Consider the following 230686-nt stretch of genomic DNA (forward strand, 5'->3'; position numbering starts at 1 on the left):
CCTCATTACCATTTAGAAACATTGGACCTTTTGTGTATGTTTTCCACTTCAAACTTTCCGTCAGCTGAGCTTTAAATGTAAATGGAACATCTACATCGACTCCTCCTACAGTATCAACAATATCTTCAAATCCTTGAAAATCTGTGGAAACATAATAATCGATTGGAATATCTAAGAATTTTTGCAATGTATTAATTGTGTAACTTATTCCCCCAGAAGAATACGCATGATTTATTTTATCTTCATAGCCCAACTCTTCTATGTAAACCATTGTGTCCCGTGGAATATTGACCATCGATATTTTTTGTGTTTTAGGGTTAACCGTTGCTACAAGGAGCATATCTGAGCGGCCATATTTTTCTTCCTCTTCATGTTCTATACCTGCTAACAAAATCGTAAATGAGGAGCCATCTGGTTTGGGATTTAACTCAACATTATTTTCTGTCTCCCCTACTAAAGGCGCATACATTTTGGATGAAGCATTTTTCGTTTCAAGAGTCAATTTAATTGCAAAAACAATTACACTAGATACTAGTAGCATGGAAACGATAAGTATAGTATATAAAATTTTTCTTTTTTTGGTGGTTTTAAGTTTGGTAAGTCGTGTTGGAGCCATATTTTTCCCTACTTTACTTGTAAAATATAATATTACCAAATTATACATAATATTCTTACACTTGTATATGATTAGTCACATACATGGAATAGGTAAGTAGAACTTGCTAAATGGATTACCCAAAAAGATTCTTTTTGGACAATGGCATATGTTATAGAAAGTAGAAAAGAAGGGGATTCGCAAAGTGAGGTTTATAAAGCGTTTTGGATTTATAAAGAGCGATACATCCATTTATTTCATGGGAGCGGAAATTCAAAAACAACAATTGGCCCAACGTGAAAATAAAAACGAAACAGAAACCTATCAACAAATAGATGTTGAAAAATATTTTCGTCCATCCCGTCGCGTCATCTTGAATGACAAATTATTCGGCTATCAATTTTTCCAAACCTATTATGATAAAACCTACGATAAAATCAGTCTCCCACCGTCCTTGATGGGTAAACCGGAAAATACACTCCTCAATTATTTCAGTATTTTAAGGGAAGCTGCAAATCTAACGAGCAATCTTATTGCAGGTTGCGGAACGGTAGGAGAAGCAAGGATTCCATTTCCGATCGCATACAATTTCTTCACTAAAGACTATAAACAAAAAGTCTCCTATTCCACTTATCTATCTTCTTTCGAAGGAATTGGCCATACAAATCTAATAAAATTATATAAACTTCCAAATCAAAATAGCGACCAACAGATTCAATTCTTCATCGAACTAGAAACGATTAACGAGACAGCGAAAGGCATTTCTGCTTTCGAATATCATTACGGCACTGTTTCAATTCTAAAGGAAGAGAGTAATTACAAAATAGATAAAATCGAGTTGATCGGCGAAGATTTTCTATGTGCTGCATATCATGGCTGGCGTCAACAGGGAGAAGATGTTGTCGATGTTGAATATGGGAATTGGTGCAAACTAATTAAAAAAAGATTACCAACTAAAATGGATGGTTACGTGAAAACCATTGATATAATTGGTACGGATGGCAACGATTATCGATTCATCTTCGTCCGATTAACGAACGATACGGATGTGCTAATCTCACAATTAATTAGAAGGAACCAAGGGAAATGGGAGGAGACAAAAATAGATCCAACCAAATGTGTAGAAAGCAAAAAACAATGAGATTTTAAAGTCATGCTGAAGTTGAGTCTATTTAATATGCCTAGTTCCGAAACCATTAGAACCTGGTACTTCAAACAATACAAGATTCATAAAATTTAGCTTTACCCGGCATAAAGTAAAACGACTCAGTAATAACAACCGAATCGTTTTGATCTACTATCCGATTAATCATTTTAAAATAAAAGGAAATATTATTAATTGTACTTACCACTCTTAAGCTCTGCGATAAATAAGCCATCAAACCATGAAAAAATAAGTACTGTTATAAATGTAGATTTAATTTAATTTTTGTTGATTGGAGCGAAAGGTGGCGACTCCAGCGGGAAAAGCGAGAAAGTCGAGACCCCGCAGGAGCAAAGCGACGAGGAGGGTCGGCCTCGCCCGCGGAACGCGTCCACCTGTAGCGAAAATCAACAGTGTTATCTGTAAGAGAAAAGTGAACAAAAGTATCCAATTTAATGATTGATGACGAAGAAATATTAAATAATATTCAGAGAAAAGAGCATGTTAGGATGAAGTAGTTGAATATTTTCATGAAAAGAGGGAGAAAAATTGATAGCTTATACACAGCCAATCTATGTGGCAGCCATCTTTTTTGTCATATTAGCATTTATGTTATTTATTCCGTGGCTCATTTATACATATAGAAAATATAGTTACTTACCCCTTTCTACTACATTAATCACATTTTCATTTGTCTTTTATTTTCTGTCGGCGTTGTTTTTAGTATTGTTGCCGTTGCCAGAAATTCGTGATACTTGTTCGTTACAAAAACCTGATACACAGCATTATTCACTAGTACCATTTCAATTTGTAGCAAATACCTTGGAGAATAGTGGTATTGTCCTGTCACAACCAAGTACTTATGTGCTGTTATTTAAACAACCTTCATTTTATCAAGCGCTTTTTAATTTTGTATTATTATTGCCTTTTGGCGTTTATCTACGTTATTTTTTCCAAGAGAAAAAGAATTGGAGGAAAGCCCTAGGGTTTACGTTCGTATTAACACTATTTTACGAGGTAACACAGGTAACTGGCATTTACGGCATTTATAATTGTGCTTATCGAATTTTTGATGTGGATGATTTAATGTTGAATACGGCAGGTGGCGTACTAGGATTTTTTATTGCGCCAGCCGTACTAGCGTTATTTCCTTCCAGGCAGAGGGTTAATGCGAAAGCAGAAAAATTATTAGCCCTTGATGAAGTAAAATCGATGTCCGTGTTGCTGGCAATTATTATTGATTTATTTATCAGTAATACGGTAGTCAAACTTGTTTTGAACATGACTAATGCTAATGAGGTTATTGAAATTATTGCAAGTACAATTGCATTTTTTGTATTGTTTTTTATCATTCCATTGCTTTGGAGTGGACATACAGTTGGTACGAAGATTATGCGCTTTCACTATGACAGTAAAGTAGGTAGGGCAGAAACAAACAAGCGATTGTTTAAACGCTTTGGTGCAATTTATGTCATGTACTTTATAACAGTGATTGCAAGTACTTTGAGTAATATGGAAATATCGATGGACTCGCCTTACTATAAGTCATCCGTATTTTTAACACTGGGTACTTGGGTTATCTTTATTATTTTAATGATTGTGCTATTCATTCACATTATGTTAGTCGTATTTAGTAAAGAAAAACGCCGTTTCTACTTCGATGAAGCATCTGATTTATATACAACTAGAAAAAAATAATGTAAAACCCGACTTCTATTTAATAGAAGTCGGGTTTTTGCTTATGAAAGCAAGCGGAGATGGCTTTTTTCTGCCTTGCAAACACCTGAGGATAATTCCTTTTTGTCTGTTTTTTCTTAGATTTAAGCTTGTTGTAAGGTTGGTATAAAAATGCTGTAAGGATGAGCAATTATAGTATTAGTATCAACAAAATGAAGAGGTGAAACAAATGGAAACATTATTAAAAGTAGAAAATATAAAAAAAACGTATGGTAAATCAAGCGCTTCTTACACAGCGTTAGAAAATATATCATTTGAAATTCATGAAGGGGAGTTTGTAGGCATTATGGGACCTTCTGGAGCGGGGAAGTCAACATTGCTTAATATGTTAGCAACAATAGATTCACCCACTGAAGGGAAAATTTATATGAAAGATACGAGTATTCACGATATGAAGGAAGGTGCGCTAGCGGATTTCAGACGTGATAATCTCGGTTTTATCTTCCAAGATTATAATTTGTTAGACTCATTGACTGTGAAGGAAAATATATTATTACCACTAGCAATTGCGAAAATTCCAGCGAAAGAAATTAATAGATTAGTGACTCGTATTGCGAAAGTATTTGGTATTGAAGATTTACTAGCAAAATATCCATATCAGATTTCCGGTGGCCAAAAGCAAAGAACAGCAGCAGCAAGAGCACTTGTGACAGAGCCTGTGATGATTCTAGCGGACGAGCCAACTGGTGCACTTGATTCAAAATCAGCGACAGATTTACTGGAAAGCTTAAGTAATTTAAATGCAAACAATAATTCTACCATCATGATGGTAACACATGATGCGTATGCTGCAAGTTTTTGTCGTCGTATTATTTTCATCAAGGATGGTACGCTTTCAACAGAAATTTACCGTCGTGGGCAAACGCGTAAAGCTTTCTTCCAAGAGATTTTGGATGTCCTTGCAACAATTGGAGGTGAGGTAGATGACGTTATTTAGTCTAGCGAGAAAAAATATTGCACGAAACTTCTCTCAATATTTTTTATACATCGCATCTATGGTTTTTAGTATTGTCATCTACTTCACATTTGTGACATTAAAATATAGCGATACAATTGTAGAAAAAACGGCTTCTTCTCAAAAACTAGGTTCACTGATGAGTGGTGCCGCAGTCATTCTAATATTCTTCGTTAGCATATTTATTGCCTACTCGAATTCATTCTTTATGAAGAAAAGAAAAAAAGAAGTGGCATTGTATGCATTACTAGGCGTACGTAATCGTCAAATTGGGTTTATGCTTTTTTTTGAAAACTTATTATTAGGTATAGTTTCATTAGTAGTGGGGGTTGTTCTTGGATTCCTTTGTTCAAAAGGATTTATGACGATTTTAATTCATTTAATGGGCTATGATGTCATAGCACCATTTACATTTTCGGGACCGGCAGCTTTGAATACCGCGATCGTGTTTCTTACTATCTTCTTGGTGACATCATTCCAAGGCTATCGTTTAATTTATCAATTTAAACTAATTGATTTATTCCATGCATCGAAAAAAGGAGAAGCTTCCCCTAAACCATCCATGTTAGTAGCCATTTTTGGAGTATTGTTAATTGCCATCGGTTATTGGTTGGCGCTGCAAGATATTTTTACTTCTAAAGTGTGGCAAGTAGTCGGCTTTTTAATGATAGCGCTAATCATTTTAACAACAGTCATTGTCGGTACATTTCTATTGTTCCATAGTGTTACAGGCTTTGTGTTAGCTTTGATGAAGAAAAATGAGAAATGGCTGTGGAAAGGCCTTCATTTAATGACGATTTCACAACTGCTATATCGTATCCGAGGAAATGCTCGTACACTGACCGTCATTGCGGTGTTAAGTGCTACAACTGTAACAGCAGGCGGAGCGGTATATGGTCTTTATTACAACATAAATGATCAGGTTGGGACCGCTGATCCGAATACTTTTATGTATGAACGAACGGAAACTCAAATAGATGAACGAGTCAGCGAAGTACTTCAAAATACAAAGTACGATGAAAACATCGAGGCACTAGCTGTCACGTTTGATACGAGCCAATTAAACACTGCATTCAGTAACTCTGATAAAAGAATTTACACGGTTATTAACGAAAAAACATATAACAAATTAGCAGCATTACAACACAAGGAAGGATTAAATGTTAAAAAGGACAATGCGGTTATTTTAGATACTGGATATGACAAAAGATTCTCACCTAAATACGAAGGCATAACTATCACGAGTGAGAACAACAACACTGCAATAACATTCCAAAGCTTTGAAAAACAAACAGTATTAAATGTTGGCACGGCAGGTATTGCGGTCGTAGTATCAAATGATCAATTTAAAACGTTACAAAAAGAAGGAGCAGCACTACATTATCGTGTCATTGGTATGGATCAAGCTTCTACAGATTTATCAAAAAAGATTGCAAAACAGTTACCTGACGAGGCGTTATTTTCTAGTGCTCCTCAAGATTTCCAAACAGGCATCGAAAGTGTAGGTTCACTGCTTTTTATCGGAAGTTTCCTTGGTCTTGTATTTTTAGCTGCAACAGGTAGTATCATTTACTTTAAAGTTTTAACTGAAGCAGAGGAAGATAAATCACAATACAATATGCTTCATAAAATGGGTGTTAGCGCAAAAGAAATGCGTAAATCCATTGCATCACAAGTATTTGTCATCTTCTTCGTGCCACTAACAGTAGGTTTATTACACAGTGCTATTGCTTTAAAAGCCTTCTCTAGTTTACTAACAATGGACCTAGCAAAACCCGTATTGATCTGGATGATTGCTTATACAGCTATCTACGGACTGTACTATATTTTAACGGTAGCTTCTTACAATCGAATTATCACACAAAATAATAAAACAGAAGGATGATTGAAATGAAGAAATTTCTAACGATAATCGGTATTTTATTTGTACTAGGAGTAGTAGGTGTCTTTGCATTTACGAAAATCGACTTTAACCGCATGAACGCCAGCAATTATTATTTACAAATTACAGAGGATGGGGTGCAGCATGACACCAAGCTAGATGATGGTTCAGTGATGACCTACTATTCTTATAAACTAGATGCTACAAATGCAGATGGGGAAACAATCCCGCTTGAATTCACTGCACATAAAAATCTTCGAAAAGATGCCTATTTGAAAATGTACGTAAAAAATGGTGATCAAGTATCGTCATATGATGAAGTAAAATTGGAAGATATTCCGAAAAAAGCACAAAAAAAATAAGAAAGAAGGGCTGTCTCCAATAGTAAGTGGAGTACAGCCCTTTTCTCATAATAGTATAGTAATCGCGGTTCCCTTATTTTCAACACTTGTCAAATCAATTTTCCCATTATGAGCTAGTATTATATCTCTTGCAATAGCCATTCCTAAACCAGTACCATGTTTACTAGTAGTATTGGTACCTCTATAGTAGCGTTCAAAAACCTGTTTTAGATCTTTAGAGGGAATACCACGACCATTATCGGCAATTGTAATTTGGGTATGAAACTCTGAAGCTGTGGATATGTTGCTTGATATTTGCTCTTGTCCACATTGTGGATAAATATTATTAATTTGTATTTTCACGACGACTTTTTCATCGTTATGCACAAGTGCATTGTAGATAAAGTTAAAAATTGCCCGTTTCAGTAATTTTTTATCCACTTTATGCACTGCTTTGTCCACATTTGCCTCAAATTCAACCTGTCGATAACCAAATTGTGAATCATTTAATAGCTCTATGGTCATTTCACGTATAAACCCAACAATATTCACATCTTCAAATTGTAAGGGCAGTTGTTGATTGCGTAAGCGCATTGTTAAATTTAGGTCATCTAATAAATCTTTCATAAACATAGACTGTCGATTGATAATAGATGTATACTCATGTACTTCTTGTGGTGTTAAATCTGTGACGTTATCTTTCATCAATTCTGTATAACCATGAATTGAAGCAAGTGGCGTCTTCATGTCATGAGAAACATTGCTAATCCATTCCTCTCGCATTTGGTCGAGTTGATCACGTTCTTTTTCATACTGATCTAATTTTACGGATAGTTCATTCATATTGTGAAATACCTCTTCATAAACGCCCTTAGGTATAGGCATTTTTTTAAAGCGTCTTTCACGAAGTTGTTGAATTCCTTCTATTAAAGTATTGAGTGGAGTTGTTAACCTTTTTCCAAATAATAAGCCAATAACTAATGCAATAATTATATCCACGATTAAAAAAAGTAAGAGTAAGATATTAATGTATTTAAATACTTTTAAATAATCATAGGTCAATACATAGCGACTAATTCCTCTATCTTTCACACCTATCAAATAGCTAAAGTCGTAGGCTTCGCCGACAAAAACAGTTGTCTCACCATCTACTTCTTTGTACTTATACATTTGAACAATTTCAATCGGAGAATACTCATTTAGTAAAGTTTCGGGTGTATAATAAGCAGCCACTTGCTCACCCTTACTATTCAAAAACTGTACCCATGCCTTCATGTCTTGTAGTTGTTCTAACCCTTCTTTGTTAACCACTGGTTTGTCATTTTGTATTACTACATATTGTGAAAAAGTTCGGCTAAAGTTCTCTGCAGATACATCCTCTGTCCCGAAACTATACATTGATCGAAAACTGAGTAAGCCGAAGAGTAAAATTGTATTTACAATCCCTACGATTACAACAATTGTAACAACGGATCCTAAAAAGCGCCGTGTCAATTTCCACTTCATCTTCCCTCACCCCTTGGTATGTAATTTATAACCAAGCCCTTTAACAGTTAATATAAACGAAGGATTTGAAGGCTCAACCTCAATTTTTTCACGTAAACGACGAATATGTACCATCACTGTGTTATCGGATCCGAAAAAATCATCTCCCCACACATGTTCAAATAAAGTTTCCTTGCTCAAAATTTGATTTGAATGATGCATAAAACAGCTCATCAGCCCAATTTCTTTAGCTGTGAGCTCTAACGTTTTGCCATCCTTTTTCACTTCTGTTTCATTAGCACTAAGCTCAAAAGGACCAACTTGTAAACTTTTCGGAGCAAATTTTTCCTCTGAAAAGTTAATACGTCTCAGCTGTGCTTTCACCCGATAAGCAACTTCCCTCGGACTGAATGGCTTGGTAATATAATCATCTCCGCCTATCGCCAGCCCTAAAAGCTTATCGATTTCCTCATCCTTCGCCGATAAAAATAAAATTGGCACATTGGACACTTCACGAATTTGTTTGCATAAATCATAGCCCTCGCCATCAGGAAGCATAATATCTAGCAATACAAGAGCAGGATTAAACTCCTGAAATTTTGCCCAACCATCTGCCACTGTCCCAGTCGTTATAGTATTTGTAATGCCTTCTTTATGTAAAACTTTTTCCATGAGACGTGCCAAATCTTCCTCATCGTCAATAATTAAAATACACTGATTACTAGCCATTCTTCAACCTCCCAAACAACAATCATTACCTACAGTATAGAGTAATCTATAATTCCTTCGCAAAATATAAGGTGGAGGGAAACTCATTTCTATGGGGAGCCCCAAATTAAAGTGCAACGAGCTATTCTTCGTGACGATATGAGGGATAGCTCATTTTGTGTTAAATGTTTTTAAGTGAATAGGAATACAGTATCGAATTGTTTAAGAACCTGGTATCAAATGAAAAAAAGTCCAAGGAGATTGCTTCAGAAACGAAGCTTTACCCTTGGACTTTTGAAATTGGATTGTCTTTAAGGAACGACTAAATTGCCCAGTCTCCATTACGGAAAATTGGAACGATGGTGCCATCTTTTTTGATGCCATCAATATCCATTTTGTTAGAACCAATCATGAAATCAACATGAACAATAGAAGTATTCATGCCGTTTTTTAACAATTCTTCTTGACTCATTTTTGTCCCACCTTGAATCGTAGTAGGGTAAGCAGAGCCAATTGCTAAGTGATTAGATGCATTTTCATCAAATAGTGTATTAAAGAAAGTAACTCCCGATTGAGAAATCGGAGATGGGTCCGGAACAAGTGCTACTTCACCTAGTCCTGTACCACCTTCATTGTCAAAAACTAATTTTTTAATCGTTTCATCTCCTTTTTCAGCAGAAATATCCACGATTTTGCCATCTTTAAAGTGCACTTCAATACCTTCAATTAATGTACCAGCGTAGCTTAGTGGTTTGGTGCTGCGTACTACACCTTCCATGCGATGTGTATCTGGAGCAGTGAAAACCTCTTCCGTAGGCATGTTAGCAATAAACTCTTCCCCTTTAGGGTTATAACTTTCAGCACAAGCCCAAATATGGTTTTTTGGTAAACCTAAAGTTAAATCAGTACCTGGTGCAGTGTAGTGTAAAGCATCGAATTGTGCTTCATTCAATTTCGCTGCTTTTTCATTTAATATTTTCTTATGTTCGTCCCAGGCAGCAATTGGATCTTCTGTATAGACACGGCTAGATTTGAAGATTTGGTCCCATAATGCATCAACTTGTTCCTCGGAAGTTGCCAAGTTAGGGAATACTTGTGCAGCCCAACCAGCTCCAGCAGCAGCCGCAACTGTCCATTTTAAATCATCATTTTGAGTTGCAATGCGTTGTGCATGGAACGCCTTTCCTGCTACATTTTGGTAGGCAGCAATTTTAGCAGGATCAACTTCATTTAGTATGCCTGGATCACTTGATACAATAGAAAGTCGGCTCACGCGATGATTTAATACATGGTCTTCGGATTCTTGAATTTCGTAATCAGGAATGTCGGTCAACACTTCTATAGGTTGGTGTAAATAATGTAATTTACTAATTTCGTCATCTGACCATTTGATAATGACCTTTTCAGCACCTAAGTTATAAGCCTCTTTGGTGATTAATTGGGCTAATGGAGCTTGATCGACAGTGATGGTCATTTTAACCCAATCACCGGGTTGTACATTGATTCCTTTTGCAACTAGTAGTTTTGCATATTTCTGTAAGTTTTCATTAAAGTTAGCTAACATTATTTTTCCTCCAATAATTTGTCGTTATTAACTATTCTATCATGCTTAAACTGAAACATCTTTATTTATATGTAAAAAGTGTCTGAATGTTGCGCCCAATATACCTGTTCGCTATGATAGAAATGAAAATCTATTTTAAACAGGAGTGATATGTTTGTATCGTAAAGTAGAGGATTTTATAGAAGATTGGACAACTTCGGCAGAAGGTACATTAAATATTTTCAGAGCGATGACAAATGAAAAGTTAGACCAAGCAATTGTGGAAGGACATAATACGCTTGGTTGGTTAGCTTGGCATTTAGTTGGGGCTGCGGGAGCATTTGGTCATTTTGCAGGCTTAGAAATTCCTGGACCTGGACGAGATGAGGCGATACCAACAGATGTATCAGAAATTGTAAAGGCTTATGAAAAAGCTGTCGATGCATATAAAATAGAGGCGGCTAAGCTGACAGATGAAATGTTGCTGGAAGAAATCTCTGGATTTGTTGGACCAATAGCGCGCGGAAAATTTTTACGTGGCTTTATTGACCATCAAACACATCACCGCAGTCAGATGACGGTATTACTAAGACAAGCAGGTTTAAAAGTACCAGGCGTTATGGGTCCGACAAAAGAAATGCAATAACTTCAGGTACCACTTTCTAACGCAATTGTATTATGAACGAGAAACAGCTCATACATTGTACAAAAGCAATGATCTCACTGCAAATGAATAGAAAAAATTCAAACACCTCTCTACTGTAAAGTGGAGAGGTGTTTAATATTGAAAAAATATTTGATACAGTGAATGACCATTATTGTGACTATTACGGGGAATCTAACTAGAAACGAAAAGAGAATTTTCGGAATTTTGTGTTGACTTATAGTATTCTAGCTATTAATCTAATATCACATTACTAATTATGTATCTATCGTTTTTAAAGTGTTATACATAGATTTATATTACATTACCTGAGGAGGAATGATGTTTGTATAATCCGCATGTAGAGACAATGGCGCGCAATGAGATGGAATTTCTTCAACTTAAACGGCTACGAGATACGGTTAGGAATGTTTATGAGCATGTTGCGTTTTATCGTAAAAAATTTGAGGAACTCGGTATTACTCCAGACGATATTCAAAGTTCGGTGCAGAGCCTTGGTCGGAAGAAATGCGAGAGAAGCTTGAGCAAACGTTCCATTTGAAAGCAATTGATATATACGGATTAAGTGAAATCATTGGACCGGGTGTCTCCGTTGAATGTCATGAAGCACAAAATGGCTTACATGTGCAGGAAGACCACTTTTACATTGAAGTAATTAATCCTGACACACTTGAACCAGTTGCTGAAGGTCAAGAAGGGGAACTAGTTTTTACAAGTTTAACAAAGGAAGCCCTCCCAATTATTCGATATCGCACAGGTGATATCTCATCCATTACACGTGAGAAGTGCAAATGTGGTAGAACCACAACGAGAATGTCGCGCGTGAAAGGCCGTACAGATGACATGATGATTATTCGCGGGGTAAATGTATTCCCGTCGGAAATTGAACGGATTCTTTTACAGGTAGAAAATTTAGTGCCACATTATCAAATTCATTTATTAAGAAAAGACGCGATGGACTGTGCGGAGCTGCATGTAGAAATTGATAACACTTTATATGAAATGATTGCTGGTGATTTAAGTGATTCGCGGATAACCCAATTGAAAAGCAAAATTCAGAGTTTAATGAAATCGACTTGTTTAGTTTCGATGGATATCGTTTTCAATCGCCCTAAAACGATACCAAGATCGGAAGGAAAAGCGATTCGCGTTGTAGATAACAGAGTTAAAAAGGTAATTGAAGTTTAAGACCACTTAGAAGGAGGAACTAAATTTGTCTCACAATGAGGATGTGTTTGACGTAACTATTATCGGAGGAGGGCCGGTTGGCTTATTCACTGCTTTTTATGCAGGCCTTCGAAATATGTCTTGCAAAATTATCGAAAGCCTCCCGCAGCTTGGAGGACAACTATCAGCGTTATATCCGGAAAAGTATATTTATGATGTTGCGGGTTTCCCAAAAATAACAGCACAACAACTCGTAGATAGATTAAAGGAACAAATGACTCAATTTGAACAAACTATTTGTTTAAATGAAGCGGTGGAAGAGATAGAAAGACAGCAAGACAATTCTTTTAAACTTACGACGAATAAAGAGTCCCATTTTACTAAAACAATCATTATTACTGCTGGAAATGGTGCATTCCAACCAAAGAAGCTAGATCTTGCAAATGCTGCTAGATTCGAAGAAAGCAATCTGCATTATTTCATCAATGATTTACAACAATTTACCGGGAAAAAAGTTCAACTATTTGGTGGCGGAGATTCTGCAGTGGATTGGGCTCTTATGCTGGAGTCGGTTGCGGAAAAAGTAACTTTGGCCCATCGCCGTGATAAATTTCGCGCTCATGAACATACAGTGGAAATGTTGATGGCTTCTACTGTCGATGTACTGACTCCATTCGTTCCTACAGAGTTTATGGGAGAAGAAAAAATTACGCATGTCGTCTTAAGCGAAGTGAAAGGTGCAGAAATGAAGGTCATTGCAGTGGACGATGTTATTGTGAATTATGGTTTCGTATCCTCTCTTGGTCCGATTAAAAATTGGGGATTTAATTTAGAGAAAAACAGCATTGTCGTCAATTCAAAAATGGAAACAAATATTCCGGGAATATATGCTGCGGGTGATATTTGCACATATGAAGGAAAAGTAAAGTTGATCGCAAGTGGATTTGGCGAAGCACCAACAGCGATTAGTAATGCAAAAGTGTATATAGATCCAACATCAAAAGTTCAGCCAATTCACAGTACAACTGTGATGGATAAACCTGAGATAAAAACGGAAAAAGTCTACTAAAAAGAAGAAGGAAGGAAGTACATTATGCCTAAGTTTACGATTGTTGATCAGGAAACGTGCATTGCATGTGGAGCTTGTGGGGCAAGTGCACCTGACATCTTTGATTATGATGATGAGGGACTTGCTTATGTAATTCTTGATAATAATTTTGGAAAGGCTGAAGTACCAGAAGATTTACTTGAAGATTTAGAAGACGCGTTTGAAGGATGCCCAACTGAATCTATTAAAATAGCAAACGAGCCAATTATAACAGAAATGGTATAAAGTAATATATGTTGAATTATCAGAATTTACTTGCAACTTATATAACGTCATAATATAATGACGTTATTAAAATGTTATATCAAGTAACAACAATGCATAACTTAAATAAAGGGGTGACTATACATGTCGAGTGTACAAAGTTCTACGGAAGAATTACAAATGGCTCATTTCATGCAGCGAATAGAAAATGGCGACAAGATTGAAGCGGATGATTGGATGCCGGAAGAATACAGATTGACATTAATTAGACTGATTTCCATGCACGGAATAAGTGAAATAATGGGAGCACTACCTGAGAAAGAATGGGTTCCTAAAGCTCCTTCTCTTTCTAGGAAGCTTGGCATTATGGCAAAGGTGCAAGATGAAATGGGTCACGGTCAGTTGCTTTTACGTGTAACTGAAGACTTATTGGCACCGTATGGGAAAAACCGTGGAGATTTAATGCAAGACTTATTCAAAGGTGATTTGAAATTCCATAATGTTTTCCATATGGAAACGAAAACATGGGCGGATGCAGGCATAATTGGCTGGCTCGTTGACGGTGCAGCTATTATTACACAAACCAATATGCTTGGTGCTTCATACGGACCATATGCGAGAGCATTGCAACGCATTTGTGCAGAAGAAGTTTTTCATGCACAACATGGCGAATCGATTATCATGGCGCTTGCAGAAGGAACAGATGAGCAAAAAGCGATGATTCAAGAATCCCTGAATCGTTGGTGGGAGGCCCTTCTCATGTTCTTCGGACCAGCAAGTAAAGAAACGACGGGTTCTTCGAAACAAGATTTAACGATTAAATATAAAATCCGAACGAAAACAAACGAAGACTTCAGGCAAATCTTTTTTGACAAATACATTCCACGTATTTTATCACTTGGACTCACGATTCCGGATTCCACTCTTCATTTCGATGAAGGAAGTAAACTATGGTCTTATAAGCAACCGGATTGGAATGAATTCAAGAAAATCATTAAAAACGGAGGACCACGTTCACAAGCGCGCCTAAACTTACGCAAAACTTCTTATGAAAACAATGCATGGGTGCGTGAGGCACTAAGCGTGGCAGTTAATTAGAGGAAGGAGTCAGGATAAATGGCGGATGAGAAAACATTTTATCAAGAATATGAAGTTTTTAGTAAGAGAACGCCAAGCTCTGCATTCCAGCACCAATTTAGCTTACTAGCTCCAAATGAAGATATGGCATTTATTTTGGCACAGGAAAATTTCATGCGCCGTGAACCGGTTGCTGACATTTGGATTGTGAATCGAAAGAATATCCGAAAGATGAATGTAGAAGAAAAACAGACACTTGGCAGGCTAGACAATAAAGATTATCGTACGACAAAAGGCTACGGCTACTTAAAGAAAAAATGGCGTCAATACGAGCAGCAAATACTAGATGAAAAAGAGATTCTGTCATGGGGAGGAGAACGTAAATGAGCGAAAACGATTCTATCATGAGCCCAGAATATAAAGAAGCGATAACAAACTTATTATTCCAACTGGCGGACGATGATTTTTTGTATTCCTACCGAGGATCTGAATGGCTCGGACTTGCTCCGCATATTGAGGAAGACGTCGCTTCATCATCTATTAGCCAAGACAGTATGGGGCATGCAGCAATGTACTACAAACTCCTAGAAGATTTAGGAGTGGGTAATGCCGATGACCTTGCCCATTTGCGTAAGGCACATGAAAGAAGAAACAGTATTTTGACGGAGAGAGTGAACGGGGAAGGCTATTATATGGAAACACCTCAATATGATTGGGCCTATCAAGTGGTAAGAAGTTACTTTTACACGCAAGCGAAAAAAGTGAAAATTGATTCGTTAAGTGAAAGTTCTTATAGCCCAATTGCAGAAGCGGCTGTAAAAGTGAAAATGGAACTTTATTATCATAGATTACACTGGGAAACTTGGTTTAAACAATTACTAAGCTCTACGGATGTAGCAAAAAAGAAAATGAACGATGCAATAGAACTCGTTATGGGTGATTTTGGAGATGTATTTTCTTATGGAAACCAAAAACAAGCAATTGAAACAAGTAGATTAATAGCTAGTGAGGAAATGTTGAAAGAAAAATGGAGAGCGGGTATTGAACCAGTATTTAGTTTTCTTCAAATGAAAGTGCCGACGATTCCAGATCTGCCTACTAAAAACGGACGGAATGGCGAACATACAAAAGACTTGGATGAAGCATTACTTACGCTTTCTGAAGTTTACAAACTTGATTCAGTAGCAGTCTGGTAATCCGAAGATGGAAAGAGGTGAGCTGAATGACTGCATCTGTAGAAGTTTCTGTGGGCCGCGTATTGGAAGTACTTAAAAGTGTAAATGATCCGGAAATTGATTCAATCAGCATAGTAGATCTTGGTATGGTGGGAGAAGTCACTACAGAAGGATATAACGTAAAAATAGTTCTACTTCCGACTTTTTTAGGGTGTCCTGCACTCGAAATTATCAAAATGAATACGATGAATGCTGTAAAAAAACTACCAGAAGTGAACGAAGTCGAAGTGGAATTCGTCTTTCATCCGCCGTGGACGTCTGACCGAATAACGGAACAAGGACATGTGAATTTAAGGAAGTTTGGAATTGCTCCTCCACCCCGTCATTTGGAAGAGGACGGCTCATGGCATGTCGATTGTGCGTATTGTGGATCTACTTATGTAACGATGGAAAATATTTTTGGACCGACAGCGTGCAGAAGTATTTTGTACTGTAAAAGCTGTAAAAATGTTTTTGAAGCAATGAAACCTGTTTCTACATTAATGTGAAGTGAGGAGAAGAAAAATGGCTAAATTAATCGCGTTATACAAACATCCCGAAAACAAAGAGGCTTTTGATAATCATTATTTCAACGTGCACGCACCCCTTACGGCAAAAATTCCTGGTCTTCGAGAGATGAAAGTGACGAAAGTGACAGGATCTCCGATGGGGGGAGAAGGAAAATACTATCTCACATGTGAGATGCATTACGATAGTTTGGATGCATTGCAAGAAGGCCTACGTTCACCTGAAGGAAGAGCATCTGGCAAGGACTTGATGGGATTTGCAGGCGATCTTGTTACATTAATGATCGGTGAGGAAGCGTAATGAACAGTTTCGAATTCATTGAAACTTCCTTAACGGGAAACGTAGGGGTTATTGAACTAAATCGTCCCCGGCAGTTAAACTCATTGAATCGGAAAATGGTAAATGAAATTGTCGTTGCGATGGAAGGATTTGACCAAGATGAAAAAGTTCGGGTTATCGTACTTACCGGTAAAGGGCGTGCTTTTTCAGCGGGAGCAGATATAGATGAAATGATGGATGATAATCCAATTAGCCTGGAACAATTAAATCAGTTTGCTGATTGGGATCGTTTTTCACTCATAAAAAAACCAATTATAGGTGCGGTAAAAGGGTTCGTTTTCGGAGGTGGATTTGAGCTTGCGCTTTGCTGTGATTTATTAATCGCTGCAAGCGGTACAGACTTTTCATTTCCAGAAGTTGGCCTCGGGGTGATGCCTGGGGCAGGAGGAACACAACGGCTGACGAAACTTGCTGGACGTACAAAAGCATTGGAGTGGCTTTGGACTGGAGAGCGTATTTCTGCGGAAACGGCTCTTAAACACGCAGTAATCAATAAAATTGTTGCTTCTGAACTATTAATGGAAGAAACGATGAAATTCGCAGATCGACTTGCTAAACAGCCGCCTCTCTCATTGCGCCTCATTAAAGATTCGGTCAACAAAGCAGTGGATTACTCGTTATATGAAGGAATGCAATATGAACGAAAAAACTTCTACCTACTTTTCGGCACACAAGACCAAAAAGAAGGTATGAATGCATTTGTAGAAAAAAGAAAACCGAATTATCAAGGGAAGTAAGGAGGTTGTTACATGTTTGAAACGATTCGTTATGACGTTAAAGACGGTATTGCATGGCTTTATTTAAATAGACCGGAAAAATTGAATGCATTTATCGCACAAATGAATCGGGAAGTGAAAGACGCGATTAAAGTCGCTACGTTTGATGAACAAGTTCGTTGTATTGTCATTTCAGGCGAAGGACGGGCATTTTGTTCTGGTCAGGATTTAGCAGAAGTCGATGAGAATATGGATCATGGTCAAGTGTTAAGAGACCACTACGGACCGATGATTAAGCAAATTAGACAATGTGAAAAACCAATTGTCGCAGCGGTCAATGGGGTAGCCGCCGGAGCAGGATTCAGCCTAGCGCTCGCTTGTGACTTCCGACTTGTTTCGGAACGTGCCAGTTTTTTGAATGCTTTCATACATGTTGGCCTCATTCCAGATTCGGGTAATCTTTATTATTTAACACAGTTAGTTGGTCAGTCTAAAGCTGCAGAGCTATCCATCTTGGGAGAAAAAGTGACAGCTGCTGATTCAGTAGCAATGGGATTAGCGAACAGACTAATTCAATTAGAAACTTGGGAAGAAGACGTTGCCGCATTTGCAGCAAATCTTGCCGCTTTGCCAACAAAAGCAATTGGATTAATCAAGCGTTCCTTGAAAGCGGTTGCGGAACTTTCTTTTGAAGACTACTTGGAGCAAGAAGCACAAGGGCAGCGAATCGCTGGTCTAACAAATGATCATCGAGAAGGTGTCCGTGCATTTATGGAAAAAAGAAAACCTGTTTTTTCAGGAAAATAAGGAGAGCTGAGCACATGACAACAATTGGTGAAAACAAAATGGAGCAAGAAGCGATGAAACGGGAATTTTATCATTTGATTATTAACGGAGAAAAAGTAAAAAGCAGTACAGGAGAAACGATTAAGACATTTAATCCGGCAACAGGTGAACTTGTAGCGGAAGTTGCAAAAGCTTCAAAAGAAGATGCTGAAAAAGCCGTTGCCGCTGCTCGTGATGCGTTTGATAATGGCAAGTGGAAAAAGTCAACAATTGGTCGTCGTGCGCAAGTATTGAATAAAATTGCGGCAATAATGCGTGCTCGTTTCAATGAACTTGTTGAATTGGAAATTCTTGATACTGGAAAATCTCTTCACGCAGCGCAAGGTCAAGTTTCACAAGCAATTGAGGATTTTGAGTTTTATGCTGGTGCAATTGTTGGTCACCGCGGAACAGTTAACAATGTCCCTGGACAATTCCACAACTACACAGAGAAGGAGCCTGTTGGTGTTTGCGCGCAAATCATACCATGGAATTACCCACTCATGATGGCAGCTTGGAAAATCGCTCCTGCTATTGCAGTAGGTTGTTCTGTAATTGTGAAGCCGGCATCACTTACTCCACTTACTGCTATTATTCTTGGGGAAATTTGTCTTGAAGCAGGTGTTCCAGCAGGCGTAGTAAATGTTCTTCCAGGCTCGGGATCTGACATCGGGAACTTTTTAGTGGAACATCCGCAAGTTGATAAAGTAGCATTCACTGGTTCAACCCCTATTGGGAAAGATATTATGGGCAAGGCCTCTCAAACGTTAAAACGGGTTACTCTTGAGCTTGGTGGAAAATCACCGAATCTTGTATTTGAAGATGCGGATATTGAAGCTGCAGTAGATGGCTCTTTATTTGGTATTTTCTACAACTCAGGTCAATCATGTGAAGCCCGTTCTCGTTTATATGTTCACGAAGACATTTATGATGAATTCATGAGCAAGTTTGTTGAAAAAACGAAAAAACTACAGCTAGGAAATCCATTTGATAAAGATACTCATGTCGGCGCTATTATAGATCAAGGTCAACTGGATACAATCGATGGTTACGTTCAATCTGCTCGAAAGGAAGGGGCAGAAATTCTTGTTGGAGGTAATGTTGCAAAGCCAGAAGGATACGGAAATGGATTCTGGTATGAGCCGACGATAATTGCAAACGTAGATCACAATATTACGGTTGTTAAAGAAGAAATTTTCGGTCCAGTTGTCGTTGTGATGAAATTTAAAGATGAAAAAGAAGCTATAAGACTAGCGAACGATACTGAGTTTGGGTTAGGTTCAGCGATTTGGTCAAAAGATGGTGCACGTGCAACACGTGTTGCAAATCAGATCCAGGCAGGAATTGTTATGGTAAACTGTCCATTTTCTGCATTCCCTGGGACACCATTTGGTGGTTATAAGCAATCTGGTTTCGGACGCGAGTTATGTATCGAGACACTAGATCTATACTCTGAAACGAAGAGCATTCTAGCATACTATGGCAGTCGTCCACTAAATCCGTTCGGACTGTAAATAGAAAAGCGCAAGCGCCTATATCTGCCCCGACAGGCAAATGGGGAAAAGCGAGGAGGCAGCTCCCTAGCCACCACAGCTTTTTCACATTTGACCCCGAGGGGCAAGGCGCTGGAGTCTGGACAGATACTACAGAGAAAAGTTTATGCTTTCTTATGTAAAAATAGAGTAGGATTACGGACAGGGATTATTAGAACCCTGTCCGTCTTCTTTCATTATCAAAGGAGGATAACGATGATTAACCATATTGTAATTATAGGTTCAGGTGTGATGGGGAGAGGAATCGCTTATGTAGGATCGGTTGGTGGATATGCTGTGACCCTAGTCGATAATAATGATTCTGCATTACAAAATGCGAAACAAGAAATAGATAGCATTTTTGAGAAAGGTGTTAAGCTTGGAAAAATTTCATCTAAACAAGCGGAACAATCCCGTAGAAATTTGACTTATGAAAGCGACCTTGAAAAAGCGTCTAGTATTGCGGACTTAATTATTGAAGCAGTTCCTGAAAAGATGGAAATTAAAAAACAAGTGTTTGAAACGATAGAAGAATATGCTCCAGCTCATTGTTATTTTGCTACGAATACTTCAACGATGAGCCCAACGGAAATAGCTTCTTTTGGTAAACGTCCTGAGAAAACAATAGCAATGCACTTTTTTAACCCAGTACATAAAATGCCTCTTGTCGAAATTGTTCGGGGATTAGAAACGAGTAATGAGACGGCAGAATTAATTAGAGAAGTAGCTGTACAAATGGGTAAAGAAACTGTCGTCATAAATGAATTTCCTGGGTTCGTAACGAGCCGGATAAGCGCACTAGTTGGCAACGAAGCATTTTACATGCTTCAAGAAGGGCTAGGCACACCCGAAGAAATTGATAAAGCAATAAAGCTAGGGTTAAATTACCCAATGGGACCGTTCGAACTTGTAGATTTAGTCGGACTTGATACGCGGTTGAATAACTTGAAATATTTACACGAAAAGCTTGGGGAGAAGTATCGTCCAGCACCTCTACTAGAGCAATATGTCAAAGCGGGGCGACTTGGAAGAAAGACTGGTAAGGGTGTATACGACTATACAACTGGGGAAGAGTTGGTGACGAAATGAGAGAAGTTGTCATTGTGGATGCTGTCCGTACGCCTATCGGAAGATATAATGGTGCCTTAAAAGATGTGCGACCGGATGATTTAGGAGCTATCGTTATTAAAGCACTTGTTGATCGAAATCCTAAGCTTTCCCCAGAAAAAATTGAAGAAGTAGTTTTCGGAAATGCAAATCAAGCGGGTGAAGATAATCGGAACGTTGCACGAATGTCTGGATTGTTAGCTGGCTTACCAGTCGAAGTCGCAGGCACGACTATTAACCGTCTGTGTGGGTCGGGACTTGACGCTATCATGTACGCAGCTAGAGCAATTGCAGTCGGTGAAGGAGATATTTACATTGCAGGGGGTACTGAAAGTATGACTCGTGCCCCACTTGTTATGGCAAAGCCAGATAAAGAATTTCCGCGTGGCAATATGGAACTGCTAGATACAACGATTGGCTGGCGTTTTACAAATAAAAAACTAAAAGAAATGTACGGTGTAGACACGATGCCGCAAACAGCAGAAAACGTTGCACAGAGGTATCATATAACTCGGCAAGATCAGGATTTATTTGCTTTCGAAAGTCAGCAACGTGCAAAAAAAGCAATAGAAGAAAATCGTTTTGCTGAAGAAATTGTTCCTGTTATCTATAAGGACCGAAAAGGCAATGAAATCATTGTAGATCAAGATGAACATCCACGTCCTGATACTACGCTTGAGAAACTTGGAAAACTAAAACCATTATTTGAAGGCGGTACCGTTACGGCAGGCAACGCTTCAGGTGTAAATGACGGTGCGGCTGCTTTACTACTGATGAGTGCCGAAAAAGCGAAAGAATTGAATTTAAAGCCTTTAGCAAAATATGTTACGGGAGCGACTGCGGGACTTGAACCTTCTGTTATGGGGCTAGGGCCAATTTTTGCTTCTAGAAAAGCTTTGAACCGTGCAGGATTGTCAACTAAAGACATTGGACTCGTAGAATTGAACGAAGCATTTGCTTCCCAATCACTGGAGTGCATACGCCAGTTAGACTTAGATACTGAAAAAGTAAACGTCAATGGCGGAGCAATCGCATTTGGACACCCCTTAGGTGCAAGTGGTGCTCGCATTGTTACAACACTTTTATATGAAATGAAGAAAAAAGACGTTCAGTTCGGATTAGCCACGATGTGCATTGGTGTAGGGCAGGGAATTGCAACGATTTTTGAACGTATACCAGAATAAGAAGTTGAATAAGGCTGCCCTTCAAGAGTCAGTACTCTTTTTAAACATAAAGGAAGAGTAACAGAGAGAGTGTGGTAGTCTTTTAATCGAAAAGGAGCTGACAAAATGACAACTGTCTTACTAAGAAAAGAAAACAATATTGCGTATGTCACTATTAATCGTGAAGATGCATTGAACTGTTTTAATTATGAAACATTGCATGAGCTTCAAAAAGTGGTTGATGCGATTTCGCTTGATGCGGAAGTAAGAGTAGTCATTTTTACTGGAGCAGGTGACAAATCATTTAGTGCAGGTGCTGATTTAAAAGAGCGAAAAACATTGAAGGAAACAGAAGTTCGAAGAAATGTGAAAGCGATTCGTGATGTGTTCAACAACATTGCAAATCTCCCACAGCCGACGATTGCTGCTGTAAATGGATATGCATTCGGTGGTGGTTTTGAATTAATGATTGCATGTGATTTTTCCGTTGCAGCTGAAGGAGTGAAAATGGGTCTAACGGAAACGAGTTGGGCTATCATCCCAGGTGCGGGCGGGACGCAAAGACTTCCAAGGCTAGTTGGAGAAATGAAAGCGAAGGAACTAATCTTCACTTCAAGGAAATTCACAGCAGAAGAAGGAGTTCACCTTGGGGTAGTTTTGAAAACTGCGAAGAAAGAAAACCTTCTTGAGGTTTGTGAACAACTTGCATATGAAATGATGGGAAATGGTCCTGTGGCGATTAAGCAAGCAAAATATGCAATTACGCAAGGGATGAATACCGATTTGCAAACTGGACTCGCAATTGAATCTAAGGCATACGAATTAACAATTCCAACAGTAGATCGAATGGAAGCACTACACGCATTCAGCGAGAAAAGAAAACCAATCTTCTTAGGGAAGTAATCAGTGTACTGTATTCGAGAATTGTTTTTAAACAGATAATAAGGACCAAGTATTAAGTTAAGGGTATCTTGGCTTGAAATAATTTTGCATATCACCATTATTTAGTCTTTCTATTGTGAGAAGCTTGATATGTGGTTTTCATAGAGACAAAAAGTAGAGGGGAATTTCCACGATTTCCTCCCTACCATTTCAATCATTCTAGAAAATCGTTGACAAAGGCGACACTCCTGCGGGAACAGCGGTAGCCGAAGACACCGCAGCCCAGCGGGGGAGTATAAGGCACGCCCGCGGAAAGGGAGCAATTTCAACGATTTTCTTATTTATTGGACAACCACAACTCATAAAGTCGAATTACCCTAAATGTAGGGGTCTTTACTTTCTTATAACAAAATAATGAAAGAAGAAAAGAAGCGTGATATATTGTTAGGTAGGAAAAAAGAAAGAGTGAGTCTATATGTCGAATACGCAATCAATGATATTTACAATATACGGAGATTATATCCGTCATTACGGCAACAAAATTTGGATTGGGAGCTTAATCCGATTATTGAAGGAATTTGGCCATAATGAACAGTCGGTGCGGGTAGCTGTATCAAGAATGATGAAACAAGGGTGGCTCGAATCCGAGAAAAAAGGAAATAAGAGTTATTACTTTCTGACTGAACGCGGAGAAGCACGGATGGAAGAAGCTGCGATTCGGATTTTTAAATTGATGCCAAACGATTGGGATGGAAAGTGGCGTATGCTTATGTATACCATTCCGGAAGAAAAAAGACAAATCCGTGATGAACTCCGAAAAGAGCTTTTATGGAGTGGATTTGGAAGCTTTTCCAATGGGTGCTGGATTTCGCCGAACAATCTTGAAAAAGAAGTACAGTTTCTTATTAAAAAATATGAAATACAAACTTATGTAGATTTCTTTGTATCGGAATACAAAGGGCCGCAAGCAAACAGAGAGCTTGTTGAAAAAAGCTGGCCACTTCAAGAAATCGATGGGAAATATAAAGAATTTATTTCGACCTATAGCGAACAATATATTGTTCATCAAAGTATGATAAACGATGGACGGATGACAGATGCAGAGTGTTTTGTGGAACGGACTAATCTCGTACACGAATACCGAAAATTTCTCTTTACTGATCCTGGGCTTCCAAAAGAATTACTCCCCGAAATTTGGAGTGGCAACCATGCAGCTCTGTTATTTGAACAATATTATAAATTGTTGGCACAGTCTGCAAGCAAATTTTTTGAAGAAGTATTCCAAGAAGATAATGATATGCGTCGGAAAGACAAAGGATATGATGCAGATGATCATCCGCTTCTTATGGATTAACAACTTTCGACGTGTTAATAAAAATCTGACGTCTTAAACCTAACAACTTTATGAAAGTTTCACAAGTTATCTCTTACAATTTGAGAAGTGGTTGCTTTCATAAATGAATCTGTTGCTCTTCGTGTAGTAGTGGTTGCTTTCGTCATGCCAATGGTTGCCCTTTTCTTGTTTTACCCTTTATATTCCCGACCAAATAGAAAATGCAGCCAAGATTTGATTCTTGGCTGCTGCTATACTATAGATAGTGTTTATTATTTCATTTGCATGTATTATTTCTTTTCTTCGTTTTGAAAAATTTCTCTATAGTCATACCCTTTTTGAACATAAGTATTAATCGATAGTTGGATAATCTCGAAATCCTTTTCGTTTAACTCTCTAACTACCTTTCCTGGCGAACCAACGACTAGTGAGCGGGGAGGAATTTTCTTTCCAGGTGGTATTAATGTGTTGGCACCGATAATGCACTCTTCCCCAATTTCGGCATGATCCAGAATGGTAGAACCCATCCCAATAATTGAACGTTTCCCTACCTTACAGCCATGTAGAATGACATTATGTCCAACAGTGACTTCATCTTCTACTACAACTGGCGCATCCTCATATAAATGAATGGTCGAATTGTCCTGAATGCTACATTTTTTACCTATTGAAATCAATCCTTCGTCTCCTCGTAGAACCGCATTAAACCAAATCGTAGATTCTTCTCCAATTTGAACCTCTCCAATAATTTTGGCTCCTGGTGCAACAAAAACAGTGGGATCTAACTTAGGTTTTTTCCCTTTATACGAAATAATCATAAATTTTCTCCTCGCTTTTAAAATTATCGGAATTGTTATTCTATTAATTTTAATATAACATATTTGGTGAGAGGTGGATAAAAAATGATATATATATGTGAAAAGCTAAAAATTAACTATCCAATTATTCAAGGTGGAATGGGCAATATTAGCAACGCTCAACTCACTGCAGCTGTATCAGAAGCTGGAGGTCTTGGCACAATAGGTTGTGGGACCATGTCACCAACGGAAGTAGAGAAGATAATACTCGAAACGAAGCAGCGAACAAATAAGAACTTTGCTATAAACATCGCGATTAGTGTTTCGCCTTTTGTAAATGAACTGATTGATCTTGTTATCAAGCATAAAGTTCCGATTGTTTCATTATCAGCTGGAAATCCAAGTCCTTATATTCCTGTACTTCATGAGCATGGTGTAATAGTTATAGCGCTTGTAGCTTCTGTAAAGCATGCACAAAAAGCGGAACAAGCTGGTGCTAATATACTCGTTGCAGAAGGGTTTGAAGCAGCGGGCATCAACTCAAACCTAGAACTAACGACCTTCACGCTCATACCACAAATAGTGAAGCATGTAAAAATTCCCGTTTTAGCAGCAGGAGGAATAGGCGACGGCAAAGGATTGGCTGCTGCACTTATGCTAGGTGCTAGTGGTGTACAAATTGGTACTCGTTTAATTGCAACAAAGGAAGCACCTTTTCACAATGTGTACAAGCAAAACCTAGTGGCGGCAAGTGATACAGAAACGCTGATTATTGGAAGAAGTGTAGGACGCTTAAGAAGAATTTTAAAGACTCCATATGCGATGAAGCTAGATGAGTTAGATAAGATGGGAATGACTTTAGAGCAATATAGTGAAATGACATCGGAAAAACAACATATTAAAGGTGCGATCGAAGGCGATATGGAAAATGGTTTTATTAATAGTGGTCAAATCGCAGGCTTAATAGAAGACATTCCGACAGTAAAAGAATTAATCGATGAAATGATGAAAGAAGCAGAAAATAAAATGTGTAAATCCTCTAAAGAATTTAAGAGTTTACTAGCGAAATAGCTTAGTGTCTGCCACTGAGATGCTGGAATGTAATCTCATATAGAGAGTGGATTTTTGGAGAAAAATCTGTAAATAAGTATCTATATAGCTCATGTGGGCACTGAAAAACTATCTATAGTAAATCGTTGAAAAAGGCGACACTCCTGCGGGAATAGCGTTAGCAGAAAACCCCGCAACGTGCGAGGCGACTAAAGAAACGCCGTGCGGAAAGGGAGCCGATTCAACGATTTTCATATTATTGAACAGCCCTATTTAACAAATCGCGTTATGTGGACTCATTAGCTGAGAAGGAGGCTCGTTGCTCGCCCCGCGGAAAGTGAACTTCAGAGCTATAAATCTGAGTGTAAAAATCTTTTCTGTGATATGTATATTCTGGGAAAAATTAATTCGAAATACATAGATTTTTCTGATTATTGTATTGACTATCGTATTACGGATTGATACTATTACGTTATAATACTGTTATGCTAAGTGAATTTGTCGTTAATTATGTAAGCGTTTACAACTTTTTGTTGAATGGTGAATTAAATTGTCGAAACACCATTCTGTTTTATTAACAATCTACCATATAGTAAATAGAGGTGAAATGATGAGGCGGGGGATGGAATTAGGTAGAGAAGAGACAATAGAAATAATTGTAACCGAGGATATGTTTGCTTCATTTGAAGGAGAAGTTGTGCATCCTGTCTATTCAACAGTAGCTATGACATATCATATGGAGTGGGTTTCTAGAAAAATTATTCTACCATTTTTGGAAGACGATGAAGAGGGAATGGGAGCATCGGTTAAACTAAACCATTTAGCACCTTCTACACTCGGTTCCATAGTTACACTAACTGCAACCTTAGAGGGACTGTTTGACAATGTAGTACTGACCAAAGTGACTGCATCAAATCACAACGGTATCATCGGAAAAGGTGAAGTGAAGCAAGTAATTTTACCGAAAAAAATGATTGCTGAAAAACTAAAAAGCGCTTCATTATTTCCTAAGAAAAAGAAATTAATTTAGTTAAGAACTAATCGCCGAGGGGGCTTAAAAGATGATAATGGCAGATAAATTTTCAATGACAAAAGAATTTAATCTCTTCGATAAGATGGCTAAGCATGAACAGGTGGTTTTTTGTAATGATCCATCCACTGGCTTACGTGCAATAATTGCAATCCACGACACAACGCTTGGACCGGCACTTGGTGGATGTCGTATGCAACCTTATAACAGTCTTGAAGAAGCGTTGGAAGATGCTCTGCGTCTTTCAAAAGGAATGACGTACAAATGTGCAGCGGCAGACGTAGATTTCGGTGGCGGAAAAGCAGTTATTATCGGTGATCCTAAAACAGATAAATCTCCGGAATTATTTCGCGCGTTTGGTCAATTTGTAAACTCACTAGGTGGTCGCTTTTATACAGGAACGGATATGGGGACGACGATGGATGATTTCATTCATGCGATGAAAGAAACGAACTTCGTTAACGGCCTGCCAGAGGTATATGGAGGTGGTGGTGATTCTTCTATACCAACAGCAGCAGGTGTTTTGTACGGTATAAAAGCGACTAATCAGTTGCTATATGGAAGTGACGAATTAGGGCAACAGACTTATGCGATTCAAGGTCTAGGAAAGGTTGGATTCAAAGTAGCAAGTGGATTACTTGAAGCTGGTGCTCACATCTACGTAACAGATATTAACGAAGAAAGTCTGAAGGCAATTGAGGAAGTAGCAGCAAAAACACCGGGAAAAGTACAAATTGTTGCAAATGATGACATTTATTCGCAAGAAGCGGATATATTCGTTCCATGTGCATTTGGTGGGATTATTAACGATACTACAATCCCTAAGTTTAAAGTTAAAGCGATTGTAGGATCCGCCAATAATCAATTATTAGATGATAGACACGGCAAGTTGTTACGTGATAAAGGGATTTTATATGCACCGGACTACATCGTAAATTCTGGGGGGCTCATTCAGGTAGCGGATGAATTGTATGGTATTAATAAGGAACGTGTATTAGCAAAAACTAAACATATATACGATGCGATTTTGGAAGTGTATCAGGATGCTGCGAGTAGTGGAAAAACAACAGAGGAATCGGCGAATGAGATGTGTGAGAAACGAATAGAAAGTCGAAGAAAACGGAATAGTTTTTACTCAGCACCAACAAAACCAAAATGGTCGTTTAACAAGATTCAGTAAACCCTTCCCATTTTTGAATAGACTATCTTGATTGGAGGCAGTTAAGTGGAACATAACTATCCTATTAAAAGAATAATAGATGATGAGGGCTTTCTTGTAGATGCGAGCTTTGAAAAACAAATTGATGAGCAATTGGTTAAAGACCTTTATTATCACATGCTACGGGTCCGTACTTTTGATAGAAAGGCGATTAATTTGCAAAGACAAGGACGGCTTGGAACTTATGCGCCATTTGAAGGACAGGAAGCGGCTCAAGTTGGGAGCTCACTCGCGTTAAATGCTGACGACTGGGTATTCCCGACTTATCGAGATCATGGTGCAACAATCACATTTGGAAAAAGTATGGTTCAAACGTTTTTATATTGGAATGGCAGAGTGGAGGGGTGTGTAGCTCCGCCTGATAGAAATATTTTCCCACCAGCTGTTCCTATCGCGACTCAAATTCCCCATGCAGTTGGGGCTGCCTGGGCTGAAAAGAGAAGAGGAACACAGAATGCAGCAATTGCTTATTTCGGAGATGGTGCAACTTCGGAAGGCGATTTTCATGAAGGCTTGAATTTTGCGAGTGTATTCAAAGTGCCGGTCGTCTTTTTTAACCAAAATAATGGGTATGCGATATCCGTTCCAATTGAAAAACAGATGAATTCGGCAACTATAGCACAAAAATCAGTTGCTTATGGCATGCCAGGGGTAAGAATTGACGGAAACGATTGCTTTGTAGTTTATTTTGAAACGAAAAAAGCATTTGACTATGCACGAAATGGAAATGGCCCGACTTTAATAGAAGCAATTACTTGGAGAAAAGGTGCACACACGACTGCTGATGATCCTTCAAAGTATCGTTCTGAAAAACAAGGGGAGATATTTGTTGATCCTCTATCACGATTAGAGTTATTTATGAAAAATTACGGTTACTGGAATGATGAGTGGATTGAAGCGACTAGAGAAAAAACGAATAGTGAAGTGGAAGCGGCTGTTGAAGAAATGGAGAAATTTCCGCCGCCAAACGTAGCGGACGTTTTCAATCATGTATACGCTGAAATGCCAGCTCATCTCGCTGAACAAAAAGAAGCGTACCTATCACACTTAGGGAGGCATTAATGAATGGCACAATTGAAAGAGTCGGATCAAAAAACCGAGACGACAAAGCAGCTGACGTTAATTCAAGCGATTAATGATGGTATGCGTTTAATGCTAGAAGAGGATGATCGAACTATCATTCTTGGTGAAGATATCGGGAAAAACGGAGGGGTTTTCCGTGCAACGGAAGGACTTCAGGAAGTGTTTGGTGATGACCGAGTGGTCGATACACCGCTTTCAGAAGCAGGAATTATCGGTACTTCAATTGGCCTTGCGGTTAATGGCTTTAGACCGGTTGCGGAGATTCAATTCCTCGGTTTTATTTATCCTGCGTACGAACAAATTATGACACATGTCTCACGAATTAGAATGCGAACAATGTCCCGTTTTACAGTTCCTATGGTTATACGGGCACCATACGGAGCTGGAATTCGTGCTCCAGAAATACATTCGGACAGTACAGAAATTTTGTTCACGCATATGCCTGGTATCAAAGTTGTCTGCCCATCTAATCCATTCGATGCAAAAGGTTTGTTGATTGCAGCCATGGAAGATCCTGACCCTGTGATAGTTTTGGAGCCTATGAAAAACTATCGAGCAAAGAGAGAAGCAGTCCCTGTCGGTAAATATACGGTGGAAATTGGTAAAGGAAAAATAGTAAGGGAGGGTACTGATGTAACTCTAATTGCTTGGGGAGCTATGATTGGAATAGCGGAAAAAGCAGCTGAACAGGCAGAGAAAAAGGGTATTAGTTGTGAAATTATCGATTTGCGAACATTGTATCCAATAGATCGCGATATTATTGCGGGGTCCGTGCAGAAGACAACTAGAGCGGTTATTATCCATGAAGCGCATAATACTGGCGGTCTTGGGAACGATATCGTGTCAATTATCAATGATACCGCTTTCCTCTATCTTCGAGCTCCAATCGAACGTGTAACAGGATTTGACGTTCCGGTTCCATTCTTTGCACTAGAAGAACATTATTTACCAACACAAGCACGCGTCATGGAAGGAATAGAAAAAGTGGTACATTTTTAAGGAGGAAATGGGATGCTCGAAGTAAAGCTACATGATGTCGGGGAAGGAATGACGGAAGGGGAAGTGATCCATTACTTAGTCAAAGTTGGAGATTCGGTAATGACGGATCAGCCTCTTGTCGAAGTACAAACAGATAAAATGGTTGCTGAACTCACATCGCCCTGCTCAGGTATCGTGAAAAAAATTCCTATTGAAGTTGGTGAAATTGTTCAAGTAGGAACAAGTCTACTCTACATTGAAGTAGATGGGGGTGGTCAGCCAGAACTAAAATCATCGATAGAAATGAAACAAGTTAAAGAGAAAAAGGCGATTCCTCCGCTTGAAAAAGCAACAGCACCTACTACTTTTAAACGAGTACTTGCTGCACCATATACACGAAAAATTGCGCGCGACAACAATATAAATCTGGAAGACGTCCATGCTGCTGATCCTTCAGGAAGAATAACCGAAGAAGATGTTTTTCGGTTCTTAAAAGGTCTACAAACCGAGAAGGAGCATGTAAATGATGTGAAGCAAGCGGTTGTAGTTCAAGAAGCTCCTGATGAAATTCCTTTTAGAGGTATTCGAAAAAAGATTGCTGAAAAGATGACGAAATCACTTTTTACAATCCCGCATGTCACTCATTTTGATGAAGTTAATATGACGAAACTGTTTGAAATGAATGAGCAATTAAAAACATCTGGTGAGTCAGTGAGCATATCCGCATTTCTTATTAAAGCACTTGTTATTGCATTGAAGGACTTTCCGATATTCAATGCAGAACTAGATGAAGAGAATAGTAGGATATTACTCAAGAAAAACTACCATATTGGTATCGCAACAAACACGGATAGCGGATTAATCGTCCCTGTTATCCATGATGTCGATAAGAAAACGATTAAAGAGATTAATAATGAAGTCAAAGGTTTAACAAAAAGAGCGATCGAAGGGAAGATACAACCGTTTGAAATGCAAAATAGTACTTTTACAGTGAGTAATGTTGGACCACTAGGTAGTACTGGTGCAACCCCAATTATTAATTATCCTGAAACGGCTCTAATTGCTTTTCACAAAACGAAAAAACAACCTATCGTCAATGAATATGATGAAATTGTTATCGGTCGTATTATGACACTGTCTATGGCATTTGACCATCGTGTAGCGGATGGAGCGACGGCCGTTAAATTTACGAATCGCTTTGCAAGCCTAATCGAACACCCCCACAAACTAATGATGGAGATGATATAAAATGGTTGTTGGGGAGATCAGTCAGGAACGAAAACTCATAATCATTGGAGGAGGACCAGGCGGCTACAGTGCTGCCATACGGGCTGCACAGCTTGGTCTCTCCGTAACGCTAATTGAACAGGCTGACATGGGTGGTGTTTGTCTAAATGAAGGATGCATTCCTTCTAAAGTTTATACACACGTAGCAGCTAAACGCTCAGAAGCCGCACATTTGCAAGAACTTGGTATCGGAAGTTCGGATAACCTTTTGGATTTCCAAAAGCTAAGTGCCTATAAAGCGAAAGTTATCCACCAACTTAGATCTGGTGTAGAAAGTTTATGTAAGGTAAACAAAATTGAATTAATACGAGGTAAAGCTACCTTCCTTGCTGTAGACAAAATCGGTGTAGAAAAAGGACACCAATTCGATATTTTTGAATTTGAACAAGTAATTATCGCAACAGGTAGTTCCCCGATTCTACCGACTAAGATGAAAGAAAATGGGAAAAGAACTCTCTTTCCTCATGAACTATTTAAATTGGAAGAGATACCGAAGCATCTTATAGTAAGGGGTCAAGATTACATTGCACTCGAAGCTGCTTCTAGTTTTGCTGCATTAGGAGCAAAAGTTAGTATAGTGATAGATGACAAAGGCTTTCCTTTCGATGAATCCATTAATAAAGAATTACTTCGTGTATTTAAAAAACGTAAAATTAACGTGCATAAAGAAATGGAATTCGTTTCAACTAATGAGACGGATGACGAGATATCAATAACGTTCTTAACGGATAAAAATGAAGAAGAGACAATTCATGGATCTCATCTCTTCGTTTCCGGAACAAGGAAACCAAATTTGGATTCTCTAGGAATTAGTCGTTTCCAGATTGAACAAACAGTTGAGGGATTCATAAAGATAGATGGAAATATGCAATCATCGATCCCTTCCATATATGCAATTGGAGATGTAACGGAAGGTCCAATGCTCGCAGTAAAAGCAATCAAGCAAGGAAAAGCTGCTGTGTCCTCCATAGTAGGAGAAAAAACGGAAGTTGACCTTACATTTATGCCGGTTGTCGCGCATACAATTCCACCAGTTGCCTCGGTAGGGCTCACGGAACAAAGTGCACGCGAAATTGGGTTGTCTATTCGTGTCAGTCAATTTGCTCTTGGTGGGAACGGTTATGCAACAATTACTGGCAAAAAGGATGGGTTTATTAAAGTTATTTCCGATTCAACTACTGAAATCATTCAAGGTATTCATATGATTGGAGAAGGAGCAGTTGAAATGTCAGGCTCGTTTGTACAGTTACTTGAAATGGCTGCGAAAGAAGAGGACATAAAGTTTCCGCATTATGCACATCCGGGATTCAACGAAGGGCTACTGGAAGTGGTAGAAGGGCTTATCGGACAAGCGATTCATGCTAAACCTTATAAAAATTCTTAATATCTACTAAAAGCACATGTGCGCATGTATCTTAAATAGACGGAATATTAAAATTTTATTTGGATTCACATAAATACAAAATAAATCAAAACAACTTAAGAGGGGGAAAGGTAAATGAAGAACACTTGGAAAAAAATGATGGCTGTTATTTTTAGTACTACATTAATTCTTGCTGCATGTGGTGATGGAGGAGAAAAGGCGGGATCCTCTAAGAAATATAAAATTGGCGTCACTCAAATTGTAGAACATCCATCTTTGAATGCTGCTTTAGATGGTTTTCAAAAGGCTTTAGAAGATGCAGGAATTGATGCAGAATATGATAAACAAATTGCTCAAGGGGATAATAGTGCTAACACTACAATAGCGACGAATCTTGTTAGTGCAAAGGTGGATCTAATATTTGCTAACTCTACACCTAGTGCTCAAGCTGCTGCGAGTGCGACATCTGATATTCCAATTGTTTTCACATCCGTAACAGATGCAGTTGGAGCAGAACTCGTTAAATCAATGGAAAAACCGGGTGGTAATGTAACAGGTACAATTGATGCTCATCCTGATGCAATTTCCGATACGATGAAGTTCCTTAAAGAACAATTAGGTGCGAAAAAGGTTGGAATGGTGTTTAACTCTGGAGAGCAAAACTCTCGTGCACAAGTAGATGCGGTAAAAGAAATGTTAAAAGGTATGGATATGACTGTTGTGGAAGCGTCTGTTGCAACATCTGCAGATGTGAAACAAGCAGCTGAATCATTAATTGGTAAAGTGGATTCAATGTACATCATTACAGATAACACGGTTGTTTCCGCGCTTGAATCCGTAATTTCAGTAGCAAACGATAACAAAATTCCGATGATGGTAGGGGAATTTGACTCTGTTAAACGAGGCGGGTTAGCTGCTTATGGATTTGAGTATTATGACATTGGCTACGAAGCAGGACAAATGGCTGTCAAAATTTTAAAAGGTGAAAGCAAGCCAGCTGACTTACCTGTTCAAATCCCACAAAAGTTAAAATTGGTTTTGAATAAAAAAACAGCTGCTATTTTAGGAATTGACATTAAAGATGAATGGAAAGCTGAGCTTGTTGAATAAATAGGAGGTGATTCTGTATGTTTGCAGCTGTATTTGGATCTGTGGAGCAAGGAATCATCTATGCAATTATGGCACTTGGAGTGTATATATCATTCCGAGTGCTAGATTTTCCGGATTTAACAGTGGACGGTAGTTTTGTAACAGGAGCTGGGGTAGCTGCCACGATGATTATCACTGGATACCATCCAGTGGTAGCTACAGCAGTAGCTATAGTTATGGGTTTTCTTGCTGGATGTGTAACCGGACTCCTACATACAAAAGGAAAAATTAATGCGCTGCTATCTGGAATATTAATGATGATTGCCTTGTACTCCATCAATTTACGCATAATGGGGCTAACGTCTCCAAATTCCATTGGTCGTCCGAATATACCTTTATTAAATGCTGAAACAATGTTTAGTAAGTTCCAATCATTTTGGGGCTCTTTAGGCATTGATACTACCATTAATAATTACTTAAGTAGTCTAGGACTACAGAACTTGCCTTCAACCTGGGGTACAGTGTTCGTCATGATTATTATTGTTTTAATCATTAAATTTATCGTCGATTGGTTTTTGAAAACCGAAGTAGGTCTTGCGATAAGAGCTACTGGCGATAATAAGAAAATGATTCGAAGTTTATCTGCTAATACTGACACACTCATTATTGTCGGTCTTGGCTTTTCAAATGCACTTGTAGCCTTCTCAGGAGCATTGATCGCTCAGTATGCAAAATTTGCTGACATCGGAATGGGTATTGGAATGATTATTATTGGACTCGCTTCCGTTATTATTGGTGAGGCGATTTTTGGAACTAAAACGATTCTTCGAACAACATTTGCTGTAATTGCAGGAGCTATTATTTATCGAATCGTACTTGGTCTTGCACTTCGAGTGAATTTTCTCGATACAGGAGATATGAAATTAATTACGGCAGTTATTGTAATTGGAGCATTGATTTTGCCGCAATTCATTGAAAAGAAACGAGAAAAAAGTAGAAAAGCAAAACGCCATGCGGAACGTTTAGTAGAACAAAAACATTTGCTAATGAAGGAGGGAAATCCCGTTGCTAAAGCTCAGTCAGGTCAATAAATTATTTAATGAAGCAACTCCTGATGAAAAAATTGCTTTGGATCAAATTAATCTTCAGTTAAATCCTGGAGATTTTATGACGGTGATTGGAAGCAACGGAGCTGGAAAATCGACTATGTTGAATATGATATCCGGCGCTCTTTCTCCTGATTTTGGTGTAATTGAAATTGCGAATAAAGACGTTACAAGAGTACCGGAATATCAGCGTTCTCAAATGATTGGAAGGGTATTTCAAGATCCAATGGCAGGCACAGCACCTACGATGACGATTGAAGAAAACCTGGCGATGGCTTATTCACGAAACAAAAAACGTTCATTAAAAAAGGGCGTAGACAAGAAACGTCGTGAATTTTTCCGTACTTCGCTTGAAACGCTTCATTTAAACCTTGAAAATCGGTTGAATGCAAAAGTAGGGATGCTTTCTGGTGGAGAGAGGCAAGCTCTATCTCTCTTGATGGCTACTTTTACCCAACCATCTATTTTGCTTCTTGATGAGCATACCGCTGCGCTCGATCCTTCGCGAGCAGAACTAATTACGAACTTAACTAAGAAACTTGTAGAAAAAGATCAGCTTACAACGCTGATGATCACCCATAATATGCAACAAGCTTTAGATTTAGGGAACAGGCTTATTATGATGGATAAAGGTCAGATCATTTTAGAAATAGAAGCTGATGAAAAGAAAAAGCTAACAATTCCTAAACTGATGGATGAATTCCAACGCATTCGGGGAGAGAAATTAACTAGTGATAAGGCATTATTATCAGTATAATTTGCGCTCCATATTTCTCGGGAAATATATTTGTGCTCTGGAGAATAGCCTAAGGGGTGAAGCATATGAGCAGTGCCAAGATGAAAGTGTTAGGGAAACGTGAACTAGTATTCGGAGAAGTAAATACCGGAACGAATACAGTTAGGATAAAGGACAATATATTAAGTGCAAATGAAATACAATTCGATACACCAATTACGGGGACAGTTTTTGGCACACTTCTGAACTATAAGGGAGCACTTGAAAGGCTTGGGGATGCTGTCAATAATAAACCATATAATTCGCCTCCAATCGCCCCTGTTCTTTATATTAAACCGGCAAATACCTTTAACCGACATGGAGCAGCAATCCCCATGCCAATAGGGATAACTAAACTGGAAATGGGAGCGACACTAGGATTAGTAATAGGAAAGAAGGCTGTCGCAGTGGATGAAGAAACTGCGCTAACTTATATTGCAGGGTACACAATTGTGAATGATGTAAGTGTGCCACATGATAGTTTATACCGTCCAGCAGTTCAACATCATGCACGTGATGGATTTTGTCCAATTGGTCCTTGGATAATTGATCGTCATGAAGTGGATAATCCTGATGATTTAATCATTCGAGTATTCATTAATGATAAGCTTCGACAAGAAAGTTCAACATCCAATTTAATTCGTACAGTCTCCCGTTTACTCGTGGATGTAACTGAGTTTATGACGTTAAGCAAAGGTGACTTGTTACTCATAGGAATTCCTGAAGAGGCTCCACAAGCAGAAGTTGGAGATAAAATAAGAATAGAAATAACTGGAATCGGAAGTCTAGAAAATATTATTTTAGAAGAAACAGAGATTAATCGGAGGGGGACGATATGAGAAGAGCAAGAATTGCATATGGGGGGGCTATCCATGAAGCGATTGAATGGGAAGGGTATCTTAAATTAGACGATGGTCGAATAGTTGAAGAGCACAATGTATCTTGGCTTACGCCGATAGAGCCGCGTACGGTTTTTGCATTAGGACTTAACTATGCAGATCATGCAGCGGAACTTGCATTTGCTGCTCCTTCTGAACCGCTTGTCTTTTTAAAAGGCCCGAATACGTTTATTGGGCATCAAGCATATACCTGTCGCCCATCGGATGTCACTTATATGCACTATGAATGTGAATTGGCCGTAATCATCGGTGAGACAGCTAGAAATGTAAAAAGAGAAAATGCTTACAAATATATTAAAGGGTACAGTGTCGCCAATGATTACGCCATCAGAGATTATTTAGAAAACTATTATCGGCCAAACTTGCGAGTGAAAAATCGTGATACATGTACACCATTTGGTCCATGGATTGTCGATATGAAAGATATTGCGGACCCAATGAATCTAAAATTGACAACACATGTAAACAACGAACTCGTTCAAGAAGGAACGACAGCAGATATGATATTTGATATTCCTTCGATTATTGAGTATTTAAGTAGCTTTATGACGTTGAGTGAAAATGATGTCATTCTTACAGGTACTCCAAAAGGGTCTATCGATACAGTAGTCGGAGATGTTGTCGTCACGGAAGTAGAAGGAATTGGTCGCTTAGTAAATACCATAATCGGAGAAGAATCCTTTACAAATGCATAGTGTGAGAAGGAGGGCTATATTTGCCGCATTTTATCGTAGAGTACACGGATAATATTAAAGAAGAGGCGAATCTTCCGAAATTGTTCGAGGAAATTCATAAAGTTCTTATTGCGCGAGACACTATTTTTCCTATAGGTGGTATCCGCTCAAGGGCAATTGAACTAAAAGAGTACCGTGTGGCAGATGGTGCCGAGGATGATGCATTTGTCCATGCTGTATTTAAAATTGGTGCTGGGCGTTCAGATGAAATAAAGAAAGAAGTTTGTACCGCGCTCTTTGAAGTGATGAAAGAACATTTCTCGTCATTAATGGCTAAGCGATATTTAGCCTTGTCCATGGAACTAATTGAATTTAGTGAAGCTGGCACTTATAAACAAAATAATATTCACGCTAGATTTAAAAAGTAGTATAGGTCTTCTATTCAACTAGTCTAGTATTATAATTAGTATTCTGAAAATTCAAATATAAATTTTGTGAGAAATTGATCTGAAAATATTATTTCAAATGAGGAGGGAATAGAATGGGCGCACGAACGGGCAAAGAATACATCGATGGGATAAAAAAACGGCAAACAGAAGTATGGATTCATGGGGAAAAAGTAGAAGATGTTACGACACATCCAGCATTTAAAAATGTAGTGGAAAGCGTTGCGGGTCTTTACGACTTACAACACGAGAAACCGGAAAAAATGTTATATACCTCTCCGACATCAGGGCAAAAAGTTGGTCTATCTTTTATTGCTCCTAAAACGAAGGAAGATTTATTCAAAAGACGTGAAATGCATAGCGAATGGGCTGCATTCTCCGGTGGCATGATGGGGCGTTCGCCAGACTATTTGAACACAAGTATTATGGCCTTCGGTACAGCGAGTCAATTTTTTGCGCAAGAAGGCGGCGGAAGTGATCAATTTGCTAAAAATGCAGCAAATTACTATGAATATGCACGTGAAAACGATATTAGTTTAACCCATACATTAATTCACCCACAGGTAAATAGATCCAAGCTTACGCAATCTGAGCAAAAAGATCCATTTCTGTCAGCAAGGATTACGAAAAAGACGGAGGATGGAATTATTGTGAATGGTTGTCGTCTCTTGGCAACTTTAGGCGGTATTACAGATGAGCTTGTCGTATTCCCTTCGACTATAAATAGAACTCCAGGAACTACAGATGACCCATTCGCATTTGCGTTTGCCATTCCAAATAATACTAAGGGTTTAAAATTCCTATCCCGTGAATCTTTCGATTATGGTAAGAGTAAATGGGATCACCCGCTCGGAGCTAGGTTTGATGAGAGTGATGCAATCATTTCCTTCGAAGATGTGCTAGTTCCATGGGAAAGGGTTTTTGTATGTGAAAGTACTAATATATGTAATCGCACTTACGCTGAGACGAATGCGGTAATACATATGACACATCAAGTTATTTGCAAAAACGTCGTAAAAACCGAGTTCATACTAGGTGTAGTCATTAGTATGATGGAGGCAATTGGTATTGATCAATTTATGCATGTGAAGGAAAAAGCAAGTGAAATCATGGTTATTTTAGAAGTGATGCGTTCACATTTATTTAAATCCGAGCATAATGCAAAAATTGATCAATACGGCAATATGACACCAGACTTCGAACCGTTAAATGCAGCACGCAACTGGTTCCCGAAAATGTATCAGCGTATGAATGAAATCATTAAAATTCTAGGAGCTTCTGGATTAATGGCTCTTCCAACAGAAGCGGACTTTAGCAATACGGACGTCGGTTCGTTAGTTCATCGCTATACACAAGGTGCAAATATAAACGGCGAGGAAAAAGTACAGCTATTCCGCCTAGCGTGGGATATTTCCATTAGTGCATTTGGGAACCGACAAGCACTTTATGAATATTATTTCTTTGGAGATCCAGTGAGAATGTCAAATGCTTATTATGATGGGTTTAATAAGCAACCTTATAAAGATATGGTTTCGGAGTTTTTAAATAGAGCAAAAAAAGAAGCAGGAATATTATCTTAAAATCAAGATAACATCTTCTGAAAGTAGAGAGGTGAAGAAATGATGCAGCAAGTAGATCACGATATTGATGATCGTTTATACCGAAATGTGATGGGTAGTTTTGCCACAGGTGTAACGGTTATTACAACCGAAGTAGATAAAGTGGTGCATGGCATGACTGCAAACGCTTTTATGTCCGTTTCTCTCAATCCGAAGCTTGTGGCAATTAGTATTGGAGAAAATGCAAGAATGCTTCAGCATATAAAGGATTCTAAGCGATTCGCGATTAACATATTATCGTCTAACCAACAAAATAAGTCGAAACAATTTGCAGGTCAGCTTAAATCAGAATCTGAAGTTACGTTCACTTACTTTAAAGGACTGCCAATACTTGAAGATACTTTAGCGGTGATTACATGTGATCTGAATAGCGAATATGTAGTAGGAGACCACACAATTTTTATCGGTCATGTTACTGGAGTTAAGCTTGAACAAAAAGATCCTTTACTATTTAGTCAAGGAAAGTATCGGGAATTAAAAGAACTAGAAGAATTGGAAACCACTACTTAGAAGGAGTAGATTCTAATGGCATATGAAGAAGCTAAAAAGAAATTAAGAGGTTCCATTTGTCCTGTCGTTACACCTTTTACGGAAAATGGTGCGATTGACGAAAAAGTATTCATCGAGTTGATCAATTGGCAAATTGAAAGCGGAAGTCATGGGATATCTGTTACAGGAACGAGTGGCGAACCAAGTTCTTTAACAATTGCTGAAAGAAAAAGGGTTATGAAACTAGCGAAAGAGACAATAGATGGACGTGTGTTTTTTGCACCTGGAACAGGGTCTACAAATCATGATGAAACAATGGAGCTAACGAAATATGCAGAAGAAATAGGCGCAGATGCCGCTATGGTTATCGTACCTTACTACAATAAGCCAAACCAAGAAGCACTTTATCAGCACTTTAAAACGGTAGCAGATTCAGTTAAAATTCCAATCATTATTTACAATATACCTGGTCGATCCGCCGTCAATATGGAAGTTAGCACGATGAAACGCTTAGTAGAAGATTGTACGAATATTATCGGTGTAAAAGAAGCAAATAAAGACTTTGAACATGTTAATCGTGTGCTTCTAAACTGTGGAAGAGATTTCCTTTTGTTCTCAGGAATTGAATTACTTTGTTACCCAATGCTTGCAATTGGCGGTGCTGGATTTATTAGTGCAACAGCAAATGTGGAGCCCACAAAAGTAGCGGAGCTTTATAATGCATGGGAAGCTGGAGATGTCGAAAGAGCACAAAATCTTCACTTCGAATTAATGCCATTAAATGATGTACTTTTTAAAGATACAAATCCTTCACCAGTTAAAGTAGCACTGGGCATGATGGGGAAAATAACACCGAAACTGCGCTTGCCATTAGGATTACCATCAAAAGAAATACAACAAGAAGTTCGAGAATCACTTATCGAACTAGCTATTTTGCCTAAGGAAGCAGCTTTAAAGTAACTATAAATAAGAAAATAGGTGATAGAAATGTTATCTTCTCAGGAGTTAGTCTCTTATAAACATGAATCACAAAAAAATATTTCCCTCTATATAAATGGAGAATTCACTTCCGCTGTAAGTGGAAAGACGTTCAAAAATATAAACCCGTTTACGAACGAACAAATTAATGAAGTTGCAGAGGGGCAGTCTGAAGATATTAATAAAGCAGTCGCTGCCGCACGTGAAGCCTTTGATAATGGTCCTTGGAAAACGATGAAGCTGAATAAAAGAATGGAATATATTTATCGTATTGCAGATCTGATTGATGAAGAGATTGAAAAAATAGCTTACTTAGAGGCGCTTGATACAGGCCTCCCGATTAGCCAGACGCGAAATATGGTAAGCCGTGCCTCAGAGAACTTTCGATTTTATGCACGTATGGTGGAAAGTCGTCTAGTTGGCGATGCCTACCAAGTAGATGATGAATTTATTAACTACACCATCCATGCCCCAGTTGGGGTTGCAGGATTAATAACTCCTTGGAATGCCCCATTCATGTTAGAGACATGGAAAGTGGCACCAGCACTTGCGACAGGTAACACAGTTGTTCTAAAACCAGCCGAACTTTCTCCACTATCCGCAAATGTACTAGCGGAAGTTATTCATAGAGCGGATCTTCCAAAAGGCGTTTTCAACGTTGTTCATGGCTACGGTGAAGTAGCAGGGGATGCACTTGTAAAACATCCGGATGTACAACTAATTTCATTTACAGGGGAAACAAAGACAGGTTCAACAATTATAAAAAATAGCGCTGATACACTGAAAAGTTGTTCGATGGAACTTGGTGGTAAATCACCAATTATCGTTTTTGAAGATGCTGACTTTGAGCGTGCATTAGATGCTTGTGTCTGGGGGATTTACTCATTCAACGGTGAACGTTGTACCGCGAACTCACGCTTGTTTTTACAAGAGGGAATTAAAGATAAATTTATAGATGCTTTAAAGAAACGTGTTGCCAATATTAAAGTTGGTGACCCCCTAGACTCAGAAACGGAAGTAGGTCCGCTGATTGATAAAGGGCATTTTAGTAAGGTGAAAAGCTACTTGGATATAGCAAAAGAAGAAGGTACGGAAGTTATTACTGGAAACATTCCAATTGATTTTGCTAAAGGAAACTTTGTAGCACCTGCGCTTATACTAAATGCTGAAAATCATATGCGCGTTTCGCAAGAAGAGATCTTCGGCCCCATTCTAACTGTTTTGACATTTAAAGATGAAGAAGAAGTTATTAAGCTTGCAAACGATATTGATTACGGACTTGCGGGTTATGTATGGACAAATGATATTAAACGAGGTCACCGAGTTGCACATAAAGTGGAAGCCGGAATGCTTTGGGTGAATGCACAAAACGTTCGTGATTTACGAACACCTTTCGGAGGTTCAAAGTCATCTGGTATTGGACGTGAAGGCGGACATTACGGCTTTGGGTTTTACACAGAACAGAAAATTATTCATGTTTCGATTGCGGATCATCGTATTCAGCAGTTCGGTAAAAAATAAAGGAAGGCATGGTGAACACGATGGATTTTTCAATCATTCGTATCGCAAGAACAGTTCTTCATGTATTGGATTTGCAAGCGTCCCGTAAATTCTATGTGGATGGACTTGGTATGATTGAAACGGAAAGTGATGAAAATCATCTATACTTAAGAGGTCTAGAAGAACACTCTCATCATAGTTTACTATTGAAAAAAGCAGACAAAGCTATTGTCGAAGTACTTAGTTATAAAGTAGAAAAAGAACAGGATCTCGATGAAATAGAAAAGCTTTTTATTTCAAGAGGACTAAAAACAAAATGGATGGCGAAAGGGGAACAACATGCAATTGGAAGAACTCTTCGTGTCCATGATATATCAGGCATTCCATTAGAATTTTTTGCGGAAATGACGACTGTCGATCGTATGCTGCAGCGCTATGACCTTTATTCGGGAGCTAAAATTCAACGAATTGACCATGTAAATTGTGCAGTACCGCATGTTCAAAAAGCGTTTGATTTCTATGTGAAAGACTTAGGGTTCTCGTGTTCAGAGTATACGGATACAGAAGACGGAGAATTGTGGGCAGCATGGCTTTATCGGAAACCAACCGTTCATGACCAAGCATTCATGAGTGGTCCAGGACCGAAGCTACATCATTTTGCTTACACACTAGCTGATCGACTCAGTGTGCTGGATTGTTGTGATGTTTTAGCCAGTTTGGGATATGCGGATTCGATCGAACGAGGACCTGGACGCCATGGCCTATCTAACGCCTTTTTCCTTTATTTGAGAGATCCAGATGGTCATCGCATAGAGCTTTATACAGGTGATTATTTAACAAGCGACCCGGATTTAAAGCCAAAACGATGGGATTTAAATGATCCGCTTCGTCAAACATTCTGGGGACATAAAGCACCAGATCGATGGTTCAATGAAACAAGTACCTTCATTGATATTGAAACGGGTGAAGAGATAAAAAGTGAAGAACCATTTTTGGAACAAAGAAAGCCGAAAATTGTCGTTTAGGAACGGAACTGAAAATACAACAAAACCAGCTAGGGAAATGGTGATTTTATCATTTTCCTAGCTGGTTTTACAAAGAAAAACAGAACGATTATACAAAGTCAAAATCGATAAAGTTCGTATTAAGATAGAAGAATTGTATAAAATCGTATTCAAGAGAGTTTTTCTGGAATACGATTTTTTGTTTTATTTTTATGGAATTGTCAAAATTGTAATGTGGAATTCATCTGAAGTTCATGTTGACGAAGTATTATAACCCCCATAGTAACAAAAAATACTATGGGGGTTAATGTAATGGAAACAAAATGGAGTTTAAGATTAATTCGTTTAGCTGCAATTTTTGGTTTGTTAGGAGCTATATTAGGTTCACATATGGCGGGATCAGGAAGCTATCAATTCCGTCCAATTCACGCGCACATTTTAGTCGTAGGATGGTTAACAATCTTTGCGTGGGGTATTTTCTACCGAGTATACAAAATTAAATCTTCCAAATTAGTAGCAGCTCATGGATGGACCGCAGTAATCGGATCAATCGGTTTAACAGGAGGAATGTGGTTAAATACATTAAAACCATTTAATGTGAATGAAACATTCTCTTTAGTATTTTACATTGTTGGTGGAACTGTTCTGTTAATAAGTTTCGGTTTATTTATTCTCAACACATTTATGATTGATACAAAAGAAGATAAGAGGATCTAATGGAAAACTTCTAGCCAAAGACAGTTATATTTGTAGAATAAATTCCAGCCCCCTTAAAGATAAGTAGGGGGCTGGAATTTATTTTAAATGAAAAATAGTGTGTGCATGTTCAAATGAAATACTTTAAAGCAGCTACTTTGCCGCCTAATTATTCGTACCATGGATTCAGATGAACAAGAACTTCCTCCACATTAGAATATTGCTTTATAATCGTTTTTTTAATTTCTTTTGAAACATCGTGACCCTCTTGAATGCTTAGTGAAGCTGATATACTTACTCGAACATCGACGATGATGTAGTGCCCATGTTCTCTTGCTCTGATGCGATCAATTCGTTTTACTTCAGAAACGGATTGAACCAACTCGAAGATTATTTCCATAGTTTCAGAATCAATATTTTTTTCCATTAGTACATCAACAGACTCTTTTCCCATTCCAATGGCTAACTTTAATACAAGAATTGCAACGATAATACCTGCAACAGGATCGCCATATGCCAATACTGCAATATTGAAATGATCTCCAATCATAGCAAGTCCAATACCAATTACGGCAGCTAGAGAGGCATAGACATCGGCAAGATGGTCGTAAGCCGTTGCGATTAAGCCCTTGCTATTTTCTTTTTTACCAATATTGATGGTATAAACATAAAGAACTTGCTTCCAAATAAGAGAAATTGCCGCCGCTATTAATACAGTAAAAGTTGCTTTATGAGGTGTTTCAAATAATGCTAAGACAGAATGATAACCAATATATAATGCTGCGATAGCTAAGATAATAGCAACAATTCCAGCTCCAACAACTTCTGCTTTACCGTGTCCATATGGATGGTCTTCGTCTGGAGGTCGTTTGGATACACGCATCGCACTTAGCGCAGCGACAGATGCAATAACATCTCCAGCATTATGTACGCCATCAGCAAGAAGTACTTGACTGTTAAATAACAAGCCAACAACTATTTTTAATACCGTCAGAAATACATTGCTTATTAAACTAATCCAAATTGCGAAAGAGGATTGTTTGTTTTCTAAACTCATCACTTATTCCCCCAACTAGTTTTATTGCACAAAGGAAACAAAAACCCTTGACCATCTTGGTCAAGGGTTGGGTTATTAAAAAAAACTATATTTATAAATTTTTCAATAAAATATGTCATTTCCTTCACCACGCTAATCTAATTAAATAAAAGACATAGGAAAAGTATAGCACTGTATATACTATTAATCAAAATTCATTTTTATACGAATTTTACAATATTAATTGTAGAAAACTTTCCATAAAGGCATTTATACTCCCTTATTCAAACTATATACTTTTTAGATACTCTATGAATAGGTAGAATAATACTTTTATTAAAAGAAAAAAACTACCATGTCTAAAGTTATATGTAGCTACCCATCTACCATGAAAAAGCTAATTTTAGCTTTAAGACGGAATAATCGTTAGTAATATATTGTCCATCCAATCTTGATTTGCTTTCTAAATCCCTTTGTTTAATTATGAATTCTGCCATGAAAAAATCTTAAGTTATTTTCTTTTTTTGAACAGTTGTTTTCTATCTCTTCTAACCAATCTATCAATTTCCAACATTGCACAAGTTGATTGAAGCGGAGGCGGCGACTTCTGCGGGAATAGCATGAGCGGAAGGCCCCGCAGGAACGAGAAAAGGAAGGAAGGCTAAGGTCGCCTCGTCCTGAGGCGACGCCTTCATGACCAACATCGTGTTGGCCCAGGAGACTGAAGCCATGCCCGCGAAAAGCGTCCGCCATAGCGGAAAACAAAGGTATTTCTACGGTTATTCTTCTTAAAAAACTGGGGATTTTTGTGTCCGGTTTCTCTTAATTGAAAAATATTTTAAATGATAAATTCAGTAATATATTCATACACTTTAGAAAGTCTAGGTGAAGGTGGAGTTCTTATTGATCGAAAAAGCACTTCTATTTATGATAATAATGAGAATTTTTTCAGGAAGTGTAGATATAACTGCTGCAATGTTTATGTATAAATATAATGATTTAGAAAAAGCCTTTTATATTAACACGCTACTAGCCTTAGTAGGTCCTTGTGTATTGATCATTACTACAGCTATAGCATTATTTGGATTGGCTGAGAAGATTTCATTAACTAGAATGATCTGCCTCTTTAGTGGAATTATACTTATTCTTTTTAGCTTAAAGTCTAAATAATGAAGGATAGCGCAAACCTCTTCTATTTATAAACCTATTTTTAATCTCCCATGTTTTTAAATGTTTACTATATTGGTGCAAGCGATTGCATTATAATTGTGGAAAGATTAAAATAATTCTATCAAGGGTGCTTAGGGTGGTGAATGAAGATGGTTCAATTATTGGAACCTTGGTGGAAACGTAGTGTTGTCTATCAAATCTATCCACGAAGCTTTATGGACTCCAATGGAGATGGCATTGGGGATTTGAATGGAATAATTTCTAAGTTAGAGTATTTAGAACAGTTAGGTGTGGATGTCATTTGGCTTAGTCCAGTCTATGATTCTCCAAATGACGACAATGGCTATGATATTCGAAATTACCGAGCAATAATGCAAGAGTTTGGCACGATGGATGATTTTGAACGATTGATTGATGAAGCGAAACAAAGAGGAATCCGAATTGTGATGGATCTTGTGGTCAATCACACTTCCGATGAACATGCCTGGTTTGTTGAATCGCAATCTTCTAAAGACTCCAAGTACCGTGATTACTACATATGGCGTGAAGGTAAAAATGATCAACCTCCAAATAATTGGGGATCGGTATTTTCGGGGTCTGCTTGGGAAAAAGAAGATACTACAAATTCGTATTATTTGCATCTGTTCTCTAAAAAGCAGCCTGATTTGAATTGGGAACATGAACCCCTTCGAAACGAAATTTTTGATATTATGACGTATTGGTTGGATAAAGGTATTGGTGGTTTTCGGATGGATGTCATCAATTTTATTTCAAAAGATGTACAGCTACCTGATGGAGCAATTCCTCCAAGGAAGTTGTTCGGGGATGGAAGTCCATATTTTATGAATGGTCCGAAAATCCATTCCTATTTACGTGAGATGAATGAAAAGGTTTTGCGTGAATACGATGTGTTAACTGTTGGGGAAATGCCAGGAGCTACGCCTGAGGATGCACGTGTATATACAAATCCAAACAATCAAGAAGTAAATATGGTCTTTACATTTGAGCATATGAATCTAGATAGTGGACCTCATGAAAAATGGGATACTAAACCTTTAGATTTAGTAGAGCTCAAACGTAACTTAGAAAAGTGGCAAAACGCTCTTCATCAAGTAGGATGGAATAGTCTTTATTGGAATAACCACGATCAACCGCGAATTGTGTCACGATTTGGAAATGACGGTGTCTATCGTGAATTATCTGCCAAAATGTTGGCGATTTGTCTGCATATGCTCCAAGGAACGCCTTATATATATCAGGGCGAAGAATTAGGAATGACTAATATAAAGTTTGATAGTATTAATGATTATCGAGATATTGAAACACTGAATATGTACAAAGAAAAAAGCTATCAAGGAATTGCGAATGACGAGATAATGGCATCTATTTATGCAAAAGGTCGAGATAATGCGCGAACTCCAATGCAGTGGACAGCAGATGGAGGATTCTCAACTGGAACACCTTGGATTAGGATGAATACAAATACATCTATGATTAATGCAGAACAAGCATTAGCGGATTCATCATCGATTTTTTATACGTATCAAAAGCTTATTCATTTAAGAAAAGAATATGACATTATCACACTAGGCAGTTTTCATTTGCTGTTACCGGATCATCCTCATCTCTTTGTATATAAACGACAAACGAGTGAGGAAGAATGGTTAATCGTAACCAATTTCTCCAAGGAAACGGTAAAAATCGAATGGAATGTATGTAATGTACGAAATAAAAACGGGAAAGTCATGATATCTAACTATGAAACTCCTAAAATAAACGAAGATATTATAGAAGTACGCCCTTATGAGGCGTTTGTGCTCGCTTTTGAAAGGAGATAGCAGGATGAAAAAAGTACTTGGAGTTGATATTGGAGGAACTAAAATACGTATGGGTGTCGTAAACGAAAATGGACAGGTTTTGATGGACAAAACAATTCCTACTCTAATACCGTTATACCCCTATCTAGAAGAACAAATATTAAAAGTTATAACAGAATTTCCTGATCTTACAGGTATCGGAATCGGTACGAGAGGAATGGTAGATGCGATAACAGGAGTCGTAACATTTGAAAAAGAGATAGAAGGCTGGCAAGGGACTCCGGTTAAAGCGAAATTAGAAGCAGCAACAGGTCTTCGAGTGGAGATTAATAACGATGCAAACTGTGCTGCACTTGCAGAATTTCGAATAGGAGCAGCAACAGGTTTTCAAAAGGTAGTTTGCCTGACGGTGGGAACAGGCCTAGGAGGAGGTTTTGTTTTTGATGGAGAGGTAATGAATGGAGTTCATGGTGGTGCAGGGGAAGTCGGTCATTTGATTTTGTATCCAAATGGGCTTGTTTGCAGTTGTGGAAGACCAGGATGCAGTGAACAATATATATCTGGAAGTGCATTGAAAAGAATGATTCAAGAGGAAAATGTCGTTGATCCCGCTACAGGGGGTCTAACATTACCGCATAATCTATTTCGAATCGCAACCAATGGAAACACAAGTGCAATAGTAGTTCGCGAACGTTTTCTCTCAGATTTTGCAGTATTAATTTCTAGCCTCCAAGCTGTCTTAGACATGGATTGTGTTGTGATTGGCGGAGGAGTTTCAGAATCTGCTGACGATTGGTGGGAAAACCTTATAGAAAAAGTAGAACCACTGAAACTTAAGCCACTAAAATTGAAGCGTGCAGATTTTGGGAATGAAGCAGGGATGCTCGGAGCGGCAATGCTCGTTATTGATCAATAAATTACTCGGAATAACAGAAAAGTGTAAACAGATGACAAATGCGCAAAGAGACTAAGAATGGGCCATGCGCATTTGTTATATAAATATCAGAATTTTTCATAAATAAAGGGTTGTTATCATATAAATGGTATGGTAGGATAAATTTAGTTAATTTTATGCAAACGCTTTCACAGGCTTTGCTATTCTTTTAAGGTATTTGTGCAAACGTTTTCGCATGAATTAAAATTCCAAAGGTGTGGGGGAGAAATATGAAAAGCAAATGGCGCGCGGTGTTATTGGCAGCTTCACTAAGTTTAGCAGCAATTTTAACGGGTTGTAGTTCAGATGAAGAGAAAGTAACGTTAGACATTTTTCAATTCAAAGTAGAATTTAAAGATCAGTTTGAAGAAGTTGCTAAAACATATGAAAAAGAAAATAAAAACGTAAAAATCAATATCACAACAGTTGGTGGTGGGGAAGACTACGGTGCAGCTCTTCGTTCAAAATTTGCATCAGGCAATGAGCCAGCAATTTATAATATCGGAGGTCCTCAAGATGTTGCAGATTGGTTAGATAAATTAGCTGATTTATCAGGTTCTGCAGCAGCAAAGGCAGCATTAGATGGCTCCCTTGATGGAGTTTCGGTTGATGGAAAAGTATTAGGTCTTCCGTATAACCAAGAAGGTTATGGATTAATTTATAACAAAAATGTATTTGAAAAAGCAGGAATTGATCCAGCTTCTATTAAAGATTTTGCTTCATTAGAAGCAGCGGTAAAAAAATTGGACAGCAAAAAAGCAGAACTTGGTCTTCAAGCTGTATTTGCTTTACCAGGTAAAGAAACATGGGTTACCGGTTTGCACTTATCAAATGCTTTCTTAGCTCCAGAATTTGATAACAATGTCTTAACGGCATTTGACTCTAAAACCGTAGCATTTAAATATGGCGATGCATTTAAAAAAGTTCTAGATCTTCAAAATGATTACTCTGTACAACCAACTGTAAGTCTTGACTATTCAAAACAAGTTGAGGAGCTATTCTCATTACAAAAAGTAGCAATGATTCAACAAGGTAACTGGGTATATGGCTCAATTGCAGGCATCGATGAAGACTTTGCAAACAACGGCATTGGAATTTTACCGATTCCTGTAGAAGGCTACAAAGGCGATAATATTCCAGTAGGAATTCCAATGTATTGGGGAGTTAATAGTAAGGCAGATAAAGCGGTAATTGAGGAATCAAAAAAATTCTTAGACTGGTTGTATACTTCGGATGCAGGAAAAGAAACAGTGTTAAACGACTTTAAATTCATCCCGGCATACGAAGGATATGACTCATCTAAAATCTCTGATCCACTTTCAAAAGATGTTTATGAATATGCAGCGAAGGGCAAAACAATTGGCTGGACATTCATGGGATATCCTACTGGATGGGGCATGGATGAATTAGGAGTTCAAATTCAGAAGTATTTAAGTGATAATGCAAGCTGGGAAGAAGTTGTAGATGCAACGAAGAAAGCTTGGGAGTCTGCACGTAAATAATAATGCACACAGTTTTAAAACAAAGTAGCCTTCGTGCTACTTTGTTTTGTAAAAAGAAGAGAAAACATGCTCTTTCACCTTGTCATAGGGAAAGGTATATGTCTGTCATTTTTGGAGGTGAGCAAATGCGCACAAGAGATTTATCATATTGGATATTTCTGATGCCAGTTTTGGCTGCATTGACATTAGTTGTAATAGCTCCTTTACTACTTGGTATCTATTATTCTTTCACAGATTGGAATGGAATTCAGACGAAAGGCTTTGTTGGCTTTGATAATTACATAGCATTATTTCAAGACGAACGTTTTCTTCACTCATTATGGTTCACAACGAAGTTTTCCGTCGTATCTGTCATTCTAATCAATCTTATCGGATTATCATTGGCACTACTTGTAACAGCAAAATTAAAAACAAATAAAGCAATGCGAACTATTTTCTTTATGCCAAACTTAATTGGTGGACTTATATTGGGGCTTATTTGGCAATTTATCTTTACAAAAGCATTTGCGGGCTTTGGTTTAATTGTAGGGATGGAGAGCTTACAAGGATGGTTGTCAACTCCTAGCACTGGTTTTTGGGGGCTTGTCATTTTAATGAGTTGGCAAATGTCGGGGTATATAATGGTTATATACATTGCTTATTTGGAAGGTGTTTCAAAAGAGTTGATAGAAGCAGCTGAGATTGATGGTGCAAACGCCTTTCAAAGATTTCGCCTTGTGGTGTTTCCACTAGTAGCACCAGCCTTTACTGTTAGTATGTTTTTAACACTTTCAAATACATTTAAGTTGTACGACCAAAACCTCTCCTTAACGGGAGGAGGTCCATATAATTCGACACAAATGGTAGCGATGGAGATTTTCAATACTGCATTTGGTCGTTATGACATGGCATATGCACAAGCAAAAGCAGTAATATTTTTCTTAATAGTTGCAGTGATTGCTTTAGTTCAGGTATATCTCAACAAGAAACGTGAGGTGGAAATGTAATGCGTAAAAAGTATTTAATTCCACTGGAGATATTAGGAATATTTTTAGCCCTTGTTTGGCTAGCACCATTTTATTTGATGATTGTGAACTCTTTAAAAACAAAACGAGAAATTTTTGAGGATACATTAAAACCACCGAGTTCCGTGACATTTGATAATTATGTGCAAGCATTTACAGAATTAGATTTTCTAAGAACTTTCATGAATTCATTAATTATTACTGCAATTAGTGTTATTCTTATTATTATTTTTTCAGCAATGGCAGCTTATGCACTATCGCGTGCAAAGGGAAGTCTAAGCACTATTATTTTCTTTGTTTTTGTAGCGGCGATGCTGATCCCATTTCAATCAGTAATGATTCCTCTTGTTACAATTTTCGGTAAGATTGAAATGTTAAACCGTTCTGGATTAATATTTATGTATTTAGGCTTTGGTGCAAGTTTATCAATTTTTTTATATCATGGTGCTTTAAACTCAATTCCACGTACTTTAGACGAAGCTGCTACAATTGATGGAGCAAATAGATTCCAAGTTTTTTGGTTTATCATTTTTCCTATGCTCAAGCCTATTACAGTAACGGTAGCGATTTTAAATACCATTTGGATTTGGAATGATTACTTGTTACCTTCTCTAGTCATTAACCAAAAAGGAATGGAGACAATTCCGTTAAAGATGTTCTTTTTCTTCGGTGAATACACAAAGCAATGGCATCTTGCATTAGCTGGACTAACCTTGGCGATTGTTCCAGTAATTATTGCATATTTCTTTGCACAACGAGAAATTATTAAAGGTGTATCAGATGGGGCAGTAAAGTAAAATGTTGAAGGAGGGGATTCTATTGGCTATCACAATCATAGATGTCGCAAAAGAAGCAAATGTTTCTCCATCTACGGTTTCCCGTGTTATTGCAGATAACCCGAGAATTAGTGAACAAACGAAGCGCAAAGTAAGGGAAGTCATGGAAAGATTAGAATATTACCCTAATTTTCAGGCAAGAAACTTAGCTGCGAAGAGCACCAAAACTATTGGTGTTATTATGTCGAACTCTACTTCATTGGCTTTTCAAAATCCATTCTTTCCAGAAGTTATACGAGGAATTTGTACAAGTGCCCATGCTAGTAAATATGGTATCTATCTATCTACTGGTGGCAATGAGGAGGAAATCTATCAAGAGGTTGTGTCAATGGTACAAGGAAGAAAGGTGGATGGGATTATCCTTCTTTATTCTCGTGTGAATGACCGTACAATGACTTTTTTAAAGGATGCGCAGTTCCCATTTACAATGGTAGGTCGCCCCTATAAATTTGAGAATGAGGTTACGTATATTGACAACGATAATCAGAAAATAGCTCATGATGTTGTGAATTATCTATTTGGCTTAGGGCATCGACAAATAGCATTTATTGGTGGAAATCTTGATTTTGTGGTTTCAAAGGACCGTTTGGAAGGATATCGGCAGGCGCTAATAAAGGCAGGACTTTTATATACAGATTCTTATTTTATCCATGATGATGCTTTTAAGGCAAATGGAGATAGAAGTATCTTCGAGTTGATGAATCTTAAAGTACCTCCTACAGCTATAGTGGCTCATGACGATTTAATTGCTTATGAAATCATTCGGTATTTAGAAGAGCTTTCCATACAAGTACCAAAGGATGTTTCGATTGTAAGTTTTAATAATCACTCCTTATCAGCATATGTAAAGCCTCCGTTAACTTCTGTAGATATTTCGATATTTGAGTTAGGTTTAGAAGCTACTAATTTTCTTTTAGAGAAGATGAGTGATCCAAAATCGACAGTTAAACATCATTTTGTACCAACAAATTTAATAGAACGTGATTCATGCGGAAGTATTAAACAATTGGTGAATAAATACCAACAAGAAAAAAGAGGGAAAAAATGAAGAGAATATGGTGGAAAGAATCAGTTGCTTATCAAGTTTATCCTCGTAGTTTTCAAGATTCTAATGATGATGGGATTGGTGATTTACAAGGACTGCTTTCTAGATTAGATTACATACAAGACTTAGGGATTGACGTTATTTGGATTTGTCCAATGTATAAGTCCCCAAATGATGATAATGGATATGATATTAGTGACTATCAATCTATCATGGAAGAATTCGGAACGATGGAAGATTTTGATGAGTTACTTCAAGAAGTGCATAGACGAGGTATGAAACTTATCATTGATTTAGTCATTAATCATACAAGTGACGAGCACCCCTGGTTTATTGAATCACGTTCTTCAAAAAACAATGAAAAGCGTGATTGGTATATTTGGCGAGATGGTGTAGATGGAAAAGAACCGAATAATTGGGGAAGTATTTTCAATGGGTCAGCTTGGGAACTTGATAAGGAAACTGAGCAATACTATTTACATTTATTTTCTAAAAAACAGCCTGACTTAAACTGGGAAAATGAAGAAGTCCGAAATGCATTATATAAAACTGTGAATTGGTGGCTAGATAAAGGTATAGATGGTTTTCGTGTTGATGCGATTAGTCACATAAAAAAAGATTCCTCGTATAAAGACATGCCGAATGAACAAAATCTCTCCTATATTCCTGCATGGGAAAAATATATGAACGTTCCAGGTATCATGCCCTTCTTAGAAGAATTAAAACAAGAAACATTCTCAAAATACGACATTATGACAGTAGGAGAAGCAAATGGTGTTGGAATTGATGAGATCAGTGGATGGGTAGACGAAAAACAAGGTAAATTCAATATGATTTTTCAGTTTGAGCATTTGAGCCTATGGGATGCAGAACAGAAGAAGCTCAATATTATTGGCCTTAAAAGTGTTTTGACTCGTTGGCAAAAAGCATTAGAAGGAAGCGGATGGAATGCCCTATTTATAGAAAATCATGATAAGGCGCGCAGCGTTTCTACTTGGGGTAACGATCACGCATATTGGAGAGAAAGTGCTACTTCATTAGCTACAATGTACTTTTTTATGCAGGGAACACCTTTTATTTATCAAGGTCAAGAATTGGGTATGACGAATGTTCATTACCAATCGATTGAAGATTACAATGACGTAGCAACGAAAAACTTATACAAATATCGATTAGATCAAGGAGACTCACACGAGCAAGTAATGGAGCTTATTTGGTCGACGAGCCGCGACAATTCACGAACCCCTATGCAATGGTCTGCAGATGAAAATGCAGGATTTACAAACGGGACACCATGGATAGGTGTTAATCCGAACTACACAGAAATTAATGTAGAGAAACAGGAAAAAGATCCGAACTCTATATTAAATTATTATAAAAAGATGATTCAGTTGCGCAGAATAGAAAAGATTTTTACGTATGGGATGTATGATTTGGTATTAGAGGATCATCCGTCACTTTACGCATATACTCGTACCCTTGGGAAGGAAAAAGTAATCGTATTGTGTAATCTCTCGGAGCAATCAATTAAAGTAGAGGAAGTGCAAGACGTCATTTATAAGAAAACGAATCTGTTACTTTCAAACTTAGAGGTTAATGATCATGAAGCGATAGCAACACTTGATCTAGCACCATACGAGGCAAGAGTTTATAAAATATAAAAAAACGTTTTGTCCTCGGACAAAACGTTTTTTTAAAAGATAAGAATGTATATGAATTGATGTCAGGAACAGGTTGATTTCCGCTGCAGGCGGACGCTTTCCAGGGGGCAAGCATCAAGCCGCTTCCTTCGCTGCGCTCAGTCCAGGGTCTTGATTTGCTTGCTAATCCCCTAGGAGTCGCCGCCTTCCGCTCCAATCAACATTGCAAATAATAAAGGAAATATGCTTGATCTAAATAATGAACTGGAGATGGCTTTTTGTACAATGCAAACATCGGAAGTTATGCCCTTTTGAACATTTGTCTTATCTCTTCTGACCAATCTATCCATCTCAAGTAGTGCACAAGTAGATTGAAGCGGAGGCGGCGACTTCTGCGGGAATAGCATGAGCAGAAGGCCCCGCAGGAACGCATCAAAGGAAGGAAGGCTAAGGGCGCCTCGTCCTGAGGCGACGCCTTCATGACCAACATCGTGTTGACCCAGGAGACTGAAGCCATGCCCGCGAAAAGCGTCCGCCATAGCGGAAATCAACCATTTCTAAGTTTCTCTTCTTAAAAGGATCGGGCGTCTTTTTGCCCGGTTTTTTGTAAATGTAAATGTATCCAGGGATCGGATGGCTAACAGCAAGAATCAGGTAGTTCACCATTATTACCAGGTTACTCAATATGATCGGTCTATCCCCAAAAAATAGAGTGAACCATAAACTTCTAGTTCACTCTACAAATTTTAGTATCCGGGTTTCTTAAGAATTTTAAAGATGTTGGTTTTGTAGTCTTCCACACCAGGTTGATTAAATGGATTGATATCAAGTAGATAAGCACTATACGCACAGGCCATCATATAGAAATATAGAAGGTGACCAATATGTTGTTCATCTAGTTTTTCCATAGTAATAGTGATTTGAGGGACGCCCCCATTCAAATGAGCAGTTGCTGTTGCTTCATGACATGCCATATTAAATTCATGAAGAGTTAACCCACTTAAATAGTTAAGCTCATCGCCGTTATTTTCTGCTTCAAAAACTGTTAAATCATCTGAGACATTTTTCACCATTAAAAAAGATTCAAATAACATTCTTTTTCCATCTTGGATATACTGCCCTAAAGAATGAAGATCGGTTGAATAAAGGACAGATGCTGGGAAAATTCCTTTCCCTTCTTTTCCTTCACTTTCTCCAAATAATTGCTTCCACCATTCTTGTACATAAGTCAACTTTTCATTAAAAGTTGCCATAATTTCAAGTGGGTATCCTGCATCATAAAGATGTTTCCGGATAACTGCATATCGAATAGCGCTATTTGATGTTGTATCAAAAACCCCAAATTCTTGTTCTGCTATTTTTGCCCCATTAATTAGCTTTTCGATATCATAACCTGCTGCAGCGATGGGTAATAAACCAACGGCAGTGAAAACAGAGTATCGCCCTCCAATATTATCGGGAACGACAAAGCGACGATAGCCTTTTTCTGTAGCAAGTGAGCGTAATGCTCCTTTTTTTTCATCCGTTGTAACGAGTATACGTGATGTAGCTTGTTCACCGTACCGTTTCTCCATATATTGTTGTAAAAAGCGGAACGCAATGGCAGGTTCTGTAGTTGTACCTGATTTTGAAATGATATTCAATGTAACTTCTTTATTATCTAAATATGTAATTAGTTGTTTTAAATATTCCCCACTTACTAAATGGCCAGCAAAGATAACTTCTAAGCCGTTTGGTTTTTTGAATGGAGTAGTTAGTGCCTCAATGACTGCTTTTGAACCTAAGTAGGAGCCGCCTATACCAATAACAACTAACACATCTGAAGTAGATTGAATATGGTTTGCCGTTTCCTTAATATTTAGAAGGAATTCTTGGTTCATAGTGCTAGGCCAATCAGCCCATCCTAAATATTCAGCGCCTTCTGCAGATTTAGTATGAATTCCATGGTGAATACCCTGTATTTTATGTTCAAGTTCAGGTGTAAGAAGTTGTTTGTAATCTCCTGAATAATTGACTGAAATATTCATACATTTCTCCTTTATAAGAAGTATTTTTTCTATCTTTCATTTTACCATCATTTAGAAGATAAGTCGCTGAAATCCATGCTCAATAATTTTTCTAGGTACGCTCCAGCCTCTATCATTTTGGCACCGTACCAAAACATTTCACCGTCTACTAGCAAAATTTTAGTATTCGGAAGAAACGATTGAAATTCTGGGACATGTTTCTCCTGAAATGGAAATGGTTCGGAAGCGAGCAAAAGGACATCAAGGTTGGCAGCGGCTAGGTCCTCTATTGTTACAGCGGGATATCTTGAGTCATTTTTTTCAAAGGGATTATGGAAGCCTAGTGTATGTAGTATATCATTAATATAAGTTGTTCCTCCGACGACCATATATGGTTTCCGCCAAATAACATAGGCAGCCTTTCCATTTTGCTTACGTACAAGTGAATTGAAAGATGCTTTACATGAGGCAATGAGATTGTCTGCCGCCAGTTCCTGATTCGTCAACTCCCCAAGTGTTTGTATAAGTCGGTAAGAATCCTCTATTTTCTGGACTTCCATAACAAAAACAGGAGCAATCTTTTCAAGTGCATGTACGATATCCTCTGTATTTTCTTCTTTTTCAGCTAAAATGAGATCTGGCTTCAGATTACGTATTTTTTCTATATTTACTTCCTTTGTTCCTCCTACAATTGGAACGTTCTCTACAATTATTTTAGGGAATATACAATATTTTGTTCGCCCTACTATTTCCTTCTCAAGACCGAGCGCGAAAAGTGTTTCTGTAATTGCCGGACAAATTGAAATAATACGTTTGGGTGAAGCAGTAATATTTACTTTTCTCCCAAGATGATCGGTTATAAGATGAGTCATCGAATTCCTCCCTTGCTAATATAATTCGTTATTTGGTGAAGGTTTTCCTTTCCTAAATACTAGTTTCTTCATTGAAATGAAATGGTTAATGAATGTTCGAATAACAAACTCGAGACCAATTATACGGAACTTGCAATAAAATCTCAAAAGCGAGGAACTAAACCATGGTAGTGTCCAAAAATTGGACAATCTTATTTCTAAATTAAATAAAAGACAAGTCGATAAGAATAGTAATGGGAACTTTGTAAATCTATGTAAAAATTAATTTGTAGTTTACTTGTAACGATTTATGCTCATTCGATGGGTTGCTTAATAATGGTGACGAATTTTTAGGAAAATGTGAGGTATGTAGAGTGAAAAAAAGTATTCAGCTTAATATGATTTTAATATTTTCATCAATAGTTTTGTTATCATGCGTGGTTATAACTTACCTTAGTTATACTTCCTCTGTAAATTTAGTCGAAGATTCTTTAACTAATGTAGCTGGAAGTATTGCAAAGCAATCTTCTAAAATCATTGATATCAATAGGTATCAAAAAGAAATTAAAGTAGAACTCGGAGAAAATGAATATTATAAGGAATTGCGTACTGAATTGAATGATATAAGAGAAAGAACTGGATTATCCTTTTTATATACAATTGGCCGTGAAGAAAATGGAAATGGATATGATTACTATTATTTAGTAGATGGTAAGCCTTTTGGAGATGTTAATGCATCACAATTAGGAGATGAAGAAGATGTGAATTTATATCCTAGTATTGCAAAAGCTTTTGACACAGGGGAATCACAAATTCAAATCTCCAAGTCAGATGAATATGGAGCGCTTATCACTACATATATTCCTCTGAAGTCTAATTCCGGCGAAGTAATTGGTATAGTAGGTGCAGATTTAGATACAACTCAAGTCTATGCCTCAATGGATTTATATAAGAAAAAAGTAATTACTACAACCCTAATTATCTTATTCGTAAGCGTAATTATCGTTTATTTATTTTCTTTCTACTTAGTAAAGCCGTTAAAGGAATTAATAAATAATGTTTCAAAAGTAGGTGAAGGAGAGCTTACTATTACACTTCAGACAAATCGTAAGGATGAAATAGGGACTTTGACAATCGCATTTCAACGAATGATGGACAACCTTAAATCGGTTATTATGAACATTCATCAGAATTCAATTAAATTGGTGGACACGTCAAATCAACTATTCAATAGCACAAACGAAGTAAAAGAAGGAAATCACCAAATTGCTATTACTATGACTGAATTAGCTAACGGGGTTGATGGTCAGGCGAATTCTGCAAATCAAGTTTCTGAGACAATGAATAATTTCATTAACCAAATTCAAGAAGCAAGTGACAAAGGAACAGAACTTACTCATTCATCCAATAAGGTGATTGAGTTAACGAATAATGGTTATCATTTGATGAGTGAATCAGAAAAGCAAATGGAAACAATTTATAATGGGGTAATGGGATCCATTGAAAAGGTTAAGGGATTAGACTTACAAACAAAAGAAATTTCGAAGTTAGTACAAGTGATTCAAGAAATTGCCGATCAAACAAATCTATTGGCGCTAAATGCTGCGATAGAAGCAGCACGAGCTGGGGAGCATGGTAAAGGCTTTGCGGTTGTGGCGGATGAAGTTCGTAAATTAGCTGTGCAAGTTGCAGGTTCCGTAGGCAGTATTGTTGAGATTGTGGAAGGTGTGGAAAATGAATCCAATGAAACAGTAATCGCTTTACAACATAGCTATTCTCAGGTTGAAGAAGGAACAAAAAAGATTAAAAACACACGGGAAACATTTAATGAAATCAACCAATCTGTATTAAGTATGCAAAAACAAATACATCATATTTCAGAGAGTTTTAATGTGACATTTAAACAAAGCAAAGAAATAAATAACTCGATAGAGCAAGTTGTTTTAATAGCAGAAGAGTCATCATCAGGTGTTGATCAAGTATCAGCCTCTATTCAACAATCGACTAGTGTAATGGGTGAGATTGTAGCCTCTGCGGAATCTGTTGCAAAATTAGCTGAGGAGCTAAATCACTCTGTTATCCATTTTAAATTAAATGAAACGCAGTGAAATAGTTAATTTACTGGACTCCGTACGTTTGTAAATGGTTTAACTTAACTGAAGAGGCTATCCCAAAAGTTATATTTTTGGGATAGCCTCAATTTAAAAAAGTATAATTTACGATACCAGGTTCTTATTAATCTCTGAAGTACCGATCAATATTTTATGCTTACTTTGTAACCTCATTTTTTAGCTCAGTTTTAATTCCAGTTGTCCGCTTAAGGAACAGGGATAGAATAAATGCGACAACAGCAATACCAGTAGAAACTAAAAATGCATCGTTTATTCCTGAAATTGTTGCTTCCATCGTCACATGTTGCTGCAACTGTTGTAAAGCTTCTCCCGTAGGTGTAGCAGAAGAATTAGCCATAGCTTCTGATATCATTTCTTTCACATGTGTCGCCGTACGGTTAGACATAATTGTAACGAGTAAACTACCACCAATAGCACCAGACACTTGTTGAATTGTATTGTTCATAGCTGTACCATGTGGTGTTAAAACTGCTGGTATTTGATTTAAACCATTTGTCATAACAGGCATCATTACCATTGAAATACCTAACATACGAACAGAGTAAAGCACAACTAAATGAGTATAACTTGTTGAATCCGTTAGATGACTAAATAAGTATGTTGTAACAATAACAATTGCTAAACCTATATATGCCATGATTTTAGGTCCGAATTTATCAAAAATTTTACCTGTAATTGGCATCATGATCCCCATTATTAAAGCCCCAGGTAGCATCAATAAACCAGAATCCATCGCAGAAATTCCACGAATATTTTGAAGGTAAATTGGCATTAACAACATAGCAGAAAACATGGCAATACTTAGTGTAACCGAAATGGCAGAAGATAGAGCAAACATTGGATACTTATAAACTCTGAAATCTAGCATCGGCTCGCTAAGTTTGAATTGTCTAAGGATCAAGGTAACTAATGAGAGTACCCCTACAATAATAGTTAAGTAAACACTTGGGGCAGACCAACCATGATTACCAGCAGTACTAAATCCATATAAAATTCCACCGAAACCTAAAGCAGATAAAACAACGGATAGTACATCGATTTTATCATGGCTCTTCTCTTTCTTATCTTTTAATTTAAAGAATCCTAAAATCCACACTAAAACCATAACTGGGACCATCATTAAGAATAACACTGTCCAATCATAGTGTTGAATGATCCAACCAGATAATGTTGGTCCAATAGCAGGAGCAAAAATCATTACAATTCCAAACATCCCCATAGCAGAACCACGTTTTTCAGGTGGAAATGTAGTAAATAATACAGTCATTAAAAGTGGCATAATCAATGCTGCTCCTGAACCCTGAATCATTCGAGCAGCTAGTAAAATTGGAAAACTTGGTGCAAATCCACCGATTAATGTACCAACTATGAATAACCCCATGGCAGTCAAGAACAAGCGTCTTGCTGTATTTTTTTTAATTAGGAATGCAGTGGTAGGTATGACAATACCATTCACTAACATGTAACCAGTCGACAACCATTGGACCGTAGAAGGACTGACATCAAATTCTTTCATAATGGAAGGTAGAGCGACGTTCAATAGTGTATTACTTAGAAGAGCTACGAATGCTCCAGTCATTAATATTGCTAACAAACCATACGACGGTTTTGTTTGTTTTTCAGACATATAGTAATCTCCTTTTATTCTTTTGTACTAATAGTTCATTTATGAACCTTTAGTTTTACAAAATTTATAATACACCTTTGAAAATTAATTAGCAAGAAAAATATACAGTAAGTACAATAATATACTTATGGTATAATTTTGTTGTGCTATAATGATTATATTAGAATGATTAATCTCTAAAGGAGTACAAGCGATGAATAAGAAAAAAAGGAATGTCATAGATAAAGCGCATGAATTATTTATTGAACAAGGCTATCACGCTACGTCCATTCAAGATATTTTAAATCATAGCGGTATTTCAAAAGGGTCTTTTTATAATTATTTTTCTTCTAAAAGTGAACTGTTTAAAGCTGTGTTTAATCTTATCCTGGAAAATATGCAAATGGAGAGAGACAAGCTACTCATCGGAGAAAGCGTTAGTGACATCAATATTTTCAAAGAGCAGATAAGTTTTGTAATGAAATTAAATAAAAAAAACAAATTAAATCAATTGATCGATGATGTGCTTGTATCAAGCGATCCAGATCTAATAAAATTCATAAAACAGTTCAAACTTGTGTTTTTACATTGGGTATATGAACGTTTTTTAGATATTTTTCCGCGTGACAAAGAAGTATATTTGATGGATTGTGCAGTTATTTTCACTGGTGTTATGCAAAATATTCTATATACGAGCCATGCTTTAAAAACAACTTTTAATATGAATGAAATGGTTAATTATTCGATGGACCGAGTAATAACAATTTTGGAGGACATAAGCACAAAAGATATTCACTTATTTGAATCCCAAAAGTTAAATACATTATTGCCTCAATCTGATTATAATGATTTTTTTAACAATGAATTTTCAATTGCCACAGTGAATTTAAAAAAGGTAATCGAAAAAAGCTTTATTTTGGACGAGCAAAAAACGACAACTTATATAAATTTGTTGTATTTTATTCAAGAGGAGATTATGAATAATAAAGAACCAAGAAACTTTTTGATAGAGAGCGCCTTATCTACGCTAAAAAGCACGGAGGAATTAAAAAATCTAACAGAGTATCTACAGTATGAGCACGTTTTAGCGAATATGAAGTATTATCCGATTTCATAACCACATTTTCAAAAAAGCTGTTTAACTAAGGAAAAATCCTAGTTGAACAGCTTTTTCATACACTTTTGTAAATTGCTTGCTAATAAGATATCGTTAATGTTTCGACTTCGAGACAAATAAGTAGTAATTGAATTTATTATTATGATAAAATATCTAATTGTTGCAACGTTATATTAATCATATAAACTATTGGAGGAAATAAATAATGAATATTTTAGTAGTTAAAGCAAATAACCGTCCAGCTTCGGAAGCGATATCAAGCAGAATGTATGAAACATTTATGGAAGAAGTAAAAGAGGCACAAGGTCTTAACGTAACAACTTTCGACGTGTTTGCAGAAGATATGCCATACTTCGGTCAAGACTTATTCAATGCATTTGGAAAAATGCAAAACTCAGAGGAATTATCAGATGTAGAGCAACGTATTTTAGCTGCTAAACAAAAAGCAATGGATGCTTTAACAGCAGCAGATGTAGTAGTTTTCGCTTTTCCACTTTGGAACCTAACAATCCCAGCGGCATTACAAACATTTGTTGATTATACGTATCAAGCAGGTTATGCATTTAAATATAGTCCAGAAGGTCAATTAATTAGTTTAATGCCTGAGAAAAAAGCGATTATCTTAAGTGCACGTGGTGGTATTTACTCTACTCCAGAAACAGCACCTATGGAAATGGCTGCAACTTATATGCGCAATGTTTTTGGAGGCGTATTCGGAATGTCAGTGGAAGAAGTTATTATTGAGGGTCACAATGCAATGAGAGACCAAGCGGATCAAATTATTGCTGATGGACTTGAAAAAGTAACTGCTATTGCAAAATCATTATCTGCAGTACCTGCTAAAGCTTAATATAAATAAGTAATCCCTCTTTGTTTATAAAAACAGAGAGGGATTTTTTATATGGACTTCCTTCGAAGGCCATTTCCTCTTAGGAAAAGGGATCATTTTTTTCTTTAAGTATACTAAGTATGGTTAAAAACTGTTTTCGTTGTTCTTCTGATAAAGGTTTCAGTAATTTTTCTGCTGCTACACCCATACCGGTACGGGCTTTCTTTATCTGAGGGCGTGCTATTTCGGTTAATTGTAGTAATGTAGCTCGGCGATCTTCTGGATCTGGCAGACGAATGAGCAGTTCTTCTTTTTCGAGAGTTTCAACATATTGCGTAACAGTTCGAGGTTGTATTCCAATTTGTTTGGCAATATCATTCATTCGGATATTTGGATTTTCTTCAAGGGCGATAAGAAATCTGAGCCTTGGCCCTGTTAGGTAATCAGGAATGCCATAATTAGCAATATGTTTTTCGAATTGTTGGTGTAAAAGGTGATTTGTTTTAAAAAGTATTTGTAATAGATCGCTTACTGTAGGGACTTCTGATTGTACCATAGATGACATTCTCCTTGACGTATTTTTATATACTGAGTATACTCAGTATATTGTGTTGGTGAGTATACTCAGTAAGTATCATATTACGTCATTAAACAATTTATTCAAAGAGAAAAGACCATAAAAATAAATAAGAGGAAGTGTTGTTAGATGATGAACGAGATGGAAGCAGTTCGTTATAGTCAATTCGGTGGTCCTGAAGTATTGAAGGTAGAGCGAGTGAAACGACCAGAGCCAAAGGAAGAGGAAGTGCTTGTTTGTATTCATTCCTCAGGTGTTTTGCCAATAGATTGGAAAATACGTCAAGGATGGATGCCGATGCCAGTGCACTTTCCTGTTATTCCAGGTAGCGCATTTGCAGGAGTAATCGAAAAAGTAGGAACGAGTGTTACCGAGTTTAAAGTAGGGCAAGAAGTGTTTGGACGGACCACGAATGGATCTTACGCAGCTTATACGACTGTTTCAACCAGCACTCTTGCGTTAAAGCCTAAATCGATTGGGTTCGATGAGGCAGCGGCGATATCAGGTGGTGCAACGACTGCTTGGCAAGTGTTGTTCAATGATGGCAATATAAAAACAGGAGATCGGATTTTGATTCACGGGGCTGCGGGTGGTGTTGGACTGTTTGCGGTACAGTTTGCAAAGTGGAAAGGAGCACATGTGACGGCTACTGCTGGACCGGCTAACTTAGATTACGTTCGTTCTATAGGAGCAGATGCGGTTATTGATTATACTTCAACTCAATTTGAAAAGGTCGTTCAAGATATGGATTTCGTATTAGACACCGTTGGAGGTGAGACACTTGAAAAATCCTGGTCGGTCATTAGACAAGGCGGAGCGCTAATTTCGATAGCAGGTCAACCATCTTTAGAGAGAGCTCAAGAAGAGGGAGTTAGATTAATAAAACCAAGCCGAGCATTTGCTAAAAAAGATTTAGAAACTATTGCGAAACTAATGGATGAAGGTAAGGTTAAAGGATTTGTTGGACAAAAGTTTTCTTTACATGAAGTTGCACAAGCTCATGAGCTTAGCCAACGTGGGCATGGACGCGGACGAATCATACTACAAATAGTTGAATAATAAAAATTCATTATGACACCAGGTTCTTATTGAGTTGTGTTAGAACCTGGTATCGAATATTTCGTATTAAACAAATGGATTATAAAAACGTCCATCATTTATGAACATGAAAATAAGCATTAATATGAAAAAAAGAAAAGTAATGAAGATAGCGATAAAATCTCTCGATTTAAATTCCTTATAACTGTACCATGTTCGCTTTTTCAACTTTCCGAAGCCACGTAAATCCATTGTATTACTAACTATTTCGATGCGATCCAAACTCGAAAAAATAAGTGGTAAGATTATGGAGCTAGCATTCTTTATCCTTTTCCCCAATTTTTCGTTCCGAGACATATCCACACCACGCGCTTGTTTTGATCGTGCAATCGTTTTGAAATCGCGTTGAATATCCGGAATATACCTTAAAGCGATTGATACCGAATAGGCAAGGCGATAACTTACGCCTACACGATTTAATGATGCTGCAAATTCACTCGGGTGTGTCGTCACTAGGAACAGTAAAGCGGGAGGGATGACCGCAAAATATTTCAGTGTAATATTTAGTTGATAAAATAGCTGCTCTAAAGTAATTGAATAGCGTCCAATTGAACCGGTGATCGGGTGAGAAGTTCCGTAGATTACTGTTCCATGCTGAGGTGCAAATAAATAAATTGCAATATTGTTAAGCAATAAGAAAAATAAAATGAATCCTAGTACAAAACTAATTTCTTTCATTTTTATTTTAGATGCGTAAAATAGAACAAAGCTTGCAATCAAAATGAATAACAAAAATCGAGTATCGTATGTAAACATCACAGCAGAAGACCAAAGGAGAAAACAAATTAGTTTTGTCGCTCCAGTTAGACGGTGAATGATTGAATCTCGCTCAATATAGCTCAGTAGTTCGTTGTTCACTGGCGCGCACCTCCCGATCGTATTGAATAAATTGCTCAACAAAATGTGGAGGTTCCGAGATGTTCAAGTGTTTCGCTAATTCATATAATGAAGATTCCTTTAAATTTGCTTCTTTAATAAGCTCGGGGTTAGATAAAATGTGAGCCGGAGAAGCATCCGCTATTATCTCCCCGCTAGATAATACAATTGATCGATTTGTGTACTCCGTCATTAAATGCATATCATGCGTAATGAGAATAATAGCTATTCCATTCTTAGTAAGTTCCTCTAAAAACGTCATTAATTCTGTTGTATGCTTATAATCTTGACCTGCAGTTGGTTCATCTAGCAACATTATAGAGGGCTTCATGACTAAGATTGTCGCTATAGACAATCGTTTTTTCTGTCCATAGCTAAGAGCAGTGATTGGCCAATTTCTAAATGGATATAACCCGCAAATCTTTAGTGTATCTTCTACTCGCGTTTTAAGTTCAGCTTCAGAAACATTTTTTTGAGCTAGGCCAAATGCAACTTCTTCAGATACAATTTGCTTTGAAAACATATGATTTGGATTTTGTAGTACAAATCCTACTCGCTCTGCACGTTCTTTTATAGAGTCCTTTTTTGCGTCGATATTTCCAAAATAAATGGCTCCTTCATTTGGTTTTTCAAACCCACAAATAAGTGACGAGAGAGTGGATTTACCTGCACCATTTGCACCGACAAGACTAATCATTTCACCTTTATGTAATTTAAATGAAACGTTTTTTATAGTATTTGTTTTATGTGGGTAGTGAAAACTAATATTCTCTAGGGATAATACGGTTTCTTCCTCTTTTACTTTTGAGGTTAAAGAATATCCCTTGTTATACCAATTTGCTAATTTTTCTTGGAACGACTTTATTACTAACTCATCTACGTTGGTTAATGCCATCTCTTGCGTTAACTCACATCCTGCATACTTTAAAGCTTTAATGTAGAGTGGCTCTCGAATCCAATTTTCCGCCAATAGTGATCCCGCAAGAACTTCATTTGGTGTCACATCTGCAATGATTCGCCCGTGATTCATTAAAATAATTCGATCCAATGGCTGTGATAATACATCTTCAAATCGGTGTTCAACGATGATAATCGTTTTATTCGACTCTTTTTGAAGTTTATCTATTAATGCCATTGTCTTTTTTCCAGAAGCGGGGTCAAGATTTGCAAGAGGTTCGTCGAATAATAGAACTTCGATATTATTTACAAGAACACCAGCTAACGCTACTCGTTGCTTTTGTCCTCCTGATAATTCATGAATCCGTGCATTCAAATGGGTAGATATATGGACAAGATCAGCTGCTTTTTGAACTTGCTTTTTCATCTCTCCTAGAGCAATGTTATTATTTTCTAATGCGAATGCAATATCTTCAGCAACGGTTAACCCAATAAACTGTCCATCTGTATCCTGAAGAACAGTACCGACTGTTTTTGAAATAGAAAAGAGGTCAAGTTCACTTGTCTCTTTTCCACTAATCTTGAGGCTACCTGAAATTTCGCCTTTGTATGCAAAAGGAACAAGCCCGTTCAAACAATGAACGAGCGTGCTCTTTCCTGAACCAGAAGGGCCGACAATGCAAATCTTCTCCCCTTCATAAATAGTTAAATTTATATTGTGGAGCGTTGGTTTTACTTGGCTATTATATTGAAAGCTATAATCTTTAAACTCGATAACTGGCTTTTTCATGCAAATCTCCTTGTATACTTAATCCTCGTAGCTTAGACTTCCTTTTTTCGTTCTTGTTTTTGCATAAGCAGTTAACAAAATTGTTCCGAGTACTGCAACAGTACCGATATTCCAAATACCTGCTACGATTCCTTGTGTAAAGACTTTATTTGCAGGTTCAGCGTAAATTAGGATATCAAGTCCCGGTGCAACTAAGAACCAAGCAATCATTTGGACAATTACTTGAACGACGTTAAACATTATAATTTTTTTAACACCAAATTCTCCATTTTCAACTGAGAAATGTTTATAAAATATACCGATACCAAGTCCAACAAATGCAGAAGTGATTACCCAACTCCACCAAATAGAACCGTATGAAGTCAAATCATTCAATGCATGACCGATTAACCCGACAAATAAACCTGCAATTGGACCAAAAAGAACAGCGATAAGTGCTAAAAACGCATAAGCAGTTTGAATTGTCGTATTTGGGATCCCCGTAGGAATCGCTACAAATTTTGCTAAAATAAGAAACACAGCTGCGCCAATACCGATGGCAACGATTGTCTTTGTTGAAAAGATAGACTTTTTCATTCATCATTCTCCCTTACTTTTTATATTTATTTTACCAGTTATCACTAATTAGTTATATACAACTTGAGGTACTTTACGAATTTTTACTTCCCAGTTCATACCAGTGCCAATACCATAAGTTTCTGCAAAGGACCGCTGGTTAATGGCGATGGCAATATTGTCTAGAGAATTTACATATAAAAGAGGCTCTCCGATATCGGTAGCTGCGAACGAGCGTCCGAATGTCAATATGTTTTCATAAACCGTACTACCATTTGTGGATATAGAGACTTGGAATGACTCACCGTAATCCGCATCCAATTGTTTAAATTGCACTCGGCTAATATTTGTCCATAAATTTCCAAACGGACGATCGATAATATCGACAATACCAGTAAATCCTTCATTTTCAAATTTCGAATCCTTTAACGGAAATTCGATAATGGATGACAAAGGTAGTGATGGCCCAACTTCCTCGAACTGAATAGAACCCGAAGCAAGGCGGGCACCAGTATAAGCATAAATATCACGACCATGGAAAGTATGTGATTCACCAGAGTTTGGAAGTCTATTTATTGCCTCATCAATCTCGCGAATTTCCTTAATGCCGATGAATTTATTCACATGAGTTAATGTTCCATTGTCTGGTGTTACGATATATTGGTTCTTCACTGTCTTAACTACAACACTTTTCCGGTCGGAACCAACACCTGGATCTACAATTGATACAAACACTGTTTGCTCTGGCCAGTAATTAATCGTTTGTAATAATCGATAAGAAGCCTCCCAAATATTATATTGTGGAATTTGGTGTGTTAAATCGAAAATTGGCAAGCCGCGTTGAACGGAATTTGCAACCCCATGCATAGCACTCACTGCTCCGTCGCTAATACCAAAATCTGATTGTAAAACTAATAAACCTTCTGTCATGTAAAACACTCTCCTACTAAAATTATTTTTTGGTTCAATTAGAGGAGAGCAGGTACAAAAAAATCCCGCCCTCCTCAATCGTTAGATTGAAAAGGACGAGATATACTCTCGTGTTACCACCTTTATTCGCTACTTACTCACATAAGCAACCTCAGCAAGTACAGAATTCTATACAAATGAATTCTAAACTGTGGTATTGATAACGGGTACCAAATCCCGCTTACATCTCAGGTGCAGAATTTCTGCGCGTTCAATGTAGAGCTCAGAGGCCATTGTTCAAACGGAGATTTTTCTGCTTCTTTCCAGCTACCGAAGCTCTCTTTTAAGAAATTCTACCATTTTACTTTTTCTCTTCATCGCTTTTATTTATAATAGTGAATTTACACTCAATTCTAAAAATAGTCAAGCGTTTTTTGAATTAATAAAAAACACCACAGTAGAAAAGTGAAAAAACTGCTTAGTTAAAGTATGTTTTTATTATATTCCCATTCCTCGCGTAAAATACCCATTCGAATAGAATCATAATATTGACCATCATAAAAACGAACTTTTCGAATGCGAGCTTCCATCTTCATCCCTAGCTTTTCACCAACTCGAATCATTCGTTTATTACCTGACCATGTTGTATAGCCAACGCGAACGAGCGGAAGTGTAGTAAATAAATGTTCCATCCATAGTTTTAATGTACGTGTTCCTAAACCCTTGCCCCAGCTTGGAGCTTCGTGAAAAACAATACCCATTTCAAGCCATTTGGAAGGTTCGTGTTCCCAATAATACGAAACAATTCCGCAAACTACACCAGCAACCTCAATTGCCCAAAAGTTATCTCGTGCAACGTATGAATCCGCATTTTTCATAAATGTTTCATACGAAATTGCTTTATGTTCATAGTAAGGTGCATCCCATTTTTTCCATTCAGGGGCGTCATCCTTAAAAGCTAATTCCCATAGTCTAGGCAAATCCTCGTTTTGAATTGGTCGAATTATTAACTCTTGATCCTGATAAAACATCAAATTCCTCTTTTCATCCTATAGTATAAAAAAGTTTGCATATTGGACTGAAAAGAGACAGCGTTTGCCTTTTACTTTTCAATCACCATTAATACGTTTTTCATTTATAACACTCCTCTCAAGTAAGATTAATTTAATTATAATGCAATATACAAAAAAGGAAATAATCAACAATGGTCGAATTAATAAAAGATGGAGCTAATATACGAAAAATAGGGGTTAGAAAATATGATGATTAGACCTTATTGCAGCACAGACGAGGTAGGATGGGTACGTTGCAGAACCTTAGCATTTTTAGACACTGCATATTACGAAAATGTTTTAAATAAAAAAGAGAAGTATGAAAATCCAGCAATAGAATTGGTAGCTGAATTAGGTGGTTTGATTGTTGGATTAATTGACGTGGAATATGAAGTAACGGAGAGAACGGTTTGCTCAAGAGGGACTGGACTAGGTGGTATGATATGGCATATCGCTGTACATCCAGACTATCGGCGCCAAGGGATTGGCGAAGCATTATTGAAAGAAGCTGAAAAACTAGCGATTCTATTAGGACTAAACCGTTTAGAAGCATGGACAAGGGATGATGAGTGGGTTAATAATTGGTACGAGAAAAATCAGTTTTTAAAAGTCGATTCTTATTACCATGTATTTATGGAAGGTTCTGAATTAAATGGTGTCATAGAGGCCAATATATCCAAAATGTATCCAGCTACTGTTTTTGCTCATTATATAGGACAAGAGATAGATATGTTGAAGACAAAGTTTAAACGAATTCATGAATGTGTTTGCTATGAAAAACACTTTTATGGAGTCTAATATGCTAAATAAAAATGAGTTCTTAATTAGACCGATGAATGAAAGCGATTATGTATTAATAGCGAAATGGTTGAGTGATGAAAAGGTATTAGAATATTACGGTCCGAGGCTTACTTTGGAACAAGTAATTACAAAATATGGTCCCAGAATTGAAGGCAATCATTCAGTTAAACCTTACATAGTTGAATATAAAAATACGCCAATAGGTTATATGCAGTATTACCCAATATTAGACACCCAATTAAGGGCATATGGTTATTTAGAGCAACAGCATATATTTGGAATCGACCAGTTTATCGGAGAAATAAATTTATGGGGAAAGGGCATTGGGTCAACAATGATTTCGATGCTCTTAGAATATATTAGCTTAAAGGAAAGCGTTCAATTAGTGATATTAGACGTTAAAAATACAAATGTAAGAGCGATAAAATGCTATGAAAAATGTGGGTTTCGAACAGTGGGGAGTCTAGAAAATAATTACTCGTTAATGGAATGGACGCCTAGCTTATTTTGTGACCTTATAGAAAAAAATGTGACCGTATAGATTATTTTCTGACCGTATAGAAAAAATTCAGACCGTATAAACATTTTTCTGACCGTAGAAGCTTTCTGATCCCAAAATGAAGGGCGAAAATAGATGAATAAAGAAGAATTAAAATTCAATTTGATGAAACTGAACGAATTCATTTACATTGATGATAATAACTACCTACGTGAGAAATGTTCAGATGAGAGCTTGTTAAAAAATGTAATTAAAAATTTTGAAGCAAAGATTGATTCACAAACAAATGATCATTTCGACGATATGATTTTTCTATATGGGAACATAGGTAACTTATATAGAATACGAGGGGATACAAATCTAGCGATCAAGAGTCTAAAAATAGCACTCGAATTAAGTGATGGAAATAAACAAATTAGTAACTTAATTCGTCTAGGAGAGGCATTGAGGTACGATGGCCAACATGAACAAGCTCTAAACAAATTTGATGAAGCAATTGAACTATGTACTCCAAGTAATGGTTCTAACCTATTAGATTTTGCGTATCAACATAAAGGGAAGTGCCTTTTAGAATTAGGTCAGATTAGTTTAGCATTAGTTTACTTTCAAGCAGCGATGAAAATAAGGTTAGTAAAAGGTGATCAATCATTGATTGATTCTACTCAAAAAGCAATTAATTATGTAGTGCATGCACTTGGACAGTAAATCGAGTTTTAGGCTGGTACAATCATCATGATGGAAAAGATACATTCTTTGTCTAAAACGAGGCAATAACATCTAGAATGAATCGTATTAATTAAACCAAGGGAGAAATAAATGAAAGCGACGATTACAAGAAATATATTAGGGGTTATTGCATTTCCATTAACTGCTTGGAATTTAATTATGAGTCAGCTAAACAAAGTTGCCCCATCAGGTCAAATAATACAAACAAAGCATTCAGAAGTGCACGCTATTGTAACAGGTAAGGGGGAAGTTACAGTTATTCTAGAAGCTGGATTAGGTTCTATTTCTCTTGATTGGTGTTATGTACAGCCGGAGATTTCAAAAATCGCAAAAGTGCTTTCATATGACAGAGGGAACTATGGGTGGAGTCGAACAAAAAGGAGGACGCTTACTTCACTTGATAGTGTGGAAGAATTAAAAGAAGTATTAGAGAAGTTAAATATTAAACCTCCCTATATATTAGTAGGTCATTCATTTGGAGGGCTTTCTATGAGGTTGTTTGCAAGTATGTACCCTGACGATGTTGCGGGTTTAGTACTAGAGGACGCAGTTCATGAAAACCAATATCTTTCAAACAATGAAAATAAAAAATTTAAATCACTTGTCACATTTGGCTATGTAACATCATTAATGGGGCTACCAAGAATATTAAAACAAAGAATTGGTAGAAAGTTTTTAATAAAAGATTATAATAGACATCTTAAGTATGTTGGCTACACATTAGGAGCATTTAAGACAATTTACAGAGAATATATAGATAGCTCTAAATCCGCAAAACAATTACTTAAATCAGAACCGCTACCTAATGACTTATCTGTTATTGTGATAAGTGCAGAAAATCCTTCGGAACAATGGAAACAACAACAGTCTCTTTTATCAAAACTAACTACCAAAACCGTACATATTCAAACTAATTCGGGGCATTCAATACATCTAGAAGACCCGAAAATAGTAAATGATTGTATTACTAGATTGATAATAGAAAGTAGTGGAATTTAGCTTATGAAATTTCTCCCAAATATTATAAAAGGAATCAAACAATTAGAGAAGGTTGATCGACCATATATAGTTGGAATAGATGGGTTAAGTGGTGCTGGTAAAACGACAATCACTGAAGATATAAAAAATAAGTTACAAACGGAAGGGTATAAAATAATAGTAATCCATATAGATGATTTACTTGAAGAAAGATCGAAAAGATATAACACAGGACATCCAGAGTGGTTTGAATATTACATGTTGCAATGGGATGTGCAATATATAAAAGAAAGTCTTTTTGAAGCGGTTCACCAAAAGGGAAATCATATTAATTTAAAGTTTTATGATACGGTACAGGATCGGTGCTATTCAAAAAGGATTGATTTAGAACAAATCACCTTAATATTCATTGAAGGAATATTTCTGCAAAGAAATGAGTGGCGAGCTTATTTTGATTATATGATTTACTTAGATTGCCCTCGAGAGGCACGTTATCAAAGGGTTTTACAAAGAGATACTTACATAGGAGATATGAAAGAAAGATTGAATAAATATGAGCGAAGATACTGGCTAGCAGAGGATTATTATATTAAAGAAGAAAATCCTCTAGAAAACTCGGATATTGTAATAGAGAGCTCATTGTAAAAAGCCATTGAACCCTAAAATATTTTACATTAATGAAAAAAATAAATAATCCAAACTAGACGATCGGAAATATATTAAATATAAGAGCATCTTTACCCGTACCTTTTCAGCCCTTTTTTTCGTTTATATAGATGAAAGACTAATTTGGAGGAGGGAAAAACATGCGGCCGCTTGTTGAAAAAACTCCCATTGAAATGAATGAAGAATTTGAGATGGCTATTAAGCCTTTTATGCATGATTTAAGAAAGTATTGTCTATCCCTAACGAATACTAGTTGGGACGGAGAAGATTTAATGCAGGATACGTTAATAAAAGCGTATGAAAGCTGGATGAAAATGCCGAAGCAGATAGCAAAGGCTTTTTTATATCGGATTGCTTCGAATACCTGGATAGATAAACATCGTAAACGAAAAATAGAGGAAGATATGAATCAAGATTTAACAAATTATAAACAAGTGGAAGCAACTATGACGGAGGCAGCTTTTCAGACAATTAGTGTTGTGCTGAATGAGTTGTCCTGCAAACAACGAGCAGTAGTATTGTTTATGTGGGGATTTGGCTACACAGCAAAGGAGACGGCCGGTTTACTTTCTGTTAGCGAAGGATCTGTCAAAGCAGCACTTAATAGAGCACGAAAAAATATTAAGCGAATAAATTTTGCTAATGACTTTTTCGAACAGGATGAGGATAAATCCATTCCGTTTATAGATGCTTTAAGGAATGAAAATCCAGAAGCTATTTTACGACTTTATCAAAAAGAAATAAGAGAGCCATTCATGCAGTTTAGTAATCGTAATTATCCTATTTCTTCTTCAATCCTAACGGTTCAGTCTATTGGGGCTGGTAGTACTCCTTATATGCTTATCTCAATTCCGAAAAAAAATGGTGGAGTCCTTTTTGTTCCATTTTATCAATTAGAGTTATCTGCATTATTGTCACAGATAGCATGGCTGGAGCAAAAGGAATTTTTAGCTGTAGCATAGAAAGGGGATAAGAAATGTCTAGTCTAATTCCGTATGTAGTGGAGCAAACAAGTCATGGAGAACGTTCTTATGATATTTATTCGAGGTTATTAAAGGATCGGATTATTTTCCTTGGTTCTGAAATCAATGATGTTGTTGCGAATAATATTGTTGCACAGCTGTTATTTTTAGAGGCAGATGATCCAGAAAAGGATATATCTTTATACATTAATAGTCCTGGTGGATCGGTAAGTGCGGGATTTGCAATATATGACACAATGCAAATTATTAAGCCTGATGTACGTACAATCTGCACAGGCTTAGCTGCATCGTTTGGTGCAACAGTATTAGTTGCCGGAACGAAGGGTAAACGATTTGCCTTGCGAAATAGTGAAGTTATGATTCATCAGCCTCTTGGAGGGGTGCAAGGGCAAGCGAGTGATATCGAAATAAGCGCTAAAAGGATTCTTTTGATGAAAGAAAGGATTAATCGAATCTTTTCAGAACGTACTGGACAGTCACTCGATAAAATTGAAAAAGACTCAGATCGTGATTATTTCATGACAGCAGAAGAAGCAATGAATTATGGTATAATCGATCAAATTATTTAAACAATTGCTCCTCATCTAACTTTGGTGAGGAGTTTTTTCATGAAAAATAGAGGATTTTATTCAAATAAAACAGAAGAAACATTAAAACATAGAAGAAAGTGATGAGATTACATTGAAAGCAAAACAAGATTTAGCAGTGAAGAATAATGTGACGTGGTGTGAAATAATAAGTAGACTACATGGTTGTGAAAGTCGAGTGGAAAATAATCTTTGGGGTTTAAATAAAAAGGCTCCAATATATTATCCTGATGTTATTACATTAAGTACTGAAGTTCATACAAACGAACTTTTGAATTTTATCGGAGACACACAAGTAGAATATATTAAAGATAGCTATGCATCCCTCCAATTAGAGGATTTCGAAGTTCTATTTGAAGCTAATTGGATCTATCATGAATTGGATGGAAAATTAAGTTCAGGTAATGGTTCCTATAAAAAGATATGTTCCGATGAGGAACTTTTGAGATGGAATATAGCTTCTGGTCTAGAAGGAGTTTTGCTTCCAGACATTCTATCTCATCCGGATGTCTCCATATATGCAAATGTAGGAGAAGTAGTAACTAATGGTTTTATAGTAAATTGCAGTGGTGATACGATTGGTGTTTCCAATGTGTTTTCTACAGAACATAATAGTGATTTCATTTGGACAGATATTATTGAAGTAATTAACCAAAACCACAATGGCAAGCATATAGTTGGCTATGAGTCGGATGAAACATATATAGAAGCGGTAGAGGCAGGCTGGCAAAGTATTGGTAGCTTGAAGGTTTGGAAACTAAAAGGGATTTAGAAAATAATTGAGGTTAACTTTAGAGCAGCACTACGAAAAAACGCAGCGTGATTTATACGCTGCGTTTTCAACACTATTAATCTTTAGATACCTTAAACGAGGTAACCATTTTTTGAAGTTCCTCAGCCATATTTGCCAGGTTATCAGAGGATGCAGATATTTCTTCCATTGTAGCTAGTTGTTCTTCCGCGCTTGAAGCAACGTTTTGTGTGTTTAAAACAGCTTTTTCTGCATTGTTGGATACTTCTGTAATATGAAATGCTAGTAATTTTGCATTCTCTGTAATACTACCAATTGAAGAAGATACATCTTCCATTTGCTTAGAAACGTCATTAGCTGAATGATAGATTTTTTCGAACGATTCACCGGTATTATTAACTAACAACATCCCTGTTTCTACGTCTTCTGTACATTTTGCCATTGAACTTACAGCATTATTAGTGTTTCCTTGAATATCGCGAATTAAGGTTGTAATATGATCAGCCGAACGTCTAGACTCTTCCGCTAATTTTCGAACTTCATCTGCTACTACAGCAAACCCTTTACCATGTTCACCAGCACGTGCAGCCTCAATTGCTGCATTAAGCGCAAGTAAATTTGTTTGCTCCGAGATATCCGATATAACACCAACAATTTTTTCGATTTCTCCTGAGCTAACCCCTAATGATTTAATGATATTAGCTGAATGTCGAACGGACTCATTTACAGTGTTCATTTGTTGAATCGTATTTTTAATCGCTTCATTTCCTTTTTCTGATTCCAAAGAAGTCACTTTAGAATTGTTAGTAACATTGGAAATTGACTCTGAAATAGTCATAATATTAGCTTCCATTTCTCTTACAGACAAGGAAGCATCTTCTGTTCCCTTCAAAGAATTGTCAGATCCCGTTGCTAATTCCATACTAGACTCTGCAATATGCTCAGCAGCATGATTTGTTTGCTCAGCACTCGCCATAAGCTCTTCCGAAGAAGCCGCAACTTGTTCGGAAGATTCACGTACCTTTTTAATCAATTCTTTTAAATGAAACACCATTTCATTAAAAGAAACAGCAAGTACACCTATTTCATCTTTCGATTGATACATGCTTTGAACAGTTAAATCCCCATTTTCCGCCTCAAGCATAAGTGTTTTCATTTCATTGACAGGACGAATGATCAAATTAGTAATTACCAAACTAATAAAAATAGATAATAAAATAGCTATGGCTATGATTGAAATTTGTAAAGTAATAGAAGCTAAAGCTTCTTTTTTGTTTGACTTATAAAAGTCTTCCGCGTAGTCACTATTGAATTTAATAAGATTCATATTCACTTCCATTAATTGAATAGCGATTGGCTCTAACTGTTTTAAGTAAATTTCATAAGCTTCCGAGCCTTTATTTTGTTTTGTTAATTCAATAATATTATTTAATCGATTTTGGTAATTCTCTCTTAGACCGTCGAATGTTTCAAACATTTGTATTACTACATCAATATTGGCATTATATTGTCCTCTTAATTGATTAATTTCTTGTTGCTCTGTATTAATTTTTGAAAGTAATGCCTGTTTTCTAGTACTATCCTTAGAAATTATTAGCTCGAGAACCGCTGCATCAATATTTTGCTGGTTCGATTTCATGTTAGAAACGATTTCTATAGGGACTACATTCCAATGATAAACACTTTCTATGTTATTACTTAATTTTGATATTTGCCAAAGACTAATCCCACCGACCATTAATAAACCTAAAGTTGTAATGGAAGTAAGTAAAAGCATTTTTTTTGTAATTCTCAAGTTTTTAATCCATCTCATTCAAATAACACCCCTATTATTTTATGTAGAAACAAATATCCACCCTTCTATTCTTCACAGCTCTTATTAAAATTTTGAGAGTTGTACATACAATCTTATTTGTACTTTCAACCTATTTGAATACATATGATGAGCTACTTTCAACTCATTTTTGAATCTTTAAAAATGAACGAATATTAGGCAAAATAACTATATCATTAATCCTTTAGACTGACAATGAAGTATTTTTATGTGAGTAAAATGGTATTTTAGATAAACTTTCCTCTATTTAGTACAAAAAATTATTCAAAGAAATGACTCGAGTTCACCAGCGCATTTTAGTAAATGTATTTACTGCAGTACAATAAAAAAATAATGGGAATATGAAGCATTAGCTTCCTCGGCAATCATGAATTGTGTAGGGAAATGGTTCTTTTATTAGTTAAAAGTATTCCTTGGCGTAATTATTTTTACGTTAAAACGAAATATTTATTGCGTTTTAAAGTAAAATAAATTACTATTAAAAGTAAGGAGGGGAAATGGTATGGATGAAATTAGACTGAACGTAGCTTTACTGAGAAGAAAGGTACCAAATTTAACGACTGCAGCTAAATCTATTGGGATTCGCCCTGCGACTGTATCAAATTTATGTACGGGAAAAATTGATTTAGGAAAAGCTGAAGTAAAAACGCTTGTAGGTCTTGCAACGCTTGCAAATTGTACGGTGGATGAATTAATCATACGAGGGGAGAAGTTGAACATGATTGAAACGCAAATTAAAACGTTAGATTTCTTTGCACCACTAGTAAAAGGAGGTACAACTGGATTAGTTGCTCGTCCAGGTATGGGGCAACTTGTTATTCTTGCTGAACTAATGCATCGTTTTAAAGAAAGTGATTACACGACTGTCTTTTTATTACCAACAACTAAATATAGCGAGTTAGATGGAACAACAGAATTAGCGGACTATGTGACAAAGTCGGTTAACGAAACGTTTGCAAAATTGTCAGAGCTATCTGGGGAAATTATTTTTATCACTGATAAGAGTTATATCGTGTCTGGTGAGCTCTTAGACTTACAAGAAAAATTAGTTTCTGAAAGAATGGATAATATCACGACTATACTGTTAGATCTTTCAGGAGAAGTAGTGGATGAAGATATGCCATATGGTCCTCTAGAAACGATTTGGCAATTGGATGCAGACCTATCTACACGTCATTTATACCCAGCGATTCATCCGATTTACTCTACATCATCCATTATTGAGGGTGTGGATTTAGATCAACGTCACTTCAATTTAAGGCAGCGTGCGCAGAAATTGCTTCGTCGATATAGAGAATTACGGTCTATAGTAGTTGTTCATGGAAAGAATAAAATTCCAGATGCAGAGTTAGACACATATGAACGAGGAGAACGTTTAGAAGCTTATTTTACGCAACCGTTTTTTGTTGCAGAATCATTTACAGGTTTAGAAGGAAAAGCGGTACCTATGACTCAAACGCTAATTGATGTTGAGTCTATTTTAGAAGGAAAAGTAGATGATCTATCAGTAAAAGATTTAAAGTTCACTGGAAGTTTGACATAAAAAGCAAAAAAGCGAGCTGAGAAATTTCTGCTCGCTTTTTATTTTGCATTAAACACACATTTCTATGCCAACCAATTTTGCGGATAATTGATTTAGCGCAAGTATGGAAAGTACTGGAAACTTCTGTATTAAGTTAATTTCATAGAATTTAATGATTAAAAAATGAACAATGATTAGTTTATCGATTGGAGCGACAGGTGGCGACTCCAGCGGGATGAGTGAGACGGATGAGACATCACAAACGACGCGAAGTGGCGGTGATGACTCATCGCTCACCCCGCGGAAAGCGTCCGCCGATAGCGGTAATCATGCTGATTTATGATGAGTATATTATACATGTTCTCACATTTCGCTTTAATTGTTCGTGTTTTATGCTCTAACTCTAAAATTATGAAATTGACTCATATATATAAATTCAGTTAATAGTTTCAAGATTTAACATGGAATTTTTTAGCGAAGAGCTTGAGTAAGAGCAATTTTATAATACGGAGAGTAATCACATTAGCAACTACCAGATTAATTTTTAAAAAATGAATGCTCAAAATGTATGATCATCCTTAAGTAGGTTAACCTAATCAACAAAAAGGAGATAATTTCATTGGATAATAACCAAGATAAATTCACAATTGTTGGTACAAATATAGATGAAGTAAAAAGACAAAATGCAAACTCTGGGATGACTTATAACGAACTGAATGAATGGTTTGCTAAGCAAACGAAAAATAGCAGTAAAAACTTAAAAAACATTAATTCAATTAATCAGGGAAATGACAGATAACGGAAGGTGAGGAGAGGTAATGTATATAAAATCATTTCTTATAAAATTAATAATGATTACAGCAGTGCTAACAATTATTTTAGGAATGTTTTATGCAGTTAACTCAAGGGATGTATTAATCATTAGTGTAGTATTAACCATTATTGGGTATATTGGCGATGTGTTTATTTTACCTAGAGTTGGTAATGTTTTAGCGGCGATGGGTGATTTCTTTCTTGCAACAGCAGTAATCTGGGTGATGGGTAATACTTTAGAAATACCAATTGCTCTAGGAGCAGCTTCTTTTATATCTGCTCTAATTCTTATGATAGTGGAATTGTATCTTCATCAATTTATGGAAAGACATATTTTTGAACCTCAAATTACTAATCCTAAGCACAAACGAGGTTATTATCAACAAACTAATTTACAAACTGAGTTTGCGGAAGAAGTAGATTTAGACAAGATTTCAAAAGAAGGAAACACAGAGTAATATTAAAAAGTATAATTCTTTCTTTCGAGACCAATCTAATATGGTCAAGGAGGTGAGCGATTATGGGTAACAATAATAACCGTACTAATAATAATAAACGTAATAACTACAATCAAGTTGAGTTCGGTGAGGACTTTAACGTTGAAAATGCAAATAATCAAAAGCGAAATGAACAAAATAAAAACAGTAACCAAAATAATCGAAATGCCAATCGTAACAACCAAAACAACAACCAAAACAATTTAAAATAGCATTAAACAAGCGCTGTTCTTCCTTGGAGTTTTTAGGAAGTGCCGCGCTTTTGTTTAGATATTTAATCCTGGAGGTATAACTAATAAACTTAAGAAAATGGAGGTCATTTATGTGATGGAGAAGATAGAAATACAACCCCTTGATATCACCAAGGCCTTTATGACGTATTTATTTCCTTTTTCTTTTCGTGTAGGAGAGCACTCCAAACTAATGAAGCAACTGGAAGAAAATCATTTTCATTTTTTTAGCCTTGAAAAAAATGAACTCCAGGATCTTTACTATGGTGAAGGTATTAAAATAAATCATAAAGAATTAGATCAGTTCTTTTTACCGTTTATTGAAGATAAACTTTTTCCTGTTTCTACTAAAGAGAGAGGTTTTTTACGTTTCTCTAAGGAAATTAAAGAACACTTTCAATTTGATGTGAATAACAATAAATTAAATTTTGAAGTAAATAGCGTGGATATTATATTGTGTCCTTTTGGTGTAGGAATTGTAACCATTCGCACAGAGATGGATGAAACACAAGAAACCCTAACAAACGTGTTAGATTTTATGAGTCATTTTCGGGTGTTACAACCTAAATTGGAAGAAGAGAATGGAGGGAGAACTATACAGAATAACAAAATATTTCATACTACAAGCGAACTCGTTTTAGATTATCTATGCAACCCCTTAAAGTCTTTTATTATACAAAATAAAAAAATGGAAGGGTACTATGGTAGTTTGCCTTTCTTTGAAGATGAGCGCATGTTAACTTCAACGTTCTTAATAGCCGCTGAGAACCAAACAATAACAAAAGATCAACTATATAGAATAGGTCAATTAGATGGGAAGGATTCTGAAGGTCAAGAATTTATGTCTAGTACAAATCAGGCATATATTGAACGTTATATAGAAAAGCGAGTGCATGATAGATGGGCGCCGAATACATATACAATTACTTCTCAGCACACACAAACGACTGTCTCCATAAAAAAGCAGGAACAATTGATGAGGCAAATATCCCAATTTATGAGTACTCACTATTATAATTTATTACTCCATTATTACTATAAAATTATGTTTTTTAAGTTATCCTTCGAGCATAGTGATGTGGATTGGGTAAAAGATAAGATATTTGTAGAAGAACTTATAGAACTAATTTCCAAGTTTGATTCAGGATACTATTTTAATGAAGTATCATACCGGACAGAAGGAAAAGAGTTTACACATATATTACGTGAGACATTTAATATAAATTATCTATTTGAAGAAGTAAAAAGAACCGTGGACGATTTATTTCGAGCACAAGAAAAACAAACCATTAAAAGACAAAATATGTTGTTATTTATGTTAACTGTTTATACTGTAATCTCGGGGATTTATGGCATGAATTTAGCGATAGATGACTGGAAAGGTAAAACGGATTGGTCTAAAGTATCGCATTATTCCTTTTTCGAGTGGATTTCACTCATTACAGCATTAACAGGCATTGCGCTGTCTGGTATTTTACTTGCCTCAACAGGTGGTAAAATGATTTGGGAGAAATACAGAAAATGGAAGAGACGCAGATTTCAATAATACTTTTACAGATAAGAGATTTTAGATAAAGTGCCAAAATATCGGCAGTTTAGGTGGATAAGTATTGGTTAGGTGCTTATGGCAACGATTTAGGAGCATATGGGCTCAAGTTAGGTGGTTATATTGGCAGTTTAGGTGAATAAGTATTGGTTAGGTGCTTATGGCAACGATTTAGGAGCATATGAGCCCAAGTTAGGTGGATATATAGGCAGTTTAGGTGGACAAGCATTTGTTAGGTGCTTATGGCAACGATTTAGGAGCATATGAGCTCAAGTTAGGTGGATATATAGGCAGGTTAGGTGGACAAGACGTTCACTTTTTTTGTATTTCACATTCTCAACATTATCTATTATATTATTAAAAGAGATTACAAATAGGATATATCGAAAATGGGGTAAAAAAGTGAGTAGAGGAAATACATCAAAATCTATTGTGTTGCCATTAATCATATCTATTGTTGCTATATCTTTTGCGGCCATATTTGTAAAATGGTCCAACGCGCCAGCGACAATTTTAAGTATGTATCGCATGGTATTGGCATGTTTGTTGTTAGTGCCAATCGTTTGGTTTAAAAGAAAAGAGTTTCAAAAACTAACTAGAAGAGAATGGTTTTTGTTGTTCTTATCAGGTTTATTTTTAGCTCTGCATTTTGCTCTTTGGTTTGGTTCGTTGAAATTAACGACAGTAGCAAGTTCAACAATTATTCTAGCACTGCAGCCGATCATCTCGTTAATAGGAGGGGCTATTCTATTTAAAGAGCGAACTACTAAAGCAGCCTTAATGACAATGGGAATAGCTGTTTTCGGAGCGGTCATGGTTGGATGGGGTGATTTTGGGTTAAGTAAAAGTGCCATAATTGGCGATATTCTTTCTTTTCTAAGTGTGATTGTCGTTGTAGGATATTTACTAATTGGACAAAGTGTAGTTAAGAAGGTATCCCATTGGATTTATAGTTTTTGTGTATTTGGATTTGCAGCGCTAGCCTTAATTGTCTATAACATGGCAACGCAAGTTAACTTAGGTGGATACGATTCGAAAGAATGGGGTATCTTTGTCTTGCTGGCAGTTGTACCAACAATTTCCCATGTCATTAATAATTGGTTAATGAATTATGTGAACGCAACGACTATTTCCATGAGTATTCTAGGGGAACCAGTAGGTGCAACCATTTTAGCTGCTATCTTCCTAGGAGAAAGACTTGTTGGTTGGCAAATTGTAGGTGGCATTCTTGTATTGTTAGGGGTTTTTTTCTTTTTAATGCAGCAAATAAACCGTTCCAAGAAATAGAATAATAGAGCAACAAAGCTAAAAAAGATCCCTTTCCAAGTGGAAAGGAGATCTTTTTTAATAATAGTTTATTTTTCAAAAATAGTTTCGATTTCATCTAACATTAAGTTAGCTGCAATTACTCCACCAGCAGTGTTCCAAATTGCATCACTCACTTCGTGAACGTTCCCAGCTTTCACTGCATTTAAGTTTTTCCAAAGTGGATCATTTGTCCACTCTTTTGCAGTATCAAGTGCGGCTTGATCTCCTTGTGGTGCATATGTGAAGTAGAATAGAACATCTCCATCCATTTTAGGAATTACTTCTTTTCCTACTTCAATAGCAAGGTTTCCAAGTTTATTATCCGCTGTGAATAGTTCTGCTTGTTGTGCAGCACGTTTAAATCCTAATTGATCAAAAATAATTCCAGAGAAGGAGTCTGTATAATAAATACGAGATTTTCCAGCCATGAAGCGTACAACAGATACTTCTTGATTAACTTTATCACCAAGTTTAGCTTTGACGTCTGCTACATGTGTATCAAATTGAGCTAATACATCATTTCCTTTTTCTTCAAGGTTTAATGCTTTTGCATATAATTTAAAGTTTTCTTTCCAGTCTCCTCTTAATGTATCAGAAAAAACAGTTGGAGCAATTGCACTTAACTGCTCGTATACAGCTTCTTGACGTAATTTGTTTCCTATAATTAGATCAGGTTTTAATGATGCAATTTTTTCTAAATTTACTTCTGATTCAGTTCCTACTACTTCTACGCCTTCCATATCATCTTTTATATGATCATACCAAGGATCGCCTAACCAAGATTGAACTGCACCAACTGGTTTCACTCCTAAAGCTAGCAATGCTTCTGTACCTTCATTTGATAAAATGACTACTCGTTTAGGTGTTTCTTTTATAGTAGTATCTCCCATTGCATGCGTAACTGTATAGCTTGTATCTAGGGTTTTGTTGTCTTTATCTTGTGTCTTGTCTGCTTTATCATCCGAATTTCCACATGCAGCTAATAAACAGATGCTCATGATTGAAATAAGGGTAATAAATAATTTAAGAGATTTCATTTAATTGGTCCTCCTATGTATCTTGGGAATGATAATCATTTTCAATGCAGTTTTTATATTAAAGCTAACCTACTTGGATGTCAACATCTAATTGAAAATGATTTTCATAATCATTGACAGTCCATATGACATCTAATAGACTTAAATATGTAAAATTACGTTTAATACTGTATATTAGGAAGGTTTTTGTGATGTTATTAAAAAATAATAGGCAGAGATTATTTGGTCTTTTCATTGCTTTTTCATTATTAGCACTTTTAATGTGTGCAAGCATTGTTTATGGATATACAAATACAACTTGGAAAATGATTATAGATGCTTTTCAAAATAATGATGGTTCAAATGAACATATAATTATTCAAACAGTTAGGCTACCTAGAGCGCTAATTGCTGCAGCGGTGGGTAGTAGCTTAGCTATTGCAGGAGTACTTATGCAAACTCTCACGAAGAATCCTCTTGCATCGCCTGGGATTTTTGGAGTAAATGCGGGTGCTGGTTTTGCAGTAGTCATAGCAGTGACTCTTTTTTCTGTAGGAAATCTTCAAGCTTTCACATGGATTTCCTTTTTTGGAGCGGCAGTAGCCGCTATTGCGGTATATACAATTGGTTCAACAGGTAGAGAAGGGCTCACTCCTATGAAATTAACTTTAGCCGGAGCAGCTATTTCAGCAATGTTCGCTTCATTTACACAAGGTTTTCTAGTTATTAATGAAGCAGCATTTGAGCAAGTTTTATTTTGGTTAGCTGGATCTGTTGAAGGGCGGAAGTTAGAGATTTTAATAACGGTTTTACCATATTTAATGATTGGCTGGGTTGGTTCGCTTATCGTTGCTTCTAAAATGAATGTTTTGTCGATGGGGGAAGACGTAGCAAAAGGACTTGGTGTAAATACAGGACTTTTAAAAATAATAGTTGCTGTTATTGTTATTCTTTTAGCAGGTGGATCAGTAGCAATTGCAGGTCCAATTGGCTTTATTGGTATTGTGATTCCACACATATCAAGATCTATAGTAGGGATTGATCATCGCTGGCTTATTCCTTTCGCCGGAATTCTTGGAGGTATTCTTTTACTTGTAGCGGATATAATGGCGAGGTATATCATTATGCCACAGGAAGTTCCGGTAGGAGTAATGACTGCCATAATTGGTACTCCGTTCTTTATCTATATTGCAAGAAAGGGGTTTAATGCAAGATGAGCCAATATAAAAATTTTAGACTGTTAAAAGGAAAAGTTTCTTTTCTATTAGATAAAAAAGCGATGCTTATTTTTATAACATTAGTAGTCGTGACTGCTTTCATTTTTATCCTAAGCACAGGCTTTGGAGACATGAGATTAAGTCCACTAACTGTAATACAAGTTCTTTTTGGTGGTGGATCAGAAATGGAGCAACTTGTTATTCATTCTTTTCGTCTTCCAAGGATTATTGTTGCTCTAATGGTAGGAATGGCGTTAGCTGTAGCTGGAGGGATTCTTCAAGGGATGATTCGAAATCCTTTAGCATCACCGGATATTATTGGGCTTACGGGAGGGGCCTCTGTCGCTGTAGTAAGCTTTTTAGCATTTTTCAGTGATAAGAATAGCGCTTTGACTGTAAGTATAAAGTGGATGCCTTTAGCTGCCTTTGCCGGAGCGGCACTTATAGCGATGCTTGTTTATTTCCTTGCTTGGAAAAATGGAGTTTCACCAATAAGAATCGTATTGATAGGAATCGGAATATCAGCTCTTATGCAAGCTTTAACGACTTTAATGATGATTATGGGACCTATATATAGAGCAAGTCAGGCAAATATATGGATTACAGGTACGGTATACGGCTCAAGTTGGAGTAACGTAGCGATTTTAGTACCTTGGACTATCTTTTTTATTCTTATAGCATTTTTTATGGTGAAAAATATAAATATTTTAGAACTTGGAGATGATCTTGCAACAGGCGTTGGAGGCCGTATCCAGCAACAACGTTTTTTGTTGTTATTGATTAGTACAGCTCTTGTAGGAGGCTCAGTTGCATTTGCTGGTGGTATTGGATTTGTTGGTTTAATGGCACCTCATATGGCGAGAAGATTAGTAGGATCTTCTTTTGGAGAGTTGTTACCTGTATCGGCATTCATCGGTGGTATACTTGTCATGCTAGCGGATTTAATCGGTAGAACGATGTTTTCTCCGTTAGAAATCCCAGCGGGAGTGTTTACTGCTGGAATAGGAGCACCTTACTTTATATATTTACTGTTCAAAACGAGAAATACATAAATAGAGATCGGAAAGGAGTATGTGAAATGAAACAAGCGATTGAAACCCAAAGTTTAACCCTTTCATACGGGGATAGCATAATTATAGATGATTTAGATCTTCAAATTCCAAAAGGTGAAATAACAGTTTTTATTGGTGGGAACGGTTGTGGAAAATCAACGCTTCTTCGTTCCATCGCTCGATTATTAAAACCAAAAAACGGTGCAGTATTGCTAGAAGGAAGCGCTATATCTAAAATGTCCACAAAGGACGTTGCGAAACAAATGTCTATTCTTCCTCAATCCCCGGTTGCTCCCGAGGGGTTAACTGTTCTTCAGTTAGTAAAACAAGGAAGATACCCTTACCAAACATGGTTAAAACAATGGACGGAAGAAGATGAGGAAAAAGTAATAAATGCCTTGAAAGCTACGGCAATTGAAGATTTAAAAGACCGCCCAGTTGACTCCCTATCTGGTGGTCAACGTCAAAGAGCTTGGATTGCTATGACTTTAGCTCAAGATACAGAAATTATTCTACTAGACGAACCAACTACTTATCTTGACATGACGCATCAAATTGAGATTCTCGATTTACTTTACGAATTAAATGAAAAAGAGAAAAGAACAATTGTGATGGTGCTTCACGACCTAAATTTAGCATGCAGATACGCGGATAATATTGTAGCGATTAAAGACCGGAAGATTTATGCTCAAGGGAAACCCGAGCATATTATAAGCTGCCCTTTAGTAAAACATGTATTTGGAATGGATTGCCAAATAACAATCGATCCGCTTTTTGGGACTCCCTTATGTATCCCATTTGGAAAAGGTCGATGTATTTTAAAGGAAGTAGGATTATAATTGGATTCCAAAATAGATCAGCTTCGCTCCCTGCGATTAACAACTGAAAAGATGCATTCCAAGCTTTCCATTGAAGTGCGTCACTTATTAGATGAACAACATATGATTGATTATTTAGATTCTATTCGTCAACGAGTTGGTGCAGCTAATGAAAGAGTGGCAGCATCGCTTTTTATAAAGCGTTATGCATTTTTACCAGTTATTTATATGTATGCAATGACCTCATGGAATAAAAAACTAAATCTCTCCTTTGAAAATATATCGATAGAAACGGACGATAGTAAAGAACTTTGGTTGCCTAATTTTCGATTTTACAACTTAGAGATGGAAAGTTTACAAGGAAATAGAGAGAAATGGAGAACAACTTGTATAGAATTACTGTATAAAGAACATGTAACTCCAATTCTAGAAAGCATATCTAGAATTACAAAAGTATCTAAACTTGTTCTTTGGGAGAATATTGCTGTTTATATTTTTTGGCTATATGAAAAGGTCTTATTAGAAGAAAACTTTGCTAAAGAGGATTTTCACTTTATCATTTCTCAAGCTCCTGGCAATCTTTTCGGTGATTATACTGTAAATCCTTTATCAAGATTTTATAAAGAAGAGTTAGGTAATGAACCAGGGAGAAGGAGTACTTGCTGTTATTCCTATTTAACAGAAAAGAGCCAGTACTGTTCTACTTGTCCTCGTTGCTTCAACAGGTGAGCGTGGTCCCAAGTACAGTGTTAACTGAACTTTGGGACCACGCTTTGTCTTATCGAATTTATTCCTTCAAAAATCCACCATCAGTTAACAACTCTTTAATTTCTGTTTTGGTCATTAACCTTTGCTTTGTATCCAATAGAACTGTAGGTAAAGGAGTCTTTCCTTTGCTAGAATTAGTGGAAGTAATGAGGATTAAATCATTGTTAAAGACAGTTGCTAGAGGTTCTTCGTTTTGAGCTATTAACGCTTCGTGCATTTTTTCGCCATTTCTTGCCCCGATTTCAATAATGTCCACATCTTTTTTTTGGAAAAAGTCAATGAGGACTTCTGCCAAATCGAGAATTTTACATGCATTCATATGCATGACAAAAATCTCTCCTCCGGTTCCTAATTCAGCGGCTTGAAGAAGAGTATTTATCGCATGTTGAGGAGTAACGAAGTAACGAGTCATTCTTCTATCTGTGATAATAATTTGGTTTTGCTCTTCTAATTGTTTCACAAACAAAGGTAAGACACTTCCGCTACTTCCCAATACGTTTCCACCTCGAATACACAAAAACTTAGTAGTGGGGTTTTTTTGGTTTGCATGAAGGATTAGTTTCTCGCCAAGCGCTTTGGTCATCCCGTATGTGTTCGCTGGATCAGCGGCTTTATCAGTAGATACATAGATTACTTTTTTTACATTGTTTTCTATTGAAGCTTCGATGACATTATATGTCCCTAATACATTTGTCTTGAAAGCTTCAATAGGATTTTCTTCACATACTGGCACATGTTTTAATGCTGCCAAATGAAATACATAGTCTACTCCAAAGCAAGCTGTTCCGAGGGCCTCTCTGTCTCGTATATCGCCGATACAGAACTGTATTCTTGTATCCGGAAAGGCTCTCCGCATGACAACTTGTCTATTTTCATTTCTTGAAAATATCATAATTTTCTTAGGGTGCATAGATAGCAGTTTTTTGACTAACTCATTTCCCCATGAGCCTGTCCCTCCGGTTACTAGTATCGTTGAATTTGTAAACACTTTTTTTCCTCCCAGATATTTGATTTCTTTTTGATAAACTAATTCCATTTAACACCTCATCCCATAGATCATTATTGCCTTCCCATATTTCGGAGTTGGGAAATTCAAGTGAACAGACTTTTTCTAAAGGCCAGTTCTTTTCTACCATTTTCTTCACTTTTGTATGATTGATGATTAATATACGAAAGTCATGTTTGACTAGCTTTGATAATACTTCCTGTAGGATCAAAGTATCTTCGAAGCTACCTTCCGTTCGGATAAATAGTATCCGCTTAGCTGCCTCCATCTCAGCAAGAAATCTTTGGGTCCTTCTTTCGTATTTTTCCTTTACTTCTAAATAGGAAGCTAAATGTTTTAGGGTATTAGTCTTTTTATCAAAGTCATGATTCGAAACGATGTTGTATCCATCATCTGATACACAAATACACGAATCTGCATATCCTATTACACGTAAATTATCTTTTTTCATGAACCCCATAAACCTATTTTCTAACAATGTGTTTACGGATGATAATGTTGGACTCGCAACCCAATCCAGTACTCCAGAATAAGGTCTTAAATTGTGTTTTTTAAGTTGAATAGATGTTAAGCAAAGATCTCCTAAACTAAATATTGCATCATAGTTTCCTTTGAGTTGATTTAATTTCATATTTTCACCCCCTATTATCTTTTTTCACAAGTTAAATGGGAAAGATCTTTATATGAAAATAATCAATACTTCTCCAATTACCTTGTCTAATAGTAAATGCTGTCATACCAATAAAAATAGGGCTGTATTCCTACTTTCGAAAAATAAAAAGATAGATTCAAAAAGTTGTTACATAAGTTTACAGTGGTGGCTGTCTTTGATTATTACAAAATTTATTTTTTAATCTATCATCAGAATCTTAATGAAATCTAATAGATGAAATTGATTTTGGATTTACTTGAAAGTTAGAAAATTTTAGCTATAAACTGATAAAAAATATTTATAATATTGATGAATGACCTACTCTATATTCTCCCCTTGAAATAAGAATAGAGAATACTGTTAAATAGGGAGATGTATATAGTGAAAATATTGTTAGCAACATATTGGCCCATTCCTCATTTGGGAGGAGTTTGGAGTTATATGCAACAGCTTAGTAAGAGATTAGAAATGCTTGGACATGAAGTGGATATACTTGGTTATGATGAGGATAACCTGAATATTTGTATGTTAAATACTGGTGAAAAGGTAGAGAGAGATAAATTAATACCTTTATTACACGCGAAATTGAACAAACAAAACTATCCAGAACTTTATGAGAACCTTTTAGTTGAATACACAGAGTTTCAACGTTACGTTTTTGAATTAGGTACAGCATATTTTGGATTAAAAAAATACGATATAATCCACACTCAAGATGTAATTTCAACTGCTTGTATGGATAGAATTCGACCCCGAAATATACCCTTGGTAGCGACTTTGCATGGATCAGTAGCACATGAAATTCAACACCAATTAACGACTATTCATAAGTCTTCAAATTCTTACATGGCAAGCGACTACTATAATGAATTAGAAAAAATTGGAGCAACCTCCTCCGACATTACTATTGTAGCTAACAATTGGTTGAAAAATATTTTGATAGATGAGTTTAATGTGTCAAAAGAACAGGTTAAAGTTCTTCATTATGGATTTGATACCGAAAACTTTTTGAAGCAAATGAACGTAAAGTCACTTATTTCAGCTCCAGAAGATAAAAAAGTCATAATTTATACGGGAAGGTTGACAGAACTGAAAGGTGTTCACCACCTTCTTACAGCACTTAGTAGGTTAAAAAAACTTCGACAAGATTGGGTGTGTTGGATAGTTGGAACTGGTCCTGAAGAAACAAAACTACGTGCTAGAAGAAAATCGCTTGGTTTGGAAGACTACGTTTATTTTTTAGGGAAACGTGATGATATCCCCTCTCTGTTAGGGAAATCCGATATATTTGTGCTTCCGACCATGTTAGATAATCAGCCTTTATCACTTATAGAAGCGCAAATAGCGGGGAAGGCGACTATTGTTAGTAATGTAGGTGGACTCCCTGAAATGGTTGAACATAACGTAACAGGCTTGTTAATTCCTCCAGAAAATCCTTATAAATTGTACAGAAACTTGTATTTATTATTAAATAACGGATATCTACGAAGAAGCTTGGGATCCAAAGCGAAAAGATGGGGAATGAAACATTGGTCTATGGATAGTGGGGTAAAGAGTTTATTGGGAATTTATGAAGAAGCCATTTCAATCAGGAAGAAGGCTAAAAAAAATGGCCAAGTTACCTAAAGTCATGAAAGTTTTGAACACCTCATCGTCCCCAAAAGAAAAAATAATTAGAAAGAAGATATGGAATCGAATATTTAAAAATTCTACCCAAAAAAGGAGTCACTCAATAGATGATAACTTTATAGAGGAACAAATAAAAATAGATGAAGTTGTATGGGAGCAGATAACGCATTCATTACCTGTAAGGTATATCCTTCCTAACCCAGTTTCTATAGAACTCTTGGCATCTATGAAAGCTAACTCCTATGATTACTTATTTCACAATCACTTCCCAACTCCTCACATGCATGTAGATAGACTTTTTTGGAATAAAATAGTGAAGAATTTACCGAAGGGATATTTACTACCAACCCCACTTTTTAAAAAAATTATTAAACCAATGAACAGTAGGTAAATTGAATTTTAGAGAGAATTAAAAAAATCTTCCTAATATTTATATACTTCCTAACCCCCCAGTCTAATATTCTCCTACACCCTCATGATGACACTGACTCTCCATATGAATAAATGATTTTTATTTGTCGCATAAGAAATCTTTCTTTATAGAAACTAATCTTTTGTCGGCACATGTCCCATAAGTATCCTGTTGTTCTGCATATAGTATGGAAAAGTGAGAAGGGGATTAATGATGAAAATAATCGTTTCAGGTGGAGCTGGCTTTATTGGTTCTCACCTTGTTGATGAACTTATCTCAAAAGGAATGGATGTTCATATTCTGGATAATTTAGTGACGGGACAAATAGAATATGTAAATCCACAAGCTCATATGTATGTTGTAGATATATGTAGCGAAGAGGCAAGAAAGATTATTATGGAAGTTCGACCAGATGCCGTTTTCCATTTAGCTGCACAAGCAGATGTTGGAAAATCTGTTCAATATCCAAAACATGATGCAGATATAAATATTATTGGCACGATTAACATACTTGAAGCTTGTCACAAAGCGAAAGTAAAGAAATTTATTTTTGCCAGCACATCCGCGGTATACGGAAATTTAAACAAAGAAATTCTTTCAGAAGATGAGGTGACGATTCCCGCTTCCTATTATGGTTTGTCTAAGTTGACTGCAGAGTCATACATAAGGCTTTTTTATGAGCTTTATCGACAACCCTATACTATATTGAGATATGCAAACGTATATGGGCCAAGGCAAAAACCAAAAGGGGAGGGGGGGGTTGTATCGGTTTTTTTCGATCGTATTAAAAATGGTGGAAATATTAATGTTCATGGAGATGGAAAACAAACGAGAGATTTCATTTACGTAAAGGATATTATTTCAGCTAATCTTGCAGCATTAACTTATGGTAGTCAAGAAACTATACAAATTAGCACCTCTCAGAAAACATCAATTAATGAAATATTATCCTTCATTACAGACATTCATGGAATTAAAGTAGTGAGAGATTTCTCAGCTCCCCGAGAAGGAGATATTAAACACAGTTGTCTTTGCAATAAAAAAGCACAACATCACCTAAAGTGGAAGCCCATTTACAGCATTGAGGATGGGTTAAAGGAGACTTATGCTTTTCATATAGCATCAGAGAGTAATACAAACAAGGAAAAAATTTATAATAAGTCCATAATTAGAAATCGAGTGGATAACTAAATGAAAAGAAAAGCGAGAATAATGATAACCGGCGCCAATGGTTTCACAGGTTTACATGCTTGCCAATATTTTAAAAAGGCAGGATATGACGTTATTGCTGTATCGAGAGAATTGCAGACAAACATTTTAGACGAACGAATTCATTTAGAACAATGTGATTTAACCGACAAACACCAAGTGAGGAACTTGATAAGAAAGGCTATTCCGGACCAAATACTTCATCTTGCTGGGCAAAATAATGTGCAAGATTCTTGGAATGAACCAATTACTTCACTCGAAGCAAATGCAATGTCCACTGCTTATATAATCGACTCAATCAGACAAGAAAACTTACCTTGCAAAATAATAATTGTCGGTTCGGCTCTTCAATTAGATTTAAGAAAGTCTTCTCTGTTCCAGGATCCATATAGCTTAAGTAAAACAATTCAAGTTTTAGTGGCGCAATCATGGGAATCTCTTTATGGAATGGATATAGTTATTGCAAAACCGTCCAATTTAATAGGACCTGGAGATTCTACAGGAGTATGCTCCATACTTGCTAAGAAAGTTGCAGAGATGGAATTGCGTGGTTCAGAGAGAGTACTCACGGTAAATAACTTATTTGTTCAAAGAGACTTCATTGACGTGAGAGATGCAATACGTGCATATGAAAAACTATTTGATATTGGAAAATCGGGAGAGATTTATGATATTTCATCTGGTAAGCCAAGGTTCCTAAAGGATATAACAGATGCATTACAAAACTTATCAATGGTTGACTTTAACATCCAAACTTTGCAGAATAATCATGAAAAAATAGAGGTGACAACACCTAAAAAGCTTTTAAATGCTGGATGGTCCCCCCTAATATCGTTTGAAAAATCACTGGAAGATATTTTGGTTTATCAACGGGAAAACCTCCATTAGAACTTTCTAAATGAACAACCATAAGATTATCGAAAAGAGAGGAAGGTCGTGAAGTCAGTCACGACCTTCCTCTTTTATAACTTTCGGTAATGATATAGCCCAAATCTATCCAAAGCACTCCGAAAACGATTGAAAACTGGTTTAGAGGGCTCTTGCGCTGTTACTTATTTTGTTAAATTTTAAACTTACTAACTAGAGCTTGTAAGTCCTCTGCCATGTTAGATAAGGAAGAGGCAGAAGAAGTAATCTCCTCCATCGAGGCTAACTGTTCTTCTGATGCAGAGGCTACATTTTGTGTATTTGAAGAAGCGTGTTCGGCGATATGAGCCATTTCTTCGAGAGAAGCATTTACTTCTTCCGCACTTGCAGACATTTCCTCAGAGATAGCAGAAACTTCTTGAATTTGAGCAGTAACTTGTTCAATAGATCTTAAAATCTTCTCAAATCCTTCTCCGGTTTCCCTTACTATTTGCATTCCAGTAGCAACCTCTTGAGTACCAACTTCCATAACATTCACTGCTTGATTTGTATCAACTTGTATTTTGTTAATTAACTCAGCTATTTGGTCAGCGGATTCTTTGGACTGTTCTGCGAGTTTTCTAACTTCATCTGCTACAACCGCAAACCCTTTGCCGTGTTCACCTGCACGAGCTGCTTCGATTGCTGCATTAAGAGCTAATAGATTCGTTTGATCTGCAATTCCTGTAATGACTCCAATAATGTTTCCGATTTCATTGGATAGATTTCCTAACCTTCTTATAACAGAAGCGGAATCTTCTACTGAAGTATTAATGGTGTTCATTTGATGAATTACTTTTTGAAGCGATTCGTTGCCTAAGTTAGCTTCCTTGTTTGTTTCAATTGCGGATTCTGAAACAGAAGAGGAAGTTTCGGCAACTTGTTGAATGCCAATAGTCATTTCTTGCATGGCAGTAGAGCACTCATTTGCACTTTGAACTTGTGTATCGGAACCACTTGCAATATCTTGAATAGAAAGTGCAATCTGATCGGTTGCCTGAGTTGTCTGTTCCGCACTTGCTGTTAATTCTTCTGCAGCAGAGGCTACATGAATAGAGTTTATGCTGACTTGTTCTATCAGCGTTCTAAGATTCATTGTCATGAGGTTAAAAGAACCGACTAATTCACCGATTTCATCTTTATTTTTCACAGATACTACATCGACAGAAAGATCTCCTTCTGCAATTTTTTTGGCCGAACTAGCTAAAGAAATGATAGGCTTCGAAATAAGACGTCCCATAAAAAGTGCAATAGTAATTCCTACTACCACTGCAATGATACCGAGGATTAAAACAAAGCTGATAGTCTTTTTAACCATTTCTGTATTATTAGCATTTCGTTCAACTAGTAAATTGTTTTGAAAGTTTGATAGTTTTGCTACTTCTTCATCAAATCTTTTTACAATGTCTTTCCCTTGTGTTGATAAAAGTGTTTCATACTCATCCCTTTTATTTTGTTTTTTTAGTTCAATAACCTGTTCAGAAAACTTTATATTCTCATGCTCAATCTGGTTAACTTCCTCTAACAATTTAATCGCTTCTGGAAGTTTAAACTTTGGTTTTAGAGATTCATATTTATTCTTGTAATCGGCAACGGCATTGGAGAAATCTTGTAAAGCTTCTTTATCCCCTGATATTACATACCCCCGCATGGCAACTACTTCTTGCTTTGCAGCTACTTGTAATTCCTTTATTTCAATTGCTTTCATAGCTTTATCGCTTATTAAATCGCTATACGAATCGTCTACTTCTGTAATTTGTATGTAACTAACAACAATTGTTATGATTAGTAATAATAGAACCGCTGAAAAGCTCCCAAGTAGCTTTTTGTTAATTGTCCATTTCAATGAGAACACTCCAATTATTTTTAGATTTTTTGTTTAATCAAACTTCTGCAAAGTAGTGAAAATCAAAATATCATTAATTTGATAGATATTAATGATTTTAAATCAAATAGACTAGGACGACAAAGAAAGTGATAAATATTAACTACTTCGTTTTTAAAGGAATTTTGGGCCTATTTCAGTATAGATAAGTTTACGTGTACTAACAAGAGATTTTTTAGAAAAAAACAACAATTTTCATTGAAATTCGTCAAAAAAATATAAAAAGTAGTCCTTAGAAACTATTTTTTATCTATTATTAAAATTAATATTTAATGCTATTTAATCAAAGGAGAAATATCCATGCACACATATACATACACACAACCACTATCAATAGAGTCAACACCAATGACTTCTGTCTATAACGAAGGAGTAGTTTACTTAACATTTCAAAGGTTTTACGCCGGTAAATTAACTAAATTTGCAGACAAGCTAATGGATTATCGATATTTTTTAAACTATCACGTATATAACACAAATAATGAGCTCATTTTCACATGTAAGAAAGTTTCACGAAAGGGGAGAGTCTACTATGAAGCTAAAAATCTTGTCGAACCGCAAACGTACATTGTTGCTTATGATAAATGGAAAGAACTAATTCCGGACCTAATGATTACAGACGGTAATTTGAAAATAAAACTACATAAGGAAATGGAGGGCTGGTCACGATTTACATATGACAACAAAGAAATTGCACGCTGGAAAGCGGAATTAAATGAGGAATTTTCAGTCCAGTTAGAAATAGAAGAAGACTCTCCGATTCAAAACGCAGCATTTTTTGTTGCGATTAGTCAATGTGCGTTGTTTGTAGGGGGATGAATTTAAAGTATTGCAAATATATAATCTAGAGTGATATGGTTAAAATTAGGTATAAAGAATTTTTTTGTCAAAGAAAAGAGGTTTGATAGTATGAATAGTACAGCTATGCTAAAAATGACTTTATCAATGGCTATTTTCGGTTCTATTGGTTTTTTTACGGGAAAGACAGGAATTCCAGCAATAGAGTTAGTTTTTGTTCGTTGTATTTGTGCTACGCTTTTCTTGGGCTTTTGTTGGTTCATCACGGGTCAACATAAAGTAGAGGCTTGGCGAAAACGAGAAGTTATACAAACGATGATATGCGGAGTTTTTTTAGTGTTAAATTGGGTATTTTTATTTAAAGCATTTGAAGAAATGTCGATAACAATTGCCATTTCTATTTATAATTTAGCACCTATTTTTGTATTAATATTAGGAAGCTTGTTTTTAAAAGATAAAATGACTGTGAAATCCTTACTTGCAATTGTAGTGTGCTTTCTAGGAAGTATATTTATTATCGGAATTCAAAACTTCACCTCGCTTACAGAATTTTTCGGTTCAGGTTTTGTATGGGCTTTGTTGTCAGCTTTGTGCTATGCAATGACAATGCTACTCGGTAAAGGCGTTAACGGGCTAAGTGCTTATGCCATGACATTTGTGCAGACAACGATTGGTATTTTAATGCTCTTTCCATTTACGAGCTTTGAAGTGTTTCATGGATTAAGCATGTCGAATTGGCTTTACATATTAGGAACTGGCTTAATACATACAGGGTTTGTTTATTATTTATTTTTTGATAGTCTTCGGAAATTATCCACAGTTGTCATATCTGCTTTAGTTTTTGTTGATCCAGTTGTTGCAATATTACTTGATACAATGATTTTAGATTTTCGCCCATCTATTTTACAATCTGTAGGTATTCTGCTTATTTTCGGGGGAATTGTTTACACCTTAGTAAGACCTAATAAAAAATTAATTGTTTCTGAAGAGCTTTGAAAAAGCTTAGCACTAATTGTTAAAACCTAGGAGTCAATTTATATCATAGTCATTTTTATAGTTGCCTTTGATTTTAGAGTGTCCTTATTAAAATAAAGCCCATTGGATAAATGGTTCGAATCAAAAATAGATTCGAGCCATTTTTTTATATCTATTTAATTCTAGGTTTAAGTGTATGGATGAAAAGGAATAATAAATAAAAAAGTATACAGAGGAGGGATAACAAATGGAAAAATTGACTTTAAAAGAACAAGTATTACTTGCTTATTATATTTATAACTTTTTAGAGGAAACAGCAGCATCCATGCAGGAATTAGAAGATGTCCTAAAAAGCAGTTTAAAGGATGATTATGCAAAAAATGTAGAAGAACTGGAGAAAGAAGATCTGGTTAATAACTCGCAAGAAGATGGAAAAGAAAGGATTACAAATAAAGGTATAATGTATATGGACAACACTTTGCATATCCAGTCTGAAGCAACGGAAAGAAATAAATTATCGTATGTGAAAGATAGTCTTTTAATTAATGAGATGACTTTTTCAAACGAAAGGTTAAAAAAATATATCCATGAGCATTTGGAGATTGACTAAATAACTATAAACTAAAAAAGATAATGGCGTTTGATTACCTAATTGGTAATTAAACGTTTTTTTCTTGGAATCCGAACGAATTATCTAGTATTCTTATACTTTTTATGTTTTAAGCATAAAATGGAGGGCATTTCGATACAGTAGTTGAATATAGTGTAAATGATTTAAAGGAGGATATTATAGTGGAGAATTTTACAGAAACTGAGATAGTCGAGATGTTTAGGCGCACTATTAAAAAAGACTCAAATATACATAATGCATACCTGCTAGTCCATTCTGACAAGCAAAAGTTTCATCTGAAAATTGCGGAAGGTGAGACTGGTTCAATGTCCGCTCATGTTCAACAACCTTTTTTTATTGCAAGTATTAGTAAACTATTCACATCCACTCTTATAGCCCTTCTTGTAGAAGGTCGTAAAGTCTCTTATGATGATTTAATTAGTGAATATATCGAGGGCGAACTTTTATCGAATTTACATGTGTATAAAGGTAAAGAATATACACAAGAAATAAAAATTAAACAACTCCTTAATCATACTTCGGGGTTACAAGACCACTTCGAAGACAAACCTAAAGCGAAAAAGTCTCTACTAGATGAACTATTTGATGATCCAACTCGTGTTTGGACACCTAAAGAAGTTATATTGTGGTCAAAAGAAAATTTGCACTCACATTTTCCGCCAGGAAAAGGGTTTCATTATTCGGATACAGGCTATCATTTACTTGGATTAATAATAGAAAAAATTACTTCTATGCCCCTACATGAGGCTTTTCATCATTATATTTTTGAGCCTCTTCAAATGAATCACTCATATTTGTTTTGTCATCCAGAAACAGCAGAGAAAAATGAATTGCCTATCGCTCATTTGTTCGGAAGAAATAGGAATGTGACTGACTATGCTAGTTTAACAATCGCATCTTATGCTGGTGGCGGTATTGTTTCTACTTTAGAAGACTTATTAACATTTATGCGGAAATTATCACATGGTGACTTATTGAAAAATGAAAGTTTTGAAAGAATGAAAGATTGGTCAAAATTCTCATCTCTAGACTTTTTAGGGATTGATTACGGATATGGACTCGCTTCTTTTAAAATTATTCCCCTCATTATGCCAAAAAAGTATCGTGTTTTTGGTAATTTCGGTTCAACCGGTACATTTATGTTCTATCATCCCGAAATGGATATTTACTTTATTGGAGCTTTAAATCACTTTGGGTATGGGAGAAAAGGTATTAAAGTCATGTTTAAATCGCTAAATATCGTATTAAAAAGTATTGTATAATGCCCCCGTGGGAATGAGATACTACCTAAAAATACGTTTAACTTTAGTGTTTACACTAAGGTTTTTTATCGTGATGCCGAGATAATGTTATTCTATCATTATTTTACAAAATAAATAGTTAACTAACAATAAAGGGTAGACTTTCCTACGAAACATATATATAATTTTATTTATATTATTATTCAGAAAAATTAAAAAACAATAAATGGTGGTTTTTCAGCGTTTTAAATAGGTTAGAAAGGAGAATTGCATGATTTCTTTTGAGCAGGTAAATAAATATTACGGAGATTTTCAAGTTTTAAAAGATATTAATCTTTCGATACAAAATGGTGAGGTTGTAGTGGTCATTGGTCCATCTGGATCAGGAAAGAGTACACTGCTCAGATGTATCAACGGACTTGAAACAATTACGAATGGTACACTTGCTGTGAATAATATACCGGTCAATGACAAGAAAACAGATATTAATAAACTGCGACGTAATATTGGAATGGTTTTTCAACATTTCAACTTATATCCTCATAAAACGGTTCTTGAAAATATTACTCTTGCACCAATAAATGTGTTAAAGCAGTCAGCTGATGAAGCAAAAAAGACGGCAATGTATTACTTAGAAAAGGTAGGCATACCTGACAAAGCATCGTCTTTTCCTTCTCAGCTATCTGGTGGGCAACAACAGCGTGTTGCTATTGCAAGAGGGCTTGCTATGAAACCTGATATTATGCTTTTTGATGAACCTACTTCAGCGCTTGATCCGGAAATGGTAGGGGAAGTATTGGATGTAATGAAAGCACTCGCTAAAGAGGGAATGACGATGGTTGTCGTTACACACGAAATGGGATTTGCTAAAGAAGTTGGAGACCGAATTGTATTTATGGATCAAGGGAAAATTTTAGAAGAAGAAATGCCGGTAGAGTTTTTCGAAAACCCAAAAGAAGAACGGGCGAAAGTATTTCTCAGCCGTATTTTAAATCACTAATAAAAATAAAGGAGATGTATGAATGTTAAAGTTAAAAAAGTTTTTTAGATTAGTAGTATTATCACTAATCTCTATTTTGTTCTTAGTGGCTTGTAATTCAAATGATGAAGGAAAAAGTTCTGAAAAGTCAACAGGAGATGGCGGTTTAGCAGCAATTAAAGAAAGGGACAAGATTACTTTTGGAGTAAAATTCGACACTAAGTTATTTGGTTTGAAGAATCCATCAACAGGTGAAGTAGAAGGATTTGATATTGACATTGCAAAGCAATTAGCAAAAGAAATTTTTGGTGATGAAAATAAAATTGAACTTGTAGAAGTTACATCAAAAACTAGAATCCCACTATTAAATAAGGGGGATATTGATGCAATTATTGCTACAATGACCATTACAGAGGAACGTAGAAAAGAAGTAGACTTCACAGAAGTTTACTTTGAAGCAGGTCAATCTTTACTAGTTAAAAAAGGAAGTGCAATTAAAAGTATTGATGATTTAACTAAGGATACAACTGTGCTTGCTGTGAAAGGTTCAACTTCTACGGATAATATACGCAAAGCAGCACCAGATGCACAAGTATTAGAGTTTGAAAACTATGCTGAAGCCTTTACAGCTCTAAAAGCTGGAAAGGGTGATACATTGACAACAGACAACTCCATTCTTTTAGGGATGGCTTCAGAGGATGACTCCTTTGAATTAGTTGGAGGTACTTTTACAGATGAACCATATGGAATTGCTGTTAAAAAAGGAAATACGGAATTTTTAGATGCACTTAACAAAGCACTGGAGACGTTAAAATCAAACGGAGAATTCGACAAAATTTACAACAAATGGTTTGATAAATAAAATAAAATTTGTTTGAAATTTTATTTATTCAGGGTGGGCAGTGATTGCTCATCCTGAATAAGTTAAGTGGGGTGAAACAAATGTTGGATTTTACTATTTTAGTTAATCATTTCGACATGTATTGGGAAGGCTTGAAAATTACGATTATTGCAAGTCTAATTGCATTAATTGCAAGTTTTATTATTGGAGCAATTGTTGCCGTTATGAGAATCACTCCAATAGCGCTGCTGCGCTGGTTCGGAACTGTATATGTAGAGTTTTTCCGTAACATTCCACTAGTTATCATAGCTTTTTTCTTCTATATTGGAACTCCTGCTCTCGGTATAAAATTTTCTGGACTTGAAGCGGGAGCCATAGCGCTTTCCATCTATACGTCAGCTTTCATTGCAGAAGCCATTCGCTCAGGTATTTTATCAGTGTCAAAAGGACAAATGGAGGCTGCAAGGTCTTCGGGTTTAACGTATATTCAAACAATGAGATTAATCATATTGCCCCAAGCAATTAAAATTGTAATTCCTCCAATTGGCAACCAATTTATTAATTTAGTTAAAAATTCTTCTATTCTAGCGCTTATAGCGGGTACTGATCTTATGTATCAAGCAGATCTCATTTCTGCTAAAACATATGTTGTATTTGATGTATACATATTTGTTGCATTATTCTATTTAGTGCTCACTGTTCCATTAAGTTTAGGTGTAGGATACCTTGAGAAACGTCTTGCTAATAGTTATTAAGGAGGTGTCATAATGGACTTTATAGGTGCATATTCGCCACATAATTTAATGTTTCTTTTGGAAGGTTTTTATATAACATTAAAGGTTGCACTCATTTCAATTATCCTTAGTTTTATCCTAGGTGGATTAGTTGGAACTTTGCGATTTGCAAAAATTCCTATTCTATCAAAAATAATGGCTGTTATTGTAGAAACAATACGTAACTTGCCACTTTTGCTAATTATATTGTTTACTTATTTTGCACTTCCAGAGATAGGTATTAACCTAAGTATTACTATTTCCGCTATTGTGGCCCTAACTGTTTTTGAATCAGCTATGCTTGCAGAAATTGTTCGTGGTGGATTAAATTCCATTGAAAAAGGACAAATGGAAGCAGCTCGTTCTTCTGGTCTTTCCTACGTTCAGGCGTTAAGGTTTATCATTTTACCACAAGCGCTTCGAAGAATGGTGCCGAATCTTGTTAGTCAATTTATTTCACTGCTTAAAGATACTTCTTTAGCGGTTGTGATAGCACTTCCTGAATTGCTTCATAATGCAAAAATTATTCAAGCGCAGGAAACAAAGTATGTAATTCCGATTTTCTTATTAATCGCACTAATGTATTTCATCGTCAATTATGCTTTGTCACTTATTGCAAGAAGACTAGAGATTAAGAATGCATAAAAAATTAGTAGACATGTATATTCTCTTAGTAAATACGTTTTGGGTTATTACTAATTTAAAGTATTTTATCAAATATTGCAGTGTGAACGAGTTTGTTCGCGCTGTTTTTATATGGTAAGATTCATTTTATTGAAATTCAATTGGCAAAGAGGGAATATAGATGGCGATTAAAAAGAAGAAGGATTTAGGAGGAAAGCTTAGTTTATTTCACTTGACCTGGCCAATTTTTCTAGAAGTATTTTTGTTTATGTTAATGGGGATAGCAGATACGTTTATGCTCAGTGCATTGTCTGATGATGCAGTATCGGGTGTCGGAGCAGCAAACCAATACATTCATATAGCAATATTAATATTAGAAGTAGTCGGAAATGGAGCTGCGATTGTTGTTTCGCAGTATTTAGGTTCAAAGCGATATGTAGAAGCGTCGAAAATTTCAGGATTAGCAGTGACGTTAAATTTAGGAGTTGGAATTGTACTAAGTATTGGCTTTATATTATTTTCTAAAAGTATGATGACCGCTATGAATTTACAGGCCGATGTATTACTTTTTGCGTATAAATACTTGTCGATTGTAGGCGGAGCTATTTTCCTGCAAGCCGTAATTAACGCTTTAGCGGCTATTATTCGTGTACATGGCTATACAAAGCAGACGATGTTTGTTTCGTTAGGCATGAATATTATTCATGTTTTAGGGAATTATATGTTGATTTTTGGAAAGTTTGGTTTCCCAGAACTAGGAGTTCAAGGAGCTGCGATTTCTTCAGTTGTTAGCAGAGCTATCGCACTTATCGTTTTCTTTTGGTTGCTTTATCAAGTGATGGAGTATCGTGTAAAAGTGTACTATTATTTCACGGTGTCAAAAGAGTACATTCAAAAGATTTTAAAAATTGGATTGCCATCTGCATTTGAACAAATTTTGTATCAAGGCTGTCAAATTGTATTCCTGTACTATGTAACTTATCTAGGAGCAGAGTCATTGGCTGCAAGGCAATATGCAGTTAATATATCAATGTTTACGTATTTATTTGCAATTGCGATAGGAATGGGCACTGCAATCATTGTTGGCAGGTTTGTAGGCGCTAACGAGAAAGATGAAGCATATAAATCTGTTTGGTCAAGTTTGAAATGGGCACTTCTCTTCACGTTATTGATGGTCACGATAGTTATGATTTTCCGAATTGGGTTAATGAGTTTATTTACAGATAATGAACAAATAATAAAAATTGGAGCATCTGTATTAATCCTAAGTATACTTCTTGAAACGGGACGGACCATGAATATTGTGATTATTAATTCATTGCGTGCTGCAGGAGATGCTAGCTTTCCCGTAGTGATAGGTGCTTTGTCGATGGTTATGATGAGTTTACCTTTAGGTTATTTTCTGGTTTTTAAATTGGACTTAGGACTACCTGGTATTTGGCTGGCAATCGCCACCGACGAATGGACACGTGCCACAATCATGTATTTCAGATGGAAAAGTCGAAGGTGGGAGAGATTCGCCCTCGTGCATCCTCAGGAAAATGAGAAAAGATCAAGTGAAAGCCGATCGTTATAAACGATGCGGCTTTCCTTGATCTTTTTCATTAGTATAAGCATCTGAATCAGATATAGGATGGAACTTCAATCTTTAATTTTTTCAACTGCTCAATCGCTTTTTTCAATATCTCCACGTCTTGTACGAGGGCTACTCGAACGAAGCCAGCGCCTGCTGAACCAAACACAGTTCCAGGGACCATGACGACACCTGTTTGATCAATTGCTTCAAAGACAAAATCTTTATCTATCATGTCATATGGGTACTTTGCCCATACAAACATACCACCGTTTGAAGGAGTTACTGTCCAACCAATACTTTCCAGACCTTCGGATAATACTTTATGTCGCTCTGCAAATATTTTACGTAAACGTTCTGTGATTTCTTCCGCATTATTTAGTGCGGTTATCCCTGCTTCTTGGATAGGTCCGAAAATCCCAAAATCCAAATTTGATTTTAGTTGCTTCATAATATCTATCATTTTTGCATTTCCAACTATATATGCAATGCGAGTACCTGCAAGACTAAAACTTTTTGATAAAGAGTTAATCTCCATTCCAACCTCCATGGCTCCAGGTGTAGCTAGGAAGGTACAAGGAGCATTGCCAGAAAAGTAGAATTCGGAATAAGCAGCATCATGTAGAATAATGACATTATATTTATTTGCGAATGCAACCACCTTTTCAAAAAAAGCTGAGTCTGGCATTGCTGGAACAGGGTTTCCAGGCAAGTTTAATATCATTATTTTCGATTTATAAGCTACTTCAGCAGGTATCGAATCTAAGTCAGGTAAAAAATTATTTTCTTCTAATAGATTCATATAATATGGAACTGCTCCAGCTAGTTTAATACCGGCGTCATATGCAACATATCCTGGATTTGTCGTTAACACGTAATCTCCTTCATTACAAAATGCAATAGGTAGATGGACAAGACCTTCTTGGGATCCCATGGTCTGTAAAATCTCAGTTTGTGGATCAAGGATAACATTAGTACGCCGTTTATAATAATCTGCCACCGCTTCATAAAAACGTTTCGTGCCGCTAAGTGTATAGCCATATGTTGTTGATGAGTAGCTTTGTTCCGATAATACCTTTCTTGCTTTTTCATCGGGTGGCAGATCAGGGCTACCTAAGCTTAAATCATATAGTTCAAAACCTGCTGCTTTTTTAGCTGCGGCTGCTGCTTTTAAATCACCGAAAATAGCAGGTTCAAATATAGACATTTTTCTAGATGGTTCGATAATCAATTAAAAGCACTCCTCGCTAGCAAAATAAATTTATCATTTATTCTATCACAAATAAAACTAATATTGCGAAAAATATCAAATGCAATATATTAGATGTTATGACTATTTTGTGAATAGTGAATAACCCCAATAAATACATATGATCCAGAGGAAAATAATAATAGTGCCAGCTATCCAATTATTCTTTTTCACTTTCTCCGATTCTTCCGCTAATAATCGACATTCTAACAGTATCTGGTCAGGTATCAGTTTTAAAATAATTGTAATAGCTAAAGGAATGAGAATAATATCATCTAAATAACCAAGAACAGGAATGAAATCAGGAATTAAGTCAATTGGACTGAATGCATATGCAACAACTAATATAGAAATTAGTTTTATATAAAGAGGTAACTTTGGATGTTTATATGCCTCCACTAATACAAAAATGTCTTGTTTTATCTTTTTTGCATGTGCTTTTATGTTAGCAATCACTCTATAATCTCCTTATATCATTATAAAACAAGTATACATATTGTTCGATTCTCATGTAAAAGTTGAGCTAATTAATAGTTAAAGGTCGCAACCAAAAATTCAATGAGATTTGGTTAAAAAATGCAATGAATGAGTATAATTTGTAATGAAGGAAGACAATAATATTACAAATGCTATCAACTTAACTATTGCATATGCCATCGGATTAATAAAAATAGGTATTGGGAGGAATTATCCTGACAAACATTGGAGTACCAGGTTTAGTAATTATTTTAGTTATCGCTTTAATTGTCTTTGGTCCTGCAAAACTACCTCAGTTAGGAAAAGCTGCCGGTGAAACGTTAAGAGAATTCAAAAAGTCAACAAAGGATATTGTTGACAACGTAACAGAGGATTTTAAAAAAGAAGATAAAGATAAATAAAAAAAGCCGACAATAATCGGCTTTTTTTTATTAAGGTGAAAAAATAAAAATCGCTTTAGTAGACGTGGAATCCCTTAGCGATATAGCGAGTTGCTAAGGGATTCCCCCCACTTATTTATTTAAAAAGGACAATGGAATGGTCGGTTGTGCTCCCATTTGAGTAACAACGAATGCAGCAACTTCGGATGCATATAGGATACTCTCTTTCAAGGAGTGTCCTTTACATAACCCTACAGCTAACGCCCCGTTAAATGCATCGCCAGCCCCAGTAGTATCTTTTGCATCTACTCGATTTGGTTGTATACGGCCATGTTCATGCCTATTCATATAATACGCACCTTTTCCCCCTAAAGTAACAACTACTGCTCCAACCCCTTTTTGGAGTAATGAGGAGCATGCTTGATAAAGATCTGCATCGGTTTCGGTTTTCAGCCCAGTTAATACTTCTAATTCTGTTTCATTTGGCGTTAATATGGAAACTTTACTTAATAAAGAATCGCTAATTTCTTGTGCAGGAGCAGGATTTAATATAATTGGTATACCTTTTTGTGCGGCAATATTAGCTGCAAGCTCTACTGCTGGCATTGGAATCTCCAATTGTAGAAGTAGAGCATTACTCGCTTCTATTTTATCTCTCTCAGATTGAATCTGTTCGGTTGTCACAAGAAAATTTGCTCCAGCAAATAGTACAATCGAATTTTCCCCTGAATCTGCTACTTGAATTATCGCTTGACCAGTTAATCCAACTTTCTTGATAGCTGCAGTATTTACTCTTTTAGTTTGTAGGTTTTGCAAGGCTTGATCACCGAAAACATCTACTCCCACATTCCCTATAAAGTTAACATCTGCTCCTAATTGCCCAGCAGTTACTGCTTGGTTTGCTCCTTTTCCCCCAAAAAATACATCATGATTTGTACTGTGTAATGTTTCTCCTGCTTTTACAATATGGGGAACTCGATACACAAGATCCATATTGATGCTCCCTACGACGGCTATATTCATGAATTATTTTGCTCCTTTCCATATGAGCTATTGCAAGAGGTTTAACATACTTCTTATCCGATTTGTTGGCTCATTACTTTAACGGCGTTCAGAAATTGCTCGAGGAACTTCTCTCTTTGAACCGTATGCAATACTTTCACATTATGAGGAAGACCAGTTCGTTGAGAATAATCTACAACCGTTGTTCCCGCTGTGAGTCTTCCTTCTAGTTCTACTGCCACATAGCAGTCATCCCCTTCAAATAGCTCAGGTGTTAATACGTAAGACACTGCGCATAAATCATGTAAACGAATCTGACCTTCAAAATTAGGGGTATGGAAAGCTGTTTGCTTTGCTGTATGGATGTAAAAACGAAGCATTGTAGCAACCTTATGTGCAAATTCAGATCCAATTGCTTCAATTTCATCTAATTCTTCTATTGTAACGTAAGCTTTATGAGTAACATCAAGTCCACTCATTACAATAGGAATTCCGGAACGAAAAACAATATCTGCTGCATGAGGATCGACGTACACATTAAACTCTGCAGTTGGTGACATATTTCCACCAACAGCGGCGCCGCCCATATAGGAAATGTATTTAATTTTCGATTTTACTTCTGGATGTGCTAATAGAAGTGCACCTACGTTTGTAAGTGGACCAGTTGCAATGAGAATTATTTGCTCGTCACTAGTTAAAAGTGTTTCTTTCATCGCTTCAACTGCTGTTCGATTACTTAACTTGAGAGTAGGCTCAGGAAAGTGAACGTCCCCAAGTCCATTGTCCCCATGTACTTCATCTGCAATTTCAAGTTTGCGGAAAAATGGCTTATCTAAACCTCTAGCAACTTCGATATTTTTTTTCATATAACTAGTAAAAGCAAGTGCATTGTAAATCGTTTTTTCTTGCGTTTGGTTTCCTGGTTCTGTTGAGATTAACTTAATATCTAATTCCGGATTTGCAAAAGCAAGAGTTAGTGCCATTACGTCATCAATACCAGGATCACAATCAATAATTACTGGGATGGTCATTTCATTACACCTCATTTTATTTTTTTCGTACTTTCTCTAACGATTAAAGCAGGTTCAAAAACTACTCCATCAGATGAATTGTTTTCAATTTCATTTATGAGTAGTTCTATTGCTTTTCTTCCCATTTCATATGTACCTTGTCTAACAGTAGTTAGTTTTGGGATTAAAGCAGTTACTAAAGGAATATCATCAAAACCGACGATGGACAGTTGTTCCGGAATTTGGATACCTAGTTCATGAGCAGCCTGATAAATACCACATGCCATTAAGTCATTGCTGGCAAATATTGCAGTCACGGAGTTATTCTGTAGAAATTTCTTTGCTATTAGATAAGCTAGTTCCATTTGAAAGTCACCAACTAAGATAAATGATTTAGGAAGCTCTATAGTAGCTTCTGTTAAGGCACGTTGAAATCCAGAAAGACGTTGTTGTGAATTCAGAATCTCTAATGGTCCTGTCATACATGCAATTTTAGTGTGGCCTAAGTCAGTCAAATGCTTTCCAGCAATATACCCTCCTTTTTCGTTGTCTAAAAAAACACCGGAGTGGTTACTTGCTTCCTCGCCACGGTCAAATAATACATATGGTATCTTTCCGCTCTCCAATTGATCTTTGCTAGTATGAGATAGCCGACTCATACTTGAAAGTAAAATCCCATCAACTTGTTGTTCTTGCAACAATCGTAAATAGTTTTCTTCTTTTTTTGATTGATCATCTGAATTACAAATGATGAGGCTATAGTTTCTTTGATTTGCCTCATCTTCAGCACCTCTGCAAAGCTCTGGAAAAAAAGGATTGGAGATATTAGGGACGATTAACCCAAGCATATTGGAACGCTTTGTCACTAGACCACGTGCTAACTTATTTGGTTGGTAATTTAACTCTTCCATTACTTGCAAAACTTTTTCACGTGTTTCTTTTGACATACCTTCTGCTTTATTATTTAATACTCTAGAAACAGTAGTAATTGAAACACCTGCTTCTCTTGCGATATCCTTAATTGTTAATCTTCCCATATATGTATCACCTATTCCTTTAGTTAGGAAAACGTTTTACGAAAACGTTTTCTCTAATTAGTATATAGAATATTGTAGGCGTGTTGTTTTGTCAATTTATATTTGTCCTGTCTTGTGATTGACTTAAAGTCTACTCAATTGTGTATCAGAAAAACAGCATATTTAAAAGGGTAATTAAAATGAAAATATGATAGAGGATAGTACAAAAGGAAAGAAATATGATAAGATAAACTTAGTAACTGGTACTAATAATAGGTATAGTATATCTCGATAATAAATTGGAGGTTCTTATGAAAGATTTAATTCAATTAAAAGATAAAAACATTGTCGTAATGGGTGTTGCAAATGAACGTAGCCTTGCATGGGGAGTGGCTAAATCACTGTTTGAAGTGGGAGCAAATGTCATTTTCACGTATCGTAAAGAACGTTCTTTAAGTAAAATTGAAAAAGCTTTAACTGATAATAATTTAGAAGCGAGACTAGTAGTTGAGTGTGATGTTAATAGTGATGATAGTATCAAATCAGCATTTGAGACGATTGGAAAAGAAGTAGGTGTGATTCACGGAGTGGTTCACTCAGTTGCCTTTGCAAATGCAGAAGATTTAAAGAACGATTTTATTAACACTTCTAGAGAAGGCTATGCGTTTGCTCAAGATACGAGTGCGTACTCACTTATTGCTGCGGCAAGAGAAGCTGCACCTTTCATGACTGAAGGCGGCTCTATTGTTACAATGAGTTATTTAGGTGCAGAGCGCGTGTTGGAAGGATACAACGTAATGGGAATTGCAAAAGCATCATTAGAAGCTTCTGTTAAATACTTAGCGTTAGACCTTGGGAAAAATAATATTCGTGTAAATGCTGTTTCTGCTGGTGCTGTTCGTACACTAGCGGCAAAAGGAATCTCTTCTTTTAATACTATTCTGCATAAAATTGAAGAAACATCTCCTTTAAAGCGCAATGTTACAGCTGAAGAAGTAGGAGATATGACGGTTGCGCTACTAAGTAATTTATCTAGAGGTGTAACAGGAGAAATCGTTTACGTAGATTCTGGATATAATATTATGGGATAACCTCAAAATGAGGAGAGTGCATAATGACGACTAAAAATGATTTTCTAGGAATACTTGCAAAGCCAGGGCAACGTGCACTCGCAGGAGTAGGAATTGAGAATTTGGAGCATTTGTCAAAGTTTACGGAAGCAGAGATTATGGAGCTCCACGGCATTGGAAAAAATGGCATGAACAGGCTACAAATCGCTCTTGCGGAAAAAGGACTATCATTTGCTCAAAAAAAATAAAGTTTACCGGATGAAGGGTGGGTTTCTTCATCCGGTTTTGTTTTTAGCGAAAATATTACTTTTAGAGAGATTAACCTGTTTACTTGTTTATCAACTTTTGATATATTCTTATAAATCAAATAAAATAATAAGCTATGAAGAGAGAAGTAAAATGATGTTGTTTTTTTAAAGAGAGCTTCGTTCGCTGAAAAGAAGTAAAAAACACTTATTTGAAAATGGCCTCTGAGCTTCGTACTGAAAGAATTATTTTATCAAAGCGAGGTCGCTCATTTCGATAAATGGTGGCATCCGAATTAGGGTAAATGATCTCTAGTAAACTACGACAAGAAACGGCACTTGTTATAAATGCCGGAGTATTATATTTGATACTCACTAAGGTAAGCAACGGGAGTTGTTTATAAATTTAGGTGGTACCGCGAGTTTAACCTCGTCCTTTTTTAGGACGGGGTTTTTTGTTTTTTAATAAGGATTTAAACAACCTTTGAATTAAAAGCATCTAGAGGAAACGAATTTTTAGTTCTAAAACGGCATAGACAATCAAATATTAAAAAGGGGATGTTAAAAATGAGTATTTTTATTGGTGGGGCTTGGCCGTATGCGAATGGATCGTTACATTTAGGGCATATTGCTGCTTTATTGCCTGGAGATATATTGGCTCGATATTATCGTTTAAAAGGAGAAAAAGTGCTATACGTGTCTGGGAGTGATTGCAATGGAACACCTATATCCATTAGAGCAAATCAAGAAAGTACCACGCCTAGAGAAATCGCAAATCGTTACCATAATGAGTTTAAAGAATGTTTTACAAAGTTAGGGTTTACTTATGATTTATACACTCGAACGGATGGAGAATTTCATCATAAGATTGTACAAAATATATTCCTAACCTTACAGGAGAACGGTTATATCTATAAAAAGGAAATCGATCAAACATATTGTGAATATGACAATCAATTTCTTCCGGATCGATACGTAGAGGGCATTTGCCCCAATTGTTTATATCCTTCAAGAGGAGACCAATGTGATAACTGTTCAACTATTTTAGATCCATTAGACTTAATTGATCCGAAATGCAAAATATGTGGAAACGATCCGATAGTGAAAAAAACAGAGCATTTTTACTTTGCACTAAGCGAATTTCAAAAGGAACTCGAGTCTTATATTAATAAAGCAAAAGTCGAACAAAACTGGAGAGAAAATGCACTGAATTTATCTGAAAGATATCTTAACGAAGGTCTCATTGACCGTGCGGCATCAAGGGATTTGCCAAATGGTGTTAATATTCCTGTAAAAGGTTATGAAGACAAAAAGGTTTATGTTTGGATAGAAGCAGTTTCAGGTTACTACTCTGCAAGTAAGGAATGGGCAGCAATTCACAACGAAAGTGATGAAGGTTTTTGGAGTGAAGATACGACGTCTTATTATGTACATGGAAAAGATAATATTCCTTTCCATACAATTATTTGGCCTGCGATTTTACTTGGAATTAAAAGTCTATCGTTGCCAACGCATATTGTGTCTAATGAGTATTTAACATTGGAGAAAAAGAAACTTTCTACGAGTAAAAATTGGGCAGTATGGGTGCCATACATTTTAGAGAAGTATCAACCAGACTCAATTAGATATTTTTTGACGACGAATGCACCGGAAAACAGAGATACAGATTTTTCTTGGAGGGAATTTATTTTAAGCCATAATTCGGAGTTACTTGGAGCTTACGGGAACTTCATTAATCGAACGTTGAAATTTATTGAAAAGTCTTATGGTGGGATTATTTCAAGTGGTGTGATAAACAATGAAATGGAAGAAAAAGTGGGGAGTCTATTTGACGTAGTTGGAGGACTAATTGAATCAGGACACTTTAAACAAGCGATAGATTATGTCTTTGATTTTATACGATCTGCAAATAAATACTTTGATACAGAGCAACCATGGAAACAAATTAACGAAGATAAAGATTCATGTGATAATACTCTTTTTACTTGTGTTTTTATCATTGTAAACGTCTCGCAAATATTAGAACCGTTTCTTCCATTCTCAAGTGCAACAGTAAAAGAAACGTTGAGTCTAGATGAATTTAGTTGGAAAGTAATCAAAAAGAAAAGCTACACATTGACATCTGTCTCTCCATTATTTGAGCGGTTGGATACAAATTTGATTGTCGAGGAACTTACTTATTTGGAGAGTAAAGTAAAGGATAATTAATAGAAGGTTAAGACTGTCTGAATATGTATAAAGAATCTTTAAGTTCAAATAAAAAATGATGGGTATAGTAATAATAAGATAGGAGTATAGGGAGGGAAATCTATGGAGTACGTAATTATTGGTGGGGATGCAGCAGGAATGAGTGCAGCAATGGAAATTATTCGAAAGGATCCAACAGCAAAAATTACTACACTTGAAAAAGGGGATATATATTCTTACGGTCAATGTGGGTTACCGTATGTTGTGGGAAAGCACGTGCCGTCATCAACTGATGTTATTGCAAGAAGTGTTGAAATGTTTCGAAGTAAATATGGAATTAATGCAAAGACCGGATATGAAGTAACAAATATTGATGTAGTAAATAAAAAAGTATCGGGAAACATTTTGCAAGAAGGAGATACATTTGAATTACAGTATGATCGACTACTCATAGCTACAGGAGCTAGTCCAGTTATTCCTGATTGGGATGGAAGTAGGTTAACTGGAATTCATACAATCAAAACAATACCTAATACAGAAGCGATTATAGCGGACTTAGAACATGCGCATCAGGTAACCATTATAGGCGGAGGTTATATTGGTTTAGAAATGGCTGAGAACTTTGCAATCCTTGGGAAGAAAGTACGAATTATTCAGCGTGGCGATCAATTAGCCGGTATTTTTGATAAAGACATGGCAACTTTAATTTACAAAGAAGCTGCCAACCATCATATAGAAGTAATTTTGAATGAAGAAGTAATATCGATATCTGGTGAGGAAAGAGTAGAAGAAGTACTAACGAACAAAGGGAGCTACCAAACGGATTTAGTGCTAATAGCAGTGGGTGTAAAACCAACGACAGAATTTTTAAAAAACACTGGAATTAGTACACTTCCAAATGGTGCAATTATTGTTAATGCTCATTTAGAAACGAATGTGGAGGGTGTTTATGCAGCAGGAGATTGTGCGACACATTTTCATCGAATCAAACAAAAAGATGATTACATTCCACTTGGTACTACGGCTAACAAGCAAGGACGATTGGCTGGATTCAATATGATGGGCAATGTGGAAGAATTCAAAGGGATTGTTGGGACTTCTATTATGAAATTTTTTGATTTAACAATTGGTAAAACGGGACTTTCTGAAAAAGAACTAAATCAGTTAGGTATTCAGTACGAAACACATATGCAACAGGCAACCGATATTGCGGGTTATTTTCCTGATAAGGAATTGATGCATATAAAATTGCTCTATCGAAGAGATAATCAATTGCTGTTAGGTGGCCAAATCATCGGAGGGAAAGGAGTAGATAAACGAATAGATGTGTTAGCTACGGCACTATTTCATCAAATGGCCGTAACTGATCTATTAGATTTAGATCTTGCCTATTCACCACCATATAATGGAGTTTGGGATCCTTTACAGCAATTGGCAAAGCGAATGGGAAGAAAATAATTGAACAATGTACTTGACGATTTTCTTTTTGTTGCATATACTATTCAAAAATCAGTAAGCGAAGAAAAGGATATGAATCATTTTTTAGTTTTCTTGTCAGAGAACAGGGTCAATGGCTGAGAGCCCTGAAGAAAAAGAAATGGTTTACCACCTTTGAGCTACTATGGGGAAAGCGATGAATGCAATTATCCATAGTCGGGAAACCGTTATCTTGTATGAGCGCAATACATTTTTGGTGTTGCAAAATTAGGGTGGAACCACGACCACACTCGTCCCTTTACCGGGATGGGTGTGGTCTTTTTGTATACATTTAAATAATTGAAGCGAAGAAAAGGATATGAATTATTTTCAATTTTCTTGTCAGAGAACAGGGTCATTGGCTGGGAGCCCTGAAGAAAAAAGAATGATTTACCACCTTGGAGCTATTATAGGGAAAGCATTCGTGCGATTAACTATAGCCGGGAGAACCGTTATCTTGTATGAGTGCAATGCACTTTTTGTGTTGCAAAATTAGGGTGGAACCACGACCACACTCGTCCCTTTACCGGGATGAGTGTGGTTTTTTTTATAATTAAATAGTTGAAGCAAAGAAAAGGATATGAATCATTTTCAATTTTCTTATCAGAGAACAGGGTCATTGGCTGAGAGCCCTAAAGAAAAAAGATGGTTTACCACCTTGGAGCTGCTATGGGGAAAGCACGAATGCAATTATCCATAGTCGGGAAACCGTTATCTTGTATGAGCGCAATACACTTTTTGTGTTGTAAAATTAGGGTGGAACCACGACCACACTCGTCCCTTTATCGGGATGGGTGTGGTCTTTTTGTATTTAACAAATTTATAAACTGGAGGAATTACAATGTCACTAAAAGCAGAAGAAAGAGTAAGTCATCAGAAGTTAGGTCAGCAATTAGAATTATTTATGTCGATGGAAGAAGCGCCAGGAATGCCATTTTACTTGCCGAAGGGTATGGTGTTACGAAATGAGCTTGAAAATCTTTGGAGAATTAAGCATCAACGAGCAGGATATCAAGAAATTAAAACTCCAATTATGATGAAGCAAGAACTCTGGGAGAAGTCAGGACACTGGGATCATTACCATGAAAATATGTATTTTGCGGATGTTGATGAACAAAAATACGCGATTAAGCCGATGAATTGCCCGGGAGCAGTACTTATTTTTAACAGCAAAAGAAGAGGATACAGAGAGTTACCTGTTCGTTATGCGGAACTTGGATTAGTTCATCGTCACGAACTATCGGGTTCATTAAATGGACTGTTACGGGTTCGAGCATTTACTCAAGATGATGCACATCTATTTGTACGTGAGGAACAAATAGAAAGTGAAATAGATAAAGTGCTGGATTTAGTGGATGAATTTTATTCAGAGTTTGGTTTTAGTTACAAAATAGAGCTATCTACTCGTCCTCAAGATTTTATGGGGGCAGTGGAAGTTTGGGACCAAGCAGAGTTAGCGCTTGAATCAGTATTAAAGAAAAAACAATTAGAATATCAAGTAAATGAAGGGGACGGGGCGTTTTATGGTCCTAAAATTGATTTTCATATTTTAGATTCTCTTGGTCGAAGCTGGCAATGCGGAACAGTGCAACTCGATTTTCAAATGCCTGAGAAGTTCCATTGTCAATACATCGACGAAGACAATCAACCTCGTCGACCAATTATGATTCATCGTGCTATTTATGGATCTATCGAACGTTTTATGGCTATTCTTTTGGAGCATTTTCAAGGAAGCTTCCCACTTTGGCTAGCACCTGTTCAAGTAAAGATTTTACCGATAGCAGACGCACATATTTCATATTGTGAAGAAGTAAAACGACGACTTGAACATGAAGGATACAGAGTTGAAATAGATGATCGAATAGAGAAAATTGGTTTGAAAATACGCGAAGCCGCCCTGCAAAAGCATCCGTATATGCTAATAATTGGAGACCAAGAAATGGAGCAAGGAATGGTCTCTGTGAGAAAGCATAAAGTAGGTAGCATTGGAGAAATGGATATGGATGAATTGATTGGACATTTAACATGTGAGCAAAGATTTTAACGAATTGTAATAACTAATCTCTCTCCTACAAAGGATTTTTCATTATTCTTCACGAATAAAACTGGTAGGAGGGATTTCATGTGCAATTGCTCAATTTTTTATATCCCTTGTATATGAAAAGAAGAAAGAGAGTGTTAGGAATGAATACATTAAAGAATTTTCCGCATATAGAGACAGAACGTTTTCTATTGCGTCCAATAGAAGTAAAAGATGCCGATGCAGTGTTTCATTACTTTTCAAAAGATGAAGTAACAAAATACTATGATTTGGATACGTTTACCAATGTGGATGAAGCTATTCAATTAATTGAAAACTGGCAAAAGCGCTTTGCAAACAATGAAGGAATTCGCTGGGGTATTGCAACTAAGAACGAAAATAAAATAATCGGCAGCTGTGGTTATCACAATTGGGAAAAGGAGCACTTCAAAGCAGAAGTAGGGTTTGAAGTAACACCAGAGTATTGGCAACAAGGAGTTATGACAGAGATTCTTCCGCTTGTAATGCAATATGGTTTTGAAGAAATGGGGCTCTACCGAATCGAAGCTCTTTATGACCCAGAAAACACAGCTTCTAAAAAGACGCTTGAAAAAGCGGGTTTTATCTATGAAGGAACTTTACGAAAATCTTCTTTTGAAAAGGGACGTTTTTGTGACGCTGAGATCTGTTCTATTTTGAAAGAGGAGTACAAAAAATATGAATGAACGTCTACCAAAAAGTGTTCATGCATTTACACAACTATTTGTAGAAGCGCTCAATAAACATTTACCTGAAAATATAATGGAAGGTATTTATATTTATGGATCGATTGCTTTAGGAGCTTTTAATGAAGAGAAAAGCGATATCGACTTTATTGTTCTATTGAAGCGTGAACTCAATGATCAAGAAGTGGTGGGTATTAAAGCAATCCATTCACAAATGTGTAATTATGAATTCGGAAATCGAATGGACGGGGTTTATGTTCAAGCAAGTCTAGTAGGCAAAACAAATGAAGAGCAACCGATGTATCCATATTGCTCGGATGGAAAAGTAAGTGTGGGGCATTGGGATGTTAATCATATTACATGGTGGGTTCTAAAACAGCATGGGATTAGGTTGCAAGGAACGACAATCGCAGAACTAAATATCCCAACAAGTTGGGCAGATGTCTTGAAAACGTTGGAATATAATGTGAACAAATACTGGTTCAACAAGACTAAAAAAAGGTATCTATTTTTGTTCGATAGTATGATAGAATTCACAACTTGTACGATTAGTAGAATCATATGCTCGCTTGAACAACAAGACATTTTTTCGAAAGATGAAGCGGTTAAGTTATGTTTGGGTACAATGCCAGAAAGATGGCATCTTCTCTTGAATGAAGGTGCACGAATTCGAATAGGAACAAATAGGAAGTCATTGTATAAAAGCAAAATAAAAAGAGCAAAAGATTGTAGAGATTTTATATTATTTACACATCAATTATATAAAGAAGACTTTTTAAAGAGGAGTAAAATATGGAAATAAAATTATTAACGCCAGCCGACGCAAGTTCGTATTGGGAATTAAGATTAGAAGCATTACAGTTAAGTCCAGAAGCATTTGCCTCAAGTTACGAGGATGCAATACAAAGAATCAATCCAATTGAACAAGTGGAAAATAATCTTCGAACTGAAGGAAACTATACATTTGGGGCATTCGATCAGAATAAGCTTATTGGGGTGATTACTTTAGTCCAAGAAAATTCTTTAAAACTGAAACATAGGGCTAATATTTTTGCCATGTATGTAAGTCCAGAGACGCGTGGGCAAGGTGCCGGCAAAGCATTGCTCACTGAAGCAATAAATAAAGCTAAAACAATAGAAGGAATTGAAAAACTTAATCTGTCTGTTGTATCAACCAATGAAGCAGCAAAGAATCTTTACACGCAACTAGGTTTTAAAGTTTTTGGGGTTGAAGAAAAAGCAATAAAATTAAAAGATAAATATTACGATGACAATCATATGGTACTATTTTTATAATTCAAAATGGTATAAAAAGATAGTGGAAGCGGAAAAGTTAGATTTAAGTCAATCATTCTTTTTACTATATTCACGTTTGGATTTGTCTTTCTATAGGAGAAAATTCGCTAAAAGATTACTTCTTAGCGAACTTTCTTTGTTTTATAGTTTTAATAAGCTTCCATATTAGAAGTCCGGTAATGGCACCTGCTGTATCAAGCATAACATCTTGAGAAGTGGCTGTTCGTCCGCTTGTTAATGACTGGTGAAATTCATCGGCAATTGCAAAGAGCATCGTGAGAATTGCTGCACTCAGTGTTCGATATTTGAATCTAGGTAATGCAGCATAAACCGCAAGAGCAATCATTCCAAAATAACAAAAATGTGTACCTTTTCGAATTAAAAACTCTACAAAGGGATAGTAGCCACGTTCTTCAATAGATACTAGAATACCCCAATATGGAATGTGGAAATGAGACAGAAAAGATTCAAACGGCTTATTTGGTAACCACTTTTCCAATGTTCCTACAAGTGATTGCTGTTCTGGTGTTTGTCCTGATGATATAAATACAATAATAAGTAATATTAGTAGAGGAATTATTTTTTTCATACCAAAACAGTAACATAAAAGCAGGGAATTTTCATTCCTCCAAACTAAATAAGGTTATGCTAAAATTAAGTAAAAAGTGAGGGAGCTAAATATTATGTCTAAAATCAATACTTTTCTAATGTTCGAAGGAAAAGCTGAAGAAGCAATCAATTTTTACACATCAATTTTCAAGCATTCGGAGATTATTCGAATTGCACGTTATGGAGCTAGCGGCCCAGGAAAAGAAGGAGAAGTATCACAAGCTGCATTCTCTATTAATGGACAAGAGTTTTTATGTACTGACAGTTTTGTCCAACATGCGTTCACATTCACACCTTCTATATCTTTATTTGTGGAATGTGATTCGGAAGAAGAAATTGATGACGCTTATGCAAAGCTATTAGAGGGCGGGCAGTCATTAATGCCAATTGGCAACTATCCATTTAGTAAGAAATTCGGTTGGGTACAAGATAAGTTTGGTGTCTCATGGCAATTGAGTCTTGCTAATTAATTGAAAATCGGATGATGAACGAGAAGAATCGGATGATAAGCAATGAAAATCGGATGATGAGCGAGAAGAATCGGATGATAAGCGATGAAAATCGGATGATGAACAAGAAAAATCGGATGATAAGCAACACAAGTCGATAAAAAAGTATCACCTAGGAGTAATTATATTACTCCTAGGTGATACTTTTTCGACTATTTAATAGGAATCCAAATTTCTGAATAATAATCTGGACTAGACGCGTTTCCATCGGAATACACTTCTAGCTCTGGTGTACCTGCATGCTCGTAAGGGTTAGATGGAAACCATTCAGAAAAAATTTGCTTCCAAGTGTTTTGCATAGCATCCGGCATTGGACCGTGTACTTCAAAAATTACCCATTTCGATGCTGGGATTTCCATTCCTGAAAAGTTTTCTGGTACATCGCCATCATGAGCTGTTGCAATCCAATAATCAATCAAGCTGTTCTCTTGATAATCCTTGTCTGCAACACAAACTCCTAATACACCTTTTATTCCACCATTGTTTAATTGAAACAGTGAATTATCCGTGCCGTCTGCATTTACTTCATCCCAAAATACAGGGATACCTTGCAAGTTCTCCCCTTTTTGACAGTTGTACGTTCTTTTTATTCCAACAACTTGAAAACTTTCTTTTTCTTCAATTTTGTACTTCATCGGTTCGGCTCCTCTCAAGCTCACCTGGATAACAAGGCGGTTGTATGATTTTAATTTACCTAACTTCTTTCGAGCTTCACTAGGCGTAACGCTATGTTGTTTTCGAAAAGCCTTTGTGAAAGCTTCGGGAGTATCGTAGCCATATTTATAGGAGAGATCAATTATTTTGCTGTCTGTATTCATTAATTCCTGTGCGGCTAAAGTTAACCGTCGTTGTCGGATATAATCTCCGACGGATATATTCGTTAAAATTGCAAACGTTCTTTGGAAATGAAATGCTGAAGAATTTGCTTCTTTAGCAATTTGTTCTATTTTCAACTCATCAAGCAAATGAGCTTCAATATAGTTAATTGCCTTCTGAATCGACTCCACCCATCCCATGGCCCTCACTCCTATTAATATAATAAATTGTAATTAACAATGAATCCTGTCATTTTGTGCTAACTTTGGACTGATTCAATTTTTTCAAATCAGGCAATAGCAGAAGGCAATTTTGTTTAAGAGAGAATTATATCCACAATTTCCCGGGGGCGAACATCAAAAGAAAGAAGGTCATCTATATCCATCCATACTGGTTCATATGTTCCGCGTTCGATTGAAGTGTGTGTGTATTCTTCTCCTGTTCCTGTCCCAAAGTTTCCTCCTACAATATCTGCTAAGAAAAAATGTTGTGTACCATTTTGTTTTAATACTTTAAGCAGACGCTGGATTCGTACGATTACGCCAAGTTCTTCGTATGTTTCTCGTATAGCTGTTTGTTCCGGAGTTTCACCGCTCTCTATGCCTCCACCCGGAAATACATAATAAGTCATATGTGGCTTGGTTCTTTTGATAAGCGCTACACGACCATTTTCGATTATGATAGTGGCTCCTCGGTTTCTCATGTTTAATTCCCCTCGTATTTTCTTCTTTAATAGTAAAAGTATACCAAAAATTAATTGCAAAGAGTGATTAAAATGTATGTTCTGATATTATTGTATATTGATGGGAAATTCCCGTAGATGATAAATAAAGGATATTTTCAGGGTTTGTCTAATACTATTAAAATAGAAGATGTTGAAATGAGGGGTTAAATGGAAAAGAATGAAACTCTTGAAAATCGAATAGAGCACTTGGAAGAACGCGTTCGTTTATTAGAAGAGCAGTTATCCAAGAAGAACTCCACTGTTCAGAATCAAAGGCCAATTATACATTCGAAACAACAAGAGAAAACAACAATTGAATGGGATGTTCTAATCTTTCAAAAAATCCTGCCACCTTTGTTTATAATTGTTTTTATTGTTGGTATCCTTTGGGCATTCAAAGCTGCCTCTGATTACGGTATATTAAATGCGCAAGTAAAAGTTGTACTTGGATATGTGGTTGGTTTTGCATTAATCGGATTAGGTGTATGGCAAACAAAACAAAGCCGAAAAAATTTAGGACAAATGCTATTAGGTGGCGCTATTCCTGTTTTTATGTTGACTACTTTTGCTATGCATCAGCTTTATGATATGACAGGACCTGAAATATCTTTTTTTCTAAATGTAGTTTGGATTTTATTAGGATTATTTCTAACATATAAGTTCAAATCACAAGGAATTGGAATTGTTTCCACAGTTGGAGGAGTATTTGTTCCTTTTTTAATTAATAGTACTTCGCCAAATATTCCGTTGTTTTCATTTTATGAAGCATTACTATTCACTATTTTTTTGTTGATTGCACTTAAATATAGTTACAAAGCTTTATATTATGTCTCCGTTGTTTTCTTGCAAATAGCTATATTAGTATTTTTTATCTTTACAAATGTACCTGAAGCATTAAAGTGGCTAGTTGTATTACCGATATTAGTACAACATATAGCATTATTGGCTAGTTTTTTAAAGACAAAGCAGATGTTAAAAGATCAGGCATATACACTTTTTTCTGTTATGATTTTTACTGCCATGTGGACTCGGATTGTTTTCACGGAAAATGAAGCATCCGTTTTAGTGGCAGGTATAGCAATTGTATATGGAATTTGCCTATATATGTACCGGAAGGATTTGATACGTGCGCCTATCTTTATCGCGAACGGATTATTTGCTTTGTTAATTCTAATGCAACTTGTCGTAAACGATTTACTATTTGAAGGAATAATTGGAGTGAGTGTTATATACTTGCTTGTATATAAAAAATTCACTCATAAGTTACATATAATACTTTTTGGTTTCAGCTATTTCATTGGATTCTACTATGTATTATTAATCTCCATTACAAGTTGGTTTTCATGGGAAATGCTGCACTGGATAGTGTTTATTGCTGCAACTGCATATGAGATTTATATGCTTAAGGCAATTAGTAAACAAAAAAAATATATTGTTTTTAATATCGGTGTACCATATACAGGAGTTTTATTATTATACTTTCTTCATATGATTGCGATTATTATATCTGGAGAATTAGGAAGTAATTTAGAACGTGTATTTACTAGTTCTTTATGGATTGTTGTAGCCATTCTTTTTATGGTAGGAAGTCGACGATTATTATTAGAACAAGCTAAATATGTGGGAGTGGGTATTTTATTCTTCACATTAGCAAAGATAATATTGTTCGACATTCCATTTGTTAACGTAGCCATCAAAGCGTTGTTATTCATTGTTCTTGGAATTGTGGGATTAATCGTGTCGCGTGCCTATTATAAAAAATAAAGACCAAATCTTAAGTAAATAAGCTAAAATAACGATAATGATGTTTTTCATGATTCCCCCGGCGGATGTCACGGATATTGTATTGTGATTGCACAATTCGATATCAGGATCAATTACGCCGAGGCCTAATTGATTTTTGGAGGAGTTTGAATTGAAACAAGATATTTTTAAAGTAATTAGAACACTAGAAACATTTACAAATGAAGCAATAATAAGATGGACAAAATCTTTTAATAAAAATATAGGATTGTCTCCAATACTTACTTTATCTGAACTTAAGAAAACAGGTCCTCAAAAATCTACAGTATTAGCAGCTAAATTAGGTTACACACCAGGTGCTATTACAAATATTTCAACTAAACTTGTGAAAGAAAATTATGTAGAGCGAATATACAATGATGAGGATCGCCGAAATGTGTTACTCAAAATAACTCCAAAAGGAGAAGCACTACTGCAAGAGGCAATAAAAAAAGGTGAAGAGCTTCACATTGAACTCTTTAGTGTTTTAAGTGATGAAGAGTTGAATCAATTATTGTCCTTATATGAAAAGATACTTCAAAACCTAGAGGAAGAGGAGAAACAAGTTGATGAAAACTAAACCTCTAGAATATGGATATTATCAAGGGCTACCGAATGCTAATATTCTTTCTGGAATTATGGAAATCCATAACCATGTTTTTTAAGGATCAGAACTAGTTTTAGAAGAATTAGCGGACAAGAAGAAATTACTCATCTTCGTAGCATTAGATAAGGAGCGAGTTGTAGGTTTTAAAATTGGTCATGAATTTGCAGATGATACATTTTATAGCTGGCTAGGTGGCGTTCACTCTGATTTTCGTGGAAAAGGAATAGCTTCTGAGCTAATGAGAAGACAACATGCACTTGTGAAGTCATTTGGTTACAAGAAAATCCGTACAATTTCTAGAAATAATAGACGACAAATGCTCATATTAAATATTAAATTTGGTTTTGATATAATCGAAACATTCATAAGTGAAAAAGGGACGCATAAGATTGTTTTGGAAAAAGAATTATAAATGAAAGTGAGGGCATTCCTGAAAATGGAGTGCTCCTTTTAGTTATCATCGACCAACATAGAGAAATAGAGGAGTTACAGGACACTTCTAGAAGATTATAAGAGGATATTACAAAACTAAATTCTTAAGGGGGACTATAAGTGGCTAAATATGAACAAAAGACAAAAGAGACGGATCACGATGTTGTAGAGTTTATCGAAAAAGTGGATAGTCCAAAGAAACGAGAAGATGCTTACAAACTTTTAGAGATTTTTGAAGAGACATCAGGTTATGAAGCGAAAATGTGGGGGCCAAGTATTATTGGTTTTGGATCTTATCATTATAAATATGCGACTGGTCACGAAGGGGATGCACCTCTCGTTGGTTTCTCTCCAAGAAAAGCAAAGATTAGTCTTTATTTTGCGCCTGGCGATAAAGCACGTGAGGAAAGTCTAAAGCGATTTGGGAAGTATACTTCGGGGAAATCATGTGTATACATTAATAAAGTAGATGACATTGAAGTAGATGTTATGAAAGAAATGATTTCACAATCTATTACATTTTTACAAAATTTATATCCAGACAATTGAAAATGTATTTACCTTTGCTACTTATTATGAAATTAATGTATAATAACACAGTATAAATTCAAAGTAGAAACTTAATCGGAAGAGAGTGGGACTTTATGGGTCGTAAGTGGAATAATATTAAGGAAAAAAAAGCTTCCAAAGACGCTAATACTAGCCGTATTTATGCGAAATTTGGACGTGAAATATATGTAGCTGCAAGACAAGGTGAACCGGACCCTACTTCTAACCAAGCATTGAAAGTAGTATTAGAACGTGCAAAAACATACAGTGTGCCAAAGCATATTATTGATAAAGCAATTGAAAAAGCAAAAGGTGGATCGGAAGAAAGTTATGACGAGCTTCGTTATGAAGGTTTCGGTCCAAGTGGTTCTATGGTAATCGTTGATGCGTTAACAAATAACGTAAACCGTACAGCATCTGATGTACGTGCTGCTTTTGGTAAAAATGGTGGCAACATGGGTGTTAGTGGTTCTGTTGCGTATATGTTTGACGCTACAGCTGTTATTGGTTTAGAAGGAAAAACAGCGGATGATGTATTAGAAATTTTGATGGAAGCAGATGTAGATGCTCGAGATATTTTAGAGGAAGAAGATTCAGTTATCGTTTATGCAGAACCAGATCAATTCCATGCAGTACAAGAGGCATTAAGAGCAGCTGGAGTAACAGAATTTACAGTAGCCGAGCTAACAATGCTTGCTCAAAATGACATTGCATTAGATGCGGATGCCCAAGCACAATTCGAAAAAATGATCGATGCAATTGAAGATTTAGAAGATGTTCAACAGGTCTACCACAACGTAGATTTAGGAGAATAATAGAGAAAAAAGGTTGTCCAATCAGTAGGTATTTCTACTGGGAGACAACCTTTTTTATTTGTCTATGAAACGAAAGTTTAGTTGTAGTCATTACTTTTCTCTATCCAATATTAGTAAAAAGTGGAACTGAAACCAATGCAGAACGTCCAATACGATAAAGGGGTGGGCGTGGAATGAAAGATAGGTCGTTAATATCTTATATAATCATTCTTATGTTGTGTGCATCGATTTTATTTCCTGCTAAAACACTAGCAGATTGGGCGTATGCATTTGTCGTTTGGGATGGTTATGTATATGTCTTAACGGATGAAATTGTAAATGAGGTAGAAAAAGAAATTGGACATGTGACCAAGTATTCGGATATGGAGGGGACCTATTCTGGTAACTTTTCAAATGTCTATCCGAAAGGAACCAAGTATTATTCAATAGTTGGAGTAAATACAGATGCAGCAATTGCAATAAAAGATGAAACTGGTAAATATATTAAAGCGACAAGGAATGGAGAATACGCTAGTAATAAATATGACATTCTTCATAACAGAACTACGATATTATGGATATTAATGATTGTGTTAATCGCAATACTGGGAGTTTACTTTGTTAATAAAAGGAGAAATTAATATGGCAAACGAGTATCCAAAGCATATTATTGCAGTTTCTGCTATTGTCACGAATGATAAAGAGGAAGTTTTGTTAGTTAAAACACATTGTCGTTCAGATACATGGGAAGCACCAGGGGGACAGGTAGAAGTTGGAGAGCCCTTAGATAAAGCTGTGTGCAGGGAAATATTAGAGGAAACGGGAATTGTCATACGTCCACTAGGAATTACAGGTGTTTATTACAATGTCACAAAACATATTCTATCTGTTGTTTTCAAAGCAGAATATGTTAGCGGAGAATTGAATATTCAACCGGAAGAAATAAAAGAAGCACAGTTTGTTAAAATGACAGACGCAAATATAGAACAATTCATCACACGTCCACATATGAGATCACGTACATTGGATGCGATGAAGTCAGTAAATTTTATACCTTATGAAACATGGGAAGTAAATCCGTACAATTTACTTGGTAGATTGGAATGAAGGGATCTATGTTAACTACAGCACTTGTTACGGTTACACATGATCCAATGGGGAAGAATATTAAACTTTTTAAAGAATTGCAACGAAGTTTTGAAGAAATATATGCAGAGCTTTTTATTACAATTAGTGAAGAATCGTCTGAAGAACTAATAAATGAAGTCCGAAAAAGCAAATTTAAGTATAAAATTATTCCTAAAAATGGTGCAGCTTATGCAAGAAGGGAAGCATTAAAATTTGCAATTGTCGGGAAAAGTCGACACTACCATTACTGTGACTTGGATAGGATATTAACATGGGGAAAAAATTATATAACTGAGTTAGAAGAAGTAGTTGAAGATATACCAAATCATGATTATTTAATCATTGGTCGGACAGAAAGAGCGATGAATACTCACCCTATTGAGTGGATAGAAACGGAAAAAATTACGAATAAAATTTTTTCATTAGAACTAGGAAAAGACGTGGATGTAACTGCAGGTTCCTGCGCATTTTCAAGAGTGTGTGCTGACGTTATTAATACGTTTTCTAAAGCAGAAATGACGGATGCTGAATGGGCAATGATAGCATATAGAATAGCCAAAAGACAAGTGTCTTACTATGCTGTTGAAGGTTTAGAATATCAAGAAGAAATAAATGGCTTGAACTGTAAAGTTAGTGAGGTAGATAAGTGGTTTAGTAGATTGAAGCTTAGTTATATTATAAGTGAAACTGCTATAAAGGTGGGGAAGTGAAGACTTTGATCATGAAAAATAAAACTGTGTCTTTTTTCATCATTTTCATTCTGTTTTTAACAGGATGTAGTGAACAGGAGAATAAGAACAATTTGACTAGAGTAGATGTTTATAAAGTAACTGCAGACGGAAAGTATGATGGAGAATTGATTATTTCAGATAAGTCAACGGTTGATATATTAAACCAAGTGTTTGAACAAATTGTATGGGAACAAAACGTAAAAGCGGAAATGTCGAGAAGAGAAGACATAAAAGCAATTTTGTTTATGGAAGTCGAAAAAGATATGCCAGAACGATTAGTAGGATACTTTATATGGTTTGAACGAAATGGGACGGCGACAATTATTAATTACGATGATAGTTCATTTGGAAAGCTAGATGAAAAAAATGCAAATATATTAAAAAGTAAGTTTAACTTTGAGTAGATGAATAAAAAGTAGCTTCCTCATATTTCCCGGGAAATTGACAAAAAAGGATAGAATGTTACAAGTTTGTTACTGGTGCCTGGCACCGGCAATATACTTGTAATAAAAGAAGCTATCCTAAAATTGTATTAGGATAGCTTTTGAAGTTATTTTTTCTTTAACTCATTAATTTGTTTAGTAAGTGACATAAATTTTTGGTCTAATTCGGTGTATTTAGGATCATTTTTCTGCATGTAGCTGAGTAACCCTAATATAGCTTGTTGTTCGGTTTCTAATTTCAATAGATCTTTTTCTAAAGAGGATTCATCGTTTTTATGCATCCATTCTTTATAGCTCATTTCTACTTTTCGAATCGTTTTGTTTTCAAAGGTGAGCAGTTTATTTGTTAATTTTTCTAAAAAATAACGGTCGTGTGTGACTAGCAGGATGGTACCAGGGTAGGTGGAGAGGGTTTTCTCCAATTGCTCTCTAGAAGTAAGATCCAAATGGTTTGTTGGTTCATCTAAAAGTAGAACATCCTTTTGATCTAGTATAAACTCCATTAGTTTTAACTTTACTCGTTCGCCCATACTCATTGTATGAATAGGACGAGACCAGTGATCCTTTAAGAAGCCTAGATTCATCATAAGTGTCTGAATTTGCCCTCGTGCTTCAAAATCAGAAGGTGCAAAAAACTCAAATGGGGTTTTCTCCTCTGGCAAATCGAATACTGTCTGACGTAGATAGCCAATATTCATGGCTTCCGATTTCCAAAGCTCTCCTTGCACAGATTCTTCTCCTAATAACATGCGGAAAAATGTCGACTTACCACTTCCATTAGGACCGATGATGCCAATCCGCTCTTGAGATTGTATTGTAAAAGAAGCATTTTGAAATAAAAGATTGCTCTCAAAGCTCTTGGAAATTTTTTTGGCTTCTAAAACACGCTTCCCTTTTTTCTTGTTTCCATCTATAGAGAAGATTACTTCTTTTTCTTCTTCCGGCTTATCTATTGTGTTTTTAGAAAGTTCCAGTTCTAATCGTTTCTTTTTGGAACGAATTTGAACATCCATTTTCTTAGCCTTGACACGATAATACTCTTTATTAAATTCATGTTTAGTTGAATCTGCATGTGCTTTAGATGACCAGTTTTTAAGATCGGATATTTGTTTTTCTACTTGTTGGATTTTTGATTGTTGGCCGTCATAGAGTCTTTGTTGGGTTAATCTGTTTTCTTCCTTCTTTTGTCTGTAAGAAGTGTAATTGCCAGCATAGACCGTTAACTTTTTATTTTCTACTTCCCAAATCCATTCCGCTACCTCATCTAAAAAGTAGCGGTCGTGTGATACTAAAATAATTGTCCCTTGGTATGCATTTATCTGCTTTTTCAGGAAAGACAAGCTATCTTGATCTAAATGGTTAGTAGGTTCATCTAATAAAAGTAATTGAGCCTTTTCCGCAAATACACGAGACAATCTCCTTTTCATCTTCTCTCCACCACTTAATTGCGTATAATCACGCCCTTGAGGAACAGACCATTTACTAAAGTACTTCCTTTCGTCGTCTGCATAATCAGTTTTCTGAAATTGATCATCTTCTTGTTTAAAGTAACTAATAGTTGGTTGTGTACCAAACCATTCAATTTGTCCCGTCGTGGGTGCAGCCTCATTTGCAAGAATAGAAAGAAGGGAAGACTTACCTTCACCATTTCCTCCAACAATACCAATAACTGCCCCGGTAACTATATCAGCTTTTACATTTTTTAAAATAACTTTGTCTCCAAAAGTTATACAGATATCTACTAACTTTCCGTGTAGTGTCATAAAATCCTCTCCCTTTGGAGGAATAAAAAAATCCCTCCGTTATTAAACGGAAGGATTAATTACTGACCATTAAATGAATACGCAAAAAACCACTACAAAATGTTTATATTGTAGGGAATAAAACATATTTAAGTTGAAAAATGGGCAGACTAATCCTATTTCCGTTTTCGTAAAGTTTATTTTGTTACTGCTCAAACAGATCGCAGAAAAAACTTTCACTGAGAAATAAGATTAAAACTTCATTGTCCACCCATCGTCCCTTCAAAATTGATATATTCATTATATCATATTATCTTTTTAATCTTAACTTTCTTTCTTTAAAAATAAATATATTAAAACATTAAAAGCGATAATGGAATAAACAAAGCCAAAAGCTGAACATATCCAAAATTCTTTTCCGAAATATTGTAGATCGTCTTTTACAAAAAAATTAATGATATTTACTACTGGAGGAAATAGTACAAACAACCACTTTAATATATCTAATTTCTCCACTATTCCTTCATATGAAATTGTAACAACAATAACGAGAACTGCTAAAAGCCATTTATATTTCTTTGATACAAATGAAGAAATAGAGGAAAAAGATCCAACTATTATACCGAACATGGCCAATAATAGATGAATAACAATCGAGAGGCATAAATGTATTGGCTGAATTTTTTCTTTAAAGCTGCTCATTATTATTGGATAGAATACTGCAAAAAACATAAAAATAATTGCGATAAGTATACAAGTTATCCACTTTCCCCATAAATAACGTTTTTTCCCGAGTTGAACAAATAACATATTTTTCTCGGCTTCCTCTTCAATAGAGAAATTACTCATCGATACCCAGGTCATAACTATGTAAATGGCGGTGCTTGTTACTGCGTAACTACTTAATATTTCCATACCACTGTAACTATATAAAATAACTACCCATATTAAAAACATTGTCGTTGGAGGAACTATTTTTAACGAGCGAATATAACTAATCAATTGGTATCTTATAAATCCAAGCACATTTACTTCCTTTCTCTGACCTCTAGCACAGAACAATTTTTATTTAAAAGCTTTTTTAGTAAAACATCACTATAATCTAAGCTAACCGTCAGCATAGCTGTATCTCCGTCATAGTTAATATCGATAAAATCAAGTTCAGTGAAAATATCTTTGTTAGGAAATTTAACTTTGATTACTCTATTTTTATTTGTAGTTTCATTATGAAATGAAATATTCCTATCTTCCACGTATAAAGTCTGATCTGCTATGCAGTCTACTAACAGGTCTTCATGAGAGGTAAAAATAATTGTCATTTGTTTTTTTAACTTTTCCAAAAGGGTCAATAGACTTTGTTGGGAGGTTGAATCCAACCCCGTTAACGGCTCATCTAAAAGAAGGATATCAGGTTTGATTATAAGTGCTTGAAGGAGACCGACTTTTTGTTTTGTTCCTTTTGAACATTGTTTAAGAGGGGTATCCATAAAGGACTCTATTCCAAACAAATTGATATATTCCAAGAGTTCTGATTCAATTTTTAACTTAGAAATACCATGAAAAGATGCTATTAGCATAAGGTATTCCTTAAGATTAAATCTAATGCTTTCTGGAAAATGCTCTGGTACATACCCTATTCTTCTAGCATTCCTTCTTATTTTTCCACTTGTTGGTTCATAAATGCCCGCAAGAAGCTTTAATAAGGTGCTCTTTCCGGAACCATTTTGTCCACGGATAGCAATAGATATATTTTCTTCTAATTTAAAAGAAACATTTTGTAAAATTACATTGCCCTCTATTTCTTTTCTTAGATTTGATACCTCGAAAACAGTTTTCTTCATATCAGCCACAACCCATTTTACATATATTTTAACACAATACAGTATATTTAGATGATTCAGAGAAACATTGTTGCAAATATATTACAGGTGCCAGGCACCAAAACAAACATGAATGTTTAAACATTCATGTTTGTTTTGCAATTTGTGAATATTAACTGTTTAAGTCACGTACATAAAAGTAGGAGCTGCCTTGTTTTGAAGGCAACTCCTACTAGATTTAATGAATTTAGTTTTAAGTTGTTACTTTTAAAACCGTTTTAATTTTTTGAATGACCCCGCCTGAGCTGTAAGTTAAGACGCTTCGTTTATAGAAGGATAGGCTGATTAAGAACAATAGTATTACGGTTCCAACTAAAATAAGCATCGATAGCATAGGTTCGAATGAAGAAATGTCTGTTGCGCCAATTCGAAGTGGCATAACCATTCCGGATGTGAATGGGATGTATGAGAATATTTTAATCAGTAACGTATCTGGACTGTACATTCCAGAAAGTAACACGTAAAATCCGAGAATGCCAAGCATCATCGCAGGCATCATTGCTTGACCTGATTCTTCGACTTTAGAAACGAGTGAACCAAGTAATGCACCAATGATTAAGTTAAGTATAATAGTTAGCAATAAAAACATAACTGCATATCCAATAAATCCGTAGGATAATTCGTTAACAACTTCTAATACAGCATCCCATTTAGAGCCATTATCTATAAGCATGAATAGTAAACTCTGAACAATCAAAAGTGTCGCAATTTGAGTCAATGCCAATAAAAATGTTCCTGTCAGCTTTGCCAAGAAATGTGTAGATGGTTTCACGCTTGCCAGCAATACTTCTAAAACACGAGATCCTTTTTCAGATGCAACATCTGTTGTAATCATGGATAAAAACGTCATTACAAAGGAATAGATTAAAAATCCAACTAAGAAAGAGGCACCTATGCCTGCAGCTTTTTCATCTTCACTTTTTCCGCTTTCCGATTCCTTATTTAAGTTTTTCATAGAAATAACAGTTTGAGACTGGAGAATCTTCTCTGCCTGCTCAGCAGTTAAATTGAGTTGCTGAACTTCATATAGCTTTCCAGCATACTGAAGTTGAGATGATAAATTCTGTTGATCATTAAAAGTTAATGGCTTATAAGTAGCGATATCAGCTGCTAGTGATTTATTTTGATCTCGAATAAAAATGGCTGCATCAAAATCACCGTCGATAACTTGTTTTTCTACCTCCGCAATCTCTTCAGAAGGGAAGGTAAATTCAATATCGCTACTCGATTTAAATAAGGCTTCAATATCTGCATTTGTTTCATTCAATAAAGCAATTTTCAATGGCTCATCTTGGAAAAATGCTTCCTTAATATTAGACCAAAACATGGCAACACTAATAACCCCAACATATAAAATGATAGAAATAATAAATGGTTTTGCCTTGATTTTTTGTTTATATAATTGCTTAACGAGAAGCCAAAACTTAGACATTCGTACCACCAACCTTATCTTTGAAAATTTCATCTAGCGACAAGTAATCTAAACTAAATTTCTCGATAAATTTACCTTTTGAAACAAAGTCAAATATAGCTTGAGCGTATGATTCATCCGTTAAAGTAAGGATATACTGATCTTTGCCAACGTGAATATCCTTCACACCATCTAAATTTTGAAGCATTTCTTTTGGGACATCTGTTCGAATGGTAAGTTTCGTTTTCCCATATTGCTTTTTCAAATCTAATAAACTACCGGAAAATAAAGAGACACCGCGTTTCAATAAGCAAAGGTGATCACAAAGCTCTTCTACGTTAACCATTTGATGGCTGGAAAATAAAATCGTTGTCCCTTTTTCCTTTAACTCTAAAATTGCGTTTTTTAATAAATCCATATTAACAGGATCTAATCCGCTGAATGGTTCATCTAAAATAAGAAAATCCGGTTGGTGAATAAAGCTGGCAATAAGTTGTACTTTTTGTTGATTTCCTTTGGATAAAGTTTCGGCTTTCGCTTTTCGCTTATCTTCTAATTGAAAACGATCAATCCAATAATCCACTTCTTTATGAAGATCTTTACGAAGTTTTCCTCTTAACTCTCCAAAGAAATACAACTGATCTTCTACTTTCATTGTCGGGAAAATACCACGTTCTTCAGGTAAATATCCTAAAATATTTCTATTAATAGAATTAATATTTTTCCCTTCCCATGAAATCGTTCCTTCTGTCGTTTCTTGAAGATCTAAAATCATTCGAAACGTAGTTGTTTTACCAGCACCGTTTTGTCCAATCAATCCAAAAATTTCACCTTTTTCTATCGTGAAGGATAGATTATCAACGGCTACAAAGTCTTGATATCTCTTAGTTACTTGATTAATAGATAACGTCATATGTAGACTCCATTCTTTAATTTTTTTATTCTAACTACTGTATACGTTTTAGTTTATAGAATGTTTCAATTTTTTATGTAACGTTTACCAAAATGATACGTCAAATTCATAGAATGGCAAAAAGAGGAGTGATACGATGAAGAAAATAGGTATATTTACAGTAGTATTATTATTAATGGTAGGATTTGATTTCCATCAGCCGTTTGCTAAAGCGCAAAGTGAGGAAGAAGCAACGTTGAAACAACAAGACACTTCTAATTTTATAAAAACTTCAGGAATTATTACTGATATTGTCAAGCAAGATGAAACAATCACACTTACAGTGGAGACACAAGAAAAAGAGCCACAAATCACTATATTGAAGCTGACAGATAACACACTTGTTTTCAATAGCGGAACGACAAAAGCATTAAAGAACGAAACCTTTAAAAAAGGGCAAAAAATAGATGCATATTACGATAAGAATAAACCAATGATTATGATTTATCCGCCACAAATTTCTCCGGAATTAGTGATAATAAATGACAATGAAAAATTCGGCAACGTAAAAGTAAGTAAGTTCGATAATAAATTTGTTAGTTTGGATAATGATTTAAAACTAAACATCGGAAAAGAAACAATTATAGTAAATGAAAAAGGCGAGAAACTTGATCAAAAAGAAATAACTGACAAAGAGCTCGTTGTATTCTATACAGTTTCCACTAGAAGTATTCCTGCTCAAACAACACCGAGTAAAATCATAGCGATTGACTATTCTGCAATCGAATTGAAACAAGAAGACACAACCAATTACATGAAATTTTCAGGGATAATCAAAGGCATTGCAACACAAGATGGAAAAGCTATCCTAACAGTAGATACAGAAGAAAAAGAGCCGCAAACTACCATCTTTACAATTACAGACAATACACTTCTATTCAATAGTGGGACGACAAAAACAGTAAAAAAAGAGACTTTCAAAAAAGGACAACGACTTGACGCATACTATGATAAAAACAAACCAATGATTTTAATCTACCCTGCACAAATTACCCCAGAGTTGGTTATCGTACAAGACGAAGAAAAGTTAGGTACTGTAAAAGTATCTAAGTTTGATGATGAATTTCTAAGTTTAGATAAAGAACTGAAGCTAAACATTGGCAAAGAAACACTTTTAGTAAATGAAAAGGGCGAAAAGATCAAACAAGAAGACTTAAAAGGAAAAGAACTAGTTGTATTTTATACAATAATGACTATGAGTATTCCAGCACAAACACCACCAAGTAAAATTGTAGCAATAAACTATCTTTCACCAGGTATGAAAGAAGTTTTGAATATTATTGAAATGGATCATTTTATACAGAATGGAACAAAAATGATTCCACTTAGTAAAGTTGCAGAACAACTTGGCTACGAAGTGAAGACAAATTCAAAACGATTTAGTACGACCCTATCATTAGGAAATAGTACCATCAAAGTTACACGCGGTAAAAAAACGTATAGTTACAATAAAAGCATACAACAATTTAAAGAAAAACCAGTAATAAAGAACAATAAAATCTATGTTTCAGAAGATATTTTAGAATTACTAAATCAACAATAAGAGAAAATCCCTTCCTCCTCAGAAAAGAGATCGAAGGGATTTTTTTAGTATAAAAACCTCCATAAATAGAAAGTTGCATATGCTTCCCAACCCGTCCAATGTAAGGATAGTTTTTGTATTTCATCTTTTGAAGGCTTTTTGTCAGAACCAGTCACATGCTTAATCGCATTATGCAGTCCTACGTCGTCAATTGGAAATGCGGAAGGAAACCTTAAGCAGCGCATTAACACATAATTGGCAGTCCAAGGACCAATGCCACGTATCTTCGTAAGCATTTTTTCTGCTTTTTTCACGTCATTTGTTTCAAGTAGCATTTCTTTTGTGAGTAATCCTATTTCAATTTGATTTGCGACATCTATTAAGTACTCACACTTCTTCACAGTCATTTTTAAGCCTACTAAATCCACTACAGAGAGCTTCGCGATTTCACTTGGTGTTGGGAACATCCAATATTTCTCACCCTCAAACTCGATCGATCGACCAAATGTTTCGACCAAACGTCTCTTCAATGTATACGCATATGTCAAATTGATTTGTTGGCCAAGTATTCCCCAGGCCATTGCTTCGAATAAATCTGGAATACCCATAATTCGTAGACCGTTAAAATTCAACACTGCCTGATGAAGAATTGTGTCTTTTTTGGCTAACTCATAAAAGTCTTTTATCTCTGTCTTCAAATCAAACCACTCGATAATGTATTGAACAATTTTTCCACGTGCTTGTTTACTTATAGGTCTTGTATTTCCTAAAAACTTAATACAGATCGATTGTTCGTCTTGCTCGCAAATCTCTACAAGAGCTGTATATTCATCCATAGGAATCGCTTTTCTAACTTTATTCTCTTGAATATGAAAAAGACATTCATTCGTGGATCTGGACAAATATTGAAGGTTTTGGTTAAAACTGAACTCGGACGATGTATTAAGGATGATTTGCTCATCTTTTTCTTCCCATAACATATTGAGGCACCTCTTTCTAAACTTATTATAATCGTAAAGAATTTCGTTATCTTGCTATTATGTCATGAAAATCAGCTTTTCTAACTAAATAAAAGTATACTAAAAAAGGAGGTGATTTCTTGAAAAACGAGAAAATATACGAGGAGTACTGGCAAGCAATTATAGAAAATAACTCAACTTATGACGATGTATTTTATTATGCTGTAACATCTACTGGAATATTTTGTCGACCTTCTTGTAAATCTAGACCACCAAAAAAAGAAAATGTTCGTATTTATATAGAAGCTAAAGAAGCGGTAGCAAATGGCTTTCGTCCATGTAAACGATGTAAGCCAACTGGTATGCGCTTACCTGATGAGGAATGGGTCATCCAAATTACGGAGTATATAAAAGAACATTACGAGGATCAATTAACTCTAGATATTCTTGCAGACATTTGTCATGGAAGTCCATTCCACTTGCAAAGAACATTTAAAAAAATTACAGGAATTTCTCCAGTAGAATACATCCAAAACACTAGAATAAATAAAGCGAAAGAATTGCTAGAAACAACAAACAAATCACTTGTAGAGATAGGTTCTATGGTTGGAATGAATAATACTTCCTATTTCATCACGCTTTTTAAAAAGATAACAGGGGATACACCTAACCAATATAGAAAAAAGGAGATTTCAACGAATGAATAAAATATACTGGACGCATTTCATTCATCATGAATGGAAGCTGTATATGGCGGCAACTGAAAACGGCCTTTGTTATGTAGGTTCGCCTAATAAACCGTATGAAGAGATGGAAAAGTGGCTGACGAAGCGTTTTCCAAAATACAAGTTAGAAGAAAATCCAAAAGCTTTAGAACTTTATATAATTGAAATAAAAGAGTATTTAGATGGTGATCGTAGTGAATTTACATTGCCGGTAGAATTAAAGGGAACCGCATTTCAATTAGCCATTTGGGATGCATTAACTAAAATTCCTTATGGTGAAAAGAAATCTTACTCTCAAATTGCTGAATTCATCAATAACTCTGCAGCCATTCGAGCGGTAGGAGCTGCAATAGGTGCAAATCCAGTACTCATTACAATCCCCTGTCACCGAGTTGTAGCAAAAAATGGGTCATTAACAGGCTACCGTGGTGGATTAGAAATGAAAGAAAAACTACTCACATTGGAAAAAGGTGAACAATAAATTGATGACTAGGATAATAAATGAAGAATACCCTCTGAGCTTATTATTACTCGCTGATCCTTCCGAAAAACTTGTGAAGGAGTATTTAAAACGTGGACAGTGTTATATTTTTGAAAAAGATGATGAAACAATCGGAGTCTATGTCCTACTTCCAACTAGACCTGAATCTGTGGAACTCGTAAATATTGCGGTTGCAGAGCGGTATCAAGCAAAAGGAATTGGAAAAGCCCTTGTGTTAGATGCAATTGAGCAGGCAAAGCAGCACGGATATGGAATTATCGAAGTAGGGACAGGCAATTCAAGCATTGGACAACTTGCCCTGTATCAAAAATGCGGATTTCGTATTACTGGTGTGGACAGAGATTTTTTCACCATTCATTATGAAGAGGAAATTGTGGAAAATGGAATCGTATGTGGGGATATGATTCGACTAGCAAAGCAATTATAGAAACGAGCTGCCCGATTGAGGCAGCTTATTTTTAGTTTGTATTTAATATTTCTAGCATTCTTCTAAGTTCACTAGCTGGTATTTGTCCAGGAGCGGATGCTTCTATTCCAGAACCAAATGTAGCGGCAGAGCCAAAAACCTGTCCCGATATTCGACTAATAACCCCAGTGGCAGCCATCGACATCGTAATAATTGGTCGGTCTGCATACAGTGAATTCATCGTATACGTTGCATCTAATAACGTGAGTACATCAATGGGGGATCTAGGCATTACAGCTATTTTCGGTATATGCGCACCTAATTCCTGCATTCTTCTGAGTCTCCAAATAATTTCCTCTTTTACTGGTGTTTTTTCGAAATCATGATTAGACATGATGATAAATACATTATGAGTTATAGCAATTTCTACAATTTCATTCACATGAGGAGAAAATAACTCCACATCTATTAAGTCGGTTTCTTTTGTTTGCACAACTTCCCCAAGAAGCTGTTTGTAGTAAGAATCCGTGATTTTTTTATTTCCACCTTCACGGTGACTTCTAAAGGTGAACAAAAGTGGGGTTGGAAATAATGCATTACGAATAGCTGAAAGAGTACTTTTGACTGTATCAATATCTTCAATTTCTTCTAGCATATCAGCACGCCACTCTACAATATCAGGACTTGATTGCTTGATTGTTTTTATTTCCAAAAGAAGCTGATCTGTGTTTTTTCCCATAAGAGGGACAATGATCTTCGGTATGTCTTTACCGATATGAATATCTCGAATAGAAACAATTTTCATAAAACTACTCCCCTCTAACTGTGTTTTACGTTATATTAACATACAAAGATAAGGAGGAGTGAAATAATATGAATTTTCAGCGTTATGTAAATGCAGTAGACTTTGAGCAAGTAGCAAGACCTTTTTTAGAAAAAAATGAAGACAAATTTAGTTTGTTTTTAGGCGTACTTCAAGCTATTAAAGATGGGAAATACGAAAATCCACTTATGGTAACAATTGAAGAAAATGGCGAGTTGTTAGCTCTATTCCAAATGACACCGCCTCATCCACTTAATATTATTTTTGTAAATGAAGAGAGTATGGCGGCAAGCATTGATTTGTGCATTACGGAGTTAATCAAACAATCTATAAACATTGAATCTATCATCAGTGTAAAAGAATGGGCATATAAATTCGCGGAAAAATGGAAGGAGAAAACAGGGCAAGGTTTTTCCATATCAATGGATCAGGGTTTATACCGTTTAGATCAAGTAGAAGATTCTTTAGAAATGTGCCCTGGATCATGGCGCTACGCAACCGAAGAAGACGCATTGCTCATTGAAAAATGGTATAGCTTATTTGAAGAGGACACTGGACTTCCGAAAACAGCATCAGTTGAAATTAAAAAGAGAGTAAAAACGATGCTGGACGCAAAAGAAGCATTTCTATGGGAAAACGAAGGACAGATTGTGTCCATGATGAAAAAAGCAAGACCAACAGCAAATGGTGTTACCGTTTCGCTCGTCTTCACACCAAAGGAACAACGGAAAAAAGGATACGCTCGCACATTGGTAGCTGCAGGCAGTAGAGAACTATTAAAAGAATTTCAATTTTGTGTCCTCTACACTGATATGCTAAATCCAACATCTAACAAAATCTATCAAGAGATTGGCTATCAAAAACTGATAGATTCCATACATTTGGAATTTAAAAAATAAAATAATTAACAGGGGGAATTCTCTTGCAAATGTTGTTCCGTTATAACTGGATGGTTAGGGAAGATTGGTATCGATGGTGTGAAGAAGTAAGTGAAGAAGACCTTCTCTTAGATAGAACAGGCGGTGTAGGCGGGATATTGCATACTCTATTTCATATTGTGGATGTCGAGTGGAGTTGGATTCGGCTCCTTTAAGGAAAATCAGATTTTCAAGAGAACTTTAATGATTACAACAGTTTGGAAAAAGTGAGAGAATTGGACGCTAAATTAAAAATAGAAGTAGAGCAATTTGTACATGATTGGGAAGAAAGCATGGATAATCGTATACTTCAAGATACGATGCCTCGCTAAGTCTTTTTATATGAAGTAAAGATTCAGTGAATAGTTACTATAAAAAATAGTAATTTAGAGTTTTTCAGTGCTCTCCTTTTTTAGAGTATTTCAATCTTTTCCCCCAAAAATATTGAATGAATATAAATACTCTTTCTTATATTTGAATAGGGTTGTATTTCCATTTTATAAAAAAGGAGAATATTAGTTATTTATGGTTAAATCACATGCAAAAATATTTTTTTAATTGAATAATGTGAAATCTCACATTATTTTATTAACAATCATCTGAAAATTGCTTAAATTTGATTGAAATACTCTTCTCATGGGAGTATTTCTTTAAATTTTTCTCAATACTGAAAACTATATATTCTTGTTAAGATAAATATATAAAATACAAGGAGGTGATAGCATGCTAGCTAAACTTGCAACTTTATTAAGTGGGGATATACAACCATTTGTTTTTTGTGGTGATCCAGAATGTAGATGTAATGAAATTATTAAGTGCTCTCCGGATAATTTAGGTCAGGGTGGAGTTTGTCGATGTGAAAAAATTTAAATAGCAACTTTTTTTGAGCTATTATACAATGTTTAGCTGAATCTATACACACACCAAATTGATTTTACATGGAGCAACTCCATGTAAAATCATATTCAAATAACTATGTATTTTTCTTTGCATTTCTCTGATTAATCATCTTCTATGTATTGTTATTTTACAATATAGAATTGCAACGGTTTTATTTAAAAATGTACATAATTAATAATAAAAATCTAATATAAATCAACAGAAATTATCAAGATGTTTTATTTTTACAACAATATTAATTAAATTTCACATTGGAGAAATCATGCGTAACTTATATTACATTAAATCTTTATCTTTTATATTTAAATACGCTAAGTTTTGGATTTTTATTTCTATGTTTTTTTCTATTATTACTGGGATATTTCCATTAATAATTGTTTGGCTTTCTAAAGAAATTATTAATAGCGTATCAGGAATATTACAAGGAAATACTTTATTTAGCACCAATTTAATAATCCTACTAATTCTTCAATTGGTTGTATTTATTCTGCAAAAAAATATTGTGAATATACAAATATACCTCAACACAAAATATGAAAAAAAGTTAGATTTTGAACTTGAAAAACAGGTATCAGAAAAATCATCGACTTCACCATTATCTTATTTTGAAAATGTAAAGTTTCATAATCATTTAGATAGAATACAATTTAATAAAGGTTTTAGATTAATGTCCCCAATAAATTCTACACTATATATTTTTAAAGATATAATAACATTAGTTAGTTTATTCGCTTTTCTATTTCAATATCACTGGGCATTAATATTAATAATACTGTCAATTGTAATACCTATTATATATTTACGGATAAAATACGGAAAAAAAGAATTTATGATGCGCGTCAATCAAACGCCGGAATCGAGAGAGCAATTTTATATTAATGCACTACTCAATAACAGAGTAAGTGCGACGGAAGTACGACTTTTCAACTTGAAAAATTTTCTACTCAATAGATGGTCTTATCTTTTTAATAAAATAAACGATGAATACCTTAGACTTGTAAAATCAAGGGAAATTGCAAATGCGAATATCAATATACTTTCGTCATTACTTTATTTTATTATAAGCTTATTTTTATTAGAGATTTCGAAAAAAAAATTATTTCAAATAGGTGATTTTGTTTCCATTCTTCAAACCATTCAAATGGCTGAGAATAGTTTAACAAATATCTCAAAAAATATAGGTTCTATATACAGCGAAAGTTTATACATTAAAGATCTATTCGATTTTATTGACTTTAAAGATACGAATTACATTGAAGTAAATATTAATAGAAATAAACCATTCTCTTTTTTAGATAGCCTAGAATTTAGAGATGTTTCTTTTAAATACCCCTATAGCGAGCAATTAGCCTTAGACAGGGTAAGCTTTAAAATAAATAAAGGTGACAAAATTGCTATTGTTGGGGAAAATGGATCAGGTAAAACGACATTGGTTAATTGCTTAATGGGACTATATCCAATAAGTGGAGGTCAAATTCTAATTGACGGTGTTAATATCAATGATATCAATCTAGAAAAATTACATAAAAATATTACGGTTATTTTCCAAAACTACATGAAGTATAATTTTTCACTTGAGAAAAATATAATTTTAAATAGTACAAGAAATCTTGAAAAGCTTAATGATATTTCTATTCAATCGGGCGTAATTTCTATTGTAAATAATCTTAATACCGGGTTTGACACCGTTTTAGGTAAAATTTTTTTAGAAGGGGAAGATCTTTCAGAGGGGCAATGGCAAAAAATAGCGATTGCAAGGGCATTATATAAGAGTGGGGAAATATTTGTTCTTGATGAACCTACCTCAGCCTTAGATCCTAAAGCTGAGATAGAAGTATATAAACAATTTGATAAACTTACAGATAATAAAACATCTATATTTATTTCTCATCGGATGGCCTCCACCAAAGTGGCTGATAGAATATTTGTTTTTTCAAATGGAAGATTAATTGAAGAAGGTAGTCATCAAGAATTAATGTCTTTAAACAAAGAATACACTCAAATGTATAATTTACAAGCAGATTGGTATAAATAATAGGAGGCTAAATTATGTATATTATATCTTTATTATTTCAAAATATCTTAATAATATTATTTTTATCAACTTCATTTAGCAAAATATTTAACTTTAGTAATCATATAAACTATGTGGAATCATATAGAATTCCTATAAAAATTTCTAAAAAATTAATAATTAGTTTTTTATTAGTTATTGAAATTTTTATTTCTATTAGCTTTATCTTTAATTTGAATTATTTTTTAACAATTTTTATCTCAATAGCTCTTTTAACTTTATATTCTTTAGTAGCTCTTTTTCATTTAAGAACTAGTGAAGATTCAATAAATTGCGGATGCGGCGGGGTATTAAATTCAGATACTTTGTCCTTTGATACAGTATATAGGAATCTAATATTAATATTATTTTTAGTATTAATGTTTGTATTTCCACATCCAATTGATGATTTCTTCTATACCCTTCCTTTTTCCATGATAGGACTACTTTTAGCATTAGCATATTATTTACTTATAGAATATAGAAATAGATTCAAAGAAATTACAATATTACATAAGGAGAATATTTAAATATGAATACAACTATGTTGATATTAAGTTTAGTAATGTATGTAGTTATTATCTTTTTAGTAATATTGAATATTAGAATGCTGAAAATGATCGGTAAATATATCCAATATATTGAATTTCTAAGTGAAAAAAATAATTCTATTAAACAAAAAGGAGTAATAGAAGAAGTTCCATATATGAAACTTACGTCTGTTGTAGATAATAAATTTGAACTTACCATAGATGATCAGTTAGATAAAGATCTCTTATTAGTATTTTTATCTCCAAGTTGCGAAGCATGTAAGGAAATGTATTCTAATATAAAGAATAATATTAATAAAGATAAAGTTACAACAATGATAATTTCAAACGATTTATCACTTGATAACAATAGAGAATACCTGGACTATTTTAATCAAGAAAATATCAATTTTGCTGTAGATATTGAGGCATTTCAACAACTAAGAATTGAAAGAGTACCATATATGATGTACGTTGATAAAAATAGAAAAATCTTAGAACAAGGAAATCCTGGAAATGGAAACAAAATACACAAAGTTCTTGAAAAATATGGTGCAATTATTTAGTAGCATATTATAGACAAATTATTACCTTTATAAAATAAGAAGAATTACCGATACTAAAAATATTTTTGTAGTACCGTTTTCGAATTTAATGAAAATATATAGTATATATTGTCGCATAAATAAGTTCTAAATGTTCTGTTTTTTATTTTTCTTGTTTTTAATTAAAAATAAAGACACTCAAGTAGAGGTAGTAAACATCCATTTTTTTACTATAACCTACGACGGGTGCGACAGAGACTAGATAATTTTATAGGACAGTACTCCCTGTGATTTTACGTAACCAAATTTTTGCTGGTTTCCATAAAGCTGCTTTTGAGTATCGACTAATTTGTAAGTACGTTCGCTTACTTTGTGTATTTAACTGAGGAAGTACATTCAAACAGTAGATAATCATCACGATATATACTTAGTTTTGTACGGCTTGCTTACTGTAACCGTAGAACTTTTTAATGTTCAGATGTTGTTTCATTCATTTAAAGAATAGCTCGATAGACCAGCGTGACTTGTACAATTCAGCAATTTCATCTGCACTCAAATCAAAGCGATTCGTTAATAAATAAGGCTCATTCCCTTTGGAATCAAGTACTTTTGTTAGACGAAAAACGTTTTCAGCACGATTCTGAATCGTACCGATGACCACCAATTCATCTGTGGTGCGGTCAAAGCGTTCGTAATCCAGGTAACCACGGTCAAATACGTACATGCATTCCTTGTCATCAACGAGTATTTCCAATTGACCACGATCATGCTCTTTCGCATTCGTCAGGACGGCTTTATCCGGATAGGACCACCCTTTTTCCATGAACATAAACCGTTAGTGAAGCTTGGTGCCTGATTTGGTTTTTCGGAATTTCGCCCACTTGTGATTCGTTAAATTTAACGGTAAGGTGCTCAAATCAATGATTTTGAGTGGCGTTGTTGTTTTTCGTCTTGTTTGAAAGTCTGTCTTGTTGTTAATTTGAGCAACTAGATCAAGAAGAATAGATTGAAAGAAATCTATCGGTACTTGATTTAAACGACGGCCCAGTTGAGAAAAAATGATGGAATCTAGGTTCGTTACGTGCTGCAGTTCCTCTGAAAATACAAAGTCACTTAAAGCGCGTAAACTCTCTGTTTCATGAAGTGTTGCAAATAACAGTAATTTCATAAACGAAGCCATGTGAAGCTTCTTTGTATAGTAGTCTAAATGTAGATTTTTCACTTGATTCTCAAATATTTTGTTGGAAATCGGTGAAAACCATTGTTCAAATAATGTTTTACGTGGAATCTTATCCATGCGATTGATCCTTTTTAGTGGATTTGGATAGGTTACTACCGCCAAACCATTACAAAGGATTTTTTTATGGAAATATAAAATTACAGAAATTTTAGATTAAATTCTTATATTGAATTATTTTAAAGCTAATTACTTTGATTTTAACTGTATAAGAGTGGATTATTATCTCGACAGATAGATATGCTGGTTCAGTGACAAACTGGCATTAGGATGGTTGATTCAAACCGAGTATCTCGGACATCATTTGTCTTTATAGGAGCTATCGTTTATTTTTTATTTACGATTTTTACTGTTTTTATAATATATAAGGATTACTTCGGTGATTGAATTTCTGAATTAAATAAATGTAATTTATCTTTTTATAGTTGGGGAGGCTTCTTATGAGGAGATTTGCTATCACGCTATTAAGATATACACTTGGCATAATTGGAATCATTTTAATAAGCTGTACTCCAGTTCTTATGTCAATAAATAATATATTCGATTATCAATTATATTTTACGACATTAGGAGGGCTATTAAAGGATTTACTATCTCCCTCAGAATGGAAACTTAACTGTTTATTTCCAGATTCTATGGAGAGGAGAAATGTGTCACTCCTCGATTATATCAAAGGTCCATATTTTTATTCCATGTTCATTCTAATTGTATCTTTACTCTTATCTCAAGTAGTTTCAATTACACTAGCATTTGTGACTATGTTATCGAACCAATACTATAAAAGATTTATCTTACATATAACTAAATTGATGGAGTCATTTCCGGACTTCTCATATATATTTCTTATTCAAATCTTGGTTGTGCAAGTCTATCTTGCAACTGGAATCCGAGTTTTATCTTTTTATAGTGTAGGTGGTAATATAATTTACATTGCACCAATTGTTTGTTTATCGGTATTGCCCACACTGTTATTTTTCAAACTCTTCCTCTTACTATATGAAGTGGAGTGGGAGCAGCCTTACGTAGAATTAGCAAAGTCTAAAGGATTAAGTAAAATAGAAATATTAATAAGACATTGTAGCCCTAATGTCTTGAAAAGCATGTTCTATCAGTCTAAATCAATAGTATGGCTCACTTTATCTTCCGTAGTGATTATTGAATATTTGTTTGGGCTTGATGGGATTCTGCGTTATTTAAGATCTGATTTCAGCACTATAGGCATAACTATTATTCTTTTATCAATTTTTACACCGTTTTTTATCTTTTATTCTATAATCGAGAGATTTGTGAATAAAGAAAACATCAAGAGAAATGTAATTTTTAAGAAATCTAACTTATCCTTTTTTGATTTTGAAGAATTAAGATCTCTATATTTAGTCAAAAATTTACAAAGCAGGCTATTGACTTTTTTTACTAAACGAATAAATTTATTTAAACGAAAGGATATAACTTTTCCACTATTGATTGTCTTAGTTCTTCTATCAGTTAGTTTGCTATACTTCTTTCTCTGTAATGATCAAATTGAGCAAATCAATTTTCTATATAATGAGGATGGGGGTCTATTGAGTAGAGCTCCACATCCACCCTCAGCAAATGTTTTATTTGGAACTGATCCATATGGTTATTCTATCCTGCAACAATTAATTGTGGGAACCAAATACACTATCTTAATAACTTTAATTATTGCGACAATTCGAATGGTAGCCGGTTATATACTATCAATAGTATATGTATTTTATTTAAATAATAAAAGCAGACAAGCTATTAATGCTATAGCTGATGGTATGCATTTTTTACCATTAACCTTGCTTGTATTTATAATGTTAGCCCCGCTACTAATTAATAATAGTGGAGTCTGGGACGCTACCTTAATGGAAAGATTGCTGCTACAAGTATTGATTATGTCTATCATAGTATTGCCAGTTACAACAAGCTCAATAGGAAATGAAATGAATGAAACATTGAAAAAAGAATATATTCAAAGTTGTGTGGTTATGGGAGGGTCATTAATTTGGGTATTACTTAAGCATATCAATCCTCAACTATGGCCAAAGCTGGTTTTATTTTGGACACAGCATGTGGTACAAGTTCTTCAAATGTTTGTTCACTTAGGTATCCTATCCATTTTTGTAGGAGGGGCTACATTTTATCCTGATAATCCATATCGCTTAAAACCAGAAATATATGAGCTTTCAGGTATGATTGCAATTTCAAGATCAGTTTTTATTACTAAGCAATTTTGGATGATCATCCCGCCATTATTTGTTTTCATGGTATTAATTTATTGTTTTAACACGATAGCAGAAGGGATATCAAGGAAACCGATTACTAAAAAAAGTAACACAGATGAGTTATAGGTATGGACTAACCTTAAATAGTGAGAGAATATAAAACACTTTCGGTAATGGTACACTTAAAACAAGTACTTAAATCGAAGATGTTTTTGCATAGGCAAAAACGAATATTCAAGTGAGATTAAATGGGATCTAACCATTTCTGTGATACATAATAATACACAAGCATGACTTCAATAGGAGATTTTTTCATGAAACTAATCTAACGTAAAAAAATGTGGCGCTGCATACACATCTTCAAAGCTATTTTGAGAGTAACCGTCGACGAATTCCCACCTGTAAATCAGATGGGGATTCGATTATTATTTAGTTACTTTGTTAAATATGATGCAATGACTGGAATGGTCGTTGACCAAGGTAGTAATGTATCGAAAGAACTTTAATCTGTAAGATCAATTTTGGAAAGTTGTTCAAATAGATCGCACAGATAATATTAGTGATTTAACCCATTCACTTTTGCCGTCTCTACTATACTATTAATGATAGCATTGGCTCTTGCACCTCTCGGTGTACTGAACATCCAATTTTTTCTTCCTACTGGCAACAGGCTTAATCGATAGTTCCTTCAGTTATCTATCTGCTCTTCGCGATTCAAGTTATGTATATTACGCGCCGGCAGGTAATACTTCAGTTCTTCTGAAAGTCCTTTGCGCGCTTGAGCTCAACTTCCAAGTCGCAAATAATCCTACCTACTCAAAGGTGGGAATATTTAATAGTTAATCTGTAATAAATGTTAGTCTGTCTCATAAGAAACATTGTGAATATCTGGATAGTCAACTTCGCTAGAAATGTTTTGACTATTTAGGTTGACCAATGTCGTTATTAGTATAAAACTAATAGTTAAAACTTTATATAACTTCTCTTTCATGAAAATCACCCCCTTTATTTAATACTTCTTTAAAAATCTTTAAGTATATATCTGCAGCTTTTTTATATTGCTTCTGTACATAATAGACATCACCTAAAAGAGTTAGGACTTCTAAATAATCATCTTGATCACCATGCTCTTTAAAAAAGGGAACTGCATCATCTTTTAAAAATGTAATCCATTGAACCGAAGAGCAACTATTGTTATGTTTCTGATTTAGAATAAAAAATTTATAAATGTATTCAGTATTTTGATGATTTTCAGCAAGCGAAGACCCTAAATTATAAAAACTAAATGCATATTTTTTTTGGTTAAGTATAAAATAAATGTCTGAAAGTAGAAAATAAGATTTCATAAGAAATAAATCATCTGTTCTGTATTTTAAACTATCCTTTAAATTCTTTTTAGCATTCGTATAATCATTTTGCTTATAAAATAGAAGTCCTAAATTGTGGAGGATTCTTGCTGTTTTTATTTTATTTAAATTAGCACTATTTAACATTTTATCTAATATTTCTTTGGAAGAACTATACTTTTTTTGCAATAAATAATTAATTGCAAGAATCATTTCGCAGTCTAGCATTTTATCGTAATTTAAATCCTTGTGAAATAGGGAATGGGCGTTCTTAACATATGTATTTGAATTCAAAAATTCACCTAAACGACTATAAATAATAGAAAGAGAATAGTAAACATCTGAATCAGCAATACCAATTAGTTTTCCAAGTTGAACTGCCTTTTCGAAGAAAGTTTTGGCCTCATGCCAATTGTTCTTTTTAGAATAATAAAAACCTTGGATTTTTCTCATATAATATTTTTGATGTGAATCCATAAGAGAATATTTTTTTAGAATATTATTGATTTGTTCTAACGAAACTTGACTATCGTCAATTCTAATATAATGATAAATGTTAAATAGTTCATAATAATTCAGTATGTTTAAATTAGATATGTATTCTAATTTAAAATCCAACTGTTTTTTTAATAATAATGCATTTTCATATTTAGATTGCATTAATAAGTTGTTCCATTGGAAGAGCTCTTCTAATATTTGTGTATCACTCAAATTGCTTATTTGATCAGTTGAAATATCTAATCTATTGCATAAATGATGAAGTATATCTGAACTTGGTTTTAATTTATTATTCTCTAGTTTGCTTAAATAAGGTACTGAACAAATCCCATAAGATAACTTTTCTTGTGTAATTTTATTTTTCTTTCTAAAATATCTAATGACTTCCCCAATTTTAATAACAATCATTCCTTTTTTATATGTTAAAAAGATGTTATTTGAGAATACTATTAAATCTAAAATTCTATTTCGTAATATTACCACACTATCCCTCTAAATACAATAAGTGGTTTTTCTTTGTAAGCAAACCAATTTCGAAAATAGAACTATTAAAAATGTCTAGACTATTTTTCTAAGCCGTTCAGTTTTGAATCACTTTTTCTCAAATAAACGGTCAAATAAAAAAGGTATGCAACAGCGATTATTAACCATACAGAACATTAATTAACACTGTGTTTGTAGTGCTTTTGGTGCGACGGGCAGTTATAAGTAACGCAAACTTCAAGGTTCGTGTCTTTTGTTTTTCTATCTGGTACTTTCGAGGTCATTTGGGTGAAATGACTGGGACATTTAGAGAAAGAATCAGAAAGTCTATCCTCAAGAAGAATGACCTAGCTTGAGTAATCTAGAGTACAGCTGGTGAGAGGTTATGTCTGAAGGAGATGCGGAAAATCAAAATCAAGTTGATCAATGAGCAGCCCCTAATATGAAAATGTGAAGCATGTGGCCGATAAAGTTGAAGACTTTTCGAATAGTGAGAACTTACATTAAAAGATTATTTTTTTAGAAGTCAGAGTTGAAATATCAGCAATATGCAGGGGATGTTGGGAAGGTACTTATAATGCCCCCTTGACCCCCGTGAGTTCTCCATTTAACCTACAATGGAAATCCAAAAGGTAGTTGATATCCAGAAATAACAGAAAATTTTATTTTTTGTAGAAATTGTTGTGTGTTGTTGATATAATAAAACAATGGAATTAATATTCTTATTGTTCTAAAACTAACGTCCTGTTAGTTTAACAAATTAACAAATTAACAAAGAGAACTATAAATTTAAAAAATCAGTGTTTATTCAATCGTTTGTTAATTAATTTGTTCAGATACATGGGACTAGAGTATACAGGGGGATAAGAAAATATGAAACGAAAATTAATAACCATATTTATAACTTTATTAGTTTTACTAGGTTTGGGTTTCGGTGTTGCATTTTTCACACATACAAAATTTATAGACTATTCATTTTTTATTGGACTGGCAGTTACAGTTATTATTTGGTTTTTTACTTCTAAGGGTAGTTATGGTTCTCGACACTTGGATATGACCATTCAAGGTTCCACAGGTATTAGAATGGAAGGACAAAAGTTTGAGTTTTCACCTAACATTGCTTTTTACACATCTTTGGCATACACCATCATAACAATCGCAGTAACGTTTTTTCTTTATAGAAGTTATTTCTAAGAATTCCTTTGAGACAGTATGTAATTAGAGAATTTTAAAAGAGCTTGGTTTTCCAAGCTCTTTTTGCTGTAAAACGAAAAAAGATGGATTATGGAATTAGAACTAAAAATACAATAGAATTTGTGAAGGGTTTCACGGCGCTGACAACCCTTTATGAGACAAGAATAATAATCCAATTATGCAGCCGATTGACGGTAGTATTGAACCGGTGACTGGCTGTTTAGTCTCGTTTGAATACGGATATTGCTATAATAAATAATGTACTCTTTGAAGATCTGAATCACAGTCGCATTGGTTGTACGATAGATATCGTCGAGATTGAATGTTTCAGTTTAGAGAGGAATGTATCGTTTCGATCGGGAATTATCAGTTGGCCTTTGCGGGACATGCTCATGGTAATTCCTTTTTCTTTAAATTCTCCTTGATAAGCATAGGATGTATAAACGGAACCTCGGTCACTATGCAGAATACTCCCTTCTGGTAGCTCAGGCAATTGATACAGTGTGTCCAACACAAAATCGGTGTCCTGTTTGAAACCAATAGTTTGTGCCACAATCTCGCCATTGTGGAAATCGAGAATACTAGAAAGATACATCATCGATTGACCAAAAGGCATGTAGGTAATATACGTAACCAGTTTCTCTAATGGCTTGGATGTTCTTCACCTTTGCTTGACATGGCAAACATTTTTTTGAATGATACGCTGACCGGTCTTTTACTCTGTAGCCTGGCTTTCTCGCTTTCATATTTTGCTCCTTTCCCAAAGTCATATTTTATATCACTGGGTTTAAGACGATGCATTTCGCAATTTCTATACCAATGCATCCATGTCTTCAATTGCGTTTTGTTCCGAATGTTCAATTCTTTCATTACTTCTTTTATAGGCACTATAGCCAATCGCATTTCAATGGCCCTCATTATCACTTCTACTGGATAACTGCCTTTTGTTCCCATAGAAAAAACACCTCCAAATTGACGAATTAGGTATTGTTTTTCAAAGAAAGGTGTAGTTATTTGTCTCATTTTTCTAGGTTACTGCGATGTTTACTGGTAAGGTTTTTTGAATTTAATAAAAACGTAGTGCAAATAAATTTTTATAATGTTACATTAACTCTATTAGAGTATTTCGTAAGGCGAATAATAGTAAAAAAAGAAATAAAGTGAGGTAAGATAATGAAATTTGAAATTATGCGTCATCGGTTATTAGATGGATTAAATGATGTAATGAAAGCGATTAGTTCGAAAGTTACTATACCAATTTTGACAGGAATTAAATTAGAAGTTACGGAAGATGGATTACGTCTGACTGGAAGCGATTCAGATATTACAATTCAATCTTTTATTAAAGCTGAAGAAGATGGCGATCAAGTAATTAGAGTTATTGAAGAAGGATCAATTGTAGTTCCGGCGCGAATGTTTAATGAAATTGTACGTAAATTACCAACAAGTGATGTAGAAATAGAAGTGAAGCAGAATTATCATACGTATATTCATTCTGGTAAGTCGGAGTTTCATATAATTGGTCTAGACCCTTCTGATTACCCAATGCTGCCAGAGATTCAGGATGATCGTCAGTTTACTATACCAGCTGATTTACTAAAATCTATTGTTCGTGAAACCGTATTTGCAGTTTCACCTTCTGAAAATCGTCCAGTATTAACAGGTGTCCATTGGCAATTAAAAAATAGCGAGCTTGTTTGTGTAGCAACGGATAGTCATCGTCTTGCACGTCGTAAAGTGAGTTTGGACCAACTACCAGAAGGCGAATTTAATGTAGTTATTCCTGGAAAGAGTCTTACTGAGTTAAGTAAAATCATTGGTGACACATCCGAACTTGTTCATATCGCGATGACAAGTCAACAAGTGTTATTTAAAACTAGGAGTGTATTGTTATTCTCTCGTCTACTTGAAGGGAATTATCCAGATACATCTCGTTTAATACCAACTGAATACAAAACGACTGTTACAATGAATGGGAAAGCTTTATTTCAAGCGATTGACCGAGCCTCTTTATTGGCGCGTGAAGAGCGGAATAACATTGTTCGATTATCATCATTAGAAAGTAATATTGTAGAAATATCATCTAGCTCACCTGAAATTGGGGAAGTGGAAGAAGAAATTCAATCAATTTCAGTTGAAGGCGAAGTAATAAAAATTTCGTTTAGTGCAAAATATATGATGGATGCATTAAAAGCATTAGAAGGACATGATGTAATCATCCACTTTACAGGACCAATGCGTCCATTTATTATAAATTCTATTAATGATGACGCCATCTTACAATTAATTGTACCGGTTCGTACTTACTAAAATTAAAACTTAAAAAATCCCTTTGTTAAAAAAGTTTTTTACTTATTTACAAAGGGATTTTTTCTTTATATAGAGATACCAATCTATATGAATTAGGGTGCCATAAACAAGGTGATTTCCGCTGCAGGCGGCTTTCCAGCGGCAAGCATCAAGCTGCTAACATGATTCAGAATTCCATGAGAGTACGCCTAAAACAACAATAAATCCACGTATAATAAATTTTATACGTGGATTTATTTTAATTTAAGCCTTCTTTATAACAGTAATTTTCCCATTGTCAGAAGAGAGTCGGATAGTGTTCGACCCGTTACCAAACACGGTACGAGAATTCTTTTCACCAAACACACTTACTCTGCCATGGTCAGTTTTAGTATGAATGGATACGTCTGTTGGGTCGTTTTCTGTCTCTACTAGAATGCTGCCATTATCCGTTTCTAACTGGATCATGCGGTCAAGACTCGATGTTAGAAGCGAAATTCGCCCATTATCGGTTTTTCCGATAATATCACCATTTACATTTTCCATCATAATTCGTCCGTTATCAGTTTCTGCAATAATTTGCTCAGCATCCACATTACGTAATTCAATTCTTCCATTATCGGTTTGGGTAGATAGTTTATCCGTTTGCACTTTATCAATTTCAATGCGCCCATTGTCTGTTTCTACTTCTAAAACAGTAGCTGCAAATTCCTTTAAGCCGATGCTACCGTTATCGGAAGTAGCTTTAATAGTTTTCCCAAGTATTTTTTCTGCACGAATACGACCATTATCGGTTTTCATGATAATTGTTTCATATAACTTTTTAGGAAGTGATACATTTACTCGGAGTTCTTTAATAAAGAACAAGAAGTTAAATAACTGGAATTTCTTTGTTTTTAATTTAATCGATAATGTATCGTTGACAACGTTAGCAGTGAAATCTAGTTTGTCGTTATCCCCAATTAATTCCACTGTGGTTTCATCTGTTTCTGATGGAAACACGTATAGTGAACCGTGATCTATGTTCATTACTACATTGGAAAAATTAGGGTTAGGGATTTTAATCACTTTATTATTTGTCATGATTTTCTCAGGAACATGATTTTCCAAAAGCTCTTGTGCAATTTCTCTTGGAGAACCAAGAGATGCCGCAATTTCGTTATCCGCTTTTCCATCCTCACGACCATTTGTAAAATACTCTTTTATGTCGGAAAGAATATCATTGCGTTCATCTGCAGGAAGCCCAGCTAGCGCAAGCTCCAGTTCACTTATAAATTGTTGTTCAGTCATTTTTTACACCCTCTTCGATTAGATTATTCACGCCATTTGTAAAGTTTTTCCATTCATTTAATTGTTCATGTAAATAAGTTCTGCCCAGTTCGGTGAGCTTATAATATTTACGTGGGGGGCCTTCAGATGATTCCTGTAAATAGGTCGTAAAGTATCCTTCCTTCGTTAAGCGACGTAGTAATGGATAGACAGATCCTTCTGAAATCGCGATTTGGTCGGATATTTTTTGCACAAGCTCATAACCATATCGATCTTGTTTATCCAATAGAACTAGTACGCAAAGATTCAATACGCCTTTCTTAAATTGAATATTCATTTGTCTTTCACTCCCTTCACTACTATTCAATAAACAGTACCTTTGATAGTAATATATCATACGGTATTATTCTATGCAAGGTACTGAATAAAATATTCTAAATAAGTTATAATCGAAGTAACGAAAGGATGAAGACGGATGAACCCTTTTACTGAAAAAACTATTGAAATAATAAAATCCATTCCTTCAGGAAAAGTCATGACATACGGGCAAATTGCAAAGGTGGCAGGGAGTCCGAGGGGTGCAAGACAAGTAGTACGCATCCTTCATACAATGAGTGCAAAACATAAGCTACCATGGCATCGTGTCATCAATATTAAAGGAGAGATTGCTATTCCAGATGAAGAATCTGCCTATTCTCAAAGAGCGATGTTAGAAGCAGAAGGTGTATGTTTTCGTTCTAATGGGCTCGTGGATCTAAAAAAATCAAGATATGTATCAGAAATTAATGATGTAGATATAATCTAATGAATGAAGTGAGGAAATAAACATGTTTAAATGGCAAGGTGCAGCAGGTATTTGTATAAATGAAAAACAAGAGGTGCTAATGGTTCTTCAAGCAGCTCCAGGAGAAGAAAAGCAATGGACTGTTCCGTCGGGGACAATGGAGGATGGGGAAACGTTTGAAGAATGCTGCATAAGAGAATTTTGGGAAGAAACGGGCTACAAAGTTCGTATTATTGAAAAAGTACATAATAAGAGTGGGGTCATTAGTGAACATGGAATTTCTTATCATGTTGAATACTTTTTAGTTGAAATTGTGAGTGGGGAGATAACTATCCAAGATCCAGATCAGTTTATCCATGAAATCGCTTGGAAGACGTTAGAAGAAACTACAAAGCTCCCTTTGGCTTATCCAGAAGATATCCACATAATCGAACAAGCATTAAAAAATAGCGGTCAAGGCTCAATAAACTAGATTATTAAACATACTTAACTTGATTGGCCCAGTATATATGTTTTAAATTTGAAACCAGCAGGCACTTATTTCCGTATATATTGAATAACCGAATGAGGTGATTAAGTGCCAAATCTATTAAATATTCTTGTAGTTGTAGCATTCATGTTCATAATCAACCATCTCTTAACGCGCAAGAAGAAGAAACTTGAAAAGTTTCGAGAAGAATGGAAAACAGGGAAGTTTATCAGACAAAGGGAAGCTATTGAATCCATCTCATCTTACTGGTCAAATAAGAAAAACAGTAAGTCCTTCTATGATGGGGTAGATCAATTGACTTGGGATGATTTATCCATGAATAAAGTTTTCCAAAAGCTTAATTACACGCAAACTACTGTTGGTTCGGAGTATTTATTTAATCAACTTCGTGAAATCACCCCATCTCTTGAACATAAACAGGAAGATGAGAATCTTTACATGATAGTTGCAAACAATCAGGCATTAAGGGAAAAAATTCTTTTACTTCTTTCAGGGCTTGGAAAAAGGGATTATTCGAATTCCTCTTCGTTTTTTTATGACGGAGGTAGTAAGAAAGTAAAAAATACATCGCTCTTCACCCTACTTGCCTTTTTGCCAATTGTTGCTGTTGTGTTACTATTTTTTAATTTGAAATGGGGACTTTGTTGTTTATTGACCTCATTTTTAATTAATACAATCATTTACTACCGCAATAAGAGCATGTTGGAGTATGATTTATCATCCATCACATATATTGCGTCCATCATTAACACGGGAAAACGTTTTTCTTCTGTTAATCAGTCAGAATTTAATTCGTATGTAAAAAGGTTTAAGGAAAATATGAAACCGTTAAAAAAGATTTTGTTTCTCAGTAATATTTCTTCACTTGGTAACAAAGGTGGAGGAGAATTTGATGTTATTTTCGAGTATATTCGGATTTTATTTTTGCTCGATTTTATTTCATACAACAAAATTGTAAAAACGATTTCACATCACCAAAAGCAATATCGTGAAGTATGGCAACTTATCGGTAAACTCGATGCTGCTATTGCAGTTGCGTTTTATCGTAAATCTATTGATACATACTGCACGCCTAAGTTCGTGGACAATGAAGAACTATTATTCGAGAACATGGCACATCCACTTATCAAGCATCCGGTGACAAACACATCCGCTCTTGGTAAATGTACCCTTGTGACTGGATCGAATGCTTCAGGAAAATCAACTTATATTAAAGCAATCGCGATTAATGCGATTCTAGCACAAACCATTAACACAGTATTAGCAGAGAAGTGGATCATGAAACCAAGTTATGTCGCTACATCAATGGCAATTCAAGACAATGTATTGAATGGTGATAGTTACTTTATTGCAGAAATTAAATCTCTTAAACGCATTGTACAACTAATAGAAGAAGGGAAACCGTGTCTATCATTCGTTGATGAAATACTAAAAGGAACCAATACGGTTGAACGAATTGCAGCATCGGCATCTATGATGGAGTGGCTTGCGTCAAATAAAGGGATGAGTATTATTGCATCGCATGATATAGAGTTAACGGAAATAGCGAGTCATGTATATACGAATTATCATTTCAGAGAATCCATTGAAAACGGCGAGGTCCGGTTTGACTATACCATTCACCCGGGTCCCTCCAATACGAGGAATGCCATCAAACTTCTTGAAGTACTTGCTTATCCGCAAAGCATTACAGAAAAAGCAAATAAATTGGCAAAAGATTTTACAAAAAGTCGTGTTTGGGAAGAAATAAGCAATGAAAGTAAGTGAGCTATAGAAATCAATACAAAGATAAAATCCTTTGGAGCAACTGAATGATTCCAAAGGATTTTATGAATTGCTTAAAGCTTTCATTTATTTTTTGTATATATCAGTACTGCATCTCTTAAAAACTCTGCTGCACCAGGTTGGATTTTGTCATAGTACGCAGTAAAGCGTTCATCATCCACATACATTTGTGCAACTCCTGCATGAGCTTCTTTTGTATACTTCTCCCAATAAAAGCTTAACCATTGTCGGTGCATATCTGCTGTTTTTTGTGCAAGTTCTCCAGCTGGATCACCAGTTACCATTGCGGCTTTCAAATTATCTGCAATTTTTTCTGCTAGATTTGTCACTTCTTCGAATTTTTCTTGTGTCATACCTTTTACTTTTGCATTCGATTTATTTACACTATCCTCACCATACTTTTCTCGAATTTCTTTCCCGTACTTTTTCTCATTGTCATCCACAAGTTTTTGTTTAAAGCCTTCAAATTTCTCTTTATCCGCCATTGTAATCTTCCTTTCTGTTAGTTGAATGGATTTATCGACATTTTCGATCAATAAATCTAATTGTGCTCTCTTTTCAAGCAGTTTTTCTCTATGCTCCTTTAATGCAGTTGCCCCGTCGAACGTCTCAGAAGTTATTATTTCTTTGATGCTATCCAAATTTACCCCGAGTTCACGGTAAAACAGAATTTGCTGCAGTCGATCTACTTCTGCAGAACCATAAATGCGGTAACCAGATGAATTGATGCGTGCTGGTTTAAGTAATCCGATTTCATCATAATACCGAAGCGTCCGCGTACTTATTCCCGCCAATTGACTAAGCTTTTGTATCGTATATTCCAAGCAAACACCCCCTCATAACTACAGTCTAAACCTTTACGTAACGTTAAGGTCAAGTAAGTAATAAGAAATTGTTCAAATTGTTTTGTTTCTTTATAATGAAAGAATAAGAACTGGCTTTTATTCATGAGAGAAAAAGAAATCAAGCAACAGTTAGAGCAATTAAGCAAAGAAAAACGAAAAGGGAAAATGGTCAATAAACCAATTCCAAAAGGGTATACTTCTTCGTTCGTTTCAGTATGGATTGCAGCTGTGTTAAATAAGGACATAAGGGGGAAAATAACATGACAACTATTGGTTTTGTTAGACATGGTGTGACGGCTTGGAATAAAGAGGGGAGAGCGCAAGGGACAACGGATGTACCACTGGATGAGGAAGGTATCGAAATGGCAGAGAGGGTTGCCGGTAGAATCGAACAGGAGAAATGGGATATTATTTATACAAGCCATTTAATTCGTGCAAAGAGAACTGCGGAGATTATTGCTGAAAAAAAGCCTAATATTGATTTTGTAGTAGACAACCGACTTGGTGAAATTGGTGGAGGTATTATTGAAGGTACAACAGAGGCAGAACGAGTTGCAAAATGGGGTTTTGCATGGAGAAAAATGGAGTTGGGGTTTGAGCCGGAAGAGGTTATTATTGCTCGCGGAATGTCTTTCATAGAAGATGTGAAGCAGGCGCATCCCGGTAAACGAGTGCTAGTTGTTAGTCACGGCGGTTTTATTGGACGGATCATTAAAGTCCTTGTACCATATGGTGAGTTCGATTTAGATCTTGGGAATACTTCACTGACAGTGATAGAGTTACAAGACAATAAAAATTTATGCCACTTATTTAACTGTATGAAGCATTTAGAAACGAGGGAAGTATAATGCAGAAGGATGCTAATTATTACATACAACATTTAGGTTTGGAACCTCACCCAGAAGGTGGATATTATAAAGGTACATATAATTCCGAACAATCAATAGAGACATTTGGTACAACTCGAAAGCTATATACGAGTATTTATTTTCTAATAGGAGCAGGGGATATATCGCATTTTCATCGACTAAAGTCAGATGAATTATGGTATTTTCATGGTGGAAGCTCTTTGCTAGTACATGTTATTGATGAAGAAGGAAATTATTTCGAACATAAGCTAGGGTTAGATTTGGAGAACGGAGAAACACCTCAAGTATTGGTACCGAAAAACTCTATTTTTGGTTCCTCTGTTATTGAAGATGGATTATTTTCGCTTGTTGGTTGTATGGTAGCACCAGGTTTTGATTTTGAAGACTTTGAACTGTTTACGCAATGTGAGTTATTGGAAAAGTATCCTCAGCATGAACAAATTATTCGTAAAATGGCGTATGAACTATTGCCAGAATGAAATTAGCGACCTTGGCTAGCTCAAGGTCGCTTTTAATATATAAAATGGCTATTCTAAAGGTAGCCCCATAAAGTGGAGGAAGTTAAATTAAAGGGATAATGGTTACACTAATAGAAATACAAAATAAAGCAACGTCATTTATTTGGAGGTTCTTTTATGATTAAAAAAGTGATTTTATTCCTTTTGTTATTTTTAGCAATCGCAATTGCTATGCTATTTATAGATAATAAAGAAAAGAAAGAAGAAATAAATAAGAGCCTAACTCCGACGCTAAAGGAGCCTTCGGAAGTGGAATCTCTCGTTTCGCTCATTTTCGAGTCTGCGAAAATAGGGCAAGTAATGGATGTTCCATTTATTGTAGGTAAGACGGATGTTCAAGAAGTACATGAACTATGGGGAAGTCCGGAGGAAAAAAGCGAAGTTTCCACAACTATTTATGAAGACTATTTATCCAAAAATGTGACAGTGGGTCATCGTTCCAATACTGTTTTTGATATTCGCTCCTCTGCACCAGCTATCCAGCAAATACATTTAGAGGATATTGAAAGAATAAAGGGGGAAGCAGATGAAATTCGCAGTTATCAAGACGATATGGTAGACCAAACCATTCTGATTTATGAAGTTTCTAACACTTATCAACTGAAATGGATATTACCGAAAGCAACAGAAAGTGAACCGAACCCGGCGGTTGATCATATATCGGTTTTTATGGATATCGAAGAAGAAACTCCGACTATTTCGGACATGAGTTTAGAAGAAAAAATTGGACAAATGATATTTGCAGGAATAGACGGAATAGCTTTAACGAAAGAGTCGAAGGAATTAATTTCAGTAAATAAAGTAGGAGGGCTCATTTTTTATCAAAATAACTTAAAAGATGAAAAACAAACTGTTTCTTTATTAAACGCAATAAAAACCGAAAGTAAAAAGGAAAAACATCCCCTATTTCTAGGGGTTGATCAAGAAGGTGGCAGAATATCAAGGCTACCTGGACTAAATAAGTTACCAACAAACCAAGAGATTGGGAAACGAAATAATCCGTCTCTGTCTTATAGTATAGGTACTCTTTTAGGAAAAGAGATGAATACATTCGGTTTTAATCTCGACTTTGCACCAGTACTTGATGTAAACAGCAATCCAAAAAATCCGGTTATTGGAGACCGTTCTTTTGGTAATAACGCAGAGATCGTAAGTAAGCTTGGCATTCAGACGATGAAAGGTATTCAAAGTCAAAACGTTATCTCCGTTGTCAAGCATTTTCCCGGTCACGGTGATACCGCTGTGGATTCACATTTAGAACTTCCAATTATTCAAAAAAGTATAGAAGACTTAAATGCCCTGGAATTGATTCCATTTAAAAATGCAATTGAGGATGGAGCAGATGTTGTCATGGTTGCTCATATTCTTTTACCGAAGATTGATCCAAAGTTCCCATCTTCTATGTCTCATGCCATTATTACAGGGATATTGAGAGAACAGCTTCAATTCGATGGGGTAGTGATGACAGACGATATGACGATGAACGCTATAGTAGGTCATTATGAAATTGGGCAAGCTGCCGTGGATGCAGTGAAAGCTGGGAACGATATTGTGTTAGTGGCGCATGATTATCAAAAAGTGAAAAGAGCCATTGATGCTATTAAACAAGCAGTTCATAATGGAGAGGTTTCCGAAGAAAGAATAAATACAAGTGTAAGTCGTATTCTATTGTTGAAAGAAAAATATAAGCTAAACAACGAGCGTGTTCAAGAGCTAGACATTAAAGGGTTAAACCACTCGATAGAACAAATTATAGGGAAATAATATAAGGAAAGGACTTCCAATAACAGGAAGTCCTTTTTTGATCCTTTTCTTATATATTATTTTTCCGTAAGCTAACATATAGCGATCCGTTCGTTTGAATTTGAGCGTAATAAACCTCATCCACCGAATCAACGCCTTGTTTCCGAAGTTTTTTCATCAACCACTCTTCAGTCAATTCCAGTTCTTCTAGGTTTTTGTAAACTATTACCCCATCTGAAATGATTTCAGTAGGCATATAGGTTGGAAGTGATACATCTGCTTTTACGTCTAGTTTGGTTGCTTCTTGTTGCGCTACTTTTTTAAAGACACTTAATTTTCCGTTCGTTTCGAGTACTGCATAATGAACGTCCTGAATGGAGAAAATAGATTGTTCCCTAAGCATCATTAATACATCATCCATATGTAAGCGTGCTTTTTTTATGGATTTAATGGAAATTTCTCCATCCTTAATAACAATCGTAGGATTATCGTCGACAAGCGTACGTGCTTTGGTCGATTTCAAAGTAATGTAACTCATAGCTAGGGTAAGGATTGCCCACCAGATTAGTGCAATATAACCGTCAATAAAAGGAGTTTCCTTTTGGGCTGCAATTTCGGAAGCAATTGAACCAATCGTAATACCTGTAATATAGTGGAAAAACGTTAGTTGGCTAAGTTGTTTTTTCCCTAATATCCTAGCAAGTAAAAGTAGGGTTAAGAATGAAACCGTTGTTCGTATGATCATTTCCCAAAAGTGAATATGAAATAAATCTTTCATTTATCTAAACTCCTTTGTATATTAAAGTTCTTCAATATAGTCTTTCCAAAAGAGTTGGAACTATCCTTTCAAGGTTATATTAACTTTTGCGTTATAATAAATCCATTAACAAAATTCAGCAAGTGAAAGAGCGTGAAAAAGTATGTCTACATCGAAAGTTTCTCAGAAAATAGGTAATCCTGTTTACCCAATTATGTTTGCAATTGGCGTCTGCCATTTATTTAATGATTCATTGCAATCGGTGATTCCTGCAATGTTTCCTGTTTTGGAAAAAGAAATTGGATTAACATATACCCAATTAGGATTAATTTCATTTATGTTAAATATTGTTGCTTCTGTTTTACAACCAGTTGTTGGATTTATTAGTGATAAGAAACCGATGCCATATGCACTTCCTCTTGGAATGATCAGTTCTTTTGTCGGAATGGCAGGACTAGCGTTTGCTCCCCAATATTGGATTATACTTGTGTCAGTTATATTCCTAGGATTTGGCTCAGCTATATTTCATCCGGAAGGCTCTCGTGTTTCATATATGGCAGCAGGTTCTAAAAGAGGACTTTCACAATCTATCTACCAGGTAGGTGGGAATTCAGGACAAGCACTAGCTCCTCTGATTAGTGCATTTATTCTAGTTCCATTAGGTCAAAAAGGTGCAGCCCTTTTTTTAATAGTAGCGGCTGCGGCAATATTTATACTATCCAAAATTTCGGTATGGTATAAGAAACAATTGGAAGAAGAGAAGCATACAAAAAGGAAAAAAACACTGCTTTCTTCATTGCCGACTCTTTCCAAAAAGCAGGTAGGAGTTGCCTTAACGCTTCTAATGATTATTATTTTCGCAAGATCCTTCTACGTAACGAATATGACTAACTTTTATATTTTTCACTTGATGGAACACTACAATTTAACAATTAAAGAAGGGCAGTTATTAATCTTTATTTTTCTAGCTTTGGGAGCAGTCGGTACTTTCTTTGGAGGACCAATGGCGGACCGTATAGGTAGAAGAAATGTCATATTACTATCCATGGCGGTACCAATTCCTTTATGTTTAATATTGCCCTATGTTCCAATCTGGGCGGTTGTATTATTACTAGTTATTATCGGTTTCTTCCTCATGCTCAGTTTTTCGGTCACAGTCGTTTACGCTCAAGAGCTTGTACCGAGTAAAATTGGCACGATGGCAGGATTAACTGTAGGACTTGCATTCGGGATGGGAGCGATAGGAGCAGTCGTTATTGGAATTTTAATGGATCATGTGGGAGTTTATACGACGATGATTGTTGTTTCTACGCTGCCACTTATTGGACTAGTAGCAATAGCATTACCTAAGGACCGGAAAATTATTGCTAATAATTAACCACGGGGTGTTTTATTAGTCTCCTCACTTCACTGCTCTTTCTGCGAGGGTCCCGCAGGAGGGTAGTGATGAGGCTATGCCCCCGTAAAGCGTCCGCCTAGCAAAAATCAACGACGTTTCTACGGTTATTCTTCTTGAAAGGACCTGGCGTCTTTTTGCCGGTTTTTCTTAAAAGATAAGAAGTATATGATTATTGTCCTGTAAAACCAGTGTTCATAGTACTTTAAAGAATTAGATAATACCACGGATTTCCGTTTCAGGTGGACGCGTTCCGCGGGGTGAGCGATAAGCTATCACCGCCGCTACGCGTTCGTTGTGATGGCTCATCTGTCTCACTCATCCCGCTGGAGTCGCCACCTTTCACTACAATCCATTAAGTGAGTAGGACCTAACAATAAGATTTTGCCGGCTATCGCTAAGAGGATAGAATTAGTTTAAATAAACGTAGTGATCATGCCATCCTGTAATTGTTGATGAATAAGAGATGCAATTGCTTTTTAAAATTTTGGTGAAATTTTGTGCATCCGGATAAAATGTAGTTCTCTAACTAATGTTCATAGGATCTAAATGTCATCTATCTTACGAAGCAATTATAATCGACCCATACATACTAGTTGATTGGAGCGCAGGCGGCGACTTCTGCGGGAATAGCATGAGCGGAAGGCCCCGCAGGAACGAAGTGACGAGGAGACTGAAGCCATGCCCGCGAAAAGCGTCCACCGTAGCGGAAATCAACGATACTTCTACAGTTACTTTTCTTAAAAGGACTGAGAGTCTTTTGTCTCTTATTTATTGACAAGCGTTTTCATTCACTTTCCAATTTTAGCACTTTGCGAAAATCATTTTAAGCAAATATCATCATAATACTTGCTTTTCGAAGGGAATACGCAAAATATGAGCAATAGAATGGTAATAACTAACATTAGAAAAGAACCAATTATGACAACTAGTTGAATGGAAATAAGTTGAGAGGTTACCCCAAATAGGATGGTAATACTAATGATTAAAAAAGCTTCGAATAACCCATATATACTTCCGATTCTCCCCATCATCTCAACTGGAAAATTGTTTTGAAAGAACGTATGGAAACCTGTATTTGCAAAAGCAAGAGAAAAGGCAAGGATAAAAAATCCTATTGCTGCTATGGAAAAAGTACTTGAATAGGCATAAATAATATAACCAATTGAAACAAATACTGAGCCAGCCCCAATTAGTAGGGATGTTGTCATTTTGTTTATAATCATTGCATTTACAAGAGCTCCAAAAATAATCCCCGCCCCTGCTATACTTACAAGAAATCCGTACTCGCCGTCCGATAAAAAAAGCACTGCTTTAGCAAATGCAGCTTCTTGAGAATCGATAGCTGTTGCCATTACCATTGAGCAGCTAAAAAGAACATAAATAAACATGATATAAATATGTTGACGACTAAAGTTTAAAACAATATCCCAATCTTTTTTGATTACACTCCAAGATAGATAGTTAACAGATGATTCGAGAATATTCCCCTTTTCAAGATTTGGCATAAACAAAGTTATTATTCCTGATAATAGTAGAGCTATTGCATTAATGTAAATTGCTAAAACTGGTGTTCCAATTATAAATAATACACCTGCTATAGCTGGACCAATTAGGAAAGCTCCAGAGTCTATTAAGCTCCGTAGGGAATTAAAACGTTTTCTTTGTTGAATTGGTATTAACTTTGTTATATAGATCATGGAAGTGGGTTCAAACATAGATCTTGCCATATTTATTATAAAAACGATTGCATATATAATCCAAATCGATGAAACAAATGGTAATATCGCTATAAAAGCTGCCCGAAAAAGGTCAAGACCAACCATAAGGTTACGCTTATTTATGCGATCAATTACGCTGCCGGTCCATGTATTCGTAAATAATGTAGCTAAGGGTTTAACGATATAAAGACCTGCGACTGCAAGTGGAGAATTGGTCATATCTAATACAATTAAATTGAGTGCTATTAAATATACCCATGCGCCAAAGTTGGAAAAACCAATGCCGAATAATAGAATTGATGGATACTTCCAGGATAATAATAACTTTTTCATTTTCATTTTGTTCTCCTTTCTTTGTAAAAAACTGCAAATAAAAAAATCTCACCCCCAAGACTAATGTCTTGGGGACGAGATTTAGAAAGTCGTCGTGGTACCACCCCAGTTTATTAATATGTCACCATATTAATCTCATTCGGTACAGCATCTTAATTCATCTTCGGCGTAATTGTATGTTTGTACAATTAATTCCGTGTTAAAAGATATGCGAATACCTTAGCTCAATAACGGGAGCTCCCGTTACACTATCCCCAAAATCTAGGTTCCAATGTAATGCTCAGAGGCTTGTTTCAATAAATAATTCATGCCCCTTTTCACCAACTGGAGCTCTCTGCAAAAGAATTTAAGTATCTACTCATCTCTTCATCGCATTTAAATTTTACTAATAGTAGCATGTTTAAGGTAATTATGTAAATAATATATTGCTATCCATACTTTTGTAATTACATCAATTTTCTATAAATTTCGTCTGATATATTGCATTCTGCAGCCATCCATAGTATTATCAGTTCTGATATATTGCATGCTGAGTAAATGACAGAAATCATTTGAAGTGCATTCATCTAAGAGTAAATAAGCAGAAATAAAAATGATTGTTTATCATTACAGGAGGCAAAATAAATGAATTCAAAATTGTCATTCTCCAGTTACCTCGTTATTGGAGTAATGTTATTTGCATTGTTTTTTGGAGCAGGGAATCTAATTTTTCCAGCAAGCTTAGGGCAAAACGCAGGGACAAATGTATGGCCAGCAGTTATTGGGTTTTTAGCAACTGGGATAGGATTACCTTTCTTAGGTACACTAGCAATGGGCTTTTCAGGAAGTAAAAATTTACAAGAGTTATCTAGTAGAGTACATCCAGTATTTGCAGTAATTTTTACTACTATATTGTACTTAACGATTGGACCGTTTTTTGCATTACCACGAACAGGTGCAGTTTCTTTTGAAGTTGGTATCCTGCCATTTATGAGTGCCGATCATGCGAAGATTGGTTTACTTATTTTTACGATCATATTCTTTGGAGTTACACTTTTATTTTCACTTAATCCGTCAAAAATAGTGGATAATGTTGGAAAATATTTATCACCTGGAATAATTATTGGGTTATTCATTTTATTATTATTTGTTTTCATTAAACCAATGGGTGGGTTTCAAGCGCCTCACGGAAGTTATATAGACAATGCATTTATGACTGGATTTACAGAAGGCTACAATACTATGGATGCTTTAGCCTCTTTAGTATTCGGAATAATCGTTATCACTGCGGTTCGTTCAATGGGAATCACCTCGACTAAAGGAATTATTGCTGCAACTGCGAAGTCTGGTGGGATTGCCATCTTTTTTTTAGGTGTTATTTATGCAGGTATTGCTTATTTAGGCGCAACAAGTACAGAACTTTTTGGAATATTTGCTAATGGAGGACCTGTTCTAAGTAGTGCTTCTGAGCATTATTTTGGATCTTTCGGAGCCATACTTTTGTCAATTATTATCTTCTTAGCTTGTTTAACTACTAGTATTGGTTTGACGACGGCGTGTGGAGAGTATTTTCATACGTTAATGCCAAAAGTTAGTTATAAAGCTTTCGTCATTTTCTTTAGCGTCTTTACTTGTATTATAGCTAACTTCGGTTTATCGAATATTATTAAGTATTCTATACCAATGTTAATGCTGCTTTATCCATTATCGATTGTGTTAATCTTGCTAACATTTCTTTCACCACTATTTAACCATGCTAGGATTGTATATGTCAGTGTTATGTTTGTAACATTTTTAATCAGTTTGATTGATGGTTTGAAAGCTTTATGTGGTTCTCTCGAAATCGACTATTTTGGATGGATGAATCCAGTTGTGTCCCTTTATGAAAACTATTTACCGTTTTATGGTGTTGGACTAGGGTGGCTAATCCCATTCTTATTTGTAACCCTAATTACTGGAGTTATTGGAAGAAGTCAAAAAGATAAGTCGTTTAAACAGATATAATGCTAAAAAATAAGCTCTTGATTTAATCGTCTAGGGGTTTCAGGAATGTTAAAATTCTCGAAACCTCTTTTCTTTTTATCCTTTTTTTCCAGCTCATTCTGAAAATTTTTTGACAATAACGTAGGAACTCCACTGCACTAAATCCATGAGTAATGCGTGTAATGATTCAAACATGTACTAAATGTTAATTTAGAGTTTCTCATTAAATTTCTAGAAAAATGTTGAAAAAAGGTGACACTCCTGTGGGATTAGAGTTAGCTGAAGGCCCCGCAGTGCAGCGAGGAGACTGAGGCAACGCGCCCTTAAAGGGAGCCGTTTAACGATTTTCTAACTTATTGAACAGCCCCGTCTCACAAAGTCAAAGTTATGGACTTTTTCTACGCAACAAGCGAATGTTGAGAGACTCGATTGCTCGCTCGTCCGCGGAAAGCGATTGTCTTTTTACGTACTCAATTTTCTTATTCATTTTTAGAAGAAAAAAGACTATAAGTAACCTCGATTTTCATCGGGGTTCTTATAGTCTGAAGCCTTGAATTTATACAATTAAAACTCTTCAATTGTATAAATCCAATTTGCTCGCATTGTTTCTGCTACTTTCTGAGAATCTTTTTCTCTTAATAGATGAATAATTTCTGCATGTTGCTTGATGGAGTATTCTCTTAAAACAATCTTTTCATAATAGAATAATCTTCGCACATGTGCTTGAAGCATCTCTACCATAGAAAGTATGTATGGATTATTGGCTCTGTCTACAATGATTTGATGGAATTCTTCATCCACCTTTAATGCAGTAGTAAATTCCTTCGCATATAGTGCATCTGCAAATTCTTTGTTTTTTTCTTCCAATAACTCGAGTGTGGAATCATCCATATTTTGAATAGAGAGCTCTGCTGCAAGCGCTTGCAATACTGCTAACGGTGGTAGAAGATTATTAATATCTTGCGTTTCTACAGCTGTTACCTGTGTAGCTCTCCCAGGCTGCATTGTTACAAAACCCTGAGATTCTAAAAGTTGCAATGACTCACGAATTGGTGTTCTACTCACACCTAAAGCCTGTGCAAGCTCTATATCATTTAGTTTTTCTTCAGGTTGAAGAGTACCGTCGATTATCCACTGTTGTAACTGATTGAAAGCATGCAGTTTTGCGGTAGTTCGAACAGGTTTTGTATGATTCACTGGTATAGGCATTTGAATACCCTCCCTCAATTATCTTTATAGTATTATACACTATATTATACAATATATTGTATTTTTAGTTAATATTTTTTTAATTTTCAAGAATTTTTAACGTAATTGACTTTATATCTATTACAGATTCTTCTGCTATTATATCTTGAAGCATGACCTCTTTGAAATAAGAAACGCTTTTTTCGAGTGGAATATGAAGAATTTTCTTAAGTGCATTTTCATACATTTTTAAAAATTCAACATCCGTGTTGCCTCGTTGAAGTTCGGCAAAGGCCTCATATACTTGATCTAGCTTGTCAGCAAGTTCTAACAATCTACCTTCAATAGTTTCGTCTTTTCCTTCTTTCATACGATCAAAAAAGATTGGTTGGAACTCTGTAGGAATTTCATCTAAGATGAACTTTTCCATCATTTTTTCTTCTACATGAGAAAGCATTAGTTTCAGTTCAGGGGAAGCGTGCTTTACTGGTGTTTTAATATCACCGATGAATATCTCCGCAAAGTCATGGTTGATCGTTTTTTCGTAAAGTGACTTCCAGTTAACAGTTGCACCATCACTCTCTTCGATTGTAGCAAAAAACATGGCATATTGCGAAACCTTCCAAGAATGAGCAGCTACATTATGCTCTTCAAATTTAAAGCGTCCTGGACATCGTATAATTCTTTCTAAATCGTTCATGCTCATAAAAAACTTATGAATTCCCATTAACAAACACTCCTTTATATTTATAATACTTTAATTAGTGAAAATAATGTAATGTAAGCATTATTGTATGTTGGCAAAAAAATAAGGTAATATGAATTAAAAATGAAGGTGGAAATAATAGTGACTGAAATTCATCCAGTATTAAAGAAATTACAGTGGAAACAAACAGGAAAACCTGTACTAATTTTGAATGCTCCAAAGTCATATGAAGAAATTACTGTTGCTTTCGAAGGAAGAGTTGATAAAGAAAGTGTAGAGGAAAAATATAAATTTATTCAAGTATTTGGGACTTCGATTGATGAAGTTTCATCGCTTTCTAAATTAGTAGTAAATAATTTAGAAGGCGATGGACTTTTGTGGCTATGCTATCCAAAAAAATCCTCAAAAGTATACAACGGGTCCGATTGTAGCAGAGACGAGGTTGCTAAAATACTTGCAAATGAAGGATTTGAACCTGTCCGAAATATCGCAATTGATGATGACTGGTCGGCACTGCGCTTTCGTAGAGTAGAAAATATTAAAAAGATGGTAAGAAAATTTGCGCATACAGAAGTAGGAAAAGAGCGAACAAATGATTAATGATGCATTAAAGCAATTACAATTCGTTTCAGATACAATTATAGAATTGTTTCAACAAGTAGATGAAGAACTTTTACATAAACGTCCGATTGCGAACAAAATGAGTGTATGGGAAGTTTGTGTGCATCTCTCCCAAATACCAGGAGCAGATTTGCATATTCAAGAAGAAAATTCAAAACAGCAAATGACCGAGTACTATCAAGCACATATGCCTAATTCGATGGAGACTGTAATCTCACACTTTAAAGATGGAATAGAGAAGCTTATTTTATACTATAATGATCTTTCTAAAGAAGAATTAGAACGTCAATTTAAGACTTATTGGGGTAGTGAATATAGTGAGGCAGAATGGTTTGTTCAAATTGTCAATCACTTAGTACACCACCGTTCACAGCTTTACCAATATTTGCATTTACTAAATCGAGATGTACAAATTGTTTTATTTCGTTGAATTCTGGGAATCCTTAAAATAACAAGGAGGGAATTCAAATGGCGAAATATGATAAATTAAAAGATACGTTACTAAAGCGTTTAGATGAACTAGAAATTAGTATGGAGAATGATGAGGAATTTGAAACGACAGAGTTATCCAATTACGATAATCATCCTGCAGATAACGCGACCGACTTAACGGATAAACATACACGATTAGCATTACGAAAACACTCAGAAGATGAGATACAAGATATACAGGAAGCACTGTCAGCAATGGAGGAAGGTACATATGGTATATGTACCGAATGCTCAAAAGAAATTCCTATGGAAAGATTAGAAGCTATTCCTTCTACAACTACTTGTGTTGAACATGCCCAACAAGAGGTCAATGAGGAGATTCGACCGGTTGAAGAATCTATCTTAAATTCTACGACTGAACAACCAGTGGAGAATGAAGACCCAAGAATTCGGGATTATGAAAACAGTTTTGAAATTTTAGAAGAAGTCGGTTCTTCCGATACACCTTCCGATAAGCAGTAACTTGCATGCCCCATTACAAGAGTTTGTATTGGGGCGTATTCTTTTTCAGCGGCAACTGATACACTGTTGAAAAGGGGGACTTCATATGACTGCTATTGTTTTGTTTGACGGGGAATGTAACTTTTGCGATGCAAGTGTTCAATTTATTATTGCGAGAGATCCAGCTGGGTACTTTCAATTTGCTGCGTTGCAAAGTGACGTTGGGAAAGAACTCAAATTGAAACATCGAATAAGTGAAAAAATAGATGGCGTTATAGTAATTGAAAATGATAAAGTGTATGATTCCTCCGATGCTGCACTTTTTATTTGCAAGCACTTAAAAGGAATGTGGAAGGTCTTTTACATGTTTAAGGTTATCCCTAAGTCATTACGAGAAGTTCTATATAAAATCTTCGCTAAAAATCGTTATAGATGGTTTGGAAAAAAAGATAGTTGTATGATTCCATCGCCAGAAATTCGAAACCGATTTCTGTGAGATCGAAGCAATTTTTGATACGCTAATGAATGAGAATCATTTTCATTCTAAGGAAAGCAATGAGGTGAATGGTGTATGGATAAGGAATTATACGATGTAATAATAATAGGCGGTGGTCCTACAGGATTATTTGCCTCTTTTTATGCGGGTTTACGCGACTTAAAAGTGAAAATAATAGATAGTCTACCACAGCTTGGTGGTCAGTTGATGGAGCTTTATCCAGATAAATATATATATGATATTGGAGGCATTCCAAAGATTTTAGCTCGAGATTTAGTAGCAAATTTGGAAGAGCAGGCTGCATATAGTAATCCGACAATTTGTTTAGAAGAGACAGCAAGTACACTTGAAAAATCACCAGAGTATTTTACATTAACAACTGATAAAGGTGTTCATTATTCCAAAACAATTTTACTTACTTCAGGAATTGGTTCGTTCCAACCTCGCAAACTAAATGTTCCAGGATCAGCGGACTATGAAGGGAAAAATTTGCATTACAAAGTAAAGGATATTAATCATTTTAAAGATACGAATGTTCTCGTATTGGGCGGAGGAGACTCTGCACTGGATTGGTCCTTAATGTTAGAAGCTGTTGCGGAAAGCGTTACTATTTGTCACCGAAAAGAACAGTTTACCGCACATGAGATGACCGTCCAGCAACTTCATAATTCGAAAGTTCAAGTGAAAACTCCTTTCGGTATAAAGGAATTAGTTGGAAACGGAGAAAATGTTCATGAAGTAGTAATCGTAGGGAAAGATAAATCGGAGGAAAGAATTCCGGTAGATCATGTCATCGTCAATTATGGAAATGTTGCGTCGCTCGGGCCTTTAAAAGATTGGGGGCTAGAAATGCAAAAAAATTCTGTTGTTGTCAATGAAAAAATGGAAACGAATATAGAAGGTATATATGCTGCAGGAGATGTATGTACACATGATGGGAAAGTTAAGTTGATTGCGGTTGGATTTGGTGAAGTACCAATTGCGATTAGTCATATTAAGACATTCATTGATCCGAAATCACGGGTGCAACCACTCCATAGTACGAGTATTTTTGAATCAGAAAACTAAAAAATCCCATGTCACAATGAAGTGACATGGGATTTAGTCTTATTTAAAAAACGCTTTATCTATATTATATTTTGCTTTAAGAGTGTTGATTGCATAAGTTTCATAAATTTCACGATCCATTGCTTCTTCTACGATACAAACGCTAATTTTGTATACTTCTTCACGATGCTTAATCATTGGAGAAACATTGTCTTCAAAGTGCTTTTTAATACGTTGTCTAATTTTACGTGCTTTCCCTACGAATAATAGCTCACCATTTTTATTATAAAACATAAAGATGCCGCCTTTATCACGAGGGATTTGATGGAAATCGATAAATCCATAAATAGATGGAATTTCAATTTCTCCTTCTTTTAGTACTTGTTCGCGTTGGGTAATTGTTACGTTTGGTTTTGGTAATTCGATTTTAATCAATTCGCTCACGTCCTCTTATTGTCTATCCTTTAGTCTACCATAATCGGATAGTAATATCTATTCGCAAAGTAATTCATTGTAAGCAGGATTCCAATACCGATGTATCGAAATAAAATATCAAGTCTGTTGATTATCCATCTACATCTAATTAATGAAATAAGGCGTGGGCTTACAGTTTTATATTTCAGTTCGCTTTTAGAAATGGTGTGCAACTTGTAATCTAAATCGTGACCGCTGGGATTTCGCGCTACGGTATTCGCTTTCCGCGGGCGTTGCCTCAGCCTCCTCGCTTCACTGCGGGGTCTTCGACTAACGCTATTCCCGCAGGAGTCTCATACCTTCACGGGAAATCCAACTTTATGAGGTATTTTCTAAAATAAAATCTAATAAATGGCTGAACGAGACCAACGTCTCAATATAAAAGGGTTTACTTGACATGAGAAGACACTTATTAATTGGACACTCTACCAATATTGTGGGTAATGGGTCCTATATTAAGCATACACCTTAAAATGCTGCGTAAAATGGAGGCTAAGTTGCGAGTATTGATTGAAATGTTGCACATTATTTATTGGACAATTGTATCCAAATAAATGACGGTATACTTTATTGTAGTGTTATGGCACTAGCTAGTGAGCCACATTGATTGGAGCGCAAGGCGGCGACTCCTGCGGGATTAAGCGGGACAGGTGAGACCCCGCAGTGGAGCGATTAGGCCCACCGCCCGCCCCGCGGAAAGCGCCGACTGGAGGGAAATCCTTGCCGTAACTAAGACGCACTATTTCTACAGTATGACGGAAACTAATCGTACATTAACCTAAATCTATTGGTTGGAAAAAATATGATAATCAACAGTCATGGAATAACATATAAATTAACTGGAGGGATTTACTTGATTAGAAAACTGGAAGATTTTTTATCGAACTGGAAACATGAAAGTGATTCTACACTAAAGATCTTAAATACATTAACAGACGAATCTTTACATCAAAAAGTATATGAAGAAGGCAGAACGCTAGGACAAATAGCGTGGCATATTGTGGTTACCATCGATGAAATGATTGGGAAGACGGGGTTACAATTCACAGCAACTCCACATGATGCAGCCCGACCTGAAACCGCAAAAGAAATAGCGGAAGCATATTTAAGATCTAGTGATAGCATGGTCCAAGCGATAAAAGAACAGTGGACAGATGAGACGCTATTAGAAGAAAAAGATATGTATGGGCAAGTGTGGCCAATTGCTTTAGTACTGCAAGTATTAACATTTCATCAAACACATCATAGAGGACAGCTTACAATACTAATGCGCCAAGCGGGTCTAGAAGTTCCAGGTATGTATGGTCCATCAAAAGAAGAATGGTTAGCTTTTTCTGGGGAAGCCCCTGAATAATTATCCATTGACTATTTAGAATTATGTATGTATTTTTATTAATAAAGTTATTTTGATGGAGGAAAAGACGAATGAGCAAAATTCGAATTGGTATTGTAGGGTACGGAAATCTAGGGCGCGGTGTTCAATTTGCAATAAAGCAAAACCCAGATATGGAGCTAGTAGCAGTATTCACAAGACGTGACCCATCTACAGTTCAAGTAAATGATGCTTCGGTTGGTGTGTATTTAGTGGATGATGTAAAAGATTTCAAGGATAAAGTAGATGTCATGATTTTATGTGGTGGTTCTGCAACAGATCTGCCAGAACAAACACCACAACTTGCACAAGACTTCCACACAGTAGATAGCTTTGATACACATGCATTAATTCCTGAGTTCTTTGAAAAAGTGGATAAATCAGCGAAAGCTTCAGATAAAATAAGTATTATTTCTGTTGGATGGGATCCAGGCTTATTTTCATTAAATAGATTGCTTGGGGAAGTTGTTCTTCCAGAAGGGAATACCTATACATTTTGGGGAGACGGCTTAAGCCAAGGACATTCAGATGCAATACGCCGAATTGAAGGTGTAAAAAATGCAGTTCAATATACACTTCCTGTAAAAGAAGCTGTAGACCGTGTTCGTAACGGCGAACAGCCTTCTCTTTCTACGAGAGAAAAGCATACGAGAGAATGCTATGTTGTACTAGAGGCTGGTGCGAACAAAGAGCAAGTAGAACAACAAATCGTCTCGATGCCTAATTACTTTGCTGACTATGATACGACCGTACATTTTATTTCGGAAGATGAATTGAAAAAAGACCATGGTGGAATGCCTCACGGAGGTTTCGTTATTCGCAGTGGAGTAAGTGGAGCGAATGACCAACAATTAATGGAGTTTTCATTAAAACTTGATAGCAATCCAAACTTCACTTCAAGTGTATTAGTTGCGTATGCAAGAGCTGCATACAAGCTTGGCCATGCTGGTCAAAGTGGTGCAAAAACAGTTTATGATATTCCTTTAGGATTGTTATCACCTAAATCAGCAGAACAGTTAAGAGCAGAATTACTATAAAAATAAAACCGGTGCCTCTTTCATTAGAGTACCGGTTTTTGTATAGGGGAGAAGACTGTGAAGATATACGATTTGCATTGTGATGTGTTATATAAACTAGCAAGGTCCGAGAACCCAATCCCTTTTGAAGATTCTCCATTGCTACAGGCGAACAAAAAAGCATTAGAAGCTGGTGAGGTAGCTCTTCAGGTATTTGCGGTGTTTGTATCAGAAGGGTTTCCAAAAGAGAAACAATTTATGGAGGCAATCCGTCAAATTGAATTTTTTCATACAGAAATTGTAGGGAAACATGATAATGTAGTTGCAATTTACAAGTGGGAGCAACTACAAACGCTACAAGAAGGACAAATTGGAGCTGTATTATCACTAGAAGGTCTCGATATGATCGACGGAGATATTCATAAGCTAAAGCTATTATTATCCCACGGAGTAAAATTAGTTGGTCTTACATGGAATGGAGCTAATGAGGTCGCGGATGGTGCATCGGAGAATTCAGGAACTGGATTAACATCTTTTGGAGAAGAAGTTATAGCTTATTTGAACGAACATAATATTATTATCGATGTATCCCATTTGAGTGAAAAGTCATTTTGGGATGTATTACCCAAAGCAAAGTGGCTCATGGCAAGTCACTCAAATGCTCGATCAATATGTGATTCGGCTAGAAATTTAACAGATAATCAATTAAAAGCATTAGTTAATAGAAATTCACCAATTCATGTTGTATACTATCCACAGTTTATTAATAATTCTAAAAAGTCAGTAGAAATGCAAGACTTAGTGGAGCATGTGGATCATATTGTTTCTCTTGGCGGTAAACATTTGATAGGATTGGGTTCAGACTTCGATGGAATTGGGGAATTCGTTTTTGAACTTGAAGATGCCTCCAAAACGCAGAATTTAGTAAAGCAATTATTAAAAAGCTTTTCTACTAAAGAAGTAGAAGGATTTACATCGCAAAACTTTGGGAGATTTGTCTATCAGATTAGCAAGGAGGAATAATATTGAGTAGTTTGCCCGATTGGTTCTTTGCTGTAGCGATTGCAGTAGTCATTTGTTTCATCCTTGTTGCAGAGTGGTTAACGCGAAGAGGGTAGAGAGTATGGTATACTAGACAAATGAAAAAACGAGAGAAAGAGGAATTACATGTTAACATTTGAAGAGAAAGAAGCTATTATCCAAGAATTTGCGGAACTAACTCGAAGAGAAGTATCGATGAAACGAGTAAATTACCATTATGAAGATAGCTTATACGAAAAAACGACAGTCATTTATCATCTTCATCCAAATGGGAATGGGTTTGTATATGTAGGAGATCTTCCGCAATATGAAGCAGCCGATGATAAAGGACTATTAAATATTCGTGAAGCTTCGGCAGAAGAATTAAGAAAAATAATTAAAGACTCTATTGCTTATTTATCTACTGAGGAAGAAGAGTTATTAGATGAAGAAGTAGAAGAAGAATGGAAAAACAAAGAAGATTCCAAGCTAACGTTATTACAAGAAGATACACTTTGGAATATTTATCATGGCTATAACTTAGAAGAAAGCTTTGGTTCTTATGACGAAGCAAAATCTTATCTTTTAGAAGAAGGCTTCCGCCTCGTTGGGAAGAAGTAAGGAGGTCTTCATATGAAGGGGAAGTATACTGTTTTCATCATTCTAGCGATTATTCTCGTCGCAATTGGAGCTACTTTTTATTTTGTTATGCAATTTTTTGAAGACAATCCGACCCAACCTCAACCGATTGGTTATAGTACAGGCATTATTGTTGAAATGAATGACAGCAGTATTTTGGTTGTAAGTGATTTATCGGAAGAGGAAGCAAGAAACCTCTCTGTCGAAGAAGCTACAGATACTGGTAAAAATGCGACATGGTTTTCATTAACAATGGATCAGCGAAATCAGTTAAAGCTGTATGATGAAGTGAAAGTTGGGTATGAAACACTGGATGAGTCATTTCCAGCTCAAGGAACTGCGAAAACGGTTGAGAAGTTAAATGAATAATAAAAGGACCGATGTAACGAGAGGATATATTCTCCGTTCATCGGTTTTTTAACATATTCAAGTTAACGAGGGCTGTCGCTGTTGATAAGTGTAGAAAAGAATGTTACTCTTTTGCGAGTGTGTAGTTTTTTGGATGAAAGTAGGTACTCTTTAATGACAAAAGATCAACGAAAGAAATTATTTGTATTAATGATAAATATGTTTATTGCGGTAGCAAGTTTTGGAATTATCATTCCAATACTGCCTTCATATTTAAAGTCAATTGGACAAGGTGGAACTGCAGCTGGCCTTATGATTGCCATTTTTGCGGGTGCACAGCTTATTGCGTCTCCAATTGCTGGGAAATGGGCAGACCAATATGGAAGAAGGATTATGATCATTGCAGGATTAAGTGGTTTAGCATTATCTATGTTTGTTTTTTATCTGTCGGATTCGGTGGGTATTTTGTATGTCTCACGTGTTATCGGTGGAATAGGAGCAGCATTATTAATCCCCGCAATCTTTGCATATGTAGCGGATATTACAACCATGGATCAACGTGCAAAAGGGAATAGTTTCATTTCAGCTTCTATGTCGCTCGGTATTGTAATTGGTCCTGGGGTCGGTGGGTTTTTGGCAGATTTCGGTTTGAAAATGCCACTACTAATTTCAGCAATTGTTGGAGTCGTGGCAGTTGTATTTTCTATGTTTGTGCTGAAGGAAAGTAAGCCTGAAGAAAGTGGTGCACCTGAAAACAAACCAGAGCCTATGGTGAAGGAGATTGTCCAATCGTTTAAAAAGCCGTATTTTATTCCACTTGTCATAACACTTGTGATGAGCTTTGGTTTAATGGCGTATGAATCGGTTCTTGGACTTTTTGTAGACAACGAGTTTGGTGCTTCTCCTCAAGATATCGCATGGATGGTAACGGCGACGGGAATTGTAAGTGTAATAGTTCAATTGTTTGCTGTTGATAAGATCGTACGCCGCTTTGGTGAGGCAAACGTATTGAAAATATTCTTAGGTATCACTGCCTTAGGATTTTTCTTGTCCATCGTAGCTTCAAGTTACGCGTTTTTCTTCATAATTACAATGATTATTTTCCTCTCTACTTCTATTTTACGTCCAGTACTTACGACGCTAATCTCGAAGTTAGCAGGTCAAGAGCAAGGCTTTGCAATGGGAATGAATAATGCATATATGAGTATAGGGAATGTGTTAGGTCCATTACTTGCTGGATTATTATATGATGTGCATATTATTTACCCATTTGTATTAGGATTGATTGTGCTACTTATTACAATGATCGGGTCGATTTTATGGAAGGGTTCAAAAAAGTTAGTAGTATAAAAAATGCTGTTCCGTAAAGTTAATTACGGAGCAGCTTTTTTTGTAAACCTCTTTTTGGAGAATATTCCATATCACGCTGGTATTGTACAAAAACAGAAAGGTATAATGAAACAAAGAACACAGAAAAGGGGGATATGTATGGTTTACCGTAAAACCCGTAAAGCTCATTTTGCAATGGCTTTTCTTCTTCTAGTGCTTGCTTCCAATTTTCTTCTGTATCAACCAAGTGTCCAAGATTTTTTATCTCTTCAAGTTACACGTGAGGCAGTAATCGGATCTCTAATTGATTTGGCAATTGTCGTACCTTTTCTGTTTTATCTAGCATTTAAAATTTCTATTAAGCAAACGATTGGACTAATGGTCGCTGGGTTAGTAATTGCTAGATTAATAATTCCATCCGAATTGTTCGCGTCGTATGCTGTAATTCTTTATTCAGGTGTTGCAATAGAAGCTTTACTAATCCTCGCAGAACTTGGCTTGTTGTTTTTGGTCATTTGGAAAGTTCCGCAAATTCGAAGGGATATAGAGGAAACTGCTTTATTTAGTCTGCTACCAGCCGTAGAAAAAGTTGTGACGAAAAATATATTCATTCAAATCGTCATGTCCGAATTGCTAATGATGTATTATGTATTTTTTTCTTGGAATAAGAAAGCGCCAAACCATGCAGGTGTAGTGACGATGCATAAAAAGACAAGTGCAGTAGCGATGAATATTATGCTGATACATGCAATTGTTATTGAAACAATTGGCCTTCATTGGTGGCTACATGAAAAATCGATTGTGCTATCAATCATTATACTCATTTTGAATATATATACGGTACTATTCTTTATAGCAGACATTCAAATAACTAGACTGCATCCATTGGAAATTAAAAATGGAAAACTTTATATTACACAAGGATTGACAGCTCGAATTATTGTGCCACTCAGCAAGATAAAAGATGTTGAGTGGGGAGGAGTACTTCCAAGTAAAGAAACATTGCAATTTATATATCGTGATTTTGAGGAAGTAGTTCCACATGGGGTTATCTACCTACATGAACCAATAGAAGCAACAACATTCATGGGAATGAAGAAAAGTGTAACGGAGTTTTCTATTCGAGTGGATGAGCCGGAAAAGTTGAAAGCACTTCTCGGTAAGTTGGAGTAATCGCTTTCTTAGTTGGGAGCCTCTTTAATTGACCTAGAAATTGATTCAAGTTATAATTATCTCAAATTCGAGATAATTATAAAGGAGTTTTAACATGAAGCATGTTTTTTATAAAGGGACAGATTCAACGCGACCAACATTATTGCTTTTGCACGGTACAGGTGGAAATGAGCATGATCTAGTGGGTTTGGGTAAAGAAATAGACAGCTCGGCAAATATCTTAAGTGTTCGTGGAAATGTATTAGAAAATGGAATGCCTCGTTTTTTTAAACGCTTAGCTGAAGGTGTATTTGATTTGGAGGATTTGAAATTCCGAACAGAGGAATTAAAAAAATTCATTGATGAAGCAGCTGAAAACTATGAGTTTGAGCGAGATAATGTTGTGGCTATTGGGTATTCAAACGGTGCTAATATCGCGGCAAATCTATTGTTTGAATATGAAAGTGTATTAAAAGGTGCAATTTTACACCATCCAATGGTACCAAGACGTGGTGTGGAATTACCTTCGCTTTTAGGAACTCCAGTATTCATAGGAGCGGGAAAAAACGATTTTATGTGCCCGGCTACGGAATCCGAGGATTTACGTGACATGCTAAAAGGTGCGGGAGCAGAAGTAGAGTTGTTTTGGCATGCCTATGGTCATCAGTTAACGCAAGATGAGGTGCAAGCAGCGAAGGGCTGGTATCAAACTAAGTTTTAATCGGAAAAATGGGAGAATCGGTCGAATACGACAAATAATCGGTCGAATCAAGCTCAAAATCGGTCGAATAAGACAAATAATCGGTCGAAACAAACAATAAAGCCAAGCAGAAAATCTCTTCTGCTTGGCTGTTATCTTTCTTAATGCCATTTACTCGCTTTATATGGACCTTTTCTAAAAGGCATCCACCAATTCCATTTACCGAGAAGCTTCATTAAGCTTGGTACTAATAATAATCGAATAATTGATGCATCGATGGCGATGGCAATTGCAATTCCGACGCCAATTTGCTTAACTGGCATCACATCGGTAAATGCAAAGGCACCTGTGATAACAATCATAATGAGTGCTGCGGAAGTAATAATTTTACTAGTGGACGTAAGCCCATCAATCGTAGCAGCCGTATTATCAAGACTTTTCGAATACTCTTCTTGAATACGAGAAATTAAAAACACTTCGTAGTCCATACTTAATCCGAACACTAAACTAAATACAATAACGGGTATGATCAGTGCAATAGATGTTGCCTCTATTCCAAGATGTCCGTATTGGAAAATGTAAACGAGTATACCGAATGTAGAAGAAAGCCCGATCACATTCATAATAATAGCCTTTAAAGGGATTAAGATGGAACGGAATGCAATCATTAAAATAACAAAAGTGGATCCTAAAATGATTGCTAGCAGTACTCCTACTTTATTAAATATTTCATCGAAAATTTCTTGATTAAATTTTGGACGACCACCTAGCATCGTATCAACGCCTAAATCTTTTTCAGACCATTCGCGAGCCCAATCTTGTGCCTCGGTAGAAGAGCCGTTCAATTTAAGAGTTACTGGGATTAATAATTTGTCTTTTTGAACAAATGTATCGAGCAAAGGAGTTAACTGCCCTTTTATTTCTGGAACTTGCATGCTTTGCTCCCATTGTTCTACAGTGGGAATTTTACTTGCAGTAAAGATGGAATTAATGGAATCTACATCTTTATCGGCCAGTAATTGTTCTTCTAATTTCTTCATTTCTTTCAGACCTTCTGTATTCTCCCAGCCATCTTTACGTTCTGCAATCATATAGATAGTTGACTTTTCACCTAAACCAAACTCCTTATCCATTAATTCAAAAGCTTGTCGAGAATCAAAAGAAAGTGGCAATGAATCCACGCTTGGTATAGCTAATTTCATATCCTTGACTGGAATAATACCAATCCCTAATACAATTAATGCTACAAGTATTAAAGGTACAGGGTGTTTCATTACATACGAAGCAAAGCTACGCCATCTAGTAGAAGCTCCTGGTTTCACACGTATAATTGTCCATTTATTAATACGATCTTTAAGTAAAAGTAGTATCGCTGGTAGCAATGTGATAGATGCTAAAACAGCCATCAATACGACAAGCATACCGCCTAGTGCAATATTTTGGAATATTTCTACTTTCATTACAAGCATCGCACCTAATCCAATAAATACACAAACTGCTGAGAAAATAATGGAGCGACCTGCAGTCAAAATAGCTGTTTGCACTGCGTCTTGCGCCGAATAGTTTATTCGCTCCTCTTTGTATCGATTGATTAGTAATAAGGCAAAATCGATGCTGAGCGCTAACCCTAACATTGGAATAATATTCATGACGAATATGGATAAATCCATCGTACCGCTAAACAAAGTCATCATTCCAAAAGTGGTTACGACTGTAATAACACCAACAACAAGCGGTATAAACGCAGCAATGACACTCCCAAATGCGAGTATGAGAACAATGATCGCAATTGGTAAACCGATTGCCTCAGCGCTTACTAAGTCCTTTTGGCTAGCACTATTAATATCTTTATTAATCGCAGCTCCGCCCGTTAATGTAACTCCTTTTTCGTCATTGATCGCATCTCTTAAAGTATCCACTACTCCTGGTAAATCATTTGTATCGCTATTAAAATGTAACATAGCATAAGCGACATGATCCTTGTAAAGAGAGGAGTCATCCAATGGGGATTGAATGGATTCTGCTATATGCAGCTCTTCAATATTTGCTAAAGTCTTTTTTATTGTTTCATCGGTTGTGTGATCGAACACTACAAACATTGTCTCGGCAGGTAGGTCAAACGTATCTGTCAATTCCTTCATGACTTGCTGATGTTCTCCGTCTGTTTTAAAACCGTCACCTTGTAATAAACCAGGCAACCGAATTGCAAAAATAGCTAAAATAATAAATAGTATTAACCAAGCAATCAGAATTGTTTTATAGTAACGTGTTACTACATTAGATAAAAAAAGCATACATTTCCTCCTAACACATATCTATCCCTTATTGTACTGGAAAGAAGTGAGAACATGCTAATATAATGTTAAAATGATAGAATCCATAAAGGGAGGAATAAAAAATGAAAATTGCTCCACCGAAATTACCTAGTTCTCTAACGGATTTGAATATAAAAGAGGCGTTTCTAGAAGATAATTATGTTTCCGGAGGAATTGTGACATCTTTCGATTTAGACGAAGTGCTAGAGGATAAAGTTATTTTTGATCAAATTCACTTTCAACATATTTCGATGGAAGGCACTCAATTTCACCAAGTAGAATTTATTGATTGTTTATTTGAGAAATGTGATTTATCTAATGTTGATTTTGGGGACGCCGTGTTCCACCGGGTAGAAATAAGAAACTCCAAATTATTAGGATCGAATATTTCTCAAAGTAGACTTACTGAGGTGAAAATTGAAGACTCGGTTGCAAATTACACGAGTATTAGTTTTTCTAAACTCAAAAAAGTCGCATTTAACCGAACTACGCTAAATCGTGCTGATTTTATTGAAGCGTCATTTGATAAAGTAAGTTTTGAAAAATGTGAATTGGATGGAGCTAATTTTACGGAGACATCATTAGAAAATATTGATTTGAGCTCTAATACATATGAGCAACTTACGGTTTCCATGGAGAAGCTTGCAGATTGTACTGTATCTACCGAACAAGCAATTGGGTTTGCAAAATCATTAGGGCTAATCGTAAAATAATAAAACCCCTTGTCCAAAAGACAAGGGGATCTCTTTTAAAAAATTAAACTAAGAACTCTGTAAATGACAGCTGCCAACATTGCAGAAATCGGTAGTGTTATGACCCAAGTAAGGACAATTTTTTTTGCTACTCCCCATTTTACACCTTTCACACGTTGAGCTGCTCCAACTCCCATAATCGCAGAAGAGATAACATGTGTTGTGGAAACAGGTAAATGAATTGTAGTTGCCCCGAAAATAATCATAGCAGATGATAAATCAGCTGCTGCTCCGTTGATCGGACGAATTTTCATGATTTTTCCGCCAACTGTTTTAATGATTTTATATCCACCAATAGAAGTTCCTAGTCCCATTGCAGTTGCGGCTGCTATACGAACCCACAACTGAATATCATCAGATGTTTGTAATTCTGCAGCAATCAAAGCCATAGTGATAATTCCCATTGCTTTTTGAGCATCATTTGTACCATGTGTAAAAGATTGTAGTGCTGCTGTTCCGATTTGGAACGTGCGGAATCCTTTATTGGTTCCATATAAGCTCCTGTTTTTAAAGATTACTTTAAATAAAGACATCATTAAAAACCCAACTACAATCGCAATGAATGGAGAAATAATTAACGCTTCTAAGATTTTAACAAACCCAGTGTAGTTTAGTATCGCAAAACCAGCTGCAGAAATCGCAGCACCGGCAATAGAACCAATTAGTGCATGGGATGAACTAGATGGAATTCCGTAATACCAAGTAACTAAGTTCCAGATAATAGCTGAAAGTAGCGCAGCAAGAATAACTAGTGATCCGTTTTGTAGAGCAAATGGATCTACAATATCTTTCGTTATCGTTTTGGCAACCCCAGTAAAAGTAAGTGCCCCAACAAAGTTCATAGTTGCAGCCATCAGAATAGCTACTCTTGGCTTTAAAGCTCTCGTTGAAACAGATGTTGCGATTGCGTTAGCTGTATCATGAAATCCATTGATAAAGTCAAAGCCTAGTGCGCAAATAACAACAAGAATGGTGAGAAAGAGTACATAATCCATATAAACGCTCTCCTACGCATTACGCATGATAATTGTTTCAAGCGTATTAGCTACGTTTTGACAAAAATCTGCGATATCTTCTAATTGTTCATATATATCTTTAAATTGGATAATTCGAATAGGATCTTTTTCTTTTAAGAATAATTGTTTAATCGATGAACGCAATACTTCGTCACATTTTCGTTCGTAATCTTTAATAAGAATAGAGTGTTCATGCATTTGAAGTAATTTTTTATGAGCAAGGAGCTCCATAGCTTTTACGATTTCATCCGTACTTTTAACAATGTAACCTAAAAAAGTACGCATAGATTCATCAATTTCAATAAGAGAATACATTTCTAAATGGGCAGTGAAGTTATCAATTCCATCTAAAATATCGTCCATTGTAATAGCTAATTGCAGAATGTCTTCACGTTCAATTGGAGTCATAAAGGATTTATTGAGCATAACAATTAAATCATGAATTAAAGTATCTCCGGCAGTCTCGAAATTTTTTAAATGTACACTAATTTCCTTTAAGTCTGAAAAAGTGTTAATACGAAAATCGTCTGCATAATGAGCGGCTTCCTGTACATTTTTGGCAATTTTTAATAAGGAAGAAAAAAATGGATCTGGTTTTCTTGAACTAATCATAAAAGCCTCCTGGACTTTAAGAATTTTTTGTTGTCGTTAATCTCAAATATCATAACAAAAAAAATGCAAAATCTACACACTTTTTACTTAAAGATTGCGAAATTTACAATCCTGTAACATTACTCCCTAAAATAAGGTTACAATTATGTAATGAAAGCGTTTTAATTTCTAATTATTCGATTTATTGAAAGAATTGTCGAATAAAAAAGAATATAATTTAGGTGTAATAAATCTTTTTTAGCAAAAAAGTAAAAATATGAAACTTTCTGAAATCGCAATCGTATATATTAATTAGATGGATATTGAACAAGAAAGGAGTGGTAAAAATCGAACAATTCTTTTTATATGGTTTAATCATTGTAGGACTTATCACGATTTTATATGTATTGTTTGCGGATGCAATTGATGGTATGGATGCAGGCATTTTTAACCCAACTGTGATTTTATCATTTATTTTATTCGTATGTGCAACTGGTTTTATATTATTAAAACTTACCGAGTGGAGTAATACGGTTATTATCGTCACTGCATTTATTGTTTCTTGTATTCTGTCGTTCTTGTTATACTTTTTTGTTTTGTTACCGTTGTCATCTGCGGAAGTTTCAACTGCATATACAGACCAATCTTTGCAAGGTTCAGTGGGGAAAGTTATCGTTCCCATTCCTAAAGACGGATTTGGAGAAATTGTCATTGAAACGGTGAACGGGTTGATATCAAAACGAGCAGCTGAATATGACAATGAAGAAATTGATTATGGTAAAAAAGTGTTAGTCATTGATGTAGCAGGTGGAACATTTCTTGTAAAAGAATATGAACCATTGAAATAATAAAAAGGGGGAATAAGGTTGATAGATTTAAGTCTTTTAATAATCATTGGAATTGTTGTGTTCGTTATAGTAATAATGCTTGCGGTGTACGTTACAAAGTACCGAACAGTTGGACCAGATGAAGCATTGATCGTAACAGGAAGTTATTTAGGGTCGAAAAATGTACATACAGACGACTCTGGAAATCGTATTAAAATAATTCGTGGTGGAGGTACATTTGTATATCCAGTATTCCAACAAGGCGAACCGCTTAGTCTTCTATCTAGTAAATTAGAGGTTACAACACCTGAAGTATATACGGAGCAAGGAGTTCCCGTTATGGCGGATGGTACGGCGATTATTAAAATAGGTGGTTCTATTTCTGAAATTGCAACTGCTGCGGAACAATTTCTAGGAAAATCAAAAGCAGATCGCGAAAACGAAGCGAAGGAAGTATTAGAAGGCCACTTACGTTCCATATTAGGATCCATGACAGTAGAAGAGATTTATAAAAATCGTGACAAGTTTTCTCAGGAAGTACAACGTGTTGCTTCTCAAGATTTGGCGAAGATGGGTTTAATCATTGTTTCCTTTACAATTAAAGATGTTCGAGACAAAAATGGCTATTTAGACTCTTTAGGGAAACCAAGAATTGCTCAAGTGAAACGAGACGCAGACATTGCGACGGCTGAAGCAGAAAAAGAAACACGTATTAAACGTGCGGAAGCGTCAAAGGATGCGCAACGAGCTGAGATAGAACGAGCTACAGAAATTGCGGAAGCGGAAAAAGAAAATCAATTAAAAGTAGCAGAATACCGTCGTGAACAAGATATTGCAAAAGCTCGCGCCGACCAAGCATATGAATTAGAAACTGCTCGATCAAAACAAGAAGTAACCGAACAAGAAATGCAAATTCAAATTATCGAGCGTCAAAAACAAATTGAATTGGAAGAAAAAGAAATATTACGTCGTGAAAAGCAATATGACTCCGAAGTAAAGAAAAAAGCAGATGCTGATCGTTATGCGATTGAACAAAATGCAGCAGCAGCTAAGTCTCGTGAAATTGCAGAAGCAGATGCAGAAAAGTACCGAATTGAAGCAAAAGCAAAAGCGGATGCGGAAAAAGTACGTCTTGACGGACTTGCAAAAGCAGATTCCCAACGAGCACAAGGTGAATCTGAAGCAGATGTTATTCGCTTAAAAGGTCTTGCGGAAGCGGAAGCAAAACGTAAAATTGCAGAAGCATTTGAAATGTACGGTCAAGCAGCAGTTCTAGACATGATTGTTCACATGCTACCTGAATATGCGAAGCAAATCGCAAGTCCACTTTCAAATATCGACAAAATTACAGTAGTAGATACAGGAAGTGGAGAAGGCGGAGGGGGAGCAAACAAAATCACCTCTTATGCAACCAACTTAATGTCTACTCTTCAAGAAACATTAAAAGCATCTTCTGGAATTGATGTAAAGGAAATGTTAGAGAACTACGCCGGAAAAGGAAATATCCGTCCGAGCATCGAACAACTTACGCAAGAAGTAAAGAGTGCAAACCTTAAACAACCAACAGAACAATTGGATAACAAAAAAGCAGAAGAAGTGAAGGTATAATAATAGTAGAAGAGAGTCGAAACGCTATATGCGTTTTGACTCTCTTTTTTTGTATAGTATTTGGATTATCGTCCTGCAAAACCAGTGTTCATCGAACCGCCGTAGAGGAAATCAGGAGGCATTCATATGTTACTCTTCTTGAAAGGACTGGGCGTCTGTTTGCCCAATTTTTATTATAAGAATCAATTATTCTTTTCTTATGTATTGTACTAGTGTAAAAATTTTGACTACTTGTTATAATAAAATATACTGTTAATTCGTCATTTTTCTACAAAATAATCCTATGGAGGTATAGTATGAATAAACCAAAATCTCAATCTTACCGTAATTATGATCAAAATGGATATCCTGTGCTTCGTTTAGGATATGCAGACGTTGTATTGCTTGGAAGATGGGATGGTTTGTCGAATGCCCTTTTTACATTGTATAAAAACAGAACTTTTTGGGTGAAATACGATATGGGAGATAATAATCAGACGATAGAAGCCTATACACTTCTCAACGGAATTGTGGAAATGGAATACGAGGGAAAAAGACGTGTAATAGAAATTGGTGAAACAATCGATGCTTCCAAATATGAAAATATTATTTCGTTTTATGGGAAAACAGAAGCGGATATCCTTATAAAAATGAACTCTGAAAAGTTTGAACAGAATTTTTTTGAAACGAAACTTTTACAAAAAGAGGCGGACGCAATTGAAGCAGTTGACGGCTATACTTATATGCATTGTAACCGTATTAAAGATTATTCATTAGAAGTTTGGAACTATCTAAAACTACCAGTAGAAAGTCTGAGTAGACTTAGATGGGGTGCTTATTTTCATGATATAGGAAAGCGTGACATACCAATTGAAATATTAAATAAGTCCGGGAAGTTAACTGCAGAGGAATGGGAAATCATGAAATCCCATACGACCCTAGGTGCAGATATTATGAGAAAGCATTCTATAAAATGGCTGGAAGATAGTGCTTTTATTGTAGAGCAGCATCATGAAAGGTATGACGGGAAGGGATATCCTTTTGGGCTTAAAGGCGATGAAATCACATTAGAAGCTTCCATTGTTTCAGTTGTTGATGCTTTTGATGCAATGACCACCGATAGAGTGTATAAAAAGGCACTATCTATAGAAGAAGCTATTAAAGAACTTGGAAAAGGCAAAGGTACACAGTTTAATCCTGTAGTAGTAGATGCTTTTATCGAAATATTAAAGAATAAACAATTTGAGTGGATTTAATTGTTAGAGCTTTCCATTGAATTTATAGAATATGAATGAAAAATTATCAAGAACCAAAGATTATAGTGCGAAGTCGCTTTAATTGTAGAAGTGCATCACGAGCGATATGATAGAAAAGAATATCCACATGGAATAATGAGAGAAGAAATACTTTAAAAGTTGGTATGTAGTTTAATCCCACTGGGGTAGATTAATTTAGATAAAGTTGAATGAAAGAAATAACGAGTGGCAATGAAAAGGAGTGGAGAAAAATGTCTTTTCGTATTGAGCATGATTCTATGGGAGAAATTAAAGTTCCACAAGATAGTCTTTGGGGAGCACAAACACAAAGATCGAAAGAAAACTTTAAAATTGGTAATGAAAAAATGCCGATTGGTGTTGTTCATGGATTAGCCCTATTAAAAAAATCAGCAGCAATTGTTAGTCATTCTCTTGGCAACTTATCCGAAGATAAAAAAGATGCAATTATCGCTGCCGCTGACGAAATACTAGCTGGCAAACTAGATGCGCATTTTCCATTAGTCGTCTGGCAAACGGGTAGTGGTACACAATCGAATATGAATGTGAATGAAGTTATTGCCCATCGTGGTAATCAAATTCTTGAACAAAAAGGCAGTGAAGAACGTCTTCATCCAAATGATGATGTAAATAAATCACAGAGCTCGAATGATACATTTCCAACAGCATTACATATTGCAGGAGTACTTGCAGTAGAACAACGGCTTTTACCAGCAATTGATGTTTTAAAAGAAACGATTGGGAAGAAATCAGAACAATTCATGGATATCGTGAAAATTGGCCGTACACACTTACAAGATGCAACACCTCTTTCACTTGGGCAAGAATTCAGTGGATGGCATAGAATGTTAGAAAAGTCATCGAAAATGATCTTGCAAAGTGTGCAAGATATGAAAGAGTTAGCAATTGGTGGAACCGCAGTAGGGACGGGTCTAAACGCTCCAAAAGGATTCGGCGATTTGGTTGCAGCTGAAATTTCCAAAGCTTTAGGAATAGTATTCACTTCTGCAAAAAATAAGTTTCATTCCTTAACAAGCTATGATGATGTTGTATATGTGCATGGTGCTGTGAAGGCACTTGCGGCAGATTTAATGAAAATCGCAAATGATGTTCGATTACTTGCAAGTGGACCTAGATCTGGAATAGGGGAGATTACTATCCCCGAAAATGAACCAGGAAGTTCCATTATGCCTGGTAAAGTAAACCCTACACAAAGTGAAGCAATGACAATGGTTGTTGCGCAAGTAATGGGGAATGATACTACCATTAGTTTTGCAGCAAGCCAGGGGAATTATCAACTAAATGTTTTCAAACCTGTAATTATTCATAATTTCCTTCAGTCTGTTGGATTAATAAGTGATGCAATTATTAGCTTTAACAATAACTGTGCGATTGGAATTGAGCCTAATCTGGAAACAATTCAACATCATGTGAACAATTCACTTATGCTTGTTACAGCATTAAATCCTTATATCGGTTATGAGAATGCAGCGAAAATAGCAAAATATGCACATAAAAACGGTTCAACATTAAAAGAAGCAGCGATAGGACTTAATTTACTAACAGCTGAAAAATTTGATGAAATCGTACGACCTGAAAAAATGATCTAATCTGAAGAGGAAGTTTATAAAATGAAAAAGTTATTATTTCTATTGTTTAGTGCTTTATTAGTGCTTTCTGCTTGTGGTCAAAAAGGTTCTCAAGAAAAACAAGAAGACCATGAAAATCATATCGCTCATTTAGCTAATGGTGATTTACAAGAGACAACAGCATCCGCTGACGTTTTGCCTACATTTTTAGACAGTCAATCCGAAGATATGAAAATTGTTTACCAAGCAGCGGCAAAAGCAAATGATGTGTTAAAATGGATGCCTTGCTACTGTGGTTGCGGAGATAGTGCAGGTCATGTGAGCAACTTTAACTGTTTCGTGCATGATATAAAAGAAGGTGGAGAAGTTGTTTGGGATGATCATGGAACTCGTTGTACTACATGTTTAGAGACTGCCGTAATGTCTATTCAAATGGTACAAGAAGGAAAATCATTTATCGAAATTCGTAATGCTATCGATAAAGCTTATAGTGATGGCTATGCTGCTCCAACTGATACACCAATGCCTTCATAAAAATTAATACAGCTCCTTTTCATTTTAAAATGAGAAGGAGCTTTTTTTTACAAAGAAAGGAAAAATATTTTCAAAAATTACTTCACCTTAAAGTATCATTCTCTAGTTATTCAAACTAAACGCATACTGTTCACACAAGTTCCAAGAGGGCGACAGACAAACATTCACTACAAAATTACAGAAAAAATGGATCGTGAAGACAAAGTCACTTCACGATTCATTACTCTAACGGTAATGATGTAGCTAATGTTTCTTCCAAATCACTCAGGAAATGGTAAAGACAAGTTGAACTTAAAAAAGATGCTTGCGTTTTTATTACAAAATAAGAAAGTATATGACGTAGCACTACCATAAATCCAGTGTTCCTAGTACTTGAAATAATTAAACAATACCGTGAATTTCCGTTTCAGGTGGACGCGTTCCGCGGGGTGAGCGATGAGCCATCACCGCCGCTACGCGTTCGTTGTGATGGCTAATCTGTCTCACTCATCCCGCAGGAGTCGCCACCTTTCACTACAATCCAATAAGTGAGTAGTACATAACAAGAAGCTGTAGCCCATTGATCGCTAAGAGGATAGAATTAGTTTAAGTAAACGTAGTGATTATTCAATCTTTTAATGGTTGTTGAATAAGAGATGCTATTAACGGTAATAGTGTAGCCAAAACCTTTTTTGCGACGCGTAACCGCAGGAGCAAATGTTTCGACCAAATCACTCTGGAATTAGTGAAGAACAAAATGCTAAAAGGGCGCTGGCGCTTTTCTTACCCGACTTCTCTTAATGATTAGAATCCTCTGTAATTTGTAGAAGGGCTTGGATTAAATGTTCAATATTCTCCTCTGATGTACTTGGTCCAAAAGAAATACGGAAGAACTGTCTTGCTTCATCTATATCATATCCCATTGCCAAAATTGCCTTAGTACCAGATGCGCTATTTACGTCACAAGCGCTCCCGGTAGAAATGTAAATTCCTAATTCATTTAGCTTCAGCATAACAAGCTGACCTTCCATTCCTAAAATACGCATTCCGCAAACGCTGGGAAATTGAAATTGCGAGGGTGCCTCGACAAATGTGCAATTTGTTCCTCTAAATGCTTCTTGCATACGTCTACGAAAAGTCCAATGCCGGTCAATTATTTGTTCTTCTTGCTCATGTTGTAAGGCAACTGCAAAAGCTGCTATTGCTGGGGTATCAATAGTTCCACCTCTTAAGCTTTTCTCATGAGTCAGACCAGGAAATAGCGGCTGAACGGGGCAACGAGGATTTATATAAATGGCCCCACATCCCTTAGGTCCTCCGATTTTATGTGCGGAAAAGGTCATTGCATCTACATCATTTGAAAAGGTATCTAAAGGTAATTTGCCAAAAGACTGAACGCAATCAACATGAAAACGTACTCCGTATTGCTTGGTTATCTGTGCAATTGCTTCAATTGGTTGTATCGAACCAATCTCGGGATTAACATGCTGGATGGAAAGTAAAATTGTATCTTCTGTTATGGCTTCTTTTATTGCTGTTAATGAAACAATTCCTTCTTCGGTGAAAGGTAACCTTGTAACCTTGAACCCTTCTATTTCTAAACTATTCATTGCCGCATGAACAGATGTATGCTCAGCCATAGATGTAATAATATGCTTACCTTTGCCACGATTTGCTAATGCTCTTGCTATGCTCATAATGGCAATTAAATTGCCTTCTGTTCCGCTCCCAGTAAAATACACCCCATCCGGATTAACATGTGCAGATTGGGCAATCTTTTGACGTGACTGTTCTACTAATAAAGCAGCCTTGTTTCCTGCGTCGTGTGGACTTGAAGGGTTAGCAGTAAAATAGGTAGCTGCTTGTAAATAAGTAGCAAGAGCATTTTCTGTCATTGGCATAGAAGCTGCATAGTCCAAATAATTCATTCCATGTTCCTCCATTTTGTATGATTTTCCTGCTTGGCATTAGTTATTTTATTGCTATAAATCTCTTGTCATAAGTATAGTTTTATGTAAAGATAGGTGTCAAGACAACTGTAAAGAAGGCGGAAGGATGAAAGTTACCACGGACGTTATCATTATTGGTAGCGGAGTCGCGGCTTTGCAAGCTGCAAAGTTTATCGGGAGACAAATGTCTGTGCATATTCTCACTAAATCTGAAGTTACAAGTAGTAGTTCCTATTATGCGCAAGGCGGAATTGCAGTAGTGATGGATGAAAATGATCATATTGAAACCCATATTCAAGACACATTGGAGGCTGGTGTACACCATCATCACCTAAAAGTAGTTGATTCTCTTGTGAAAGACGGGAAGGAAAGCGTCCATGCATTAATAAAAGAAGGACTTCCAGTAGATCGAAACATAGACGGGACTATCAAACTTGGTATGGAGGGCGCCCATAGTAGTCATCGAATCGTTCATAGTGGAGGAGATGCAAGTGGGAGGGCATTAGTAGATCATTTGCTGTTGCAACTTCCTCCAAGAGTGACCATACACGACTATGAGTTGGCATATGAGTTAATTGTCAACATAGAAGGTCGCTGTATAGGGGTAAAAACAAAAAGTACAGATGGGCAAATAACAACTTTTTTTGCTTCACATATCGTTATTGCTTCTGGTGGAGCAGGTGCTCTATATCCAATTACTTCCAATCGACCGAATAATTTGGGAGATGGGATAGCGCTTGCTTATCGTGCAGGAGCCGCAGTGGCGGATATGGAATTTGTACAATTTCACCCAAGTCTATTATTTGTTAACGGGGAAGCGAAAGGACTAGTTTCCGAAGCTGTTAGAGGAGAAGGAGGTATATTCGTCGATGAACAAAATCATCCGATTATGCACGGTCTACATCCTTTATCAGATTTAGCTCCTCGACATATAACAGCCTATGAAATGTATAAAAGACGGGCAATGGGAAAACAGGTATTCCTCGATGTTTCAGCAATTGAGCATTTTGAAATAAAGTTTCCAACGATTACAGCTTTATGCCGTGAACATCATATTTCAATTCAGAAAGGCTATATTCCAATTGCGCCAGGAAGTCACTTTTTAATGGGGGGAGTCGTGGCGGATAGCTGCGGAAGAACTTCTATTCCAGGTCTATATGCAGTAGGAGAAGTAGCTTGCACAGGTGTTCACGGAGCAAATAGGCTAGCAAGTAATTCATTATTAGAAGGTATTACGTTTGGTAAAAACATGGCATCCTACATTTGTGAACAGGGTCCAGTAAAATACTCAACAAAAGTATTAACCAATACAGAACCACTTGCTAATAGATGGCCTTATTCAGAAAAACACCAATTGCGACAAGATATGATGGCTTATGCAGGAATAGTAAGAGATGGAGAGACTTTGAGTTTGCTAGCACAAAAGCTTTCGTTTGTGGATCAGACACTGCATCAAAGTTTAGATTTAATGACAATAGACGAAACAGAATTATACTTTATGCATATTGTCGCTTCACTCATTGCTCGTTCAGCACTCATGAGGACAGAGTCTAGGGGAGCACATATAAGAACAGATTTTAAAGAAATAAATCCAGAATGGGCTGAACGTTGGATTTTGATACAGCAAGGAAATGTATATATAAGGAGCGAGCTACATGAACCACATCAAACTGGAGTCTATGCTTAAGCAATTTTATATAGAAGATATTGGAGATGGAGATCTTTCAAGCGAAAGAATATTTCCACAGGACGAGGAAGGAACCTTTACTTTTTACGCAAAAGAGGACGGCATTTTTTGCGGCGGCGACGTCATTAAATATGGTTTCAAAGTATTGGATGAGGAAACAAATGTTTCTTTATTAAAAAAAGATGGTGAATTAGTAAAAAAAGGAGACCCATTAGCGAAAATAGAAGGACGTTTGCATACTTTACTTTCAGGAGAGCGAGTTATTCTCAATTTAGTACAACGTATGAGCGGCATTGCTACCGCAGCTGCAAATGCAGTAAAGGAAACTTCGGGAACATCTGCACGCATTTGTGATACACGTAAAACAACTCCTGGACTCCGTATGCTTGAAAAATATGCTGTGCGAACTGGCGGTGCTTTTAATCATCGAAATGGGTTATATGACGCTATTATGTTAAAAGATAATCATATCTCCTTTGCAGGTAGCATTAAAGAAGCAGTTGCAAAAGCTCGTGCTTCGATTGGTCATACTGTGAAAATTGAAGTAGAGATTGAATCGAAGGAACAGTTAATCGAAGCGATTGAGGCTGGAGCAGATATTATTATGTTTGATAACCGTACACCAGAAGAAATTAAAGAATGGCTTTCACTCGTACCTTCCCATATAGCAACTGAAGCATCTGGTGGGATTACACTTACCAATATTCGAGCATACGCGGAAACGGGAGTTCAATGGATTTCACTTGGTGCATTAACACATACCGTAAAAGCGTTGGATATTAGTGCGCTTGTTGAATTGAAAGGAGTAGATTGAAATGATAACTGATTTATTTCAAACAAAATCGATGCTTCCAGATGAATATCGTCATTTATCACGTGAAGAGATGGAGCAGCGAGTACATGATATAAAGCGCAGCCTTGGCACCAAGCTATTTATTCCTGGCCATCATTATCAAAAGGATGAAGTTATTCAATTTGCTGATGTAACTGGTGATTCTTTGCAGCTTGCTCAAATTGCCGCTGCAAATCGTGAAGCAGAGCATATCGTTTTTTGTGGTGTGCATTTCATGGCAGAAACTGCCGATATGCTGACAAATGAGGAACAAAAGGTTTATTTACCAGATATGCGAGCAGGTTGTTCGATGGCTGACATGGCAAATATTTATCAAACCGAAGAAGCTTGGGCTGAACTCCAAGCGATTTTTGGTGACACGATTATCCCATTGACGTATGTGAATTCTACAGCTGCTATTAAAGCTTTTACAGGGCACTACGGCGGTGCATGTGTGACATCTTCCAACGCTAAACAGATGGTGAAATGGGCACTTACACAAAAGGAACGATTATTATTTTTGCCTGACCAACATTTAGGACGTAACACTGCCTATGATCTCGGTGTTCCTTTAGAGCAAATGGCTGTATGGAATCCCATTAAAAATGAACTAGAATATAAAGGGAACCTATCAGAAGTAAAGGTTATTTTATGGAAAGGCCATTGTTCAGTCCATGAAGGCTTCACAGTAGAAAATGTTCGTCATATTCGAGAGACAAAGCCACATATGAATATTATTGTTCATCCAGAATGTAGTCGTGAAGTGGTAGCTGCTTCGGATGATAGTGGATCGACGAAATATATTATTGATGTTATCCAAAATGCTCCAGCTGGCTCTTCTTGGGCAATTGGAACAGAGATGAATTTAGTTAAGCGAATTATTGCTGAGCACCCAGATAAAGAAATTATTTCACTAAATCCGAATATGTGCCCGTGTATGACCATGAATCGAATCGACTTACCACATCTTTTATGGGCATTGGATATGATCGTTCAAGGTGAGGGTGGTAACATTATTAAAGTTGAAGAACAAACTGCAATAGAGGCACGTTTATCCCTTCAACGAATGCTTGACCGAGCATAATAAAAAAATGACCTCGAAATGTCGAGGTCATTTTATATATGCATTACTTACTAACAAATCTTGAATAACTTTTGTTGGAATTTCAAACGTAAGGACGCCCATATAACCTGGAGCCACTTCGTATTTATCGAAAGAAATAGTTAGCTTATGATCTGCTGTAATGGAGAATGTTTGATCAGGACGAATTGCCTCAAATGATTCAAATTCAGCTTCACTCCCAACCCAGTAAATAATATTTTCATCCGCCTTCATTTGCTTAATCATTTCTCCTTTGATGTAGGTAGAAATGGCTTCTATATATTGATCATCTTTAAATAAACTTGGTAATGTAATCAGAATTTCATTTTTCTTATCAATCGTATCGGTACGCATCGTGGTTGAAGATGAGCCTACCGTGTTCACATTATAACGGCTAATTGATAGAATATCATCTGTATCTGTCACTACTTCATACGTAGAAGCTACTCCTAGATGGCCTCCACCTTCCGCCTCTAACTCTTTCATATCTTTTTGAAAGCTTTCATACAGAGCTTCGTTTTCTGCAATGTATTTTTCATTTAACGTTTTTTCTAGTTCTTTATTTTTGAATCCAGTTACACCTGGTGTTTTTAACTCTGCATTATAAGTGTCTTTAGCAACTTGAATTTCTTGTAAAGTTACAACTTGAACAATTGAACCAAGGACAGGGACAGTGGCAAGAGATTGTGCTAATGCAGGACTTATATTCACGCTTGTAATAAATAACGTTGCCGCTGCTGCTACTCCAATTCCCCACTGTTTGAATGGTTTATTTTTCTGATGCTTTCTTTTTGCTGCTCGAATTGAGTCTTGGACTATTTGTGACAACTCTTCTGGAATTTCGATTTCGTCATATTGTTTCTTAGATTCGTTTAATTTACTCATACATCCACCTTCTCTTCCATATTTGATCGTAATTTTCTTAGTGCAGCGTATAGTCTTGTTTTAATCGTATTTGTGTTTTCTCCAAGGTTTGTTGCAATGTCGTCAATTTTCATATCTTCAAAAAAGCGAAGAATAATAATCGTTTTATGTTCTGCTGTTAAAAGGTCAATTGCCTCATACAAATCGATATCCGGAATTTCGTTTTCATGCGCTGGGAGATGAAAATCCAATACATTATCTTCTACAGCAATTACTCGTTTATTTTTATGAATAAAGTCAATCGACGTGTTAATTAGAATTCGGTAAAACCATGTTTTTAAATAGTGAATTTCCTCAAGGGAATCAATGGAGCGCAGGGCCTTCATAATACTTTCTTGAATAATGTCTAGAGCAGAATCTTTGTTCTTTACATAGCTAAATGCTAAGCGGTAATGTGCATGTTGATTTTCTACTATATAGTTTTCAACTAGTTGAAATTTTTCTTTTTTCGTCATGACATAGTTATACTCCTTTTTTCCGTATCGCGATTACGTATTAATCATTAGACGGACGACTGTTGCGGAAAGTTTGATTAAACTGAAAAACTTTATTTCTTACAGAAAGTATATAAATTTTTTTGGCAATTAAAAGGTTGAATTTGGCTGCAGGCGGACGCAAACATCAAGCCGCTTCCCTCGCTCCTGCGGTTACTCGTCAGCCGATGTTTCGTCCAAAGCACTCTGGAAACAGTGAAGACAAGATGCACTTAAAGGACGTTTGCGCTTTTCTTAAAGAATAAGAATGTATATGACTTAGCGCTACCATAAATCGAGTGTTCCTAGTACTTAAAAGAATTAAACAATATCGTGGATTTCCGTTCCAGGTGGACGCTTTCCGCGGGGGCGCCGCTTACGCGTTCGTTGTGATGTCTCATCTGTCTCACTCATCCCGCTGGAGTCGCCACCTTTCACTACAATCCATTAAGTGAGTAGTACCTAAAAAGAAGATTTAGCCCAGCTATAGCTAATAGGAAAGAATTAGTTTAAGTAAACGTAGGAATCATAGGATTTAAATGTCATCTAGACTTAGAGAAAAATAGGAGTATCGATTAATAAAGTAGCGAAGTCGCGGACGAAATTGTATCTTCGTCCGCTTTTAAAAGAATAGGAAAGCTTCTTATCTCTCATTATCTAAAGTAAAAGCACCTTAACTTCAAATAATTCAAGAGGGCGACGGACAAACATTTGCCACAAGATTACCTAAAAAATGGATCATGAAATGACGCAGTCACTTCACGATCCATAAATCTTACGGTAATAGTGTAGCCAATGTTTCGTCCAAAGCACTCAGGAATTAGTGAAGAACAAGTTGCACTTAAAGGACGCTTGCGCTTTTCTTAAGAAAATCTTCATTATTATCCTTCCTAAATGTTAAGAAACAATCGGTACACTGTGTAAGTAGCAAAACGGAAGGAGAAAATAAATGATACAAGTACAAAACCTCAATCATACATTTCTAATAGGGAAAAAAGGGAAGGAAAAGAAAGTTCCTGTACTAAAAGGCTTGTCTTTTGAAGTAGAGAAAGGTGAAATCGTTGCGATTGTAGGGAAAAGTGGCTCTGGTAAATCTACTTTACTACATACAATAGCCGGTTTTATGAGCCCGGAAAATGGCTCTATCACTGTTAATGGACAGGAAACAGCCAACTTGAATGAAACAGAGAGAGCACATTTTAGATTAAACAATTTCGGCTTCATCTTTCAAAACTTCCAATTGATGCCTGGATTAACTGCATTCGAAAACGTGGAATTACCATTGAAATTAAAAGGAATGGCTTCTAAAAAAAGAAAAGTGAGTGTAAAGCAACTAATGAAAAAAGTAGGACTAGAGGAAGTATCCGACCATTATCCGAATGAGCTATCAGGTGGACAACAACAGCGAGTTAGTATTGCTCGCGCGCTTATTACAAATCCTCCAATCTTATTTGCAGATGAACCAACCGGGAGCTTAGATTCAGAAACGGAACAGGATATTTTATTACTAATCCAAGATCTCAATCAAACACTAGGTGTCACATTTGTTATGATTACCCACGATGAGGAAGTGGCTAGCATTGCACATCGCAAATTTAGAATGCGTGATGGCGAACTAGTGAAGGGGGATACAACATATGTTATTTAAAGACCAAATCGACTTTGTGCGTCAACATATTAAGAAGAATAAACTACGTGTATTCATGACAGTTCTTGCTGCAACAATGGGTTGCGCATTTTTAATCGTTCTAGCTTCCATTGGGTTTGGTATACAAGATACAATGCGTAAAGAAATCTTAGAAGATCAAGCGATTACAGAAGTGGAAGTATATCAAAATGATGGTGAATCACTAGATATTCCTAAAATTAGAGCGATAGATCATGTGAATGCAATCGTCCAAAGAACTCGCATGGATGCACTTGCATTTTCTCAAATAGAAGATCGTTCTATAGAAACAAATATGCTACTCACGAGTTTTGAGGAAGAAAAAAAGTCGAATCTTAAGTTGTCAGAAGGAAGAATGCCTACTAAAGCAAATGAAATTGTTGTAGGGTATCAGTTTGCGCAGAATTTATTAACTGATGCTGAGCGTAAAGAAATGGAGCAAAGCCAAAGTACGGAAGAAACAACCGTGCCAAAGGGAGGCTTCGAGGATTCCTTAATCGGTAAAACAATTGCAATGGCAATTAAGTCATATGATGCAGAAGAAGCGTTTCCGGAGAAATGGAATTTTACCATTGTAGGGATAACTGAAAAACCAGCAAAGGATTGGATAGTCGATACAAATGTTTTATTGGATGAATCTTGGAGAGATAAGTTTCAAGATGTGTATGTATCTAATACAGGAGCAGAAAACACGGATTTATTTTATACCCAAACAAAGATTTATACTTCTAGCTTGGAGCACGTGAAATCAGTGACAGAAGAGTTAAAGAATATGGGATATAGCGTCTATTCTGTTTCAGAACAATTAGAACAACTAGATGTCTTTTTTATGGCATTTAAAATTGGTTTAATATTTGTAGGAACAATTGCTGTGTTAATTTCATCGATTGGTATATTTAATACAATGACGATGGCCGTAACTGAACGTACGAGGGAAATTGGTGTTATGAAAGCAATTGGGGCTAGTCCTAAACTAATTCAACGCTTGTTCTTAATGGAAAGCGCATGGATCGGTATTATTGGTACCGTGCTTGCGGTTATCATTTCATATGCTGTAAGTTTCCTAGCGAACTGGATATTACCGATGGTTGTTGGAGCAGCGCTAGGTGAGGACAAGTTCCAAGACTTATCAATCAAATTCTCGTTAATACCTTGGCAACTTGTAGTTATCGCATCTGTTATTAGTATTGGAGTAGCAATGGTTTCTGGTTGGAGACCAGCAAGAAAAGCAACGAAAATCGATGTTATCCAAGCTTTGAGACAAGAGGTATAAAATAAAGGTCGTCCCACCAAGGAGGCGACCTTTATTTTGCGATTGTATAATAAGCAATGAAGAGAACGAGAACAACTAGTGCGTTTAAGAGATTATATTTCGTTCTGGAAATTTTTTGATCGAATTTGTCGGATTTTTTTATTAATGAAATACATAGGTAAGTGATAAAAATTGCTAGAAATAGTGCGAAAATCGGAGGCATTGCATATATTCTTGCATTGATAAAATGAACTAGGATGATAGCAATAGCCATCGCTACACCATATGCTACTTTTCTCAAAGTTGGTTCTCTCAATATGTTCAACTCCTATTATAATTAACTAAAATTATTTTTGGCTATTTAGACGAGACGTCACTTATAAAAAACGCCTGTTTCTCACATGAATAATATTGCAAGAAACAGGCACTTGTGTGATCATAAATAGTCTTTTAGTTCATTCTCCAAAAATGGATTTGCGTTTAACATTTGTTTAAAATGATTATACTTTTCGAATTGTTCAGCTGTTGGCTTTTTCCCATTTCTGTAAGCACGTATCAAAATGTTCTTTGGGGTGTTTTCCATGTCGATAAATTCGACTAGTTGTGCTTCATAGCCAACCAAATTTAGAATTTCAGCTCGGATGGAATCAGTTGCAAGTGCTGCAAAACGTTCTTTAATAAGTCCATGCTTCAACATAATGTCAAGCCCTGGTGCATTTAGCTGGGCATTTAGTTCGTGCTGACAGCAAGGAACGCTTAATATTACACTTGCTCCCCATTTGACTGCGCGTGCAAGAGCCATATCTGTCGCTACATCGCAAGCGTGCAGGGTGACTACCATATCCACAGTTGTTTCATCGTTGTAATCATTAATATCTCCAACTAAAAATTCAAGCTGATCATAGCCTAAATCATTTGCAATCATCGCACATTCCTCGATAACTTCTTTTTTCAAATCAAGTCCGGTTACACGAATATCGATTCCCTTTTCGATTTTTAAATAATGATAAAGTGCGAATGTTAAATATGATTTCCCAGATCCGAAATCAAGAATTCGAACAGGTTTTCCTTTTGGTAAGTAAGCAAGTGCATCGTCAATAAACTCCACAAAACGATTAATTTGCTTAAATTTATCATACTTTTGCTTCTTTACTTTACCTTCAGCTGTTTGTACACCTAAACGAATAAGAAAAGGATAAGGTGTATCTTCGTCTAAAAGATAGTTCTTTTTCCGATTATGAGATAAGTTCACTGTTTTTGAAGAGGCAGTTTTTTCCGATTTCCACATAACTTTGTTTTTCTTGGAAAGCTGGACTTGTACTTTTTCTGTTATGAAATCTGCATGCATTTGACGGTATTGATCAAATAGCTTTTCCAATGACTCTGCAAAGTTTTCTATTGGAATATTCTCATGTTTTAAAACACGTTCGTATTGATATTCTATTTGGATATGATACATATTTTTTATTTCAATCGGTTTTAGCTTTACTCGCTTTATTTCATTAGATTTTGCACGTGGTTGGCTAATCGTTGCAGAAATTAATTGCTTACTTAAAGCTTGTTCGATTATATATTCTTTCATTTCTTGAAATTCCATAAAATCCGCCTTCTTTTTCTTAAGATACATGGGATTAGTGTATCACAACTACAAGATTCTAGGTTAGTTGGAAAATACAATAAACGGAATCTATTTCCTCTCAACATAAGTTAATGTTTTTCCTGTCCAACCAAACAATATAGTAAGTATCGGACTAAGCAGGCAGAAAAATGCAAATGGCAAATAGTCGATCGTTGATACTGCTAATACTTTAGTGATAAATATTCCACAGACACTCCAAGGTACAAGTGGATTAACGACTGTACCAGCATCTTCCATCACACGCGCTAAGTTTTTATTTGTTAACCCAACTTTTTGAAATTGTGCTTGGAATGTTTCTCCTGTTAATAAAATGGATAAATATTGCTCACCTATTAATGTGTTCACTCCAATTGCAGTAAACGCAGCTGCAGTAATGACAGACCCTACACTTTTTAATAAGCTCTCCACTTTCAACAGAAGACTTTGCACGATACCAAGTGTGAATAAAAGTCCACCCATGCTTAAAGCAAGTATTACAAGTGATATGGTGAACATCATACTATTCATACCACCACGTGTAAGCAGCGAATCAACTACTTCAATTCCTGTTTGAGATGTATAACCGCTAAATAATATGTTTAGCACTTCTCCTAAGGCATAATGGTGATGGAAATATGAAACGATTATACCGGCAATGGAAGTTAAAGCAAGTGCAATAATAGCAGATACCTTTTTAAAAGAAAGGAAGACGAGTAAAGCAAGTGGTAGTAGGGTGTACCAATGGATCAATCCTGTTTGCAAGAGTCCTTCTTGAAAGGTATTTATTTGATCAATATTTTGTATTTCATTATTAGGTGACAAAATACAGTATCCAACAAGCGAAATGAAGAATGCGGGGATTGTAGTCCAACCCATATTACGAATGTGTTCAAATAAATCTACATGTACGATTGCTGATGCAAGACTTGTCGTATCAGATAAAGGTGACATTTTATCGCCAAAAAAAGCACCCGAAACAATTGCCCCAGTAGTAATAGCTAAAGAAATATCCAAAGCGCTTGCCATTCCAACAAATGCAACCCCAACTGTTGCGACCGTTGTTAAGGAACTTCCGATTGATAAACCAATAATACATGTCACAACAAATGCTATAGCATAGAAAAAGTGAGGAGAGATAAACTGAAACCCTAAGTAAATAAGCGTTGGAATTGTTCCGCTCATCATCCAGCTACTAATTAAAATTCCAATAAAGAAAAATATGAAAATTGCTCCAAGCCCAGCACTCGAGCCTTCAACCAGTCCTTCTTCTAACTTTTTGTAAGGTACTTTTTTACATAGACCATACGTGATAAGCAATACAATGGCTAACAAAATGGGCATATGGGGAACGGCATCAAATTTGATAATACAAACTGCCATTATGGTAATAATCGATAAAATTAGTAATGCTGCCTCCATAAATGAAGGAGTTATCGTCGATCGAATACGAAACATAGTATTTCCTCCTAGGTTATTATTAAACTTTTACTTTCGCGATTCAACGCTTCAAAGTACTAAAGTAATTAGGATTTTACCATGTCCCAGAGATCTGTCAATTGGTAGAGGAAAAGTCTATTTCCTCTGAATTTTGTGATAGAATAAAAGGAAAGATACTAACATTCAAAAGGGCAGATTTGTTTGTGTCGAAAGGATAATATGCAATCGACACATTTCCCGGGAAATTGTCAAAAGAGGTGGCAGTTCTTCATCGTCACCTCTTTTTGTTTCAGGAAAGATCATACATAATATGAAATGAGGTAAATCATGTATTTAGATCATATTGTTCATCATGTAACTAAAACACCAAAAGAGGTAGCTGAGGATTGGTACGAAAAAAGATTCCACGCAGTAGTTGGAGGTCAGCATACTCACTGGGGTACATATAATGCTCTTCTATATACAAAAAATAGCTATATTGAATGGTTGGCATTAGAGCATGAAGAAGTTGCAGCCAAATCCAATCACCCATTAATCGATTTATTCCTACATGATTTGAAAACAGGGCCGGGTTTTGGGACAATATGTATCAGGACTTCATCAATTGACGAACTATGCTTGAAACTTGAAGAAAAAGGTATAGAAACATCGGGAGTTTTACATGCTGAAAGAAAATTAACAAGTGGCTTAGTGCGTAAGTGGAAAATGCTTTTTGTAAAAGAGGAAGTAAGTGAAGCACTTCCAACTCCATTCTTTATAGAGTGGGAAAAAAGTGATAACGAGCGCTACAATTTACTTCAAAAAGAGGGTACTATCGATGAAAGCAATCTAAAATTGTCCATAAATGCTTGTGAATTTCATGTAGTAAATCCAAGGGAAGTAATGGACAAGTGGAAAAAGTACTTTGATTTAAAGGAACATGATGACCAGACATTACTTTTATCAAATACTCATTTAGTATTCAAAAGGTTAGAGGACGGAACGAAAGAGCGACTTAGAAGTATTCATATTAGTGGGTCTGCTATAGAAGAAGTTATTATATATGAACAAGCAACTTATTGCTTTTGTTAAGAGGGGGAAGCATTTTGGAAGAATTAATAGAAAAGGCCATCGTTGTGGCAGTCAATTTGCAACATGATGAGCATTTTGAATATGGATTAGAGGAATTACACAACTTAGCAGAAGCGTTAAATGTAGAAGTTGTTGGAGAAGTTACGCAAAATTTAAATAGAGTTACCTCATCCCATTATGTTGGGACTGGAAAAGTAGAAGAAATTAAAAATTTCTACGAGGAAGCAGGTGCAAACCTCATAATATTTAATGACGAATTATCTCCATCTCAAATTCGAAATTTGGAAAGAGATTTAGATTGCAAAGTTATAGACCGAACTATGCTTATTTTAGATATTTTCGCACGACGAGCAAAATCAAACGAAGCACAAATGCAAGTAGAATTAGCTCAGCTTCAATACATGTTACCTCGATTAGTAGGACTTCGTGCATCACTTGGCAGACAAGGCGGAGGAACAGGCGGCGGATTTAAAAACCGTGGTGCAGGGGAAACGAAGCTAGAACTAGATAGACGTAAGATTGAAGACCAAATTGCTAAACTAAAACGTGAACTCGAGCATGTAAAATATCAACGAGAAACGCAACGTAAACAGCGTAAGAAAAACGCTATTCCGGTTGTTTCTTTAGTTGGGTATACGAATGCTGGTAAATCGACGATTATGAATCAATTTCTCAATAAAGTTGGGCAAGTAGAATCGAAGCAAGTATTTGAAAAGGACATGCTTTTCGCTACCCTTGAAACTTCTGTTAGACAAATAAAATTATCCGATCAAAAAGAGTTTTTATTAACCGACACAGTTGGATTCGTTAGTAAGCTTCCGCATCATCTAGTAAAAGCTTTCCGCTCAACTTTAGAAGAAGCACGTGATGCAAATTTACTTCTACATGTTGTGGATGTTTCGAACGACGAACATCGATACATGATGGACGTAACAAATGAAACCTTGTTAGCTGTTGGAGTAGAAGATGTTCCTACTGTTTTTGTATACAATAAATCAGATCTTGCAGAAATGAAGTACCCACATGTTGCAGGGAAAAATATTTGGATTTCTGCAAAAGAGGGTGCAGGACTAGATGAACTGCTAGAAATCATTAAAAAGCATATTTTCTCCGATTACCTACAATGCTCCATGCTCGTACCTTTTGATAGAGGGGATATCGTGTCCTATTTAAATGAGTACGCATCAGTGAAATCAACTTCGTATGAAGAAGAAGGTACGCTTGTTAAAGTGGAATTGAAAAAAGCTGATTATGATCGGTTTCAAGAATTTATATTTGTTCAATAACTAAAAGGGACTATTCAAACGGTAGGATAAGTACTTCCGACTATTTGGATAGTCTTTTATTATTCGTGAAAGCTTCTAATCGTTAAATGAGAAAACTAAGCATCAAGTGAGGGAAATACAAATTTAAAACAAAGTAAAAGCTGCTTCACACAATATGTGAAGCAGCTTTTACTAATCAAACTTCTTGAAACTGTATATTATGCAATCTAGCGAAAATGCCATCTTGCGCAACTAATTCATTATAAGTTCCATCTTCTGCGATTCCATCTTCTGTGACTACTATTACACGATCTGCATCACGTATAGTTGCTAAACGGTGAGCAATAATAAGTGTTGTACGATTTTCTGCAAGCTCCATTAAGGATTGTTGAATGATCTTTTCTGTTTCAGTATCGAGAGCTGAAGTGGCCTCGTCCAAAATTAATATCGGTGGATTTTTCAAGAACATGCGAGCGATTGCTAAACGCTGCTTTTGTCCGCCAGATAATTTAAGTCCGCGTTCACCAATTTGTGTATTGTATCCATCTGGAAGTGACGCTATGAAACCTTCTAAGTGCGCTTTTTTCGCTGCATCTTGAATTTCTTCTTTGGAAGCGTCTTTTTTACCATATGCAATATTCTCACGAACAGTACCTGTAAATAAAAACACATCTTGCTGCACTATCCCAATTTGAGAACGTAATGACTCCATTGTCACATCTCTTATATTTAATCCGTCAATCGTTATAGCACCTGCATTTACATCATAAAAACGAGGGATGAGTGAGCAGATAGTCGTTTTCCCGGCTCCTGATGGACCTACAAATGCAACTGTTTCACCAGCTTTTACTAATAAGTTAATATCCTCTAAGACAGACTTGTGCTCATCGTATCTAAAGTTAACATTCTCGAATTCAATATTTCCATTTAAGTGAGATACATTTAGAGCATTTGGGCTATCTTGTATATCAGGATCCTGCTCCATGAGTTCCAAAAATCGTTTAAATCCTGCCATCCCTTTAGGATATAACTCAAGAAGTGCTGTTATTTTATCAACCGGCTTTATTAACACATTAACATAGAGAATAAAACTCACAAGCTCTCCTGTTGATAGTTTCCCTTTAACTGTAAACCATGCTCCTACTACAAGCACGACCAATGTCACAAGGCGAGTCATCATATAGATGCTCGAATGTGTTCCTGCCATTACCTTATAAGCTACTAGCTTGGCAATACGGAATTGTCCGTTATCTTTTTGAAAGCGAGCAATTTCAAACTTTTCGTTTGTAAATGATTGCACAACGCGTACACCAGACACACTGTCTTCGACTCGGGCATTAACGTCTGCAATTTTACCGTACATGTTTTTCCATGCTTTATTCATCATAATGTTTCCATATGTTGCAACAAACGCTAAGAACGGCACCATAATAATTGCAATAAGTGCAAGCTCCGGATTGATATGGAACATAATAGCAAAAGCACCGATGAGTGTCATAATGGCGATGAATAAATCCTCTGGCCCATGGTGAGCAAGTTCGCCAATGTCAAATAAGTCATTCGTAATTCTACTCATAATATGACCGGTCTTCGTGTTATCAAAAAAACGGAACGATTGTCGTTGTACATGATTGAATAATTGCTGCCTCATGTCTGTTTCAATATTAATGCCTAGTTTATGACCTAAATAACTTACAACATAATTGAGAAAAGTACTTAACATATAAACTAACAATAGCAAGATACTTATCTTTACAATCATATTCCAATCACCAGTAGGTAATAATTTATCAATAAACCATTGAACTGCAACAGGAAACGCAAGCTCTAAAATTGCAACGAATACAGCGCTACTAAAATCGATGATGAATAATCGTTTATGTGGTTTATAAAATGAAAAAAACTTTTTTAACACAAAATCTACTCCTTTCCTGTGTCATAACGACTATTATACCGAAAAACTTCAAAAGTCGAAATATATCAAATTTTTTCCTTAGTGAATATTTCAAATTGAATGTTTTTTGACATAGAAAAAAGGGAAAGATATAATATGTTACATTTAGAAAAGAGGTAGGATCATGGCTACAAAAAAAGAAATAGTCCAATCGGTGCCGCAAAAAGGATTCTTCGGACACCCGAAAGGCTTATCGTCACTATTTTTCACTGAGTTTTGGGAGCGCTTTTCTTATTATGGAATGCGCGCAATTCTTATTTATTATATGTACTATGAAGTGACGCAAGGTGGATTAGGTATTGATAAAACCACTGCCAATTCAATCATGGCTGTATATGGGTCACTTGTTTATATGTCTGGAATAATTGGTGGCTGGATAGCAGATAGATTGTTTGGAACTACTAAAACGGTATTTTTCGGTGGTCTCCTAATAATGTGTGGACATATCGCTTTGTCATTTCCTGGTGGGATGACTCCGTTATTTATTTCAATGGCTTTAATCATTATAGGGTCTGGACTGTTAAAACCTAATATTTCAAGTATTATTGGAGATTTGTATTCAGAAGACGATGTACGTCGTGATTCAGGTTTTAGTATTTTTTATATGGGTATTAATGCAGGGGCTTTTATTGCACCTTTAGTAGTAGGAACGATTGGTCTTGATTATAATTTCCATTTAGGATTTGGGATTGCAGCTGTCGGTATGGCTCTTGGATTAATTGTCTTTTTAATCACAAAGAAAAAATATCTTGGTTTAGCAGGATCGTATGTACCAAACCCAATGTCGAAAGAAGAACGAAAAAAAGTTTTGACACGAATTGGTTTAGCGATTGTTGTAGTACTAATAGTTGGGTTCATTTTAGTCCAACAGGGTATTATGACAATTGATGTTTTTACGATGACGGTTTCTATTCTAGGTATTGTTATACCGACGCTCTATTTTATCGTGATGTATAGAAGTGGCAAAACTTCTGCCGATGAAAAGTCAAGATTGCTTGCTTATATTCCTTTATTTATAGCGGCCATGATGTTCTGGGCTATTCAAGAGCAAGGATCAAATATTTTAGCTTTATATGCAGATGAACGGGTGAACTTAATGATCGGTTCATTTAAAATTTCACCAGCATGGTTCCAATCATTGAATCCTTTATTTATTATTGCATTAGCGCCTGTCTTTGCATGGTTATGGGTGAAACTGGGGAATAGACAACCATCTACACCTAGAAAATTTGCATACGGACTATTCTTTGCAGGTATGTCATTTATTGTCATGATAATTCCTGCGTATTTAAATGGTACTGAAACGCTTGTTAATCCGTTTTGGCTTGTGTTGAGTTTCTTCTTAGTTGTTCTTGGAGAGTTACTACTGTCGCCAGTTGGTTTATCAGCAACAACAAAACTTGCTCCTGGTGCATTTGCAGCTCAAACAATGAGTTTATGGTTCTTAACGAATGCATCGGCTCAAGCGATTAATGCTCAAGTAGTAAAACTATATACGCCTGAAAATGAGATTGTCTATTTCGGTGTAATCGGTGCTATAGCGCTTGTTTTAGGATTATTATTGTACTTTCTAACTCCGCTCATCCAAAAATACATGCGTGGAGTCCGCTAATAGATAATAAATGAAACTTTTCCGTAACCTTCCTCGTAAAGTTATTATCTGAAATGAAGGGATGATAAACGAGATGAAGAAATGGACCACACTATTAGCTGTAGCCACATTAGCATTAGGTTTAGCAGCTTGTAATGAGACGGCTGCCCCGGTAAAAGATACAAATGTAACCGAGACAAGTAAGTTAACACTTAAAGAAGTATATGATAAGTCACTAAAAGTATCAGAAGAGCTGAAAAGTGTGAAGGCAAAAATAGATATGAAACAAACGATGCATTTGCCTGCTCAAGATATGAATTTGGATCTTAGTTCACTGATGGATATGGAATATGTAATAGAGCCAATGCAAATGCATCAAACCGGAACAACAAGCATGAAATCGTCGGATGGTAGCATGGAAGCCCAAGATATTGAGATAGAAAGCTATATCACGAAAGATGCTTTCTACATGTATGAAGCACAATCGGGTCAATGGATGAAGTTTCCTAAAGAAATGATGGATCAACTGATGAATACTACGAATCAATCTAATCCAACAAACCAACTGAAAATAATTGAAAGTTATTTAGACGATTTTACGTTCGAGCAGGATAATGATAATTATATTCTTACATTACAAGCCTCTGGAGAAAAGTTTACAGATCTAGTAAAAACAGAAATGGAAGATGCTCTTAAAAGTATTGACGATGAAGTAAATATGGATATGACCATCAACTCAATAAATTACTTAATTCACATTGACAAAAAATCGTTCCATACAAATAAAGTGGATGTAGTTTTTGATATGGATATGACGATTAATGGAGAAAAAAGAAATATAAAACAAAACGTTAAATCCGATTTCTCCAACTTTAATGAAGTTAATGAAATTGTCATTCCGCAAGAAGTTATTGATAATGCTGTATCTATTTAATTAAAAAAACTGCTTGCACTTGTTGTTCACAACAAGTGCAAGCAGTTTTTTGTTTGGAAAATGCTAATCGGTCAGAAAAGCTGTTATCCGGACAGAAAAAATTTATCTGGTCAGAAAAGCTGCTATCTGGACAGAAAAAAATTTATCCGGACAGAAAAGCTGCTATCCGGTCAGAAATAAGTTTATCCGGACAGAAAAGCTGCTATCCGGACAGAAAAAAATTTATCCGGTCAAAAGAGCTTCTATCGGGTCAAAAAAACTCTTATCCAGTCAAACTCACTATCTGGTTAGCATGTATGAAGTTTGCGTTATGTGCATATATATCATCAATTGAAAATCATTTTCATTTATTCGTTGACTTGTATACCCTAGATGCTATAATAAAATTTGTGAGTAAATGATAATGATTTTCACTTTCATTTCTTTCACAAATAGAATGATGAGGATTGTTATGAAAAAAAGATATCTTGTAATTGCACTAGTCACACTTTCTTTCTTGTCTCTTTTTGTTGGTGTTACAAGAATTTCACCAATGGATTTGTTAGATTTTACATCGCAAAAGACGCAAATATTTTTGATTAGCCGTGTACCGAGACTAATTGCCATAATACTTGCAGGAGCAGGGATGAGTATTGCAGGGTTAATTATGCAGAGTCTCAGTAGAAATAAGTTTGTATCCCCAACGACGGCAGGTACGCTTGATGCTACTCGATTGGGAATTTTAATCTCGATGATCGTTTTTACAAATGCGACATATATGCAGAAGCTCACTTTTGCTTTCATTTTTGCTTTAGCGGGTACACTGTTATTTATGCAAATACTTAATCGAATAAAATTTAAAGATGCTATCTTTATTCCACTTGTTGGTCTAATGTTCGGAAATATCTTGTCTTCTATTACTACGTTTTTTGCATACAAATCAAACATTATTCAAAATATTACTGTCTGGCTACAAGGAGATTTTTCCTTGATTTTAAAAGGCAGATATGAACTACTTTACATAAGTGTACCTGTACTAATTATTGCTTACTTTTATGCTAATCGTTTTACGGTTGCGGGGATGGGTGAGGATTTTGCGAAAAACCTCGGTTTATCTTACAAAAGAGTGATGAATTTAGGATTAGTACTAGTAGCTTTAATCTCGACTACTGTTGTTTTAACAGTGGGAATAATCCCATTCTTAGGCTTAATCATCCCAAATATTGTTTCTATATTTAAAGGGGATCATTTAGAAAAAACACTTCCACATACCGCATTGCTCGGAGTCATTTTCTTGCTGATATGCGACATTTTAGGTAGGGTAATAATTTTCCCTTATGAGATACCGATTAGCATGACAGTTGGTGTGATCGGAAGTGCAATCTTCCTATTCTTACTGTTTAGGGGGAAAGCATATGCGAAATAGAACGAAGATGATTTTATTGCTAGTAGTGGCAATAATCTGCATAGCACTTTATTTGTTTCAAGGTTTGAATGGAAGCTTTGATTATGCTCTGCCACGTCGTGCGATTAAAGTATTAGCGATGGCACTTACTGGTGTAGCAATTGCCTATTCAACAGTAATTTTCCAAACTATTACACATAATCGAATTTTAACACCAAGTGTAATGGGTCTTGATTCGCTATATATGTTGGTCCAAACATTTATTTATTATTTTTTTGGTTCGATGTCGATTTTAGTTATTAACAAAAATTATAATTTCTTTATTTCAGTTATCGCGATGATTGTATTTGCATTATTGCTTTATCGCTTTTTATTTAATGCCGGTAAACGCCCAATCTATTTCTTACTTCTAGTTGGGATTATCATCGGTACATTTTTGGGAAGCATTACAACTTTTCTTCAAGTACTTATTGATCCGAATGAGTTTACAAGCTTGCAAAATAAAATGTTTGCAAGTTTTAACAACGTAAATGGAGATTTAGTCTGGCTTGCGATGATTATTATTGTACTGTCCATCCTTTATGGCTGGCGTAGCATTCGAGAACTAGATGTGCTGTCCTTGGGGCGAGATAACGCCATCAATCTTGGAGTGAATTACGACAAAATAGTTAAGAGCATGCTTGTGTTGTCAGCTGTTTTAATTGCTACTTCTACAGCACTTGTTGGGCCAATCACATTTTTTGGTTTAATAGTTGCAAACTTATCGTATCAATTCTTTAACACATACAAGCATTCGGTGCTAATTATCGGTGCTAGTTTAATGAGTTTAGTTGCATTAATCGGTGGACAGTGGATTGTCGAAAGGATATTCACGTTCGATACTACATTGAGCGTAATTATTAACTTTCTCGGTGGAATTTACTTCATCTATTTATTATTAAAGGAGAGTCGAGCTACGTCATGATCCAAGTAAAAGAGGTAACTAAGTATTTTGCTAAAAAGCCGGTTGTGGACAATGTTAGTGTAAATATTCAGTCCGGAAAAATTACTTCGTTTATTGGACCTAATGGGGCTGGAAAATCTACCCTATTGTCTATGGTAAGTCGTTTAATGGATGCTGACACTGGCGATGTTTTACTAGATAAGTCAGATGTACGTAAATGGAAGTCCAATGACTTTTCAAAACGAGTTTCCATTCTGAAACAGTCAAACTATATGAATGTGCGATTAACTATTCGTGAGTTAGTATCTTTTGGACGTTTTCCTTATTCCAAAGGACGATTAAATGCGGAAGATATTAAAATGGTTGATCAAGCAATTGAGTATATGAATTTAGCTGATTTAGAGGATAACTATTTAGATGAGCTTTCTGGTGGTCAACGTCAGCGTGCTTTCATAGCAATGGTCATCGCTCAAGACACAGAATTTATATTATTAGATGAACCTTTAAATAACTTGGACATGAAGCATTCCGTTCAAATTATGAAAATTCTTCGAAAGCTTGTAAAAGAGCTAGGTAAGACAGTTGTAATTGTATTGCACGACATAAATTTTGCGTCCGTATACTCTGATTATATCGTAGCCTTGAAAGACGGACGTGTGATCAAAGACGGTCCAACACATGAAATCATTAATTCAGATGCGCTAAAAGAAATTTATGATATGGATATTCCAATCCAAGAAATGAATAGCTGCCGCATTTGCGTATATTTTAATTCATAGGAAAAGGGAGATTTATTCAATGAAAAACTGGAAATTATTAGCCGTAATAAGTGCTTTGCTAGTATTATTAGCTGCATGTGGTTCAAAAAATGATGCAACAGAAGATACATCAAAATCAAACGAAGAAGCTACTACAGAAGGAACAACAGAAGAAGCATCTGTTTTCCCATTAACTATTGCACAACCAGAAGGATATAAAGAAGTAACTCTTGATGCAAAACCTAAAACAGTTGTTGTATTTGACTACGGTTTTCTAGATACATTAGATGCACTAGGAGTGGACGTAGCTTCAGTATCTCAAAGTAGCTTACCAAAATACTTAAGCAAATATGCAGATGAAACTACTTACAAAAACGCTGGTGCTTTAAAAGAGCCAGATTTTGAGGCAATCAGTGCGATGAAACCGGATGTGATTTTCATTTCTGGACGTCAAGCAGATGCATATGAAGAATTAAGTAAAATTGCTCCAACCGTTTTTGTTGGATTAAACACTGCTGACTATGTAAATTCATTTAAAGCAAACACAGAATTGGCTGGTAAAATATTCGGTAAAGAAGCAGAAGCAACTGCCGCATTAGATAAAATTGATGCAAAACTTATGGAAGTAAAAGAAAAAACATCTAATTTAGATGAAAAAGCTTTAGTTGTTCTTGCATCAGAAGGCGAATTAAGTGCTTATGGCCCTGGCTCACGTTTCGGTGTAATCCATGATGCATATGGTGTCAAAGCGGTAGATGAAAATCTAGAAGTTTCTACACATGGTCAAAGCGTTTCATATGAATATGTTTTGGAGAAGAACCCAGACATTCTTTTTGTAGTTGACCGCGATGCAGTAGTAACTGAAGGGGAATCGGCTACAAAAGCAGCAATTGAAAATGATATTGTTGGTAAAACAAACGCTGCTAAAAACGGCAAAATTTATTACTTAGATCCAGAAGTTTGGTACTTGTCAGGTGGCGGTATTGAATCTGAAAATGCAAAAATTGATGCTGTACTAGAAGCTTTAAAATAATGATGAAATGAAAGTCCACGAGGAGCAAATTCTCGTGGATTTTTGCTTTATTGGGAGAATCGCTCAATCTTTTGCTATAATCGATCAATCAAGAGGCATAATCGATCAATCATTCATGAAAATCGCTCAATCAGAAGGACATCCTTTTTCATTGTACATAATGCATATCTAGCTTATACTTTTTGTAAGAATAGGAGGGGATTATATGAAAAAATGGTTTTATCCGCTAGCATTTATAACGTTATTAGGTTTTACAGCGTTCTTTTTAACGTTTACTAAGGATGAGGTAGTTTCATTTGATCATAAAATGTCTGAATTACTAATAGGCAATCAATTTATCATTCCATTTCATTATTTAGGGGAAACCGCATTTGTAATTATCATAATGCTAATATTATTTGCATATTTATGGATTCGCTCGAAAAACTACCGTGGCATGCTATTTGGTTTGTTTACTGTTGGTGTAGGAAATGTTCTCAATCAATTATTAAAAAAATGGGTACATCGGGCTCGACCAGATGTTCCGCATCAATTAGAGAGCTTTAGTTTCCCATCTGGACATGCAATGGTCGGACTATTATATATATTCACCGTTGCATATTTTCTAACAGAATATCAATCAAATAAAAAAACTCGTATACTTATTTGGATTGGGGCTATACTCCTTACAATGATGATTGGTTTATCTCGAATTGCTGAATCCCGTCATTATGCATCTGATGTGTTTGCCGGATGGATGATAGGGTATACATGGTTTGTTATTGTTGCATTGTGGTATGAATACCGTAAAAAAAGCGGTCCAAAGATTAATTTGTAAAATCCTTTCCTTTTCAGGAGGGGATTTTTTAAAAGATTAAGAAAGAATATGAATTTTCCTCCTATGAATCCAGTGTTCATAGTACTTTAAAAAATAAAATAATGCCGTGGATTTCCGTTTCAGGTGGACGCTTTCCGCGGGGTGAGCGATGAGCCATCACCGCCGCTTACGCGTTCGTTGTGATTGCTCATCTGTCTCACTCATCCCGCTGGAGTCGCCACCTTTCACTCCAATCCATAAAGTGAGTGGTACCTAAGTAAGAGATGCTATTGCTCACGAAAACAATTTTTTGCACCATGCAAATAAGAAAGATACTTGGCAAAGTTTGGAGCCTTCATTTGCTAATCCCTATGACTAGCGGAACTAAGGGAGAAAATAGATAGGTTTTAAAGGTAAGGAAGGGGAGAGCTTCCGAAATTGTATCTTCGGAAGCTTTAAGATGAGTAGGGGAGCATTTTTCTCTTCTTATCAAAACCAAACGCATTATGTCCACACATATTACAAGAGGGCGACGGACAAACATCGGCCACAAGATTACCGAAAAAAGTGGATGGAGAAGTGACGCAGTTACTTCTCCATCCACAAAAATTCAAACAGTAATAGTGTAGGCAATGTTTCGTCCAAAGCATTCTAGAAATAGTGAAGCCAAGATACACTAAAAAGACGCTTGCGCTTTTCTTAAGAGGTGATATTCTCAATGTTCGAGTTACCAGATCAGTTAGTAAAAATCGGCATGAAAAGAATAGAAGGGTTTCCTGTTGAAGGCTTCGTCAAAGGAAAAGGTCCCAAGAATCCTGCAATTATGTTAATAGGAGAAGCACCGGGAGAAAATGAGGCTATACAAGGGATACCTTTCATCGGTAGAGCAGGAGATGAGTTAGAAAAGTCACTTAAAAGTGTAGATCTTACAAGAGATGACGTTTATATGACGAGTGCTGTGAGAAGTAGACCATACATGTGGAAAGAGAAAAAGATGAGAAATGGTGAGGTTATAGAAAGAAAATATAATCGACAACCAACACAACAAGAAATCATCGCACATGCGCCATTACTAGATTATGAAATAAAAAATATAGCACCACTAGTCATTGTGACATTGGGGAATGTTGGATTGCAGCGTTTACTTGGCAAAGAAGCGAAAGTATCTAATTTGCATGGACAAGTCCTTGAACACGCAGTGAGACATTTAGGTTCACTCGAAGAAATTGATTATGTTTGGTCGGAAGAAAAATATATAATTATCCCTACTTACCACCCTGCTGCTGTTTTTTATCGTCCTTCTAATCGAGATTTCATTGAGGAAGATTGGATGAAGATTGGTAAGTATATTAGCGTAATGAAATACTAAGTTCAACTACAAAAGATGGAAATTTCACTTTGCATTCAGCAGCTAAAAGCTACGATTGGTAATAAGAAAAAGCAGTACAGTTAACAAACTGTGCTGCCTTCTTTATTTGTAGAAACAGTAATTCCCACTATATTCATCCCAACGGGAACAAGTTCAAAACTAGGGAATTTACCATTTAAATTGGAGATAAACCTCTCTTCTGTTCCTTTTTGTACTAAGGAAAGTAGAGTAGGGCCAGCTCCGCTTATGCAGGTTCCGAATGCTCCGGCTTTTTTAGCTGCACTTATGATTTTCCTGCTGTCTGGAATTAGGTCTAGACGATATGGTTCATGAAATAAATCCTGCTCCATATACGTTCCCACTTGTTCAAATGATTGAGTGAGAAAAGCTGCTGTTAATAAGTTTGCCGTAGCGCTTGCCTGTGCAGCTATCTTACGCGTATAGCTATCAGGTAGAGCACTTCTAGCCTTTTCTGTTTTTAATTCAAAGTTGGGTATGAATAATACAAAAGCAGCATCAATATTAGAAGTATGAAACACGTGGATCTCACCATTATCTGCATTGGATGAAATAGTAAATCCTCCAAAAATCGAAGCAGCAGCATTGTCAGGGTGTCCCTCCATTACAGTCGCTACTTTCAATTTATCATGTGATGTAAGCTGAAGATCAAGTACCTGGTTAGCAACTTCTATTCCTGCAACAATAGCAGATGCACTACTTCCCATTCCGCGAGCTAGTGGAATTTCACTTTTCACTTTTAAATGACAAGAGGGTAATGCTAGCGCGTGCATTTGGGCAGTTTTTTGCGCAGCTTGGACAATTAAATGCTCTTCTGGATTATGAACTAGAGGTAAATTATCTGATAAATTATCGATTTTCCACTCCGCAGCAATCTCCACATCGACATCTAAATATTTATCCAAAGCGATTCCAATTGAGTCAAAACCAGGGCCTAAATTAGCGGTACTTGCTGGTATGGAAATTGTCCACTTCTTACTCATAGTAATCCCTCGATATATCGACGAATTTCTTCCTCATCATTTTTTAAAGATATTAAATCTACAGTTGAAACTTGCATAGCAGTATCTGGATCTTTTAAGCCATTTCCAGTAAAGATTGTTACTACTTTGCTTCCTGCAGGAATTTTTCCGGTTTTTACAGATTTAATAACTCCTGCAAGTGATGCTGCGGAACCAGGTTCAACAAACACGCCTTCTCGACTAGCGATTAGTTGATATGCGTTTAATATTTCTTCGTCTGTAACAGAGTCAATAATTCCACTAGATTCGTCACGAGCAGCTACTGCTAAAGACCAACTCGCAGGATTTCCAATTCGAATTGCTGTTGCAATTGTTTCCGGACTTGCAATCGGTGTACCTTGTACGATTGCCGCCGAACCTTCAGCTTCAAACCCAAACATTTTCGGTAGACCAGATTTTTTTACTTCATTGTATTCTTTGAAACCTTTCCAATAAGCACTAATATTTCCTGCGTTACCAACTGGAATACATAAAATATCAGGAGAAGAACCTAGAGCATCTACAATTTCAAATGCAGCTGTTTTTTGCCCTTCTAAACGGTATGGATTGACCGAGTTAACTAATGCAACAGGTGTTGTTTCGCTGATTTTCCGAACGATTTGCAGAGCATCGTCAAAGTTTCCATCAATCTCAATGATTTTAGAACCATACATACATGCTTGAGCTAATTTACCAAGAGCAACTTTTCCTTTTGGTATCACTACGATGGATTTTATGCCTGCTCGAGCAGCGTAAGCCGCAGCAGCAGCTGATGTGTTTCCTGTAGAAGCACAAATAACACATTCGCTTCCTTCTTCAATTGCTTTAGCTACAGCAAATACCATCCCACGATCTTTAAATGAGCCTGTCGGATTTGCCCCTTCCACTTTTCCATAAAGTTCGATTCCTAGTTCTTTTGACAAGTTATCTAGTTTAATAAGAGGCGTATTTCCCTCGAGTAATGATAAATTAGGTGTTTTATCTGTTACTGGTAAAAATTCTTTATATTCTTCAATTAAACCTTGCCAAGCCATGGTGTTGTCCGCCTCTCTGTTCTTCTTGAATAAACATATGTATTTCCATAAAGGACATTTTACCTTAATAAAGTATAAAAAACAAGATTAAGTTTCTTATTGATAGTTTACTATTCGATGGGTATACTAGTCATGTAAAGATGTAATATTACAGATGTAAAGACAGGAGAAATATATGAGTAAAAAGAGTTCTTTATCAAAGAATAAATTACTAGGAATTGCAGGACTTGCATGGATGTTTGATGCAATGGACGTAGGAATTCTATCATTCGTTATTGCAGCACTGTCGGCAGATTGGGGTTTGACTCCAGGGCAAATGGGTTGGATCGGAAGCGTTAACTCTATTGGAATGGCAGTAGGTGCATTAGTGTTTGGAGTGTTTGCTGATAAAGTAGGTCGTAAAAAGATTTTTATGATGACGTTATTGCTGTTTTCTATTGCAGGTGGATTATCAGCTCTGACAACTACATTGGCAGCATTTTTAATTTTACGATTCTTCGTCGGAATGGGACTGGGAGGGGAGCTACCTGTCGCGTCTACACTAGTATCTGAAAGTGTGGAAGCAAAAGAAAGAGGCAGAGTGGTTGTATTATTAGAAAGTTTTTGGGCTGCAGGCTGGCTAGTATCAGCACTAATTGCTTACTTTATTATTCCAAGTTACGGTTGGAGAATTGCTTTACTAATTACTGCATTACCAGCATTTTACGCTATCTATTTACGTATTAAGCTACCAGATTCTCCTCGTTTTACGGAGAAGAAAACAGACTCTAGAACGATTATGCAAAATATGAAAGAAGTTTGGTCTAAGAAATATGCGAAACGGACTTTAATGCTCTGGGTTGTATGGTTTACTGTCGTGTTTTCTTATTATGGTATGTTTTTGTGGCTTCCAAGTGTGATGGTGATGAAAGGATTTACACTGATTAAAAGTTTTGAATACGTATTAATCATGACACTTGCTCAATTACCTGGTTATTTCTCTGCCGCATGGTTAATAGAAAAAATGGGCCGCAAGTTTGTATTGGTTACTTATTTACTCGGAACTGCAGCGAGTGCGTTTGTATTTGGTTCTGCTGAAACTACAGCTGCATTAATTGTTTCAGGTATGTTCCTGTCGTTCTTTAACCTAGGCGCTTGGGGAGCTTTATATGCATATTCCCCAGAACAGTATCCAACAGTTATCCGTGCAACAGGCTCTGGAATGGCTGCTTCAATTGGCCGTGTAGGAGGAATTTTAGGACCTCTATTAGTTGGGTCACTTGTAACTTCTGGATATGAAATCAGTTGGATTTTCGGTATATTCTGTATAGCAATAGTCATTGGTGTACTATCTGTTATATTCCTTGGGACTGAAACAAAACAAGTTGAATTAGATTAATTTATGAGCCCGTTCTATATGAGAGCGGGTTTTATTATGTTTGGATGGTAAAACATAGTAAAATGAAGAAATAGTAACGCAAGGGGAGTGGAGACTTGGGGGAATTAAAACATAAAAGAATTCTAATCATAGGCTCGAGTGGTGCAGGGAAATCGACATTATCAACAAAGCTAGCAGAAAAGTGGAAATTACCGCTAGTCCATTTAGATGCACTATTTTGGAACGCTGGTTGGGTTCCAACTCCGAAACCAGAATTTAGAGAGAAAATTCAAGGGAAATTAGAAGAAGACGAATGGATTATTGATGGTAATTTTGACTCTACTTTAGAATTAAGAGCGAAGTATGCAGATTTAATCATCTTCTTAGATTTCCCAAGACTTCTATGTACGTATCGAGTTTTCAAAAGAGCATGGATGTATAGGGGAACAACTCGTCCTGATATGGCTTCAGGGTGTGAAGAAAAAATAGACATAGAATTTGCCCAGTGGGTTTGGCGTTTTCCAAGGGATGTGCGTCCAGGTATTTTAAAATTATTGAGACATACAAATAATGTGGATATATGTATATTACGTAATCCAAAAGAAGTAAAAGCCTTTCTAGAAACTGCTCCGAGTAGATAAGTATTTCTCTAAAATGAGCAGGCAAACTTTGAAGCGAAGAAAATGAGGTTTTATAAATGAAATCAATAGATCCAACATTTTTTCATCAACCAACATTAGAGTTAGCAAGAAATTTAATAGGGAAATATATCGTTCATGAGCATGATAGAGGGCTTCTAATAGGGAAAATTGTAGAAACTGAAGCGTATATGGGTGCCGAAGACAGAGCTGCGCATAGCTTTGGAAACAGAAGAACGAAACGAACCGAAGTAATGTTTGGAGAACCTGGACTTATTTATACCTATCAAATGCATACACATACACTTATAAACGTAGTGGCAGGAGTAGAAGGTATTCCTAATGCCATATTAATACGCGCAATAGAGCCAATGGAAGGCTTAGACCTAATGAAAGAATTCCGTAACAATTTACCAATGAAGCAATGGACAAACGGGCCAGGTAAACTAACAAAAGCGCTAGGAATTACGATGGAGTACTATGGAAAGAAGTGGACGGAAAAGCCCCTATATATAACAGAAGGAGAAGAAGTGAGTTTGATTTCTACAGGACCTAGAATAGGTATAGAAAATAGTGGAGAAGCAGTACACTACCCATATAGATTTTGGGAAACGGACAATCCATTTGTCTCAAAAATGAGATAGGACGGTGGATAATGCTATGGGTAAGGTTAGCAAAACTCACAAAAAACGACCGGCCAATCTATATTGGTCGGTCATTACTATTTTATTATATTAATTTTCCCATATAAAACTCGTCCACAAATTGACCATTAATGATTAGAGCATTTTTTCGGTCTCCTTCAATATCGAAACCTAGCTTTTTATAAAGCTTTTGTGCATTAGTATTTTCTTTAATGACAGAAAGCTCAAGCTTTGATATTCCTACTTCTTTTGCCCATTTTTCACCATGCAGCATAAGAGAAGAAGCTATCCCTTTTTGAGCGAACTCCTGTTTCACACCAATGACTACAGAAGCTCGGTGTAAAGCACGTGGAGCAGGACCACCAGTAAATAATACATACCCAGCAAACTGACCATTCATAATGGCAAAAAGTAAAATTGAATTAGCAGTATTTTTCCAATTAGTCATTTCTTTACGCATACTTTGAACAGTCATTTGTATGTCTGATTTTCCATACAACATAAAGTCTGTTTCTGAGAAAATCGATTCCTGTAAGCGTATGAATGAGCGTGCATCTTCTAATTCTGCTTCTCGAATAATAAGGATATCCTGCTGATTGTTTTCATCCATTAGTCGTTCTTCTGTCTCTAAAACGCTACTATGAAAAAGAACAGATTTCCCTATTTCTACAGATTTTACGGAGTATCCATTATCTGTCCAGGCAAAATAATGTAATGCAGGTGGCTTTGTTTTTTTCCACCAACTGCTACTTAAATAAGCAGCATTCGGCAGTATTTGGCCAATGATCGCCTCAATTTCATTATATGTTAATGTAATTTCTTTCTTTGTTGATTGTTTGAAAAAGTTGGCAAGTGGTATATATTTACTCTCAAAAAGTTTGGCCATAATTTCACTCTTTTCTTTATTTACAAAGATTATAGTATAATTATAGCATCAAGCACTTAAATTTTGCACTACTAAAAGCTTATTTTTACGTTAAATAATTCCTATATAAAGTATTACTTCAAAAGATGAAAGTTTCTTTACATTAAGCTTCAACTAAATCTAATTGTAAAGCAGGTCCAAAGAATTCAAAGTGAATTTGTTCATTAGAATAACCTAGTTCAAGTAAATGATTAATCATTGCTTCCATAAACCCAACTGGTCCACATACGTAAACGTCGCCATCTTTACGTGTATGCTCTTTTAGTAAATCTTTTGTAATAAACCCATCACCACTATCAGAGTAAAGTGCTACATACTTGGCATCATCCATTTTTTCCATTAAAGCTTTAATATCTTTATCAAACGGATGAAGGCTTTCATTGCGGGCACTATAGATAAAGGATACTGGACGATTTGGTTGGTTTTTCGCAATTGTTTCGAACATACTCATCATTGGTGTAATACCCACACCACCACTAACGAAAGTTACAGATGTTGTTTTTTCAGAATTTAAAACGAATTCACCTGCTGGAGCAGTTAATTCAACTATGTCCCCAATGTTTACGTTATTGTGTAAATGAACGGAAACTTTTCCTTCTGGATTATTTTCATCTTCTTTTTTCACGGAAATACGGAATGACTCAGAATCTGCTGCTTTTGATAAGCTATACTGTCTGTTCATCAAATACTTTTCCCCTGGAATGAGTACACGAATCGTTATGAATTGTCCAGGCTCATAAGTAGGTACTGCAGATCCATCTGCTGGTTTTAAATAAAATGAAGTAATGTTGTTACTTTCTTTTACTTTATCTGCAATAACGAAGTCTTTAAAGAATCTCCAACCGCCTTCTTTTGACTCTGCTGCTACATACATTTCTTCTTCTATGCCGATAAAAGCATCGGCGATAACTCCATATGCTTCAGCCCAAGCATTAATGATATCGTCAGTAGCTGCATCTCCTAATACTTCTTTAATTGCTCCAAGTAGATGTTCGCCTACAATTGGATAATGTTCAGGTTTAATACCTAAGCTGACATGTTTTTGTCCGATTTGTTTCACTGCTGGAATAATTGTCGCTAAATTATCAATATGCACCGCAGCTGCATATACAGCGTTTGCTAGAGCAGTTTGTTGGCGACCTTTTGCTTGGTTAGCATGATTGAAAATATTTAAAAGCTCTGGGTGTGCATTAAACAAATTTTTATAAAAAGCTGTAGTTATTGCAACTCCGTGAACTTCTAATACAGGTGCTGTAGATTTTACGATATCAATTGTTTTTTGAGATAACATATTAATTACACGTCCTTTTCTTTTTCTCGTTGCTTTCAAACACAACAATACTCCTGCATTTCTCTTAAAGCAATATTTAAAATACATCTTTAAAAACCTTTAATAAATCAGACACATTTCTTTCACGACTTTGTCATAATCGTTATAATGGGATTGAAGAATGGTGGTGGCAGTGTGAGATTAACTATGTATACAGATTTCTCTTTAAGGGTGTTAATATACCTGGGAACAAAAGAAAAAAACGAGCTTTCAACGATTCAATCCATATCAGATGCATATAGTATTTCGAAAAATCATTTGATGAAAGTAACTCATGAATTAGGAAAACTCGGTTATATTGAAACGATAAGAGGAAGAGGCGGCGGGATTCGTTTAGCGATGGAGCCAACAGCTATTAATATAGGACAAGTTGTAAGACAAACAGAAGACGACTTCCACTTAGTAGAATGTTTTGATTGCAGTACTAATTCTTGTGTAATTACGCCTGCTTGTAGTTTAAAGGGTGCTCTCCAGCTAGCTTTAAAGGCATATTTAAATGTACTAGATGAATATACACTTGCAGATTTTTTACATCAAAAAACACAATTAGCAAATTTACTTTTCAATCAGCAGAGATAAGTATGATAAAATAGTTTCGGAAATTGTTTTTTTAGGAGGACTATTCATGGAAAAAGTATTAGTTTTTGGTCATAAAAACCCAGACACAGACACGATTACATCAGCAATTGTTTATGCGTATTTAAAAAATGCAATCGGCTTAAACACGGAAGCAGTGCGTTTAGGTGAATTAAATAATGAAACAAAATTCGCTTTAGAAAAATTCGGATTCGAAGCCCCAAGATTGGTTGGAAATGTTTCGACTGAAGCGAAGAAAGTAATTTTAGTCGATCACAATGAAAAGCAACAAAGCGCAGAGGGTATCGAAGAAGTACAAGTAACAGAAGTAATTGACCATCACCGAATCGCAAACTTTGAAACAGCGGAGCCGTTATACTATCGCGCAGAGCCAGTTGGATGCACAGCTACTATTTTAAATAAAATCTTTAAAGAAAAAGGCGTAGAAATCCCAGCAAATATTGCAGGTTTAATGCTTTCTGCAATTGTTTCAGATTCTTTATTATTTAAATCTCCTACTTGTACAGAAGAAGACATTACCGCTGCACGTGAGCTTGAAAAAATTGCAGGTGTAAATGTAGAAGAGTATGGACTAGCAATGTTAAAAGCAGGAGCAGATTTGAGTGATAAAAGCCTAGAAGATTTACTTTCTTTAGACGCAAAAGAATTCGGCATGGGCGAATACAAAGTAGTCATCGCACAAGTAAACGCAGTAGACGTTAACGACGTAATGGGTCGCCAAGAAGAGCTAGAAGAATTAATTCATCGTGAAATTCAAGAAAAAGAGTTGGACTTATTCTTCTTCGTTGTAACAGATATATTAAACAACGACTCTGTAGCACTAGCACTTGGAAAAGTAGCTTTAAAAGCAGAAGCTGCATTTAATGTGAAATTCGACAACAATACCGCGCTATTAAAAGGCGTAGTATCTCGTAAAAAACAAGTGGTCCCAGCACTAACTGAAGCATTAGCTTAATAAAGTTAAAAAAGGCTATCTCGACAGTTGCTATTTACTAAAAGCAATCAAGGGATAGCCTTTTTCTTAGAAAATCTCGAAGTATCTCAGAAAACGATTCAGATTTTTAATAAGCATTTAAATTGTTGAACACAGCGGAAAACTTTACAATGAAATAGAGGTGATTATGATGAAAATTGAAGTATGGTCGGATTTTGTATGTCCTTTTTGTTATATAGGAAAAAGAAGACTGGAAGAAGCTTTGGCGCAAACGGGCTTCGCGAGCCAAGCAGAGGTTGAATTTAAAAGTTTTGAACTTGATCCGAATACGCCGAAAATGTCCGATAAGAGTTTGTATGAAGTGCTCGCGGAAAAATACGGTTCCACTGTGGAAGCAGCTAAACAAATGACAGATAACGTAGTAGCGCAAGCGAAAACAGTTGGGTTAGAGTACAATTTCGATGTCATAAAACCAGCCAATACGTTGGATGCCCATCGTTTAGTAAAGTGGGCAACTGCGCAAGGAAAAGCAAAAGAGGCAAATGAGTTAATGTTACACTCTTATTTCATAGAAGCAAAAGAAATTGGAAAGCTTGATGTTCTTTTAGATTTAATAGAGTCAATAGGCTTATCTAGAGAAGAAGCGGAGAAAGTTTTGAATTCTAATGCGTATTTAGAAGAAGTTCGTTTAGATATCGCTCGAGCTGGGCAGATTGGTGTTCGTGGAGTTCCATTCTTTGTTTTAAATGATAAATATGCCATTTCTGGTGCACAACCTACCGAAACATTCGTTGGCGCATTGAATAAAATTGCAGATGAGGAAGGAATCTCACCAAAACTACAAATCATTGGAGAAGAAGCTAATCTTTGCACCGATGAAACATGTGATATTTGATAAAATAGTAAGCCAGCTAGGAGAAGTCCTAACTGGCTTTTTTATGTTCTTCTTTCAAATGAATGAAATCTAGTACCTTGGAAAGTCAAAACACCAAGATCATCTTCGGCAAGCATTCCGTATTCGTGTCCACTAAGTTTAAATTCAGTGCGATCGCTACTTTCAAATTGAAATGTTACGTAATAGGAAGTAGATGCAGCAGTATCTCCAGCTCCACCACTAGTTTTCGAACGCTTTGTTACAACTTGTGCTGGTACAGAGAGCTTAGGAGAATTATTGTTGTTATTCCATTCGGTTAATCCCTTTATAATTGCGAAGAGAATAAGTCCAACTATTAAGATGAAAAATAATCCAAAAAATATAGGGATACCTCCAAAGATAAATCCGAAATTATCCATATAAATCCTCCTTACAAAAAACTGTTTTTATCTTATACGCAAAAGATTGAATAAAGTTTCGTTTATAGATAGACACTAGTAAAAAAAGGAGGAAATACAATGACAGATAAAATATTACCTAGTGAATCCCAATCCTATTGGCGTGCATCAAACGAATTTCCTGTGTTTCCAAAATTAAGTGAAGATATGGATACAGATGTCGTCATTATAGGAGCGGGTCTTACCGGAATTACGGCAGCTTATTTGCTAAGTACTAGTGGTCGAAAAGTGATTGTAGTTGAAGGAAGTAGAATATTAGAGGGAACAACGGGGTTCACAACTGCAAAAGTAACAGCACAGCATGGTCCCATTTATCAACAGCTGATAACTACTTTTGGAGAAGTAAGTGCACGATTATATTATGAAGCAAACACATCCGCCAAAAACTTCATAGAAAAAACTGCCAGGGAATTAGGAATCGATTGTGATTTTGAAAATGTAGATGCTTTTTTATATGCGGATACAGAAGATGGTGTGGATATAATTAAGAAAGAAATGAACGCTTACAAAAAACTTGGAATAGAAGGAGCGGCTCTCACAAAAGACACTGGTCTTCCATATACAGTGAAAGAATCACTCAAACTAGAAAACCAAGGGCAATTTCATCCCTTAAAATACGCGACGGGATTAGTGAAAAAAGCAATGGAAAATGGTGTCCAGTTTTACGAGCAATCTCGAGCTAAATCGATTCATTCCACTAATCTTGTTGAAATGGTGGATGGAAATGAAATACATGCGAATAAAATACTCGTGTGTAGCCATTTTCCTTTTAATGATGAAGACGGGCTTTATTTCACTCGAATGTACGCCGAGAGATCGTATGCCCTTGCTTCCCTTGCGGATGCAAATTATCCAAAAGGAATATATATTAACGTAGAAAAGCCGACAAGATCCATTCGAACTGCGCTAAGTGCAGATGGAAAAAGGTATTTGCTTATAGGTGGGGAAGGGCATATTACAGGTAGATTCCAAGGCGATATGACAACAAACTATGATACGCTGGCTGCATTTGGGCGAGAGCAATTCAAAGTTAAGCAATATGCATATCGTTGGTCAGCGCAGGATTTAGTGACTCTAGATCAGCTACCTTACGTAGGATCTATGACCCCTGGATTGCAAGATGTATTAGTTGCAACAGGCTATGCAAAATGGGGGATGACGAATAGTACCGTCGCTGCAAAAATCATGGCTGATAACGTCCTAGGAAAAGAAAATCGATTTGCAGATCTTTATAGTCCAATACGTTCAAAAATGAAAAAAGAAGATTTAGCTAGCTTTGCCAAAATAAATGCAAGCGTCGCAAAAGAGCTCATCAAAGGAAAGACTGAAAAAATTGACGTGCTTTTTAAAGACTTAGAGCTTGGCAAGGGAGATATTGTAAAGCTTGACGGCAAAAAAGTTGGAGCATTTAAAGATGTAACAGGTAAGGTATATTTAGTAAAACCGGTTTGTACACATCTTGGATGCGATGTCGTATTCAACGCGGCTGAATGCTCGTGGGATTGTCCATGTCATGGATCTAGATACACTTTTACTGGAGAAGTGTTGGAAGGACCAGCATACGAGCCGTTGGAGAAAATAGAATATGAGGAATGACTATCCAGCAATTGGATAAGGGAGACCGAATCGAACATGAAAGCAACCAATTAGGTTATTAGAGCAACCAGTCAAATTATGAAAGCGACTAAATCAATAGCGAGAGCAACCAAATTACAAAGAGCTCAGAGAAAAACAAAATCTCTAAGTTCTTTTTCTTTTGCCCCTTATGATGGTTCAAGAGATGGGCACTGTAAGGATCTGGTTCCTTTCTTATAAAAAACAATCGTGCGGAATGAAATCTGCACGATTGTTTTATGAAGATATTGAATTTGTCTCATTTAAAGCTCGTTTTTGTAAATCTAAAATAAGTGGATCCGATGACGTTTCCAGTAGGTCTGCTTGTTTTTGTTGCAAGTCTAGTCGCATTTTTTCTGTTTCTAGTAAAAAGGTATTGTATTTGAGTTTTTCTAGCTCGATTTCATCTTTTACAATTTGTGCCCTCGCTTTATACGATTTTCGTAAATGAGTAGTCCATATTGCAGAAAGTGGTATAGAAAAAATCATTACTACAGCTACTAACCCTACAAATTCTCCCATCTAAAATCCCTCCTAATACATTTTCTTAAGTATATACGAAATTGATAGAGGATAGTTTCAAAATTTAAAAAACTACTCTAAATAATTTTAGAGTAGTTGTCGTTGGAAAAGCAGATTATTTATTCAAGTACGCCCATGCATATTGTGCATATAATTCCGCTCCAGTAACAAGAGCATCTTCGTCGATATCGAAATTTCCGTGATGATGTGCCCATTCAGTATCTTTTTCCGGATTTCCACTTCCTACAAGTGCGAAGCTTCCAGGAGCTTTTGTTAGGAATGCAGAGAAATCTTCGCCACCCATAGTCGGTTTTTCATTAAAGATAACTTCAGAACCAAATGATTCCACAGCAACTCGTTGCACAAGTTTTGCGCTTTCTTCATCATTGTCAACTGCGTCCGTACCACGAATGTATTCCACTTCTGCGGTAGCACCATAAATAGCTGCAACGCTTTCCGCATATTCCGTAATACTTTTTTCAATATGATCGCGCGTATCTGCATGGAACGTACGAACTGTTCCTTCGATTTCTGCGTTTTCCGCGATTACATTAAATCTTGTTCCTACTACCATTTTACCAACCGTAAGAACAGCGGGACTTTGTGGATCAATCGTTCTAGAAATGACAGTCTGTACATTCATAACAAATGAGGAAGCGACTATTGCTGCGTCGATACAAGCTTCTGGTATAGCACCGTGTCCGCCGCGACCTTTAAACTTCACTTTGAAAATATCAGCAGCAGCAAATGATGGTCCCGGTGTACAGGAAACTTTATGAGTTGGCATTTGAGACCAGATATGAATTCCGAAAACATTGTCTACTCCATCCATGGCACCTTGGGCTACCATTGCTTTAGCACCTGCTGCAGCTTCTTCAGCTGGTTGGAAGAAGAATCGAACATTTCCTGGAAGTTGGTCTTTTATTTCAGATAATGCTTTTGCTGCA

223 protein-coding genes, 6 pseudogenes and 6 other annotated features (2 of these 235 running past the window's edge) are annotated in these 230686 nt (G+C 35.9%); of the genes and pseudogenes, 166 read left to right on the forward strand and 63 right to left on the reverse strand.

Annotated features, from left to right (window positions below):
• A protein-coding gene (locus tag ACFVR1_RS07790) for an LCP family protein (RefSeq protein ID WP_387582607.1) crosses the window boundary here: on the reverse strand, positions 1 to 616 show its 5' portion. It extends 431 nt beyond the left edge of the window; only the first 616 of its 1047 coding nucleotides appear in the window; its start codon is at positions 614 to 616; its stop codon lies off the left edge, out of view.
• Positions 617 to 800: 184 nt separating this feature from the next.
• Between ACFVR1_RS07790 and ACFVR1_RS07795 the strand changes: the two genes are divergently transcribed.
• The 5 genes from ACFVR1_RS07795 (at position 801) to ACFVR1_RS07815 (ending at position 6675) form a co-directional block, all read left to right on the forward strand.
• Positions 801 to 1736 carry a hypothetical protein gene (locus tag ACFVR1_RS07795; RefSeq protein ID WP_387582610.1) on the forward strand — a complete coding sequence of 312 codons (936 nt, stop codon included), beginning with the start codon at positions 801 to 803 and terminating at the stop codon, positions 1734 to 1736.
• A 552-nt stretch (positions 1737 to 2288) separates the two neighbouring features.
• Positions 2289 to 3437: a VanZ family protein gene (locus ACFVR1_RS07800; protein WP_387582613.1), complete on the forward strand. Its 1149-nt coding sequence runs from the start codon at positions 2289 to 2291 to the stop codon at positions 3435 to 3437.
• A gap of 208 nt (positions 3438 to 3645) precedes the next feature.
• Positions 3646 to 4413: an ABC transporter ATP-binding protein gene (locus ACFVR1_RS07805; RefSeq protein WP_387582616.1), complete on the forward strand. Its 768-nt coding sequence runs from the start codon at positions 3646 to 3648 to the stop codon at positions 4411 to 4413.
• Entirely contained in the window at positions 4400 to 6316 is a 1917-nt protein-coding gene (locus ACFVR1_RS07810) for an FtsX-like permease family protein (RefSeq protein WP_387582618.1), read from the forward strand. Before ACFVR1_RS07805 ends, ACFVR1_RS07810 begins: the two co-directional genes overlap by 14 nt.
• 5 nt (positions 6317 to 6321) lie before the next feature.
• Positions 6322 to 6675 carry a YxeA family protein gene (locus tag ACFVR1_RS07815; RefSeq protein WP_387582620.1) on the forward strand — a complete coding sequence of 118 codons (354 nt, stop codon included), beginning with the start codon at positions 6322 to 6324 and terminating at the stop codon, positions 6673 to 6675.
• Positions 6676 to 6720: 45 nt separating this feature from the next.
• Here ACFVR1_RS07815 and ACFVR1_RS07820 read toward each other — a convergent pair whose 3' ends face one another.
• The 3 genes from ACFVR1_RS07820 to ACFVR1_RS07830 form a co-directional block, all read right to left on the reverse strand.
• A complete protein-coding gene (locus tag ACFVR1_RS07820; protein WP_387582622.1) occupies positions 6721 to 8160 on the reverse strand; it encodes a sensor histidine kinase in 1440 nt (479 codons plus the stop codon).
• A 6-nt stretch (positions 8161 to 8166) separates the two neighbouring features.
• Entirely contained in the window at positions 8167 to 8868 is a 702-nt protein-coding gene (locus ACFVR1_RS07825; RefSeq protein WP_387582625.1) for a response regulator transcription factor, read from the reverse strand.
• Between the two features lie 301 nt (positions 8869 to 9169).
• Positions 9170 to 10411, reverse strand: a complete 1242-nt coding sequence (locus ACFVR1_RS07830; RefSeq protein WP_387582628.1) for an aminopeptidase — start codon at positions 10409 to 10411, stop codon at positions 9170 to 9172.
• Positions 10412 to 10565: 154 nt separating this feature from the next.
• On the opposite strand from ACFVR1_RS07830, the gene ACFVR1_RS07835 reads away from it, so the two are divergent.
• The 16 genes and pseudogenes from ACFVR1_RS07835 (at position 10566) to paaX (ending at position 24270) form a co-directional block, all read left to right on the forward strand.
• Complete coding sequence (locus ACFVR1_RS07835; RefSeq protein ID WP_387582630.1) at positions 10566 to 11036, forward strand: DinB family protein; 471 nt, start codon at positions 10566 to 10568, stop codon at positions 11034 to 11036.
• A gap of 471 nt (positions 11037 to 11507) precedes the next feature.
• A pseudogene (locus ACFVR1_RS07840) lies at positions 11508 to 12242 on the forward strand (phenylacetate--CoA ligase family protein); the annotation flags it as partial.
• A gap of 25 nt (positions 12243 to 12267) precedes the next feature.
• Positions 12268 to 13290, forward strand: coding sequence for an NAD(P)/FAD-dependent oxidoreductase (locus tag ACFVR1_RS07845; protein WP_387582632.1), 1023 nt, complete (start codon positions 12268 to 12270; stop codon positions 13288 to 13290).
• Positions 13291 to 13314: 24 nt separating this feature from the next.
• Positions 13315 to 13554 carry a ferredoxin gene (locus tag ACFVR1_RS07850; RefSeq protein WP_387582635.1) on the forward strand — a complete coding sequence of 80 codons (240 nt, stop codon included), beginning with the start codon at positions 13315 to 13317 and terminating at the stop codon, positions 13552 to 13554.
• 123 nt (positions 13555 to 13677) lie between these two features.
• Entirely contained in the window at positions 13678 to 14631 is a 954-nt protein-coding gene (gene paaA, locus ACFVR1_RS07855) for a 1,2-phenylacetyl-CoA epoxidase subunit PaaA (RefSeq protein ID WP_387582638.1), read from the forward strand.
• An 18-nt stretch (positions 14632 to 14649) separates the two neighbouring features.
• A complete protein-coding gene (gene paaB / locus ACFVR1_RS07860; protein ID WP_387582641.1) occupies positions 14650 to 14997 on the forward strand; it encodes a 1,2-phenylacetyl-CoA epoxidase subunit PaaB in 348 nt (115 codons plus the stop codon).
• Positions 14994 to 15806, forward strand: a complete 813-nt coding sequence (gene paaC, locus ACFVR1_RS07865; protein WP_387582644.1) for a 1,2-phenylacetyl-CoA epoxidase subunit PaaC — start codon at positions 14994 to 14996, stop codon at positions 15804 to 15806. Before paaB ends, paaC begins: the two co-directional genes overlap by 4 nt.
• Positions 15807 to 15832: 26 nt before the next feature.
• Entirely contained in the window at positions 15833 to 16333 is a 501-nt protein-coding gene (gene paaD / locus ACFVR1_RS07870; protein WP_387582647.1) for a 1,2-phenylacetyl-CoA epoxidase subunit PaaD, read from the forward strand.
• A 16-nt stretch (positions 16334 to 16349) separates the two neighbouring features.
• On the forward strand, positions 16350 to 16652 hold the full coding sequence (locus ACFVR1_RS07875) for an EthD family reductase (RefSeq protein ID WP_387582649.1): 303 nt from the start codon (positions 16350 to 16352) through the stop codon (positions 16650 to 16652).
• On the forward strand, positions 16652 to 17428 hold the full coding sequence (locus tag ACFVR1_RS07880) for an enoyl-CoA hydratase/isomerase family protein (protein ID WP_387582652.1): 777 nt from the start codon (positions 16652 to 16654) through the stop codon (positions 17426 to 17428). The genes ACFVR1_RS07875 and ACFVR1_RS07880 overlap by 1 nt, the downstream gene beginning before the upstream one ends.
• A 12-nt stretch (positions 17429 to 17440) precedes the next feature.
• Positions 17441 to 18214: an enoyl-CoA hydratase-related protein gene (locus tag ACFVR1_RS07885; RefSeq protein ID WP_387582654.1), complete on the forward strand. Its 774-nt coding sequence runs from the start codon at positions 17441 to 17443 to the stop codon at positions 18212 to 18214.
• A 14-nt stretch (positions 18215 to 18228) separates the two neighbouring features.
• Entirely contained in the window at positions 18229 to 19746 is a 1518-nt protein-coding gene (locus ACFVR1_RS07890) for an aldehyde dehydrogenase family protein (RefSeq protein WP_387582657.1), read from the forward strand.
• Positions 19747 to 19980: 234 nt separating this feature from the next.
• Positions 19981 to 20853, forward strand: a complete 873-nt coding sequence (locus tag ACFVR1_RS07895) for a 3-hydroxyacyl-CoA dehydrogenase (protein WP_387582658.1) — start codon at positions 19981 to 19983, stop codon at positions 20851 to 20853.
• Complete coding sequence (locus ACFVR1_RS07900) at positions 20850 to 22055, forward strand: 3-oxoadipyl-CoA thiolase (protein WP_387582660.1); 1206 nt, start codon at positions 20850 to 20852, stop codon at positions 22053 to 22055. Before ACFVR1_RS07895 ends, ACFVR1_RS07900 begins: the two co-directional genes overlap by 4 nt.
• A 105-nt stretch (positions 22056 to 22160) precedes the next feature.
• Positions 22161 to 22937, forward strand: coding sequence for an enoyl-CoA hydratase-related protein (locus ACFVR1_RS07905; protein WP_387582663.1), 777 nt, complete (start codon positions 22161 to 22163; stop codon positions 22935 to 22937).
• Between the two features lie 454 nt (positions 22938 to 23391).
• Positions 23392 to 24270: a phenylacetic acid degradation operon negative regulatory protein PaaX gene (paaX, locus tag ACFVR1_RS07910; RefSeq protein WP_387582666.1), complete on the forward strand. Its 879-nt coding sequence runs from the start codon at positions 23392 to 23394 to the stop codon at positions 24268 to 24270.
• 269 nt (positions 24271 to 24539) lie between these two features.
• Here paaX and ACFVR1_RS07915 read toward each other — a convergent pair whose 3' ends face one another.
• Entirely contained in the window at positions 24540 to 25067 is a 528-nt protein-coding gene (locus tag ACFVR1_RS07915) for a gamma carbonic anhydrase family protein (protein WP_387582668.1), read from the reverse strand.
• Between the two features lie 84 nt (positions 25068 to 25151).
• Here ACFVR1_RS07915 and ACFVR1_RS07920 point away from each other — a divergent pair, with 84 nt between their 5' ends.
• From ACFVR1_RS07920 to ACFVR1_RS08010, 19 genes are all read left to right on the forward strand, one after another.
• Positions 25152 to 26117 carry an NAD(P)H-dependent flavin oxidoreductase gene (locus ACFVR1_RS07920; protein WP_387582670.1) on the forward strand — a complete coding sequence of 322 codons (966 nt, stop codon included), beginning with the start codon at positions 25152 to 25154 and terminating at the stop codon, positions 26115 to 26117.
• Between the two features lie 589 nt (positions 26118 to 26706).
• Positions 26707 to 27126, forward strand: a complete 420-nt coding sequence (locus tag ACFVR1_RS07925) for a thioesterase family protein (RefSeq protein WP_387583293.1) — start codon at positions 26707 to 26709, stop codon at positions 27124 to 27126.
• Positions 27127 to 27157: 31 nt separating this feature from the next.
• Positions 27158 to 28306, forward strand: a complete 1149-nt coding sequence (locus ACFVR1_RS07930; RefSeq protein ID WP_387582673.1) for a Leu/Phe/Val dehydrogenase — start codon at positions 27158 to 27160, stop codon at positions 28304 to 28306.
• A 45-nt stretch (positions 28307 to 28351) separates the two neighbouring features.
• Positions 28352 to 29407: a pyruvate dehydrogenase (acetyl-transferring) E1 component subunit alpha gene (pdhA, locus tag ACFVR1_RS07935; RefSeq protein ID WP_387582675.1), complete on the forward strand. Its 1056-nt coding sequence runs from the start codon at positions 28352 to 28354 to the stop codon at positions 29405 to 29407.
• Positions 29408 to 29410: 3 nt separating this feature from the next.
• Entirely contained in the window at positions 29411 to 30427 is a 1017-nt protein-coding gene (locus tag ACFVR1_RS07940) for an alpha-ketoacid dehydrogenase subunit beta (RefSeq protein WP_387582678.1), read from the forward strand.
• Between the two features lie 12 nt (positions 30428 to 30439).
• A complete protein-coding gene (locus ACFVR1_RS07945; RefSeq protein ID WP_387582681.1) occupies positions 30440 to 31654 on the forward strand; it encodes a dihydrolipoamide acetyltransferase family protein in 1215 nt (404 codons plus the stop codon).
• 1 nt (position 31655) lies between these two features.
• A complete protein-coding gene (locus ACFVR1_RS07950) occupies positions 31656 to 33077 on the forward strand; it encodes a dihydrolipoyl dehydrogenase family protein (RefSeq protein ID WP_387582683.1) in 1422 nt (473 codons plus the stop codon).
• Between the two features lie 114 nt (positions 33078 to 33191).
• The gene (locus ACFVR1_RS07955) at positions 33192 to 34166 is read left to right on the forward strand and encodes an ABC transporter substrate-binding protein (protein ID WP_387582685.1); all 975 of its coding nucleotides are present in this window, start codon (positions 33192 to 33194) and stop codon (positions 34164 to 34166) included.
• 17 nt (positions 34167 to 34183) lie between these two features.
• Positions 34184 to 35236, forward strand: a complete 1053-nt coding sequence (locus ACFVR1_RS07960; protein ID WP_387582688.1) for an ABC transporter permease — start codon at positions 34184 to 34186, stop codon at positions 35234 to 35236.
• Positions 35211 to 36008 carry an ABC transporter ATP-binding protein gene (locus ACFVR1_RS07965; protein ID WP_387582691.1) on the forward strand — a complete coding sequence of 266 codons (798 nt, stop codon included), beginning with the start codon at positions 35211 to 35213 and terminating at the stop codon, positions 36006 to 36008. Before ACFVR1_RS07960 ends, ACFVR1_RS07965 begins: the two co-directional genes overlap by 26 nt.
• Positions 36009 to 36073: 65 nt before the next feature.
• Positions 36074 to 36865: a fumarylacetoacetate hydrolase family protein gene (locus ACFVR1_RS07970; RefSeq protein WP_387582694.1), complete on the forward strand. Its 792-nt coding sequence runs from the start codon at positions 36074 to 36076 to the stop codon at positions 36863 to 36865.
• The gene (locus ACFVR1_RS07975) at positions 36862 to 37620 is read left to right on the forward strand and encodes a fumarylacetoacetate hydrolase family protein (protein ID WP_387582697.1); all 759 of its coding nucleotides are present in this window, start codon (positions 36862 to 36864) and stop codon (positions 37618 to 37620) included. Before ACFVR1_RS07970 ends, ACFVR1_RS07975 begins: the two co-directional genes overlap by 4 nt.
• A 20-nt stretch (positions 37621 to 37640) precedes the next feature.
• Positions 37641 to 38027: a 5-carboxymethyl-2-hydroxymuconate Delta-isomerase gene (locus ACFVR1_RS07980; RefSeq protein ID WP_387582700.1), complete on the forward strand. Its 387-nt coding sequence runs from the start codon at positions 37641 to 37643 to the stop codon at positions 38025 to 38027.
• Between the two features lie 113 nt (positions 38028 to 38140).
• On the forward strand, positions 38141 to 39625 hold the full coding sequence (gene hpaB, locus ACFVR1_RS07985; protein WP_387582702.1) for a 4-hydroxyphenylacetate 3-monooxygenase, oxygenase component: 1485 nt from the start codon (positions 38141 to 38143) through the stop codon (positions 39623 to 39625).
• Positions 39626 to 39664: 39 nt separating this feature from the next.
• Positions 39665 to 40174, forward strand: a complete 510-nt coding sequence (locus tag ACFVR1_RS07990) for a flavin reductase family protein (RefSeq protein WP_387582704.1) — start codon at positions 39665 to 39667, stop codon at positions 40172 to 40174.
• Positions 40175 to 40189: 15 nt separating this feature from the next.
• A complete protein-coding gene (gene hpaI / locus ACFVR1_RS07995) occupies positions 40190 to 41113 on the forward strand; it encodes a 2,4-dihydroxyhept-2-ene-1,7-dioic acid aldolase (protein WP_387582707.1) in 924 nt (307 codons plus the stop codon).
• Between the two features lie 27 nt (positions 41114 to 41140).
• Complete coding sequence (hpaE, locus tag ACFVR1_RS08000; RefSeq protein ID WP_387582709.1) at positions 41141 to 42652, forward strand: 5-carboxymethyl-2-hydroxymuconate semialdehyde dehydrogenase; 1512 nt, start codon at positions 41141 to 41143, stop codon at positions 42650 to 42652.
• A 20-nt stretch (positions 42653 to 42672) separates the two neighbouring features.
• Complete coding sequence (hpaD, locus tag ACFVR1_RS08005; RefSeq protein WP_387582711.1) at positions 42673 to 43656, forward strand: 3,4-dihydroxyphenylacetate 2,3-dioxygenase; 984 nt, start codon at positions 42673 to 42675, stop codon at positions 43654 to 43656.
• Between the two features lie 291 nt (positions 43657 to 43947).
• Positions 43948 to 44352, forward strand: a complete 405-nt coding sequence (locus ACFVR1_RS08010; RefSeq protein ID WP_387582713.1) for a hypothetical protein — start codon at positions 43948 to 43950, stop codon at positions 44350 to 44352.
• Between the two features lie 148 nt (positions 44353 to 44500).
• Here ACFVR1_RS08010 and ACFVR1_RS08015 read toward each other — a convergent pair whose 3' ends face one another.
• A complete protein-coding gene (locus ACFVR1_RS08015; RefSeq protein ID WP_387582715.1) occupies positions 44501 to 45388 on the reverse strand; it encodes a cation diffusion facilitator family transporter in 888 nt (295 codons plus the stop codon).
• Positions 45389 to 46270: 882 nt separating this feature from the next.
• Here ACFVR1_RS08015 and ACFVR1_RS08020 point away from each other — a divergent pair.
• The 8 genes from ACFVR1_RS08020 to ACFVR1_RS08055 all read left to right on the forward strand — a co-directional run bounded on the left by ACFVR1_RS08020 (position 46271) and on the right by ACFVR1_RS08055 (position 55336).
• The gene (locus ACFVR1_RS08020) at positions 46271 to 46537 is read left to right on the forward strand and encodes a YqhV family protein (RefSeq protein ID WP_387582717.1); all 267 of its coding nucleotides are present in this window, start codon (positions 46271 to 46273) and stop codon (positions 46535 to 46537) included.
• 149 nt (positions 46538 to 46686) lie between these two features.
• Positions 46687 to 48375 (forward strand): glycoside hydrolase family 13 protein, encoded by a 1689-nt coding sequence (locus ACFVR1_RS08025; RefSeq protein WP_387582719.1) that lies wholly within the window; start codon positions 46687 to 46689, stop codon positions 48373 to 48375.
• A 4-nt stretch (positions 48376 to 48379) separates the two neighbouring features.
• Positions 48380 to 49270, forward strand: a complete 891-nt coding sequence (locus ACFVR1_RS08030; RefSeq protein WP_387582721.1) for an ROK family protein — start codon at positions 48380 to 48382, stop codon at positions 49268 to 49270.
• Positions 49271 to 49518: 248 nt separating this feature from the next.
• Entirely contained in the window at positions 49519 to 50790 is a 1272-nt protein-coding gene (locus ACFVR1_RS08035; RefSeq protein WP_387582724.1) for an ABC transporter substrate-binding protein, read from the forward strand.
• A 125-nt stretch (positions 50791 to 50915) separates the two neighbouring features.
• Complete coding sequence (locus ACFVR1_RS08040) at positions 50916 to 51776, forward strand: carbohydrate ABC transporter permease (RefSeq protein WP_387582726.1); 861 nt, start codon at positions 50916 to 50918, stop codon at positions 51774 to 51776.
• Entirely contained in the window at positions 51776 to 52591 is an 816-nt protein-coding gene (locus ACFVR1_RS08045) for a carbohydrate ABC transporter permease (protein WP_387582729.1), read from the forward strand. Before ACFVR1_RS08040 ends, ACFVR1_RS08045 begins: the two co-directional genes overlap by 1 nt.
• A 22-nt stretch (positions 52592 to 52613) precedes the next feature.
• Entirely contained in the window at positions 52614 to 53678 is a 1065-nt protein-coding gene (locus tag ACFVR1_RS08050; RefSeq protein ID WP_387582732.1) for a LacI family DNA-binding transcriptional regulator, read from the forward strand.
• On the forward strand, positions 53675 to 55336 hold the full coding sequence (locus ACFVR1_RS08055; protein WP_387582735.1) for a glycoside hydrolase family 13 protein: 1662 nt from the start codon (positions 53675 to 53677) through the stop codon (positions 55334 to 55336). Before ACFVR1_RS08050 ends, ACFVR1_RS08055 begins: the two co-directional genes overlap by 4 nt.
• A gap of 725 nt (positions 55337 to 56061) precedes the next feature.
• On the opposite strand, the gene ACFVR1_RS08060 is transcribed toward ACFVR1_RS08055, so the two are convergent.
• Entirely contained in the window at positions 56062 to 57342 is a 1281-nt protein-coding gene (locus ACFVR1_RS08060) for a glucose-6-phosphate isomerase (RefSeq protein ID WP_387582737.1), read from the reverse strand.
• Positions 57343 to 57389: 47 nt separating this feature from the next.
• A complete protein-coding gene (locus ACFVR1_RS08065; RefSeq protein WP_387582740.1) occupies positions 57390 to 58193 on the reverse strand; it encodes an ABC transporter substrate-binding protein in 804 nt (267 codons plus the stop codon).
• A gap of 353 nt (positions 58194 to 58546) precedes the next feature.
• Here ACFVR1_RS08065 and ACFVR1_RS08070 point away from each other — a divergent pair, with 353 nt between their 5' ends.
• The gene (locus ACFVR1_RS08070; protein WP_387582743.1) at positions 58547 to 60280 is read left to right on the forward strand and encodes a methyl-accepting chemotaxis protein; all 1734 of its coding nucleotides are present in this window, start codon (positions 58547 to 58549) and stop codon (positions 60278 to 60280) included.
• 160 nt (positions 60281 to 60440) lie between these two features.
• On the opposite strand, the gene ACFVR1_RS08075 is transcribed toward ACFVR1_RS08070, so the two are convergent.
• Complete coding sequence (locus ACFVR1_RS08075; RefSeq protein WP_387582746.1) at positions 60441 to 61931, reverse strand: DHA2 family efflux MFS transporter permease subunit; 1491 nt, start codon at positions 61929 to 61931, stop codon at positions 60441 to 60443.
• A 193-nt stretch (positions 61932 to 62124) separates the two neighbouring features.
• On the opposite strand from ACFVR1_RS08075, the gene ACFVR1_RS08080 reads away from it, so the two are divergent.
• Entirely contained in the window at positions 62125 to 63027 is a 903-nt protein-coding gene (locus ACFVR1_RS08080) for a TetR/AcrR family transcriptional regulator (RefSeq protein WP_387582748.1), read from the forward strand.
• A 205-nt stretch (positions 63028 to 63232) separates the two neighbouring features.
• The gene (locus ACFVR1_RS08085) at positions 63233 to 63877 is read left to right on the forward strand and encodes an FMN-dependent NADH-azoreductase (RefSeq protein ID WP_387582751.1); all 645 of its coding nucleotides are present in this window, start codon (positions 63233 to 63235) and stop codon (positions 63875 to 63877) included.
• 79 nt (positions 63878 to 63956) lie between these two features.
• Here ACFVR1_RS08085 and ACFVR1_RS08090 read toward each other — a convergent pair whose 3' ends face one another.
• Entirely contained in the window at positions 63957 to 64412 is a 456-nt protein-coding gene (locus ACFVR1_RS08090; RefSeq protein ID WP_387582753.1) for a MarR family winged helix-turn-helix transcriptional regulator, read from the reverse strand.
• 150 nt (positions 64413 to 64562) lie between these two features.
• On the opposite strand from ACFVR1_RS08090, the gene ACFVR1_RS08095 reads away from it, so the two are divergent.
• On the forward strand, positions 64563 to 65492 hold the full coding sequence (locus ACFVR1_RS08095) for an NADP-dependent oxidoreductase (RefSeq protein WP_387582756.1): 930 nt from the start codon (positions 64563 to 64565) through the stop codon (positions 65490 to 65492).
• A gap of 66 nt (positions 65493 to 65558) precedes the next feature.
• Here the strand turns inward: ACFVR1_RS08095 and ACFVR1_RS08100 are convergent, their stop codons facing one another.
• The 5 genes from ACFVR1_RS08100 to ACFVR1_RS08120 form a co-directional block, all read right to left on the reverse strand.
• On the reverse strand, positions 65559 to 66389 hold the full coding sequence (locus ACFVR1_RS08100; RefSeq protein ID WP_387582758.1) for an energy-coupling factor transporter transmembrane component T family protein: 831 nt from the start codon (positions 66387 to 66389) through the stop codon (positions 65559 to 65561).
• Positions 66361 to 68094: an ABC transporter ATP-binding protein gene (locus tag ACFVR1_RS08105; protein ID WP_387582761.1), complete on the reverse strand. Its 1734-nt coding sequence runs from the start codon at positions 68092 to 68094 to the stop codon at positions 66361 to 66363. The genes ACFVR1_RS08100 and ACFVR1_RS08105 overlap by 29 nt, the downstream gene beginning before the upstream one ends.
• An 18-nt stretch (positions 68095 to 68112) precedes the next feature.
• Positions 68113 to 68670, reverse strand: a complete 558-nt coding sequence (locus ACFVR1_RS08110) for an ECF-type riboflavin transporter substrate-binding protein (RefSeq protein WP_387582764.1) — start codon at positions 68668 to 68670, stop codon at positions 68113 to 68115.
• A 48-nt stretch (positions 68671 to 68718) separates the two neighbouring features.
• Positions 68719 to 69579: an SAM hydrolase/SAM-dependent halogenase family protein gene (locus ACFVR1_RS08115; protein WP_387582766.1), complete on the reverse strand. Its 861-nt coding sequence runs from the start codon at positions 69577 to 69579 to the stop codon at positions 68719 to 68721.
• Between the two features lie 88 nt (positions 69580 to 69667).
• Positions 69668 to 69945: a binding site (T-box leader), on the reverse strand.
• Positions 69946 to 70040: 95 nt separating this feature from the next.
• Positions 70041 to 70589, reverse strand: coding sequence for a GNAT family N-acetyltransferase (locus ACFVR1_RS08120; protein ID WP_387582769.1), 549 nt, complete (start codon positions 70587 to 70589; stop codon positions 70041 to 70043).
• Between the two features lie 228 nt (positions 70590 to 70817).
• Here ACFVR1_RS08120 and ACFVR1_RS08125 point away from each other — a divergent pair, with 228 nt between their 5' ends.
• The 8 genes from ACFVR1_RS08125 to ACFVR1_RS08160 all read left to right on the forward strand — a co-directional run bounded on the left by ACFVR1_RS08125 (position 70818) and on the right by ACFVR1_RS08160 (position 76622).
• A complete protein-coding gene (locus ACFVR1_RS08125; RefSeq protein WP_387582771.1) occupies positions 70818 to 71408 on the forward strand; it encodes a GNAT family N-acetyltransferase in 591 nt (196 codons plus the stop codon).
• Position 71409: 1 nt separating this feature from the next.
• Positions 71410 to 71952 carry a GNAT family N-acetyltransferase gene (locus ACFVR1_RS08130; RefSeq protein ID WP_387582773.1) on the forward strand — a complete coding sequence of 181 codons (543 nt, stop codon included), beginning with the start codon at positions 71410 to 71412 and terminating at the stop codon, positions 71950 to 71952.
• Between the two features lie 93 nt (positions 71953 to 72045).
• Positions 72046 to 72615, forward strand: a complete 570-nt coding sequence (locus tag ACFVR1_RS08135) for a tetratricopeptide repeat protein (RefSeq protein WP_387582776.1) — start codon at positions 72046 to 72048, stop codon at positions 72613 to 72615.
• A gap of 111 nt (positions 72616 to 72726) precedes the next feature.
• On the forward strand, positions 72727 to 73635 hold the full coding sequence (locus ACFVR1_RS08140; RefSeq protein WP_387582779.1) for an alpha/beta fold hydrolase: 909 nt from the start codon (positions 72727 to 72729) through the stop codon (positions 73633 to 73635).
• 3 nt (positions 73636 to 73638) lie between these two features.
• Complete coding sequence (locus ACFVR1_RS08145) at positions 73639 to 74259, forward strand: kinase (RefSeq protein ID WP_387582781.1); 621 nt, start codon at positions 73639 to 73641, stop codon at positions 74257 to 74259.
• Positions 74260 to 74420: 161 nt separating this feature from the next.
• Positions 74421 to 75242, forward strand: coding sequence for an RNA polymerase sigma factor (locus ACFVR1_RS08150; protein WP_387582784.1), 822 nt, complete (start codon positions 74421 to 74423; stop codon positions 75240 to 75242).
• A 14-nt stretch (positions 75243 to 75256) separates the two neighbouring features.
• Positions 75257 to 75832, forward strand: coding sequence for an ATP-dependent Clp endopeptidase proteolytic subunit ClpP (gene clpP / locus ACFVR1_RS08155; protein ID WP_387582787.1), 576 nt, complete (start codon positions 75257 to 75259; stop codon positions 75830 to 75832).
• A gap of 112 nt (positions 75833 to 75944) precedes the next feature.
• Positions 75945 to 76622, forward strand: coding sequence for a hypothetical protein (locus tag ACFVR1_RS08160; protein WP_387582790.1), 678 nt, complete (start codon positions 75945 to 75947; stop codon positions 76620 to 76622).
• A 76-nt stretch (positions 76623 to 76698) separates the two neighbouring features.
• Here the strand turns inward: ACFVR1_RS08160 and ACFVR1_RS08165 are convergent, their stop codons facing one another.
• Complete coding sequence (locus ACFVR1_RS08165; RefSeq protein WP_387582793.1) at positions 76699 to 78414, reverse strand: methyl-accepting chemotaxis protein; 1716 nt, start codon at positions 78412 to 78414, stop codon at positions 76699 to 76701.
• A 523-nt stretch (positions 78415 to 78937) separates the two neighbouring features.
• On the opposite strand from ACFVR1_RS08165, the gene ACFVR1_RS08170 reads away from it, so the two are divergent.
• From ACFVR1_RS08170 to ACFVR1_RS08195, 6 genes and pseudogenes are all read left to right on the forward strand, one after another.
• Positions 78938 to 79978, forward strand: coding sequence for an ATP synthase beta subunit C-terminal domain-containing protein (locus tag ACFVR1_RS08170; protein WP_387582796.1), 1041 nt, complete (start codon positions 78938 to 78940; stop codon positions 79976 to 79978).
• Positions 79979 to 80576: 598 nt separating this feature from the next.
• A pseudogene (locus ACFVR1_RS08175) lies at positions 80577 to 80693 on the forward strand (gamma-type small acid-soluble spore protein); the annotation flags it as partial.
• A gap of 82 nt (positions 80694 to 80775) precedes the next feature.
• Entirely contained in the window at positions 80776 to 81228 is a 453-nt protein-coding gene (locus tag ACFVR1_RS08180; protein ID WP_387582799.1) for a YndM family protein, read from the forward strand.
• A gap of 62 nt (positions 81229 to 81290) precedes the next feature.
• Complete coding sequence (locus tag ACFVR1_RS08185; RefSeq protein WP_387582801.1) at positions 81291 to 81479, forward strand: histidinol-phosphatase; 189 nt, start codon at positions 81291 to 81293, stop codon at positions 81477 to 81479.
• Positions 81480 to 81594: 115 nt separating this feature from the next.
• Positions 81595 to 83043 (forward strand): magnesium transporter CorA family protein, encoded by a 1449-nt coding sequence (locus ACFVR1_RS08190; protein WP_387583295.1) that lies wholly within the window; start codon positions 81595 to 81597, stop codon positions 83041 to 83043.
• A gap of 402 nt (positions 83044 to 83445) precedes the next feature.
• Positions 83446 to 84330 carry a DMT family transporter gene (locus tag ACFVR1_RS08195; RefSeq protein ID WP_387582803.1) on the forward strand — a complete coding sequence of 295 codons (885 nt, stop codon included), beginning with the start codon at positions 83446 to 83448 and terminating at the stop codon, positions 84328 to 84330.
• Between the two features lie 68 nt (positions 84331 to 84398).
• Here ACFVR1_RS08195 and ACFVR1_RS08200 read toward each other — a convergent pair whose 3' ends face one another.
• A complete protein-coding gene (locus ACFVR1_RS08200; protein WP_387582805.1) occupies positions 84399 to 85388 on the reverse strand; it encodes an ABC transporter substrate-binding protein in 990 nt (329 codons plus the stop codon).
• A 191-nt stretch (positions 85389 to 85579) separates the two neighbouring features.
• Between ACFVR1_RS08200 and ACFVR1_RS08205 the strand changes: the two genes are divergently transcribed.
• Genes ACFVR1_RS08205 through ACFVR1_RS08220 form a run of 4 tightly spaced genes read left to right on the forward strand, consistent with a single transcriptional unit; the run spans position 85580 to position 89183 of the window.
• On the forward strand, positions 85580 to 86584 hold the full coding sequence (locus ACFVR1_RS08205) for a FecCD family ABC transporter permease (RefSeq protein ID WP_387582808.1): 1005 nt from the start codon (positions 85580 to 85582) through the stop codon (positions 86582 to 86584).
• A complete protein-coding gene (locus ACFVR1_RS08210; protein ID WP_387582810.1) occupies positions 86581 to 87636 on the forward strand; it encodes a FecCD family ABC transporter permease in 1056 nt (351 codons plus the stop codon). Before ACFVR1_RS08205 ends, ACFVR1_RS08210 begins: the two co-directional genes overlap by 4 nt.
• Positions 87637 to 87662: 26 nt before the next feature.
• Positions 87663 to 88475, forward strand: a complete 813-nt coding sequence (locus ACFVR1_RS08215) for an ABC transporter ATP-binding protein (protein ID WP_387582813.1) — start codon at positions 87663 to 87665, stop codon at positions 88473 to 88475.
• Entirely contained in the window at positions 88476 to 89183 is a 708-nt protein-coding gene (locus ACFVR1_RS08220; protein ID WP_387582816.1) for an IucA/IucC family C-terminal-domain containing protein, read from the forward strand.
• A gap of 58 nt (positions 89184 to 89241) precedes the next feature.
• On the opposite strand, the gene ACFVR1_RS08225 is transcribed toward ACFVR1_RS08220, so the two are convergent.
• Positions 89242 to 90210 (reverse strand): polysaccharide biosynthesis protein, encoded by a 969-nt coding sequence (locus ACFVR1_RS08225; RefSeq protein WP_387582818.1) that lies wholly within the window; start codon positions 90208 to 90210, stop codon positions 89242 to 89244.
• A complete protein-coding gene (locus ACFVR1_RS08230; protein WP_387582821.1) occupies positions 90155 to 90859 on the reverse strand; it encodes a DUF1796 family putative cysteine peptidase in 705 nt (234 codons plus the stop codon). The genes ACFVR1_RS08225 and ACFVR1_RS08230 overlap by 56 nt, the downstream gene beginning before the upstream one ends.
• 393 nt (positions 90860 to 91252) lie before the next feature.
• On the opposite strand from ACFVR1_RS08230, the gene ACFVR1_RS08235 reads away from it, so the two are divergent.
• The 4 genes from ACFVR1_RS08235 to ACFVR1_RS08250 all read left to right on the forward strand — a co-directional run bounded on the left by ACFVR1_RS08235 (position 91253) and on the right by ACFVR1_RS08250 (position 95018).
• The gene (locus ACFVR1_RS08235) at positions 91253 to 92506 is read left to right on the forward strand and encodes a glycosyltransferase family 4 protein (RefSeq protein WP_387582824.1); all 1254 of its coding nucleotides are present in this window, start codon (positions 91253 to 91255) and stop codon (positions 92504 to 92506) included.
• Entirely contained in the window at positions 92451 to 92900 is a 450-nt protein-coding gene (locus tag ACFVR1_RS08240; protein ID WP_387582827.1) for a hypothetical protein, read from the forward strand. The genes ACFVR1_RS08235 and ACFVR1_RS08240 overlap by 56 nt, the downstream gene beginning before the upstream one ends.
• A gap of 234 nt (positions 92901 to 93134) precedes the next feature.
• The gene (locus tag ACFVR1_RS08245; RefSeq protein WP_387583298.1) at positions 93135 to 94112 is read left to right on the forward strand and encodes an NAD-dependent epimerase/dehydratase family protein; all 978 of its coding nucleotides are present in this window, start codon (positions 93135 to 93137) and stop codon (positions 94110 to 94112) included.
• A complete protein-coding gene (locus ACFVR1_RS08250; protein WP_387582829.1) occupies positions 94113 to 95018 on the forward strand; it encodes an NAD-dependent epimerase/dehydratase family protein in 906 nt (301 codons plus the stop codon).
• A 172-nt stretch (positions 95019 to 95190) separates the two neighbouring features.
• Here the strand turns inward: ACFVR1_RS08250 and ACFVR1_RS08255 are convergent, their stop codons facing one another.
• A complete protein-coding gene (locus tag ACFVR1_RS08255) occupies positions 95191 to 96891 on the reverse strand; it encodes a methyl-accepting chemotaxis protein (protein ID WP_387582832.1) in 1701 nt (566 codons plus the stop codon).
• Between the two features lie 330 nt (positions 96892 to 97221).
• Between ACFVR1_RS08255 and ACFVR1_RS08260 the strand changes: the two genes are divergently transcribed.
• The 9 genes from ACFVR1_RS08260 to ACFVR1_RS08300 all read left to right on the forward strand — a co-directional run bounded on the left by ACFVR1_RS08260 (position 97222) and on the right by ACFVR1_RS08300 (position 105359).
• On the forward strand, positions 97222 to 97740 hold the full coding sequence (locus tag ACFVR1_RS08260) for a tubby C-terminal domain-like protein (protein ID WP_387582834.1): 519 nt from the start codon (positions 97222 to 97224) through the stop codon (positions 97738 to 97740).
• Positions 97741 to 97830: 90 nt separating this feature from the next.
• Complete coding sequence (locus ACFVR1_RS08265; protein WP_387582836.1) at positions 97831 to 98715, forward strand: DMT family transporter; 885 nt, start codon at positions 97831 to 97833, stop codon at positions 98713 to 98715.
• A gap of 226 nt (positions 98716 to 98941) precedes the next feature.
• A complete protein-coding gene (locus tag ACFVR1_RS08270) occupies positions 98942 to 99304 on the forward strand; it encodes a hypothetical protein (protein WP_387582839.1) in 363 nt (120 codons plus the stop codon).
• Positions 99305 to 99486: 182 nt separating this feature from the next.
• Positions 99487 to 100587, forward strand: coding sequence for a serine hydrolase domain-containing protein (locus ACFVR1_RS08275; RefSeq protein WP_387582842.1), 1101 nt, complete (start codon positions 99487 to 99489; stop codon positions 100585 to 100587).
• A 250-nt stretch (positions 100588 to 100837) separates the two neighbouring features.
• The gene (locus ACFVR1_RS08280; RefSeq protein WP_387582844.1) at positions 100838 to 101566 is read left to right on the forward strand and encodes an amino acid ABC transporter ATP-binding protein; all 729 of its coding nucleotides are present in this window, start codon (positions 100838 to 100840) and stop codon (positions 101564 to 101566) included.
• Between the two features lie 22 nt (positions 101567 to 101588).
• Positions 101589 to 102407 carry a transporter substrate-binding domain-containing protein gene (locus ACFVR1_RS08285; protein ID WP_387582847.1) on the forward strand — a complete coding sequence of 273 codons (819 nt, stop codon included), beginning with the start codon at positions 101589 to 101591 and terminating at the stop codon, positions 102405 to 102407.
• Positions 102408 to 102487: 80 nt separating this feature from the next.
• Positions 102488 to 103141, forward strand: coding sequence for an amino acid ABC transporter permease (locus ACFVR1_RS08290; protein WP_387582850.1), 654 nt, complete (start codon positions 102488 to 102490; stop codon positions 103139 to 103141).
• 12 nt (positions 103142 to 103153) lie between these two features.
• Positions 103154 to 103804, forward strand: coding sequence for an amino acid ABC transporter permease (locus tag ACFVR1_RS08295; RefSeq protein WP_387582853.1), 651 nt, complete (start codon positions 103154 to 103156; stop codon positions 103802 to 103804).
• A gap of 160 nt (positions 103805 to 103964) precedes the next feature.
• Positions 103965 to 105359, forward strand: coding sequence for an MATE family efflux transporter (locus ACFVR1_RS08300; protein ID WP_387582856.1), 1395 nt, complete (start codon positions 103965 to 103967; stop codon positions 105357 to 105359).
• 46 nt (positions 105360 to 105405) lie between these two features.
• On the opposite strand, the gene ACFVR1_RS08305 is transcribed toward ACFVR1_RS08300, so the two are convergent.
• Positions 105406 to 106587 carry an aminotransferase class I/II-fold pyridoxal phosphate-dependent enzyme gene (locus ACFVR1_RS08305; protein WP_387582859.1) on the reverse strand — a complete coding sequence of 394 codons (1182 nt, stop codon included), beginning with the start codon at positions 106585 to 106587 and terminating at the stop codon, positions 105406 to 105408.
• A 102-nt stretch (positions 106588 to 106689) separates the two neighbouring features.
• Positions 106690 to 107061 (reverse strand): YkvA family protein, encoded by a 372-nt coding sequence (locus ACFVR1_RS08310; RefSeq protein WP_387582861.1) that lies wholly within the window; start codon positions 107059 to 107061, stop codon positions 106690 to 106692.
• Positions 107062 to 107294: 233 nt separating this feature from the next.
• Here ACFVR1_RS08310 and ACFVR1_RS08315 point away from each other — a divergent pair, with 233 nt between their 5' ends.
• Positions 107295 to 107483, forward strand: coding sequence for a twin-arginine translocase TatA/TatE family subunit (locus ACFVR1_RS08315; RefSeq protein WP_387583300.1), 189 nt, complete (start codon positions 107295 to 107297; stop codon positions 107481 to 107483).
• Between the two features lie 111 nt (positions 107484 to 107594).
• On the opposite strand, the gene rbsK is transcribed toward ACFVR1_RS08315, so the two are convergent.
• Genes rbsK through ACFVR1_RS08330 form a run of 3 tightly spaced genes read right to left on the reverse strand, consistent with a single transcriptional unit; the run spans position 107595 to position 110511 of the window.
• A complete protein-coding gene (gene rbsK, locus ACFVR1_RS08320; protein WP_387582864.1) occupies positions 107595 to 108485 on the reverse strand; it encodes a ribokinase in 891 nt (296 codons plus the stop codon).
• A 53-nt stretch (positions 108486 to 108538) separates the two neighbouring features.
• A complete protein-coding gene (locus ACFVR1_RS08325) occupies positions 108539 to 109495 on the reverse strand; it encodes a nucleoside hydrolase (protein WP_387582866.1) in 957 nt (318 codons plus the stop codon).
• 11 nt (positions 109496 to 109506) lie between these two features.
• Positions 109507 to 110511: a LacI family DNA-binding transcriptional regulator gene (locus ACFVR1_RS08330; RefSeq protein WP_387582869.1), complete on the reverse strand. Its 1005-nt coding sequence runs from the start codon at positions 110509 to 110511 to the stop codon at positions 109507 to 109509.
• A 290-nt stretch (positions 110512 to 110801) separates the two neighbouring features.
• Here ACFVR1_RS08330 and fabI point away from each other — a divergent pair, with 290 nt between their 5' ends.
• The 8 genes from fabI (at position 110802) to ACFVR1_RS08370 (ending at position 119509) form a co-directional block, all read left to right on the forward strand.
• Complete coding sequence (gene fabI / locus ACFVR1_RS08335) at positions 110802 to 111581, forward strand: enoyl-ACP reductase FabI (RefSeq protein ID WP_387582872.1); 780 nt, start codon at positions 110802 to 110804, stop codon at positions 111579 to 111581.
• A 23-nt stretch (positions 111582 to 111604) separates the two neighbouring features.
• Positions 111605 to 111808, forward strand: coding sequence for a helix-hairpin-helix domain-containing protein (locus ACFVR1_RS08340; RefSeq protein ID WP_387582875.1), 204 nt, complete (start codon positions 111605 to 111607; stop codon positions 111806 to 111808).
• Between the two features lie 125 nt (positions 111809 to 111933).
• Positions 111934 to 112246 (forward strand) — a binding site (T-box leader).
• A gap of 126 nt (positions 112247 to 112372) precedes the next feature.
• A complete protein-coding gene (gene metG / locus ACFVR1_RS08345) occupies positions 112373 to 114013 on the forward strand; it encodes a methionine--tRNA ligase (RefSeq protein WP_387582877.1) in 1641 nt (546 codons plus the stop codon).
• A 102-nt stretch (positions 114014 to 114115) separates the two neighbouring features.
• Positions 114116 to 115450 (forward strand): FAD-dependent oxidoreductase, encoded by a 1335-nt coding sequence (locus tag ACFVR1_RS08350; protein WP_387582880.1) that lies wholly within the window; start codon positions 114116 to 114118, stop codon positions 115448 to 115450.
• A 52-nt stretch (positions 115451 to 115502) separates the two neighbouring features.
• Positions 115503 to 115730: a binding site (T-box leader), on the forward strand.
• A 37-nt stretch (positions 115731 to 115767) separates the two neighbouring features.
• Positions 115768 to 115994: a binding site (T-box leader), on the forward strand.
• A 34-nt stretch (positions 115995 to 116028) separates the two neighbouring features.
• Positions 116029 to 116253, forward strand: a binding site (T-box leader).
• A gap of 56 nt (positions 116254 to 116309) precedes the next feature.
• On the forward strand, positions 116310 to 117512 hold the full coding sequence (thrS, locus tag ACFVR1_RS08355; protein ID WP_387582882.1) for a threonine--tRNA ligase: 1203 nt from the start codon (positions 116310 to 116312) through the stop codon (positions 117510 to 117512).
• Positions 117513 to 117652: 140 nt separating this feature from the next.
• On the forward strand, positions 117653 to 118213 hold the full coding sequence (locus ACFVR1_RS08360) for a GNAT family N-acetyltransferase (RefSeq protein WP_387582885.1): 561 nt from the start codon (positions 117653 to 117655) through the stop codon (positions 118211 to 118213).
• Positions 118206 to 119015 carry a nucleotidyltransferase domain-containing protein gene (locus ACFVR1_RS08365; protein WP_387582888.1) on the forward strand — a complete coding sequence of 270 codons (810 nt, stop codon included), beginning with the start codon at positions 118206 to 118208 and terminating at the stop codon, positions 119013 to 119015. The genes ACFVR1_RS08360 and ACFVR1_RS08365 overlap by 8 nt, the downstream gene beginning before the upstream one ends.
• Positions 119006 to 119509, forward strand: a complete 504-nt coding sequence (locus tag ACFVR1_RS08370) for a GNAT family N-acetyltransferase (RefSeq protein WP_387582891.1) — start codon at positions 119006 to 119008, stop codon at positions 119507 to 119509. The genes ACFVR1_RS08365 and ACFVR1_RS08370 overlap by 10 nt, the downstream gene beginning before the upstream one ends.
• 115 nt (positions 119510 to 119624) lie before the next feature.
• Here ACFVR1_RS08370 and ACFVR1_RS08375 read toward each other — a convergent pair whose 3' ends face one another.
• Entirely contained in the window at positions 119625 to 120098 is a 474-nt protein-coding gene (locus ACFVR1_RS08375; RefSeq protein ID WP_387582894.1) for a VanZ family protein, read from the reverse strand.
• A 94-nt stretch (positions 120099 to 120192) separates the two neighbouring features.
• On the opposite strand from ACFVR1_RS08375, the gene ACFVR1_RS08380 reads away from it, so the two are divergent.
• Positions 120193 to 120588, forward strand: coding sequence for a VOC family protein (locus ACFVR1_RS08380; RefSeq protein ID WP_387582897.1), 396 nt, complete (start codon positions 120193 to 120195; stop codon positions 120586 to 120588).
• 191 nt (positions 120589 to 120779) lie between these two features.
• On the opposite strand, the gene ACFVR1_RS08385 is transcribed toward ACFVR1_RS08380, so the two are convergent.
• Together ACFVR1_RS08385 and ACFVR1_RS08390 are read right to left on the reverse strand one after the other, a co-directional pair.
• Entirely contained in the window at positions 120780 to 121643 is an 864-nt protein-coding gene (locus ACFVR1_RS08385; RefSeq protein WP_387582900.1) for an AraC family transcriptional regulator, read from the reverse strand.
• Between the two features lie 116 nt (positions 121644 to 121759).
• Complete coding sequence (locus tag ACFVR1_RS08390) at positions 121760 to 122146, reverse strand: NUDIX hydrolase (protein ID WP_387582903.1); 387 nt, start codon at positions 122144 to 122146, stop codon at positions 121760 to 121762.
• 189 nt (positions 122147 to 122335) lie between these two features.
• On the opposite strand from ACFVR1_RS08390, the gene ACFVR1_RS08395 reads away from it, so the two are divergent.
• From ACFVR1_RS08395 to ACFVR1_RS08435, 9 genes are all read left to right on the forward strand, one after another.
• Complete coding sequence (locus tag ACFVR1_RS08395) at positions 122336 to 123931, forward strand: DUF2339 domain-containing protein (RefSeq protein ID WP_387582905.1); 1596 nt, start codon at positions 122336 to 122338, stop codon at positions 123929 to 123931.
• Between the two features lie 151 nt (positions 123932 to 124082).
• Positions 124083 to 124529: a MarR family winged helix-turn-helix transcriptional regulator gene (locus ACFVR1_RS08400; protein ID WP_387582907.1), complete on the forward strand. Its 447-nt coding sequence runs from the start codon at positions 124083 to 124085 to the stop codon at positions 124527 to 124529.
• Between the two features lie 133 nt (positions 124530 to 124662).
• The gene (locus tag ACFVR1_RS08405; protein WP_387583303.1) at positions 124663 to 124968 is read left to right on the forward strand and encodes a GNAT family N-acetyltransferase; all 306 of its coding nucleotides are present in this window, start codon (positions 124663 to 124665) and stop codon (positions 124966 to 124968) included.
• Between the two features lie 140 nt (positions 124969 to 125108).
• Positions 125109 to 125537, forward strand: coding sequence for a DUF1801 domain-containing protein (locus ACFVR1_RS08410; protein WP_387582909.1), 429 nt, complete (start codon positions 125109 to 125111; stop codon positions 125535 to 125537).
• Between the two features lie 95 nt (positions 125538 to 125632).
• The gene (locus ACFVR1_RS08415) at positions 125633 to 126352 is read left to right on the forward strand and encodes a YebC/PmpR family DNA-binding transcriptional regulator (protein ID WP_387582912.1); all 720 of its coding nucleotides are present in this window, start codon (positions 125633 to 125635) and stop codon (positions 126350 to 126352) included.
• 173 nt (positions 126353 to 126525) lie between these two features.
• Positions 126526 to 126972 (forward strand): hypothetical protein, encoded by a 447-nt coding sequence (locus tag ACFVR1_RS08420; protein ID WP_387582914.1) that lies wholly within the window; start codon positions 126526 to 126528, stop codon positions 126970 to 126972.
• A gap of 1 nt (position 126973) precedes the next feature.
• Complete coding sequence (locus tag ACFVR1_RS08425; protein WP_387582917.1) at positions 126974 to 127438, forward strand: NUDIX hydrolase; 465 nt, start codon at positions 126974 to 126976, stop codon at positions 127436 to 127438.
• A gap of 8 nt (positions 127439 to 127446) precedes the next feature.
• Positions 127447 to 128169 carry a hypothetical protein gene (locus ACFVR1_RS08430; RefSeq protein WP_387582920.1) on the forward strand — a complete coding sequence of 241 codons (723 nt, stop codon included), beginning with the start codon at positions 127447 to 127449 and terminating at the stop codon, positions 128167 to 128169.
• Positions 128170 to 128180: 11 nt separating this feature from the next.
• Entirely contained in the window at positions 128181 to 128594 is a 414-nt protein-coding gene (locus ACFVR1_RS08435) for a hypothetical protein (RefSeq protein WP_387582922.1), read from the forward strand.
• A gap of 146 nt (positions 128595 to 128740) precedes the next feature.
• Here the strand turns inward: ACFVR1_RS08435 and abc-f are convergent, their stop codons facing one another.
• From abc-f to ACFVR1_RS08460, 5 genes are all read right to left on the reverse strand, one after another.
• Entirely contained in the window at positions 128741 to 130396 is a 1656-nt protein-coding gene (gene abc-f, locus ACFVR1_RS08440) for a ribosomal protection-like ABC-F family protein (RefSeq protein ID WP_387582925.1), read from the reverse strand.
• 303 nt (positions 130397 to 130699) lie between these two features.
• Positions 130700 to 131401, reverse strand: a complete 702-nt coding sequence (locus tag ACFVR1_RS08445; RefSeq protein WP_387582928.1) for a hypothetical protein — start codon at positions 131399 to 131401, stop codon at positions 130700 to 130702.
• 2 nt (positions 131402 to 131403) lie between these two features.
• Positions 131404 to 132216 carry an ATP-binding cassette domain-containing protein gene (locus tag ACFVR1_RS08450; protein ID WP_387582931.1) on the reverse strand — a complete coding sequence of 271 codons (813 nt, stop codon included), beginning with the start codon at positions 132214 to 132216 and terminating at the stop codon, positions 131404 to 131406.
• Positions 132217 to 132448: 232 nt separating this feature from the next.
• On the reverse strand, positions 132449 to 133687 hold the full coding sequence (locus tag ACFVR1_RS08455; RefSeq protein WP_387582934.1) for an ABC transporter permease: 1239 nt from the start codon (positions 133685 to 133687) through the stop codon (positions 132449 to 132451).
• Entirely contained in the window at positions 133680 to 134579 is a 900-nt protein-coding gene (locus ACFVR1_RS08460) for an ABC transporter ATP-binding protein (protein ID WP_387582937.1), read from the reverse strand. Before ACFVR1_RS08460 ends, ACFVR1_RS08455 begins: the two co-directional genes overlap by 8 nt.
• A gap of 136 nt (positions 134580 to 134715) precedes the next feature.
• Between ACFVR1_RS08460 and ACFVR1_RS08465 the strand changes: the two genes are divergently transcribed.
• Positions 134716 to 136161 carry a stalk domain-containing protein gene (locus tag ACFVR1_RS08465; protein ID WP_387582940.1) on the forward strand — a complete coding sequence of 482 codons (1446 nt, stop codon included), beginning with the start codon at positions 134716 to 134718 and terminating at the stop codon, positions 136159 to 136161.
• 44 nt (positions 136162 to 136205) lie between these two features.
• On the opposite strand, the gene ACFVR1_RS08470 is transcribed toward ACFVR1_RS08465, so the two are convergent.
• A complete protein-coding gene (locus ACFVR1_RS08470; RefSeq protein WP_387582942.1) occupies positions 136206 to 137120 on the reverse strand; it encodes a DNA-3-methyladenine glycosylase 2 in 915 nt (304 codons plus the stop codon).
• 119 nt (positions 137121 to 137239) lie between these two features.
• On the opposite strand from ACFVR1_RS08470, the gene ACFVR1_RS08475 reads away from it, so the two are divergent.
• The 3 genes from ACFVR1_RS08475 to ACFVR1_RS08485 are packed head-to-tail and all read left to right on the forward strand — an operon-like array spanning position 137240 to position 138753.
• The gene (locus ACFVR1_RS08475) at positions 137240 to 137806 is read left to right on the forward strand and encodes a bifunctional transcriptional activator/DNA repair enzyme AdaA (RefSeq protein ID WP_387582944.1); all 567 of its coding nucleotides are present in this window, start codon (positions 137240 to 137242) and stop codon (positions 137804 to 137806) included.
• Entirely contained in the window at positions 137799 to 138305 is a 507-nt protein-coding gene (locus ACFVR1_RS08480) for a methylated-DNA--[protein]-cysteine S-methyltransferase (protein ID WP_387582946.1), read from the forward strand. The genes ACFVR1_RS08475 and ACFVR1_RS08480 overlap by 8 nt, the downstream gene beginning before the upstream one ends.
• 4 nt (positions 138306 to 138309) lie before the next feature.
• Positions 138310 to 138753 carry a GNAT family N-acetyltransferase gene (locus ACFVR1_RS08485; RefSeq protein WP_387582949.1) on the forward strand — a complete coding sequence of 148 codons (444 nt, stop codon included), beginning with the start codon at positions 138310 to 138312 and terminating at the stop codon, positions 138751 to 138753.
• Between the two features lie 31 nt (positions 138754 to 138784).
• Here ACFVR1_RS08485 and aroD read toward each other — a convergent pair whose 3' ends face one another.
• Entirely contained in the window at positions 138785 to 139537 is a 753-nt protein-coding gene (gene aroD, locus ACFVR1_RS08490; RefSeq protein WP_387582952.1) for a type I 3-dehydroquinate dehydratase, read from the reverse strand.
• A gap of 68 nt (positions 139538 to 139605) precedes the next feature.
• Here aroD and ACFVR1_RS08495 point away from each other — a divergent pair, with 68 nt between their 5' ends.
• The 6 genes and pseudogenes from ACFVR1_RS08495 to ACFVR1_RS08520 all read left to right on the forward strand — a co-directional run bounded on the left by ACFVR1_RS08495 (position 139606) and on the right by ACFVR1_RS08520 (position 144521).
• Positions 139606 to 140454, forward strand: a complete 849-nt coding sequence (locus ACFVR1_RS08495; protein WP_387582954.1) for a GNAT family N-acetyltransferase — start codon at positions 139606 to 139608, stop codon at positions 140452 to 140454.
• A 23-nt stretch (positions 140455 to 140477) separates the two neighbouring features.
• Positions 140478 to 140798 (forward strand): annotated as a pseudogene (locus ACFVR1_RS08500) (DinB family protein); the annotation flags it as partial.
• Between the two features lie 397 nt (positions 140799 to 141195).
• The gene (locus ACFVR1_RS08505; protein WP_387582956.1) at positions 141196 to 141342 is read left to right on the forward strand and encodes a hypothetical protein; all 147 of its coding nucleotides are present in this window, start codon (positions 141196 to 141198) and stop codon (positions 141340 to 141342) included.
• A 292-nt stretch (positions 141343 to 141634) separates the two neighbouring features.
• A complete protein-coding gene (locus ACFVR1_RS08510; RefSeq protein ID WP_387582958.1) occupies positions 141635 to 143407 on the forward strand; it encodes an ABC transporter ATP-binding protein in 1773 nt (590 codons plus the stop codon).
• Between the two features lie 14 nt (positions 143408 to 143421).
• Complete coding sequence (locus ACFVR1_RS08515) at positions 143422 to 143955, forward strand: MauE/DoxX family redox-associated membrane protein (protein WP_387582960.1); 534 nt, start codon at positions 143422 to 143424, stop codon at positions 143953 to 143955.
• Positions 143956 to 143957: 2 nt separating this feature from the next.
• A complete protein-coding gene (locus ACFVR1_RS08520; RefSeq protein WP_387582962.1) occupies positions 143958 to 144521 on the forward strand; it encodes a thioredoxin domain-containing protein in 564 nt (187 codons plus the stop codon).
• Between the two features lie 247 nt (positions 144522 to 144768).
• On the opposite strand, the pseudogene ACFVR1_RS08525 reads toward ACFVR1_RS08520, so the two are convergent.
• Positions 144769 to 145797, reverse strand: a pseudogene (locus ACFVR1_RS08525) (transposase).
• Positions 145798 to 146429: 632 nt separating this feature from the next.
• On the opposite strand from ACFVR1_RS08525, the pseudogene ACFVR1_RS08530 reads away from it, so the two are divergent.
• Positions 146430 to 147014 (forward strand): annotated as a pseudogene (locus ACFVR1_RS08530) (ABC transporter permease subunit); the annotation flags it as partial.
• A 285-nt stretch (positions 147015 to 147299) separates the two neighbouring features.
• Positions 147300 to 148094 (forward strand): hypothetical protein, encoded by a 795-nt coding sequence (locus ACFVR1_RS08535; protein WP_387583320.1) that lies wholly within the window; start codon positions 147300 to 147302, stop codon positions 148092 to 148094.
• A gap of 845 nt (positions 148095 to 148939) precedes the next feature.
• Here ACFVR1_RS08535 and ACFVR1_RS08540 read toward each other — a convergent pair.
• The gene (locus ACFVR1_RS08540) at positions 148940 to 150295 is read right to left on the reverse strand and encodes a tetratricopeptide repeat protein (protein ID WP_387582965.1); all 1356 of its coding nucleotides are present in this window, start codon (positions 150293 to 150295) and stop codon (positions 148940 to 148942) included.
• 873 nt (positions 150296 to 151168) lie between these two features.
• Here ACFVR1_RS08540 and ACFVR1_RS08545 point away from each other — a divergent pair.
• Positions 151169 to 151489: a hypothetical protein gene (locus ACFVR1_RS08545; RefSeq protein WP_387582968.1), complete on the forward strand. Its 321-nt coding sequence runs from the start codon at positions 151169 to 151171 to the stop codon at positions 151487 to 151489.
• Positions 151490 to 151665: 176 nt separating this feature from the next.
• Here ACFVR1_RS08545 and ACFVR1_RS08550 read toward each other — a convergent pair.
• Positions 151666 to 152443, reverse strand: a pseudogene (locus ACFVR1_RS08550) (transposase).
• Positions 152444 to 152662: 219 nt separating this feature from the next.
• On the opposite strand from ACFVR1_RS08550, the gene dnaN reads away from it, so the two are divergent.
• Entirely contained in the window at positions 152663 to 153799 is a 1137-nt protein-coding gene (gene dnaN, locus ACFVR1_RS08555; protein ID WP_387582970.1) for a DNA polymerase III subunit beta, read from the forward strand.
• Positions 153800 to 154042: 243 nt separating this feature from the next.
• Here dnaN and ACFVR1_RS08560 read toward each other — a convergent pair whose 3' ends face one another.
• Positions 154043 to 155068, reverse strand: a complete 1026-nt coding sequence (locus ACFVR1_RS08560; RefSeq protein ID WP_387582973.1) for a DUF4097 family beta strand repeat-containing protein — start codon at positions 155066 to 155068, stop codon at positions 154043 to 154045.
• Positions 155061 to 155384: a PadR family transcriptional regulator gene (locus ACFVR1_RS08565; protein ID WP_387582976.1), complete on the reverse strand. Its 324-nt coding sequence runs from the start codon at positions 155382 to 155384 to the stop codon at positions 155061 to 155063. The genes ACFVR1_RS08560 and ACFVR1_RS08565 overlap by 8 nt, the downstream gene beginning before the upstream one ends.
• 138 nt (positions 155385 to 155522) lie before the next feature.
• Here ACFVR1_RS08565 and ACFVR1_RS08570 point away from each other — a divergent pair, with 138 nt between their 5' ends.
• The 3 genes from ACFVR1_RS08570 (at position 155523) to ACFVR1_RS08580 (ending at position 158088) form a co-directional block, all read left to right on the forward strand.
• Entirely contained in the window at positions 155523 to 155852 is a 330-nt protein-coding gene (locus tag ACFVR1_RS08570; protein ID WP_387582979.1) for an MGMT family protein, read from the forward strand.
• Positions 155853 to 155874: 22 nt separating this feature from the next.
• Positions 155875 to 156303, forward strand: a complete 429-nt coding sequence (locus ACFVR1_RS08575; RefSeq protein ID WP_387582982.1) for an NUDIX hydrolase — start codon at positions 155875 to 155877, stop codon at positions 156301 to 156303.
• A gap of 105 nt (positions 156304 to 156408) precedes the next feature.
• Positions 156409 to 158088 (forward strand): MutS-related protein, encoded by a 1680-nt coding sequence (locus ACFVR1_RS08580; RefSeq protein ID WP_387582984.1) that lies wholly within the window; start codon positions 156409 to 156411, stop codon positions 158086 to 158088.
• An 80-nt stretch (positions 158089 to 158168) separates the two neighbouring features.
• Here ACFVR1_RS08580 and ACFVR1_RS08585 read toward each other — a convergent pair whose 3' ends face one another.
• The gene (locus tag ACFVR1_RS08585; protein ID WP_387582986.1) at positions 158169 to 158930 is read right to left on the reverse strand and encodes a MerR family transcriptional regulator; all 762 of its coding nucleotides are present in this window, start codon (positions 158928 to 158930) and stop codon (positions 158169 to 158171) included.
• A gap of 123 nt (positions 158931 to 159053) precedes the next feature.
• On the opposite strand from ACFVR1_RS08585, the gene ACFVR1_RS08590 reads away from it, so the two are divergent.
• The 4 genes from ACFVR1_RS08590 (at position 159054) to nagZ (ending at position 162102) form a co-directional block, all read left to right on the forward strand.
• Entirely contained in the window at positions 159054 to 159215 is a 162-nt protein-coding gene (locus ACFVR1_RS08590) for a hypothetical protein (protein WP_387582989.1), read from the forward strand.
• Positions 159212 to 159799 (forward strand): histidine phosphatase family protein, encoded by a 588-nt coding sequence (locus tag ACFVR1_RS08595; RefSeq protein ID WP_387582991.1) that lies wholly within the window; start codon positions 159212 to 159214, stop codon positions 159797 to 159799. Before ACFVR1_RS08590 ends, ACFVR1_RS08595 begins: the two co-directional genes overlap by 4 nt.
• A complete protein-coding gene (locus tag ACFVR1_RS08600; protein WP_387582994.1) occupies positions 159799 to 160299 on the forward strand; it encodes a cupin domain-containing protein in 501 nt (166 codons plus the stop codon). Before ACFVR1_RS08595 ends, ACFVR1_RS08600 begins: the two co-directional genes overlap by 1 nt.
• 156 nt (positions 160300 to 160455) lie before the next feature.
• Entirely contained in the window at positions 160456 to 162102 is a 1647-nt protein-coding gene (gene nagZ / locus ACFVR1_RS08605) for a beta-N-acetylhexosaminidase (protein ID WP_387582997.1), read from the forward strand.
• Positions 162103 to 162151: 49 nt separating this feature from the next.
• Here nagZ and ACFVR1_RS08610 read toward each other — a convergent pair whose 3' ends face one another.
• The gene (locus ACFVR1_RS08610; RefSeq protein ID WP_387582999.1) at positions 162152 to 162859 is read right to left on the reverse strand and encodes a DUF421 domain-containing protein; all 708 of its coding nucleotides are present in this window, start codon (positions 162857 to 162859) and stop codon (positions 162152 to 162154) included.
• A 142-nt stretch (positions 162860 to 163001) separates the two neighbouring features.
• Here ACFVR1_RS08610 and ACFVR1_RS08615 point away from each other — a divergent pair, with 142 nt between their 5' ends.
• Positions 163002 to 164216, forward strand: a complete 1215-nt coding sequence (locus ACFVR1_RS08615) for an MFS transporter (RefSeq protein ID WP_387583001.1) — start codon at positions 163002 to 163004, stop codon at positions 164214 to 164216.
• An 839-nt stretch (positions 164217 to 165055) separates the two neighbouring features.
• Here the strand turns inward: ACFVR1_RS08615 and ACFVR1_RS08620 are convergent.
• On the reverse strand, positions 165056 to 166288 hold the full coding sequence (locus ACFVR1_RS08620; RefSeq protein ID WP_387583003.1) for an MFS transporter: 1233 nt from the start codon (positions 166286 to 166288) through the stop codon (positions 165056 to 165058).
• Positions 166289 to 166355: 67 nt separating this feature from the next.
• Positions 166356 to 166667, reverse strand: a binding site (T-box leader).
• A 245-nt stretch (positions 166668 to 166912) separates the two neighbouring features.
• Here ACFVR1_RS08620 and brnQ point away from each other — a divergent pair.
• A complete protein-coding gene (brnQ, locus tag ACFVR1_RS08625) occupies positions 166913 to 168271 on the forward strand; it encodes a branched-chain amino acid transport system II carrier protein (RefSeq protein WP_387583005.1) in 1359 nt (452 codons plus the stop codon).
• 543 nt (positions 168272 to 168814) lie between these two features.
• Here the strand turns inward: brnQ and ACFVR1_RS08630 are convergent.
• Together ACFVR1_RS08630 and ACFVR1_RS08635 are read right to left on the reverse strand one after the other, a co-directional pair.
• Positions 168815 to 169459: a GntR family transcriptional regulator gene (locus ACFVR1_RS08630; RefSeq protein WP_387583007.1), complete on the reverse strand. Its 645-nt coding sequence runs from the start codon at positions 169457 to 169459 to the stop codon at positions 168815 to 168817.
• Positions 169460 to 169538: 79 nt separating this feature from the next.
• A complete protein-coding gene (locus tag ACFVR1_RS08635; protein WP_387583009.1) occupies positions 169539 to 170165 on the reverse strand; it encodes a YfbR-like 5'-deoxynucleotidase in 627 nt (208 codons plus the stop codon).
• A 120-nt stretch (positions 170166 to 170285) separates the two neighbouring features.
• On the opposite strand from ACFVR1_RS08635, the gene ACFVR1_RS08640 reads away from it, so the two are divergent.
• The 5 genes from ACFVR1_RS08640 to ACFVR1_RS08660 all read left to right on the forward strand — a co-directional run bounded on the left by ACFVR1_RS08640 (position 170286) and on the right by ACFVR1_RS08660 (position 173262).
• A complete protein-coding gene (locus tag ACFVR1_RS08640) occupies positions 170286 to 170744 on the forward strand; it encodes a DUF3052 domain-containing protein (protein WP_387583012.1) in 459 nt (152 codons plus the stop codon).
• On the forward strand, positions 170737 to 171195 hold the full coding sequence (locus ACFVR1_RS08645) for a DinB family protein (RefSeq protein ID WP_387583015.1): 459 nt from the start codon (positions 170737 to 170739) through the stop codon (positions 171193 to 171195). Before ACFVR1_RS08640 ends, ACFVR1_RS08645 begins: the two co-directional genes overlap by 8 nt.
• 38 nt (positions 171196 to 171233) lie before the next feature.
• Complete coding sequence (locus tag ACFVR1_RS08650; RefSeq protein ID WP_387583017.1) at positions 171234 to 171719, forward strand: TraR/DksA C4-type zinc finger protein; 486 nt, start codon at positions 171234 to 171236, stop codon at positions 171717 to 171719.
• A gap of 85 nt (positions 171720 to 171804) precedes the next feature.
• On the forward strand, positions 171805 to 172194 hold the full coding sequence (locus tag ACFVR1_RS08655; RefSeq protein ID WP_387583020.1) for a thiol-disulfide oxidoreductase DCC family protein: 390 nt from the start codon (positions 171805 to 171807) through the stop codon (positions 172192 to 172194).
• A gap of 75 nt (positions 172195 to 172269) precedes the next feature.
• The gene (locus ACFVR1_RS08660) at positions 172270 to 173262 is read left to right on the forward strand and encodes an NAD(P)/FAD-dependent oxidoreductase (protein WP_387583022.1); all 993 of its coding nucleotides are present in this window, start codon (positions 172270 to 172272) and stop codon (positions 173260 to 173262) included.
• A gap of 39 nt (positions 173263 to 173301) precedes the next feature.
• Here ACFVR1_RS08660 and ACFVR1_RS08665 read toward each other — a convergent pair whose 3' ends face one another.
• Complete coding sequence (locus ACFVR1_RS08665) at positions 173302 to 173676, reverse strand: nucleotide excision repair endonuclease (RefSeq protein WP_387583024.1); 375 nt, start codon at positions 173674 to 173676, stop codon at positions 173302 to 173304.
• Between the two features lie 892 nt (positions 173677 to 174568).
• On the opposite strand from ACFVR1_RS08665, the gene ACFVR1_RS08670 reads away from it, so the two are divergent.
• The 8 genes from ACFVR1_RS08670 (at position 174569) to ACFVR1_RS08705 (ending at position 181312) form a co-directional block, all read left to right on the forward strand.
• Positions 174569 to 175069 carry a DinB family protein gene (locus tag ACFVR1_RS08670; protein ID WP_387583026.1) on the forward strand — a complete coding sequence of 167 codons (501 nt, stop codon included), beginning with the start codon at positions 174569 to 174571 and terminating at the stop codon, positions 175067 to 175069.
• Positions 175070 to 175140: 71 nt separating this feature from the next.
• Complete coding sequence (locus ACFVR1_RS08675; RefSeq protein ID WP_387583028.1) at positions 175141 to 176124, forward strand: diaminopimelate dehydrogenase; 984 nt, start codon at positions 175141 to 175143, stop codon at positions 176122 to 176124.
• 57 nt (positions 176125 to 176181) lie between these two features.
• Positions 176182 to 177126 carry a dipeptidase gene (locus ACFVR1_RS08680; protein WP_387583030.1) on the forward strand — a complete coding sequence of 315 codons (945 nt, stop codon included), beginning with the start codon at positions 176182 to 176184 and terminating at the stop codon, positions 177124 to 177126.
• A 144-nt stretch (positions 177127 to 177270) separates the two neighbouring features.
• Entirely contained in the window at positions 177271 to 177744 is a 474-nt protein-coding gene (locus ACFVR1_RS08685; protein ID WP_387583031.1) for a hypothetical protein, read from the forward strand.
• A gap of 12 nt (positions 177745 to 177756) precedes the next feature.
• Entirely contained in the window at positions 177757 to 178131 is a 375-nt protein-coding gene (locus ACFVR1_RS08690) for a YobA family protein (protein ID WP_387583034.1), read from the forward strand.
• A 153-nt stretch (positions 178132 to 178284) separates the two neighbouring features.
• A complete protein-coding gene (locus tag ACFVR1_RS08695; RefSeq protein WP_387583036.1) occupies positions 178285 to 179460 on the forward strand; it encodes an MFS transporter in 1176 nt (391 codons plus the stop codon).
• Positions 179461 to 179598: 138 nt separating this feature from the next.
• On the forward strand, positions 179599 to 180612 hold the full coding sequence (locus ACFVR1_RS08700) for a beta-carotene 15,15'-monooxygenase (RefSeq protein WP_387583039.1): 1014 nt from the start codon (positions 179599 to 179601) through the stop codon (positions 180610 to 180612).
• A 94-nt stretch (positions 180613 to 180706) separates the two neighbouring features.
• A complete protein-coding gene (locus ACFVR1_RS08705; RefSeq protein ID WP_387583041.1) occupies positions 180707 to 181312 on the forward strand; it encodes an alpha/beta hydrolase in 606 nt (201 codons plus the stop codon).
• A gap of 140 nt (positions 181313 to 181452) precedes the next feature.
• Here ACFVR1_RS08705 and ACFVR1_RS08710 read toward each other — a convergent pair whose 3' ends face one another.
• Positions 181453 to 183585, reverse strand: coding sequence for an MMPL family transporter (locus tag ACFVR1_RS08710; protein WP_387583044.1), 2133 nt, complete (start codon positions 183583 to 183585; stop codon positions 181453 to 181455).
• Between the two features lie 104 nt (positions 183586 to 183689).
• On the opposite strand from ACFVR1_RS08710, the gene ACFVR1_RS08715 reads away from it, so the two are divergent.
• Entirely contained in the window at positions 183690 to 184319 is a 630-nt protein-coding gene (locus ACFVR1_RS08715; RefSeq protein WP_387583046.1) for a pentapeptide repeat-containing protein, read from the forward strand.
• 35 nt (positions 184320 to 184354) lie between these two features.
• On the opposite strand, the gene ACFVR1_RS08720 is transcribed toward ACFVR1_RS08715, so the two are convergent.
• Entirely contained in the window at positions 184355 to 185353 is a 999-nt protein-coding gene (locus ACFVR1_RS08720) for an inorganic phosphate transporter (protein WP_387583048.1), read from the reverse strand.
• Between the two features lie 12 nt (positions 185354 to 185365).
• Positions 185366 to 185986, reverse strand: a complete 621-nt coding sequence (locus tag ACFVR1_RS08725) for a DUF47 domain-containing protein (protein ID WP_387583051.1) — start codon at positions 185984 to 185986, stop codon at positions 185366 to 185368.
• A gap of 302 nt (positions 185987 to 186288) precedes the next feature.
• Here ACFVR1_RS08725 and ACFVR1_RS08730 point away from each other — a divergent pair, with 302 nt between their 5' ends.
• The 5 genes from ACFVR1_RS08730 (at position 186289) to ACFVR1_RS08750 (ending at position 191776) form a co-directional block, all read left to right on the forward strand.
• A complete protein-coding gene (locus ACFVR1_RS08730) occupies positions 186289 to 186813 on the forward strand; it encodes an NfeD family membrane protein (RefSeq protein WP_387583053.1) in 525 nt (174 codons plus the stop codon).
• Positions 186814 to 186888: 75 nt separating this feature from the next.
• Entirely contained in the window at positions 186889 to 188400 is a 1512-nt protein-coding gene (locus ACFVR1_RS08735) for a flotillin lipid rafts scaffold protein FloT (RefSeq protein WP_387583306.1), read from the forward strand.
• Positions 188401 to 188696: 296 nt separating this feature from the next.
• Complete coding sequence (locus tag ACFVR1_RS08740; protein WP_387583056.1) at positions 188697 to 189635, forward strand: HD-GYP domain-containing protein; 939 nt, start codon at positions 188697 to 188699, stop codon at positions 189633 to 189635.
• A gap of 251 nt (positions 189636 to 189886) precedes the next feature.
• Positions 189887 to 191263: a class II fumarate hydratase gene (gene fumC / locus ACFVR1_RS08745; protein ID WP_387583058.1), complete on the forward strand. Its 1377-nt coding sequence runs from the start codon at positions 189887 to 189889 to the stop codon at positions 191261 to 191263.
• A 21-nt stretch (positions 191264 to 191284) separates the two neighbouring features.
• Positions 191285 to 191776, forward strand: a complete 492-nt coding sequence (locus ACFVR1_RS08750) for a PCYCGC motif-containing (lipo)protein (RefSeq protein ID WP_387583060.1) — start codon at positions 191285 to 191287, stop codon at positions 191774 to 191776.
• A gap of 776 nt (positions 191777 to 192552) precedes the next feature.
• On the opposite strand, the gene ACFVR1_RS08755 is transcribed toward ACFVR1_RS08750, so the two are convergent.
• Positions 192553 to 193683 (reverse strand): cysteine desulfurase family protein, encoded by a 1131-nt coding sequence (locus ACFVR1_RS08755; protein ID WP_387583063.1) that lies wholly within the window; start codon positions 193681 to 193683, stop codon positions 192553 to 192555.
• 127 nt (positions 193684 to 193810) lie between these two features.
• Here ACFVR1_RS08755 and nadB point away from each other — a divergent pair, with 127 nt between their 5' ends.
• Genes nadB through nadA form a run of 3 tightly spaced genes read left to right on the forward strand, consistent with a single transcriptional unit; the run spans position 193811 to position 197307 of the window.
• On the forward strand, positions 193811 to 195391 hold the full coding sequence (gene nadB, locus ACFVR1_RS08760) for an L-aspartate oxidase (RefSeq protein ID WP_387583065.1): 1581 nt from the start codon (positions 193811 to 193813) through the stop codon (positions 195389 to 195391).
• Positions 195360 to 196205, forward strand: a complete 846-nt coding sequence (nadC, locus tag ACFVR1_RS08765) for a carboxylating nicotinate-nucleotide diphosphorylase (protein WP_387583067.1) — start codon at positions 195360 to 195362, stop codon at positions 196203 to 196205. Before nadB ends, nadC begins: the two co-directional genes overlap by 32 nt.
• A complete protein-coding gene (gene nadA / locus ACFVR1_RS08770; RefSeq protein ID WP_387583309.1) occupies positions 196201 to 197307 on the forward strand; it encodes a quinolinate synthase NadA in 1107 nt (368 codons plus the stop codon). The genes nadC and nadA overlap by 5 nt, the downstream gene beginning before the upstream one ends.
• A 27-nt stretch (positions 197308 to 197334) precedes the next feature.
• Here nadA and rsiV read toward each other — a convergent pair whose 3' ends face one another.
• Complete coding sequence (gene rsiV, locus ACFVR1_RS08775; RefSeq protein ID WP_387583069.1) at positions 197335 to 198210, reverse strand: anti-sigma-V factor RsiV; 876 nt, start codon at positions 198208 to 198210, stop codon at positions 197335 to 197337.
• A complete protein-coding gene (locus ACFVR1_RS08780; protein ID WP_387583071.1) occupies positions 198207 to 198704 on the reverse strand; it encodes an RNA polymerase sigma factor SigV in 498 nt (165 codons plus the stop codon). Before ACFVR1_RS08780 ends, rsiV begins: the two co-directional genes overlap by 4 nt.
• Before the next feature lie 967 nt (positions 198705 to 199671).
• On the opposite strand from ACFVR1_RS08780, the gene ACFVR1_RS08785 reads away from it, so the two are divergent.
• Entirely contained in the window at positions 199672 to 200370 is a 699-nt protein-coding gene (locus ACFVR1_RS08785) for an ABC transporter ATP-binding protein (protein ID WP_387583074.1), read from the forward strand.
• On the forward strand, positions 200360 to 201661 hold the full coding sequence (locus ACFVR1_RS08790) for an ABC transporter permease (RefSeq protein WP_387583077.1): 1302 nt from the start codon (positions 200360 to 200362) through the stop codon (positions 201659 to 201661). Before ACFVR1_RS08785 ends, ACFVR1_RS08790 begins: the two co-directional genes overlap by 11 nt.
• Before the next feature lie 31 nt (positions 201662 to 201692).
• On the opposite strand, the gene ACFVR1_RS08795 is transcribed toward ACFVR1_RS08790, so the two are convergent.
• From ACFVR1_RS08795 to nhaC, 3 genes are all read right to left on the reverse strand, one after another.
• A complete protein-coding gene (locus ACFVR1_RS08795) occupies positions 201693 to 201956 on the reverse strand; it encodes a hypothetical protein (RefSeq protein ID WP_387583080.1) in 264 nt (87 codons plus the stop codon).
• A gap of 120 nt (positions 201957 to 202076) precedes the next feature.
• Complete coding sequence (locus tag ACFVR1_RS08800; protein WP_387583083.1) at positions 202077 to 203237, reverse strand: class I SAM-dependent methyltransferase; 1161 nt, start codon at positions 203235 to 203237, stop codon at positions 202077 to 202079.
• Between the two features lie 90 nt (positions 203238 to 203327).
• Complete coding sequence (gene nhaC, locus ACFVR1_RS08805) at positions 203328 to 204713, reverse strand: Na+/H+ antiporter NhaC (RefSeq protein WP_387583085.1); 1386 nt, start codon at positions 204711 to 204713, stop codon at positions 203328 to 203330.
• A gap of 309 nt (positions 204714 to 205022) precedes the next feature.
• Here nhaC and ACFVR1_RS08810 point away from each other — a divergent pair, with 309 nt between their 5' ends.
• Together ACFVR1_RS08810 and hflX are read left to right on the forward strand one after the other, a co-directional pair.
• Positions 205023 to 205766 (forward strand): VOC family protein, encoded by a 744-nt coding sequence (locus ACFVR1_RS08810; protein ID WP_387583088.1) that lies wholly within the window; start codon positions 205023 to 205025, stop codon positions 205764 to 205766.
• Between the two features lie 14 nt (positions 205767 to 205780).
• The gene (gene hflX / locus ACFVR1_RS08815; protein ID WP_387583091.1) at positions 205781 to 207052 is read left to right on the forward strand and encodes a GTPase HflX; all 1272 of its coding nucleotides are present in this window, start codon (positions 205781 to 205783) and stop codon (positions 207050 to 207052) included.
• Positions 207053 to 207227: 175 nt separating this feature from the next.
• Here hflX and ACFVR1_RS08820 read toward each other — a convergent pair whose 3' ends face one another.
• The gene (locus ACFVR1_RS08820) at positions 207228 to 208946 is read right to left on the reverse strand and encodes an ABC transporter ATP-binding protein (RefSeq protein ID WP_387583094.1); all 1719 of its coding nucleotides are present in this window, start codon (positions 208944 to 208946) and stop codon (positions 207228 to 207230) included.
• A 163-nt stretch (positions 208947 to 209109) separates the two neighbouring features.
• Between ACFVR1_RS08820 and ACFVR1_RS08825 the strand changes: the two genes are divergently transcribed.
• The 8 genes from ACFVR1_RS08825 to ACFVR1_RS08860 all read left to right on the forward strand — a co-directional run bounded on the left by ACFVR1_RS08825 (position 209110) and on the right by ACFVR1_RS08860 (position 217793).
• Positions 209110 to 210597 carry a peptide MFS transporter gene (locus ACFVR1_RS08825; protein WP_387583097.1) on the forward strand — a complete coding sequence of 496 codons (1488 nt, stop codon included), beginning with the start codon at positions 209110 to 209112 and terminating at the stop codon, positions 210595 to 210597.
• Between the two features lie 73 nt (positions 210598 to 210670).
• Complete coding sequence (locus tag ACFVR1_RS08830; RefSeq protein ID WP_387583100.1) at positions 210671 to 211510, forward strand: DUF6612 family protein; 840 nt, start codon at positions 210671 to 210673, stop codon at positions 211508 to 211510.
• Between the two features lie 451 nt (positions 211511 to 211961).
• Positions 211962 to 212915: an ABC transporter permease gene (locus ACFVR1_RS08835; RefSeq protein ID WP_387583103.1), complete on the forward strand. Its 954-nt coding sequence runs from the start codon at positions 211962 to 211964 to the stop codon at positions 212913 to 212915.
• The gene (locus ACFVR1_RS08840; protein ID WP_387583106.1) at positions 212905 to 213858 is read left to right on the forward strand and encodes an iron chelate uptake ABC transporter family permease subunit; all 954 of its coding nucleotides are present in this window, start codon (positions 212905 to 212907) and stop codon (positions 213856 to 213858) included. Before ACFVR1_RS08835 ends, ACFVR1_RS08840 begins: the two co-directional genes overlap by 11 nt.
• On the forward strand, positions 213855 to 214616 hold the full coding sequence (locus tag ACFVR1_RS08845) for an iron ABC transporter ATP-binding protein (protein WP_387583108.1): 762 nt from the start codon (positions 213855 to 213857) through the stop codon (positions 214614 to 214616). Before ACFVR1_RS08840 ends, ACFVR1_RS08845 begins: the two co-directional genes overlap by 4 nt.
• Before the next feature lie 19 nt (positions 214617 to 214635).
• Positions 214636 to 215628: a siderophore ABC transporter substrate-binding protein gene (locus ACFVR1_RS08850; protein WP_387583111.1), complete on the forward strand. Its 993-nt coding sequence runs from the start codon at positions 214636 to 214638 to the stop codon at positions 215626 to 215628.
• Positions 215629 to 215833: 205 nt separating this feature from the next.
• Positions 215834 to 216445, forward strand: coding sequence for a phosphatase PAP2 family protein (locus tag ACFVR1_RS08855; protein WP_387583113.1), 612 nt, complete (start codon positions 215834 to 215836; stop codon positions 216443 to 216445).
• 697 nt (positions 216446 to 217142) lie between these two features.
• Entirely contained in the window at positions 217143 to 217793 is a 651-nt protein-coding gene (locus tag ACFVR1_RS08860; protein ID WP_387583115.1) for a uracil-DNA glycosylase, read from the forward strand.
• An 80-nt stretch (positions 217794 to 217873) separates the two neighbouring features.
• Here the strand turns inward: ACFVR1_RS08860 and thrB are convergent, their stop codons facing one another.
• Together thrB and thrC are read right to left on the reverse strand one after the other, a co-directional pair.
• Complete coding sequence (gene thrB / locus ACFVR1_RS08865; RefSeq protein WP_387583117.1) at positions 217874 to 218794, reverse strand: homoserine kinase; 921 nt, start codon at positions 218792 to 218794, stop codon at positions 217874 to 217876.
• Positions 218791 to 219846, reverse strand: coding sequence for a threonine synthase (gene thrC, locus ACFVR1_RS08870; protein ID WP_387583120.1), 1056 nt, complete (start codon positions 219844 to 219846; stop codon positions 218791 to 218793). The genes thrB and thrC overlap by 4 nt, the downstream gene beginning before the upstream one ends.
• A 175-nt stretch (positions 219847 to 220021) precedes the next feature.
• Here thrC and ACFVR1_RS08875 point away from each other — a divergent pair, with 175 nt between their 5' ends.
• From ACFVR1_RS08875 to ACFVR1_RS08885, 3 genes are all read left to right on the forward strand, one after another.
• Positions 220022 to 221224 carry an MFS transporter gene (locus ACFVR1_RS08875; protein WP_387583122.1) on the forward strand — a complete coding sequence of 401 codons (1203 nt, stop codon included), beginning with the start codon at positions 220022 to 220024 and terminating at the stop codon, positions 221222 to 221224.
• A gap of 95 nt (positions 221225 to 221319) precedes the next feature.
• Positions 221320 to 221844, forward strand: a complete 525-nt coding sequence (locus tag ACFVR1_RS08880; protein WP_387583124.1) for a DNA topology modulation protein — start codon at positions 221320 to 221322, stop codon at positions 221842 to 221844.
• 56 nt (positions 221845 to 221900) lie between these two features.
• The gene (locus ACFVR1_RS08885) at positions 221901 to 222485 is read left to right on the forward strand and encodes a DNA-3-methyladenine glycosylase (protein WP_387583126.1); all 585 of its coding nucleotides are present in this window, start codon (positions 221901 to 221903) and stop codon (positions 222483 to 222485) included.
• A gap of 85 nt (positions 222486 to 222570) precedes the next feature.
• On the opposite strand, the gene ACFVR1_RS08890 is transcribed toward ACFVR1_RS08885, so the two are convergent.
• Both ACFVR1_RS08890 and hmpA read right to left on the reverse strand, forming a co-directional pair.
• Complete coding sequence (locus ACFVR1_RS08890; RefSeq protein WP_387583128.1) at positions 222571 to 223371, reverse strand: GNAT family N-acetyltransferase; 801 nt, start codon at positions 223369 to 223371, stop codon at positions 222571 to 222573.
• 142 nt (positions 223372 to 223513) lie between these two features.
• Positions 223514 to 224701: an NO-inducible flavohemoprotein gene (gene hmpA / locus ACFVR1_RS08895; RefSeq protein ID WP_387583312.1), complete on the reverse strand. Its 1188-nt coding sequence runs from the start codon at positions 224699 to 224701 to the stop codon at positions 223514 to 223516.
• A gap of 174 nt (positions 224702 to 224875) precedes the next feature.
• Here hmpA and ACFVR1_RS08900 point away from each other — a divergent pair, with 174 nt between their 5' ends.
• The 3 genes from ACFVR1_RS08900 (at position 224876) to ACFVR1_RS08910 (ending at position 227166) form a co-directional block, all read left to right on the forward strand.
• Positions 224876 to 225319 (forward strand): Rrf2 family transcriptional regulator, encoded by a 444-nt coding sequence (locus ACFVR1_RS08900; RefSeq protein ID WP_387583131.1) that lies wholly within the window; start codon positions 224876 to 224878, stop codon positions 225317 to 225319.
• Between the two features lie 46 nt (positions 225320 to 225365).
• Complete coding sequence (locus ACFVR1_RS08905) at positions 225366 to 226292, forward strand: manganese-dependent inorganic pyrophosphatase (protein ID WP_387583133.1); 927 nt, start codon at positions 225366 to 225368, stop codon at positions 226290 to 226292.
• Positions 226293 to 226461: 169 nt separating this feature from the next.
• Positions 226462 to 227166 (forward strand): DsbA family oxidoreductase, encoded by a 705-nt coding sequence (locus tag ACFVR1_RS08910; protein ID WP_387583135.1) that lies wholly within the window; start codon positions 226462 to 226464, stop codon positions 227164 to 227166.
• Positions 227167 to 227207: 41 nt separating this feature from the next.
• On the opposite strand, the gene ACFVR1_RS08915 is transcribed toward ACFVR1_RS08910, so the two are convergent.
• A complete protein-coding gene (locus tag ACFVR1_RS08915; protein WP_387583138.1) occupies positions 227208 to 227564 on the reverse strand; it encodes a DUF2500 domain-containing protein in 357 nt (118 codons plus the stop codon).
• 99 nt (positions 227565 to 227663) lie between these two features.
• Here ACFVR1_RS08915 and ACFVR1_RS08920 point away from each other — a divergent pair, with 99 nt between their 5' ends.
• Complete coding sequence (locus ACFVR1_RS08920) at positions 227664 to 229199, forward strand: FAD-dependent oxidoreductase (protein WP_387583141.1); 1536 nt, start codon at positions 227664 to 227666, stop codon at positions 229197 to 229199.
• Between the two features lie 255 nt (positions 229200 to 229454).
• On the opposite strand, the gene ACFVR1_RS08925 is transcribed toward ACFVR1_RS08920, so the two are convergent.
• The gene (locus ACFVR1_RS08925) at positions 229455 to 229739 is read right to left on the reverse strand and encodes a hypothetical protein (protein WP_387583143.1); all 285 of its coding nucleotides are present in this window, start codon (positions 229737 to 229739) and stop codon (positions 229455 to 229457) included.
• Positions 229740 to 229854: 115 nt separating this feature from the next.
• Positions 229855 to 230686, reverse strand: partial view of an amidohydrolase gene (locus ACFVR1_RS08930; protein ID WP_387583314.1) — the 3' portion only. 341 nt of this gene lie beyond the right edge of the window; only the last 832 of its 1173 coding nucleotides appear in the window; its start codon lies off the right edge, out of view; it ends in the stop codon at positions 229855 to 229857.

The sequence above is a fragment of the Psychrobacillus sp. NPDC058041 genome, assembly GCF_042885655.1.
GTDB lineage: Bacteria > Bacillota > Bacilli > Bacillales_A > Planococcaceae > Psychrobacillus.

Excerpts from the sequence above, each read along its gene's own strand:
- ACFVR1_RS07805 (WP_387582616.1), top strand. The coding sequence starts at position 3,646 with ATGGAAACATTATTAAAAGTAGAAAATATAAAAAAAACGTATGGTAAA.
- ACFVR1_RS07810 (WP_387582618.1), top strand. The coding sequence starts at position 4,400 with ATGACGTTATTTAGTCTAGCGAGAAAAAATATTGCACGAAACTTCTCT.
- ACFVR1_RS07815 (WP_387582620.1), top strand. The coding sequence starts at position 6,322 with ATGAAGAAATTTCTAACGATAATCGGTATTTTATTTGTACTAGGAGTA.
- ACFVR1_RS07820 (WP_387582622.1), bottom strand. The coding sequence starts at position 8,160 with ATGAAGTGGAAATTGACACGGCGCTTTTTAGGATCCGTTGTTACAATT.
- ACFVR1_RS07825 (WP_387582625.1), bottom strand. The coding sequence starts at position 8,868 with ATGGCTAGTAATCAGTGTATTTTAATTATTGACGATGAGGAAGATTTG.
- ACFVR1_RS07830 (WP_387582628.1), bottom strand. The coding sequence starts at position 10,411 with ATGTTAGCTAACTTTAATGAAAACTTACAGAAATATGCAAAACTACTA.
- ACFVR1_RS07850 (WP_387582635.1), top strand. The coding sequence starts at position 13,315 with ATGCCTAAGTTTACGATTGTTGATCAGGAAACGTGCATTGCATGTGGA.
- paaA (WP_387582638.1), top strand. The coding sequence starts at position 13,678 with ATGTCGAGTGTACAAAGTTCTACGGAAGAATTACAAATGGCTCATTTC.
- paaB (WP_387582641.1), top strand. The coding sequence starts at position 14,650 with ATGGCGGATGAGAAAACATTTTATCAAGAATATGAAGTTTTTAGTAAG.
- paaC (WP_387582644.1), top strand. The coding sequence starts at position 14,994 with ATGAGCGAAAACGATTCTATCATGAGCCCAGAATATAAAGAAGCGATA.
- paaD (WP_387582647.1), top strand. The coding sequence starts at position 15,833 with ATGACTGCATCTGTAGAAGTTTCTGTGGGCCGCGTATTGGAAGTACTT.
- ACFVR1_RS07875 (WP_387582649.1), top strand. The coding sequence starts at position 16,350 with ATGGCTAAATTAATCGCGTTATACAAACATCCCGAAAACAAAGAGGCT.
- ACFVR1_RS07880 (WP_387582652.1), top strand. The coding sequence starts at position 16,652 with ATGAACAGTTTCGAATTCATTGAAACTTCCTTAACGGGAAACGTAGGG.
- ACFVR1_RS07885 (WP_387582654.1), top strand. The coding sequence starts at position 17,441 with ATGTTTGAAACGATTCGTTATGACGTTAAAGACGGTATTGCATGGCTT.
- ACFVR1_RS07890 (WP_387582657.1), top strand. The coding sequence starts at position 18,229 with ATGACAACAATTGGTGAAAACAAAATGGAGCAAGAAGCGATGAAACGG.
- ACFVR1_RS07895 (WP_387582658.1), top strand. The coding sequence starts at position 19,981 with ATGATTAACCATATTGTAATTATAGGTTCAGGTGTGATGGGGAGAGGA.
- ACFVR1_RS07900 (WP_387582660.1), top strand. The coding sequence starts at position 20,850 with ATGAGAGAAGTTGTCATTGTGGATGCTGTCCGTACGCCTATCGGAAGA.
- ACFVR1_RS07905 (WP_387582663.1), top strand. The coding sequence starts at position 22,161 with ATGACAACTGTCTTACTAAGAAAAGAAAACAATATTGCGTATGTCACT.
- paaX (WP_387582666.1), top strand. The coding sequence starts at position 23,392 with ATGTCGAATACGCAATCAATGATATTTACAATATACGGAGATTATATC.
- ACFVR1_RS07915 (WP_387582668.1), bottom strand. The coding sequence starts at position 25,067 with ATGATTATTTCGTATAAAGGGAAAAAACCTAAGTTAGATCCCACTGTT.
- ACFVR1_RS07920 (WP_387582670.1), top strand. The coding sequence starts at position 25,152 with ATGATATATATATGTGAAAAGCTAAAAATTAACTATCCAATTATTCAA.
- ACFVR1_RS07925 (WP_387583293.1), top strand. The coding sequence starts at position 26,707 with ATGAGGCGGGGGATGGAATTAGGTAGAGAAGAGACAATAGAAATAATT.
- ACFVR1_RS07930 (WP_387582673.1), top strand. The coding sequence starts at position 27,158 with ATGATAATGGCAGATAAATTTTCAATGACAAAAGAATTTAATCTCTTC.
- ACFVR1_RS07940 (WP_387582678.1), top strand. The coding sequence starts at position 29,411 with ATGGCACAATTGAAAGAGTCGGATCAAAAAACCGAGACGACAAAGCAG.
- ACFVR1_RS07945 (WP_387582681.1), top strand. The coding sequence starts at position 30,440 with ATGCTCGAAGTAAAGCTACATGATGTCGGGGAAGGAATGACGGAAGGG.
- ACFVR1_RS07950 (WP_387582683.1), top strand. The coding sequence starts at position 31,656 with ATGGTTGTTGGGGAGATCAGTCAGGAACGAAAACTCATAATCATTGGA.
- ACFVR1_RS07955 (WP_387582685.1), top strand. The coding sequence starts at position 33,192 with ATGAAGAACACTTGGAAAAAAATGATGGCTGTTATTTTTAGTACTACA.
- ACFVR1_RS07960 (WP_387582688.1), top strand. The coding sequence starts at position 34,184 with ATGTTTGCAGCTGTATTTGGATCTGTGGAGCAAGGAATCATCTATGCA.
- ACFVR1_RS07970 (WP_387582694.1), top strand. The coding sequence starts at position 36,074 with ATGAGCAGTGCCAAGATGAAAGTGTTAGGGAAACGTGAACTAGTATTC.
- ACFVR1_RS07975 (WP_387582697.1), top strand. The coding sequence starts at position 36,862 with ATGAGAAGAGCAAGAATTGCATATGGGGGGGCTATCCATGAAGCGATT.
- hpaB (WP_387582702.1), top strand. The coding sequence starts at position 38,141 with ATGGGCGCACGAACGGGCAAAGAATACATCGATGGGATAAAAAAACGG.
- ACFVR1_RS07990 (WP_387582704.1), top strand. The coding sequence starts at position 39,665 with ATGATGCAGCAAGTAGATCACGATATTGATGATCGTTTATACCGAAAT.
- hpaI (WP_387582707.1), top strand. The coding sequence starts at position 40,190 with ATGGCATATGAAGAAGCTAAAAAGAAATTAAGAGGTTCCATTTGTCCT.
- hpaE (WP_387582709.1), top strand. The coding sequence starts at position 41,141 with ATGTTATCTTCTCAGGAGTTAGTCTCTTATAAACATGAATCACAAAAA.
- hpaD (WP_387582711.1), top strand. The coding sequence starts at position 42,673 with ATGGATTTTTCAATCATTCGTATCGCAAGAACAGTTCTTCATGTATTG.
- ACFVR1_RS08010 (WP_387582713.1), top strand. The coding sequence starts at position 43,948 with ATGGAAACAAAATGGAGTTTAAGATTAATTCGTTTAGCTGCAATTTTT.
- ACFVR1_RS08015 (WP_387582715.1), bottom strand. The coding sequence starts at position 45,388 with ATGAGTTTAGAAAACAAACAATCCTCTTTCGCAATTTGGATTAGTTTA.
- ACFVR1_RS08025 (WP_387582719.1), top strand. The coding sequence starts at position 46,687 with ATGGTTCAATTATTGGAACCTTGGTGGAAACGTAGTGTTGTCTATCAA.
- ACFVR1_RS08030 (WP_387582721.1), top strand. The coding sequence starts at position 48,380 with ATGAAAAAAGTACTTGGAGTTGATATTGGAGGAACTAAAATACGTATG.
- ACFVR1_RS08035 (WP_387582724.1), top strand. The coding sequence starts at position 49,519 with ATGAAAAGCAAATGGCGCGCGGTGTTATTGGCAGCTTCACTAAGTTTA.
- ACFVR1_RS08040 (WP_387582726.1), top strand. The coding sequence starts at position 50,916 with ATGCGCACAAGAGATTTATCATATTGGATATTTCTGATGCCAGTTTTG.
- ACFVR1_RS08045 (WP_387582729.1), top strand. The coding sequence starts at position 51,776 with ATGCGTAAAAAGTATTTAATTCCACTGGAGATATTAGGAATATTTTTA.
- ACFVR1_RS08055 (WP_387582735.1), top strand. The coding sequence starts at position 53,675 with ATGAAGAGAATATGGTGGAAAGAATCAGTTGCTTATCAAGTTTATCCT.
- ACFVR1_RS08060 (WP_387582737.1), bottom strand. The coding sequence starts at position 57,342 with ATGAATATTTCAGTCAATTATTCAGGAGATTACAAACAACTTCTTACA.
- ACFVR1_RS08065 (WP_387582740.1), bottom strand. The coding sequence starts at position 58,193 with ATGACTCATCTTATAACCGATCATCTTGGGAGAAAAGTAAATATTACT.
- ACFVR1_RS08075 (WP_387582746.1), bottom strand. The coding sequence starts at position 61,931 with ATGTCTGAAAAACAAACAAAACCGTCGTATGGTTTGTTAGCAATATTA.
- ACFVR1_RS08080 (WP_387582748.1), top strand. The coding sequence starts at position 62,125 with ATGAATAAGAAAAAAAGGAATGTCATAGATAAAGCGCATGAATTATTT.
- ACFVR1_RS08085 (WP_387582751.1), top strand. The coding sequence starts at position 63,233 with ATGAATATTTTAGTAGTTAAAGCAAATAACCGTCCAGCTTCGGAAGCG.
- ACFVR1_RS08090 (WP_387582753.1), bottom strand. The coding sequence starts at position 64,412 with ATGGTACAATCAGAAGTCCCTACAGTAAGCGATCTATTACAAATACTT.
- ACFVR1_RS08095 (WP_387582756.1), top strand. The coding sequence starts at position 64,563 with ATGATGAACGAGATGGAAGCAGTTCGTTATAGTCAATTCGGTGGTCCT.
- ACFVR1_RS08105 (WP_387582761.1), bottom strand. The coding sequence starts at position 68,094 with ATGAAAAAGCCAGTTATCGAGTTTAAAGATTATAGCTTTCAATATAAT.
- ACFVR1_RS08110 (WP_387582764.1), bottom strand. The coding sequence starts at position 68,670 with ATGAAAAAGTCTATCTTTTCAACAAAGACAATCGTTGCCATCGGTATT.
- ACFVR1_RS08115 (WP_387582766.1), bottom strand. The coding sequence starts at position 69,579 with ATGACAGAAGGTTTATTAGTTTTACAATCAGATTTTGGTATTAGCGAC.
- ACFVR1_RS08120 (WP_387582769.1), bottom strand. The coding sequence starts at position 70,589 with ATGTTTTATCAGGATCAAGAGTTAATAATTCGACCAATTCAAAACGAG.
- ACFVR1_RS08125 (WP_387582771.1), top strand. The coding sequence starts at position 70,818 with ATGATGATTAGACCTTATTGCAGCACAGACGAGGTAGGATGGGTACGT.
- ACFVR1_RS08130 (WP_387582773.1), top strand. The coding sequence starts at position 71,410 with ATGCTAAATAAAAATGAGTTCTTAATTAGACCGATGAATGAAAGCGAT.
- ACFVR1_RS08135 (WP_387582776.1), top strand. The coding sequence starts at position 72,046 with ATGAATAAAGAAGAATTAAAATTCAATTTGATGAAACTGAACGAATTC.
- ACFVR1_RS08140 (WP_387582779.1), top strand. The coding sequence starts at position 72,727 with ATGAAAGCGACGATTACAAGAAATATATTAGGGGTTATTGCATTTCCA.
- ACFVR1_RS08145 (WP_387582781.1), top strand. The coding sequence starts at position 73,639 with ATGAAATTTCTCCCAAATATTATAAAAGGAATCAAACAATTAGAGAAG.
- ACFVR1_RS08150 (WP_387582784.1), top strand. The coding sequence starts at position 74,421 with ATGCGGCCGCTTGTTGAAAAAACTCCCATTGAAATGAATGAAGAATTT.
- clpP (WP_387582787.1), top strand. The coding sequence starts at position 75,257 with ATGTCTAGTCTAATTCCGTATGTAGTGGAGCAAACAAGTCATGGAGAA.
- ACFVR1_RS08165 (WP_387582793.1), bottom strand. The coding sequence starts at position 78,414 with ATGAGATGGATTAAAAACTTGAGAATTACAAAAAAAATGCTTTTACTT.
- ACFVR1_RS08170 (WP_387582796.1), top strand. The coding sequence starts at position 78,938 with ATGGATGAAATTAGACTGAACGTAGCTTTACTGAGAAGAAAGGTACCA.
- ACFVR1_RS08180 (WP_387582799.1), top strand. The coding sequence starts at position 80,776 with ATGTATATAAAATCATTTCTTATAAAATTAATAATGATTACAGCAGTG.
- ACFVR1_RS08185 (WP_387582801.1), top strand. The coding sequence starts at position 81,291 with ATGGGTAACAATAATAACCGTACTAATAATAATAAACGTAATAACTAC.
- ACFVR1_RS08190 (WP_387583295.1), top strand. The coding sequence starts at position 81,595 with ATGGAGAAGATAGAAATACAACCCCTTGATATCACCAAGGCCTTTATG.
- ACFVR1_RS08200 (WP_387582805.1), bottom strand. The coding sequence starts at position 85,388 with ATGAAATCTCTTAAATTATTTATTACCCTTATTTCAATCATGAGCATC.
- ACFVR1_RS08205 (WP_387582808.1), top strand. The coding sequence starts at position 85,580 with ATGTTATTAAAAAATAATAGGCAGAGATTATTTGGTCTTTTCATTGCT.
- ACFVR1_RS08210 (WP_387582810.1), top strand. The coding sequence starts at position 86,581 with ATGAGCCAATATAAAAATTTTAGACTGTTAAAAGGAAAAGTTTCTTTT.
- ACFVR1_RS08215 (WP_387582813.1), top strand. The coding sequence starts at position 87,663 with ATGAAACAAGCGATTGAAACCCAAAGTTTAACCCTTTCATACGGGGAT.
- ACFVR1_RS08230 (WP_387582821.1), bottom strand. The coding sequence starts at position 90,859 with ATGAAATTAAATCAACTCAAAGGAAACTATGATGCAATATTTAGTTTA.
- ACFVR1_RS08235 (WP_387582824.1), top strand. The coding sequence starts at position 91,253 with ATGTATATAGTGAAAATATTGTTAGCAACATATTGGCCCATTCCTCAT.
- ACFVR1_RS08240 (WP_387582827.1), top strand. The coding sequence starts at position 92,451 with ATGAAGAAGCCATTTCAATCAGGAAGAAGGCTAAAAAAAATGGCCAAG.
- ACFVR1_RS08245 (WP_387583298.1), top strand. The coding sequence starts at position 93,135 with ATGAAAATAATCGTTTCAGGTGGAGCTGGCTTTATTGGTTCTCACCTT.
- ACFVR1_RS08250 (WP_387582829.1), top strand. The coding sequence starts at position 94,113 with ATGAAAAGAAAAGCGAGAATAATGATAACCGGCGCCAATGGTTTCACA.
- ACFVR1_RS08260 (WP_387582834.1), top strand. The coding sequence starts at position 97,222 with ATGCACACATATACATACACACAACCACTATCAATAGAGTCAACACCA.
- ACFVR1_RS08265 (WP_387582836.1), top strand. The coding sequence starts at position 97,831 with ATGAATAGTACAGCTATGCTAAAAATGACTTTATCAATGGCTATTTTC.
- ACFVR1_RS08270 (WP_387582839.1), top strand. The coding sequence starts at position 98,942 with ATGGAAAAATTGACTTTAAAAGAACAAGTATTACTTGCTTATTATATT.
- ACFVR1_RS08280 (WP_387582844.1), top strand. The coding sequence starts at position 100,838 with ATGATTTCTTTTGAGCAGGTAAATAAATATTACGGAGATTTTCAAGTT.
- ACFVR1_RS08285 (WP_387582847.1), top strand. The coding sequence starts at position 101,589 with ATGTTAAAGTTAAAAAAGTTTTTTAGATTAGTAGTATTATCACTAATC.
- ACFVR1_RS08290 (WP_387582850.1), top strand. The coding sequence starts at position 102,488 with ATGTTGGATTTTACTATTTTAGTTAATCATTTCGACATGTATTGGGAA.
- ACFVR1_RS08295 (WP_387582853.1), top strand. The coding sequence starts at position 103,154 with ATGGACTTTATAGGTGCATATTCGCCACATAATTTAATGTTTCTTTTG.
- ACFVR1_RS08300 (WP_387582856.1), top strand. The coding sequence starts at position 103,965 with ATGGCGATTAAAAAGAAGAAGGATTTAGGAGGAAAGCTTAGTTTATTT.
- rbsK (WP_387582864.1), bottom strand. The coding sequence starts at position 108,485 with ATGAATATAGCCGTCGTAGGGAGCATCAATATGGATCTTGTGTATCGA.
- ACFVR1_RS08325 (WP_387582866.1), bottom strand. The coding sequence starts at position 109,495 with ATGACCATCCCAGTAATTATTGATTGTGATCCTGGTATTGATGACGTA.
- ACFVR1_RS08330 (WP_387582869.1), bottom strand. The coding sequence starts at position 110,511 with ATGGGAAGATTAACAATTAAGGATATCGCAAGAGAAGCAGGTGTTTCA.
- fabI (WP_387582872.1), top strand. The coding sequence starts at position 110,802 with ATGAAAGATTTAATTCAATTAAAAGATAAAAACATTGTCGTAATGGGT.
- ACFVR1_RS08340 (WP_387582875.1), top strand. The coding sequence starts at position 111,605 with ATGACGACTAAAAATGATTTTCTAGGAATACTTGCAAAGCCAGGGCAA.
- metG (WP_387582877.1), top strand. The coding sequence starts at position 112,373 with ATGAGTATTTTTATTGGTGGGGCTTGGCCGTATGCGAATGGATCGTTA.
- ACFVR1_RS08350 (WP_387582880.1), top strand. The coding sequence starts at position 114,116 with ATGGAGTACGTAATTATTGGTGGGGATGCAGCAGGAATGAGTGCAGCA.
- thrS (WP_387582882.1), top strand. The coding sequence starts at position 116,310 with ATGTCACTAAAAGCAGAAGAAAGAGTAAGTCATCAGAAGTTAGGTCAG.
- ACFVR1_RS08360 (WP_387582885.1), top strand. The coding sequence starts at position 117,653 with ATGAATACATTAAAGAATTTTCCGCATATAGAGACAGAACGTTTTCTA.
- ACFVR1_RS08365 (WP_387582888.1), top strand. The coding sequence starts at position 118,206 with ATGAATGAACGTCTACCAAAAAGTGTTCATGCATTTACACAACTATTT.
- ACFVR1_RS08370 (WP_387582891.1), top strand. The coding sequence starts at position 119,006 with ATGGAAATAAAATTATTAACGCCAGCCGACGCAAGTTCGTATTGGGAA.
- ACFVR1_RS08375 (WP_387582894.1), bottom strand. The coding sequence starts at position 120,098 with ATGAAAAAAATAATTCCTCTACTAATATTACTTATTATTGTATTTATA.
- ACFVR1_RS08380 (WP_387582897.1), top strand. The coding sequence starts at position 120,193 with ATGTCTAAAATCAATACTTTTCTAATGTTCGAAGGAAAAGCTGAAGAA.
- ACFVR1_RS08385 (WP_387582900.1), bottom strand. The coding sequence starts at position 121,643 with ATGGGATGGGTGGAGTCGATTCAGAAGGCAATTAACTATATTGAAGCT.
- ACFVR1_RS08390 (WP_387582903.1), bottom strand. The coding sequence starts at position 122,146 with ATGAGAAACCGAGGAGCCACTATCATAATCGAAAATGGTCGTGTAGCG.
- ACFVR1_RS08395 (WP_387582905.1), top strand. The coding sequence starts at position 122,336 with ATGGAAAAGAATGAAACTCTTGAAAATCGAATAGAGCACTTGGAAGAA.
- ACFVR1_RS08415 (WP_387582912.1), top strand. The coding sequence starts at position 125,633 with ATGGGTCGTAAGTGGAATAATATTAAGGAAAAAAAAGCTTCCAAAGAC.
- ACFVR1_RS08420 (WP_387582914.1), top strand. The coding sequence starts at position 126,526 with ATGAAAGATAGGTCGTTAATATCTTATATAATCATTCTTATGTTGTGT.
- ACFVR1_RS08425 (WP_387582917.1), top strand. The coding sequence starts at position 126,974 with ATGGCAAACGAGTATCCAAAGCATATTATTGCAGTTTCTGCTATTGTC.
- ACFVR1_RS08430 (WP_387582920.1), top strand. The coding sequence starts at position 127,447 with ATGTTAACTACAGCACTTGTTACGGTTACACATGATCCAATGGGGAAG.
- ACFVR1_RS08435 (WP_387582922.1), top strand. The coding sequence starts at position 128,181 with ATGAAAAATAAAACTGTGTCTTTTTTCATCATTTTCATTCTGTTTTTA.
- abc-f (WP_387582925.1), bottom strand. The coding sequence starts at position 130,396 with ATGACACTACACGGAAAGTTAGTAGATATCTGTATAACTTTTGGAGAC.
- ACFVR1_RS08450 (WP_387582931.1), bottom strand. The coding sequence starts at position 132,216 with ATGAAGAAAACTGTTTTCGAGGTATCAAATCTAAGAAAAGAAATAGAG.
- ACFVR1_RS08455 (WP_387582934.1), bottom strand. The coding sequence starts at position 133,687 with ATGTCTAAGTTTTGGCTTCTCGTTAAGCAATTATATAAACAAAAAATC.
- ACFVR1_RS08460 (WP_387582937.1), bottom strand. The coding sequence starts at position 134,579 with ATGACGTTATCTATTAATCAAGTAACTAAGAGATATCAAGACTTTGTA.
- ACFVR1_RS08465 (WP_387582940.1), top strand. The coding sequence starts at position 134,716 with ATGAAGAAAATAGGTATATTTACAGTAGTATTATTATTAATGGTAGGA.
- ACFVR1_RS08470 (WP_387582942.1), bottom strand. The coding sequence starts at position 137,120 with ATGTTATGGGAAGAAAAAGATGAGCAAATCATCCTTAATACATCGTCC.
- ACFVR1_RS08480 (WP_387582946.1), top strand. The coding sequence starts at position 137,799 with ATGAATAAAATATACTGGACGCATTTCATTCATCATGAATGGAAGCTG.
- ACFVR1_RS08485 (WP_387582949.1), top strand. The coding sequence starts at position 138,310 with ATGACTAGGATAATAAATGAAGAATACCCTCTGAGCTTATTATTACTC.
- aroD (WP_387582952.1), bottom strand. The coding sequence starts at position 139,537 with ATGAAAATTGTTTCTATTCGAGATATTCATATCGGTAAAGACATACCG.
- ACFVR1_RS08495 (WP_387582954.1), top strand. The coding sequence starts at position 139,606 with ATGAATTTTCAGCGTTATGTAAATGCAGTAGACTTTGAGCAAGTAGCA.
- ACFVR1_RS08505 (WP_387582956.1), top strand. The coding sequence starts at position 141,196 with ATGCTAGCTAAACTTGCAACTTTATTAAGTGGGGATATACAACCATTT.
- ACFVR1_RS08510 (WP_387582958.1), top strand. The coding sequence starts at position 141,635 with ATGCGTAACTTATATTACATTAAATCTTTATCTTTTATATTTAAATAC.
- ACFVR1_RS08515 (WP_387582960.1), top strand. The coding sequence starts at position 143,422 with ATGTATATTATATCTTTATTATTTCAAAATATCTTAATAATATTATTT.
- ACFVR1_RS08520 (WP_387582962.1), top strand. The coding sequence starts at position 143,958 with ATGAATACAACTATGTTGATATTAAGTTTAGTAATGTATGTAGTTATT.
- ACFVR1_RS08545 (WP_387582968.1), top strand. The coding sequence starts at position 151,169 with ATGAAACGAAAATTAATAACCATATTTATAACTTTATTAGTTTTACTA.
- dnaN (WP_387582970.1), top strand. The coding sequence starts at position 152,663 with ATGAAATTTGAAATTATGCGTCATCGGTTATTAGATGGATTAAATGAT.
- ACFVR1_RS08560 (WP_387582973.1), bottom strand. The coding sequence starts at position 155,068 with ATGACTGAACAACAATTTATAAGTGAACTGGAGCTTGCGCTAGCTGGG.
- ACFVR1_RS08565 (WP_387582976.1), bottom strand. The coding sequence starts at position 155,384 with ATGAATATTCAATTTAAGAAAGGCGTATTGAATCTTTGCGTACTAGTT.
- ACFVR1_RS08570 (WP_387582979.1), top strand. The coding sequence starts at position 155,523 with ATGAACCCTTTTACTGAAAAAACTATTGAAATAATAAAATCCATTCCT.
- ACFVR1_RS08575 (WP_387582982.1), top strand. The coding sequence starts at position 155,875 with ATGTTTAAATGGCAAGGTGCAGCAGGTATTTGTATAAATGAAAAACAA.
- ACFVR1_RS08590 (WP_387582989.1), top strand. The coding sequence starts at position 159,054 with ATGAGAGAAAAAGAAATCAAGCAACAGTTAGAGCAATTAAGCAAAGAA.
- ACFVR1_RS08595 (WP_387582991.1), top strand. The coding sequence starts at position 159,212 with ATGACAACTATTGGTTTTGTTAGACATGGTGTGACGGCTTGGAATAAA.
- ACFVR1_RS08600 (WP_387582994.1), top strand. The coding sequence starts at position 159,799 with ATGCAGAAGGATGCTAATTATTACATACAACATTTAGGTTTGGAACCT.
- nagZ (WP_387582997.1), top strand. The coding sequence starts at position 160,456 with ATGATTAAAAAAGTGATTTTATTCCTTTTGTTATTTTTAGCAATCGCA.
- ACFVR1_RS08610 (WP_387582999.1), bottom strand. The coding sequence starts at position 162,859 with ATGAAAGATTTATTTCATATTCACTTTTGGGAAATGATCATACGAACA.
- ACFVR1_RS08615 (WP_387583001.1), top strand. The coding sequence starts at position 163,002 with ATGTCTACATCGAAAGTTTCTCAGAAAATAGGTAATCCTGTTTACCCA.
- ACFVR1_RS08620 (WP_387583003.1), bottom strand. The coding sequence starts at position 166,288 with ATGAAAAAGTTATTATTATCCTGGAAGTATCCATCAATTCTATTATTC.
- brnQ (WP_387583005.1), top strand. The coding sequence starts at position 166,913 with ATGAATTCAAAATTGTCATTCTCCAGTTACCTCGTTATTGGAGTAATG.
- ACFVR1_RS08630 (WP_387583007.1), bottom strand. The coding sequence starts at position 169,459 with ATGCCTATACCAGTGAATCATACAAAACCTGTTCGAACTACCGCAAAA.
- ACFVR1_RS08635 (WP_387583009.1), bottom strand. The coding sequence starts at position 170,165 with ATGGGAATTCATAAGTTTTTTATGAGCATGAACGATTTAGAAAGAATT.
- ACFVR1_RS08645 (WP_387583015.1), top strand. The coding sequence starts at position 170,737 with ATGATTAATGATGCATTAAAGCAATTACAATTCGTTTCAGATACAATT.
- ACFVR1_RS08650 (WP_387583017.1), top strand. The coding sequence starts at position 171,234 with ATGGCGAAATATGATAAATTAAAAGATACGTTACTAAAGCGTTTAGAT.
- ACFVR1_RS08655 (WP_387583020.1), top strand. The coding sequence starts at position 171,805 with ATGACTGCTATTGTTTTGTTTGACGGGGAATGTAACTTTTGCGATGCA.
- ACFVR1_RS08660 (WP_387583022.1), top strand. The coding sequence starts at position 172,270 with ATGGATAAGGAATTATACGATGTAATAATAATAGGCGGTGGTCCTACA.
- ACFVR1_RS08675 (WP_387583028.1), top strand. The coding sequence starts at position 175,141 with ATGAGCAAAATTCGAATTGGTATTGTAGGGTACGGAAATCTAGGGCGC.
- ACFVR1_RS08685 (WP_387583031.1), top strand. The coding sequence starts at position 177,271 with ATGTTAACATTTGAAGAGAAAGAAGCTATTATCCAAGAATTTGCGGAA.
- ACFVR1_RS08690 (WP_387583034.1), top strand. The coding sequence starts at position 177,757 with ATGAAGGGGAAGTATACTGTTTTCATCATTCTAGCGATTATTCTCGTC.
- ACFVR1_RS08695 (WP_387583036.1), top strand. The coding sequence starts at position 178,285 with ATGACAAAAGATCAACGAAAGAAATTATTTGTATTAATGATAAATATG.
- ACFVR1_RS08700 (WP_387583039.1), top strand. The coding sequence starts at position 179,599 with ATGGTTTACCGTAAAACCCGTAAAGCTCATTTTGCAATGGCTTTTCTT.
- ACFVR1_RS08705 (WP_387583041.1), top strand. The coding sequence starts at position 180,707 with ATGAAGCATGTTTTTTATAAAGGGACAGATTCAACGCGACCAACATTA.
- ACFVR1_RS08710 (WP_387583044.1), bottom strand. The coding sequence starts at position 183,585 with ATGCTTTTTTTATCTAATGTAGTAACACGTTACTATAAAACAATTCTG.
- ACFVR1_RS08715 (WP_387583046.1), top strand. The coding sequence starts at position 183,690 with ATGAAAATTGCTCCACCGAAATTACCTAGTTCTCTAACGGATTTGAAT.
- ACFVR1_RS08720 (WP_387583048.1), bottom strand. The coding sequence starts at position 185,353 with ATGGATTATGTACTCTTTCTCACCATTCTTGTTGTTATTTGCGCACTA.
- ACFVR1_RS08725 (WP_387583051.1), bottom strand. The coding sequence starts at position 185,986 with ATGATTAGTTCAAGAAAACCAGATCCATTTTTTTCTTCCTTATTAAAA.
- ACFVR1_RS08735 (WP_387583306.1), top strand. The coding sequence starts at position 186,889 with ATGCTTGCGGTGTACGTTACAAAGTACCGAACAGTTGGACCAGATGAA.
- ACFVR1_RS08740 (WP_387583056.1), top strand. The coding sequence starts at position 188,697 with ATGAATAAACCAAAATCTCAATCTTACCGTAATTATGATCAAAATGGA.
- fumC (WP_387583058.1), top strand. The coding sequence starts at position 189,887 with ATGTCTTTTCGTATTGAGCATGATTCTATGGGAGAAATTAAAGTTCCA.
- ACFVR1_RS08750 (WP_387583060.1), top strand. The coding sequence starts at position 191,285 with ATGAAAAAGTTATTATTTCTATTGTTTAGTGCTTTATTAGTGCTTTCT.
- ACFVR1_RS08755 (WP_387583063.1), bottom strand. The coding sequence starts at position 193,683 with ATGAATTATTTGGACTATGCAGCTTCTATGCCAATGACAGAAAATGCT.
- nadB (WP_387583065.1), top strand. The coding sequence starts at position 193,811 with ATGAAAGTTACCACGGACGTTATCATTATTGGTAGCGGAGTCGCGGCT.
- nadC (WP_387583067.1), top strand. The coding sequence starts at position 195,360 with ATGAACCACATCAAACTGGAGTCTATGCTTAAGCAATTTTATATAGAA.
- rsiV (WP_387583069.1), bottom strand. The coding sequence starts at position 198,210 with ATGAGTAAATTAAACGAATCTAAGAAACAATATGACGAAATCGAAATT.
- ACFVR1_RS08780 (WP_387583071.1), bottom strand. The coding sequence starts at position 198,704 with ATGACGAAAAAAGAAAAATTTCAACTAGTTGAAAACTATATAGTAGAA.
- ACFVR1_RS08785 (WP_387583074.1), top strand. The coding sequence starts at position 199,672 with ATGATACAAGTACAAAACCTCAATCATACATTTCTAATAGGGAAAAAA.
- ACFVR1_RS08790 (WP_387583077.1), top strand. The coding sequence starts at position 200,360 with ATGTTATTTAAAGACCAAATCGACTTTGTGCGTCAACATATTAAGAAG.
- ACFVR1_RS08800 (WP_387583083.1), bottom strand. The coding sequence starts at position 203,237 with ATGGAATTTCAAGAAATGAAAGAATATATAATCGAACAAGCTTTAAGT.
- nhaC (WP_387583085.1), bottom strand. The coding sequence starts at position 204,713 with ATGTTTCGTATTCGATCGACGATAACTCCTTCATTTATGGAGGCAGCA.
- ACFVR1_RS08810 (WP_387583088.1), top strand. The coding sequence starts at position 205,023 with ATGTATTTAGATCATATTGTTCATCATGTAACTAAAACACCAAAAGAG.
- ACFVR1_RS08825 (WP_387583097.1), top strand. The coding sequence starts at position 209,110 with ATGGCTACAAAAAAAGAAATAGTCCAATCGGTGCCGCAAAAAGGATTC.
- ACFVR1_RS08830 (WP_387583100.1), top strand. The coding sequence starts at position 210,671 with ATGAAGAAATGGACCACACTATTAGCTGTAGCCACATTAGCATTAGGT.
- ACFVR1_RS08835 (WP_387583103.1), top strand. The coding sequence starts at position 211,962 with ATGAAAAAAAGATATCTTGTAATTGCACTAGTCACACTTTCTTTCTTG.
- ACFVR1_RS08840 (WP_387583106.1), top strand. The coding sequence starts at position 212,905 with ATGCGAAATAGAACGAAGATGATTTTATTGCTAGTAGTGGCAATAATC.
- ACFVR1_RS08845 (WP_387583108.1), top strand. The coding sequence starts at position 213,855 with ATGATCCAAGTAAAAGAGGTAACTAAGTATTTTGCTAAAAAGCCGGTT.
- ACFVR1_RS08850 (WP_387583111.1), top strand. The coding sequence starts at position 214,636 with ATGAAAAACTGGAAATTATTAGCCGTAATAAGTGCTTTGCTAGTATTA.
- ACFVR1_RS08855 (WP_387583113.1), top strand. The coding sequence starts at position 215,834 with ATGAAAAAATGGTTTTATCCGCTAGCATTTATAACGTTATTAGGTTTT.
- ACFVR1_RS08860 (WP_387583115.1), top strand. The coding sequence starts at position 217,143 with ATGTTCGAGTTACCAGATCAGTTAGTAAAAATCGGCATGAAAAGAATA.
- thrB (WP_387583117.1), bottom strand. The coding sequence starts at position 218,794 with ATGAGTAAGAAGTGGACAATTTCCATACCAGCAAGTACCGCTAATTTA.
- thrC (WP_387583120.1), bottom strand. The coding sequence starts at position 219,846 with ATGGCTTGGCAAGGTTTAATTGAAGAATATAAAGAATTTTTACCAGTA.
- ACFVR1_RS08875 (WP_387583122.1), top strand. The coding sequence starts at position 220,022 with ATGAGTAAAAAGAGTTCTTTATCAAAGAATAAATTACTAGGAATTGCA.
- ACFVR1_RS08885 (WP_387583126.1), top strand. The coding sequence starts at position 221,901 with ATGAAATCAATAGATCCAACATTTTTTCATCAACCAACATTAGAGTTA.
- ACFVR1_RS08890 (WP_387583128.1), bottom strand. The coding sequence starts at position 223,371 with ATGGCCAAACTTTTTGAGAGTAAATATATACCACTTGCCAACTTTTTC.
- hmpA (WP_387583312.1), bottom strand. The coding sequence starts at position 224,701 with ATGTTATCTCAAAAAACAATTGATATCGTAAAATCTACAGCACCTGTA.
- ACFVR1_RS08905 (WP_387583133.1), top strand. The coding sequence starts at position 225,366 with ATGGAAAAAGTATTAGTTTTTGGTCATAAAAACCCAGACACAGACACG.
- ACFVR1_RS08910 (WP_387583135.1), top strand. The coding sequence starts at position 226,462 with ATGAAAATTGAAGTATGGTCGGATTTTGTATGTCCTTTTTGTTATATA.
- ACFVR1_RS08915 (WP_387583138.1), bottom strand. The coding sequence starts at position 227,564 with ATGGATAATTTCGGATTTATCTTTGGAGGTATCCCTATATTTTTTGGA.
- ACFVR1_RS08920 (WP_387583141.1), top strand. The coding sequence starts at position 227,664 with ATGACAGATAAAATATTACCTAGTGAATCCCAATCCTATTGGCGTGCA.
- ACFVR1_RS08925 (WP_387583143.1), bottom strand. The coding sequence starts at position 229,739 with ATGGGAGAATTTGTAGGGTTAGTAGCTGTAGTAATGATTTTTTCTATA.